Source organism: Pseudophaeobacter sp. A-200-2 (assembly GCF_041008815.1).
Taxonomy (GTDB): Bacteria; Pseudomonadota; Alphaproteobacteria; order Rhodobacterales; family Rhodobacteraceae; genus Phycobacter; species Phycobacter gallaeciensis_A.
In genome coordinates, this window is the sequence record NZ_JAXGFU010000003.1 from 1 (window position 1) to 226,709 (window position 226,709).

Annotated in this window: 214 protein-coding genes (1 of these 214 running past the window's edge); 98 read left to right on the plus strand and 116 right to left on the minus strand. The window is 62.7% G+C overall.

What is annotated here, in order from left to right; translation table 11 throughout:
* Nucleotides 1–472 precede the first annotated feature (472 nt).
* From SM766_RS04925 to SM766_RS04940, 4 genes are all read right to left on the minus strand, one after another.
* Nucleotides 473–2,455 (minus strand): oxidoreductase, encoded by a 1,983-nt coding sequence (locus SM766_RS04925; protein ID WP_368947118.1) that lies wholly within the window; start codon nt 2,453–2,455, stop codon nt 473–475.
* A gap of 3 nt (nt 2,456–2,458) precedes the next feature.
* Complete coding sequence (locus SM766_RS04930) at nt 2,459–3,184, minus strand: NAD(P)-binding domain-containing protein (RefSeq protein ID WP_368947119.1); 726 nt, start codon at nt 3,182–3,184, stop codon at nt 2,459–2,461.
* 1 nt (nt 3,185) lies between these two features.
* Nucleotides 3,186–5,231 (minus strand): oxidoreductase, encoded by a 2,046-nt coding sequence (locus SM766_RS04935; protein ID WP_368947120.1) that lies wholly within the window; start codon nt 5,229–5,231, stop codon nt 3,186–3,188.
* A gap of 90 nt (nt 5,232–5,321) precedes the next feature.
* Nucleotides 5,322–6,884: a trimethylamine methyltransferase family protein gene (locus SM766_RS04940; RefSeq protein ID WP_368947121.1), complete on the minus strand. Its 1,563-nt coding sequence runs from the start codon at nt 6,882–6,884 to the stop codon at nt 5,322–5,324.
* A gap of 115 nt (nt 6,885–6,999) precedes the next feature.
* On the opposite strand from SM766_RS04940, the gene SM766_RS04945 reads away from it, so the two are divergent.
* A complete protein-coding gene (locus tag SM766_RS04945; protein ID WP_368947122.1) occupies nt 7,000–7,626 on the plus strand; it encodes a TetR/AcrR family transcriptional regulator in 627 nt (208 codons plus the stop codon).
* A 15-nt stretch (nt 7,627–7,641) separates the two neighbouring features.
* Here SM766_RS04945 and SM766_RS04950 read toward each other — a convergent pair whose 3' ends face one another.
* Together SM766_RS04950 and SM766_RS04955 are read right to left on the minus strand one after the other, a co-directional pair.
* Complete coding sequence (locus SM766_RS04950) at nt 7,642–8,418, minus strand: cyclase family protein (protein WP_368947123.1); 777 nt, start codon at nt 8,416–8,418, stop codon at nt 7,642–7,644.
* A 38-nt stretch (nt 8,419–8,456) separates the two neighbouring features.
* A complete protein-coding gene (locus SM766_RS04955) occupies nt 8,457–9,335 on the minus strand; it encodes a LysR family transcriptional regulator (protein WP_368947124.1) in 879 nt (292 codons plus the stop codon).
* Nucleotides 9,336–9,457: 122 nt separating this feature from the next.
* Between SM766_RS04955 and SM766_RS04960 the strand changes: the two genes are divergently transcribed.
* Nucleotides 9,458–9,739 carry a DUF1330 domain-containing protein gene (locus SM766_RS04960; RefSeq protein ID WP_065272788.1) on the plus strand — a complete coding sequence of 94 codons (282 nt, stop codon included), beginning with the start codon at nt 9,458–9,460 and terminating at the stop codon, nt 9,737–9,739.
* Between the two features lie 67 nt (nt 9,740–9,806).
* Here the strand turns inward: SM766_RS04960 and fdhF are convergent, their stop codons facing one another.
* The 4 genes from fdhF to SM766_RS04980 all read right to left on the minus strand — a co-directional run bounded on the left by fdhF (nt 9,807) and on the right by SM766_RS04980 (nt 15,413).
* Nucleotides 9,807–12,581, minus strand: coding sequence for a formate dehydrogenase subunit alpha (gene fdhF / locus SM766_RS04965; RefSeq protein ID WP_368947125.1), 2,775 nt, complete (start codon nt 12,579–12,581; stop codon nt 9,807–9,809).
* 3 nt (nt 12,582–12,584) lie between these two features.
* Complete coding sequence (locus SM766_RS04970) at nt 12,585–12,719, minus strand: hypothetical protein (RefSeq protein WP_368947126.1); 135 nt, start codon at nt 12,717–12,719, stop codon at nt 12,585–12,587.
* Between the two features lie 2 nt (nt 12,720–12,721).
* Nucleotides 12,722–14,410: an NAD(P)H-dependent oxidoreductase subunit E gene (locus SM766_RS04975; protein ID WP_368947127.1), complete on the minus strand. Its 1,689-nt coding sequence runs from the start codon at nt 14,408–14,410 to the stop codon at nt 12,722–12,724.
* Between the two features lie 94 nt (nt 14,411–14,504).
* Nucleotides 14,505–15,413 carry a LysR family transcriptional regulator gene (locus tag SM766_RS04980; protein ID WP_368947128.1) on the minus strand — a complete coding sequence of 303 codons (909 nt, stop codon included), beginning with the start codon at nt 15,411–15,413 and terminating at the stop codon, nt 14,505–14,507.
* Nucleotides 15,414–15,914: 501 nt separating this feature from the next.
* Between SM766_RS04980 and SM766_RS04985 the strand changes: the two genes are divergently transcribed.
* A complete protein-coding gene (locus tag SM766_RS04985) occupies nt 15,915–16,484 on the plus strand; it encodes a hypothetical protein (protein ID WP_065272785.1) in 570 nt (189 codons plus the stop codon).
* Nucleotides 16,485–16,527: 43 nt separating this feature from the next.
* Nucleotides 16,528–18,357, plus strand: coding sequence for a methyl-accepting chemotaxis protein (locus SM766_RS04990; protein ID WP_065272784.1), 1,830 nt, complete (start codon nt 16,528–16,530; stop codon nt 18,355–18,357).
* A gap of 100 nt (nt 18,358–18,457) precedes the next feature.
* Here the strand turns inward: SM766_RS04990 and dacB are convergent, their stop codons facing one another.
* The gene (gene dacB, locus SM766_RS04995) at nt 18,458–19,942 is read right to left on the minus strand and encodes a D-alanyl-D-alanine carboxypeptidase/D-alanyl-D-alanine endopeptidase (protein WP_368947129.1); all 1,485 of its coding nucleotides are present in this window, start codon (nt 19,940–19,942) and stop codon (nt 18,458–18,460) included.
* Between the two features lie 113 nt (nt 19,943–20,055).
* Here dacB and SM766_RS05000 point away from each other — a divergent pair, with 113 nt between their 5' ends.
* Nucleotides 20,056–20,862, plus strand: a complete 807-nt coding sequence (locus tag SM766_RS05000; RefSeq protein WP_368947130.1) for a DMT family transporter — start codon at nt 20,056–20,058, stop codon at nt 20,860–20,862.
* Here the strand turns inward: SM766_RS05000 and SM766_RS05005 are convergent.
* Nucleotides 20,851–21,474 (minus strand): nicotinate-nucleotide adenylyltransferase, encoded by a 624-nt coding sequence (locus tag SM766_RS05005; RefSeq protein ID WP_368947131.1) that lies wholly within the window; start codon nt 21,472–21,474, stop codon nt 20,851–20,853. The genes SM766_RS05000 and SM766_RS05005 overlap by 12 nt on opposite strands.
* Nucleotides 21,475–21,695: 221 nt before the next feature.
* On the opposite strand from SM766_RS05005, the gene ettA reads away from it, so the two are divergent.
* Together ettA and SM766_RS05015 are read left to right on the plus strand one after the other, a co-directional pair.
* Nucleotides 21,696–23,351: an energy-dependent translational throttle protein EttA gene (gene ettA, locus SM766_RS05010; RefSeq protein WP_065272781.1), complete on the plus strand. Its 1,656-nt coding sequence runs from the start codon at nt 21,696–21,698 to the stop codon at nt 23,349–23,351.
* Between the two features lie 276 nt (nt 23,352–23,627).
* The gene (locus tag SM766_RS05015; RefSeq protein WP_368947132.1) at nt 23,628–23,837 is read left to right on the plus strand and encodes a hypothetical protein; all 210 of its coding nucleotides are present in this window, start codon (nt 23,628–23,630) and stop codon (nt 23,835–23,837) included.
* Nucleotides 23,838–23,878: 41 nt separating this feature from the next.
* Here SM766_RS05015 and trxC read toward each other — a convergent pair whose 3' ends face one another.
* Complete coding sequence (trxC, locus tag SM766_RS05020) at nt 23,879–24,310, minus strand: thioredoxin TrxC (RefSeq protein ID WP_274831238.1); 432 nt, start codon at nt 24,308–24,310, stop codon at nt 23,879–23,881.
* 236 nt (nt 24,311–24,546) lie between these two features.
* Between trxC and SM766_RS05025 the strand changes: the two genes are divergently transcribed.
* Both SM766_RS05025 and SM766_RS05030 read left to right on the plus strand, forming a co-directional pair.
* Complete coding sequence (locus SM766_RS05025) at nt 24,547–25,098, plus strand: L,D-transpeptidase (protein WP_368947133.1); 552 nt, start codon at nt 24,547–24,549, stop codon at nt 25,096–25,098.
* A 230-nt stretch (nt 25,099–25,328) separates the two neighbouring features.
* On the plus strand, nt 25,329–25,535 hold the full coding sequence (locus tag SM766_RS05030) for a cold-shock protein (RefSeq protein WP_065272777.1): 207 nt from the start codon (nt 25,329–25,331) through the stop codon (nt 25,533–25,535).
* A gap of 97 nt (nt 25,536–25,632) precedes the next feature.
* On the opposite strand, the gene SM766_RS05035 is transcribed toward SM766_RS05030, so the two are convergent.
* On the minus strand, nt 25,633–26,274 hold the full coding sequence (locus tag SM766_RS05035; RefSeq protein WP_274827810.1) for an arylesterase: 642 nt from the start codon (nt 26,272–26,274) through the stop codon (nt 25,633–25,635).
* 49 nt (nt 26,275–26,323) lie between these two features.
* Here SM766_RS05035 and SM766_RS05040 point away from each other — a divergent pair, with 49 nt between their 5' ends.
* Nucleotides 26,324–27,031, plus strand: coding sequence for an ABC transporter ATP-binding protein (locus SM766_RS05040; protein WP_065272776.1), 708 nt, complete (start codon nt 26,324–26,326; stop codon nt 27,029–27,031).
* Nucleotides 27,028–29,553, plus strand: a complete 2,526-nt coding sequence (locus SM766_RS05045) for an ABC transporter permease (RefSeq protein ID WP_368947134.1) — start codon at nt 27,028–27,030, stop codon at nt 29,551–29,553. Before SM766_RS05040 ends, SM766_RS05045 begins: the two co-directional genes overlap by 4 nt.
* A 33-nt stretch (nt 29,554–29,586) precedes the next feature.
* Here SM766_RS05045 and SM766_RS05050 read toward each other — a convergent pair whose 3' ends face one another.
* A complete protein-coding gene (locus SM766_RS05050) occupies nt 29,587–30,033 on the minus strand; it encodes an RrF2 family transcriptional regulator (RefSeq protein ID WP_065272774.1) in 447 nt (148 codons plus the stop codon).
* 89 nt (nt 30,034–30,122) lie between these two features.
* On the opposite strand from SM766_RS05050, the gene SM766_RS05055 reads away from it, so the two are divergent.
* Together SM766_RS05055 and SM766_RS05060 are read left to right on the plus strand one after the other, a co-directional pair.
* Nucleotides 30,123–30,701, plus strand: a complete 579-nt coding sequence (locus tag SM766_RS05055) for a gamma-glutamylcyclotransferase family protein (protein ID WP_065272773.1) — start codon at nt 30,123–30,125, stop codon at nt 30,699–30,701.
* Nucleotides 30,698–31,873 carry a DUF2254 domain-containing protein gene (locus SM766_RS05060; protein WP_368947135.1) on the plus strand — a complete coding sequence of 392 codons (1,176 nt, stop codon included), beginning with the start codon at nt 30,698–30,700 and terminating at the stop codon, nt 31,871–31,873. Before SM766_RS05055 ends, SM766_RS05060 begins: the two co-directional genes overlap by 4 nt.
* Nucleotides 31,874–31,971: 98 nt before the next feature.
* Here the strand turns inward: SM766_RS05060 and gltX are convergent, their stop codons facing one another.
* Nucleotides 31,972–33,297 carry a glutamate--tRNA ligase gene (gene gltX / locus SM766_RS05065; RefSeq protein ID WP_274831243.1) on the minus strand — a complete coding sequence of 442 codons (1,326 nt, stop codon included), beginning with the start codon at nt 33,295–33,297 and terminating at the stop codon, nt 31,972–31,974.
* Nucleotides 33,298–33,547: 250 nt separating this feature from the next.
* Here gltX and SM766_RS05070 point away from each other — a divergent pair, with 250 nt between their 5' ends.
* Nucleotides 33,548–34,480 (plus strand): MBL fold metallo-hydrolase, encoded by a 933-nt coding sequence (locus tag SM766_RS05070; RefSeq protein WP_274867098.1) that lies wholly within the window; start codon nt 33,548–33,550, stop codon nt 34,478–34,480.
* A gap of 17 nt (nt 34,481–34,497) precedes the next feature.
* Here the strand turns inward: SM766_RS05070 and SM766_RS05075 are convergent, their stop codons facing one another.
* Together SM766_RS05075 and SM766_RS05080 are read right to left on the minus strand one after the other, a co-directional pair.
* Nucleotides 34,498–35,847: an NAD(P)/FAD-dependent oxidoreductase gene (locus SM766_RS05075; RefSeq protein WP_368947136.1), complete on the minus strand. Its 1,350-nt coding sequence runs from the start codon at nt 35,845–35,847 to the stop codon at nt 34,498–34,500.
* Between the two features lie 157 nt (nt 35,848–36,004).
* Complete coding sequence (locus SM766_RS05080) at nt 36,005–37,663, minus strand: NAD+ synthase (RefSeq protein WP_274836371.1); 1,659 nt, start codon at nt 37,661–37,663, stop codon at nt 36,005–36,007.
* Between the two features lie 211 nt (nt 37,664–37,874).
* Here SM766_RS05080 and SM766_RS05085 point away from each other — a divergent pair, with 211 nt between their 5' ends.
* Entirely contained in the window at nt 37,875–39,320 is a 1,446-nt protein-coding gene (locus tag SM766_RS05085; protein ID WP_368947137.1) for a 2-isopropylmalate synthase, read from the plus strand.
* 24 nt (nt 39,321–39,344) lie between these two features.
* Here SM766_RS05085 and SM766_RS05090 read toward each other — a convergent pair whose 3' ends face one another.
* Nucleotides 39,345–40,871, minus strand: coding sequence for a cryptochrome/photolyase family protein (locus tag SM766_RS05090; protein WP_368947138.1), 1,527 nt, complete (start codon nt 40,869–40,871; stop codon nt 39,345–39,347).
* Between the two features lie 357 nt (nt 40,872–41,228).
* Between SM766_RS05090 and SM766_RS05095 the strand changes: the two genes are divergently transcribed.
* Nucleotides 41,229–42,803, plus strand: coding sequence for a 2-isopropylmalate synthase (locus SM766_RS05095; RefSeq protein ID WP_368947139.1), 1,575 nt, complete (start codon nt 41,229–41,231; stop codon nt 42,801–42,803).
* Between the two features lie 118 nt (nt 42,804–42,921).
* Here the strand turns inward: SM766_RS05095 and SM766_RS05100 are convergent, their stop codons facing one another.
* The gene (locus SM766_RS05100; RefSeq protein ID WP_368947140.1) at nt 42,922–43,716 is read right to left on the minus strand and encodes a 23S rRNA (adenine(2030)-N(6))-methyltransferase RlmJ; all 795 of its coding nucleotides are present in this window, start codon (nt 43,714–43,716) and stop codon (nt 42,922–42,924) included.
* Nucleotides 43,717–43,990: 274 nt separating this feature from the next.
* On the opposite strand from SM766_RS05100, the gene SM766_RS05105 reads away from it, so the two are divergent.
* The 7 genes from SM766_RS05105 to SM766_RS05135 are packed head-to-tail and all read left to right on the plus strand — an operon-like array spanning nt 43,991 to nt 51,010.
* A complete protein-coding gene (locus SM766_RS05105) occupies nt 43,991–45,037 on the plus strand; it encodes a rod shape-determining protein (protein ID WP_065272763.1) in 1,047 nt (348 codons plus the stop codon).
* A 50-nt stretch (nt 45,038–45,087) separates the two neighbouring features.
* Nucleotides 45,088–46,029 carry a rod shape-determining protein MreC gene (mreC, locus tag SM766_RS05110; protein WP_274827800.1) on the plus strand — a complete coding sequence of 314 codons (942 nt, stop codon included), beginning with the start codon at nt 45,088–45,090 and terminating at the stop codon, nt 46,027–46,029.
* Nucleotides 46,022–46,558, plus strand: coding sequence for a rod shape-determining protein MreD (locus tag SM766_RS05115; protein WP_368947141.1), 537 nt, complete (start codon nt 46,022–46,024; stop codon nt 46,556–46,558). The genes mreC and SM766_RS05115 overlap by 8 nt, the downstream gene beginning before the upstream one ends.
* Nucleotides 46,558–48,504 (plus strand): penicillin-binding protein 2, encoded by a 1,947-nt coding sequence (gene mrdA / locus SM766_RS05120; protein WP_274827798.1) that lies wholly within the window; start codon nt 46,558–46,560, stop codon nt 48,502–48,504. The genes SM766_RS05115 and mrdA overlap by 1 nt, the downstream gene beginning before the upstream one ends.
* Nucleotides 48,501–49,640 (plus strand): rod shape-determining protein RodA, encoded by a 1,140-nt coding sequence (rodA, locus tag SM766_RS05125; RefSeq protein WP_065272759.1) that lies wholly within the window; start codon nt 48,501–48,503, stop codon nt 49,638–49,640. The genes mrdA and rodA overlap by 4 nt, the downstream gene beginning before the upstream one ends.
* A 36-nt stretch (nt 49,641–49,676) precedes the next feature.
* Nucleotides 49,677–50,087 (plus strand): VOC family protein, encoded by a 411-nt coding sequence (locus SM766_RS05130; RefSeq protein WP_065272758.1) that lies wholly within the window; start codon nt 49,677–49,679, stop codon nt 50,085–50,087.
* Entirely contained in the window at nt 50,084–51,010 is a 927-nt protein-coding gene (locus SM766_RS05135; RefSeq protein ID WP_368947142.1) for a 2-hydroxyacid dehydrogenase, read from the plus strand. The genes SM766_RS05130 and SM766_RS05135 overlap by 4 nt, the downstream gene beginning before the upstream one ends.
* Before the next feature lie 77 nt (nt 51,011–51,087).
* Here SM766_RS05135 and SM766_RS05140 read toward each other — a convergent pair whose 3' ends face one another.
* The 7 genes from SM766_RS05140 to SM766_RS05170 form a co-directional block, all read right to left on the minus strand.
* On the minus strand, nt 51,088–53,103 hold the full coding sequence (locus SM766_RS05140) for a M3 family metallopeptidase (protein WP_368947143.1): 2,016 nt from the start codon (nt 53,101–53,103) through the stop codon (nt 51,088–51,090).
* Between the two features lie 78 nt (nt 53,104–53,181).
* Complete coding sequence (locus tag SM766_RS05145; protein WP_065272756.1) at nt 53,182–53,532, minus strand: hypothetical protein; 351 nt, start codon at nt 53,530–53,532, stop codon at nt 53,182–53,184.
* A gap of 32 nt (nt 53,533–53,564) precedes the next feature.
* Nucleotides 53,565–54,695, minus strand: a complete 1,131-nt coding sequence (locus SM766_RS05150) for a HesA/MoeB/ThiF family protein (RefSeq protein ID WP_368947144.1) — start codon at nt 54,693–54,695, stop codon at nt 53,565–53,567.
* Entirely contained in the window at nt 54,695–55,150 is a 456-nt protein-coding gene (gene dut / locus SM766_RS05155; protein ID WP_368947145.1) for a dUTP diphosphatase, read from the minus strand. The genes SM766_RS05150 and dut overlap by 1 nt, the downstream gene beginning before the upstream one ends.
* A gap of 50 nt (nt 55,151–55,200) precedes the next feature.
* A complete protein-coding gene (gene coaBC / locus SM766_RS05160) occupies nt 55,201–56,397 on the minus strand; it encodes a bifunctional phosphopantothenoylcysteine decarboxylase/phosphopantothenate--cysteine ligase CoaBC (RefSeq protein WP_368947146.1) in 1,197 nt (398 codons plus the stop codon).
* Nucleotides 56,398–56,481: 84 nt separating this feature from the next.
* Nucleotides 56,482–57,276 (minus strand): ChaN family lipoprotein, encoded by a 795-nt coding sequence (locus tag SM766_RS05165; RefSeq protein ID WP_368947147.1) that lies wholly within the window; start codon nt 57,274–57,276, stop codon nt 56,482–56,484.
* A 59-nt stretch (nt 57,277–57,335) separates the two neighbouring features.
* The gene (locus SM766_RS05170) at nt 57,336–58,214 is read right to left on the minus strand and encodes an RNA polymerase factor sigma-32 (RefSeq protein ID WP_065272752.1); all 879 of its coding nucleotides are present in this window, start codon (nt 58,212–58,214) and stop codon (nt 57,336–57,338) included.
* Between the two features lie 228 nt (nt 58,215–58,442).
* Between SM766_RS05170 and cobU the strand changes: the two genes are divergently transcribed.
* The 4 genes from cobU (at nt 58,443) to SM766_RS05190 (ending at nt 61,999) form a co-directional block, all read left to right on the plus strand.
* Nucleotides 58,443–59,045, plus strand: coding sequence for a bifunctional adenosylcobinamide kinase/adenosylcobinamide-phosphate guanylyltransferase (cobU, locus tag SM766_RS05175; RefSeq protein WP_368947148.1), 603 nt, complete (start codon nt 58,443–58,445; stop codon nt 59,043–59,045).
* Nucleotides 59,042–59,632, plus strand: a complete 591-nt coding sequence (locus tag SM766_RS05180; RefSeq protein WP_368947149.1) for a histidine phosphatase family protein — start codon at nt 59,042–59,044, stop codon at nt 59,630–59,632. Before cobU ends, SM766_RS05180 begins: the two co-directional genes overlap by 4 nt.
* A 59-nt stretch (nt 59,633–59,691) precedes the next feature.
* On the plus strand, nt 59,692–60,375 hold the full coding sequence (locus SM766_RS05185; protein ID WP_368947150.1) for a glutathione S-transferase: 684 nt from the start codon (nt 59,692–59,694) through the stop codon (nt 60,373–60,375).
* A gap of 121 nt (nt 60,376–60,496) precedes the next feature.
* Nucleotides 60,497–61,999, plus strand: a complete 1,503-nt coding sequence (locus SM766_RS05190) for a YifB family Mg chelatase-like AAA ATPase (protein ID WP_368947151.1) — start codon at nt 60,497–60,499, stop codon at nt 61,997–61,999.
* A 22-nt stretch (nt 62,000–62,021) separates the two neighbouring features.
* Here the strand turns inward: SM766_RS05190 and gshB are convergent, their stop codons facing one another.
* The 3 genes from gshB to rsmI all read right to left on the minus strand — a co-directional run bounded on the left by gshB (nt 62,022) and on the right by rsmI (nt 64,262).
* Complete coding sequence (gene gshB, locus SM766_RS05195) at nt 62,022–62,954, minus strand: glutathione synthase (protein WP_274827788.1); 933 nt, start codon at nt 62,952–62,954, stop codon at nt 62,022–62,024.
* Nucleotides 62,955–63,025: 71 nt separating this feature from the next.
* Complete coding sequence (locus tag SM766_RS05200) at nt 63,026–63,397, minus strand: YraN family protein (RefSeq protein WP_368947152.1); 372 nt, start codon at nt 63,395–63,397, stop codon at nt 63,026–63,028.
* Between the two features lie 4 nt (nt 63,398–63,401).
* Nucleotides 63,402–64,262 carry a 16S rRNA (cytidine(1402)-2'-O)-methyltransferase gene (rsmI, locus tag SM766_RS05205; protein WP_368947153.1) on the minus strand — a complete coding sequence of 287 codons (861 nt, stop codon included), beginning with the start codon at nt 64,260–64,262 and terminating at the stop codon, nt 63,402–63,404.
* Nucleotides 64,263–64,358: 96 nt separating this feature from the next.
* Here rsmI and SM766_RS05210 point away from each other — a divergent pair, with 96 nt between their 5' ends.
* From SM766_RS05210 to murJ, 3 genes are read left to right on the plus strand one after another with little or no spacing between them, the layout of a single operon-like run.
* A complete protein-coding gene (locus tag SM766_RS05210) occupies nt 64,359–65,531 on the plus strand; it encodes a penicillin-binding protein activator (protein ID WP_065272746.1) in 1,173 nt (390 codons plus the stop codon).
* Nucleotides 65,491–68,319 carry a [protein-PII] uridylyltransferase gene (locus tag SM766_RS05215; RefSeq protein WP_368947154.1) on the plus strand — a complete coding sequence of 943 codons (2,829 nt, stop codon included), beginning with the start codon at nt 65,491–65,493 and terminating at the stop codon, nt 68,317–68,319. Before SM766_RS05210 ends, SM766_RS05215 begins: the two co-directional genes overlap by 41 nt.
* Entirely contained in the window at nt 68,316–69,866 is a 1,551-nt protein-coding gene (murJ, locus tag SM766_RS05220; protein ID WP_368947155.1) for a murein biosynthesis integral membrane protein MurJ, read from the plus strand. Before SM766_RS05215 ends, murJ begins: the two co-directional genes overlap by 4 nt.
* Nucleotides 69,867–69,953: 87 nt before the next feature.
* Here murJ and SM766_RS05225 read toward each other — a convergent pair whose 3' ends face one another.
* Entirely contained in the window at nt 69,954–70,640 is a 687-nt protein-coding gene (locus SM766_RS05225; RefSeq protein WP_274867073.1) for a rhomboid family intramembrane serine protease, read from the minus strand.
* Nucleotides 70,641–70,774: 134 nt separating this feature from the next.
* Between SM766_RS05225 and trpS the strand changes: the two genes are divergently transcribed.
* On the plus strand, nt 70,775–71,803 hold the full coding sequence (gene trpS / locus SM766_RS05230) for a tryptophan--tRNA ligase (RefSeq protein ID WP_065272742.1): 1,029 nt from the start codon (nt 70,775–70,777) through the stop codon (nt 71,801–71,803).
* A gap of 55 nt (nt 71,804–71,858) precedes the next feature.
* The gene (locus SM766_RS05235) at nt 71,859–72,065 is read left to right on the plus strand and encodes a cold-shock protein (RefSeq protein ID WP_065272741.1); all 207 of its coding nucleotides are present in this window, start codon (nt 71,859–71,861) and stop codon (nt 72,063–72,065) included.
* Between the two features lie 139 nt (nt 72,066–72,204).
* On the opposite strand, the gene SM766_RS05240 is transcribed toward SM766_RS05235, so the two are convergent.
* From SM766_RS05240 to paaG, 4 genes are read right to left on the minus strand one after another with little or no spacing between them, the layout of a single operon-like run.
* Nucleotides 72,205–72,801: a TetR/AcrR family transcriptional regulator gene (locus SM766_RS05240; protein ID WP_065272740.1), complete on the minus strand. Its 597-nt coding sequence runs from the start codon at nt 72,799–72,801 to the stop codon at nt 72,205–72,207.
* Nucleotides 72,802–72,809: 8 nt separating this feature from the next.
* Entirely contained in the window at nt 72,810–74,120 is a 1,311-nt protein-coding gene (paaK, locus tag SM766_RS05245; RefSeq protein ID WP_274834473.1) for a phenylacetate--CoA ligase PaaK, read from the minus strand.
* 14 nt (nt 74,121–74,134) lie between these two features.
* Nucleotides 74,135–74,560, minus strand: a complete 426-nt coding sequence (paaI, locus tag SM766_RS05250; RefSeq protein WP_065273739.1) for a hydroxyphenylacetyl-CoA thioesterase PaaI — start codon at nt 74,558–74,560, stop codon at nt 74,135–74,137.
* A gap of 2 nt (nt 74,561–74,562) precedes the next feature.
* Complete coding sequence (gene paaG, locus SM766_RS05255; protein WP_065272738.1) at nt 74,563–75,348, minus strand: 2-(1,2-epoxy-1,2-dihydrophenyl)acetyl-CoA isomerase PaaG; 786 nt, start codon at nt 75,346–75,348, stop codon at nt 74,563–74,565.
* Between the two features lie 208 nt (nt 75,349–75,556).
* Between paaG and paaZ the strand changes: the two genes are divergently transcribed.
* The 3 genes from paaZ to SM766_RS05270 all read left to right on the plus strand — a co-directional run bounded on the left by paaZ (nt 75,557) and on the right by SM766_RS05270 (nt 79,443).
* Nucleotides 75,557–77,587 (plus strand): phenylacetic acid degradation bifunctional protein PaaZ, encoded by a 2,031-nt coding sequence (paaZ, locus tag SM766_RS05260; protein WP_368947156.1) that lies wholly within the window; start codon nt 75,557–75,559, stop codon nt 77,585–77,587.
* Nucleotides 77,588–77,658: 71 nt separating this feature from the next.
* Nucleotides 77,659–78,462 (plus strand): PaaX family transcriptional regulator C-terminal domain-containing protein, encoded by an 804-nt coding sequence (locus tag SM766_RS05265; RefSeq protein ID WP_274837663.1) that lies wholly within the window; start codon nt 77,659–77,661, stop codon nt 78,460–78,462.
* 18 nt (nt 78,463–78,480) lie between these two features.
* Nucleotides 78,481–79,443, plus strand: a complete 963-nt coding sequence (locus tag SM766_RS05270; protein WP_368947157.1) for an alpha/beta fold hydrolase — start codon at nt 78,481–78,483, stop codon at nt 79,441–79,443.
* 28 nt (nt 79,444–79,471) lie between these two features.
* Here the strand turns inward: SM766_RS05270 and SM766_RS05275 are convergent, their stop codons facing one another.
* The 3 genes from SM766_RS05275 to SM766_RS05285 all read right to left on the minus strand — a co-directional run bounded on the left by SM766_RS05275 (nt 79,472) and on the right by SM766_RS05285 (nt 81,701).
* Nucleotides 79,472–80,596 carry an aminotransferase class V-fold PLP-dependent enzyme gene (locus tag SM766_RS05275; protein ID WP_368947158.1) on the minus strand — a complete coding sequence of 375 codons (1,125 nt, stop codon included), beginning with the start codon at nt 80,594–80,596 and terminating at the stop codon, nt 79,472–79,474.
* 188 nt (nt 80,597–80,784) lie between these two features.
* Nucleotides 80,785–81,249: an Lrp/AsnC family transcriptional regulator gene (locus SM766_RS05280; RefSeq protein WP_274827781.1), complete on the minus strand. Its 465-nt coding sequence runs from the start codon at nt 81,247–81,249 to the stop codon at nt 80,785–80,787.
* On the minus strand, nt 81,246–81,701 hold the full coding sequence (locus tag SM766_RS05285; protein ID WP_065272732.1) for an Lrp/AsnC family transcriptional regulator: 456 nt from the start codon (nt 81,699–81,701) through the stop codon (nt 81,246–81,248). Before SM766_RS05285 ends, SM766_RS05280 begins: the two co-directional genes overlap by 4 nt.
* A 130-nt stretch (nt 81,702–81,831) precedes the next feature.
* Here SM766_RS05285 and ilvC point away from each other — a divergent pair, with 130 nt between their 5' ends.
* The 3 genes from ilvC (at nt 81,832) to SM766_RS05300 (ending at nt 84,946) form a co-directional block, all read left to right on the plus strand.
* Nucleotides 81,832–82,854 (plus strand): ketol-acid reductoisomerase, encoded by a 1,023-nt coding sequence (gene ilvC, locus SM766_RS05290; RefSeq protein WP_065273738.1) that lies wholly within the window; start codon nt 81,832–81,834, stop codon nt 82,852–82,854.
* Nucleotides 82,855–82,951: 97 nt separating this feature from the next.
* Complete coding sequence (locus SM766_RS05295) at nt 82,952–83,869, plus strand: DMT family transporter (protein ID WP_368947159.1); 918 nt, start codon at nt 82,952–82,954, stop codon at nt 83,867–83,869.
* Nucleotides 83,870–84,043: 174 nt separating this feature from the next.
* Nucleotides 84,044–84,946, plus strand: coding sequence for a DMT family transporter (locus SM766_RS05300; protein ID WP_274839468.1), 903 nt, complete (start codon nt 84,044–84,046; stop codon nt 84,944–84,946).
* Nucleotides 84,947–84,953: 7 nt separating this feature from the next.
* On the opposite strand, the gene folP is transcribed toward SM766_RS05300, so the two are convergent.
* The 7 genes from folP to SM766_RS05335 all read right to left on the minus strand — a co-directional run bounded on the left by folP (nt 84,954) and on the right by SM766_RS05335 (nt 94,442).
* A complete protein-coding gene (gene folP / locus SM766_RS05305) occupies nt 84,954–85,952 on the minus strand; it encodes a dihydropteroate synthase (protein ID WP_368947160.1) in 999 nt (332 codons plus the stop codon).
* Complete coding sequence (locus SM766_RS05310; RefSeq protein ID WP_065272728.1) at nt 85,949–86,869, minus strand: dihydroneopterin aldolase; 921 nt, start codon at nt 86,867–86,869, stop codon at nt 85,949–85,951. Before SM766_RS05310 ends, folP begins: the two co-directional genes overlap by 4 nt.
* Nucleotides 86,870–87,017: 148 nt before the next feature.
* Entirely contained in the window at nt 87,018–87,665 is a 648-nt protein-coding gene (locus tag SM766_RS05315; protein ID WP_065272727.1) for a cell wall hydrolase, read from the minus strand.
* Nucleotides 87,666–87,834: 169 nt separating this feature from the next.
* A complete protein-coding gene (locus tag SM766_RS05320; RefSeq protein WP_065272726.1) occupies nt 87,835–90,399 on the minus strand; it encodes a putative PEP-binding protein in 2,565 nt (854 codons plus the stop codon).
* A 236-nt stretch (nt 90,400–90,635) separates the two neighbouring features.
* Nucleotides 90,636–92,861 (minus strand): glycine--tRNA ligase subunit beta, encoded by a 2,226-nt coding sequence (gene glyS / locus SM766_RS05325; RefSeq protein WP_065272725.1) that lies wholly within the window; start codon nt 92,859–92,861, stop codon nt 90,636–90,638.
* Between the two features lie 82 nt (nt 92,862–92,943).
* Nucleotides 92,944–93,468 carry a DUF6446 family protein gene (locus tag SM766_RS05330; RefSeq protein WP_368947161.1) on the minus strand — a complete coding sequence of 175 codons (525 nt, stop codon included), beginning with the start codon at nt 93,466–93,468 and terminating at the stop codon, nt 92,944–92,946.
* A gap of 14 nt (nt 93,469–93,482) precedes the next feature.
* Nucleotides 93,483–94,442, minus strand: coding sequence for a glycine--tRNA ligase subunit alpha (locus SM766_RS05335; RefSeq protein ID WP_065272723.1), 960 nt, complete (start codon nt 94,440–94,442; stop codon nt 93,483–93,485).
* 253 nt (nt 94,443–94,695) lie between these two features.
* Here SM766_RS05335 and SM766_RS05340 point away from each other — a divergent pair, with 253 nt between their 5' ends.
* Nucleotides 94,696–96,462 (plus strand): trypsin-like peptidase domain-containing protein, encoded by a 1,767-nt coding sequence (locus tag SM766_RS05340; RefSeq protein WP_368947162.1) that lies wholly within the window; start codon nt 94,696–94,698, stop codon nt 96,460–96,462.
* An 86-nt stretch (nt 96,463–96,548) separates the two neighbouring features.
* Here SM766_RS05340 and SM766_RS05345 read toward each other — a convergent pair whose 3' ends face one another.
* From SM766_RS05345 to SM766_RS05360, 4 genes are all read right to left on the minus strand, one after another.
* Nucleotides 96,549–97,190 carry an SDR family oxidoreductase gene (locus tag SM766_RS05345; RefSeq protein ID WP_274827773.1) on the minus strand — a complete coding sequence of 214 codons (642 nt, stop codon included), beginning with the start codon at nt 97,188–97,190 and terminating at the stop codon, nt 96,549–96,551.
* A 12-nt stretch (nt 97,191–97,202) separates the two neighbouring features.
* Entirely contained in the window at nt 97,203–97,721 is a 519-nt protein-coding gene (locus tag SM766_RS05350; RefSeq protein WP_368947163.1) for a DUF1178 family protein, read from the minus strand.
* A gap of 50 nt (nt 97,722–97,771) precedes the next feature.
* Nucleotides 97,772–98,251 carry an NUDIX hydrolase gene (locus SM766_RS05355; protein WP_065272719.1) on the minus strand — a complete coding sequence of 160 codons (480 nt, stop codon included), beginning with the start codon at nt 98,249–98,251 and terminating at the stop codon, nt 97,772–97,774.
* Between the two features lie 100 nt (nt 98,252–98,351).
* Nucleotides 98,352–98,849: a GNAT family N-acetyltransferase gene (locus SM766_RS05360; protein WP_368947164.1), complete on the minus strand. Its 498-nt coding sequence runs from the start codon at nt 98,847–98,849 to the stop codon at nt 98,352–98,354.
* 89 nt (nt 98,850–98,938) lie between these two features.
* Here SM766_RS05360 and SM766_RS05365 point away from each other — a divergent pair, with 89 nt between their 5' ends.
* Together SM766_RS05365 and SM766_RS05370 are read left to right on the plus strand one after the other, a co-directional pair.
* Nucleotides 98,939–99,544, plus strand: coding sequence for a flavin reductase family protein (locus SM766_RS05365; RefSeq protein ID WP_368947165.1), 606 nt, complete (start codon nt 98,939–98,941; stop codon nt 99,542–99,544).
* 8 nt (nt 99,545–99,552) lie between these two features.
* A complete protein-coding gene (locus SM766_RS05370; protein ID WP_065272718.1) occupies nt 99,553–100,194 on the plus strand; it encodes a CatB-related O-acetyltransferase in 642 nt (213 codons plus the stop codon).
* Nucleotides 100,195–100,485: 291 nt separating this feature from the next.
* Here SM766_RS05370 and SM766_RS05375 read toward each other — a convergent pair whose 3' ends face one another.
* On the minus strand, nt 100,486–102,129 hold the full coding sequence (locus SM766_RS05375) for a SulP family inorganic anion transporter (RefSeq protein WP_274827768.1): 1,644 nt from the start codon (nt 102,127–102,129) through the stop codon (nt 100,486–100,488).
* A gap of 106 nt (nt 102,130–102,235) precedes the next feature.
* Nucleotides 102,236–102,760: a DUF2938 family protein gene (locus SM766_RS05380; RefSeq protein ID WP_368947166.1), complete on the minus strand. Its 525-nt coding sequence runs from the start codon at nt 102,758–102,760 to the stop codon at nt 102,236–102,238.
* A 55-nt stretch (nt 102,761–102,815) separates the two neighbouring features.
* On the opposite strand from SM766_RS05380, the gene SM766_RS05385 reads away from it, so the two are divergent.
* The 5 genes from SM766_RS05385 (at nt 102,816) to SM766_RS05405 (ending at nt 106,939) form a co-directional block, all read left to right on the plus strand.
* The gene (locus SM766_RS05385; RefSeq protein WP_368947167.1) at nt 102,816–103,226 is read left to right on the plus strand and encodes a helix-turn-helix domain-containing protein; all 411 of its coding nucleotides are present in this window, start codon (nt 102,816–102,818) and stop codon (nt 103,224–103,226) included.
* Nucleotides 103,227–103,363: 137 nt separating this feature from the next.
* On the plus strand, nt 103,364–104,230 hold the full coding sequence (locus SM766_RS05390) for an S-methyl-5'-thioadenosine phosphorylase (protein WP_065273734.1): 867 nt from the start codon (nt 103,364–103,366) through the stop codon (nt 104,228–104,230).
* Nucleotides 104,231–104,412: 182 nt separating this feature from the next.
* Nucleotides 104,413–104,952 (plus strand): adenine phosphoribosyltransferase, encoded by a 540-nt coding sequence (locus SM766_RS05395; RefSeq protein ID WP_065272715.1) that lies wholly within the window; start codon nt 104,413–104,415, stop codon nt 104,950–104,952.
* Between the two features lie 213 nt (nt 104,953–105,165).
* A complete protein-coding gene (locus SM766_RS05400; RefSeq protein ID WP_274827765.1) occupies nt 105,166–105,645 on the plus strand; it encodes a fasciclin domain-containing protein in 480 nt (159 codons plus the stop codon).
* Between the two features lie 67 nt (nt 105,646–105,712).
* Nucleotides 105,713–106,939, plus strand: a complete 1,227-nt coding sequence (locus SM766_RS05405; RefSeq protein ID WP_274831285.1) for an MFS transporter — start codon at nt 105,713–105,715, stop codon at nt 106,937–106,939.
* Nucleotides 106,940–107,061: 122 nt separating this feature from the next.
* On the opposite strand, the gene SM766_RS05410 is transcribed toward SM766_RS05405, so the two are convergent.
* From SM766_RS05410 to coxB, 11 genes are all read right to left on the minus strand, one after another.
* Complete coding sequence (locus tag SM766_RS05410; RefSeq protein WP_368947168.1) at nt 107,062–108,489, minus strand: FAD-binding oxidoreductase; 1,428 nt, start codon at nt 108,487–108,489, stop codon at nt 107,062–107,064.
* Between the two features lie 41 nt (nt 108,490–108,530).
* On the minus strand, nt 108,531–109,370 hold the full coding sequence (locus tag SM766_RS05415) for an MBL fold metallo-hydrolase (protein ID WP_347508466.1): 840 nt from the start codon (nt 109,368–109,370) through the stop codon (nt 108,531–108,533).
* Between the two features lie 308 nt (nt 109,371–109,678).
* A complete protein-coding gene (locus tag SM766_RS05420) occupies nt 109,679–110,269 on the minus strand; it encodes a GNAT family N-acetyltransferase (RefSeq protein WP_368947169.1) in 591 nt (196 codons plus the stop codon).
* The gene (locus SM766_RS05425; protein WP_368947170.1) at nt 110,269–111,534 is read right to left on the minus strand and encodes a M16 family metallopeptidase; all 1,266 of its coding nucleotides are present in this window, start codon (nt 111,532–111,534) and stop codon (nt 110,269–110,271) included. The genes SM766_RS05420 and SM766_RS05425 overlap by 1 nt, the downstream gene beginning before the upstream one ends.
* Entirely contained in the window at nt 111,531–112,919 is a 1,389-nt protein-coding gene (gene thrC, locus SM766_RS05430; RefSeq protein WP_347508394.1) for a threonine synthase, read from the minus strand. The genes SM766_RS05425 and thrC overlap by 4 nt, the downstream gene beginning before the upstream one ends.
* Before the next feature lie 4 nt (nt 112,920–112,923).
* A complete protein-coding gene (locus SM766_RS05435) occupies nt 112,924–113,610 on the minus strand; it encodes an SURF1 family protein (RefSeq protein WP_368947171.1) in 687 nt (228 codons plus the stop codon).
* A 128-nt stretch (nt 113,611–113,738) separates the two neighbouring features.
* Nucleotides 113,739–114,554 carry a cytochrome c oxidase subunit 3 gene (locus SM766_RS05440; RefSeq protein ID WP_065272707.1) on the minus strand — a complete coding sequence of 272 codons (816 nt, stop codon included), beginning with the start codon at nt 114,552–114,554 and terminating at the stop codon, nt 113,739–113,741.
* 23 nt (nt 114,555–114,577) lie between these two features.
* Nucleotides 114,578–115,165 (minus strand): cytochrome c oxidase assembly protein, encoded by a 588-nt coding sequence (locus tag SM766_RS05445; RefSeq protein WP_065272706.1) that lies wholly within the window; start codon nt 115,163–115,165, stop codon nt 114,578–114,580.
* Nucleotides 115,165–115,335, minus strand: coding sequence for a cytochrome c oxidase system small membrane protein (locus SM766_RS05450; RefSeq protein ID WP_065272705.1), 171 nt, complete (start codon nt 115,333–115,335; stop codon nt 115,165–115,167). Before SM766_RS05450 ends, SM766_RS05445 begins: the two co-directional genes overlap by 1 nt.
* A 1-nt stretch (nt 115,336) precedes the next feature.
* Nucleotides 115,337–116,278, minus strand: coding sequence for a heme o synthase (gene cyoE, locus SM766_RS05455; RefSeq protein ID WP_274831291.1), 942 nt, complete (start codon nt 116,276–116,278; stop codon nt 115,337–115,339).
* A 128-nt stretch (nt 116,279–116,406) separates the two neighbouring features.
* On the minus strand, nt 116,407–117,246 hold the full coding sequence (gene coxB, locus SM766_RS05460) for a cytochrome c oxidase subunit II (protein ID WP_065272704.1): 840 nt from the start codon (nt 117,244–117,246) through the stop codon (nt 116,407–116,409).
* A 207-nt stretch (nt 117,247–117,453) separates the two neighbouring features.
* Here coxB and tldD point away from each other — a divergent pair, with 207 nt between their 5' ends.
* The 3 genes from tldD (at nt 117,454) to topA (ending at nt 123,213) form a co-directional block, all read left to right on the plus strand.
* Nucleotides 117,454–118,875 carry a metalloprotease TldD gene (gene tldD / locus SM766_RS05465; RefSeq protein WP_274827757.1) on the plus strand — a complete coding sequence of 474 codons (1,422 nt, stop codon included), beginning with the start codon at nt 117,454–117,456 and terminating at the stop codon, nt 118,873–118,875.
* 257 nt (nt 118,876–119,132) lie between these two features.
* Entirely contained in the window at nt 119,133–120,329 is a 1,197-nt protein-coding gene (gene dprA, locus SM766_RS05470; protein ID WP_368947172.1) for a DNA-processing protein DprA, read from the plus strand.
* 187 nt (nt 120,330–120,516) lie between these two features.
* A complete protein-coding gene (topA, locus tag SM766_RS05475) occupies nt 120,517–123,213 on the plus strand; it encodes a type I DNA topoisomerase (RefSeq protein WP_368947173.1) in 2,697 nt (898 codons plus the stop codon).
* 189 nt (nt 123,214–123,402) lie between these two features.
* Here topA and SM766_RS05480 read toward each other — a convergent pair whose 3' ends face one another.
* A complete protein-coding gene (locus SM766_RS05480) occupies nt 123,403–124,533 on the minus strand; it encodes a Hint domain-containing protein (RefSeq protein WP_368947174.1) in 1,131 nt (376 codons plus the stop codon).
* A gap of 258 nt (nt 124,534–124,791) precedes the next feature.
* Here SM766_RS05480 and SM766_RS05485 point away from each other — a divergent pair, with 258 nt between their 5' ends.
* Nucleotides 124,792–125,514 (plus strand): CoA transferase subunit A, encoded by a 723-nt coding sequence (locus tag SM766_RS05485; RefSeq protein WP_065272699.1) that lies wholly within the window; start codon nt 124,792–124,794, stop codon nt 125,512–125,514.
* Complete coding sequence (locus SM766_RS05490; RefSeq protein ID WP_065272698.1) at nt 125,514–126,143, plus strand: 3-oxoacid CoA-transferase subunit B; 630 nt, start codon at nt 125,514–125,516, stop codon at nt 126,141–126,143. Before SM766_RS05485 ends, SM766_RS05490 begins: the two co-directional genes overlap by 1 nt.
* Before the next feature lie 252 nt (nt 126,144–126,395).
* Here the strand turns inward: SM766_RS05490 and SM766_RS05495 are convergent, their stop codons facing one another.
* The 4 genes from SM766_RS05495 to SM766_RS05510 form a co-directional block, all read right to left on the minus strand.
* Nucleotides 126,396–127,355, minus strand: a complete 960-nt coding sequence (locus SM766_RS05495) for an alpha/beta fold hydrolase (RefSeq protein WP_274867046.1) — start codon at nt 127,353–127,355, stop codon at nt 126,396–126,398.
* Between the two features lie 56 nt (nt 127,356–127,411).
* Complete coding sequence (locus tag SM766_RS05500) at nt 127,412–128,026, minus strand: pyridoxamine 5'-phosphate oxidase family protein (RefSeq protein WP_065272697.1); 615 nt, start codon at nt 128,024–128,026, stop codon at nt 127,412–127,414.
* Nucleotides 128,027–128,061: 35 nt separating this feature from the next.
* Nucleotides 128,062–128,526 (minus strand): nuclear transport factor 2 family protein, encoded by a 465-nt coding sequence (locus SM766_RS05505; RefSeq protein ID WP_065272696.1) that lies wholly within the window; start codon nt 128,524–128,526, stop codon nt 128,062–128,064.
* 100 nt (nt 128,527–128,626) lie between these two features.
* Nucleotides 128,627–128,887, minus strand: a complete 261-nt coding sequence (locus tag SM766_RS05510) for a hypothetical protein (protein ID WP_133245351.1) — start codon at nt 128,885–128,887, stop codon at nt 128,627–128,629.
* A 220-nt stretch (nt 128,888–129,107) separates the two neighbouring features.
* Here SM766_RS05510 and SM766_RS05515 point away from each other — a divergent pair, with 220 nt between their 5' ends.
* A complete protein-coding gene (locus SM766_RS05515; protein ID WP_065272695.1) occupies nt 129,108–129,689 on the plus strand; it encodes a TetR/AcrR family transcriptional regulator in 582 nt (193 codons plus the stop codon).
* A 23-nt stretch (nt 129,690–129,712) separates the two neighbouring features.
* Here SM766_RS05515 and SM766_RS05520 read toward each other — a convergent pair whose 3' ends face one another.
* Nucleotides 129,713–130,537, minus strand: a complete 825-nt coding sequence (locus SM766_RS05520) for a lytic transglycosylase domain-containing protein (protein ID WP_368947175.1) — start codon at nt 130,535–130,537, stop codon at nt 129,713–129,715.
* A 368-nt stretch (nt 130,538–130,905) separates the two neighbouring features.
* On the opposite strand from SM766_RS05520, the gene SM766_RS05525 reads away from it, so the two are divergent.
* The 13 genes from SM766_RS05525 (at nt 130,906) to SM766_RS05585 (ending at nt 143,009) form a co-directional block, all read left to right on the plus strand.
* A complete protein-coding gene (locus SM766_RS05525; protein WP_368947176.1) occupies nt 130,906–131,103 on the plus strand; it encodes a hypothetical protein in 198 nt (65 codons plus the stop codon).
* Nucleotides 131,104–131,198: 95 nt separating this feature from the next.
* Nucleotides 131,199–131,375, plus strand: coding sequence for a hypothetical protein (locus SM766_RS05530; protein WP_274837647.1), 177 nt, complete (start codon nt 131,199–131,201; stop codon nt 131,373–131,375).
* A 110-nt stretch (nt 131,376–131,485) separates the two neighbouring features.
* Nucleotides 131,486–132,346 carry a Flp pilus assembly protein CpaB gene (gene cpaB, locus SM766_RS05535; protein ID WP_065272692.1) on the plus strand — a complete coding sequence of 287 codons (861 nt, stop codon included), beginning with the start codon at nt 131,486–131,488 and terminating at the stop codon, nt 132,344–132,346.
* A gap of 238 nt (nt 132,347–132,584) precedes the next feature.
* On the plus strand, nt 132,585–133,991 hold the full coding sequence (locus SM766_RS05540; RefSeq protein ID WP_274831298.1) for a type II and III secretion system protein family protein: 1,407 nt from the start codon (nt 132,585–132,587) through the stop codon (nt 133,989–133,991).
* Between the two features lie 20 nt (nt 133,992–134,011).
* Complete coding sequence (locus SM766_RS05545) at nt 134,012–134,641, plus strand: OmpA family protein (protein ID WP_274834500.1); 630 nt, start codon at nt 134,012–134,014, stop codon at nt 134,639–134,641.
* A gap of 147 nt (nt 134,642–134,788) precedes the next feature.
* On the plus strand, nt 134,789–136,027 hold the full coding sequence (locus tag SM766_RS05550; RefSeq protein WP_065272690.1) for a CpaE/TadZ family protein: 1,239 nt from the start codon (nt 134,789–134,791) through the stop codon (nt 136,025–136,027).
* 26 nt (nt 136,028–136,053) lie between these two features.
* Nucleotides 136,054–137,514, plus strand: coding sequence for a TadA family conjugal transfer-associated ATPase (locus SM766_RS05555; protein ID WP_368947177.1), 1,461 nt, complete (start codon nt 136,054–136,056; stop codon nt 137,512–137,514).
* Nucleotides 137,514–138,482, plus strand: coding sequence for a type II secretion system F family protein (locus tag SM766_RS05560; protein WP_368947178.1), 969 nt, complete (start codon nt 137,514–137,516; stop codon nt 138,480–138,482). Before SM766_RS05555 ends, SM766_RS05560 begins: the two co-directional genes overlap by 1 nt.
* A gap of 10 nt (nt 138,483–138,492) precedes the next feature.
* Nucleotides 138,493–139,473, plus strand: coding sequence for a type II secretion system F family protein (locus SM766_RS05565; protein WP_065272687.1), 981 nt, complete (start codon nt 138,493–138,495; stop codon nt 139,471–139,473).
* A gap of 2 nt (nt 139,474–139,475) precedes the next feature.
* The gene (locus SM766_RS05570) at nt 139,476–140,090 is read left to right on the plus strand and encodes a tetratricopeptide repeat protein (protein ID WP_368947179.1); all 615 of its coding nucleotides are present in this window, start codon (nt 139,476–139,478) and stop codon (nt 140,088–140,090) included.
* Between the two features lie 41 nt (nt 140,091–140,131).
* Nucleotides 140,132–140,983 (plus strand): tetratricopeptide repeat protein, encoded by an 852-nt coding sequence (locus tag SM766_RS05575; protein ID WP_065272686.1) that lies wholly within the window; start codon nt 140,132–140,134, stop codon nt 140,981–140,983.
* A gap of 3 nt (nt 140,984–140,986) precedes the next feature.
* Nucleotides 140,987–141,508, plus strand: coding sequence for a prepilin peptidase (locus SM766_RS05580; RefSeq protein ID WP_368947180.1), 522 nt, complete (start codon nt 140,987–140,989; stop codon nt 141,506–141,508).
* Between the two features lie 193 nt (nt 141,509–141,701).
* The gene (locus tag SM766_RS05585; protein ID WP_368947181.1) at nt 141,702–143,009 is read left to right on the plus strand and encodes a DUF8689 domain-containing protein; all 1,308 of its coding nucleotides are present in this window, start codon (nt 141,702–141,704) and stop codon (nt 143,007–143,009) included.
* A gap of 58 nt (nt 143,010–143,067) precedes the next feature.
* On the opposite strand, the gene SM766_RS05590 is transcribed toward SM766_RS05585, so the two are convergent.
* Nucleotides 143,068–144,588 carry an MFS transporter gene (locus SM766_RS05590; protein WP_065273727.1) on the minus strand — a complete coding sequence of 507 codons (1,521 nt, stop codon included), beginning with the start codon at nt 144,586–144,588 and terminating at the stop codon, nt 143,068–143,070.
* 131 nt (nt 144,589–144,719) lie between these two features.
* Between SM766_RS05590 and SM766_RS05595 the strand changes: the two genes are divergently transcribed.
* The 4 genes from SM766_RS05595 (at nt 144,720) to SM766_RS05610 (ending at nt 149,005) form a co-directional block, all read left to right on the plus strand.
* The gene (locus SM766_RS05595) at nt 144,720–145,376 is read left to right on the plus strand and encodes a MarR family winged helix-turn-helix transcriptional regulator (RefSeq protein ID WP_274834506.1); all 657 of its coding nucleotides are present in this window, start codon (nt 144,720–144,722) and stop codon (nt 145,374–145,376) included.
* 33 nt (nt 145,377–145,409) lie between these two features.
* The gene (locus SM766_RS05600) at nt 145,410–147,836 is read left to right on the plus strand and encodes a ligase-associated DNA damage response DEXH box helicase (protein ID WP_368947182.1); all 2,427 of its coding nucleotides are present in this window, start codon (nt 145,410–145,412) and stop codon (nt 147,834–147,836) included.
* Nucleotides 147,833–148,519: a ligase-associated DNA damage response endonuclease PdeM gene (pdeM, locus tag SM766_RS05605; protein WP_368947183.1), complete on the plus strand. Its 687-nt coding sequence runs from the start codon at nt 147,833–147,835 to the stop codon at nt 148,517–148,519. The genes SM766_RS05600 and pdeM overlap by 4 nt, the downstream gene beginning before the upstream one ends.
* A 75-nt stretch (nt 148,520–148,594) precedes the next feature.
* On the plus strand, nt 148,595–149,005 hold the full coding sequence (locus tag SM766_RS05610) for a PaaI family thioesterase (RefSeq protein ID WP_274831308.1): 411 nt from the start codon (nt 148,595–148,597) through the stop codon (nt 149,003–149,005).
* 90 nt (nt 149,006–149,095) lie between these two features.
* Here SM766_RS05610 and folD read toward each other — a convergent pair whose 3' ends face one another.
* The 18 genes from folD to ruvC form a co-directional block, all read right to left on the minus strand.
* A complete protein-coding gene (folD, locus tag SM766_RS05615) occupies nt 149,096–149,998 on the minus strand; it encodes a bifunctional methylenetetrahydrofolate dehydrogenase/methenyltetrahydrofolate cyclohydrolase FolD (protein ID WP_368947184.1) in 903 nt (300 codons plus the stop codon).
* 46 nt (nt 149,999–150,044) lie between these two features.
* Nucleotides 150,045–150,350: a chorismate mutase gene (locus SM766_RS05620; RefSeq protein WP_065272680.1), complete on the minus strand. Its 306-nt coding sequence runs from the start codon at nt 150,348–150,350 to the stop codon at nt 150,045–150,047.
* 63 nt (nt 150,351–150,413) lie between these two features.
* Complete coding sequence (locus tag SM766_RS05625; protein WP_065273725.1) at nt 150,414–152,090, minus strand: formate--tetrahydrofolate ligase; 1,677 nt, start codon at nt 152,088–152,090, stop codon at nt 150,414–150,416.
* A 187-nt stretch (nt 152,091–152,277) separates the two neighbouring features.
* A complete protein-coding gene (locus tag SM766_RS05630; protein ID WP_368947185.1) occupies nt 152,278–152,853 on the minus strand; it encodes an MOSC domain-containing protein in 576 nt (191 codons plus the stop codon).
* 298 nt (nt 152,854–153,151) lie between these two features.
* The gene (ftsH, locus tag SM766_RS05635) at nt 153,152–155,065 is read right to left on the minus strand and encodes an ATP-dependent zinc metalloprotease FtsH (protein ID WP_065272678.1); all 1,914 of its coding nucleotides are present in this window, start codon (nt 155,063–155,065) and stop codon (nt 153,152–153,154) included.
* Between the two features lie 75 nt (nt 155,066–155,140).
* Nucleotides 155,141–156,394, minus strand: coding sequence for a tRNA lysidine(34) synthetase TilS (gene tilS, locus SM766_RS05640; protein ID WP_368947186.1), 1,254 nt, complete (start codon nt 156,392–156,394; stop codon nt 155,141–155,143).
* Nucleotides 156,391–157,236 carry a tol-pal system protein YbgF gene (ybgF, locus tag SM766_RS05645; protein ID WP_368947187.1) on the minus strand — a complete coding sequence of 282 codons (846 nt, stop codon included), beginning with the start codon at nt 157,234–157,236 and terminating at the stop codon, nt 156,391–156,393. Before ybgF ends, tilS begins: the two co-directional genes overlap by 4 nt.
* A 4-nt stretch (nt 157,237–157,240) precedes the next feature.
* A complete protein-coding gene (gene pal, locus SM766_RS05650) occupies nt 157,241–157,747 on the minus strand; it encodes a peptidoglycan-associated lipoprotein Pal (RefSeq protein WP_065272677.1) in 507 nt (168 codons plus the stop codon).
* A 108-nt stretch (nt 157,748–157,855) separates the two neighbouring features.
* Entirely contained in the window at nt 157,856–159,196 is a 1,341-nt protein-coding gene (gene tolB, locus SM766_RS05655) for a Tol-Pal system beta propeller repeat protein TolB (protein ID WP_368947188.1), read from the minus strand.
* Nucleotides 159,193–160,338, minus strand: a complete 1,146-nt coding sequence (locus SM766_RS05660) for an energy transducer TonB (RefSeq protein ID WP_368947189.1) — start codon at nt 160,336–160,338, stop codon at nt 159,193–159,195. Before SM766_RS05660 ends, tolB begins: the two co-directional genes overlap by 4 nt.
* 15 nt (nt 160,339–160,353) lie before the next feature.
* Nucleotides 160,354–160,872, minus strand: coding sequence for a protein TolR (gene tolR / locus SM766_RS05665; RefSeq protein WP_368947190.1), 519 nt, complete (start codon nt 160,870–160,872; stop codon nt 160,354–160,356).
* 3 nt (nt 160,873–160,875) lie between these two features.
* On the minus strand, nt 160,876–161,571 hold the full coding sequence (tolQ, locus tag SM766_RS05670; protein WP_065272673.1) for a protein TolQ: 696 nt from the start codon (nt 161,569–161,571) through the stop codon (nt 160,876–160,878).
* A 107-nt stretch (nt 161,572–161,678) separates the two neighbouring features.
* The gene (ybgC, locus tag SM766_RS05675; protein WP_274867032.1) at nt 161,679–162,065 is read right to left on the minus strand and encodes a tol-pal system-associated acyl-CoA thioesterase; all 387 of its coding nucleotides are present in this window, start codon (nt 162,063–162,065) and stop codon (nt 161,679–161,681) included.
* Nucleotides 162,066–162,132: 67 nt separating this feature from the next.
* A complete protein-coding gene (gene thpR, locus SM766_RS05680) occupies nt 162,133–162,690 on the minus strand; it encodes an RNA 2',3'-cyclic phosphodiesterase (protein WP_368947191.1) in 558 nt (185 codons plus the stop codon).
* An 18-nt stretch (nt 162,691–162,708) separates the two neighbouring features.
* Nucleotides 162,709–163,368, minus strand: coding sequence for a hypothetical protein (locus SM766_RS05685; RefSeq protein ID WP_368947352.1), 660 nt, complete (start codon nt 163,366–163,368; stop codon nt 162,709–162,711).
* A gap of 338 nt (nt 163,369–163,706) precedes the next feature.
* Nucleotides 163,707–164,738, minus strand: a complete 1,032-nt coding sequence (gene ruvB / locus SM766_RS05690; protein WP_274827841.1) for a Holliday junction branch migration DNA helicase RuvB — start codon at nt 164,736–164,738, stop codon at nt 163,707–163,709.
* 137 nt (nt 164,739–164,875) lie between these two features.
* Complete coding sequence (gene ruvA, locus SM766_RS05695; RefSeq protein ID WP_065272668.1) at nt 164,876–165,568, minus strand: Holliday junction branch migration protein RuvA; 693 nt, start codon at nt 165,566–165,568, stop codon at nt 164,876–164,878.
* Entirely contained in the window at nt 165,565–166,062 is a 498-nt protein-coding gene (ruvC, locus tag SM766_RS05700; RefSeq protein WP_274831316.1) for a crossover junction endodeoxyribonuclease RuvC, read from the minus strand. The genes ruvA and ruvC overlap by 4 nt, the downstream gene beginning before the upstream one ends.
* Nucleotides 166,063–166,411: 349 nt before the next feature.
* On the opposite strand from ruvC, the gene SM766_RS05705 reads away from it, so the two are divergent.
* A complete protein-coding gene (locus tag SM766_RS05705; RefSeq protein WP_065272666.1) occupies nt 166,412–166,630 on the plus strand; it encodes a DUF1127 domain-containing protein in 219 nt (72 codons plus the stop codon).
* 162 nt (nt 166,631–166,792) lie between these two features.
* Here the strand turns inward: SM766_RS05705 and SM766_RS05710 are convergent, their stop codons facing one another.
* The 3 genes from SM766_RS05710 to SM766_RS05720 all read right to left on the minus strand — a co-directional run bounded on the left by SM766_RS05710 (nt 166,793) and on the right by SM766_RS05720 (nt 169,457).
* Entirely contained in the window at nt 166,793–167,137 is a 345-nt protein-coding gene (locus SM766_RS05710) for a hypothetical protein (RefSeq protein ID WP_274827725.1), read from the minus strand.
* Between the two features lie 110 nt (nt 167,138–167,247).
* Nucleotides 167,248–168,120: a 50S ribosomal protein L11 methyltransferase gene (locus tag SM766_RS05715; protein ID WP_368947192.1), complete on the minus strand. Its 873-nt coding sequence runs from the start codon at nt 168,118–168,120 to the stop codon at nt 167,248–167,250.
* Between the two features lie 101 nt (nt 168,121–168,221).
* A complete protein-coding gene (locus tag SM766_RS05720) occupies nt 168,222–169,457 on the minus strand; it encodes an MFS transporter (RefSeq protein WP_274834521.1) in 1,236 nt (411 codons plus the stop codon).
* A 129-nt stretch (nt 169,458–169,586) separates the two neighbouring features.
* On the opposite strand from SM766_RS05720, the gene SM766_RS05725 reads away from it, so the two are divergent.
* From SM766_RS05725 to SM766_RS05740, 4 genes are all read left to right on the plus strand, one after another.
* Complete coding sequence (locus SM766_RS05725) at nt 169,587–170,648, plus strand: YeeE/YedE family protein (protein ID WP_274827723.1); 1,062 nt, start codon at nt 169,587–169,589, stop codon at nt 170,646–170,648.
* Between the two features lie 97 nt (nt 170,649–170,745).
* Nucleotides 170,746–171,123, plus strand: coding sequence for a COG4315 family predicted lipoprotein (locus SM766_RS05730; protein WP_065272661.1), 378 nt, complete (start codon nt 170,746–170,748; stop codon nt 171,121–171,123).
* A 32-nt stretch (nt 171,124–171,155) separates the two neighbouring features.
* The gene (locus tag SM766_RS05735) at nt 171,156–171,680 is read left to right on the plus strand and encodes a sigma-70 family RNA polymerase sigma factor (RefSeq protein ID WP_274831320.1); all 525 of its coding nucleotides are present in this window, start codon (nt 171,156–171,158) and stop codon (nt 171,678–171,680) included.
* On the plus strand, nt 171,677–172,456 hold the full coding sequence (locus tag SM766_RS05740) for an anti-sigma factor family protein (protein WP_368947193.1): 780 nt from the start codon (nt 171,677–171,679) through the stop codon (nt 172,454–172,456). Before SM766_RS05735 ends, SM766_RS05740 begins: the two co-directional genes overlap by 4 nt.
* A 64-nt stretch (nt 172,457–172,520) precedes the next feature.
* On the opposite strand, the gene SM766_RS05745 is transcribed toward SM766_RS05740, so the two are convergent.
* A complete protein-coding gene (locus SM766_RS05745) occupies nt 172,521–174,716 on the minus strand; it encodes a primosomal protein N' (protein ID WP_368947194.1) in 2,196 nt (731 codons plus the stop codon).
* Between the two features lie 134 nt (nt 174,717–174,850).
* On the opposite strand from SM766_RS05745, the gene fsa reads away from it, so the two are divergent.
* The 3 genes from fsa to SM766_RS05760 all read left to right on the plus strand — a co-directional run bounded on the left by fsa (nt 174,851) and on the right by SM766_RS05760 (nt 177,544).
* On the plus strand, nt 174,851–175,504 hold the full coding sequence (gene fsa / locus SM766_RS05750) for a fructose-6-phosphate aldolase (protein ID WP_347509075.1): 654 nt from the start codon (nt 174,851–174,853) through the stop codon (nt 175,502–175,504).
* Between the two features lie 409 nt (nt 175,505–175,913).
* The gene (locus SM766_RS05755) at nt 175,914–176,627 is read left to right on the plus strand and encodes a DUF484 family protein (RefSeq protein WP_274831324.1); all 714 of its coding nucleotides are present in this window, start codon (nt 175,914–175,916) and stop codon (nt 176,625–176,627) included.
* A complete protein-coding gene (locus tag SM766_RS05760) occupies nt 176,624–177,544 on the plus strand; it encodes a tyrosine recombinase XerC (protein WP_368947195.1) in 921 nt (306 codons plus the stop codon). The genes SM766_RS05755 and SM766_RS05760 overlap by 4 nt, the downstream gene beginning before the upstream one ends.
* A 19-nt stretch (nt 177,545–177,563) precedes the next feature.
* Here SM766_RS05760 and SM766_RS05765 read toward each other — a convergent pair whose 3' ends face one another.
* Nucleotides 177,564–178,175 (minus strand): class I SAM-dependent methyltransferase, encoded by a 612-nt coding sequence (locus tag SM766_RS05765; RefSeq protein WP_368947196.1) that lies wholly within the window; start codon nt 178,173–178,175, stop codon nt 177,564–177,566.
* A 482-nt stretch (nt 178,176–178,657) separates the two neighbouring features.
* Here SM766_RS05765 and SM766_RS05770 point away from each other — a divergent pair, with 482 nt between their 5' ends.
* Nucleotides 178,658–179,353 carry a CDP-alcohol phosphatidyltransferase family protein gene (locus SM766_RS05770; RefSeq protein WP_065272653.1) on the plus strand — a complete coding sequence of 232 codons (696 nt, stop codon included), beginning with the start codon at nt 178,658–178,660 and terminating at the stop codon, nt 179,351–179,353.
* Nucleotides 179,354–179,545: 192 nt separating this feature from the next.
* Nucleotides 179,546–180,187 (plus strand): hypothetical protein, encoded by a 642-nt coding sequence (locus tag SM766_RS05775; protein ID WP_368947197.1) that lies wholly within the window; start codon nt 179,546–179,548, stop codon nt 180,185–180,187.
* 43 nt (nt 180,188–180,230) lie between these two features.
* Here SM766_RS05775 and SM766_RS05780 read toward each other — a convergent pair whose 3' ends face one another.
* Nucleotides 180,231–180,719: a methylated-DNA--[protein]-cysteine S-methyltransferase gene (locus tag SM766_RS05780; RefSeq protein ID WP_368947198.1), complete on the minus strand. Its 489-nt coding sequence runs from the start codon at nt 180,717–180,719 to the stop codon at nt 180,231–180,233.
* Between the two features lie 325 nt (nt 180,720–181,044).
* On the opposite strand from SM766_RS05780, the gene SM766_RS05785 reads away from it, so the two are divergent.
* Complete coding sequence (locus SM766_RS05785; protein WP_274834527.1) at nt 181,045–181,611, plus strand: hypothetical protein; 567 nt, start codon at nt 181,045–181,047, stop codon at nt 181,609–181,611.
* Nucleotides 181,612–181,735: 124 nt separating this feature from the next.
* On the opposite strand, the gene ileS is transcribed toward SM766_RS05785, so the two are convergent.
* Nucleotides 181,736–184,657 (minus strand): isoleucine--tRNA ligase, encoded by a 2,922-nt coding sequence (gene ileS / locus SM766_RS05790; RefSeq protein WP_368947199.1) that lies wholly within the window; start codon nt 184,655–184,657, stop codon nt 181,736–181,738.
* A gap of 327 nt (nt 184,658–184,984) precedes the next feature.
* Here ileS and SM766_RS05795 point away from each other — a divergent pair, with 327 nt between their 5' ends.
* The gene (locus SM766_RS05795) at nt 184,985–185,527 is read left to right on the plus strand and encodes a hypothetical protein (RefSeq protein ID WP_368947200.1); all 543 of its coding nucleotides are present in this window, start codon (nt 184,985–184,987) and stop codon (nt 185,525–185,527) included.
* A 151-nt stretch (nt 185,528–185,678) separates the two neighbouring features.
* Here the strand turns inward: SM766_RS05795 and SM766_RS05800 are convergent, their stop codons facing one another.
* Nucleotides 185,679–186,389, minus strand: coding sequence for a VIT1/CCC1 transporter family protein (locus SM766_RS05800; protein WP_368947201.1), 711 nt, complete (start codon nt 186,387–186,389; stop codon nt 185,679–185,681).
* A gap of 111 nt (nt 186,390–186,500) precedes the next feature.
* Complete coding sequence (locus SM766_RS05805; protein ID WP_368947202.1) at nt 186,501–187,796, minus strand: calcium-binding protein; 1,296 nt, start codon at nt 187,794–187,796, stop codon at nt 186,501–186,503.
* Between the two features lie 176 nt (nt 187,797–187,972).
* Between SM766_RS05805 and SM766_RS05810 the strand changes: the two genes are divergently transcribed.
* Nucleotides 187,973–188,413 (plus strand): group III truncated hemoglobin, encoded by a 441-nt coding sequence (locus SM766_RS05810; RefSeq protein WP_368947203.1) that lies wholly within the window; start codon nt 187,973–187,975, stop codon nt 188,411–188,413.
* Between the two features lie 9 nt (nt 188,414–188,422).
* Here SM766_RS05810 and SM766_RS05815 read toward each other — a convergent pair whose 3' ends face one another.
* Genes SM766_RS05815 through SM766_RS05825 form a run of 3 tightly spaced genes read right to left on the minus strand, consistent with a single transcriptional unit; the run spans nt 188,423 to nt 191,318 of the window.
* Nucleotides 188,423–189,448 carry a YcjF family protein gene (locus SM766_RS05815; protein ID WP_368947204.1) on the minus strand — a complete coding sequence of 342 codons (1,026 nt, stop codon included), beginning with the start codon at nt 189,446–189,448 and terminating at the stop codon, nt 188,423–188,425.
* On the minus strand, nt 189,448–189,903 hold the full coding sequence (locus SM766_RS05820) for a GNAT family N-acetyltransferase (RefSeq protein ID WP_368947205.1): 456 nt from the start codon (nt 189,901–189,903) through the stop codon (nt 189,448–189,450). The genes SM766_RS05815 and SM766_RS05820 overlap by 1 nt, the downstream gene beginning before the upstream one ends.
* The gene (locus SM766_RS05825; RefSeq protein ID WP_368947206.1) at nt 189,900–191,318 is read right to left on the minus strand and encodes a YcjX family GTP-binding protein; all 1,419 of its coding nucleotides are present in this window, start codon (nt 191,316–191,318) and stop codon (nt 189,900–189,902) included. The genes SM766_RS05820 and SM766_RS05825 overlap by 4 nt, the downstream gene beginning before the upstream one ends.
* Before the next feature lie 176 nt (nt 191,319–191,494).
* Between SM766_RS05825 and truA the strand changes: the two genes are divergently transcribed.
* Complete coding sequence (gene truA / locus SM766_RS05830) at nt 191,495–192,268, plus strand: tRNA pseudouridine(38-40) synthase TruA (protein ID WP_368947353.1); 774 nt, start codon at nt 191,495–191,497, stop codon at nt 192,266–192,268.
* A gap of 332 nt (nt 192,269–192,600) precedes the next feature.
* On the opposite strand, the gene SM766_RS05835 is transcribed toward truA, so the two are convergent.
* Both SM766_RS05835 and SM766_RS05840 read right to left on the minus strand, forming a co-directional pair.
* The gene (locus SM766_RS05835) at nt 192,601–193,416 is read right to left on the minus strand and encodes a thioesterase family protein (RefSeq protein WP_368947207.1); all 816 of its coding nucleotides are present in this window, start codon (nt 193,414–193,416) and stop codon (nt 192,601–192,603) included.
* Between the two features lie 5 nt (nt 193,417–193,421).
* Complete coding sequence (locus SM766_RS05840) at nt 193,422–194,657, minus strand: acyl-CoA dehydrogenase family protein (RefSeq protein ID WP_368947208.1); 1,236 nt, start codon at nt 194,655–194,657, stop codon at nt 193,422–193,424.
* 123 nt (nt 194,658–194,780) lie between these two features.
* On the opposite strand from SM766_RS05840, the gene SM766_RS05845 reads away from it, so the two are divergent.
* Nucleotides 194,781–195,716, plus strand: a complete 936-nt coding sequence (locus SM766_RS05845; protein WP_368947209.1) for a 2-hydroxyacid dehydrogenase — start codon at nt 194,781–194,783, stop codon at nt 195,714–195,716.
* A gap of 19 nt (nt 195,717–195,735) precedes the next feature.
* Here the strand turns inward: SM766_RS05845 and SM766_RS05850 are convergent, their stop codons facing one another.
* The 3 genes from SM766_RS05850 to SM766_RS05860 are packed head-to-tail and all read right to left on the minus strand — an operon-like array spanning nt 195,736 to nt 198,296.
* Nucleotides 195,736–196,236: a flavin reductase family protein gene (locus tag SM766_RS05850; protein ID WP_274827701.1), complete on the minus strand. Its 501-nt coding sequence runs from the start codon at nt 196,234–196,236 to the stop codon at nt 195,736–195,738.
* Nucleotides 196,237–196,245: 9 nt separating this feature from the next.
* Nucleotides 196,246–197,481 (minus strand): styrene monooxygenase/indole monooxygenase family protein, encoded by a 1,236-nt coding sequence (locus tag SM766_RS05855; RefSeq protein ID WP_274831339.1) that lies wholly within the window; start codon nt 197,479–197,481, stop codon nt 196,246–196,248.
* A gap of 38 nt (nt 197,482–197,519) precedes the next feature.
* Complete coding sequence (locus SM766_RS05860; protein WP_274827699.1) at nt 197,520–198,296, minus strand: SDR family oxidoreductase; 777 nt, start codon at nt 198,294–198,296, stop codon at nt 197,520–197,522.
* Between the two features lie 182 nt (nt 198,297–198,478).
* Between SM766_RS05860 and SM766_RS05865 the strand changes: the two genes are divergently transcribed.
* From SM766_RS05865 to SM766_RS05895, 7 genes are all read left to right on the plus strand, one after another.
* Nucleotides 198,479–199,546 carry an AraC family transcriptional regulator gene (locus tag SM766_RS05865; protein WP_368947210.1) on the plus strand — a complete coding sequence of 356 codons (1,068 nt, stop codon included), beginning with the start codon at nt 198,479–198,481 and terminating at the stop codon, nt 199,544–199,546.
* 220 nt (nt 199,547–199,766) lie between these two features.
* Nucleotides 199,767–200,828 carry a C4-dicarboxylate TRAP transporter substrate-binding protein gene (locus SM766_RS05870; protein WP_368947211.1) on the plus strand — a complete coding sequence of 354 codons (1,062 nt, stop codon included), beginning with the start codon at nt 199,767–199,769 and terminating at the stop codon, nt 200,826–200,828.
* A gap of 121 nt (nt 200,829–200,949) precedes the next feature.
* The gene (locus tag SM766_RS05875; RefSeq protein WP_274837619.1) at nt 200,950–201,462 is read left to right on the plus strand and encodes a TRAP transporter small permease; all 513 of its coding nucleotides are present in this window, start codon (nt 200,950–200,952) and stop codon (nt 201,460–201,462) included.
* A complete protein-coding gene (locus tag SM766_RS05880) occupies nt 201,462–202,802 on the plus strand; it encodes a TRAP transporter large permease (protein WP_065272635.1) in 1,341 nt (446 codons plus the stop codon). The genes SM766_RS05875 and SM766_RS05880 overlap by 1 nt, the downstream gene beginning before the upstream one ends.
* A gap of 18 nt (nt 202,803–202,820) precedes the next feature.
* Complete coding sequence (locus tag SM766_RS05885; RefSeq protein WP_237028378.1) at nt 202,821–203,645, plus strand: IclR family transcriptional regulator; 825 nt, start codon at nt 202,821–202,823, stop codon at nt 203,643–203,645.
* 146 nt (nt 203,646–203,791) lie between these two features.
* Nucleotides 203,792–204,238, plus strand: a complete 447-nt coding sequence (locus SM766_RS05890) for a PaaI family thioesterase (protein ID WP_274827696.1) — start codon at nt 203,792–203,794, stop codon at nt 204,236–204,238.
* A gap of 48 nt (nt 204,239–204,286) precedes the next feature.
* Complete coding sequence (locus SM766_RS05895; RefSeq protein WP_368947212.1) at nt 204,287–205,783, plus strand: class I adenylate-forming enzyme family protein; 1,497 nt, start codon at nt 204,287–204,289, stop codon at nt 205,781–205,783.
* Nucleotides 205,784–205,811: 28 nt separating this feature from the next.
* On the opposite strand, the gene SM766_RS05900 is transcribed toward SM766_RS05895, so the two are convergent.
* Genes SM766_RS05900 through SM766_RS05910 form a run of 3 tightly spaced genes read right to left on the minus strand, consistent with a single transcriptional unit; the run spans nt 205,812 to nt 210,103 of the window.
* Nucleotides 205,812–207,020: an efflux RND transporter periplasmic adaptor subunit gene (locus tag SM766_RS05900; protein ID WP_368947213.1), complete on the minus strand. Its 1,209-nt coding sequence runs from the start codon at nt 207,018–207,020 to the stop codon at nt 205,812–205,814.
* A 7-nt stretch (nt 207,021–207,027) separates the two neighbouring features.
* Nucleotides 207,028–209,391, minus strand: a complete 2,364-nt coding sequence (locus tag SM766_RS05905; protein WP_368947214.1) for an ABC transporter permease — start codon at nt 209,389–209,391, stop codon at nt 207,028–207,030.
* Nucleotides 209,392–209,395: 4 nt separating this feature from the next.
* Nucleotides 209,396–210,103, minus strand: coding sequence for an ABC transporter ATP-binding protein (locus tag SM766_RS05910; protein WP_368947215.1), 708 nt, complete (start codon nt 210,101–210,103; stop codon nt 209,396–209,398).
* A gap of 223 nt (nt 210,104–210,326) precedes the next feature.
* Between SM766_RS05910 and SM766_RS05915 the strand changes: the two genes are divergently transcribed.
* The 6 genes from SM766_RS05915 (at nt 210,327) to SM766_RS05940 (ending at nt 218,016) form a co-directional block, all read left to right on the plus strand.
* Nucleotides 210,327–211,934, plus strand: coding sequence for an acyl-CoA synthetase (locus tag SM766_RS05915; RefSeq protein WP_368947216.1), 1,608 nt, complete (start codon nt 210,327–210,329; stop codon nt 211,932–211,934).
* A gap of 233 nt (nt 211,935–212,167) precedes the next feature.
* Nucleotides 212,168–213,193 (plus strand): BMP family protein, encoded by a 1,026-nt coding sequence (locus tag SM766_RS05920; RefSeq protein WP_274831350.1) that lies wholly within the window; start codon nt 212,168–212,170, stop codon nt 213,191–213,193.
* 16 nt (nt 213,194–213,209) lie between these two features.
* The gene (locus SM766_RS05925) at nt 213,210–214,754 is read left to right on the plus strand and encodes an ABC transporter ATP-binding protein (RefSeq protein ID WP_368947217.1); all 1,545 of its coding nucleotides are present in this window, start codon (nt 213,210–213,212) and stop codon (nt 214,752–214,754) included.
* Complete coding sequence (locus tag SM766_RS05930) at nt 214,744–215,793, plus strand: ABC transporter permease (protein WP_368947218.1); 1,050 nt, start codon at nt 214,744–214,746, stop codon at nt 215,791–215,793. Before SM766_RS05925 ends, SM766_RS05930 begins: the two co-directional genes overlap by 11 nt.
* Nucleotide 215,794: 1 nt before the next feature.
* The gene (locus SM766_RS05935; protein WP_065272625.1) at nt 215,795–216,739 is read left to right on the plus strand and encodes an ABC transporter permease; all 945 of its coding nucleotides are present in this window, start codon (nt 215,795–215,797) and stop codon (nt 216,737–216,739) included.
* Nucleotides 216,739–218,016 carry an amidohydrolase family protein gene (locus SM766_RS05940; protein ID WP_368947354.1) on the plus strand — a complete coding sequence of 426 codons (1,278 nt, stop codon included), beginning with the start codon at nt 216,739–216,741 and terminating at the stop codon, nt 218,014–218,016. Before SM766_RS05935 ends, SM766_RS05940 begins: the two co-directional genes overlap by 1 nt.
* Nucleotides 218,017–218,227: 211 nt before the next feature.
* Here the strand turns inward: SM766_RS05940 and SM766_RS05945 are convergent, their stop codons facing one another.
* The 9 genes from SM766_RS05945 to SM766_RS05985 form a co-directional block, all read right to left on the minus strand.
* Nucleotides 218,228–218,917: an ABC transporter ATP-binding protein gene (locus SM766_RS05945; RefSeq protein ID WP_274866996.1), complete on the minus strand. Its 690-nt coding sequence runs from the start codon at nt 218,915–218,917 to the stop codon at nt 218,228–218,230.
* The gene (locus SM766_RS05950) at nt 218,914–219,681 is read right to left on the minus strand and encodes an ABC transporter ATP-binding protein (RefSeq protein WP_368947219.1); all 768 of its coding nucleotides are present in this window, start codon (nt 219,679–219,681) and stop codon (nt 218,914–218,916) included. Before SM766_RS05950 ends, SM766_RS05945 begins: the two co-directional genes overlap by 4 nt.
* Complete coding sequence (locus SM766_RS05955) at nt 219,674–220,657, minus strand: branched-chain amino acid ABC transporter permease (protein ID WP_368947355.1); 984 nt, start codon at nt 220,655–220,657, stop codon at nt 219,674–219,676. Before SM766_RS05955 ends, SM766_RS05950 begins: the two co-directional genes overlap by 8 nt.
* Before the next feature lie 2 nt (nt 220,658–220,659).
* Nucleotides 220,660–221,580 carry a branched-chain amino acid ABC transporter permease gene (locus SM766_RS05960; protein ID WP_065272621.1) on the minus strand — a complete coding sequence of 307 codons (921 nt, stop codon included), beginning with the start codon at nt 221,578–221,580 and terminating at the stop codon, nt 220,660–220,662.
* 57 nt (nt 221,581–221,637) lie between these two features.
* Complete coding sequence (locus tag SM766_RS05965; RefSeq protein WP_065272620.1) at nt 221,638–222,774, minus strand: ABC transporter substrate-binding protein; 1,137 nt, start codon at nt 222,772–222,774, stop codon at nt 221,638–221,640.
* Between the two features lie 391 nt (nt 222,775–223,165).
* Nucleotides 223,166–223,291, minus strand: a complete 126-nt coding sequence (locus SM766_RS05970) for a hypothetical protein (protein ID WP_368947220.1) — start codon at nt 223,289–223,291, stop codon at nt 223,166–223,168.
* A 200-nt stretch (nt 223,292–223,491) separates the two neighbouring features.
* Complete coding sequence (locus SM766_RS05975) at nt 223,492–224,232, minus strand: maleate cis-trans isomerase family protein (RefSeq protein WP_368947221.1); 741 nt, start codon at nt 224,230–224,232, stop codon at nt 223,492–223,494.
* Between the two features lie 3 nt (nt 224,233–224,235).
* The gene (locus tag SM766_RS05980) at nt 224,236–225,399 is read right to left on the minus strand and encodes a M24 family metallopeptidase (protein ID WP_368947222.1); all 1,164 of its coding nucleotides are present in this window, start codon (nt 225,397–225,399) and stop codon (nt 224,236–224,238) included.
* Nucleotides 225,392–226,483: a pyridoxal-phosphate dependent enzyme gene (locus SM766_RS05985; RefSeq protein ID WP_368947223.1), complete on the minus strand. Its 1,092-nt coding sequence runs from the start codon at nt 226,481–226,483 to the stop codon at nt 225,392–225,394. The genes SM766_RS05980 and SM766_RS05985 overlap by 8 nt, the downstream gene beginning before the upstream one ends.
* A 203-nt stretch (nt 226,484–226,686) precedes the next feature.
* Between SM766_RS05985 and SM766_RS05990 the strand changes: the two genes are divergently transcribed.
* Nucleotides 226,687–226,709: the 5' end (the start) of an Lrp/AsnC family transcriptional regulator gene (locus SM766_RS05990; protein WP_368947224.1), read on the plus strand. The gene runs 463 nt beyond the window's last position; only the first 23 of its 486 coding nucleotides appear in the window; it begins with the start codon at nt 226,687–226,689; its stop codon lies off the right edge, out of view.

Sequence of the window (226,709 nt, forward strand, 5' to 3'; positions counted from 1 at the left end):
TATCTCTTCAGTTATCTATCAATGTCAAAGAGCAACACCCAGCGGCCAAAACAAACAGATGCGCCAATCTCTCAGCGCGCCCGCCTGCCTCACCCTCAAAGATGGCTCAGTCTCTCCTGAGCGTCTCAACCGTCTTTCCGATCCGTCAGCAGCGTCTCCGCCGCGCCCCGTAGCGCCTCAGCGCCGCCGGTGAAGGGGGTTCTAGTCCTAACTCCAAATACCCGCAACCCCAAAATCAACAAAAACCGAAAAAACGGGAAATTTCTCGCAATACTCAACAAAATCAAATTCTTAGCCCAAACTTAAATCTGGCCCCGATGTGCGATTAAGCGGTACATTCTCCTATTTGCTGGTCCTCCCCCCCACACTCGGCGAGGGACGCTTAGTCCTCCACAGGGTTATCCACAGAGCACCGTTGAATCACACCTGAATCGGGTTGGAAACGGATGGGAATCGCCCGGACGAGAGCCGGTCAGAGGGCCAAACCGACTCGACGACCATCGAAAATTGCCTGCGCTGCCATCCGGGGCGCATCGGCATCACCGACGAGTTGCGGCGTAACACCCAGCCCGATCAACTCGTCCCGCAGAGACATATCCGCATGGTTCGGGACCGCCATTACCAAATCGTCGGCCGGAATGGCCCTTTGCGAGCCGGTCAGCAGGCAGGTCACCGTCGCGCCCTGCCCGTCCCAGCCTGCGATGGCGGCCTCGGTCACGAAGGTGACACCCAACTCCGCCAGTGCGCGGCGGAGGTGGAGATCCGTGGCCGAACGCTGCAGCTCCTTGCCCACCATCGGGTCCGGCGTCACCAGCGTCACCCGGTGCCCGTCTTCGGCCAGCCGCCAGGCGGTGCCGCAGCCGCGCCAGTTGCCGCCTTCATCCAGGACGATCACCTCCTGGCCCAGACGGGCACGGCGGGCCATCACATCCTCGGCGGACCAGACGTGGCCGTGTTCGATCCCCGGCAGGTGGGCCAGATGCGGTAGGGCCTTTTGGAACCCGGTCTCCGTCGGCTGGCTGCCGGTAGCCAGGACCACCCTATCGGCGCCCTCGCCCTTTATGTCCTCCGCATCCATATAGGTGTTGAGCCGGACATCAACGCCCAGACGAGTGAGCTGGCGATCGTACCAGCTGATCAGATCGGTAATCTGCCCCCGGCGTGGCTGCAGACCAGCCAGATGGAATTGCCCCCCTAGATGCGCAGCCGCCTCGGCCAGGGTCACGTGGTGGCCACGCTCGGCCGCAACCCGGGCAGCCTCCAGCCCGGCGGGGCCACCGCCGACCACCAGCACCTTTTTCGGATCGGTCGTCGGGTTGAAGCGATCACCGCCCCAGTCATGCTCTCGCCCGGCGGATGGATTGACCAGGCAGGAAATCCAGTAATCCCGGCTGCGCCTCCCCCAACACTGCTGGTTACAGGACAGGCAGCCCCGGATATCCTCTGCCCTGCCCGTCTCTGCCTTGGCGACAAGATGCGGATCGGCGATCTGGCCGCGCACCAGGGACACCAGATCTGCCTCTCCCGCGCCCAAAAGGGTATTGGCGTTCTCCGGCGTGCGGATATGACTTTCGGATGTCACAAGGGCCTGCTGCACAGCACCCTTCAGCGTTCCGGCTAGATCCGAGGTCAGCTTCTCCCCGTGCTGAAAGCTGGGCAGCAACCGGGCGAAATCGAAATAGGAACCGGAGCCGACGGTCACATAGTCCATGGCACCTTCGCTGTCGTGCAGGGCGACGATCTCGGCCATGCTTTCACGGCTGAGAGCAATATCGACCCCCGGTTCGTCATTGACCGACAGGCCGATGATAAAGTCCTCGCCGCAGGCGCGGCGGATGCGGTGCAGGATCGTGCGCGAGAGGCGCGTTCGGTTTTCCAGACTGCCACCCCAGCGATCATCGCGCTGGTTGGAAAAGGGCGTCCAGAACTGATCGAGCAGACAATGATAGGCAGCCCAGACCTCGACCCCGTCGAACCCTGCCTTTTGGCAGCGGATCGCGGCCTGAACGAACCCTTCGATGGTTTCCTCGATTTCGGCCTCGCTCATCATGTGGCTGGCGTCGCTGTCGTGGTAACTTGGCCCACCCGAGGGCGACCAGGCGGCGTGCCAGGAATTGTCCTGATCTCCGTGCGCCCCGACGTGATAAAGCTGCTGGATCATCACCGCGCCTTCGGCCTTGCTGGCCTCGGTCAGGCGACGGAAGTGGGGGATCACTTCATCGCTGGAATGGAGGAAATTCCCGCGCGTCAGCACCGCAGAGGCATGCACCGGCATCGGCTCGACCACGATCATCGCCGCGCCGCCCAGCGCCCGTTCGCGGTAATAGGCCGTATGCGCCTCCCCCGGCAGGCCGCCATGGGCCATGTTGGTGGTATGGGCGCCAAAGACGATACGGTTGCGCAGGGTCCTGTGGCGCAGGGTCACCGGGCGAAAGATGTGCGGAAAGGTGCTCAATGCTCAGCCCTCCAGGTCGTTCAGTCCTGACATCAGATCGCCGGTGATCCCGGCGGCCTCCATATGCTGGCGCAGGCGCTGGTTATAGCCGCCGGGAGTGTTCAGCGCTTCGATCAGATCGGCGCAGCCTGTCTCGGCAAGGCTGGTGGCCACCAGCATCCGCAGGAAGGCCTCTCCCTGCGCCGGATCTGCAACGCGCTCCCCCAGCCAATCCGCTGCATCGCCAACCATGCGGGCCACCGGCGACAGCACCGCCTGGGCACAAAGGTAGGCGTCCAGTTCCGCGCTGTCCTTCAAGGCAAAGACCCTGTTGCGGGTGCCAAAGATTTCATTGACCAGATCGGTATCGCCCAGCGCCATGATGCCGGATCCCCCCTGCGCGATGCCGGGAAAGGGCATCATCACCGCCGAGGCCCGCGCGGGGGCGATCATCCCCCTCACCTGCCCAAGATCCGCGCCCGCCATGAAGGAGATCACCCGCTGATCCGCGCGAAAGGTGAGCGGCGCGAGGATATCCGGTGCGGCCCCGGCCATGAGCCCCAGAAAGATGACATCGCTTTGGTCCAGAACCTGCTGGTTCGGCGCGATGGTCACGTTTTCAAACGCATCGGCCAGCGCGGCAGAGACAGCCGTGCTGCGCTCGGAGACCGTGATCTGGTGACCGTCGCCCGCAATGCCGCGCACCACCGCGCCCGCGATGGTGCCGGTGCCGATGACACCGATCCGCATATCAGATGTCCTTCATCAGGCGCAGCGCGTCATAGATCGCCGCATGGGTGTTGCGGGCAGACACCGCATCGCCGATCCGGAACAGCTGGAAGGTGCCATCTACATTGCGCGCCACCTGTTGCGGCTTCCCTGCGATCAGCGCCTCGTGATCCAGCTCACCGCCATTGCGGCTGAGCGGTTTCAGATCGAAGTAGAGATCATCCAGCGGCAGGGTGCCATAGTTCACCACCACCTGATCGTAGTCGGCGGTATAACTGTGGTCGCTGTAATCGGTGCCGATGGTGGCGGTCAGGACATTGCCGTTCTTCGCCACATCGAGCAGACGACGCGTCACGGTAAAGCGCACATCCTTGTCCTGAAGGCTACGCATGTAAGGCACCAGGTTCATCGCCATGATATCCGGTGCGAACACACGATCCGGGGTCATCACCTCGACCGTGCTGCCTGCGGCAACCGCAGCCTCGGCCGCCATCAGGCCGGGGTGATCGCCGCTTTCGTCATAGATCAGCACGTTCTGCGCAGGCTTCACATCGCCTGAAATCAGATCCCAGGCCGAAATCACGTTGGCAGCTTCCTCCTTGACCTCGAACAGGTGGCCGTTGAGCAGACCGCCAGTGGCGACGATCACCACATCGGGGTTGTGGGCGGTGACATCCGCTGCCTCGGCCCAGGTATTGAAGTGGAAGGTGACATCACGCGCCGCACATTGGGCCATGCGCCAATCGATAATACCGATCATCTCGCGCCGACGCGGGCTTTGCGCCGTCAGCAGGACCTGCCCACCGGGATCGGCGGCAGCCTCGAACACAGTTACGTCATGACCACGCTCGGCGGCAACACGCGCTGCCTCTAATCCGGCAGGGCCTGCGCCGACGATGACGACCTTCTTCTTTAGCGTCGCCGCAGGGATTTCATGCGGCATGGTCAGCTCGCGCCCGGTGGCAGCGTTGTGGATACAAAGGGCATCGCCCGCCTGATAGATCCGGTCGAGGCAGTAGGTGGCACCGACGCAGGGCCGGATGTCCTCCTCGCGCCCTTCCATGATCTTTTTCACCACATGGGGGTCGGCCATATGGGCGCGGGTCATCCCCACCATATCCAAGAGCCCCGAGGCCACCGCATGGCGCGCCGTCGCCACATCGGGAATGCGCGCGGCATGGAAAGTGGGCATGCCGGTGGCCTGTTTCACCGATCCGGCAAAATCAAGATGCGGCGCGGCGGCCATGCCCTGCACCGGGATCACGTCAGTCATCGCCGGATCGGTATGGATGCGCCCCCGGATCACATTGAGGAAATCCACCATGCCGGTGGCAGACAGGCGTTTGGAGATCTCGAGCCCCTCTTCAGGGGTGATGCCACCTGCCTGATCCTCATCCGCCGTGTAGCGCAGGCCGACGATGAAATCGTCCCCGACCCGGTCGCGCACCGCCTGAAGCACATCCAGCGGCAGTTTCATGCGGCTTTCCAGACTCTGCCCGCCATAGGGACCGTCCAGATCATTGGTCAGTGGCGACCAGAACTGATCCAGAAGGTGCCCGTAGACCTGCAATTCGATGCCATCCATGCCGCCTGCCTTCATCCGTTCGGCGGCATCGGCGAAATCGGTGATGATGCGCTCGATATCCCAATCTTCCGCCAATTTCGGAAAGGCCCGGTGCGCCGGTTCGCGGTGGCGGGTGGAGCTGACCGAAGGCAGCCAATCGCCCTTGTTCCAGTTGGTGCGGCGCCCCAGATGGGTCAGCTGGATCATCACCGCCGCGCCGTGTTCGTGCACCCGGTCGGTCAGCGCCTGGATCCACGGCACCACCTCGTCCTTGTAGGCCAGCACGTTGTTGAACACCGGCGGGCTGTCCTTGGAGACCGCCGCCGATCCTGCCGTCATGGTCAGCGCCACACCCGCCTTGGCGCGTTCGGCGTGATAGGCGGCATAGCGTTCCTTTGGCATGCCGTCCTCGGGGTAGGCCGGTTCATGGCTGGTGGTCATGATCCGGTTGCGCAGGGTGAGGTGTTTCAGTTTGTAGGGCTGCAAAAGCGGATCATTGGACATCTTGGCGCTCTCCTTGCGGGCATCTGTTGCGGGGTGGTCGGGTCAATGGTGAAACGGAAACGGGTTCAGGAAAAGGCCTCAGTACAGGACTTAATACCAAGCATCGGGCACCTCGGCTTTCTTCTGGGTGATAAAGGCCTGAAGCGCCTCATCCGTACCTTTGTCCATGGCCGGCGCCTCATAGGCGGCCAGCTGTGCCTTCCAGCGGGCGTTGGCGCGGGAGGCCGCATCGACGCTGCCCTTTTCATCCCAGGTTTCCCAAGGCTGGTGATCGTCCACCGCGCTATCCCAATAGGCGGTCTGGTAATGGCGCAGGGTGTGCTGGGTGGAAAACAGGTGCTGCCCTGGGCCGCCTTCGGCCAGCGCGTCGAACCCGAGCGTGTCTTCGTTGACCTCGAACCCTTTCAGATAGGCATGCAGCGCACCGCAAAGGTCCGTATCGAGAATGAATTTTTCGTAGGACATCGACAAAAGCCCGTCGAGGAAACCTGCCGAATGCAGGATGTAATTGGCCCCGCATTGCACCGCAGACATCATCGACATCATCGCCTGCTGCATCGCCTGCGCATCCGGCAGTTTCGAGGTTGAGAAATTCCCGGCGCAGCGCAGCGGCAGCTTCAGGCGACGCGCCAGCTGCCCCATGGCCAGCGAGGCCAGCGCCGGTTCCGGTGTGCCAAAGGTGGGCGAGCCCGACCGCAGCGACATGGAACTGATGAAGGAACCCAGAATGGTCGGGGCACCGGGACGCACCAGCTGGGTGATGGCGCAGGACACCATGGTTTCGGCCAGGCATTGCGCCAGCGCCCCGGCCATAGTCAGCGGCGCCACTGCCCCGCCCAGCAGGAAGGGCAGATGGATCGACCCCTGCCCCGCCGCCGCATAGGCACGGATCCCCTGCGAGGTGACGCCATCGATCACTAGCGGTGAGGTGGTGTTGAAATTGCCCATGATGACGCAGTTCTGATCGACGAACTCCGCACCAAACAGGATGCGGCACATCTCGATGCTGTCCTCGGCACGCTCGGGCGCGGTGATCGAACCCAGGAAGGCCCGGTCGCTATAGCGCATATGGGCATAGACCATATCCAGATGCCGCTTGTTGACGGCAATATCTGTCGGCTCGCAGATGGTACCGCCGGAATGGTGCAGGAAGGGACTCATCTGCGCCAGTTTCACGAAATTGCGGAAATCGGCGATGGTGCCGTAGCGGCGGCCATTGTCCAGATCCATCACGAAGGGAGAGCCGTAAGAGGGCGCCAGCACCATGGCATCGCCGCCGATCTCAACCGAGTTGGCAGGATTGCGGGCGTGCTGGGTAAATCGCGCGGGCGCGGTTTTCAGAATCTCCCGGATCATGCCGGGGGCAAATTTCAGATTCCAGCTGCTGGCGGTCAGATCGGTCACCGCGGCGCCCGCTGCGCGGAACAGGGCAACGGTTTCGGGATCGTCGCGGAACTCCAGTCCGATTTCGGACATGATACGCTCGGCGGTGGCCTCGATCTGCGCAAGACTCTCCTCGGACAGGATGTCATAGGTGGGGATCCTGCGGCTGATATAGGGCACGCGCAGGTGTTCGTTCTGCCCCGGCTCTGCCGTGCGCCCAGCGCTGCGGCGCGCCCGCCGACCCCGCGATTTGACTGCCACCTCTGCCATCTGTGCGACCTCCTCTTATCGAATTGACATCATCAGTTGACATAAGTGTCAATTCAATAATCACATACGTCAACTTCGATTGCGTCACGAGGATGTCGCTGTTATGCAAAATACCATGAACGCTTCTCAAACCCTTGCAGATCTCTCCCAGCAGACCAGCAGCGCGGATGCCTGGCTGATGGCCGCCTATGAAGAGCTGACCGCCCATGGCGTCGGCGCGGTGAAGATCATGCCGCTGGCGAAAAAACTGGGGGTCTCGCGCACCAGTTTCTACTGGTATTTCAAGGATCGCGAGGCGCTGCTGGAGGCGATGATCCGCCACTGGGAGGACAAGAACACCGGCAATCTGGTCGCCCGCACCGAAGCCTATGCAGAGAACCTGTTCGAGGCGGTGTTCAACCTCTTTGATTGCTGGCTAGACCCGGATCTGTTCGATTCCCGGCTGGATCTGGCGATCCGCAACTGGGCGCGCAGCGACCCGTCGCTACAGGCCCGACTGGATCTGGCCGATGCTCGCCGCAAGAGGGCGATGACCGATATGCTGATCCGGTACGGGTATGATCCCGAGGACGCCGAGATCCGCGCACTCACCATGATCTACACTCAGATCGGCTATATCTCGATGCAGGTGCACGAGGACGCGGCCCAGCGTCTGGCGCGGATGCCGGGCTATATGGAGGTCTTCACCGGCCAGAAGCCCGCGCAAAAGGACATCGACCGCTTCATGGCGCGCCATCGCTGAACAGCGCGCTGTTCCTTAGTCGTTGAAGATCGCCACAGCCCGAATGAATCCGGCAGAGGCACCCTTGATCTTGAACGGAAAGCAGGAAATTTCGAATCCCGTGGGCGGCAGCTGGTCAAGGTTGGTCAGCTTCTCCATATGGCAATAGCCCACCTCCATCGAGGCGCGGTGCCCTTCCCAGATGATCGCCGGGTCGCCCGATTTTGCGTATTCCTGCGCCGTCAGCGGAAAGGGCGCATCCCAGCTCCAGGCATCCGTGCCGGTGACACGCACACCCCGCTCGGTCAGGTACAGCGTCGCCTCCCGCCCGATGCCGCAGCCCCGCACCAGGTAATCGGGATGCCCATAGCGCTCCCCGGCCGAGGTATTGACCACCACGATATCAAGCGGCTGCAATTCGTGGCCGATCCGGTCCAGCTCGGCCTCCACATCCGCGGCTGTAACCACATAGCCATCGTCGAAATGGCGGAAATCCAGTTTTACCCCCGGCGCCATGCACCATTCCAGCGGCACCTCGTCGATGGTGATCGCCCGCTCCCCGCCATTCATGGTGGAATGATGGTGATAGGGCGCATCCAGATGGGTGCCGTTGTGGGTGGCGATCTGCAGCCGTTCGATCGCCCAGCCCTCACCGCCGGGAAGATCCTCCCGTTTCAGCCCCGGGAAAAAGCTCATCACCTGTTCAGCGGTCTGATCGTGAGAAAGGTATTCGATCTGCGGCAGCATGATCTCTGGGTCGGACTGGATACCTGTTTCTAGAGCAACGGAAAGATCGACAAATCGGCGCGGCATGGGAAATCCTTTTTGAAATCTGCCGCGATGCTAGCGCCTCAGGGCAGGCATGAGAACAGGGTTCTGTTGTCTCGAAACCAAGGTTCCAGAATGCCCTTGAGCGCCGTGACCTTGGCCGATCCCTGCAGGTCCCGGTGGCTTAGCAACCAGATCGGCGCGTAGGGCTGTACCGGCAGATGCGGCAGCGGCACCAACTGCTGATAGGCGCGCCCAAGGAAGACGGGCATGCGCAGGGCACCCATTCCGGCCAGCGCCGCGGCAATCATGCTGGGCATATCATCAAGCCGTGCCCGCACCCGTATATCGGGATGGATCTTGCTGGCGGCGGCGGGCGGCGCATCGTGCCCCGCATAAAGCACCCAATCCAGCGGCGCCTGCGGATCACGCGCTGCCGCTTCGGCGATCTCGGGCAGCGCGAGAAACCCGCTCTGCTGTTCGGCAAGCTTGCGCCCCACCAGCGTCTCCTGCGGGTGGCGACTGATCCTGAGCGCCAGATCAGCCTCACGCCGGGCGAGATCCAGAACGCCATTGGCCGCCCTGACGGTCAACTCCAACTGTGGGTGCGCGGCCGTGAACTCTGCCAACAGCGGCGCCAGAAAGGTCTGGATCAGCAAGGGCGGCGCGGTGAGGCTCAAAGGGCCGCTCAGATCCTGCGCCCGGCCCGACAGGCGCCGCATCGCCGCCTGCTCCTCGGCCTCCATTCGGGCGGCGGCCGCAGCGATCTCATGCGCCTCTTCGGTCGGGTGATAGCCCTCGGGGCGGCGTTCGAACAACGGACGACCCAGCGCCTCCTCGGCGCGGCGGATGCGGCGCGCCACGGTGGTATAGGTCAGCCCCAGCTGCGCGCCCGCAGTGGCCAGATTGCCGCCGCGCACCAGCGCAAGAACGGTCTGCATATCATCCCATGTGATCTTCATGCGTGCGTTTTTGCATGTCTGATGTCGAAATTCACGCGTTTTTCTACACCACACTGCCGGGCATTCAGCACGGGTTGAAACACGGGTCGCAAACCCGACCACTCCACAGAAGGAAACGCATCATGGTTTATGCCTATGTCAATCTGCCCATCACCAACCCGGACAGCTTTGCCGCCTATCGCGAAAAAGCAGGCGCCGCGCTTGCAAAACACGGGGTGCGGGTCGTGACCTCCTCCCCGCAGCAGCGGGTGATTGAAGGCTCCCGTGACGAAACCGGGGTCGGCGTGATTCTGGAATTCGACAGCACCGAGGCTGCGCTCGGCTGGATCAACGATGAAGAGTTGAAAGAAGTGCACGGCCTGCGTCAGGCCGCGGGCAACGGGGCCATCACCCTCTTGGGCTGACCCATACAAATAAAACCGGGCGCAATGTGGATGACATTGCGCCCGGGAACAGCTTCATCTGGCTGGATTACTCGGCCGCGATCTGTTCTTCCGCCTTTTCGACCCGAACCGCCGAGAATTTGAACTCGGGGATCATGCCGTAGGGGTCCAGCGCCGAGTTGGTCAGCACATTGGCTGCCGCCTCGACATAGGCGAAGGGCACAAAGACCATATCTTCGGACACGGCCCGGTCGGCGCGCGCCATGATCTTGATCGAACCGCGCCGGGTGGAGAGACGCACCATGCCGCCGGGTTCAACACCCAGTTTGCGCAGCGTCTTCGGATGCAGCGAGCAGTTCGCTTCCGGCTCTACCGCGTCCAGCACCAGCGACCGGCGGGTCATCGCCCCGGTGTGCCAGTGCTCCAGCTGACGGCCGGTGGTCATGATCATCGGATATTCCGCATCCGGCGCCTCATCCGGCGCGATCACGGCAGCGGGTGTGAACAATGCCTTGCCACCGGCACGCGGGAAGCCATCGCCGAACACCACCGACTGGCCCGGATCCTCGGGCGACAGCGACGGGTAGGCCACGGTCTCGTTCTCCAGCCGCTCCCAGGTGATGTTGTTGAGCGACTTCATGTTCAGCTTCATCTCGGCAAAGACCTCGGACACATCGGTATAGGTCCAGGGCAGACCGATCCGCTGCGCCAGATCGACGGTGATCGACCAATCCTCGCGCGCGTCACCCGGAGGGGTGACAGCCGGGCGGACCCGCTGCACCTGCCGGTTGGTGTTCGAAACGGTGCCGTTCTTCTCGTAGAGGGCCGAGGCAGGCAGAATGATATCGGCAAAGTTCGCCGTCTCGGTCAGGAAGATATCCTGCACGATCATCAGCTCCAGCTTGGCAAAGGCCTCCCGCGCGTGATCCGCGTCGGGGTCGGACATCGCCGGGTTCTCACCCTGGATGTACATGCCCTTGATATTGCCCGCATAGACCTGATCGACGATCTCGGTCACCGTCAGACCCTTCTCGTTCGAGAAGTCGCCGCCGCCCCAGACATCGGTAAAGGAGCTGCGCACCGCGTCGCTCGTCACCGTCTGGTAATCCGGCAGGAACATCGGGATCAGACCGGCATCGGAGGCACCTTGCACGTTGTTCTGACCGCGCAGCGGGTGCAGGCCGGTGCCGGGACGCCCGACGTTGCCGGTCATCAGCGCCAGGCTGATCAGGCAGCGCGAGTTGTCGGTGCCGTGGATGTGCTGGCTGACGCCCATGCCCCAGAAGATCAGCGCGGATTGCGCGCCAGCGAACATCCGGGCCACCCGGCGCAGCTGCTCCGGCGGGATGCCGCAGATCTCGCTCATCTTTTCAGGGGTGAATTGGCGCAGATGCTCTTTCTCGGCGGCCCAGTTGTCGGTCCAGCGGTGGATGTACTGGCTGTCGTAAAGCTCTTCCTCGACGATCACGTTCATGATCGCGTTCAGCATCGACACATCCGCGCCGGGACGGAACTGCAGCATCTCGGTCGCGAAGCGGCGCATGCCGACGCCGCGCGGGTCCATCACGATCAGCTTGCCACCGCGTTTGGTGAACTGCTTGAAATAGGTCGCCGCCACCGGGTGGTTCTCGATCGGGTTGGCACCGATGATGATCGCCACATCAGCGTTTTCGATCTCGTTGAAGCTGGCGGTCACCGCACCGGAGCCGACGTTCTCGATCAGCGCCGCGACCGAGGAGGCGTGGCACAGACGGGTGCAGTGGTCGACGTTATTGTGCTTGAAGCCCTGGCGAATGAACTTCTGGAAGAGATAGGCCTCTTCGTTGGTGCATTTCGCCGAGCCAAAGCCCGCGACATTACGCGGATCCTCGTCGCGTAGCTTCATCAGCCCCTTAGCCGCGAGATCCAGCGCCTCTTCCCAACTCGCTTCGCGGAAATGGGTGGAGAGGTTGCCCGGATCGACGTTCAGCCCCTTGGCGGGCGCGTCGTCGCGGCGGATCAGCGGCTTGGTCAGACGGTGCGGGTGGTGGATGTAATCGTACCCGAAGCGGCCCTTCACGCAGAGGCGGCCTTCGTTCGCCGGGCCGTTGATGCCCTCGACGTATTTGACCTTGCCGTCCTTCACCTTGAGGCTGACCTTGCAGCCGACGCCGCAGAAGGGGCAGACGCTCTCGGTCTCGGAATCGTAATCCTTGCTGTCGCCCACCTGCGCATCGTCCACCACAGAGGCGGGCATCAGCGCGCCGGTCGGGCAGGCCTGCACGCATTCGCCGCAGGCCACGCAAGAGGACGCGCCCATCGGGTCGGCGATATCAAAGGTCGGATAGGCATCATGACCACGCCCGGCCATACCGATGACATCGTTCACCTGCACTTCGCGGCACGCACGTACGCAGAGGCCGCAGGAGATGCAGGCATCGAGGTTCACGCTCATCGCGACATGGCTGTCGTCGAGCAGCGGAATGCGGCCCTCTTCCAGCTTGGGGAAACGCGACTCCGAAACCCCGTTCAGCTCGGCCATGTCCCACAGGTGCGAGGACTTGTCGTGCGCCACTTCCTGCTTGGGCTGGTCGGCCACCAGCAGTTCCATCACCATCTTACGGGCGTTTGTGGCGCGCGCGTTATTGGTGGTGACCACCATGCCTTCGCTGGGTTCGCGGATACAGGAAGCTGCGAGCGTGCGCTCGCCTTCGATCTCCACCATACAGGCGCGGCAGTTGCCGTCGGGGCGGTAGCCCGGCTGCGGCTTGTGGCACAGATGCGGGATCTTCAGGCCACGACCGTTCGCGACTTCCCAGATGGTCATGCCCGCCTCTGCGGTGACCTGTTCGCCGTCGAGGGTAAAGGTAATTTGCTTCGACATGGCTCAGATCTCCTTGGCTTGCGAAGAAGAGAATAGGGGAGTGCCCGACCCGGGGTGGGCGTGAAGCGCCCGCCCATGGGGGCTGGTCGGGCGCTGCCCGGCGGTATCCGCCGGGCGGAACATCAACTGAAGGATCATGCTCAGATCTCCTCCGGGAAATGTTTCATGGTCAGGCGGATCGGGTTCGGCGCGGCCTGGCCCAGACCGCAGATAGAGGCATCGACCATCGTCTGGCTCAGCTCTTCGAGCAGGCCCTGATCCCACTTGTCGGCCTGCATCAGCTTGACCGCTTTTTCGCAGCCAGCTCGGCAGGGGGTGCACTGGCCGCAGCTCTCATCCTCGAAGAAGCGCAGCATGTTCAGCGCCGCATCGCGGGCGGAATCCTGATCCGACAGCACCACCACGGCAGCGGAGCCGATAAAGGTGCCATGCGGCTGCAGCGTGTCGAAATCGAGCGGGATATCGTCCATATGCGCTGGCAACAGACCGGAGGACGGACCGCCCGGCTGATAGGCCTTGAAGGCGTGGCCATCGAGCATACCGCCCGCGGCCTCGATGATATCAGCGATGGTGGAACCTGCGGGCAGCAGATGAACACCGGGGTTCTTGACCCGGCCCGAGACGGAGTAGTTGCGCAGCCCCTTGCGACCGTTCTTTTCAACCGAATTCAGCACTTCGGGGCCAAACCGGCAGATGCGCGCCACCCAGTAGAGGGTTTCGACATTGTGCACGAGCGTCGGCTGACCAAAGATCCCCACCTGCGCCACAAACGGCGGGCGGTGGCGCGGTTCACCGCGCTTGCCTTCGATGCTTTCGATCATCGCGCTTTCTTCGCCGCAGATATAGGCCCCTGCCCCGCGGCGCAGATCGATATAGCCTTCCTCGACAATACCGGCATCTTCCAGCGCCTTGATCTCGCGGCGCAGGATTTCCAGCACCGCCGGATATTCGTCGCGCATATAGATAAAGGCTTTCTCGGCCTCGACGGCCCAGGCGCCGATCAGCATGCCCTCAAGGAACATATGCGGGTCGCGCTCAAGATGGTGACGGTCCTTGAACGTGCCGGGCTCTCCCTCATCGCCATTCACGGCCAGATAGCGGGGACCGGGATTGGCGCGTACAAAGCCCCATTTCTTACCCGAGGGGAAACCGGCGCCGCCAAGACCGCGCAGACCGGCCTCAAGCACCTTGTCCTGCACCGCTTCCCAGTCGCCGCCCGCGCGCAGCTCGGCAAGGATGCGATAGCCGCCATCGGCGACATATTCGGCATAGGTTTGGTAATCAGGGATCTGCGGGTGCGTGTCACCGGCGTGAACGGCGGCAATCGCCTTTTCCGCAGTGGCGTGATCGATGTGATTGTGACCGATCTCCAGCACCGGCGCCGTGTCGCAACGGCCCATGCAAGGCGCGCGCAGCACACGCACCTCGGACGGGTCCAGCCCATCCTCCAGCGCTTTTTGCAGCTGCTGGGCACCGGCCAGTTCGCAGGACAGGCTGTCGCAAACCCGGATGGTCAGCGCAGGCGGCGGGGTCTCGCCTTCCTTCACCACATCGAAATGTGCGTAGAAACTGGCGACCTCATAGATCTCGGCCTGACCAGTGCGCATTTCCTCGGCCAGCGCCCGGATATGCGCCGCGCTGAGACAGCCATACGCATCCTGGATGAGATGCAGGAATTCGATCAGAAGATCGCGATTGCGGGGGCGGTCCCCCAGAAGTGCCAAGACTTCCTCGTGGGCCTGATCGTCAAGCTGACGACCCTTGGGGGTTTTGCGTCCCTTGCCCTTGCCGGATTTCCATACGCCCTTGCTATTGTCCAACGGTGCCACGTTGATCTCCACTTCGCTGGTGCCATGCGCTTTGGCATTTCATCAGCTGTGAATATCGTCAAATCGCATATTCATAAGGCACGATAACGAAGACTTATTGTTCAAAGGCGGCAACCACGTCCCTCAGCGCCCGGACCGTGGTCAGCTCGGGCTGGCGGTCCAGCGTGGCCATGCAGATCGGCCGCGCCTGTTCCGGCGCCTCCAGCCGCAGCACCCGGGTTCCTTCGATCGGGCCCAGCGCATCGGCCAGCGCTTGCGGCAGGATGGTAGCCACAAGCCCCTCACGCGCCATAATAATAGCGGACATAAAGCCGCTGGATTCCGACAGGACCTCAGGCCTCAGCCCCTGCTCGGCAAAGATCCAATCCAGAATACGCCGGTTCTGCATCGATTGATCCAAGAGGCTCAGCGGCAGTTCAGCAGCCTGTGCCCAGCTGATTTCACCGGCGCCCTCGCCCGCCTGCAGAGCGATCTGCGCCACCAAGCCGACCGGCGCCAGAACCACATAACGTTCGTCGTAAAGCGGCTGCCTGATCACAAGATTTTGTTCGATGGAGTCCATATACGTGAGCCCCGCATCCAGCGTTCCCTCGAACAGACGCTGCTGGATGGCCGCCGAAGACATCACGTTGATTCGAGCTAGAATGCGCGGGTGGGCTTGTTGCAGCCGGTTGACCAACCGCGCCGCGAAACTGGTGGCCGTCGGCACCACACCCAGATCCAGCGTGCCAGTAACCTGCCCGCGGGCCGCCGCGATCTCCTGCTCCAGCGCCCGGGCGTCATCCAGCAGCGACCGGCCCCGCGCCACGATCAGCTCGCCTTCGCCTGTCAAACCCTGAAACCGATTGCCGCGCCGCACGATGGACACGCCCAACTTGTCCTCCAGGTTGCGGATCCGCATCGAGAAGGCAGGCTGCGACATGCCGCATTCTTGTGCAGCTTTGGCGAAATGCTGGTGTCGGGCCAGCGCCGTCAGCAGTTGTAGGTCTTTGAGCTCAATCATGCGGTGACATTAGGGGCTTGCAGAGTGCAACTTCAATGCCGCGCGGTTCGGTCCAGATCACAATGACTTTTCCAACAATCGAAAGCTCGCGATGCCTGACATAGGCAGAATGCGATGCCATGACTGGAATCGGCGGGTAGCCGCCCCTGTGCCGTCAATATTCAACCATCAAAAACGCCATGAAAACCGCGAGATAACACTTACAATTTTAAGCTTGTTATCTCCAATGCCCGCCTGCGCACGCCTCCCTTCCCCCTGTTTCAAGGCTGTGTCTTCCTTACTGCGCCCTGTCACACAATCGTGATTTTGAATGTAATTCAGAGGCTTGCTGCATTTCGCAGGCACGCCCCTGATCAGTCGCTGCAACGCAGAATTTCCCTTCAAAACCTGGCCCAAAGGCCGCCCGGGACCCTCACTGCACCGTTAATTCATCCGTAAACCCTTGGACCTAGCGTCGATCATGGTCTGCATCCCGACCTAAATCACAGCAAAGAGTATCCAATGCGTATAGTTACCTGTTCCGCCCTGTTTTCCCTTGTTCTGTCGCCCGTCTGGGCCAACGACTTTGAGCCAAGCATGAAAGCGTATCTGGAAAATAGCATCCGTGACTGGGCAACCGCCCCGGTTCTGATTGATGCCATCAACGGGCAAAACGCCCGGACTTCCGGCTATTCGCAGGCTCAGATCGATGCCATGGACACAGCTTGGCGCGCCGAAGTGGGGACCGCCTCCACACCGACGATCACGCCTGTGCTAGAGAATGCCGCCGCCGACTTCCTGCGCGAGCAGGTGGTGAAATCGGGTGGCCAGATCACCGAAGTTTTCGTCATGGATGCCCATGGGCTGAACGTGGCTGCCTCGGCGGCGACCTCTGACATGTGGCAAGGCGACGAGGCCAAGTTCCAGCAGACCTACCCCGTCGGCCCGGATGCCGCGCACTTCGGGGATGTCGAGCTTGATGCATCTACCCAAAGCTATCAGGCGCAAATCTCGCTTACCATTGTGGATCCCGCAACCGGCGCTCCGATCGGAGCAATGACGGTGGCTGTTGACGCTGAATCGCTGATGTAATCCAGCGCGTTCCACGCACTGCAAAAGATCGAAAGGTGCACAAATGAAAGTCCGTCTTCCCTCGATATCCCTGTTCAAAGGCATGTCGGTATTCATGAAATGCTGCCTGTTGATCGCGGCAACCACTCTGGTGGTAGCCGGATCGCTGACCTACAAGAACGAGAAGACCTTCAAGGCCGCCGTTGAAAAGGGCGTTCGCACGCTGGGCAGCGGGGTCACAATCACCGTGGCAGCCCGCAGTGGCGGCGCCATCCGGTTTGGGGACTCGGACCGGCTGTCGGCTGATATCGAGAAACTGATCGAACTGTCCGATGGCCGCGCCCTGGCAGGGGTTGCCGTAAACAAGGATGGCAAGGTCGTTGCAACCGGAGGAGAAATCAGCGAAGCCGACCTGGCAAAGCTGAGCGAGCTCGGCCATGCCTCGGCCCAGTCTGGTCAGACGGAAATGTCGGCGGACGGTTACTATGTTGCTGCTCCCGCGACGGCCGGGGCCGATGGATCCGTCATTGTAGGCTCTGTCGCAATGCTCTGGTCGCCCGAGGTGGCCTTTGCCGAAGCCGCCTTTGACGAAATGATGTCCATGGTCTTCGCGATCGCCGCGTTTGTGATCATGTGTACACTATCGGTCTTTGCACTGCGCTCTATCCTGTCGCGCCCGCTCAGCAGTGTCACCAAGTCGATCGACGTGATTGCCGACGGCGATTACGACACCGAAGTCAGCCACCTGGACCGCCGCGACGAAATCGGCCGGATTGCCCAGACGCTGGATCATTTGAAGTCCCAACTGGCCGCCGCCCGTGAGGTGGAAGAGCAGCGCAAGGTGGCCCAGGCTGAGCAGAAAAAGGTCGTCGAGACGCTGAACGTGGCGCTGCAGGACATGTCCGAAGGCGATCTGAGCAAGACCATCGACACGCCCTTTGCCACCGAATACGAAAGCCTGCGCCAGAACTACAATGCCACCGTGGAAAAAATGGTCGGCATCATCGACGCGGTGATCGACAATTCGACCCGCATCCGGGAAAACTCCGAGGAAATCAGCCAGTCGTCCAGCGATCTGTCGCAGCGCACCGAAAGCCAGGCGGCCACGCTGGAGGAGACTGCAGCGGCCATGGAAGAGCTGACCGTCAGCGTCCGCTCCGCTGCCGATGGCGCCAAGGAAGTTGAAACCATCGTGACCGAGGCGAAATCCACCGCCGAGCAAAGCGGCAAGGTGGTGACCGATGCGGTCAACGCGATGTCCCAGATCGAAACCTCTTCCGAAAAGATCTCGCAGATCATCTCGGTCATTGACGATATCTCCTTCCAGACCAACCTTCTGGCGCTGAACGCCGGGGTGGAAGCCGCCCGTGCAGGCGAAGCAGGCCGTGGCTTTGCCGTCGTTGCCTCGGAAGTGCGTGCCCTGGCGCAGCGTTCCTCGGATGCTGCTCAGGAGATCAAGGGCCTCATCGCCGAAAGTTCCCAGCATGTGAACAAGGGCGTTGATCTTGTCGGCAAGGCCGGTGACGAGCTGAAGAAGATCATCGACCGCGTCGGCACCATCTCCGGCCATATCTCCGAGATCGCCGGCGGCGCACGGGAACAGTCGACAACACTGGCCGAGATCAACACCGGCGTCACCCAGCTGGATCAGGTCACCCAGCACAACGCCGCCATGGTCGAAGAGGCAACCGCCGCAGCCCAGATCCTGCGCAACGATGCCAACGAACTGGCCCGGCATGTCTCGGTCTTCAACACCGGGGGCGGTCGTCGCCCCGTGGCCAGCATAGCAACGATGCCCGCGCCTTCGGCCCACCCGGCACCCGGCAGCGAGAACGACGATTTCTTTGCGGACGAGCCGCCTGCGAAAGTGGCGGTAGGCTGGGAAGACTTCTGATCCCCGCCCACTCCTCAAGGATAATAAAAACGCGGCCCAATAGGGGCCGCGTTTTTCATTGTAAGCGGGACACCATCGGCCTTTTGGGAAGGCCCCAGTGTCAACTTCCGTAAACGCTGCCCCAGCGCTCGATCAGCATCTGTTGCAGCGCTTTCGCCTTGCGGTTCCATCCACGCGCGCCTGGCGGGCGCTCCCGGTCGGCGCGTTTGATCCGTGACCGGGCCGTGGTGTTAGCAGCAAAGATCGCAAAGGCCAGCTCGGTGCCGTCGGCAGCGGTCATGAAGCCGCCCAGCCCTGAGACGAAATTCAGGGTCCCGGTCTTGGCCAGCACTTTGATGGGATGAGATTTCAAGACCCGCCCTTTGCGGTCCCTCATCGGAAACGGTTTCAGCAGGGGCTTCAGCTGCCCTGCCCCATGGGCCGCGATCAGCACCGTGACCAGATCATCCGGCGTCATCCGCGAGGCATCGCCAAGGCCCGAATGATCCACCAACCGGCTGTCTTTCATACCGTATTTACGCGCTGCCCAATCGCTCATCTGGGCAGCGGACTGCCGCAGCGATCCGGGACGCTTGCCCGCTGCTGCTGTCGCCGACATGCCGATCATTTCAGCCATCAGATTGTTGGAATACTTCAGCATCGCCTTCAGCATCACACTCAGCGGCGGGCTCTGATGCTGGGCAAGAACCTGCGTCTGCGGCAGGCTCTGCGTGACCTTGGACTTGCGCAGGGCAATACCGTGCGACCGCGCCAGGGTCCGGAACACATCGCCCGCATATTCCGCCGGGCGCCGCACCGGCAACCAGCGCGAACCACCATTGCCCAGCGCCTGACTGGCCACGGTCCAGGTATCGGCGCCGCCCCGGTCCACATAGGTATAGACCGGCAGGGCGCGGTTCTTCACCGCCATGCGCGCCATGGCAACTTCGGGGCGGTATTTCTCGGTGCGGGCATCCATGCTGACGGACCAGCCCTTGGCCCCGCGTTTCCATTCGAAATGAACACGGTTGAAATTGAGCGCGATGCCAGACACCGCCGGGCTGTAACCCACGTGATCCGGCTGCTCCGGATCGATCGACTGCACCTGTGGCAAGGCGCCATCCCAGACTTTGAAATCGCCACGCACCTCACGCAGGCCCGCGGCCTTCATGCTACGCGCCAGCTGCGCCAGATGGTCGGTGTTCAGCATCGGATCGCCGCCACCAGCAAGGATCAGATCACCATGCAGCACGCCACTGCGGATCTGGCCTGCGGCCAGAACCTGGGTGGTAAACCGGTGTTCAGCCCCCAGCACATCCAGCGAATAAAGCGCCGTCAGGGTTTTTGCGACGCTGGCCGGCGGCAGCCCGGCCGCGCCCGCTTGCGATTCAAGCCGCGCCCCGGTTTTGACATCCGCCACCGCGCAGGCAACCTTGCCCTGCAGGCCAGAGCCCGCCAGGATCGCCTCCAGATCCGCAGCCGCTGCTCCGGCAAGTACCTTTTTCCGAGCTACAGGACGCAGGGACATCGTCGGCGCATTGGCCCAGCTTGCCGATCCTGCTAGCGCCGCCATCCCGGCGCCAAGGAATTTTCGTCGCGATATCATATCTGTCAGTGTCTTATAAAAACTGCCAAACGACAAACCCGGGCGGCTTTTTCTGTTTCGCCTCCGTGCCCTGCCTGCTACCGCTGGCCCCCATGTTCCAAGCAGTCACTATCATGTTCATCGCCATGTCAATGATCCCCGCCGGGGATCTTTGCGGGAAGTTATTGACCAGCAGCGGTCTGGCAACACCCGGGTTCGTGGCCTGGTCCCGTTTTGCCATCGGTGCGCTGCTGGTGCTGCCCTTTGCCCCCCGGGGCTGCCTGCGCCTGCTGAAGGACTGGCGGATCTGGCTGCGTGCGAGCCTCATTACCGGCGGTATCCTGTCGATCCAGACGGCCCTGCAGACCGAGGCGATCGCCGATGTCTTTGCCGCCTTCTTCATCGGGCCGGTGATCAGCTATGTACTGTCCGTGACCCTTTTGCGGGAAAGTACCACGCCGCTGCGCGCAATCTTGATGGGCGCGGGCTTCTGCGGTGTGCTTCTGGTGGTCCGCCCCGGCTTCGGTGGCTCGGCCAATCTGATGTATGCGGTTCTGGCGGGTTGTTTCTACGGCTGTTTCCTGACGGCGTCGCGCTGGCTGGCCCATGTCGGCAAACCGGTCGAGTTGAGCTTCACCCAGCTCCTGCTCAGCGCGCTGTTCCTGTTGCCCCTGGGCCTTTCCAACCTGCCCGAGGTGACCCTGTCCACCGCCGCGCTGACCGTCGGAAGCGCGACCTTTTCCATGCTGGGGAACCTACTCTTGCTCTATGCCTATAGCCGGAGCGAGGCCTCGCGTCTGGCCCCCACGGTGTATTTCCAGCTGATCGCGGCGGTGCTGCTGGGCTGGGCTGTCTTCGGCCAGTTGCCGGAACTTCTAACATGGGCCGGGCTTCTGGTGGTGATCAGCGCCGGGATTGCCTCGGCCAGCCTACGTCGCTGACCAGTCCCCTCGTGCGCGGATTTCCGTCGAACTGGTATCGACCATGGGCACATTGAGGAAACACCAGGCAGGAGTCTCGGCCCCGGCCAGCAGGTGGCTCTGGCTGCTTTTCAGCCGGTATTGCCCATAGATCTTCGCAGCCGGAGACAGCCGCGCCGAGATCCGGTCGCCGGGGCGCGCCAGCACCCCGACCGGCACCGTCTCAAGGATCTCTCGCCAGTCCTTCCAGCGGTGAAAATGGGTGAGGTTGTCCGCCCCCATCAGCCAAACAAATCGCACGCCGGGATAACGCGCCCGCAGATGCCGCAGGGTCTCCGCCGTGTAACGCGTGCCAAGGCGCGCCTCGATATCGCTGATCTCGATCCGCGGATGCTGCATCATCTCCCGCGCCGCCGCGACCCGCCGCTCCAGCGTGGCCGGGGCACGGGATTTGAGAGGATTGCCCGGAGAGACCAGCCAGAGCATCCGGTCCAGATTAAAACGTCTCAGCGCCGCAAGACTGATCTGTACATGCCCCCGATGCGGCGGATCAAAGGAGCCGCCAAGCAGCCCCACGCGCATGCCGGGGCGAAGATATGGAAATCCACAGGTCATCGATCGCTTGATGCGCATAGTTCTGCGGGGAAATCAATTGGCTGCGCCCCTCGGTTCGGACGCGGGTCCTTCCCAGGTGAGGCAAACCGCGCATTAGAGCGTTGCACTGATGGTTTATGCACACCTCCAAGATGCTGTGCGCGTCAGGGCCACAGCCCCGCGCGCCTACCCGATTGCTCCTTCCCTGCCCATCCGCTATCACACCGGGCAGCGAATTTCCCCGATTATGGAGCAGTCACATGGCCGCCTATCAATACGTCTACCACATGCAGGGGGTCTCCAAGACCTACCCCGGTGGCAAGAAATGCTTTGAAAACATCCACCTGTCCTTTCTGCCCGGCGTGAAGATCGGTGTCGTCGGCGTCAACGGCGCCGGTAAATCGACTCTGCTGCGCATCATGGCCGGGATCGACAAGGATTTCACCGGTGAGGCCTGGGCCGCAGAAGGCGCCAAAGTGGGCTACCTGCCGCAGGAACCGCAGCTGGACGAAAGCCTCACCGTGCGTGAAAACGTCATGCTGGGTGTTGCGGAAAAGAAAGCCATTCTGGACCGTTACAACGAACTGGCGATGAACTACTCGGACGAGACAGCCGAGGAAATGGCCAAGCTGCAGGACGAGATCGACGCCCAGAACCTTTGGGATCTGGACAGCCAGATTGACGTGTCGATGGAGGCGCTGCGCTGCCCGCCGGATGACGCAGATGTGAAAACCCTCTCGGGCGGTGAAAAACGCCGGGTCGCCCTGTGCAAACTGCTGCTCGAAGCGCCCGACATGCTGCTGCTCGACGAACCGACCAACCACCTCGATGCCGAAACAATCGCCTGGCTGCAACAGCACCTCATTGATTACAAAGGCACAATCCTCTGCGTCACCCACGACCGTTATTTCCTCGATGACATCACCAGCTGGATTCTGGAGCTGGACCGCGGCGCCGGTGTGCCTTGGGAAGGCAACTATTCCAGCTGGCTGGAGCAAAAGGCCAAACGGCTGGAGCAGGAAGCCCGCGAAGACAAATCCAAGCAGAAAACGCTGGAGCGCGAACTGGAATGGATGCGTCAGGGTCAGAAGGCACGTCAGGCCAAATCCAAGGCCCGTATCGCCGCCTATAACGAGCTGGCAAACCAGTCCGAACGCGAAAAGGTCGGCCGCGCCCAGATCGTCATCCCCAATGGTCCGCGCCTTGGCTCCAAGGTGATCGAGGTCCACGGTCTGTCCAAACACTATGGTGACAAGCAGCTGATCGAAGGGCTGGACTTCTCGCTGCCGCCCGGCGGCATCGTCGGCGTGATCGGCCCCAACGGCGCCGGTAAATCGACTCTGTTCCGCATGCTGACCGGGCAGGAACAGCCCGACGATGGCACCGTCGAATTCGGCGATACCGTAAAGCTCTCCTACGTCGATCAGTCGCGCGATGATCTCAATGACAATGAAACCGTCTGGGAAGCAATTTCCGGTGGCGCCGAGATCATTGAACTGGGCGATGCACAGGTGAACTCGCGCGCCTATTGCTCCTCCTTCAACTTCAAGGGCGGCGATCAGCAGAAAAAGCTGAACCTGCTATCCGGTGGTGAGCGCAACCGCGTGCACATGGCCCGGCTCCTGAAAGAAGGCGGCAACGTGCTGCTGCTTGACGAACCGACCAACGATCTGGACGTGGAAACCCTGCGCGCCCTCGAAGACGCACTGGTGGATTTCGCGGGCTGCGCGGTTGTCATCTCGCACGACCGTTTCTTCCTTGACCGGATCTGTACCCACATCCTCGCCTTTGAAGGCGATGCCCATGTGGAGTGGTTCGAGGGCAACTTCGAAGATTACGAAGAAGACAAGAAACGCCGCCTTGGCGCCGACGCGCTGGAACCCAAGCGCCTGAAACACAAGAAGTTTGTGCGTTAAACCTCAGCCGGGCCTGTCAATATGGCAGGCCCGGGTCTGACCTAGGGAGGTGCGAAAGCGCCTTGCCGCGGGGAAAGTCTGGCGCGGTCAGAGCTATAAAAGCCAGCAAAACGCAGGGCCAGATGCCCAACCGCCCCACTCCCTGCCGTGGATTTTCCACAGCTTCGCCGCAGACCCATCCAGATTTAAACAAAATCTTAAGGACTATTGTCTGTAGTGAGAGACACGGGCTGAGGTATCTTCCTTACGTCGATCTGTCCGGAAACAGGAGAAGACATGGCACTTGCAGGCATCATGATGGGAACGCTGACCGGTTTCTTCTCGGCGCTGTTCAGCCTTGTTGTACTGGGCCATTCCGTCTGGACCAGCCTTCTGGTCTACTCCGGCGTCGGCATTGCAACAGCGCTGGTGCTGATCATGGCGGTGCTGTTGCGCAATCTTGCTGATGCACCGCACCTGACTGACGAGGCGACGGCCGAGGCCTGAACGCTGCGTCCAGCCCCGAACGCAGCCCGCTTGGGCGACCGTTACGCCGGGCTTTGCACCCATCCCACAATCTGACCTTCGCTCAGCGCGCCTGACTGGCGCTTGCTCTCGCGGCCGCGCTCAAAGGCGACCATGGTCGGAATACCGCGAATCCGATAACGCGCCCCGGTGGACTGGTGGTCCTGGGTGTTGAGCTTCACCAGCCGCGCCTTGCCCGCCAGCTTCTTCGACGCCTTGGAGAACTCCGGCGCCATCATCCGGCAGGGGCCGCACCAGGGCGCCCAGAAATCCACCACCAGCGGCAGGTCATCATTCTTGGCTGCCTTTTGCAGAATGGCCGGATCGATATCCAGCGGCGCATCCGGGATCAGAGCCGCGCCACAGGTGCCGCACTTGGCGCCTGCGGTCAGTTTCTCCTCGGGCACCCGATTCAGCTGGGCGCAGGACAGGCAGGTCAGGGTTTTGGCTCCCATGACAGGATCCTCCTCAAAAGGGGTCTGGCGCAGAGGGCGCTGCGCCTCTGCTAAAATATTCAAAATTCCATATAGGAATGAAACCGTCCCCAGCAAGAGGCGCACATGCACTGTCAATCACCGCCTCAGGTCATTGTGATCACACCTCTGACTGCATGCTTCCCGCCCCCATTGACGCAAATTCAGCACCAGATCAAAATATTGATCTGTAACGTTCCATAGTAAATGAGGCCGATATGATTTCACGCCGCCTGTTTCTCGCCAGTTCCGTCCTCGCCGCGACCCTTCCTGGTTTTGCCGCTGCTGAGGGTGCTTTCGATCCGACTCCTCAGGTCGTGAGAATCAAGAAAGAATTCGCCCCCGGGCAAATTCTGGTCCTGCCCCGGTCCTATTACCTCTATTTCGTGACAGAGCCCCGCAAGGCGATCCGTTATGGGGTCGGGGTTGGCCGGGCGGGCCTGGAATTCACCGGCAGCGCGGTGATCGAGGCCAAGAAGGAATGGCCCACCTGGCGGCCGACGCAGGAAATGATCGAGCGCAGCCCGCGCACCTACAGCCGGTTTGCAGGCAACAAGTACATTCAGCCGGGCGGCCCCGATAACCCATTGGGCGCGCGGGCTCTTTACCTGTTTCAGAACGGCATCGACACCTATTTCCGCATCCATGGCACCAACCAGCCGGACACCATCGGGCATTCGGTGTCCAACGGTTGCATCCGCATGCTGAACGAACATGTGGTGGACCTTTATGAACGGGTTCCGCTGGGCACCGTCGTGACCGTTCTTTAGGCGCTGCGGGCATCGCAACAGGCGCATTTTAGCCACACAGCAAAAATCCCCACCAAGATAAGGCGCGCGTTTTTCTTGCGTGATGGGGGCAGGATGGCCAATGCTGTTACTGCGACGTTACGCGAATGACATTACTGTACGCCTTACAGGCACGGTCGTGACCATCTGCTGATGCGGCCGCCTGACCGCACCGGCGGTTAGACTGAGACTAGACTTTAGGAGTACAGACGATGGCCACAGGCACCGTCAAATGGTTCAACACAACCAAAGGCTATGGATTTATTGCCCCCGATGCGGGCGGCAAAGACGTATTTGTTCACATTTCAGCGGTTGAACGCTCGGGCCTGACCGGCCTCGCAGACAACCAAAAAGTATCCTACGAGCTGCAACCGGGCCGTGATGGCCGCGAGTCGGCCGTGGATCTGCAACTGCTCTGACTTCCGGGTAATTCCTCCGGACCAGCGCTACGATGCTGCAGCTCCCTGCTTGGGAGCTGCTTTCTCGGTCGTTCTTGCTGCAGTGTTAAGGGGCGGCTCAGCCCGAAACCCGTGCCACGAGTTGCAGCGCGACCGGACCTAGCGCCTCGATATTTTCCCGAACGCCTTCGGCATTTGGGTGGATATCGTCGTCCTGCATGAATTCTTGCGCCTTGGCGGGATCCCCTCCGACACGTTCAAAAATCCCGGCGAAGGCATCCGGGTGCAGCAGGGCGCCGAACTCCTTGGCCAGATCCGGGTACACAGCGTTGAACGCGGCCCGATAATCGGGTCCATAGTTATTGGGCGCCCGCATGCCGACCAGCAGGACCTCGGTGTCGGCCTGTTCTGCGGCGCTCAGGATCTTGCTCAAATTGGCGCGCATTTCCTCGGCCGACAGGCCGCGCAGCAGATCGTTGCCGCCCAGAAGGACGATCAGAGCGTCGGGGTCATCCGCCAGCGTCCAGTCGATCCGCGCTGCCCCACCCGCGCTCGTGTCGCCCGAGACGCCCGCGTTGGTGATCTCGACCTCGGCGCCGTGCGCCTGCAGCCAGTGTTCCAGCTGGGGCACGAATCCATCCCCCTGTGGCAGGCCATATCCCTGCACCAGACTGTCGCCAAACGCCGTGATCCGCACCGGTTCGGCCCAGGCCGCAGAGACACTGATCAGAAATCCGATTATCACCCATACCTTGCGCATTGTCACAATCGCTCCATATCCGAAAGAACACATTCAACAGGCCGCCTTTATGACAGATCAAAACCGCCCCGTTCTTCACCTCAAAGATGCGTCTTTGACCCTGAATGGCAATACCGGTCCCGTCCGTATTTTGCAGGACATCACCCTGGATGTGCACAAGGGCGAGACACTGGGCATGATCGGCGCCTCGGGATCGGGGAAATCCTCGCTCTTGATGCTGATGGGCGGGCTTGAACAAGCCACCGGTGGTACAATTACGGCACTGGGGCAGGATCTGACCGCGATGAACGAAGACGCACTGGCCCATTTCCGCCGCGATCACATGGGGGTGGTCTTTCAGAACTTTCATCTGATCCCAGCGATGACAGCGCTGGAAAACGTGGCGACCCCGCTTGAGCTGGCCGGGGTTACGGATGCCTTTGAACGCGCGCAGGCGGAGCTCGACGCTGTCGGTCTTGGCCACCGTTCAGGCCACTACCCGGCACAGCTGTCCGGCGGTGAACAACAGCGGGTGGCGCTGGCCCGCGCGCTGGCGCCGCGCCCGGCGATCCTGCTGGCGGATGAACCCACCGGCAATCTGGACGAGGCCAACGGCGCCGCCGTGATGGATCTGCTATTTGGCCTGCGCGACCGTTATGGCGCCACGCTGATCATGGTCACCCATGCGCCGGAACTCGCCGCCCGCTGCGACCGGGTCGTGCGACTGCGCGATGGGCATCTGCTGGATGATCGGGCCGCGCACGAGGCCGCGGAATGAAGTTTCCAGATCTTCGCCTCGCCTGGCGTTTTGCCCTGCGTGAGTTGCGCAGCGGGCTGAAGGGATTTCGCATTTTCCTGGCCTGCCTTGCGCTGGGCGTCGGGGTGATCGCCGCCATCGGTTCGATACGCGCCTCGATCGAGGCCGGGCTAACCCGCGAGGGTGCCACCATGCTGGGCGGCGATGCGGAGATGTCCTTTACCTACCGCTTTGCCAACGAGGAAGAGCGCGCCTGGATGGCCTCTATCGCCGAGCGCAGTTCGGAAATTGCCGACTTCCGCTCCATGGCAGTAGTGGGCGAGGAACGCGCGCTGACACAGGTGAAGGCGGTCGATGGGCTTTACCCGCTGACGGGGACCCTGCGCCTGTCGCCCGACATTCCGCTGGAAGACGCGCTGGCGGGATCGAACGGGGTGCCCGGCGGTCTGATGGAGCGGGTCCTGGCGGACCGTCTGGGCCTTGCGCCCGGGGATGTCTTCCGTCTTGGCACCCAGCATCTGCGCCTCGCGGCCATTATCGAAAACGAACCGGATGCGGCGGCATCCGGCTTCACCCTTGGTCCCCGCACCATTGTTGCCACTGACGCGCTGGCGCAGTCGGGCTTGCTAGAGCCGGGAACGCTTTACTCCTCGAAATACCGGCTTGATCTGCCCCCCGGTGCAAACCTTGAACAGCTGCAAGCTGCCGCCGAGGAGCGGTTTGCCAATTCCGGCATGCGCTGGCGCGATGCCCGCAATGGTGCCCCGGGCATCACCTCCTTTGTAGAGCGGCTGGGCGGGTTCCTGGTGCTGGTCGGCCTCTCCGGTCTCGCGGTGGGCGGTGTCGGCGTTTCGGCCGCCGTACGTGCCTTTCTGGCAGGCAAGACCGAAACCATTGCCACCCTGCGCACCCTTGGCGCCGGGCGGCAGGTGATCTTTCTCACCTATTTCCTGCAAATCGGGGTGCTGGCGCTCTTGGGCATTGCCATGGGCATGGCGATCGGCGGGCTTGGACCGGTTCTGGTGGGGCCGCTGATCGCCGCGCAGCTGCCATTTCCCGCGATCTTCTCAGTCTACCCCGGCGCGCTGGCCGAGGCGGCGCTTTATGGTCTGCTGACCGCCTTCATCTTTGCGCTCTGGCCGCTGGCCCGGGCCGAGCGGATCCGCGCAGCGGCGCTGTTCCGCGATGCCTTTGCCGGTGGCAGCAGCCTGCCCGCGCCCCGTTATGTGCTCGCAACCGCGCTGGCACTGGCGCTGCTGGTGGCGGCGGCGGCCCTGTTCAGCGGATCAGTGCGGCTGACGCTCTGGACTGCTGGCGGCCTGGGCGGGGCGCTGGCCGTTCTGATGGTGGCTGCGCTGATCCTTGGCGGTCTGGCCCGGCGCGCCGCGCGCATTGCCCGTGGACGCCCGGCCCTGCGATGGGCGCTAGCGGCGATTGGCACTTCCCGCGATGGCGCGGTTCCAGCCGTTCTGGCGCTGGGGCTGGGGCTGACCGTTCTGGCCGCCATCGGGCAGATCGACGGCAATATGCGCCGCGCCATCACCGGCACCCTGCCAGATGTCGCGCCCTCCTATTTCTTCGTCGACATCCAGCGCGATCAGATGCCCGCCTTTCTGGATCGGGTCGAAGGTGACCCCGCCGTCAGCCGTATCGAAAGCGCGCCGATGCTGCGCGGGGTCGTGACTGGCATCAACGGTCAGCCCGCCAGCGAAGTCGCCGGAGATCACTGGGTGGTGCGCGGCGACCGTGGCCTCACCTACGCAGGCGCCAAACCCGAAAATACCCAAGTCACTGCGGGGGAATGGTGGGGCGAAGACTACAGCGGCCCGCCACAGATCAGCCTGGCCGAAGAAGAGGCTGGAGAGCTGGGCATTGCCATCGGTGACACCATGACGGTGAATGTACTGGGCCGCGACATCACCGCCACGGTCACCAGTTTCCGTTCGGTCGATTTTTCCACCGCAGGGATGGGTTTCGTGATTGCCATGAACGAATCCGCGCTGGCCGCTGCGCCGCACAGCTATATCGCCACCGTCTATGCCGAGGAGCAGGCCGAGGCGCAGATCCTGCGGGATCTGGCCCAGGAAATGCCGAATATCACCGCGATCCGGGTGCGCGATGCGGTGGACCGGGTGTCCGACATCCTGCGCCAGCTGGCAGCGGCGACTTCATACGGGGCGGCGGCAACTCTGCTGACCGGGTTCCTGGTGCTGCTTGGCACCGCAGCCGCCGGAGAACCCGCCCGCCGCTACGAGGCTGCTTTGCTGAAAACACTCGGGGCACCACGCGCGCAGATCCTGAAAAGCTTTGCGTTGCGCTCCATCATTCTGGGCGCAGGCGCGGGCATGGTGGCGCTGGCGGCAGGTATCGCCGGAGCCTGGGCAGTGAATTCCTATGTGTTTGAAACCAGCTACAGCATCATCTGGCCGAATGCGCTGGCCGTGGTCGGCGGCGGGATCCTGACAACACTGCTGGCCGGTCTTGCCTTCGCCTTGCGTCCGCTGGCAGCCCGTCCGGCCCGCATTCTGCGCGCCCGCGATTGATCAGCTGCCCCGACAACGGGGCGGCAACTGCGATCACCGGGTGCAGGTAGCTGGTTGCAGCAAGCGCATCAGATCCGGATTGTCGCAGATCAGAGAATCCAATGAGACGTTGTCGAGGGATTCGTAAAAAGCCTGCGCCGCATCCGAAAGGGCCAGCCGCAGCCGACAGGCATCGACCAAGGGACAGGTGTTATCGGCGTCAGCAAAACATTCCACCATCGGCAGATCGCCTTCGATATGACGAAACACGTCACCGATCCGGATCTCAGTGGCGGTTCGCCCCAGGCTCATACCGCCATTGCGGCCCCGCTGGGTGTGCAGGTAGCCAAGCTGGCTCAGCTGATTGATCACCTGCGCCAAATGATTTTCTGATATATTGCAGGACTCTGCGATCTCTGATTTGGTCACCAACCGGTCAGCATTGGCCGCACAGTACATCAGCAACCGGACGGCAATATTCGTCCTCTTTGTAATTCGCATCGTTCTGCACCCCTCAAAACATGCAGATTACAGTATATATTTTTTCAGCGCCCGATTTGACATAGATCAAATGGCAAGGAGGACCCGAGATGACCCAGACCGCTCCGTATTTCTTTGGATATGGCAGCCTCGTGAACACGGCGACCCACGATTACAGCGATCCGCGCCCTGCCCGGCTGAGTGGCTGGCGCCGCACCTGGGCACATACCGATCTGCGCGACGTGGCCTTTCTGACCGCCAAACCGGCGCCGGGCGATACCATCGACGGGCTGATCGCTGCTGTTCCCGGTGCGGATTGGGCGGCGCTTGATGAACGCGAGTACGCCTATGACCGGGTTCTCGCTTCGCAAGCGGTGGGCCACGACCTGCCCGGCGCGCCGGAAATTTCGGTCTACGCGGTTCCGGCTGAGCGCCAAGCACCGGGGTCGAACCGCCATCCGATCCTGCTGAGCTATCTTGACGTGGTGCTTCAGGGATACATGCAGGTCTTTGGCCGCGAAGGCGTAATCGACTTTGTCGCGACCACCGATGGCTGGGACGCGCCTATTCTGGATGACCGCGACGCGCCCCGTTATCCGCGCCACCAACCCACCACCGCGCAAGAACGCAGCCTGTTTGACGATCTGATCGCATCAACCGGCGCCCGCAGACTGCGCCCCGCGTCATGATCTCGAAAACACTGCTCTATTTCCAGCGCCTGACGCGCCAGCTGTGGCTGAGGGTGGTTCTGATCTCGCTCTGCTCCGTGCTCGCTCTGGCATTGGCGCCGCTTCTGACCCCCATGCTGCCTGAGGGGCTGAGCAACCGGTTCGGGCGTGACGCAGTCCTGCCGATCCTGACCATTCTTGCCTCTGGCATGCTGGCGGTAACGACCTTTTCGCTCAACGTCATGGTCAGCGCCTACCGGACCGCCTCTTCGATGTCTACGCCGCGGGTCTACCGACTGCTGCTCGAAGACACGGTAACGCAAAGCGTTCTTGCCACTTTTGTCGGCGGGTTCGTCTATTCGCTGTGCGCGATCATCCTGTTCCGGGCCAAGGTCTACGCGCCTGAATCCGCCATTGTCGTCTTTGCCATGACCATCTTTGTCGTTGCGCTGATTGTCATCGCCATCCTGCGGTGGATCGACCACCTGTCGGGACTTGGCAGCATGGACCACACCCTGCGTCTCATTGAAACCCGTAGCCGTACCAGCCTGAAACAGCAGGCAAAACGCCCCTGCCTGGGGGGCAAACCCGCTGACAGCGATGAACAGCCAGAGGGCGCCCTGCCCATTCCGGCCAGGCGCAGTGGTTTCGTGCGTTTTGCCGATATGGCGCGTCTGAACGAGATCGCCGCCGAGGCAGGCGCGCATATCACCATGCACCGCGCCCCGGGTGATTTTGTCCTGCGCGGCCGCCCTGTCGCTTGGGCAGAAAGCGGCGATGAGAGCCTCTGCAAGGAAGCCGCAAAGGCCATTGAAATCGGCGATGTACGCAGTTTCGATCAGGATCCGGTTTTTGGCCTGACGCTGCTGGCCGAGACCGCGCAAAAGGCCCTGTCACCCGGGGTCAACGACCCTGGCACCGCGATTGAGGTGATGGGACGGCTGGAACGCCTGCTGTGGGAAACCCTCCCCGAAGATCCGACCGAGGATGACTGCATATTTGAACATGTCAGTATGGTGCCAGTATCGCCCAAGCTTTTGCTGGACAGCAGCTTTGCCCCGATTGCCCATTGCGGCAAGGAGGACCCTTTCGTGATGAAATGGATGCAGCAAGCGCTGACTGCCCTCTCCTCGCATCCGAACAGGGAACTGGCGAATTCCGCTACCGACATGGGCAAAGAGCTGAAAGCATAGCCCTAGATCCGCCCGTGCAGATGGCCATCAAAGAAAAGACGGCCCGGAAACCGGACCGTCTTTTCTGGTCAATCAGGCGCGGATCGCGCCCCAACCGCTCAGCCCTTGGCGCGGACCTTCTCCATCAGCGCCAGAAGAGCGCTCATATCGGGGCCGCGTTCCATGCCCGTGACTGCGTGGCGCAGCGGCATGAAGAGGGATTTGCCCTTGCGGCCAGTCGCCTCTTTCACCGCAGCGGTCCAACTGCCCCAGGTGGTTGAGTCGTAGGGGCCATCAGGAAGCAGCGCCATCGCCTCGGCAATGAAGTCCTTGTCTTCATCCGCGATCAGCGGCTCAGCCCCGTCGCGGCACAGCGTCCACCAGCCTTCAAGGTCTTTCAGCGTGGTGATGTTTTCCTTGGCCATATCCCAGAAGGCGGCCTGTTTTTCCGCCGGAACACCCAGCGCCTCGACCTGCTCCTGGACGGCTTCCAGCGGCAGGCTCTGCAGATAGCGCCCGGTGAGCGGGAACAAATCCTCAACGTCGAATTTCGTCGGCGCGGCGCCAAAACGGTTGATGTCGAAGCCCTCGATCAGCTCGGCCATCTCGCTGCGCAACTCGACCGGGTCAGAGGAGCCAAGCCGCGCCATCAGGCTCAGCAGCGCCATCGGCTGCACGCCCTGTTCGCGCAGATCGCGCAGCGCCAGCGTGCCAAGACGTTTCGACAGCGCCTCGCCCTGCGGGCCGGTCAGCAGCGAGTGATGGGCAAATTCCGGCACCTTGCCACCCAGCGCCTCGATGATCTGGATCTGGGTCGCGGTATTGGTCACGTGATCCGATCCACGCACCACGTGAGTGACGCCAAATTCCGTGTCATCCACGACCGAGGCCAGCGTATACAGGAACTGCCCGTCGCCACGGATCAGAACCGGATCCGAAACCGAGGCCGCGTCGATCGAAATATCGCCAAGAATACCATCGTTCCATTCGATGCGCTGGTGGTCCAGCTTGAACCGCCACACACCATCGCCGCGCTCGGCGCGCAGGGCGGCTTTTTCATCTTCAGACAGCTCCAGCGCAGCGCGGTCATAGACCGGCGGCTTGCCCATGTTCAGCTGCTTCTTGCGCTTCAGGTCCAATTCGGTCGGCGTCTCGAAGGCCTCGTAGAACCGGCCCATCTCGCGCAGCTTGTCAGCCGCTTCATGGTAGCGGTCCAACCGCTCGGACTGGCGTTCGATCCGGTCCCAGCCAAGACCCAGCCACTCCAGATCCTGCTTGATCGCATCGACATATTCTTCCTTCGACCGCTCGGGGTCGGTGTCGTCGATGCGCAGGATGAACGTGCCGCCAGCCTTGCGGGCGATCAGGTAATTCATCAGCGCGGTGCGCAGGTTGCCCACATGGATATAGCCGGTGGGCGACGGAGCAAAACGGGTGGTGGTCATGAATGGTCTCCTGTTGCTGTGCCCCATCTCACATGGAACGGGTTTTGTCCAGTTTTGGCACCCATAGCGCCCCCTCCTTTCGGATTGGTGTCTTTGCTGGGGCCCAGAGGAGATTTACCCGCTGCCCCCCTCGTAAAGCGACACGATCCCGTGACCTCGCGCTGCGCGTACCTTGTCCCCCGCCAAAAAGCCCTATCTCGATCCCAAAGACCGCATAACAAGTGCCAACCAACACAGAGGAGACCAGAATATGACCGTAAAGATGTCCCGCCGCAGCGTGCTGACCGGCGCAACCGCCCTCCCCCTGGCCGCGACCGTCACGCCCGCCTTGGCAGAGGGCCACGCGGCCATGGCACCGGCCACCCACGCTCGTAGTTTCAAGCTGGGCGATTTCACCGTGACGACCCTGCTGGACGGCAGCCTGCCCCGCGACGGCGCCAAGGCAATTTTCGGCGGCGGTGCAACGGACGAGGAATTCGCCGAAGTCTCGGCCCAGAACTTCATCCCCGCCGAGATGGCGCAGTTCTTTTTCACCCCCACGCTTGTCGATACCGGCAAAGAGAAGATCCTCTTCGATACCGGGCTTGGTCAGGGCGGCATCCAGAAAGCCCTGGCCGAGGCAGGCGTCACCCCGGATCAGATCGATGTGGTCGTCATCACCCATATGCACCCCGACCACATCGGCGGCATGACCACCAGCGGCGCCGCGACCTTTGCCAATGCGCGCTATGTGACGGGGCGCACCGAGTATGATTTCTGGGCCAAGATGGACGCCGAAAACCGCGTTGCCGATCTGGTTTCAAAGAAGGTGACCCCGATGGCCGAAAAGATGACCTTTGTCGAGGACGGCGGCGAAGTAGCCTCTGGTATCACGGCGATGGCCGCCTTTGGCCATACCCCCGGTCACATGACCTATATGCTGGACAGCGGCGATCAGCAGCTGCTGCTGACAGCGGATCTGGCCAACCACTATGTCTGGTCCTTCGCCCACCCGGAATGGGAGGTCCGCTTTGACATGGACAAGGCTGCTGCCACGGCATCGCGCCGCCGTATTCTGGATATGCTGTCCGCCACGCGCACGCCGATGATCGGCTATCACATGCCCTTCCCGGCAGCCGGTTTTGTCGAAACCCGTGGCGAGGGATTCCGTTTTGTGCCGGTCAGCTATCAGATGATGGGCTGAGAATTGCGCCGCGCGCCTTAGCGGGCGGTGCCAATGACCTCGGGCGCGGGCACGGCTGTCCGCGCCTTTTTCGTGAACCGGCTCAGCGCAAAGGCGCGCGGGTCCACGATGGGCGCATCACCGGTCACCAGATCTGCGGTCAACCGTCCAGCAGCAGGGCCAATGCCAAACCCATGGCCGGAATAACCGGTCGAGACGAACAGCCCCGGCAGATCGTCCACCTGCGAAATTACCGGAATGGCATCCGGGGTCACGTCAATCATGCCGCCCCAGCTTTGCACCACATCGGCGGACTGCAGGATAGGAAAGGCCTTTTGCGCCGCGGCCCAGCTGTTGCGGATCGCCTTTTGCGAGGGCGCGGGATCCAGCACCCGGCAGGTTTCGAACGGCGTGCGCTGATCCGGTGCCCAGCGCCGGTCCTGCCCCGCCTCGATCCGCCAACGGTCGGACAGGCGGAACCGAAGGGATCGCCACTCCTCCAAGAAGGCCGGGAAAAACTTCAGCGCCAGCCGCAAGCTGTCCGGCACGATATCGACAACATTCTCGGTGCCATCAGCGATGGAATAGCCACCATCGGCGCGCTTGCGCATGGCAAATCCGGCGGCCCACATGGCCGCCTCGGGACCGCCCTGCACCGCCGAGGTTCTAAGCACAGAATTCAGCACCTTGAGCTGTGGCAGCGCCACACCCGCATTGCCGAGGAACAGCCGCGACCAGGCGCCGCCCGCAACCACCACGGCCGAACAGCCGACACGGCCGCGTTCGGTCATCACGCCGCTGACACGTCCAGCCTCGGTTTCGACGCTGCGCACAGCGCATTCGGTCATCACCTTGGCCCCGGCTGCCCGCGCGGCGCTGGCGATGGCATGGGTGGCCAGTTGCGGCTCGGCCCGGCCGTCTTCGGGCGTATGCAGCGCCGCGATGGTGCCGGTTTGGTGTCCCGGCATCAGCTCCGCCAGTTGCTCTCCACGCACCATCTGTGCCGGAATGTCATAGGGGGTCAGATGCTCTGCCCAGGTGGCCAGTTCGGCCGCGGCCCGCGCCCGTTCGGCGGTGAACAGAATACCGGAGCGGGTATAGCCGGTGGGATGTCCTGTGCGAGCCTCCAGACCGGGCCAGATCTCCATCGCCTTGGCCATCAGGGGCAATTCGCGTGGATCGCGCTGCGAGATGCGCACCCAGCCCCAGTTGCGCGAGCTTTGCTCGGCGCCAATCTGGCCCTTTTCACAAAGAAGAACGGAATATCCCCGCTCGGCCAATTCGAGAGCGGTCGTAGAGCCGATGATTCCCCCGCCGATGACAACTGCATCGACACGTTTGGGCAGGGCAAGATCAGCTTGGAAATGTGGCAGCTTAGGTCCAGGCATAAGAGGTCTATGCCGTGCCCCGCGCCCCTGGTCCATGGGGCAAGAGCGCTCTTTCATCCACCCCGTGCAAGCTGTGGCTTTTTCGCGTCAGCCCAGGCACGCGGGGGTATGGTTTTCCTGCCCCTGGACGCGCACTCTTGCTGGCAAATACGCCGGTTCAGCCCGGATCGCGCCAGCGGTTTGCAATCGGGTAACGCCGGTCCAGCCAGAAGGCGCGCGGCGTCAGGCGGGTGCCCGGAGCGGACTGGAAGCGCTTGTATTCACTTATATAAATCAAGTGCTCCACCCGTTTCGCCACATCGCGGTCAAACCCGGCAGCAACGCAATCTGCGATCGAGCCTTCCTCGTCCACCAAGATGGTGAGCAGCGCATCCAGCTCGGGATAATCGGGCAGGCTGTCGCTGTCTTTCTGATCCTCGCGTAGCTCGGCTGACGGAGGCTTGTCGATGACATTGGGGCGGATCACCTCGCCCGCCGGGCCCATCATCCAGGGCCGGTGATTGGCGTTGCGCCAGCGGCAGGTTTCAAAGACGCGGGTTTTGTAGAGATCCTTGATCGGGTTGTAGCCGCCGTTCATATCGCCATAGATCGTGGCATACCCCACCGCGACCTCGGACTTGTTGCCGGTGGTCAGCAGCATCTCACCAAACTTGTTCGACATGGCCATCAGCAGAAGACCGCGTAGGCGGGACTGGATGTTTTCCTCGGTGATGTCGGCATCGCGCCCTTCGAACAGCGGCGCCAGCGTGTTGGTGATGGCTGCCCGCCCTTCGCTGATCGGCACATAGTCGTAATGCACGCCCAGCGCCTTGGCGACGGCTTCGGCATCTTCCAGGGATTCCGCGCTGGTATATTCCGAGGGCAGCATCACGCAGCGCACATTTTCGGCCCCGATGGCATCGACGGCAATGGCAGCGACAATGGCCGAATCCACCCCACCGGACAGACCCAAAAGCGCCTTTTTGAACCCGGTTTTGGCCATGTAATCGCGCAGGGATTCGACCATGGCGCGGTAGTCCTGCTCCCATTCATCGGGGAAATGCGCTTTCTCGCCCTCGACCGCGCGCCAGCCTTCGTCGGTGCGTTCAAGATCCAGCTGGGTCACCGCCTCGTCATAAAGCGGCATCTGCAGCGCCAGCGCGCCGCCAGGGTTCAGCACGAAACTGCCACCGTCAAAGATCTGATCGTCCTGCCCGCCAACCATATTGAGGTAGATGACCGGCAGATGGGTTTCGATGCAGCGCGCCACCATCATGTTATAGCGCACCTCCATCTTGCCGCGGAAATAGGGCGAACCGTTCGGGATCAGCAGGAACTCGGCGCCGGTCTCTGCAAGCGTCTCGGCCACGTCTTCGTGCCAGCCATCCTCGCAGATCGGGCTGCCGATGCGGGTATCGTCAATCGCATAAGGCCCACCCAGCGGCCCGGCATCAAAGACACGAACCTCGTCAAAGACGGTTTCATTGGGCAGGTGGTGTTTCAGGATGCGCGATGCGATCCGCCCGTCCTTGAGGATCAGATAGGCATTATAGAGCTTGCCACCCTCGGCCCAGGGCGCGCCGATGGCCAGCGCGGGCCCGTCGGCACAATCCTGCGCAAGCTGTTCGGCAGCCGCCATGGCGGCGCGGTGGAACACCGGCTTCATCACCAGATCCTGGGTGTTATAGCCGGTCAGGAACATTTCGGGCAGCGCCACAAGCTGCGCACCGGCCTTGCGACCTTCCTCCCAGGCCGCGTGGGCCTTGGCCGCATTGCCCGCAATATCGCCGACCGTCGGGTTCAGCTGCGCCAGAGAGATACGGAAACGGTCTGCCATGGTGGTCGTGCCCTTCGCAAAACTTCTTCTCAGCCGTTTACCAGATCCCCGGCCAAGGGAAAGAGTGCAGGCCGCAAAAGACATTGCGACAGGCCGCCCTGTCGCATAGTTTCGCAGCTGAGATGCAACATCAGGCGGTGTTCCATCCGCAGACTGGCACCGCGCCCGGCCCATTGGTCCGGCGCAGAACTAAAGGGCAGGCAGAAGTTTCATGACCCGTTTCGGCTCCGTATTCGTGATTTCAGCAGCTATGGCGCTGGCCTCTCCCCTGCAGGCGCAGGACGGTCAGGTCCTCACCACGCAGGATGAAATCGGCGGCGAATACGAAGGCACCTTTCGCGGCGGCCTGCAGCATGGCACCGGCACCTACCGGCTGCCCAATGGTTATGAGTATTCCGGCAACTGGGTCGATGGCGAAATCCGTGGTCAGGGCGTGGCGCGCTATCCAAATGGCGCCGTCTACGAAGGCGAGTTCGCCAAGGGCAAACCCGAGGGGCTCGGCAAGATCACCTTTGCCGATGGCGGCACCTATGAAGGCGAATGGACCGATGGTCTGATCAGTGGTCAGGGCATCGCGGTCTACGCCAATGGCGCGCGCTACGAAGGCAGCTTTGTCAACGGCCAGCACCATGGCAAGGGCGTGATGCGCAATCCCGGCGGTTATGAATACGCTGGCGACTGGGTGGAGGGCCGCAAGGAAGGCGAAGGCAAGATCGTATACCCCGATGGCGCAACCTACGAAGGTGGGATCGCCGATGGTCTGCTGCATGGCACCGGCACGCTGACCATGCCTGACGGGCTGATCTACGAAGGCGACTGGGCCAGCAACCAGATGCACGGCACCGGCAAGCTGACCCAGCCCAACGGCGACGTCTACGAAGGACCGCTGGAAAACGGCCGCAGGCAGGGTATCGGCAAACAGACCCATGCCAATGGTGACGTCTATGTCGGCGAATTCCAGGATGACCTGCGCCATGGCACCGGTACCTTCACCAAGACCGATGGCTACGTCTACGAGGGCGAATGGCTGGCGGGTCAGATCGAGGGCACCGGCAAGGTCACCTATCCCGACGGCTCGGTTTACGTGGGGGAATTCCGCGATGATCTGGCTGATGGCACAGGTAAGATCACCTATCCCGATGGCTCGACCTATGAAGGCGACTGGATCGCCGGAGTGATCGAAGGCACCGGCACCGCCACCTATCCTAACGGCGTGACCTATACCGGCGGTTTCAAGAACGCCCGCAACCACGGTCAGGGCGTGATGACCTATGCCAGCGGATACCGCTATGAAGGTGAATGGCAGGACGGGCAGCGCCACGGTCAGGCCAAGGTCACATATGCGGATGGATCGGTCTACACCGGGCAATTTGCCAACAGCCAGCGCCACGGCAAGGGCCGGATCGAGATGCCCGGCGGCTTTGTCTACGAAGGCGACTGGCAGGAAGGTAAGATCACCGGCGAAGGTGTTGCCACCTATGCCAATGGCGACGTCTACGAAGGCAGCTTCGTCAACGGCAAGCGGCAGGGCCCCGGCAAGATGCGTTATGCCACTGGTCAGGAAACCGACGGTGACTGGCAGAATGGCGCCTTGGTGACCGAATCTACTGAAACGGACGCCGCTGCGGACGACAACGCCGCCAGCACCGACAACTGATCCAGCGGCGGTCCGCGCTTCGGGTCAGACCGTACCGCCCGCCTCAAGCCCGGCCAAAAAGGCGTCAGCCTCTTCCAGAATCTGCGCGCGCTTCTCCGCATCCATCCGGTCCCAGCTGCGGTACATGTTGCCCATGCGCGGATTTGCCGAGAACCGCTCCCGGTGGCGGTCGAGGAAATGCCAGTAGAGCAGGTTGAACGGACAGGCGCCCTCCCCCACCTTGCGACTGACGGAATAGGCGCAGGATTTGCAGTAGTCCGACATGCGGTTGATATAGGCGCCGCTGGAGACATAGGGTTTGGAACCCACGATACCGCCATCGGCAAACTGGCTCATCCCGACGGTATTAGGCGCCTCGACCCACTCAAAAGCATCGGCATAGACTGCCAGATACCATTCGTGCACCGCCTGCGGATCAATCCCGGCCAGAAGCGCGAAATTGCCGGTCACCATCAGCCGCTGGATATGATGAGCATAGGCCTCTTCCCGGGTCTGCGAAACCGCCTGTGACAGGCAGTGCATGCCCGTCTCAGCGCCCCAGTAAAGCGGCGGCAGCGCGCGATCATGGCCCAGCGCGTTGCGCTGCGGATAGTCCTCTCCTTCGAGGAAATAGATCCCACGCACGAATTCGCGCCAGCCGAGGATCTGCCGAATGAACCCTTCAGCTGCGTTAAGCGGCACATCACCTGCTTTCCACGCCTCTTCGGCCGCGACGCACAGTTCCATCGGATGCAACAGGCCGATATTGAGATAAGGCGACAGAACCGAATGGTAGAGCCATTTCTGCCCTGTCATCATCGCATCCTGATAGTCCCCGAACAGCGGCAGGCCATGCCGGATGAAATGCGCCATTGCCCTCAGGGCATCGGCACGGGTGACCGCGAAATGGAACGGACGCAGATCGCCGAAGTGGTCCCCAAACCGCCGCTCGACAAGGTCCAGAACCTCTTCCGTCTCGTCATCCGGGGTGAACTGCATGGGCCCAGGGGTCTTTATGTCCTTGGGCGGTGCCTTGCGGTTCTCCTGATCGTAGTTCCATTTGCCCCCAGCGGGGTTGTCACCCTCCATCAGCACTCCGGTCTTGCGCCGCATCTTGCGATAGAAATACTCCATGCGCAGTTGCTTGCGCCCCTCGGCCCAGTCGTTGAAATCGGCCCGCGTGGCAATGAACCGCGTATCCGGCCTGAGGCTGACCTTCAAAGGCAGAGACTGCAGATGCCGGATCAGCCGCCATTCCCCCGGCGTTGTGGCGATCACCTCATCAGCGCCGCTCTGGGCCGCCCGGCGCAGGATTTCCTCCGCGATGGAGCCGGTGTTTTCCGCATCATCAAGCCGGGTATAGGCGACAGTCCAGCCCTCTGCCCGCAACTGCTCCGCACACTTCCGCATCGCCGCGAGAATCAGCGCGATCTTCTTGGGGTGGTGACGCACATAGGTACCTTCCTCGGCAACCTCGGCCATGACGATGATGTCGGTGTCCTTGTCCGCGACCTGCAGCGCCGACAGCGACAGGCTCAGTTGATCGCCAAGAATTAGGATGAGTTTTGCCATGTGTCCTGCCTCTGCCGCACCTTTTGCCTATGGCTCATCGCCAAGGCTCTGGCGCAGCTAGGAGGAATTTCCCACAAATCAAATCTGCCCGCACCAAAGCGCTCTGCCGAGCGCCAAATGGTCAGGATCACTGAGCTATTTTCGCTCTTTCCATTCGCGGCGCGCTCTGTATAACTTTGCCGCATGACAGCTCGCGCACATATCTTCGGCCCGGCCACCGCCATTTGCGGTGCGGCTCTGCGCGACCTACTGATCCTAACCCGCCTCTGAGCGTGCCATTCGGCGCGCCCGCTCAGAGGAGGAGGCTTGCGCGCCACGAGAATGGATCCAGGACAGAGTTTTAAGAAAGCTACCGACATGACGACTGCACTTGAAAAAGATCGCGTATTGATCTTCGACACCACTTTGCGCGACGGCGAGCAGAGCCCCGGCGCCACCATGACCCACGATGAAAAGCTGGAAATCGCGGGCCTTCTGGACGAGATGGGCGTCGACATCATCGAGGCCGGTTTCCCCATCGCCTCCGAAGGCGATTTCAAAGCGGTGAGCGAGATCGCCGAACGCTCCAACAACGCGGTGATCTGCGGTCTGGCGCGCGCCAATTTCAAGGATATTGACCGCTGCGCCGAGGCCGTGCGCAAGGCTGCGAAACCCCGCATTCACACCTTTATCGGGACATCGCCCCTGCACCGCGCCATTCCGAATCTCACCATGGATGAGATGGCCGAGCGGATTCACGACACGGTGACTCATGCGCGCAATCTCGTCGATGACGTGCAATGGTCGCCCATGGATGCGACACGCACCGAATGGGATTATCTCTGCCGGGTGATCGAGATCGCCATCAAGGCCGGCGCCACCACCATAAACATCCCCGACACCGTCGGCTATACCGCGCCGCTGGAATCGGCTGATCTGATCCGCCGCCTGATCGAAACCGTACCGGGCGCGGACGAGGTGATCTTTGCCACCCACTGCCACAACGACCTGGGTCTTGCCACGGCCAACGCTCTGGCCGCCGTCGAGGGCGGCGCGCGTCAGATCGAATGCACCATCAACGGTCTGGGCGAGCGAGCCGGCAACACCGCGCTCGAAGAGGTGGTGATGGCGCTGAAGGTGCGCAATGACATCATGCCTTGGCACACGCAGATCGACACCACCAAGATCATGCATATCTCCCGCCGGGTCTCCACCGTCTCTGGCTTCCCGGTGCAGTTCAACAAGGCCATTGTCGGCAAGAACGCCTTTGCCCACGAAAGCGGCATCCACCAGGACGGGATGCTGAAGAACAAAGAAACCTTCGAGATCATGCGGCCCGAGGACGTAGGTCTTTCAGGAACCTCGCTGCCGCTTGGTAAGCACTCGGGCCGCGCGGCGCTGCGCGACAAGCTGAATAACCTCGGTTATGAGGTCGGCGACAACCAGCTCAAGGATATCTTTGTCCGCTTCAAGGAGCTGGCCGACCGCAAGAAGGAAGTCTTTGACGACGATATCATCGCGCTCATGCGTTCTGGCGAGGATGCCGAGAACGATCATCTGCAACTGGTGTCGATGAAAGTGATCTGCGGCACCGGCGGCCCGGCCGAAGCGACGCTGGAAATGGAGATCGACGGCAAGGATCTGAGCGCCACGGCACAGGGCGATGGCCCGGTGGATGCCGCCTTCAAGGCGGTGCGTGAGCTTTATCCGAACTCGGCGCATCTGCAGCTTTATCAGGTTCACGCCGTGACCGAAGGCACCGATGCACAGGCAACGGTTTCCGTCCGGCTGGAGGAAGACGGCAATATCGCCACCGGCCAGTCGGCCAACACAGATACTGTGGTTGCCTCGGCCAAGGCCTATATCAACGCGCTGAACCGGCTGATCGTGCGCCGCGGCAAGGTCGGCGAAGGCGCCGATACCCGCGAAATCTCCTACAAGGACGCGACCTGAGCGTCTGAAAGATTCGGCGCCGTGCCGCAGGCGCGGCGCCAGGCCCAACGCCTTGTCGCCCATCTCTGATGGGCGGCCAAGGGGGCGGGAGATCCCCCCTCCTCTACAGGTCTTCGCCTCAGTCCTGATTGAGCCTCTCGAACAGGGCCGAAATACGCGCGGCTTCCTCTTCGGCGCCAAAGGGCGCATTCACTACGAACATACCCGATCCAACCATCCGGTGCCCGGCACGCACCGGCGGAAAGCGCACCTCGTGGCGCAGGACGCCCGGCAGCGCCTGCGTCTCCAGCGCGCTCAGCATCTTTTGATGCGCCCCATCTGTCAGGATCGGATACCACAGCGCGATGACGCCGACGTTCCATTTCCGGTGCAGCTTGCCGATGATGCCGGGGATACGGGCGTAATCGGATTTCACCTCATAAGACGGATCGATCAGCATGAGCCCTCGGCGCGGCGTCGGCGGTGCCAGCGACAGGGCCAGCTCGAACCCATCCTGCTGATGCACCTTGGCATGCCAGGGCCGCAGTGCCTGGCGCAGGGCGGTATATTCCTGCGGGTGCAATTCGGCAAAATGCAGGCTGTCCATCTCGCGCAGCAGGGCCGCCGCCACCAGCGGCGAGCCGGGATAGCTGGTCTCGCCGAACCGTTCGCGGCAGGTGGCAATCGCACGGCTTAAGGGATGATCCGCCGCCAGTCCGTGGCTTTCCAGCACCCGGGAAATCCCCGCAGCCGCCTCCCCCGTCTTCAGTGCTTCGGGCGCCTGCAGCTCGTAGACGCCCCGCCCGGCATGCGTTTCGATATAGCTGAGCGGTTTGTCCTTGCGGGTCAGATAGGCGAGCATCCAAGCCAGAAGCGCGTGTTTCTGGACATCCGCCAGATTTCCGGCGTGGTAGATATGTTGATAGGACAGCATGACACAGCCCCTACCCCGGTTGGCGCGCCATAGAAAGATCCTTTCGCCGATGCTGCGCCGCAAATGCCCCGCTCGCCGTCGCCGAAGGACGGCCCGGACCACGGCCATCACATTGCCCGCTATGTGGCCAACCCCCATGTTTCACAGGCGGAAAGGCGCTAGTTGGAGGTAATCGGCCCTTTCGCGGCAGCGCTGCGCTGCTTATAAGATCTACAATGCGCGTTGGCAGCAGAGTCGCGGGCACGAACGGCAGAACTTACAGGATCCCTCATTTATGGCGCTCTTTGGAAATCTAGGCGGTCTGTTCACTTCGGACATGGCCATCGATCTCGGCACTGCGAACACTCTGGTCTACGTCAAAGGCCGCGGCGTGATCCTGTCCGAACCTTCGGTGGTCGCCTACCACGTCAAGGACGGCGTCAAAAAGGTACTGGCCGTGGGCGAGGACGCCAAGCTGATGCTGGGCCGTACTCCCGGCTCGATCGAGGCGATCCGCCCGATGCGCGAAGGCGTGATTGCAGACTTCGATACCGCCGAGGAAATGATCAAGCATTTCATCCGCAAGGTGCACAAACGTTCGACCTTCTCCAAGCCCAAGATCATCGTCTGCGTGCCCCATGGCGCGACCCCGGTTGAAAAACGCGCGATCCGTCAGTCGGTTCTCTCCGCAGGCGCCCGCCGCGCCGGGCTGATCGCAGAGCCCATCGCGGCGGCCATCGGCGCGGGCATGCCGATCACCGACCCGACCGGTAACATGGTCGTGGACATCGGCGGCGGTACCACCGAGGTGGCGGTTCTGTCGCTTGGCGACATCGTTTACGCGCGCTCGGTCCGCGTCGGCGGCGACCGCATGGACGAGGCAATCATCTCCTACCTGCGCCGCCAGCAGAACCTGCTGATCGGTGAAGCCACCGCCGAACGTATCAAGACCTCCATCGGCACCGCCCGTATGCCCGACGATGGCCGCGGCCAATCAATGCAGATCCGCGGCCGTGACCTGTTGAACGGCGTGCCCAAGGAAATCGAGATCAGCCAGGCGCAGGTCGCCGAGGCGCTGGCCGAACCGGTGCAGCAGATCTGCGATTCCGTGATGACCGCGCTGGAAACCACCCCGCCGGATCTGGCCGCCGATATCGTCGACCGTGGCGTCATGTTGACCGGCGGCGGCGCGCTGCTGGGCGATCTTGATCTGGCCCTGCGCGAGCAGACCGGCCTTGCGGTTTCCATCGCCGACGAAAGCCTGAACTGCGTGGCCCTTGGCACCGGCAAGGCACTGGAATTCGAAAAACAGCTGCGCCACGCCATCGACTACGACAGCTGAGGCGCCCTGCCCCGCGCATGCCGGGGTGATCCACACCCGAAAGGAGTCCCTTGGCCAAAGACCGGTCACAGCGCGAAGATTATTCCGCCCCGCTGCGCCGTTTGCTGATCGGGCTGGTGTGCCTGTGCCTTGCCGCCATTTTTCTGGTCTGGCGGATCGATAGCCCAAGGGTCGAACGCTTTCGCGCGCAGTTGGTGGATACCGTTGTGCCGAATATGGACTGGGCTATGGTGCCGGTTACCGCGACGGTCAACCTGTTCCGGGACTTCCAGAGTTATCAGCGCCTTTCCGAACAGAACCAAGAGTTGCGCTCCGAGCTGCGCCAAATGCGCGCCTGGAAAGAAGCTGCGCTGCAGCTGGAACAGGAAAACGCCCGCCTGCTGGATCTCAACAACGTGCGGCTCGATCCCAAGCTGACCTATATCACCGGTGTGGTGATGGCCGACAGCGGATCGCCCTTTCGCCAGTCTGTGATCCTCAACATCGGCGCCCGGGACGGGATACAGGATGGCTGGGCCGCCATGGACGGGATCGGTCTGGTGGGACGTATTTCCGGCACCGGACAGGATACCGCGCGGGTCATTCTGCTGACTGATGCCGCCAGCGCGGTGCCCGCCACCATCCAGCCTTCGGGGCAGACCGTTCTGGTGACCGGTGACAACAGCGCTGCGCCAGTGCTGGATTTCCTTGAAAACCCCGATCTGATCCGCCCCGGCGACCGGGTCATCACCTCTGGCGATGGCTCCGTCTTTCCGCCCGGGCTGCTGATCGGTCAGGTGACCGAGGACCGCACCGGCCGTAAGCGGGTGCGCCTGTCTGCCGACTACGAACGGCTGGAATTCCTGCGGGTGCTGCGCCATCAGGGCTCTGAGGTGATCAAGGAGCCCGGCGGACTGGTTGTCCCGGCGCCGGATGCCACTGTGCCTCTCCCGCGGCCGCAAAACCTGGCGCCCGAGGCTCTGTCCGCGTCCGAAGGGGAGAGCAATGGCTAGCACCTCGCCCGCGCGGATCTGGATGATGCGGATGGCCTTTTCGGCTCTGGCACTGGTGCTGATCTTCTTTCACCTGCTGCCTCTGGACACTCTGCCGCGCCGTTGGGCACCGCCAGACCTGCTGCTGACGCTTGCCATGGCCTGGTCACTGCGGCGGCCGGATTTCGTGCCTGTTCTGCTGCTGGGGGCAACCATGCTGGTCGCCGACATGATGTTCCAGCGCCCGCCCGGCCTTTTTGCGCTGCTGGTGGTACTGGGCTGCGAATTCCTGAAGTCGCGAATCCCGCCGCACCGGGAAACCGCCTTTGCCGCGGAATGGCTCGCCGTCGCCTTTGTGATCGCAGGTATCGTGGTGCTCAACCGAGCCATTCTTGCTATTCTGGCCGTGGCGCAGGCCCCCTTGGGCCTCACGCTGATTCAAGCCCTGCTGACGATTGCCGCCTATCCGCTGGTCGTGATCTTCAGTCAAAGCCTATTGGGTGTGCGCAAACTGTCACCTGCCGAAGCCGAAGCCCTGGGAAGCCGCTGATGAAACGCAATCCGAAAGAGCTGGAATTCAGCCACCGCAAGCTGACCCGTCGGGCGCTGCTTCTGGGCGGTTTGCAACTGGGGTTTGCGGGCGGGTTGGCGGCCCGCATGCGCTATCTTCAGGTAGATCAGGCCGATCAGTTCCGGCTGCTGGCCGAGGAAAACCGGATCAATATCCGCCTGCTACCGCCAGCACGCGGTGAGATCTTCGACCGCAACGGCATCACCCTGGCGCAGAACTCGCCCTCCTATCGCATCACCATCGTCCCCGAGGACGCCGGCGATGTGGGCGAGGTGATCGCCAAACTGTCACGGCTGATCGAAATCGACCCTGAAGATATCGAGCGTGCCATGGCCGAAATGCGCCGCTCTCCGCCCTTCCTGCCGGTAACGCTGGCCGATCAGATCGGCTGGGAGGACATCTCGAAAGTAGCGGTCAACGCCCCTGCCCTGCCCGGCATTACCCCCGAGGTCGGCCTGACGCGGATCTATCCGCAACGCGGCGCCTTTGCCCATGTGGTCGGCTATGTCGGGCCGGTCTCGGATTATGACCTCAGCAAGATGGAATCGCCGGAACCGATCCTGCGCATTCCTCGTTTCCAGATCGGCAAGGTTGGGTTTGAGGCCAAGCGTGAGGACGCCCTGCGCGGCAAGGCCGGCGCCAAGCGCGTCGAGGTGAATGCTACCGGCCGCGTCATGCGCGAGCTGGACCGGCGCGAAGGTGAGGCCGGCGCCGACATGCAACTGACCGTCGATGCCGAGTTACAAAGCTATGTGCAGGCGCGCCTTGGCAACGAAAGTGCCGCTGCGGTGATCATCGATTGCGAACATGGGGACACCCGCGCCATCGCCTCCTCGCCCAGCTTTGATCCCAACCTCTTTGTGCGTGGCATCTCGGTCGCAGACTATAGCCTGCTGACCGGCGACCCCTACCGTCCGCTGGCGAACAAGGCGGTGCAGGGCACCTATCCGCCAGGTTCGACCTTCAAGATGGTAACGGCGCTGGCTGCACTGGAGGAAGGGTTGATCGGCCCCGAGGAAACCGTCTGGTGCCCCGGGTATCTGGAGGTCTCCGGCCGCAGGTTCCACTGCTGGAAACGCGCGGGCCATGGGCATGTGGATCTCAACACCTCGCTGAAACAATCCTGCGACGTCTATTACTACGATCTGGCGCTGAAGGTGGGAATCGACAAGATTTCTGCCATGGCCAACCAGCTGGGGCTGGGTGTGCGTCACGATCTGCCGATGTCGGCCGTGGCCAGCGGCCTGGCCCCGAACCGCGAGTGGAAGCAGCGGGTGCACGGGCAGGACTGGCTGATCGGCGACACTGCAAACGCCTCTATCGGGCAGGGCTATATGCTGGCCTCGCCAATGCAACTGGCAGTGATGACCGCGCGGATCGCCTCGGGGCGCAGTATCACCCCGCGTCTGCTGAAATCCATCGACGGGATCGAACAGCCCAGCGGCGGCGGCGAGCCTTTGGGGCTCAATGAAAACAACCTGCGGACCGTGCGCAGGGGCATGTTCTCGGTCAGTAACGACCGGCGCGGCACCGGCTACCGCTCACGCATCATCGCCGAAGACATCCGCATGGCCGGCAAAAGCGGCACCAGCCAGGTGCGCAATATCACCGCGGCCGAACGCGCCGCCGGGGTGATCCGCAACGAGGATCTGCCCTGGGAGCGGCGCGACCACGCGCTTTATGTCTGCTTTGCGCCTTATGACAAACCCCGCTTTGCGGTTGCTGTCGTGGTCGAACACGGGGGTGGCGGGTCACGCGCCGCCGCACCCATTGCCCGCGATGTCATGTTGCAGGCGCTGTTTGATGGAACGCCGCCCCTGTCCGCCTACCCCAAGGGCGATCGCAGCCGCATCAAGGCGCAGCAGGAGCGGCTGGAACGCGAACGTCTGAAACGGGAAGAAACCGGAGGCAGCGACCGGGCATGAGTTATCTTGAAAGCCGCGCCAAATCCGTCCCCTCGGGCCTGCGCAAGATTCTGTATCTGAACTGGCCGCTGACCTTGCTGCTGGCCTCGGTCGCCGGGGTGGGGTTCCTGATGCTCTATTCCGTGGCAGGTGGGTCGTTCTCGCCCTGGGCCGAGCCGCAGGCAAAACGCTTTGCCCTTGGCATGGCGGTGATGATCATGGTGGCCATGGTGCCGATCTGGTTCTGGCGCAACATTTCCGTCCTCGCCTATCTGATGTCCATCGTGCTGCTGCTGGCGGTGGAGTTCTTCGGCACCGTCGGCATGGGTGCGCAACGCTGGATCGACATTGGTTTCATGCGGCTGCAACCCTCTGAACTGATGAAGATCACCCTCGTTATGCTTTTGGCTGCCTATTATGACTGGCTGCCAACGGAAAAGACCTCGCGCCTGTTCTGGGTGCTTGTGCCCGTGATCATGATCCTGTTCCCCACATTTCTGGTACTGCGGCAGCCGGATCTGGGAACCTCGATCCTGCTGATGGCCGCCGGGGGCGGGGTCATGTTTCTCGCAGGAGTGCACTGGGCCTATTTCGCGACGGTGATTGCTGGCGCCGTTGGTCTGGTCACGGCGGTGTTCTACAGCCGCGGCACCGACTGGCAGCTGATCAAGGACTACCAGTTCCGCCGCATCGATACCTTTCTTGATCCCTCTCAGGATCCGCTCGGCGCGGGCTATCACATCACACAGTCCAAGATCGCCCTTGGTTCGGGCGGCTGGTCCGGGCGCGGATTCATGCAGGGCACCCAGTCCCGACTGAACTTCCTGCCGGAAAAACACACCGATTTCATCTTTACCACCCTGGCAGAGGAATTCGGCTTTATCGGCGGCTTTACCCTGCTCAGCATCTACGTGCTGATCATCGTCTTCTGCGTCGCCACCGCGCTTGCGGCGCGAGACCGGTTCTCGTCACTGGTGACGCTTGGCATCGCCATCACCTTCTTCCTGTTCTTTGCCGTGAACATGTCGATGGTGATGGGGCTGGCACCGGTTGTCGGCGTGCCTCTGCCGCTGGTTTCCTACGGGGGCTCGGCCATGCTGGTGCTGCTCGCCGCCTTTGGCCTGGTGCAAAGCGCAAACGTCCACCGCCCGCGCTAGAACGGGCGGCCCAACCAACAACAGGAAGTGCGGACAATGAGCATATTTCACCTTGCCTATCATGTTGACGATCTGGAAGCAGCCCGCGCCTTTTATGGCGGTGTTCTGGGCTGCAACGAGGGGCGTAGCACCGACACCTGGGTCGATTTCAATTTCTTCGGCCATCAGATTTCGCTGCATCTCGGGCCAGTCTTTGCCACCGCCAATACGGGCAAGGTGGGTGAGCACATGGTGCCGATGCCGCATCTGGGTGTGATCCTGCCACAAGAAGAATGGCGCGCTCTTGCCGACCGACTGGAGGCCGAGGGAATCGACTTCACCATCCCCCCCACCACCCGTTTTGCCGGAGAACCGGGTGAGCAAAGCACGATGTTTTTTCACGATCCCGCAGGCAACCCGATCGAGATCAAAGGCTTCCGGGACATGGCAGGAGTATTTGCCACATGATCAACGTTCAATTCGCCGCCCTGCCCGCCCGCTGGGACACCTACCGCGAGCCGCTGAAACGCGCCTTTGACGAGGCCGGGCTGACGGTCGATATGCGGCAGGATCATCCCGCCGATCAGGTGGATTACGTGGTCTATGCGCCGAATTCCGACCTGCAGGATTTCACCCCCTATACCCGCTGCAAGGCGGTGCTGAACCTCTGGGCCGGGGTGGAAAAGATCGTCGGCAACCAGACCCTGACCATGCCGCTGTGCCGGATGGTGGATCCGGGGCTGACAGCCGGCATGGTGGAATGGGTCAGCGGCCACGTGCTGCGCTATCATCTGGACATTGACCGCTCCATCGCCATGCAGGACCGGTGGGAGCCGGTGGTACCACCGCTAGCCTTTGAACGCCCAGTGACTGTGCTCGGCCTTGGCGCATTGGGCAGCGCCTGCGCCCAGAGCTTGGCCCGTATCGGATTTCCGGTCACCGGCTGGTCGCGCTCGGCCAAGGAGATCGACGGGATCAAATGCCTGCATGGAGACCACGGGCTGAAACAGGCGTTGTCAGAGGCGGAAATCGTGATCCTGTTGCTGCCGGATACACCCGCGACCAACAACATCCTGAACGCCGATACTCTGGCGATGCTGCCGAAGGGCGCGCGGATCATCAATCCGGGCCGCGGTCCGCTGATCGACGACGCCGCCCTGCTGGAAGCGCTGGATAGCGGTCAGGTGGGCCATGCCACGCTGGATGTGTTCCGGGTGGAACCCCTGCCTGCGGATGATCCTTATTGGGCGCATCCCAATGTCACCGTCACGCCCCATATCGCAGCGGAAACCCGGGCTAGCACGGCGTCGCAGGTGATCGCTGAAAACATCCGCCGCGGCGAGGCGGGTGAGCCGTTCCTGCATCTGGTAGACCGGTCTCTGGGTTACTGACTGGACCATTTTCTAACCCCGAAACGAATGGCGCCGGGAAGATTGCTCTTCCCGGCGCCAGTTTTTTATTCAGCAGCTTATTCTGCGGCCAGCCCCCGCCCCTTGAGCAGCGCATCCACCCCGGGCAGACGCCCGCGGAAGGCGGTATACAGCTCTGCCGGATCCTTGGAACCGCCAGTGGACAGGATATTCTCCTCCAGCGCCTTGGCGCGTTCGGGATCAAAGGCCCCGCCTGCCTCTTCAAAGGCGGCAAAGGCATCGGCATCCATCACCTCGGACCACATGTAGCTGTAGTAACCGGAGCTATAGCCATCGCCGGAGAAGACATGCGCGAAATGCGGCGTCGCGTGGCGCATGGTGATGGCGTGGGGCATGCCGATTTCGGCCAGAACCTCGGCCTGGCGCGCCATCGGATCTGCCGGGGCGGCGCCATCGTGGAAGGCCAGATCGACAAGCGCCGAGGCAACGTATTCCACCGTCTGAAAGCCCATGTCATAGGTCGCAGCGCCCAGAACCTTGTCCAGCATTTCCTTGGGCATCGGCTCGCCAGTCTCGGCATGGGTAGCAAACTCGCTCAGCACCTCGGGCACTTCCAGCCAGTGTTCATAGAGCTGCGAAGGAAGCTCCACGAAATCGCGCGCCACCGAGGTGCCCGAGATGCTTTCATAGGTCACATCCGACAGCATCTGGTGCAGTGCATGGCCGAACTCGTGGAACAGTGTGCGCGCATCATCATAGGACAACAGCGCCGGATCGCCCTTGGCAAAGTTGCAGACGTTGATCACGACAGGCGCCTGTTTTTCCGGAAACTTCGCCTGACCGCGCATGGCCGAACACCAGGCACCCGAGCGTTTCGATCCACGGGCAAAATAGTCGCCTATGAAGACCGCCATATGCTCACCGTTGCGCGTGACCTCCCAGGCGCGGCAATCGGGGTGGTAAAGCGGGATATCAAGCGGCTCGAACTCCAGCCCGAACAGGCGGTTCGCACAGGAGAAAGCCGCCTCGATCATCTTGTCGAGCTGCAGATAGGGCTTCAGCTCGGCCTCATCGAGGTCATGTTCGACCTTGCGGCGCTTTTCCGAGTAATAGCGCCAGTCCCAAGGCTCCAGATCACCGTTGATACCATCGGCCTGCATCATATTGGTCAGGATGGCCGCATCCGCATCCGCGCGCGCCTTGGCCGGGCCCCAGACATCCATCAGCAGGCCCCGCACGGCTTCGGGCGTCTTGGCCATTTCAGTTTCCAGCTTGTAAGCCGCGAAATTCTCATATCCCAAGAGCTTGGCTCGTTCCTCGCGCAGGGCAAGGATCTCTGCCGCAATCTCCCGGTTGTCCGTCTTTCCGCCATTGGCTCCGCGCGCCGCCCAGGCCTGGAACGCCTTTTCCCTCAGATCCCGGCGCGGAGAAAATTGCAGGAACGGCGTGATGATGGAACGCGAGGTCGTTACGACAGGCCCGTCCACGCCCTTTTCCTTGCCCGCAGCCCGGGCAGCCGCGATGGCGAAGTCCGGCAGGCCTTCCAGATCCTCTTCAGAGAGCTCCATGAACCAGTTGCTCTCATCCGCCAGCAGGTTCTGAGTAAATTCGGTGCCAATGGTGGCAAGCCGTCCGTTGATCTCCTGCATCCGGGCATCCTCCGCCCCTTCCAGTGCTGCACCACCGCGCACGAAACTGCGGTGGGTCAGCATCAACACACGCTGCTGTTCCTCGGTCAGGTCCAGCTCATCGCGCTGATCCCAGACTGCCTTGATCCGCGAATAAAGCGCCTTGTTCGCGGTAATGGCCGAGGAATGCGCTGCCAGTTTCGGTGAGAATGCACGCTGCAACTCCTGCCGCTTGGGATTACTGTCGGCGCCTGCCACCGTGTAGAACACCGACAGGACCTGCTCCAGCGCCTGGCAAGGTGTTTCCAGCGCACCAATCACATTGTCAAAGGTCGGCGCATCGCGATTTGACGCGATAGCGTCGATCTGGGCGTTATGGGCCGCAAGGGCCTGATCCAGCGCGGGGGCGAAATCTTCGTCGGAAATCTGGTCGAAGGGCGCGATTTCAAACGGGGTATCCCAGTGGGACAACAGGGGGTTGGTCATAGGCAAGGCCTCCTTTGCCCAGAAGCTATGCCCGCGCCCCGGCAGCGTCCAGAGACGCACGCGGATTTTCCGCAAATACTAGCCGCCCGGCCTCAGATCCTCGACCAGATCGGCGGCAATGATGCGGATCGGAACGCCTGCAATATTCGCGGCTCGGGCAATGCGCCACTCGAACCGGCCCATGACCCCATCGGTGTCGATCAGCACCACGACGGCCTCCTTGCCGGTGATTTCGGCCGCGAACAACGCCTGTTGCAGACTGTCAAGGCTGCTGCGCTTGTCGAGGCCAAACTCCACCACCCGATTGCTGTTCTCGCAATCGACCCGGATCGAGGCCCGGCCTTCGGGATAGTCGAATTGATGCACCTGTTCCGGCTCACCGCCCATCAAGGCACCGCACAACAGGGAAATATATAGCGCTTCGGACACGTGGACTTCGCTCTATGCGTGGCGTTTGACGCTTATTCGTTGCCGGAGGCAGCTTTGCCACCGCTGTCGTCAGACCCGTTCCCACCGCCCCCGGCGCCGCAGATCGGGCAGTCGCCCCGCTGTTTCAGCCCGATGCGGCGGGTTTCGCTGTAAAGGGCATCGTAGATCAGCATGGCGCCGCGCAGCACTTCGCCCGCTCCGGTGATCTGCTTGATCGTCTCCACCGCCATCATCGCGCCGACGACCCCGGGCAAGGGACCGATGACGCCGGCTTCGGAACAGCTCGGTGCCAGCCCCGCTGCCGGGGCCTCAGGGAAGATACACTGGTAGCAGGGGCCGCCTGCCTTGGGATGAAAGACGGACAGCTGCCCCTCCCATTGCGACAGGGCGCCGGAAATCAGCGGCTTGCCCAGCGCCACGGCGGTGCGGTTCGACAGATAGCGGCTTTCGAAATTATCGGTGCCATCCAGAATGATGTCATATTCCGCAAACAGGTCGGCGGCGATCTCATCCGTCAGACGGCGGTGATAGGGGCGCACGGTGACAAAGGGGTTCTGCGCCTCCATCGCCTTTTGCGCCGAGAATACCTTGGGCATGCCGATGTCCTGATCGCGGTGAATAACCTGCCGCTGCAGGTTGGCGTTTTCAACCACATCGTCGTCGATGACACCGATGGTGCCAACGCCCGCCGCCGCCAGATATTGCAGCGCCGGTGCGCCAAGCCCCCCGGCCCCGATCACCAGCACCTTTGCGTTCTTCAGCTTCTTCTGCCCTGGACCGCCCAGCTCCCGCAGCACGATATGCCGCGCATAGCGGTTCAGCTCTGTCTCGGAAAACCGGCCCGGTTTGGCCGCCGTTTTCGCCTCGGCCGTGGGTGCTTCCCCGCCATCTTCGGCTTCTTCATCAGCCTCCGCCCGGGCGCGCAGACGGGACACGCCCCAGCTGTAGACACCGATCAGCAGCACGATCCCGCCAAGGATCAGCCAGGAGGAGGCTGAGCCACCGGTGGCGGCCCGCAAACCATGGCCATTCGGCAGGGTCAGTTGCAGGATCACGACGGCCGCAAACAGCAGCGCCAGCAGGCTCCCCCGCATCGCGCGCGGCAGCCCCATCAGGCGCCCGCCCCACCAGATCAGCCCTGCAAGGCCCAGAACCAGTATCATCAGCCTCTCCCCGTGGAGCCAAAACCACCGCTGCCGCGCTCTGTCTCGCTCAACTCCGTCACCTCGACGAAGGCCGCCTGCAAAACCGGCGCGACCACCATCTGCGCAATCCGCTCCCCGTGGCGGATCTCGAAGGGTTCCTGCCCCGCGTTCAGCACGATGACGCCCAGCGGACCGCGATAATCGCTGTCGATGGTACCCGGCGTGTTCGGCAGGGTGATCCCGTGTTTCAGCGCCAGGCCGGAGCGGGGCCGGATCTGGATCTCGTATCCCGCCGGGATTTCCACCCGCAGCCCGGTTGGCACCAGCGCTCGCTCTCCCGGCGTTAGCAGGATGCTGCCGCGCCCTGTCAGGTCGGCCCGCAGATCCGCGCCTGCGGCGCCCGGCGTTTCATACGAGGGCAGCGGCAGATCGTGATCCGCCTCTGCATCACGGCGTATACGGATTGTCACCATATCGGAACCTGCGGTTTGATGTGCTGTGTCAGTGGCTGGATGGGACGGGCTTAGCTATCGAGGGCAGCAGCGATGCGGTTGGCCAGTTTCCCGGCGACCTCCTGCTTCGCCATGCGCGGCCATTCCTCGGCCCCCGTGTCCGTGATCAGGATCACCGCATTTTCGCTGCCACCCATGATACCGGTGGCAGGCGAGACGTCATTGGCGACGATCCAGTCGCACCCCTTGCGCAGCCGTTTGGCGGTGGCGTTGTCCACCACGTCGTTGGTTTCTGCAGCGAACCCCACCACCAGTCCCGGTCTGTTTGCAGTCATATGCGAGACCGTTTTCAGGATGTCCGGGTTTTCGGCGAACTCCAGCGCCGGCAGGCCATCCTTGGATTTCTTCAGCTTCCGGTCCGAGGCGCTGGCAACCCGCCAATCGGCCACCGCAGCGGCGAATACGGCCGCATCGGCGGGCAAGGCTGCCTCTACCGCCGCCTGCATTTCCAGCGCGCTTTCGACGGGAACGACCTCTACCCCCTCGGGGGGGCGGACCGTTGCCGGGCCCGTGACGAACACCACCTCCGCTCCCAGGTCGCGCAGAGCACGGGCCACCGCTGTGCCCTGCGCCCCGGAGGAGCGATTGGCGATATAGCGCACCGGATCAATGGGCTCATGTGTCGGGCCGGAGGTCACGACGATGCGTTTGCCGCTGAGCGGTCCATCACGGAACTCGGCTGCGACGGCCGCGACGATTTCATCCGGCTCGGCCATCCGACCCGGACCGAATTCGCCGCAGGCCATGCCGCCCGCGTTGGGGCCGACAAAGCGGATGCCGTCTGCTTTCAGTGTGGCGATATTGCGCTGCGTGGCGGCGTGTTCCCACATGCGCACGTTCATGGCGGGCGCCACCAGAACCGGCGTGTCGGTGGCCAAGAGCAGGGTCGAGGCCAGATCATTGGCCAGCCCCTGCGCCATCTTCGCCACCAGATCCGCGGTGGCAGGTGCCACAACAACCAGATCCGCACTGCGCGACAGTTGGATATGGCCCATCTCCGCCTCGGCTGTGAGGTCAAACAGATCCCGGTGCACCGGCGCACCGGCCAGGGCCGAGACCGATAGCGGGGTCACGAATTCTTCCCCGGCCTTGGTCAGGACCGGCGCCACGCTGGCTCCCTGATCCTGCAGGCGGCGGATCAGTTCCAGCGCCTTATAGGCCGCGATGCCGCCACCGATGATCAGTAGAATATGTTTGCCTGCCAGCATATTATCCGCCCCTGCGCCACCTTGGAGTTCTGCGTCAGCGCCGACTTTACTTGGCCCGAGCCAAAGTGTGAAACGGTTTTCCCCTCAACCCTTGCCGAAGGCGAGACAGGGGTCCGGGCGCTCTGCCGCCGCGCTATCCAGCAGCAGTTCGAAATCCCCGGATATCGCGCCGCCCTCGCTTTGGCCAAGGCTCTGGATCCGCACCTCGGGCCGCGCCTTTGACAGGTAGACCGCAAGACCCCGATCCAGCCGCGCATGACCATTGCCGGTGATCACCGCCACCGGCCCGCCGGTCTCTTCCAGCGCCTGATCCACCGCTGCAGCAAGTGCCGCATCACGCAGCCGCTGAAAATCGACCAGCACCGGCAGCATTTCAGCAGGCATCGCATTGCAGTGATTGGCCATCTGATCCGCCTCGCGTTCCGTCTGCTCCGCCTCTGGCAGGGGCTGATCCAGCCCGAAATCTGCTGCCCGGGCGCCAAAATAGGCCGCGATCCCCTGATCCAGCGCCTGACGCGCCTCCGAGCGCGGCACCAGCGCGCCGTACTGCCGCGCGGGCGCGGCGGCTGCAAAGACTGGCGCGTAGAGCGCAAACTCCGGCCAACCCGAGGCCTCCCAATCGAGCGCGTCGGCAGTCGCTTCCGCGTCGCTCATCATTGGCTCGCTCAGCGTCTCTGCCTGCGCCTCCGTTATCATTTCCCAAACCACGGCGCGCGGCGCCAGATGCCGCAGGATTTCGGCCTGCCTCTGGTGGTGGGCCGCGTTGTCATGCACCTCACCCAGAATGGCCACATCGGCTTCCTGCAGGACTTCGGCCGCAGCCTTGGCCGAGGGAAGCACGGCAGGCTCGGCCAAGGCGGCGGAGTTTGCCCCAAACATAAAGAAAGCGGCTGCCGTACATGCGGCACCCGCTTTTCTGATAAAAAGAATCGACTTTGTCATGAGAGGAAGTTGTGCACCTCCCGGGAGCACCCTTCAAGCGTTTTCCGCATCTTCTGAAACGCCGCGGCCTCCAGCTGGCGCACGCGTTCCTTGGACAGGTTCAGCTCGTTACCAAGGCTTTCCAGCGTGCGCGCCTCTTCCCGCAGTTTGCGTTCAGTGATGATGAACCGCTCCCGCTCGTTCAGGGCCTGCAACGCCTCAACCAGCCAGGCCCGCAGCTGGCGCCGGTCGTGCCGCTCTTCCACCAGTTCAGCGGCCTGCGCGCTGTCATCCTCCAGCGCCTCGATCCATTCGCGGCCCTCGTCCTCGGAAGATTGCACGGCGTTGAGCGAGAAGTCAGAGCCGGACAACCGCCCGTCCATCATCTCCACATCGCGCAATGGCACGCCGATTTCCGTGGCGATCTGCTGGTTCAGCTGATGCTTGTCGAGTTTGACGCCTGCCGCGCGCGCCTCGCGCTCAAGCTGGGCCTGCACCCTGCGCATATTGAAGAACAGGGATTTTTGCGAGGAGGTGGAGCCGGTGCGCACCATCGACCAATTGCGCATCACGTAGTCCTGGATCGACGCCTTGATCCACCAGACCGCGTAGGTGGAAAACCGCACCCCCCGGTCGGGGTCGAATTTGTCTGCCGCCTTCATCAGCCCGACACCGGCCTCTTGGATGAGATCATTCATCGGCGCGCCGTAGCGTTTGAATTTCGCGGCCATCGAGATCGCCAGCCGCATATAGGCGTGGATCAGCCGGTGCAGTGCTTCTTCGTCACGGTCGTCGCGCCAGGCATAGGCGAGGCGCAGCTCCGTTTCAGCGTCCAGAAGCTCGGCCTTCATGGCCTGCTTTGGCAGCGGGTTTTCACTGGTCGTGTCAAGTGCCATGATACTCCCCTCCAAACTGATTACTAATGTTACGCAGTGGCGCCGGGATCGGATCACTTTGGCTGTATTTTTTCTCCGATCAGGCCCGGTTTTCAGCGCCTTACCCCGGTGCATCAGGTCGTTTTAGGCCATCGGGGGCGCCGCTTTGCTCCCCACCTTGGAACCTGTCCGCCCTTGGTCGTGGCCCTGCTGCAGATCCCGGTCCACATCTGCGGGGCGTCATCGGACATGGCAGGTTCAGGCTTGTTTCAGGCCGGATCAGCAGATACCCAAACTCCTGCAACCATCACCGAACTCAGGGTAGAAGACGTGTCCGCAGCTGTCACATTCATTCTTGGCGGGGCCGCATCGGGAAAGTCTGCCTTTGCTGAAAGTCTATGCTTTTCCTCAGGCAAGCCAAAAGCTTACTGGGCAACCTCACAGATATTTGATGATGAAATGCGCGAAAAAGTTGCAAAACACCTGGCCCAGCGCGGCGCGGACTGGACTACCCATGAAGAACCATTCGATGCCGCAAAGGCGCTTGGCGACCTGCAGGACGGGCAGATCTGCCTGATCGATTGCGCCACCATGTGGCTGAGCAATCACCTGCTGGCGGACCATGATCTGGAGGCCGAAACCGAGACCCTGTTGCAGGCGATTGATGCCTGCCGCGCAGAAATCGTGATCGTGTCGAACGAAACCGGACTTGGCATCGTGCCCGAGAACGCCCTGGCCCGGAGGTTCCGCGAGGCGCAGGGGCGGCTCAACATCGCAATCGCCGCCCGCGCGCAAACTGTGGTACAGGTCACCGCAGGCCTGCCGCTGGTGCTGAAAGGAAGCCTTCCATGACCCGCCTCTTCCTTGTCCGCCACGGCCCGACCCACGTCAAATCCATGGTCGGCTGGTCGGATCTTCCGGCGGACCTGTCCGACAGCGCCGCAATTCGCCGCCTGTCAGCTGCCCTGCCCGAAGATGCCTTGGTGGTGTCGTCGGATCTGTCCCGCGCAGCAGATACCGCAAGCGCCATCCAAGGCGACCGTGCGCGCCTGGCCCACCTGCCCGACCTCAGAGAAATCCATTTCGGTGAATGGGAGCTGCGCACCTGGAAAGACATCGACGCGGAAGATCCCGAACGCATCCGCGCCTATTGGGAAACCCCCGGCGATGTGCGGCCCCCCGGCGGAGAAAGCTGGAATGAGGTCTGCGCCCGCGTGGACCGGGCCATCGACGATCTGATAGAAGCCCACCGGGGCCGCAATCTGATCGTGGTCGGCCATTTCGGCCAGATCCTGACCCAGATCCAGCGCGCCGAACGGCTGACCGCAGAGGAGGCGTTTTCGCACCGGATCGACAACCTGTCGGTCACCGAAATCCACCACCTTCCTGGGGAAGGGACCGATGGTTGGCGCACCGGAAAGATCAATCACCTTCCGTGATGGCACCGCGCACAAATCAGCGATTTGGCAACCCGTGAAGCTGCGCTAGCCTGCTTTCCATGACATATGATCTTTTTATCGGTGACCGCATGTATTCCAGCTGGTCCCTGCGCGGCTGGCTCATGCTTGAAAAATTCTCGCTCCCCCATGTGGTGCATATGGTGGGGCTTTATTCCGGAACCATGGCGGCGGATCTGGCAGATCTGGCGCCTGCCCGGCTGGTACCCACACTTCGCACGCCCGAAGGCACGGTGATCGGCGAAAGCCTGGCTATGGGGGAAACCCTGGCCGAACGGCACCCGGATGCAGGCCTGTGGCCCAGCGATCCGACTGCGCGGGCGACTGCGCGCTGGCTGGTGGCTGAAATGGCCTGCGGTTTTTCTGCCCTGCGCGGTGATTGCCCCATGCAACTGAGCCATATCTGGCAGGGATTTACCCCCTCCGAAGCGGTGCAACAGGATCTTGCCCGGATCGAGACCCTGTTTGCGCATGCCCGCAAGGTGTCTGGCGCTGCGGAGGGCTGGCTTTTTGGCGACTACTGCCTTGCCGATGTGTACTACACGCCGGTTGCAGCCCGCATCATCGGATATGACCTGCCGGTGTCACCTGAAACCCGCGCCTATTGCCGCGCGCTCTTGTTCGATCCGGCGGTGCAGCGCTGGCAGGAACAGGCGCGTGAGGTGACTTACGACCCCGAGCCTTATGCGATGGATCTGGAGCGCCGCCCCTGGAGCCTTGACTGACGTGCCGCGTCGTCGGCCCGCAAAGCCAACGACAAAAATACACGCATAACGTGCTTTAAGGGCGACTCTGGTTCACCGTTCGCTATGATTTTCTCTGGTATCTTCAGAGGGATAGCGCAGCATGATTTCACGGGCCTACACGGTGGCCTTTCAGGGGGTGGAGGCCCGCCCGGTCGAGGTGCAATGCGCCGTGGCGCCGGGCCTTCCAGCCTTTTCCATCGTCGGCCTGCCGGACAAGGCGGTGAGCGAAGCGCGCGAGAGGGTGCGCTCGGCCTTTGCCGCCATGTCGATTGCGCTGCCGTCAAAACGGATCACGGTGAACCTGTCACCCGCGGATCTGCCCAAGGAAGGCAGCCATTTCGACCTGCCCATCGCTCTAGCGCTTCTCGCCGCAATCGAGGTGATCCCAAGCGAGGCCGCAAGCGAGACCATCGCGCTTGGGGAATTGTCTCTCGACGGGACGTTGATTCCCGTGGTGGGCGCCCTGCCCGCCGCGATGACCGCCGCCAGCGAGGACCGGCTGCTGCTCTGCCCCAAGGCATCGGGGGCAGAGGCCGCCTGGGTCGATGCGGCTCGGGTAATCGGCGCCGCCAGCCTGATCGACGTGGTGCGCCATTTCACCGGCAAGATGCCCCTTCCTCAAGCCACCGCGGGCGAAGTCCACGACGATACCGGCACGCGCGACCTGCGCGACGTGAAGGGGCAGGAACGGGCCAAACGCGCATTGGAAATCGCCGCCGCCGGACGGCATCACATTCTGATGGTCGGCCCGCCCGGGTCCGGCAAATCCATGCTGGCGGCGCGGCTGCCGACGATCCTGCCGCCCCTGACGGCGGCTGAGGCGCTGGAGACCTCGATGATCCAGTCCCTGTGCGGCTTGATCGAGGATGGTGGCATCAACCGGAGCCGCCCCTTTCGCGAACCGCATCACACCGCATCCATGGCCGCCATCGTCGGCGGCGGGCGGCGGGCACAGCCAGGCGAGATCAGCCTCGCGCACAATGGCGTGTTGTTTCTGGACGAGCTGCCCGAATTTGCCCGCCCGGTGCTGGAAACCCTGCGCCAGCCCCTTGAAACCGGCGAGGTCATGGTCGCCCGCGCCAATGCCCATGTGAAATACCCGAGCCGCTTCATGCTGGTGGCTGCGGCCAACCCATGCAAATGCGGCCATCTGGCGGATCCGGCCCGCGCGTGCTCTCGTGCGCCGCTCTGCGCCGAGGATTACATGGGGCGCATTTCCGGTCCGCTGATGGACCGCTTCGATCTGCGCATCGACGTGCCGCCAGTGTCTTATGACGATCTGACCCTACCCGCTGCCGCCGAAGGGTCCGCCGAAATCCTACAAAGGGTGGAAACCGCGCGCGCGCGGCAGGAGCGGCGGTTTTCAGACCATCCCGGTGCGCAGCAGAACGCCGATGCCGAAGGGGCGCTGCTGGAAGACATTGCCGTATTGGATACGGAAAGCCGCGAGATGATGCAGCGCGCCGCCGATCGTTTCGCCCTGACCGCGCGCGGCTATCATCGGGTGCTGCGGGTGGCGCGCACGATTGCCGATCTGGAAGGGGAGCCGGAAATCCTGCGTCCACATGTGGCTGAGGCGCTGGGGTTCCGGCTGGCAGGCTGAAGTGTCGCCAGCCGGAAGTGTCTTACAGTTTGGATTCGATCGCCTGCCAGACTTTCTCGGCGATATTCACGTCATCAAATCGTTCCAGTTCCTGAATGCCGGTGGGTGAGGTCACGTTGATCTCTGTTAGGTAATCACCGATCACGTCGATGCCGACAAAGATCTGCCCCTTTTCCTTCAGAAGCGGGCCAATGGCAGCGCAGATCTCACGGTCGCGCTCGGTCAGGCCGATCTTTTCCGGGCGTCCGCCCACATGCATGTTAGACCGGGTTTCACCGGCGGCGGGCACGCGGTTGATGGCGCCGACGGGTTCGCCGTCCACCAGAATGACGCGTTTGTCGCCATTGCTGACATCGGGCAGGAATTTCTGCACGATCAGCGGCTCGCGGCTGAAACCGGTGAACAATTCGTGCAGCGAGGTCAGGTTGCGATCGTTGGCATCCAGACGGAACACCCCGGCGCCGCCATTGCCATAAAGCGGCTTCAGAATGATGTCGCCATGCTTGGCCTTGAAGGCCTTGATGGTGTCCAGATCACGGGCAATCGCCGTGGGCGGCGTCAGATCAGGGAAATCCAGCACCAGCAGTTTTTCCGGGTAGTTGCGCACCCAGAACGGATCGTTCACCACCAGCGTCTGCCCCTTGAGGCGGTCCAGCAGATGCGTCGAGGTGATGTAATGCATGTCGAACGGCGGGTCCTGCCGCAGCCAGACCACATCGAAATCCGCAAGATCCACCTCGCGCTCTTCGCCCAGCACCGCCGGGGTCCCGGCGACGCGCTGCACGGTCATGTCATAGCCGCGGGCGGTGATGCGCCCTTCCTGATAGGCTAGGTGATCGGGGCTGTAGTAAAACAGCTCGTGCCCGCGCGCCTGCGCCTCTTCAGCAAGGCGGAAGCTGCTGTCGGCATTGATGTCGACGCCCATGACCGGGTCCATCTGGAAGGCGATTTTCATGAAGTGCATCCCTTTTGTTTCGGCAAATAGATGGCCCAGCGGGCACAAAGGTTCAATAGAGCAGAACGCTGTCAGCCCTGACCAAAGGCGTTTTCGAGGATCTCGACCTGCCCTTTGCCGTTCACAAACACGGCATCAAGCCGCGCCTCGGTCAGCTGCCCCCGAGGTTCTCCTTCCAGAAAATGCGCGGCGCTGGCCTGGATCCGCTGCATCTGTGTGGGCGTGATGCGGGCGGCGGCGGATGCGAATGTGGCGCTATGCTTGACCTCGGCAAAGACCAGCATGTCCCCCTTGCGCAGGATCAGGTCGATCTCACCCCCGGGGCCGCGCCAGCGCCGGGCTTCCACGCGGTAGCCCCGTGCCTCATAGGCGCGCGCGGCTGCGTCTTCGGCAGCCTTCCCAGCCAGATGGGCGCGCTGACCTTGATAGTGTCGCCCCTCCATCCGCTCAGCCTGCGTCCTTGGCCAGTTGCAGGGCAAGCTGGTAGACCTTGCGGCGCGGCAATTCGTGGGTTTCCGCCACGATGGATGCGGCATCCTTTACCGAATTGTCCTTCAGCGCCGCGCGCAGGTCTTCCTCAAGGCTGGCTTCGCTCACCTCTTCGCCATGGGCGCGATCCACCAGCATGACAATCTCTCCTTTCACCGGTTTCTCCTCCAGCCCGGCCACCAAATCACTCAGGCTGCCGCGCCGGATCTCTTCGAATTTCTTGGTCAACTCGCGGCAAAGGGCGGCAGGCCGGTCCCCGAGAACTGCCGCCATATCCGCCACCGAGGCAGCGATGCGTTTGGGCGATTCGTAGAAAATCAGCGTTCCGGGCACGTTTCGCAGCTCTTCCAGCCGCTTGCGTCGGGCGCCGCTGGCGTTGGGCAGGAAACCGGCGAAAAAGAACGCATCGGTCGGCAAGCCCGCCAGTGTCAGCGCTGCCAGCGCCGCCGAGGCACCCGGCGCTACGGTAACCTTATGCCCGGCTTCAGCTGCCGCGCGGCTCAGATCATAGCCCGGATCGGCGATCAGCGGCATGCCGGCCTCAGACGCATAGGCAACCGACTGCCCCGCCTCCATCGCCTGCATCAGCCTTGCCCGGGCGCCTGCGCCGCTGTGATCATGGTAGGCGATGATTTGGCGTCCGTTCAGCGGCACACCATGAATTTCCATCAGCTTGCGCAGAGACCGGGTGTCCTCGGCGGCGATCACATCAGCCGACGCCAGCACATCCAGCGCCCTGAGGGTGATGTCGCGTGCGGTGCCGATGGGCGTGGCCACAAAGTGCAGCCCCGGCAACAATTTGACGATCTGATGATTCACGCTGGACCCGCCTTTTTGGTCGTTTATGATCCCCTTAAACCAATACGGCCACCAACACGGCGCCCTGCGCCGGAAAAGGGGAGTTTCAGGTCCATCATGTTCGCCGTTTTCAAACAGGCCCGCAAGGCGGCATTCGCCGCGATTACCGCAATTTCCGCCTTTGCTCTGAGCGCCTGCAACCCGACCAGCATCGGAAGCGGCCCGAGCATCAACACCTCGAAACCGGTTCCCGTGGCGCTATTGGTGCCGCGCGGATCGGCCAAATCCGGCGACAGCGTTCTGGCGCAAAGCCTCGAAAACGCGGCGCGACTGGCGATCGGCGATTTGAAGGGCGTGCAGGTGGACCTCAAGGTCTATGACACAGCAGGCGATCCGGCGACAGCGGCCAATGCGGCCACCCAGGCCATCAACGACGGCGCACGCATCATCCTTGGCCCGGTCTATGCCGAGGCCGCAAATGCTGCAGGCGTCGCTGCGGCCAAGCGCAACGTCAACGTGCTGGCCTTTTCCAACAACACCGCAATCGCCGGCGGCAATGTCTTTATCCTGGGGGCGACCTTTGCCAATACCGCCCAGCGCCTGACCGAATACGCTGTACGCCAGGGGCGCGGCAATATCGTGATCGTCAGCGGCAATGACGCTGCGGGCCGTGCAGGAAGCGCTGCCATTCAGGCCGCAGCCGGGCGCACTGGTGCAACCATTGCCGGGTCGGTCGGATATGAGCTGTCCCAGAAAGGCGTGATCGACGCCGTCGGCCCGATCCGCGACACTGCGCGTGCCAACAATGCCAACGCCGTCTTCATGACCGCGACCACCGCAGGCGCCCTACCACTGCTGACCCAGCTTCTGCCCGAAGCGGGCCTGGATAAGGAAAGCACCCAGTACATCGGTCTGACTCGCTGGGACATCCCCTCGCCAACCCTGTCCCTGCCCGGTGTGCAGGGCGGCTGGTTTGCCCTGCCCGACCCGAGCAAATCGCAGCAGTTCATTACCCGCTACAGCTCTGCCTACGGGGGCGCTCCGCATTCCATCGGCGGGCTTGCCTATGACGGTATCGCCGCGATCGGGGCTCTGGTCAGTGCCGGGAAATCCGACGCCCTAACCGGCGCCGCCCTAACCCAGGGCGCAGGCTTCCAGGGCACCGGTGGTATCTTCCGTCTGCGCGCCGATGGCACCAATGAACGCGGCCTTGCGGTCGCAACAATCCAAGAACAGAAGGTGGTCGTCATTGACCCAGCTCCCAGTAGCTTCTCCGGCACAGGATTCTGATCCGGCCCATCAAGGCACCCCGCCCCTCGCCCCGGTCAAAGGCCCGCTGATCTGCGCCGCAGACAAGATTTTTGACGCTGCGGCGATACACGAGCAGATTGCTGCCGCAGCCAAGGACATGGAGGCGGCAGCGCTGCGCGCAGAGGTGGTCCGTCTGCTGCGTGAGGCCAACAAGGAAGGCCGCGCGGCGATTGCCGAAGCCTTTACTGCGGCGCCCTTTGCCGCCCGTGCGCTGACCCAGTCCTACAGCCACCTGACCGACGGGCTGGTCACGACCGCCTTTCGGGCCGCCACACAATTCCTGCATCCGCTGGCCAACCCGACCCAGGGCGAACGTATCGCCGTAATGGCCGTGGGCGGATACGGCCGGGCCGAAATGGCACCGTTTTCGGACGTAGACCTGCTGTTTCTGACCCCCTACAAGATCACCGCCTGGGCCGAGAGCGTCATTGAATCGATGCTTTATATGCTGTGGGACCTGCGGCTGAAGGTCGGCCACTCCAGCCGCACGATCAAGGATTGCATCCGCCTTGGCGCCGAGGATTACACCATCCGTACCGCCATGCTGGAACACCGTTTCCTGTCCGGTGACGCCGACCTTGCCCAAGAGCTGGACAACCGGCTGCGCAGCGATCTCTTTTCCAAGGATGCCCGCGAATTCGTCGAGGCCAAGCTGGCCGAACGGGACGAACGCCACCTGAAACAGGGTGAGCGTTACATGGTCGAACCCAATGTAAAGGAAGGCAAAGGCGGGTTGCGCGACCTACAATCGCTGTTCTGGATCTCCAAGTATCTTTATCAGGTGCAGGACGTCGCCGAACTGGTGCCGCTGGGCCTGTTCAGCCGGGAAGAGTTCGAATTTTTCGCCGAGGCAGAGAATTTTCTCTGGGCGGTGCGCTCGCACATGCATCTGGCAACCGGGCGCGCGACCGAACAGCTGACATTCGATTTGCAGGTCGAGGTCGCCGAGCGCATGGGCTATCAGGACCGCGCCGGGCGGCGCGGCGTCGAAGTCTTCATGCAGGACTATTTCCGCAAGGCCACCCAGGTCGGGGATATCACCCGCATTTTCCTGACCAAGCTTGAGGCAAGCCAGCAAAAGGGCGAACCGCTGCTGGAACGGATTTTCCGCCGCCGCCCAAAAATCAAACCCGGCTACAAGGTCGTGCACAACCGGCTGGATATCGTCGATCCCGAAGAGTTTCTGGCGGACAAGCTGAACCTGCTCAGGATCTTCGAAGAAGGTCTGCGCACAGGCATGCTGATCCACCCTGATGCGATGCGTCTGGTCACGGCCAATCTGGACCTGATCGATGATGAAATGCGCGCCAACAAGGAAGCCTGCCGCATCTTTCTGGATCTGCTGCTGAAGCACGGAAACCCCGAACGCGCGCTGCGCCGCATGAACGAGCTTGGCGTCCTCTCTGCCTTCCTGCCGGAATTCGAACCGATCGTGGCGATGATGCAGTTCAACATGTATCATTCCTACACGGTGGACGAGCATACCATTCAGGTGATCTCGAACTTTGCATCCATTGAACGTGGCGAGCTCGAAGACGAACTGCCAGTTTCCTCCGAAGTGCTGCGCAAAGGGGTCAACCGCAAGGTTCTGATGGTGGCCATGCTGCTGCACGATATCGGCAAGGGGCGCGAACAGGACCATTCGATCCTTGGCGCCCAGATCGCCCGCAAGGTGGCGCCGCGGCTGGGGCTCAACAAATCCGACAGCGAGACCGTCGAATGGCTGGTGCGCTATCACCTTCTGATGTCGGACATGGCGCAAAAACGCGATATTGCCGATCCGCGCACCGTGCGCGGATTTGCCAAGGCGGTGCAATCGGTGAAACGGCTGGATCTGCTTCTGTTGCTGACCGTCTGCGATATCCGTGGCGTCGGACCGCACACCTGGAACAACTGGAAAGCCGCCCTGCTGCGCTCGCTTTACAACCAGACCCGCCGCGCGCTGGAAGACGGCATGGAGGCGCTGAACCGCGAACACCGAGGCACAGCCGCCAAGAAGCGCCTGCGCACGGCGCTGCCAGACTGGACCAAATCCGATCTCAAACGCGAAACCTCGCGCCATTATCCGCCCTATTGGCAAGGCCTGCATGTGACCGCGCATGTGGATTTTGCCGAAATGCTGCGCGAGCTGGAAGAGATCGGTGATCCGGGTGAAGTCATCATCCGCATGCATCCCGATGAAGACCGCGATGCCACCCGCGCCTGTTTTGCCATGGCCGACCATCCCGGCATCTTTGCCCGTATGGTGGGCGCCCTGGCACTGGTCGGGGCCAATGTCGTCGATGCACGCTCTTATACGACCAAGGACGGCTATGTGACCGATGCCTTCTGGATTCAGGACGCCGAAGGCCACCCCTATGAGGCCTCGCGCCTGCCCCGCCTGACCCAGATGATCCTGAAAACCCTGAAGGGCGAGGTCATCGCCCGCGAGGCGCTGGTGTCGCGCGACAAGATCAAGAAGCGTGAAAAGGCCTTCAACGTGCCGACCCACATCACCTTTGATAACGAAGGGTCAGAGATCTACACCATCATCGAGGTGGATACCCGTGACCGGGCTGGCCTGCTGTATGATCTGGCGCGCACCCTTGCAGATGCCAATGTCTATATCGCCAATGCGGTGATCGCGACCTACGGCGAACAGGTGGTCGATTCCTTCTATGTCAAAGACATGTTCGGCCTGAAATACCACTCGGAATCCAAGCAGAAGACCCTTGAGCGCAAGCTGCGCGAGGCCATTTCCGCCGGGGCCAAGCGAGCCGGTTCATGAAGCCGATCAAACTGCTGTCCGGCTTTGTCACGGTTGGTTTCTGGACTCTGGCCAGCCGCATCCTCGGCTTTGTGCGCGAAATCCTGATCGCCGCCTATATCGGCCCCGGTCCGGTGCTTGATGCCTTTGTCGCCGCCTTCCGCCTGCCCAACCTGTTCCGCCGCTTCTTTGCCGAAGGTGCCTTCAACGCAGCCTTTGTGCCCCAGTTCGCCGACCGGCTGGAGGCCGATGAAGACGCAGAAGGCTTCGCCCAACAGGCGTTCAACCTACTCGCCGCTGCGGTACTGGCCCTGACCGGCCTTGGCATGGTCTTCATGCCCGCCCTTGTCTGGGCAACGGCCGAAGGTTTTGTCGGGGATGCGCGTTTTGATCTGGCTGTAGGATATGGCCATATCGTCTTTCCCTACATCCTGTTCATGTCGCTGGCGGCGCTGTTTTCCGGTGTCTTGAACGCTACGGGGCGGTTTGCTGCTGCTGCGGCGGCGCCCGTGCTGCTGAACATCTTTGCCTGCAGCGCGATGATCACTGGGGCCGCGCTTGGCCATGAGGTCATCACCTGGCTGGTCTGGACCATCCCGGTTGCTGGCGTTGCGCAACTGGCGCTGGTCTGGCGCGCGACCGAGCGTGCGGGCATCCGCCTGCGCCCCGGCCTGCCACGCGTCACCCCCGCCATGCGCCGCCTCGTGCGAGTGGCGGTTCCGGCCGCGCTGGCCATGGGCGTCACCCAGGTCAATCTGGTGGTGGGGCAGCTGGTCGCCTCGGATATCGAGAACGCGGTCAGCTGGCTGTTCATTGCCGACCGTCTGTATCAACTGCCGCTTGGCGTGGTCGGGATTGCTGTCGGCATCGTGCTGCTACCGGATCTGACCCGGCGCCTGCGGGCAGATGATGATACAGGTGCGCGCGAGGGGCTTTCGCGCGCCGGGGAGTTCTCATTGCTGCTGACACTGCCCTCAGCTGCCGCTTTCATCGCGGTGCCGGTGCCGCTGGTTTCGGTGCTCTACGAACGCGGCGCAACAGGCCCCGAGGACGTGGCGGCCATTGCCCTGGCTGTGGCGATCTACGGCGCCGGGCTGCCTGCCTTCGTGCTGCAGAAGGTCCTGCAACCGCTCTATTTTGCACGGCAGGACACCCGCACGCCGTTCTACTACGCGCTGGTGGCGATGATCCTCAACGCGGTGCTGGCCATCGGGTTGAAGCCACTTGTGGGCTGGGTCTCTCCCGCCATCGCCGCATCGACGGCAGGCTGGGCGATGGTCGCTCTGCTGTGGATGGGGGCCGGGCGCCGCATGGGGGATGTCGCCCGCTTTGATGCGCGTTTCTTCCGACGCGGCTGGCGCATTCTTGCGGTCTCGCTGCTGATGGGCGCGGTGCTTCATATCGGCACACAGCAGCTTGCCTGGCTCTTCTACCTGCCAAGCTGGCGCTATCTGGCCCTTCTGGGACTGATCCTGACAGGGGCGGTGATCTACTTTGGCGTCGGCCAGGCCGTTGGCGCCTTCCGGCTCGCAGAATTCAAAAAGGCACTCCGCCGCAACCGGGGCTGACCGCGCCGCGCCCTGGCACGGCGCCCGGCCCAACGGGATCAGGCATGGTGTCCTGTCGCAATCCGGGCGGGAGCCCCCTGCCCGCGTTCAGTCGTGACGGATCTTGTTGCGGAACCGCGCCCAGCCGCCGGGCGCCAGGAAAAACGACAGGAAGAACCCGGTGGCAAAGCCAGTCAGATCCGCGATCCAGTCGGGTTGGCCGCCAAACAGCAGCGCAAACAGCAGCTGGATCCCCATCAGAAAGGCAATCAGCGAAAACGCCCGGCTCTGCTGCGCGCCCACCAGCGACAATTGTCGCCACAGGATATAGGTAAAGGCCCCGATCAACCCGTAAACCGCCGGAAATCCGCCGATCAGGGGCACCGGACTGCCGGAGAAGATCGCATAGCCCAGGGCGCCACCGATGGCAGAAAGGACAAAGATCAGGATCATGGCAATATCGCCAAAGACCTCTCCGACCATCTTGCCCATGGCCAGCACGAAGACGCAGACAAACAGCGCATGGGTGAAACTGCCGTGCACAAAGGCAAAGGAGACAAACCGCAGCAGATGCTGCGCGGGCCATTGTCCGGTCTCCCACATCCACCAGAAAATTTCGGCAGAGAATGCGTAAGACTGGAAAGCCTCCAGCCGCCAGCCCACGGCGGACGGGCCTCCGACGATGCCGCGCGCGCCAAGCGAAAACGCCGCCTCGATCCCCATGATAACCAGCACCAGCGCCACCACCACGGGCGGCAGCGGGTTCACGGGTGATGGGTTTTCACTGCTGCTCATTTCTTTCCTGCCCTTTTTGCCTGTCCCGGCCTTTTGACGCGCCCTTGTGGACCCGCCACCTGGACGGGCTGTTGACGACCGTTGCGCCCATGGTTAAGCCACCGCAGGCCCTATTTCCAGACGGGAGTTTCTCGATGACCGAGACCACTTTCACGCCGCGTGTCTTTTCCGGCATCCAGCCCTCGGGCAACCTGCACCTTGGCAACTACCTTGGTGCTCTCAAACGGTTTGTCGACTGGCAGGACAAGGACATGGAGACCATCTATTGCATGGTCGACCTGCACGCGATCACCGTCTGGCAAGATCCCAACGATCTGAAAAAAGCCACCCGCGAACTGTGTGCCGGGTTCATTGCCGCCGGGCTTGATCCGGAGAAATCCATTCTCATCAACCAGAGCCAGGTGCCTGAACATGCGCAACTGGCCTGGGTTTTCAACTGTGTTGCCCGCATGGGCTGGATGCAGCGGATGACCCAGTGGAAAGACAAGGCGGGCAAGAACCAGCAGAACGCCTCGCTGGGTCTACTGGCCTATCCGTCGCTGATGGCGGCGGACATCCTAATCTACCACGCCACGCATGTGCCGGTGGGCGAGGACCAGAAACAGCACCTTGAACTCACGCGCGACATCGCGGCCAAGTTCAACCACGACTATGGCGTTGATTTCTTCCCGCTGACCGAGCCGGTGATCGAGGGTGCCGCCACGCGGGTGATGAGCCTGCGTGACGGCTCCAAGAAGATGTCGAAATCGGATCCTTCAGATGCAAGCCGCATCAACCTGACCGACGATGCCGACACAATCGCCAAGAAGATCCGCAAGGCCAAGACCGACCCGGAGGCCCTGCCGTCGGAAGCCAAGGGCCTGGAAGAGCGCCCCGAAGCGCGCAATCTGGTGAACATCTACGCGGCCCTCGCCGAACAGACCGTGGACCAGGTGCTGGCTGATGTTGGCGGGCGGCAGTTCTCGGAGTTCAAGCCGATGCTGGCAGATCTGGCCGTGTCCAAGATGGCGCCGATCTCGACCGAAATGGCCCGGCTGATGGGCGAACAGGACGAAATCGACCGCATCCTGTCGCGCGGCTCTGAACGTGCCCGCGAAATCACAGCCCCGATCCTGCGCAAGACCTATGACATTATTGGCATGGTCGGACCGGTCAGCCTGTGATAGGCGTTTGAATACCTTCGCACGTTGCGGAGGAAGTCTATACTGGAGATATCGGATGGCCAATGGCACCGTAAAATGGTTCAACGCAACTAAAGGCTACGGCTTTATCGAGCCCGAAGCTGGCGGAAAAGATGTGTTCGTGCACATCTCGGCGGTTGAACGCTCGGGCCTCAACGGTTTGAACGACAACCAAAAAGTTTCCTATGAGCTGGAAACCGGCCGTGACGGCAAGCAGTCCGCAGGTTCGCTGGAACTGCTCTGAGGTTGTTGGCAGAGTAACCCTCTGCGCAAACCACATTAAAAATGATGACGGTGCTTTTGCTTCCCGAATCACCAAAGGCCGCCCTTTCGGGCGGCTTTTTCGCTTTCCGGGATAAACCCTGCTGTCAGCCCCTTTGCTCTCAGAGGCCCTTTACCCCGTTCAGCGTCAGGGTGGTGACAATATCGGCATAGCCCTCGCGGGCGTCGGATCCGGCACCGGAATTCCACATGTAATACCAGTTCAGCATGCCAAAGACCGACATGGTCGCTGCGCGCAGCTTCGCCGCATCCCCGGCAAAAACCTCGGGCGCGACGGCGCTGATCGCGTCGCTCATGAAGGTGACCAGCTCGCGCTGATAGCCACGCAGCAATGTCTGCTGTTCTTCGGGGAGGGCTGACATGGCGCTGATCTGCACCTGATGCTCGTCATCGGCCCCCTGATAGGCGAGCAATATCTCCGCCACGATGCGGCGCAGGCGGGCCTCTGCCTCAAGGCCCGACAGGTCCAGCTCGCAGACCCGATCCCGCAAATCGCTCAGATAGGTTTCAAGGAGGCCGAAGAGAACGGCATCCTTGCTGTCATAGTAGTGATAGATATTGGCCTTGGAGATCCCGCACTCCCGCGCCAGCTGGGTCATCGACGCGCGGTCATAACCGGCGTCAGCGAAGACCTTGGCCGCAGATTTGAGGATCTGCGCCCGCTTCAGGTCATGGTCTTTTGCGATCGTGCGGGCCACTGCTCTGCCTATCCTTTGTCGCGGTTGTCGACGACGCGCTTGGCCTTGCCCTGGCTGCGCTCCACCTCGCCCGGCTCGCCAACAATGATCTCGGTCGAGACCCCGACCATATCCTTGATCCGTTTGGTCAGCATCCGCGCTGCAGCGGTTTTCGACATTTCGTCGGTGGCATCCGGGTTGGCTTCGACAAAGACGCGCATCGCATCCATGCGGCCGGATTTATAAAGCTCGATCTGGTAATGCGGCGCCAGACCACCGGTGGCCATCAGCTGCTCTTCGATCTGGCTGGGGAAGACGTTGACGCCGCGCAGGATGATCATGTCGTCGCTGCGGCCAGTGATCTTTTCCATCCGCCGCATGGTGCGGGCAGTGCCCGGCAGCAGGCGGGTCAGATCGCGGGTGCGGTAACGCACCATCGGCAGGCCTTCCTTGGTGAGCGTGGTAAAGACCAACTCGCCCATTTCGCCGTCGGGCAGCACTTCACCGGTGACGGGGTCAATGATCTCGGGCAGGAAGTGATCCTCCCAGATGACCGGGCCGTCCTTGGTTTCCACGCATTCGCTGGCCACACCCGGCCCCATGATTTCCGACAGGCCGTAAATATCCACCGCGTGCATGTCAAAGGCGTCTTCGACCTCCTTGCGCATGGCATCGGTCCAGGGCTCGGCGCCGAAGACACCCACCTGCAGCGAGCTGTCGCGCGGGTCCAGTCCCACCTTGTGGAACTGCTCAAGGATGTTGAGCATGTAGGAGGGTGTCACCATGATCCCGTCAGGTTTGAAGTCGGTGATCAGGCCCACCTGTTTCTCGGTCTGGCCGCCGGACATCGGCACCACGGTGGCGCCCAGGCGTTCGATCCCGTAATGGGCGCCAAGACCGCCGGTGAAGAGCCCATAGCCATAGGCGTTATGCACCATGTTGCCCTTGCGCAGACCGGCGGCGCGCAAGCTCCGCGCGACCAGATCGGCCCAGTTGTCGATGTCTCCCTTGGTATAGCCCACGACGGTCGGCTTGCCCGTGGTGCCCGAGGACGCGTGCAGGCGGATGATTTCCTCGCGCGGCACGGCAAAGAGACCGAATGGGTAGTTGTCGCGCAAGTCATTCTTGTAGGTGAAGGGGAACTTCGAAAGATCCGAAAGCTGCTGCAGATCGTCGGGATGCACGCCCGCTTCATCGAACCGCTGCTTGTACATCGGCACGTTGTCATAGGCATGGCGCAGCGACCATTTCAGGCGCTCCAGCTGCAGGCTGCGGATTTCGTCGATGGAGGCGATTTCGATCGGGTCGAGCTCGGCCTTGTTGGGGGTCAGGTCTTTCATGGCGTCCTCCTCACCTATTCTTCGAAAAGATGGCCTTTGATCGCACGGGACAGGCCCCGGAACTCTGCGATCACCAGATCATCCTGATTTTTGACGGTCACGTCGTAGATGCCGCTGCGCCCGGTCAAGGAGACCTCTCGCGCATCGGCGGTCAGCCGGTCGCCAAGGCGTCCCGGCGCGGTATAGGTAATGCTGTTGCTTTGCGCCACGGTGGCCTGATTGCGGCTGTTGCAGGCAAAGGCAAAGGCGCTGTCGGCCAGCATAAAGGTCACGCCGCCATGGCAGATACCGTGGCCGTTGCAATGGTGCGCTTCGACCGTCAGCTGCAGTACCGCGCGCCCGGCGTCGACCTCGGCGATCTCCATTCCGGCCCATTTCGACGCATTGTCGCTGGACCACATGGCGGCGCTGGATTTTTCCGCGCGTTCTTTCGGGGTCATGGTCATTTGCCTTTGAACTCCGGGCTGCGCTTTTCCAGGAAAGAGGCAACGCCTTCGGCATAGTCTGCGCTTTCACCGCAGGTTTTCATGGCGTCCGCTTCCATCTCCAGATGGTCGGTCAGCGTGTCGACGGCGGCAGCTTGAATACATTGTTTGGTCAGCCCCAGACCCAGCGTCGGACCATTTCCGAATTTCTCGGCCATGGCGCGGGCTTCGGTCATAAGCTCTTCATCCGGCAACGCCTTCCAGATCAGCCCCCAGTCCTCGGCCTTTTTGGCGGGCAGCGGCTCGGCGGTAAAGGCCAGCCCCTTCGCGCGGGCTTCGCCCAGAAGACGTGGCAGATGCCAGCTGCCGCCAGTATCGGGGATCAGACCCACCTTGGAGAAGGATTGGATGAACTTGGCGCTTTCGGCCGCCAGAACCACATCACAGGCGAGTGCGATATTTGCCCCAGCCCCGGCAGCAACGCCATTGACGGCGCAGATCACCGGGAAGTTCAGCGAGCGGATCAACCGTACCAGCGGCGCATAGAAGGTCCGCACGGTATTCCCAAGATCCGGCGGGCCGTCCATCTTGCGCGGATCGCGATCGCCCAGATCCTGCCCGGCGCAAAAGCCCCGGCCAGCACCGGTCAGCAGAACCGCCCGGGCGCCACCATCGCGGGCAGCCTCCAGCGCGGCGCGCAAGGCATTGTGCATCTCATCGTTGAAGCTGTTCAGCCGGTCCGGGCGATTCAGGGTGATTTCCACCCACTGCCCGTGATCCGCGACCAGAATCGAATCTGTCATTCCCCTCACCCCCAATATCACTTGATCCGCCAGAAGGCTGTTTTCTTTCCGAAATCACCAGCTCGGGCGGCGTCTGGACAATTTTCTTGCATAAACCGACCGGACGGTCAATATATATCGCAAATCAATCCTGCCCGCCATGCGGCATCTGATCCTGCCCCGTGTCCGGGGCGAACAATGCTGGCGCGGGCAACCTAGGGAGACAGCAATGAGCCTTCTTGAGATTTCCAGCTACGCCGCCGGAGACTGGGTGAAACCCGGCGCAGGCGCCCGCAATATCGCCAGTGCGGTGACCGGCGCCACGATCGCCAGCGCCGGCAATGATGACCTTGATGTGCAGGCAATGCTGGATCATGCCCGCAAGGTGGGTGGCCCTGCCTTGCGCAAACTGACCTTCCACGACCGCGCACGCATGCTGAAGGCGCTGGCCACCGAACTCGGCAAGCACAAGGACGCGCTCTACGATCTGTCCTTCCACACTGGCGCCACGCAATCGGATCACATGATCGACATCGACGGCGGCATCGGCACCATGTTCGTCTTTGCCTCCAAGGGGCGCCGCGAAATGCCCGATGGCCATGTCTATCTGGACGGCGATGTCGAACAGCTTTCCCGCACAGGCAGCTTCCTCGGCCAGCATATCTGCACCCCACTGCAAGGGGTTGCGGTGCATATCAACGCCTTCAACTTCCCGGTCTGGGGCATGCTGGAGAAACTGGCGCCCACCCTGCTGGCGGGTGTTCCTGCCATCGTGAAACCAGCGACCGCGACCTGCTATGTCACTGAACTGGCGGTAAAGATCATGCTCGATAGCGGCATCCTGCCCGAGGGCGCGCTGCAGCTTGTCTCGGGCGGTATCGGCGACATGCTGAACCGTCTGGATTGCCAGGACGTAGTCAGCTTCACCGGCTCCGCCAACACCGCGCTGAAACTGCGCAACACCCCGGCGATTGTTGAGAACTCAGTGCGGTTCGTGGCCGAACAGGACAGCCTCAACGCCTCGATCCTGGGGCCTGACGCAGCGCCTGGCACGCCGGAATTTGACCTGTTCATCAAGGAAGTCAGCCGCGAGATGACCGCCAAGGCAGGTCAGAAATGTACCGCCGTGCGCCGCATCATCGCCCCCGAAGCGCAGGTTCAGGCGGTGATCGAGGCCCTGTCGGCGCGCCTCGCGAAAGTGGTGATCGGCGATCCGCGCCTGGAAACCACCCGCATGGGCGCGCTGGTGTCTGGCAGCCAGAAACGCGACGTGTTGGAAAAAGCGGCCCTGATCGGCACCGAAGCCAAACGCGTCTTTGGCGATCCCGAAAATTTTGCCGTCGAAGGCGCCGACGCCGAACAGGGCGCCTTTGTGCCGCCGATGCTGTTCCACTGCGAAGACCCTGACACAGCTGTGCATGTGCATGACACCGAAGCCTTCGGCCCGGTCTCGACCGTGATGGGCTATCGTGATCTGGACCACGCCATCGCGCTGGCCAATCGCGGTCAGGGCTCGCTTGTTGCCTCGGTCATCACCCATGATCCGGCAGTCGCGCGCGCTGTCGCGCTTGGCTCCGGCGCCTTCCACGGGCGCCTCTATTTCAACAACCGCGACTCGATGAAGGAATCCACCGGCCACGGCTCTCCGCTGCCCCATATGGTGCACGGCGGTCCGGGTCGTGCTGGCGGCGGCGAGGAGCTGGGCGGCGTGCGCGGCGTCAAACATTACATGCAGCGCACCGCCATCCAGGGCAGCCCTGATATCCTGTCCGCAATCGGTGACAAATGGGTGCCGGGCGGCACGGAAATCGCGGCTCCGGCACATCCCTTCACCCGGAAGTATGGTGAATTGTCAATTGGAGAGACCCTCCACACAGCTCCACGCACCGTCACGCTTGATGATATCGAACATTTCGCTCATTTCACCGGCGATACCTTCTATGCCCATATGGATGACGCCGCAGCGAAGCGGAATCCCTTCTTCCCGGGCCGCGTCGCGCATGGCTATCTGCTCCTGTCCTTTGCCGCGGGTCTCTTTGTGCAGCCAGACGAAGGCCCGGTGCTGGCCAACACCGGCCTTGATGGTCTGCGCTTCATGAAACCGGTGTCAGCCGGCGACAGCATCAAGGTGCGCCTGACCGTCAAGAAGAAGACGCCCCGCAACGAAGAATACGGCGAGGTACGCTGGCACGTGACCCTGACCAATCAGGACGACGAACTGGTCGCGGAATACGAACTGCTGACCATGAACGCCTTCTGATAGCAGGCGGCAATCAAAGAGAAATTTTGCCCGGGCTAGCGCAAGCGGCCCGGGCATTCTATTCTGTGAGAATGAGCACAGAACAAAACCAGTGGTTTGAAGCCAGCGTCGCGCAGCTGAACGATCCGCAGAACCTGCGGGTCTGGTCGATCATCGTCTCCCTTTTTGGTGATCTTGCGCAGAAGGAGGGCGCCCAGATCAGCGGCAGCGCCCTGACGCGGATTATCACGCCCATGGGCATCAAACCCGAAGCCATCCGCGTGGCGCTGCACCGCCTGCGCAAGGACGGCTGGGTCGAAAGCTCTCGTTCCGGGCGCGCTTCTGTGCATTTCCTGACGAAATTCGGCCGCAGCCAATCCGCTGCGGTGACCCCGCGCATCTACGAGCGCCACCCGCCCGCACCCACCGACTGGCACCTGCTGATCAGTGAGGAAGGCGCAGGACAGGCCACGCTGGATGACGTTCTTCTGCTCCCGCAATATGTGGCGGTTAACCGGCACACCGCCCTTGGCCATGGCAAGATACCGGGGAACCTTGATGACCTGCTGGCCATCGAGTTTTCAAAGATCTCGGTGCCCGTCTGGCTGAAAGACCGCCTCTTTCCCGAAGACCTGCAAGAGGCCTGCGATAGGCTCAACACGGCCCTGCAGGGGATCAAGACCCCGCCGACGGATCTGGATCCGGCCCAGATCGCCACGCTGCGCACCCTGATCGTGCACCGCTGGCGCCGGATCGTGCTGCGCCACCCCGGCCTGCCGCCGATATTCCACCCCGTATCCTGGAGCGGCGAAGCCTGCCGGGACCGGGTGTTTCAATTGCTGGACGCCCTTCCCTCCCCGGATCTTTCAGAGCTGGGCGCGCCGCAGGAACGCTAACCCCACCCGGAGTTTTCAATGTCGGTTTTCAGTACGCTCTCGATTGCAGCCCTCGCGGCGCCCGCAGCCTTGTTCGGCGCGGCGCATCTTAGCACACGCAAGCAGGCCCGCGAGGCAGAGCGACTGGTGCCTCCGGCCGGACAGTTCCACCAGACCGCCCACGGTCGGCTGCATTACGTGGAAATAGGACCGCAGAAAGCGCAGACACTGGTGCTGATCCACGGCCTATCGGGGCAATTGCAACATTTTACTTATGCGCTGGCCGGACGTCTGGCGCAAGATTTTCATATCATTGCATTGGACCGGCCCGGTTGCGGATACTCCACCCGCAACAGCGACACACTTGCCCGCCTGCCCGCGCAAGCCGCGATGATCCAGGAGCTGCTGGATGCCAAAGGGGTGAAAAACCCGGTTCTGGTGGGGCACTCGCTAGGCGGCGCGGTATCGCTGGCAATGGCACTGGCCGCGGCGGACAGGATCCGGGGGCTGGCGCTGCTGGCGCCCCTGACCCATCCTTCGGCGGGCGGGGCAGATGCCTTCAAGGGGCTGATCGTACATTCCCCCATGGTCCGGCGCCTGATGGCCCATACGGTTGCCATCCCCGCTGCCAAACGCACCGCCGAGGCGGTTCTGACGCAGATCTTTGCTCCTGAAACCTGCCCTCCGGACTTCCTCGACCGGGCCGGGGGCATTCTGGGCCTGCGCCCGCAAAGCTTTATCGCGGCTTCTGCCGATGCCACGCTGCTATACCCGACGATTGCAGAGCAAGCCGACCGGTACCTGCGCGAGCTGCGCACGCCCGGCGCGGTGCTGTTCGGAGCGGATGACGCAGTGCTGAATGCCGAAGAACAGGGCCGCGCGATGGAGGCCTTTGGCCTCAAATGCCGGATCGAACCGGGCTTTGGCCATATGCTGCCCATCACCCAGCACGCGCTCTGCGAGGACTTCATCCGGGCGACGGTGGCCAGCCTGCCGACATGATCCCCGGCAGGCTGGTGTTGCTATCTGGTCAGAGCACCTGATCCAGGACCGATGTCAGGCGCTTCAGCGTGCCTTCCACATCATATAGCTTATCAAGACCGAACAGACCCAGACGGAAGGTGCGGAAATCATCGGGCTCGTCGCATTGCAGCGGAACGCCAGCGGCGATCTGCATGCCTAGCGCCAGAAATTTCTTGCCGTTCTGAATCTCGGGGTCACTAGTATAGCTGACCACGACGCCCGGCGCACCGAACCCTTCGGCGGCAACCGAGACCACGCCCTTGTCCTTCAGATAGGCGCGCACACCGTTGCCCAGCTGCCATTGCGCGTCCCGCAGCCGGTCAAAGCCGTACTCGCGGGTTTCCAGCATGGTATCGCGGAAGGCGCGCAGCGCATCGGTCGGCATGGTGGCATGATAGGCATGACCGCCGTCCTCATAGGCCTTCATGATGGCGCGCCACTGCTTCAGGTTGATGGCGAAACTGTCCGATGTGGTTTCCTCCAGACGTTTCAGCGCCGCCTCGGAGAACATCACGAGCCCCGCCGAGGGAGACGCGCTCCAGCCCTTTTGCGGGGCCGAGATCAGCACATCAACGCCAGTGGCCTTCATATCGACCCAGGCACAGCCCGACGCGATGCAATCCAGCACCATCAGCGCGCCGACCTCATGGGAGGCGGCGGCCATGGCTGTCACATAATCATCCGGCAGGATCACCCCGGCCGATGTTTCCACATGCGGCGCAAAGACGATATCGGGCTTTTGTTCGCGGATCGCCTGCACCACCTCTTCGATCGGCGCGGGGGTAAAGGGCGACGGGGTGCTGTTGCCGGTCTGGCGCGCCTTCATCACCGTGCTGGAAGCGGTGAAGCCGCCGCTTTCAAAGATCTGGCTCCAGCGGTAGGAGAACCAGCCGTTGCGCACCACCAGAGCATTGGCGCCGCGGGCAAACTGGCGGGCGACAGCCTCCATCGCGAAGGTACCGCCACCGGGCACCAAGGCCACGGCCTCGGCGCTGTACACCTCTTTCAGCATGTCGCTGATATCCAGCATCACCTGCTGGAAGGCCTTCGACATATGGTTGAGCGAGCGGTCGGTGAAGACCACCGAAAATTCATCCAGCCCCTTCGGGTCCACGGTATCAAGCAATGCCATCGGTGATCCTCCTTCTTTTGCTGTCTATCGCTAGCGCTGTCGCCCTGCTTTGGCAAAGTCTACTTTGGCATACGGGGGCGCGATGCTGGCCTTGGTATGTGCGGGGCAGGTGAAAAAGCATAGATCAAAGCGACGCCCCGCCGCATGGAAAATGGAAATCGGGTTTCCGATCATCGACAAAGCGCAGCCTATCCCAGCGGCCCCGGCCTGCGTTCTTCGGAGAGCAGCACGTTTGCGTCCACGTTGCCGACCCCAGGTAAGGTCATGATCCGGCGCCGCAGCACCCGTTCGAAATCGGCGATATCCCGGGCGGTGACGCGCAGGCGGTAGTCATACATGCCAAGGATATGCTCCACCGTTTCCACTTCGGGGATGGCAGAGACCGCGCGTTCGAAGTCCTCAAGGCTGACACGCCCCTTGGTCGCCAGCTTGATGCCCAGAAACACTGTCACGCCAAAGCCTAGCTTCTTGCGGTCCAGATCCAGACGACGCCCCAGCAGGATCCCCGCCTGCTGCAGGCGGCGGATACGGCGCCATGTGGCGGGCTGGCTGAGGCCAAGTTCCCGCCCCAGCGCCCCGGCAGTGCGGGTGGCATCCTGCGACAGCGCCCGCAGGATGGCAAAATCGATATCGTCGAGATCGCTGCGGCTCATAGTGGCAGGCTTTCGTTCGATTTGATCCGCGCCACATGCATCAGCGCCTCGATATCGGTGATATGCGGCAGGGTCAGGATCTGGGCCCGGTAGATCTCCTGATAATGCGGCATGTCGCGGGCAATCACCGAAAGGCGCACATCGACCTGCCCCAGAAAGGTCTGGATCTCCAGCACCTCGGGGATCAGCCGCGCGGCCTCCAGGAATTCGTCAAAGGCGCGCGGGTTGGTCTTGTCCAGTGTCACCCGCAAGGAGACCTCTACCGCATAGCCCAGAGCGCGCCAGTCGATCACCGCGTGCTGGCCCAGAATGACGCCTGTCTCGCGCAGCTTTTCCAGCCGCCGCGACAGGCGCGATGGCGTGAGGCCCAACCGTTCAGCAAGATCCGGAATCGATTGTTCCGGCTCGCTTTGCATGTGGCGCAGAATGCGCCGATCCAGATCATCAAGCATGATCTAGTCAATATAGATCAAATCAACGAATGACTATTGCAAAATGAGCGCGATTTATGCGCGCAGATCCATCGCAATCGCCCCCTCACTGTCTATGATCACCATCAAACGTCAACCGGAGGATTTTGACATGCGCGTTTACTATGACCGCGATTGCGATGTGAACCTGATCAAGGACAAGAAAGTGGCCATCCTGGGCTACGGTTCGCAAGGCCACGCCCACGCCCTGAACCTGCGCGACAGCGGCGCAAAGAACCTTGTCGTCGCCCTGCGCGAAGGCTCTGCCTCGGCCAAGAAAGCCGAAGCCGAAGGCCTGCAGGTCATGGGCATCGCCGAAGCGGCAGCCTGGTGTGACGTGATCATGTTCACCATGCCCGATGAACTTCAGGCAGAGACCTACAAGAAATACGTCCACGACAACATCAAGCCCGGCGCAGCCATCGCATTCGCCCACGGCCTGAACGTGCATTTCGGCCTGATCGAGCCGAAAGAAGGCGTCGACGTCATCATGATGGCGCCCAAAGGCCCCGGCCACACCGTGCGCGGCGAATACACCAAAGGCGGCGGCGTGCCCTGCCTGGTGGCCGTGGACAATGACGCCACCGGCAAGGCGCTGGAAATCGGCCTGTCCTACTGCTCCGCCATCGGTGGCGGCCGCTCGGGCATCATCGAAACCAACTTCCGCGAAGAATGCGAAACCGACCTCTTTGGTGAGCAGGCCGTTCTCTGCGGTGGTCTCGTTGAACTGATCCGCATGGGCTTTGAAACCCTGGTCGAAGCCGGTTACGCGCCGGAAATGGCCTATTTCGAGTGCCTGCACGAAGTGAAGCTGATCGTCGACCTGATCTACGAAGGCGGCATCGCGAACATGAACTACTCGATCTCGAACACCGCCGAATACGGCGAGTATGTCTCGGGTCCGCGCATCCTGCCCTACGACGAAACCAAAGCCCGGATGAAAGCGGTTCTGACCGACATCCAGACCGGCAAATTCGTGCGTGACTTCATGCAGGAAAACGCCGTTGGCCAGCCGTTCTTCAAAGGCACCCGCCGTCTGAACGACGAACACCAGATCGAGCAGGTCGGTGAGAAACTGCGCGACATGATGCCCTGGATCTCGGCCGGCAAGATGGTCGACAAAGAAAAGAACTAAGGCGCCTTTTCGGCTTGGCGGGCCTGTCCCGCCGCCTTATTCCTCTGCAGGGCGCTTCGGGCAACCGAAGCGCCTCTTTTGTTTTCGGAGTATTCCCATGCACGACGGCCCCGGCACCCTCAACTGGATCAAGCTTCTGTTTCTCGGCATGATCTGGGGCGCCTCCTTCATGGCGGTTTCGGTCGCTTTGGATGGTCTTGGGCCGGTCACGATCGCAGCCGCGCGGATCACGGTTGGCGCCCTGTGCCTGCTGGCCATCATCCGCGCCATGGGGATCTCACTGCCGCCGATAACCAACCGCGCCGGGCGGCTGATCTGGGCCTGCGCCTTTGGCATGGGCTTCTTCAGCAACGCGCTGCCCTTTACCCTGCTCAGCTGGGGGCAGACCCATGTGGCCAGCGGTTTTGCCGGGGTCTGCATGGCAGTTGTGCCGCTCTTCGTACTGCCACTCTCGCATTTTCTGGTGCCGGGCGAGCATATGACCCTGCGGCGCAGTATCGGTTTCCTGACCGGCTTTGCAGGCGTGGTTGTGCTGATCGGGCTTGAGGCCTTCAGCAGCGCGGGCACGGATTTTGAATCGCTTGCGCGCCTTGCCTGCCTTGGCGCTGCGCTCTGTTATGCGGTCGGCTCCATCATCACCCGGCTCTGCCCCTCTGTGAATATGCTGTCGCTCTCGGCGGCGGCGCTCAGCTGTGCTGCCATGATGATTGTGCCCGCCGCGCTCTGGGCCGAGGGCGTCCCGCAGTTGCCGGAGACAACGCCGCTGGCAGCGGTTCTGTACCTTGGGCTGCTGCCCACCGCGCTGGCGCAGGTTTTGCTGGTGCAAATCGCCCGCAGCGCCGGGCCTTCCTTCCTGTCGACGGTGAATTATCAGGTGCCAGTCTGGTCGGTGCTGTTCGGCGCCACCCTGCTGAACGAGACCCTGCCACCACAGCTCTTTGCAGCTTTGGTGCTCATCCTTGGCGGGCTGCTGCTGAGCCGCACGCCCCGCCGCCGCGCCCCTGCCCATTCCTGAGACAACCGACAAGCCCTTCGCAATCCTGAACGCCCTCCTGAACCAAAGACTAATTGGTTGACCTCGGCGCAGCGCTCGGGTCTTGTCGCGCGGCTGACGCAAGAGGGGTGTCAGTCAGGTTGACTGCCCCACCTTGGGGCAATCACTTGCAGGCGAACTAGGGACAGCGAAAAGATGCCAGAGCGGATGGGAAAATACTGGGCCATGATCGCCACCCTCGGGCTGGTCTGGGGCGGCACTTTTCCCCTGATTAAAGTGGCTCTGGAAGGGATTACGCCCTTCTGGCTGGCAGCCGGACGCATTGGCTTTGCCGCCGTTTTACTCTGTGCAATCTGGGGCTTGCGAGGCGGTGGTTTATTCAAGGCGCAGACCAGTTGGACGCCTCTTCTGATTATCGGCTTTGCCAGCACGGCCCTTCCCTTCATGCTGATCAATTGGGGACAGCAGCATGTCTCGGCCGGCTTCACGGGGCTTAGCATGGCAGCAATCCCGCTCTTTGTGCTCCCCTTGGCGCATTTTTTTGTACCCGGCGAGCGCATGATCCTGCGGCGTGTGATCGGCTTTGTGATCGGTTTTGTCGGTGTTGCCCTGCTGATCGGCGGCAAGGCCTTTGAAAGCAGCAATTCAGAGCTGGAACTTCTGGGCCGTATCGCCTGCCTCTCTGCCGCAGGATGCTATGCGGTCAGCTCGATCCTGACCCGCCGCCTGCCGCCCGTCGATCCGGTGGGTCTTGCCGCGATCCTGCTGGTCATCGGCAGCGTCATCATCCTGCCCACAGCCTGGGCCATAGAAGGCCCTCCGGTCATGCCGGATACGCACACTCTTGCGATTATCGCCTTCCTGGGGCTGATCCCAACCGCTGCCGCCAATTTCCTGCGGGTGATTGTGGTACGCGAGGCCGGGCCCACCTTCATGACCCTGACGAATTATCAGGTGCCTGTCTGGGCCGTGGTCATTGGTGCGGTTTTTCTGGGCGAAGCCCTACCCGCCTCGATGCTTTTGGCGATGGCCCTGATCCTGAGCGGCCTCTGCATCAGCCAATGGGGCGCCCTGCGCCGCCTGTTTTCGCGCGCCTAAGCCTGTTTCAGCGCACAGCCTGCCACAGGCGCACGGCCTGCGCGGTCTCTGCCACGTCATGCACGCGCAGGATCTGAACGCCCTGCGCCAGACCAGCCAGCCCGACAGCGATTGATCCCGGCGCGCGGGCATCTGGTGCAGGTGCCTGACCGATCTTGCCGATGAAGCCCTTGCGCGACACGCCCAAAAGGATGGGACAGCCAAGACCATGAAACAGGCTAAGATTACGCAGCAGGGTCAGGTTGTGCTCCTGCGTCTTGCCAAAGCCGATGCCGGGATCGATGACGATCCGGTCCCGCAGAACCCCAGTCGCCTCGAGCCGGTCCACCTGCGCCGCCAGAAAGTCATAGACGTCCAGCAGCACATTTTCATAAACCGGGTTTTCCTGCATGGTGGCGGGATCGCCCTGCGCATGCATCACGCAGACCGGCACCCCGGCCTGCGCCGCCAGCGGCGCCAATGCGGCATCAAAGGTAAATCCCGACACATCGTTGATCAGCCCGGCCCCGGCCTCCAGCGTTTCCGCGGCGACCTCGGCCTTGCGGGTGTCGATGGATATGGCCACCTGCGACGCCTCGCGGATGGCGGCAATCACCGGCGCGGTGCGGGCGATTTCCTCGTCCTCGGGGATAAAATCCGCGCCGGGGCGGGTCGATTCGCCGCCCACATCGATGATCGAAGCGCCTTCCTCGACCATCCGCAGGGCGGCAGCGCAGCCTGCCTCTACCCCGCTGTGGCGGCCGCCGTCTGAAAAACTGTCCGGGGTGACGTTCAGAATCCCCATGACCTGCGGCTGGGTCATATCAAGACCGGCAATCGCAGCGCGGCGGCCACTCAGCCGGTGACAGATGTCTTCCGGGATAAGCCCTGCTGGAATAAGGCGCGGCGGCGCATCGCGGCTCAGCACCTCTGCCTCGGAAAACCACAGTGAAGATCCGCCCGCCAGGGGCACCGCCCCTTCGGGGCGGAGGTCTCCGTGCTGCACCAGCGGGCGGTAATACATCACAGTGTGGTTTGCTCCATATCGACGGCGCGCAAGGGCACCTGCGGATCGGCTGGCAGGTCCGCACCGATCACGATCATCTCTCCTGCTTCGAATGTTGCCGCAAACCACGAGGCAAGCGCAACCGCTTCGGCAGGGGCAGCCGAGGGACCATCGACGGCATCCAGCACGATCTTGGACGGGGCCCAGACGCAGATCTGGCCGTTTTTCATCGCCCAGTCCAACTCGGTCCGGGTCGCCACCACAACGCAGCGGTGGTCCTTGGCTGCCAGACGCCAGGCGTTCTGTTCGATCGCCAGCAGGTCGATCCGGCGCTGGGTCATCTTGTGGCCGGTCTGCGGCACCGCAAGAGGATGCGCGCCGACACAAAGGATCAGCGGCCGTTGGCGGCACTCCATCTGATCGATCCAGCCGGTCAGATTGTCGCTGTCGATGGCCTCATTGGACAGGTACATCAGGCGCGGATGCGGGACTTCGCCTTCGTCCACCGTGTGCGTGACCTGATCCTTGGAGCGGACGATTTCCACCCCCAGCGCCCCCGGTCCACGGTCCAGTTTCTCCACCCGCACGAAACAGCGGATCGCCTGCGGTTCCAGCAGGACCCGTTCGGCCACGCGTTCGGCCAGAGTTTCAAGGAGGTTCAGCCGCTCGGCGGCCAGCTCATAGGCGATTGCCTCAGTCACCTTGTCATAGGACAGGATGCGGTCCACGTCATCATCCAGATCCGCAGGCAGCGGCGCCACTTCGACCACCACATTGAAACAGATTCTCTGGGTGGTGCCGCGCTCGGCCTGAAAGGCGCCGATTTCCACTTCGACCAGGTGATCCCGCAGCGAGATCCGGTCCAGAGGACCACCGCTGGCGGTCGCGATCGACCGTTCCGAAGGGTGTTCAAATGCGAGACGGATTTCTGAGGGCATGGCTGCGGGCCTTTGTCTGGCGGTATCAAAACGTACGGTGTCCACCGTACATCTGTCTCCCCGTCCATAGCAGGCCCGCATGCGCCGTACCAGCGACCGAAACCGCCTTTACGGCGATCCGGTCGGTGCAATCACCCTTGCTGCCCGATCACTCGCTGGAAGCGGTGCGGAACCGGTCGTCACGGTAGAACTGGTGTACGCCAATCCGTGCGGTTTTGGTGAAATGGCTGCTCCAGCGCGGGCGCACTGCGGTGGTGTGGTAATAGGTGGCGCCCTTGGTCAGGCCGGTATCAACACCGTCAAGCACCAAACGGGCCACCTTGGCCACGCGTTCAAAGGCGCGTTTTTCGCGAATGACCTCTTTGTGGCCATCGCAGGTATAGGTGAACTGGCACTGGTAGCGGCGGCCGGTTCCCTGATTGATCACGCCGCAGAAACTGCCGGGGAATTGGCTGCTTTCAACGCGGTTGCGGATCACCTCGGCGACAGCGAACTGGCCTTTGACGGTTTCACCGCGCGCCTCGAAATAGAGCGCCTCTGCGAGGCAAGCAAAGTTTTCGCCGCCAGTCGCCTTGGGTTGTTCGTCGAGCCATGCACGGGTGAACCGCAGGTCCTTTACATCCGGCTTGGATGGGGTACGCTTGAAGCCGAAAAATCCGTTCAGGCGGCGTGTGGGCACGGCGTTCAGGGTGGACTGTTCGCGCTCGAACAGAGACTTCAGGCCAGTCTCGGCATGGGCCATGGGTGACGTGACCGTCAGGGCCGCCAGAGTGGCAGCCAGCGTCAGGAGTTTCATCTACAGATCCTCGTTTGTCAGCTCGCGCACGGCCTCCCCAGGTTGCGCGGTGGCAGGCTCTAAACGAATATCCGCAGATCGTCCACCTATACGAATGGTCAGGTCCCTGTGCGCCCAGTAGGGAACCGCCCAGATGGACCCAGCCAAAGCTTTCTGAAATCGAATTTTATTAAGTCTTTACGTAGGTTGGAGCGGCCTTGCCGATCTTCTCTCCAATCGCCAGCTGCGCCGCAGCCAGACGCACCACCGGAACGCGGAACGGAGAGCAAGACACGTAATCAAAGCCAGCCTCACGGCAAAAGGCAATCGATTCGGGGTTGCCGCCGTGCTCGCCACAGATTGACAGGGTGATATCGGCGCGGCCCGTGCGACCCCGCTGCGCGCCAAGTTTCAGCAGTTCTCCGACCCCGTCCACGTCCAGAACGTGGAACGGATCCTCTGGGAAGACGCCCTGCTGCACGTAGTTCGACATGAAACGGCCCGCATCATCGCGCGACAGACCATAGGCCATCTGCGTCAGGTCGTTGGTTCCGAAGCTAAGAAACGCCGTATGCGGCGCGATCTCTTCAGCGCGCAAGGCAGCGCGCGGCGTTTCGACCATGACGCCCAGACGGTAATCGAACTTCTGACCGCGCTCGGCGCTGACGGCCGAGGCCACCGCATCGATGCGCGCCTTGACCAGTTCCACCTCGCGTTTGGCCGAGACCAGCGGGATCATGATTTCCGGCACCACGGGCGCCCCGTCCTTGGAAGCCTCAAGCGTGGCCTCAAAAATGGCGCGGGCCTGCATATCGTAGATTTCCGGCACTGTGACCCCCAGCCGTACACCGCGCAGACCCAGCATCGGATTGTACTCGTGCAGTTCCTCCACCCGCCGGGTAACATCGCTGACGGGAATGCCCAGCGCCTCGGACAGCTCACGCTGACCGGACAGCGATGTGGGTAGGAATTCGTGCAAGGGCGGATCGAACAGCCGGATACAGACCGGCAGCCCCTCCATAATCCGGAACAGCTCGCGGAAATCGTCCCGCTGCATCGGCAGCAGTCGCGCCAGAACCGCCGCCCGTCCGGACGAAGTTTCGGCAAAGATCATCTCGCGCATCACCGTCAGCCGACCGGGATCAAAGAACATATGCTCGGTCCGGCACAGCCCGATGCCTTCGGCCTTGAAGTTGCGCGCTGTCTGGGCGTCGGCAGGCGTATCCGCATTTGCGCGAATTCCCATGTCGCGCGCCTCGTCCGCCCAGGTCAGAAGGGTCTGGAAGGCATCGTCCTGCGCCGCTTCCAGCATTTCCGGCTCACCGGCCAAAACCTGACCGTTGCTGCCATCGATGGTGACGGTGTCACCGGCCTTGAAGACCCGGCCGTCGGTGGCCACCAGCTGTTTTTGCTTGGTCAGGAACTTCATATTCGAGGCGCCAACGATACACGGCACCCCCAGCCCCCGGCCGATCACCGCTGCGTGGCTGGTCATGCCGCCCCGTTCGGTCAGCACTGCGACGGCCGCATGCATGCCGCGAACATCTTCTGGCGAGGTTTCCCGACGCACCAGAATACATGGCTCACCGCGCGCGGCGCTGGCCTGTGCTTCGGCCGCCGTGAACACGAGTCTGCCTGTCGCAGCGCCTGGGCTGGCCGCGATCCCGGCACCAATCACATCCCGTTCGGCCGTTGGCAGCACCTGCCGGTGCAAAAGCTCGTTCAGGGCATGGGCGTCGACCCGCATCACCGCCTCGTGCGGGGGAATAATACCATCCTGCGCCAGCGCTACCGCGATCCGTACTGCCGCCTGCGCTGAGCGTGCCACCCGCACCCCGTCGAGAATATGCACGTCGTCGTCCTGAATGACGAATTCCACCTGCATTTCTTCGCGCAGCCGACGCCGCATCAATCCGGCATAGGATTTCAGATCGGCAAAGGCCGTGGGCGCCAGTTCCTCAAGCGAGGGACCCCGGGCGTCCTTTTCCAGAAACAGCGCGCGCGCTCCGGCGCCCAGCGCCTCGCGGCCCTGCGACTGGCTCAGGTAACGGCCGGTGAGCTGCGGCTTACCGGTGCGGCTGTCGACCAGCTGCAACACGCCAGAGCCGCATTCCCCCTGCCCCAGCCCCGGAATCATCTCCTGCACCACAAGGCCCAGTCCAGCATCCGCCGGAGCGCCCTTGGCCTGGCGCAACAGGCGTGCCGAGGTGCCTTCCCAGGCGCGCGCCATCGAGCGCAAAACGGCCGCCAGTTGCTCAGCTGGATCCTGCGGGAAGGGCTCATCCGTCTCCGCCTCATAGGCCATCAGCGTTTCGCGCAGCGCATCCGGGCCGCCGTCCTCGACATCGTCAAAGGCGTCCGGATCCAGCCGCGCCACATGCACCGCATAGGATTGCACGAACCGCAAATACAGACCCGCTGCTGCCTCTTCTCCAAGCCGATTGCACAGCCCTTTGCAGCGGTCCTCGTTCATACCGATGTTGAGGATCGCACCCGGCCCACCCCAATCCGGATCTTCGGATGAGGGCCGTACGCAGAGCAGCGCATCGGTTGGAAACTCCGACAGGATGGCGCTGATATCCGGCATATCTCCCGCGGCGATTTCGTGCACCGCATCAAAAGACAGGGCAACGGTGCGCGGCACCGGCAGATCCAGCCGGACCAAGCGCTGCAGACATTTGGCGCGCCCGCCATGGCTGGAGGTCGCAATTGGGGCTGTCTGGGTGATCAGCGTGGCCAGGGGCGCATCGGGCATTGTCTATCCTGAACTTTCTGCACTGCGGCACTCACAGTTTCCTAGCAGCATAAGCCGCCTTTGCGCTCCTGCAAGAGGAGAACAGAAGAGAAGCCCATGCAACGCCATATTTTCCTGACGTTATCCACGCCGAGCCGGGTGCCCTGCGAAGACCCTGCCGCGTCCTACGAAAAACGCCGCGCAATCAGCGCGGCGTTTACTGTAGTTTCATTCGGGCCTGATGCTCAGGATGCCGTTCAGCCTTCCAGACGGGTCAAGTCAGCCACCTGGCCACAGACCGCACGGATCTGGTGCAGCAGGTTCAGCCGGTTACGGCGCACGATTTCCTTGTCCGAATTGACCTGCACCGCCTCGAAGAAGGCGTCGATCGGTGCCCGCAGCGCCGCCATGCCGCCCATGGCGGCCGCGAAATCTTCGGCCTCGATGGCCGAGGAGATCGCCCCCTCGCCCAGTTCAAGCGCATCAAACAAGGCAATCTCGCTGTCGTCCTCGGCGAATTTCTTGTCAGCGCCAAAGGAGTATTCGACCCCGTCCTTCTCTTCGGCCTGGGACAGGATGTTGTTGGCGCGTTTGAAGCCCTGCAGCAGGTTCTCGCCATCCTCGGTCTTGAGGAAGGCCTCCAGCGCCCGGGCGCGTTTCACCAGCAGGGTCAGATCGTCGTTGCCGTCCATGGCAATACAGGCATCGATCACATCGTGGCGGATGCCCTGATCGCGCAGGAAGACCTTCAGCCGGTCGTGGAAGAAGGTCAGAAGATCGCGCGACACATCCGGAAGGCTGTCCTTAAGCTCTTCCATATGCTTGGGTAGGTCGCCGTCAAAGGCATCCAGAACCGTGCGCACTGCGGAGCCGAAGACGCCATGTTCGGCGATTTCCTTGATCATGTCGCGCATCAGCCCGGCCGATACAGCGTCATCGCCGTTCTGTTCCAGCTCGTGGCGCAGCAGATGGGTGTCGATATGCTGGTCCAGCGGCGTGCGGATGTCATTTTCCAGCACCAGCCGGATGACGCCCAGCGCCGCGCGGCGCAAAGCGAAGGGGTCTTTTGACCCGGTGGGTTTTTCATCGATGGCCCAGAAACCGGTCAGCGTGTCCAGCTTGTCCGCCAGCGCGACCGCGACCGAGATCTTCTCACTCGGCACATCATCCGACGGGCCAAGCGGAGAATAGTGCTGTTCGCAGGCATTGGCCACTTCTTGCGGCAGACCCGCGGCCTCAGCGTAATAGCGGCCCATCAGGCCCTGAAGCTCAGGGAATTCATAGACCATTTCCGACGACAGATCCGCCTTGGCCACGCGGGCCGCCTGTTCGGCCAGGTCCGGATCGGCGCCCAGCACCGGTGCCAGCTCGCGGGCAAGCGCGGCAATCCGCTCGATCCGCTCGGCCTGGGTGCCCAGCTTGTTGTGGAAGGTCACGTTCGACAGCGCCTCGGTCCAGGAGGACATACCCTCTTTGGCCACGCGCAGATCGTTCTCCCAGAAGAATTTCGCATCGGCCAGACGCGCCGACAGAACCTTCTGATTGCCCGCCAGAATGGTGGCGCCGTGATCGGCGGTTTCGCGGTTGGCAACGGTAACAAAGCCTTCGATCCGGCCCGTCTTTGGATTGCGGACCGAGAAGAACTTCTGGTGCTCCTTCATCGAGGTCTGCAGCACCTCGGGCGGCAGCTCCAGAAAATCGTCGTCGATCTTGCCCATCAGAACCACTGGCCATTCCACAAGACCCGCGACTTCGGTCAACAGCCCCTTGTCCTCGACCACCTCAAGACCACCAGCGAAGGCTTGGTTGGTAGCATCATGCCAGATCGCTGCCTCGCGTTCTGCCGGGTGCAAGATCACGTAAGCGCGTTTGAGCTTGGCGGAATAGTCCTCAAAACCGGTGACGGTAAAGCTGTCCGGCGCCATGAAGCGGTGGCCCCGGGTGCTGTCGCCCGCCTTCAGGCCTTCGATTTCAAACGGCACCACCTCGGCGCCGCCCTCATCCGACAGGATGCAGAGGATCGATTGCAGCGGACGCACCCAGCGCAAGGAACCAGCGCCCCAGCGCATGGATTTCGGCCAGGGGAAGTTGCGGATCGTCGTCTCCAGCACCTCGGCGATGATCTCTGCCGCCGGGCGACCGGTTTTTTCGATAGTGGCGAAATAGACGGCGCCCTTTGGCGTCTCGCGCTCTTCCAGCTGATCACGGGAAATTCCGGCGCCACGCAGGAAGCCTTCGACGGCCTTGTCCGGCGCGCCGACCTTGGGGCCCTTGCGCTCTTCGCGCAGGGTGGGGCTTTCGGCCAGCAGACCATCGACAGCAAGGGTCAGACGGCGCGGTGTCGACAGGGCATGGGCCGCGGCATAGGTCAGACCGGCCTCGACCAGACCGTCGGTCATCCGTTTTTTCAGATCCGCCGCCGCACGCGCCTGCATACGGGCCGGGATTTCTTCGGAAAACAGTTCAATCAGCAGATCGGGCATTCCAGGTCCTCGGGGGTAGATGCGCCGGTGGCGCGAAAAATCTTCAGTCAGTGCAGCAGCCCCGGATGGGCTGTCAGGTGGTTTACTCGTCCCGCTCCGGGCAGGCGCCCTCCACCACAGAGGTGCCATCATAGGTCTGTTTGCCGCAATCGTTCATATCGTGCCAGACAAAGCCCTGCCCCTGATCGGTGATCGCCACGATGCGATCGACACCATAGGAAATGTTCTTCACTGAAACGAAAGCGGTGGCAGTACCTTCCTCAAGCGCGGCGCCCAGCGCTTCGGCGTCGAAACAGTCGAACCAACCCGGCGCATTGCGCGGCACGGTCTGCTTGGAGGGGGTGAATTCCGCTGCCAGATCCTGCCGCGTCAAATCGGTCGTGAAGCAGGCCCGGTAGCGGATCGGAGAGCTGTCCGCGTCGATGGCCTGGAAATCATCATAGGTGATCGGGCGCGGCTCGCTGCCATCAAGTGGCAACAGCACCACGTCGCGGCCCGGTTGCGGCGCGACCTCTTCATAGAAGCCATAGACCTGAAGATAGTACATGGCGCCGCCCGCGACGAGCGCGGACAATCCAAGAATGATCGCAAGAACCTTGCCTAGCATGGCGTCTGTCCCCTTCAGGCGGCCTGTCCGCCAGCGGCTGTTTGCACAAAGGCATCGGCGCATTGCTTGGCCAGCGCCCGAACCCGGCCGATATAGGCCTGACGTTCGGTGACCGAAATCACCCCGCGCGCATCCAGCAGGTTAAAGATATGGCTCGCCTTGATGCATTGATCATAGGCCGGATGCGCCATGATGATGCGCTTGCCGGTCTTGGGGTCGTCATGCGCCTGCGACAGGATCGTGTTGCACTCCGCCTCGGCCTCTTCGAAATGGCGCAGCAGAACCTCGGTGTTGGCCACGTCGAAGTTCCAGCGGGCGTATTCCTCTTCGGTCTGCTTGAACACATCGCCATAGGTCAGCGGGATCGGCGCATTCGGATCGTTGAAGGGCATGTCCATCACGTGGTCGATACCCAGGACATACATCGCCAGACGCTCCAGACCGTATGTCAGCTCACCCGACACCGGCGCGCAGTCATGGCCGCCGACCTGCTGGAAATAGGTGAACTGGCTGACTTCCATGCCATCGCACCAAACTTCCCAGCCCAGCCCCCAGGCACCCAGGGTCGGGCTTTCCCAGTCGTCCTCGACGAACCGGATGTCATGCAACTCCATGTCGATGCCGATCGCCTCGAGGCTGCCGAGATAAAGCTCCTGCAGGTTCGGCGGGCTGGGTTTGATCAGCACCTGATACTGGTAGTAATGCTGCAGGCGGTTGGGGTTCTCACCATAGCGGCCATCGGTGGGACGGCGCGAAGGCTGCACATAGGCCGCAGCCCAGGGCGCCGAGCCTAGCGAGCGCAGCGTCGTGGCCGGGTGGAAGGTGCCGGCGCCGACCTCCATGTCATAGGGCTGCATGATGGCACAGCCCTTGGATGCCCAGTAGGCCTGCAGTCGCAGGATGATTTCCTGAAACGAGCGCGGCGCGTCGGTGGAGGCAGTGGTCGCGGCGGCGCCGCTGGTGGTCTGGGTCATATCAGATCCCTCTCTGGGACATCTCAATAGGGCAGCAAATGCGGGGTTCTTCCTATGCAAGCCCCCGCCGGGGGTCAACGGCTAGTCGCCTTTGAACGGCAAGGTAAGGGATGCTTTGCGCCTCTGGCTGCGGCAAAGGTGATGGTTTGCTGCATCAAGGCACGAATTCCCCCTTCTGCAGGAGTTTTCTTTACCCCATCAAAATGCTTATCTGCGCAACAACAAATTGCCCCATCGGGATAGAGGTCCTGTAATGAAAAGAATAGTCACCGCCCTGCTGCTGGCGCTCAATATGTTTGCATTTGCTCTGGCTGGCCCAGCACAGGCGCAACAAGCCGGACAGGAGACCGTCTGGATCCAGATCGCGGCCCGCCCGTCTCTGGCCGATGCCCAGCAGGAAGCGCAGAGCTATGCCGCGCGACTGCCCGATGTGGCCGGTTTCACCCTTGGCGCAGGTTGGTACGGCATCGTTCTTGGCCCCTATACCCGCCAGGATGCCGAACGGGTCCTGCAGGTCTACCGCAGCGAAGGGCAGATCCCCCGCGACAGCTTCATCGCCTTCCAGGCCAACCTACGCAATCAGTTCTATCCGGTCGGCGCACAGGATCAGGCCACCGCGACGGCTCCGACCACGGCTCCGGCCGTGCCGCAGGTGTCCGAACCTGTTGTTGAATCGCAGCCGCAAATCACCCTGCCCGATGAAACCCCGGCCGAGGCCCGCCGCAGCGAACGCCTGCTGACCCGAGAAGAGCGCGAGGAGCTTCAGATCGCCCTGAAAGCCGCCGGTTTCTATGCTGCTGCGATCGATGGCGCCTTTGGTCGCGGCACGCGCCGGTCCATGTCGGACTGGCAGTCCTTCAAGGGTTTTGAGCCCACCGGCGTTCTGACCACCGCACAGCGTCAGGTTCTGCTGGATGATTACAACGCGCCGCTGATTTCCGTCGGCATGGCCAATGTCATCGATACCGGCGCCGGGATCTCGATGGATATTCCCGCTGGTGAAGTCGCCTTCTCCCGCTATGAATCGCCCTTTGCCCATTACGACAGCCGCGGCTCTTTGGGCGTGCGCGTGCTGATGATCAGCCAGCGCGGCGACAAGAACACGCTGTTCGGTCTTTATGACATCATGCAGACGCTTGAGATCGTTCCTCTGGACGGCCCCCGGCAGCGCGGCAACGACAGCTTCACCATCGAAGGCAGCAACGGGCAGATCGTCTCTCATACCGAGGTCAGACTGCAGAATGGTGAGATCAAGGGCTTCACCCTGATCTGGCCGACCGGGGATGAGGACCGCCGTGCCCGGGTGCTGGCCGCCATGCAGAACAGTTTCCAGCGGCTTGACGGGGTGCTGGACGCCGCCGCAGGCAGCGATGTGCGCCAGAGCGTCGATCTGGTGTCCGGTCTGGAAGTGCGCAAGCCCCGCCTGTCCCGGACCGGTTTCTTTGTCGACCAGAACGGCGCCGTGGTGACGACCTCGGATGTGGTTGCAGGCTGCAGCCGGATCACGCTGGACCATGGCTATCAGGCAACCGTCGCCGCAAACAATGCCGAGGATGGCCTCGCGATCCTGCAGCCTGTCCAGAACCTGGCCCCGATGGCCGTTGCTGGGTTCACCACCCAGACGCCGCGCCTGCAATCCGAAATCGCCGTGTCGGGTTTCTCCTACGAGGGCATTCTGGGCGCTCCCAGCCTGACCTTCGGCACCCTAGCCGATATCAAAAGCCTTGATGGCAACAACGGCGTGATCCGCTTGGATCTCGCAGCCCAGCCCGGCGATGCGGGTGGTCCGGTGCTGGATGCCTCTGGTGCGGTTCTGGGCATGCTGCTGCCGCGCGAAATCAAGGGCCGCCAACTGCCCGAAGGCGTCAGCTTTGGCATCAATGCCACCGCGCTGCGCAATGCAATCACGGCTGCAGGGATCGCCAGTGCCGATCAATCCGCCGGCGCCGCGCCCCTGTCGAACGAGGCACTGGTACGCCACGCCAGCGGCATGACCGTTCTGGTCAGCTGCTGGGAGTAACGACGTAGAAAAGACCTGCACATAAAGCAAAACGCCAGAGCCTGACCGCTCTGGCGTTTTCATTTGGCGACACGCGTTGGTTCGGCTCAGAAGGCGTGAATACGGCCATCCCAGGTGTGAAAGCAGCCTGTCGTCTGCAGTGTCAGCACGTCGAATTCATGCATCAACCCAGCCGCCGATTCCTGGACCGAGATATCCCCTTCGCTGCCGCCCATATCAGTGCGCACCCAGCCGGGATGATAGATCCCGACCGAAATACCTTCAGGTTTCAAATCCGTCGCCAGATTGCGCCCGATGTTCAGCGCCGCCGCCTTTGAGGCGCGATAGGCATAGCTGCCCCCTGGGGCGCGGGCATGGCTGGCCATCTGGGAAGAAATGATCGCGATTTTCGGGTTATCCGACAGGCGCAGGTTCGGCAGCAGCGCCTGCACAGTCAGGAACACGCCGGTGACATTCACCGCCAGGGACTTGCTCCAGACCTCAGTGGTGTAATCCTCCAGCGCCATGCCTTTGTCGATATAGACACCAGCGTTGCAGACCAGAAGATCAACCGGCTTGTCGCCCAGGTGGGCGGCAAATCGCGCCTGCTGGCCGGAATCGCAGACATCAAGCCGCACCCCCGAGGAATGATCCCGCGAGGTGCCTGTCACCTCGTGCCCGGCCTCTGTGAGCTGCTTTACCAGCTCCCGGCCAATGCCCCGGCTCGCCCCGGTCACAACTGCGTGCATATGCCTGTCCCTTTAATTCGTTTTTCGCGTCGGACCGAAAGGCAGCGGCAAAACCGGCACCCCGTCCTCGATCAATGCCTTTGCCTCGTCCAGCCGCGCCTCGCCGTGAATTGCCCGTTCGGGCGCATCGCCCAAATGCATAGCACGCGCTTCCGAGACGAAATCCTTTCCGACGTAGTCCGAGTTCTCCTCGACCTGGCGCCGCAGCTCGCGGAGGGCCTTTTCCTGCTCGCTGGCAGGAGCACTGAGGGCACCTGGCGCCCCCTCCGGCACCTGGGCAGGAACAGAAGCCTGCGGCGATGCTCCGCCTGCCTGCGCGGACGCGGCGTCGGTATCAGAGTCAGTTGAGGGGGAAACAGACTTGCGACCGGGACGCACATGCGGCGCCATAATGGCCTTCTCCACCTTTTGCGAACCGCAGATGGCGCAGGATACCATCCCGGCGGCGGCCAGTTTGTCAAAGGCAGCAGCCGACTGGAACCAGCTGTCAAAGCTGTGACCCTCGGCGCATTTCAGACTATACTGTATCATCTCGTTTCTCGCAGCGGATACTGCCCATTACGCGTTCCCCTCACCTCACTTCAAGAGTTGAAAAGTTCAGAGCCGATCCCATCAGGATCAAACCGGGTAAGAATTTTCTTCAGCGCCTTTTCCTGCACCAGCCCCGCAGCCTTGCGCGGGGATGTCCACGCCCGCTGGCGCTGATGCCGCTCGGGGAACTCATCCTGCAGGGCCGTCACGATGACGGGATAGACCCGCACGACACAGGGCACAGGTGATAATTCGCTGCGCCATTTGTCATAGGTAAACTCGCCCAGGCAGTTGTCCACCGGAACGCCCCGCACGCCCGCTTCCTCCCAGGCTTCGATGGCTGCGGATTCGGCCAGGCTGCGCCCCGGGATCGGCCAGCCTTTCGGCAAGATCCAGCGCCCGGTTCCCCGCGACGTGATCATCAGAATCCGCGGCTTGCCCGTCTTGGTAATACGAAAGCACAGTGCCGCGACCTGGGTTGCGGTCCCCGTCCCCGACTTTGAAATGGCAGACAGAGCGGATCTGTTCAATGTGGCACCACCTGGGCTTGCAGGGTTTCTGTGGATACAGCCCCTATCCTCCTTTCACGATAGCAGAGAAAAGGCCCCCAGTTGAAGCGGGATCGACCGCTTAATCCTGCGTGCGGGTCCAGCGGGTCACATCTCCGTCAACACCGTCCCAGGCATCCGCGATCAGCGCCAGTCCCAGCACCCGGTCGGGGTTGGTGGGCGGCGGCATCAACACGCCCTCAAGCTTCTCGAAGCCGAACCGGCGGTAATAGGGCGCATCGCCCACCAGCATGACGCGCGCCCAGCCAGAATCGGCGGCCCGCGCAAGGCTGTCCCGGATCAGGGACCCGCCCAGCCCCTCCCCCTGGTGGGTCGGGTGTACCGCCACCGGCCCCAGCAACAGCGCATCCGCCGTACCCACATGCACCGGCCAGAACCGGATCGCACCGGCCAGAATGCCCTGCTCATCCCGCGCCACAAGGCTGAGGCCCGAAACCGGCGGAACCGCGTCGCGCAGGCGATAGGAGGACAGCGCCTCACGCCCCGGCGCAAAGCACAGATCATAAAGCGCCTCCACTTCCCAGCGGTCGTCCGGCTGCTCCGGTTTCAGTTCGATCACGCCACTCACGCCTCCGCGAAATCACCCGTAAAGGGGTGGAATTCGCCCTAGCACGGGCCTAAGCATTGAGCAAACAATTGGAGATGCGCATGTTCTACCGCCCCGAAGACGGCCACGGCCTGCCCCATAACCCGTTCAACGCCGTGATCACGCCGCGCCCGATCGGCTGGATCTCGTCCCGCTCGGCTGACGGTGTCAACAACCTGGCGCCCTATTCCTTTTTCAACGGCGTCGCCTATACCCCGCCGCAGGTGATGTTTGCCTCCACCGGCAGCAAGGATGACCAGGACAACACCAAGGACAGCATGGCCAATATCGAGGAAACCGGCGTCTTCTGCGTCAATATCGTCTCCTACGCCATGCGCGATGCGATGAATGCCAGCTCGCAGACCTTGGGCAAAGAGGTCGATGAATTCGCCCATGCGGGTCTTACCGCCGAGGACTGCCAGACCATCAATTGCGCCCGCATTGCCGGTGCCCCCGCCGCGCTGGAGTGCAAGCTGACCAAGATCGTGACGCTGCCCGGAGTCTCCAACCGCGTCGCCTTTGGCGAAGTGACCGGCGTGCACCTGCGCGATGACTGCATGAAGGACGGCATGTTCGACGTCACCACATTTGAACCGCTGGCCCGCCTTGGTTACCGCGATTATTCCCGCGTGACCGAGGTCTTCTCGCTGGCCCGCCCCGACGACTGAGCCCCATCATGCCCCTTCCCGATCCCGGCCTGCGCCACCCGATCATCCTGCCAGACGGCACGCCCCATGCGGGCACCGTGATGCTGTCGCGCGCGGTGGACCATCCCAATTTCCAGGTGGGCGACTACAGCTATGCCTCGGATTTCGATCCGCCAAAGGACTGGGCGTCGCATCTGGCGCCCTACCTGTTCCCCGGTGCCCGCGAAAGGCTGGTGATCGGACGCTTTTGCCAGATCGCCCATGGCGCGCGTTTCATCACCGCCTCGGCCAACCACGGGCAGGACGGGCTCAGCTGCTACCCCTTTCCGGTCTTCGACCCCGCGCAGATGGCAGGTTTTCAGCCCGACACCCGCGATACCGTGATCGGTAATGACGTCTGGATCGGCTATGGCGCGATAATCCTGCCCGGTGCGCGCATCGGCGATGGCGCCATCATCGGCGCAGGCGCTGTGGTGCGCGGCTCGGTTCCGGCCTATGGCATCGTCACCGGCAATCCCGGACGCGCCGAACGGTTCCGGTTTTCAAAACCCCAGATCGCGCGGCTTCTGGCCCTCAAATGGTGGGACTGGCCTGTCGATCTGATCCTGCGCGCCGAGCCTGCGCTGCTGTCCGGCGATCTCGATATGCTCGAAAGCCTCGCGCCCGACTGACACCTGCCCAAGCTGCTGCTTCGGAGCCGCCCTCGACGCAAGCCTGCGGGCACGAAGCCGGACCAAGTGCAAGCCAAATTGCCGAGGCTCCGCGCCCCAAACAGGGGCGTGGATACGGCCATTTTGCTTGTCGCGCGGGACAGGGTTCGTGCCAGCAAGGCCGCGCGTGGGCGGTTCCGGGGCTGCTGCTTAGGTGAGCCCGAGACCTCTTTATCCCAGACCCTCCACACATCAAAAAGGGGCCTCCGCATCCGGAGGCCCCATTCTATTTTCCAGACTTGACCTAGACGGTCAGTGGCCGCCCAGGACCCCGGTCTTGACCGAGTAATCCACCGCCAGCGCGTATTCCGGGTCATCGTCGCTGTCGACCATCAAGTGGCCGGCCTTGGACAGGAGCTGGTGGCAATCACGGCTGAGGTGACGCAGCACGATGGTCTTGCCCTCCTCCTCGTACTTTCCGGCCAGCGCCTCGATCGCCTGCAGAGCAGACTGGTCCACCACCCGGCTGTTCGCAAAATCGACGATCACACGCTCGGGATCGCCTGCCACGTCGAAGAGCTCGATGAAACCATCGGTGGAGCCAAAGAACAGCGGGCCTTCGATTTCATAAACCTTCGCACCCTTGTCGCTGGCGGATTCGCGGGTGCGGGCGTGAATGCGGCGCGCGTTGTTCCAAGCATAGGCCAGCGCCGAGACGATCACCCCCACGACCACGGCGATGGCAAGGTCGGTCATCACCGTCACCACCGTCACCAGCACGATCACAAAGGCATCCATCAGCGGCACCTTGGTCATGATCTTGAGACTGTTCCAGGCGAAGGTACCGATCACCACCATGAACATCACCCCCACCAGCGCCGCCAGCGGGATCTGTTCGATCAGCGGCGAAGCCACGACGATAAAGGTCAACAGGAACAGCGCCGCCGCGATACCGGCGATCCGGGTGCGGCCACCCGATTTCACGTTGATCATCGACTGGCCGATCATGGCGCAGCCGCCCATGCCGCCGAAGAAACCAGTGACGATATTCGAGGTGCCCTGCGCGATGCACTCCTGGCTGGCACCGCCGCGCTTGCCGGTGATTTCGCCCACCAGGTTCAGCGTCAGCAGGCTTTCGATCAGACCAATGGCGGCCAGGATCACCGCATAGGGCAGGATGATCTCAAGGGTTTCCAGATTGAACGGCGCCAGCGCAGTCCCATAAAGGCCAATGCCATCACCAAAGGGATTGTGAAAGGCCGGAAAGCCGCCTTCGATCGAGGCCAGATCGCCGACCCGCGGTACATCCAAGCCCAGTGCGATCACAAGGATTGCCACGATGCCAATGCCCGCCAGCGGCGCCGGGATCACCGAGGTGATCTTGGGCGTGCCCCAGATAATCGCCATGGTCAGGGCCACCAGCCCCAGCATCATATAAAGCGACAGGCCGGACAACCACTCGGTGCCACCGCTGCCGGGGACCTTGAACTGCGTGAGCTGCGCCAGGAAGATCACGATGGCCAGACCGTTCACAAAGCCCAGCATCACCGGATGCGGCACCAGACGGATGAATTTACCCCAATGCATCACCCCGGCGATCACCTGCAGGATGCCCATCAGCACCACGGTCGCAAAAAGATACTCGACGCCGTGTTCCGCCACCAGCGCCACCATGACCACCGCAAGCGCCCCCGTCGCCCCCGAGATCATGCCGGGCCGTCCGCCGATCAGCGCCGTGATCAACCCCACCATAAAGGCCGCGTAAAGACCCACCAGCGGGTGCACCCCGGCGACAAAGGCAAAAGCCACCGCCTCGGGGACCAGCGCCAACGCCACGGTCAGCCCCGACAACAGCTCGGTGCGCACGCGGCCCACGGACCAGCCCTCGTCCTGCATGATGGATAGGTTCGGCGGGGAAATACGATTGGCCAAAAGGGCCATGGCGGCGCGTTTCATCAAGAATACCTGCGGTTGGAGGAGGTCACGTTGTGGCCCGCCCCTAGCTGAAACTGGCCTTGGGGGCAAGGCTCGTGATCCGATCTGACCTCCTCTCGCCCTTTGGTTAGCGGGCTGAAATCACCTGCAATAGCGCACTGCCCAAAAACAGACCAAACCCAAAAAGACCGTGCGTGATCAGACTGTTCAATCGAGCGCGCCACGGAAAGGCTGTCTTGCGGGCGGCAAATCCCAAACCCATTGCGGGCTGCAACAGGCAAAAGGGCAAGACCACCGTCAATACTCCGTAGCCGAGTGACAGACCAAAGGCCGGTGCCTGAAGCCATCCTGCGCCAACTATGCCCCACAGGCCAAAGGCTAGCGCGCCCCCCACCGCATAGTGAAACATCCAACCCAGCGCGGTTTCAAAACCCCTTGGGGGCATCTTCTTTCCCCCGGCGCCCAACATCAGGCGTCCTTGGAAAAGACCCAACACCCAGCGTGCGACAAGTCCCCAGTTCGGCCCCGGCACGCCCATCCAGCGGCCTCGCGCCCATGCTGCGACATCAATCAGCGCAGTTGCAACGCTCCCAACGAAAGTGACCTGCCAGATCAGGCTCCAATGCATCTCCATAATTTGCTCCTGTTTCATAACTCAAACTGCTAGAGATCTGAGGTGTGCAAATTCAAGCCAGCTTGAGGTCAAGATGAAATCTCTGGACATCGCCGAGGTTGCCCGGTGCAGCGGCGTCAAACCCTCTGCCTTGCGATACTACGAAGAGATCGGCCTGATCCGCGCCGACAGCAGGAAGGGCTTGCGACGTCAGTATGACGACAGCGTTCTGGACCGGCTCGCGCTCATTGCCATGGGACGGACAGCCGGGTTCAACCTGCAAGAGATAGGCGCCATGCTGGGCAATGCAGACGGGTTCGATCTGGACCGCCAAAGACTGCACGCGCGCGCAGATGAGGTCGAGCAGCGCATCCGAGAGCTCCGTGTTCTGTCCCGTGCGCTGCGCCACGTGGCAGAATGCACTGCTCCGGACCACAGTCAGTGCCCCACCTTCCGGCGCATGATGGACAGCGCCTTGACCCGCGCATCGACACCAAAGCGCTGACCTCTCGCACGGGGTTACCTGCGCCCAGCCCATCCGGTTTCGGCATCGTGAGACAGCGGGGCTTGCCAAAAGGGCGCCGTCTTGCGCATACCCAAGAAGCAACATCAGCAGGAGAATAGGACGTGACCAAGGACACCATGATCGCCGTCATCGGCGGCTCCGGCATCTACGATATCGACGGGCTGGACGGGGCCGAGTGGGTCAGCGTTGAAACCCCCTGGGGTACGCCCTCAGACCAGATCCTGACCGGCACGCTGGACGGCGTGAAAATGGCCTTCCTGCCGCGGCATGGGCGTGGCCACGTGCATTCCCCGACCGAAGTGCCCTACCGCGCCAATATCGACGCGCTGAAACGGCTGGGCGTTACAGATGTGTTTTCCGTCTCTGCCTGCGGGTCTTTTCGCGAAAACATGGCGCCGGGCGATTTCGTCATCGTCGATCAGTTCATCGACCGCACCTTTGCACGGGAAAAATCCTTCTTCGGGACCGGCTGCGTCGCCCATGTCAGCGTCGCCCACCCCACTTGCGAGCGGCTCAGCGATGCGGCCGAGGCGGCAGCGCGCGATGCCGGGATCACCGTGCACCGCGGCGGCACCTATCTTTGCATGGAGGGGCCGCAGTTCTCCTCGGTGGCGGAAAGCAAAATGTACCGCGAAAGCTGGGGCTGCGACGTGATCGGCATGACCAACATGCCGGAAGCCAAACTCGCCCGCGAGGCAGAGCTGTGTTACGCCTCCATCGCGATGGTGACCGATTATGACAGCTGGCACCCCGACCACGGCGCCGTGGACATCACCGAGATCCTGGCCACGCTGCAGGGCAACTCCAGCAACGGGCGTGAACTCGTGCGTCGCCTGCCAGGCATTCTGGGCGCCGAGCGCGCGCCCTGTCCGCATGGCTGCGACCGGGCGCTTGAATACGCCATCATGACCGCTCCCGAAAAACGCGACCCTGCGGTTCTGGCCAAACTGGATGCGGTGGCAGGCCGCGTGCTCAGCGCCTGATCGCCCTCTAATCGTCTTGGGCCCGCTCACCGCCTCTCTGCGGCACCGGGCAGCCCAGGATCGCAAGGTTTTCCTTGCATGGGCGGCGCGCTTCGGCCAAACCCCGTGGCGGCTCCGGTGCCCCTTTACCGGTCCGGGCCGCACCCATCCGCGCCATCCGTTCCCGCAAGCAGGAGCCTTCCATGCCCAAGAAAACCGCCGTCAAAGACTACATCCGCACCATCGTCGATTTCCCGCACGAAGGGATCATGTTCCGCGATGTCACCACCCTGTTCGCCGATCCGCGCGGGTTCCGTATGGCCATCGACCAGATGCTGCACCCCTACGCCGGTGAGCGGATCGACAAGGTCGTGGGTCTTGAGGCGCGCGGGTTCATCCTGGGCGGCGCCATCGCTCACCAGCTGAGCGTCGGCTTTGTGCCGATCCGCAAGAAAGGCAAGTTGCCCGGCACCACCATCAGCGAAGAATACCAATTGGAATACGGCGAAGCGATTGTCGAGATCCACGACGATGCCATCCAGCCCGGAGAAAAGGTGCTGGTGGTCGATGATCTGCTGGCCACCGGCGGAACCGCAGGCGCCGGGATCAAGCTGATCGAGCGGCTGGGGGGCGAGATCATCTCCTGTTCCTTCATTGTCGACCTGCCCGATCTGGGCGGCCGCAAGAAGCTTGAGGATCTCGGAATGGACGTCCACGTCCTGTGCGAATTCGAAGGCGACTGAACCGGCCCGCGCCGAAACAGGGTCACGGATCACTCACAGCCTGATCACGTTTTGTTGATTGGAAATCATGACGCCGCCGGGCTTAGCTCCGGCGGTTTTCTTGTCAAACCCCTCCCGGCGAAAACCCGGTTCATCCGGACCGCCTCCTCTGCCGTAGGTCTCACGATGCCTCACGAAAGGTGTCGCACAACCGAAACACATGAGGAGACCAAGATGTTCCGCAAGATGATGACGACCACCGCAGCCACGCTGTTCATGGCCGGAGCGGCCTTCGCAGGCGGTCATTCCAAGGATATCGTCGACACCGCTGTCGGCGCCGGAGACTTCAACACCCTGGTCGCCGCCGTCAAAGCCGCCGGTCTGGTGGACACGCTGAAAGGCGAAGGTCCTTTCACCGTCTTCGCCCCGACCGATGCCGCCTTTGCCGCCCTGCCCGAAGGCACGGTCGAAGACCTGCTGAAGCCCGAGAACAAGGAAAAGCTGGTGTCGATCCTGACCTACCACGTGGTGCCGGGCAAGGTGATGTCCGGTGACCTTACCGACGACATGAGCGCCGCAACCGTGCAGGGCAGCGCGGTGATGATTGATCTCGACAAGGGTGTGATGGTCAATGATGCCAGCGTGGTCACCGCCGATATCGAGGCCGAGAACGGCGTGATCCACGTGATCGACAAGGTCATCCTTCCGAAGTAACCGCAGACGCGAATTCGTGATGGCGAATTCAGTTGCAGCCCGCCGGCACGCGCCCTAGCGTGCCGGCATGAACACTGCCGCGATCCTTGACAGCCGCTATTCCTGGCTTCGACTTCTCATCACCCTGGCCATTGCAACCGTGGCCAATGTGGGCATGTGGGCGATCATCGTCATCATGCCCGCCGTCGAAGCCGAATTCGGCTCCGGGCGCGCGGCCTCTTCCATGCCCTATACGCTCACCATGGTGGGTTTTGCCCTTGGCAACCTGCTGATTGGGCGGCTGGTGGACAGGTTTGGCATTACCCTCGCGCTGATTGGCGCCGTTGCCGCGACGGCTTCGGGCTATGTGCTCTCTACCTTTGCGCCGACGATGGCGGTTCTGTCTCTCACACACCTGCTTCTGGGTCTCGGCACAGCAGCAGGTTTCGGCCCTCTGATCGCAGATATCTCGCACTGGTTCCTGCGCCGGCGCGGTATCGCCGTGGCACTGGTGGCCAGCGGCAACTACCTCTCGGGTGCGATCTGGCCGACGCTGCTGGCCGGTCTGCTGGAGACTGGCGGCTGGCGCATGGTCTATTTTGCCCTGGCCGCGATCACCGTTGCCGTGGTGATCCCGCTTGCGCTGCTGCTGCGGCGCCGAGTCCCGGCAGAGGCCTATGCCGCCTCTGATGCCGCCTCGGCGCTCAATGCGCGCAGCACCGGCATGTCCGCGCGCACCCTGCAATGGCTGCTGGGACTTGCCGGGATCGGCTGCTGCGTCGCCATGTCAATGCCCCAGGTGCATATCGTTGCCTATTGCGTCGGCCTTGGCTACGGGCCTGCGGTGGGGGCGGAGATGCTGTCGCTTATGCTGCTGGGCGGTGTGGTCAGCCGGATCCTTTCAGGCCTTGCTGCGGACCGGCTCGGCGGCGTGGCGATCCTGCTGATCGGCTCGGTCCTGCAATGTATCGCACTGTTCTTCTATCTGCCCTTTGACGGCATGGTGCCGCTTTATCTGGTGAGCGCGCTGTTCGGCCTCGCGCAGGGTGGCATCGTGCCCAGCTATGCGCTGGTGGTGCGCGAATACATGCCCCCGAAAGAGGCCGGTGCGCGGGTCGGCTTTGTGATGATGATGACCATCCTCGGCATGGCACTGGGTGGCTGGATGTCCGGCTGGATCTACGACGTGACCGGCAACTACCAGATGGCCTTTATCAACGGTATTGCCTGGAACGGCCTGAATATCCTGATCATCGGTTACCTGCTGATGCGCAGTCGCCCGCAGAAACCGTCGGCCACCCCCAGCATCGCCTGACCCTTCACCCGCGCTCTGCCGAGCCGTGCTCCCTGCGCACAGCGGGCTCTGCCCGCTGCCGGACCCAAAGCTGTGAGGGTTCTGGCAAAACCAGATCCTTCGGGCGCGGGAGAGCTACGTTGTCAGGTGCCCTGCCGCAACACCGCGCCGGGGTTCATGATGCCATGGGGATCGAGCGCCGCCTTGATGGCGCGCATCGCTGCCAGTTTTACCGGATCGCCATAGCGCTCCAGATCGCCGGTCTTCATACGCCCGATACCGTGCTCAGCGCTCATCGACCCATCGAAGTCCGCCACCAGATCATGCACCGTGCGTTTCACATCCTCGCGCAGGTGTTCGTACTCCTTGCGCGTCTTTCCCGCCGCCGGGAAGACGTTGTAATGCAGGTTGCCATCGCCCAGGTGGCCAAAGCAGTTGATCCGCATATCGCCCGATCCCAGTCGGGCGATGGCCTCTCCGCCGCGCGTGATGAAATCCGGAATTTCCGAGATCGGCACCGAAATGTCGTGGCTGGAAATCGCGCCGATCAGACGGTTGGCCTCGGGGATCGTCTCGCGCACCGTCCACAGGGCCTCGCGCTGCGCCGCCGACTGGGCAATCACCCCGTCCTGCGCCAGATCGGCCTCCAGCGCCGCCTCGAACAGGTCCGCAAGCGCCTCTTCCGGGTCCAGCCCGCGCGCCAGCCCCAGCTCAATCAGCACGCACCATTCCGGTGCCTCGGCAAAGGGTTGGCGTACCTGCGGCATGGTTTCTGCCAGAAACGCCAGCCCCTGCCGGTGCATCAGTTCAAAGGCGCTGATCCCTTCGCCCAACTGGTCACGCGCCAGCGACAGCAGCGCAATTGCCGCCTGCGGCGATGGCACCACAAAGACCGCCGTGCCCTGCGCCGCCGGGATCGGTGACAGTTTCAACGAGGCCGCAGTGATGACACCCAAAGAGCCTTCGGAGCCGACCAGAAGATTGCGCAGATCGTAGCCGGTGTTGTCCTTCCTGAGGCGCGACAGCCCGTGCCAGATCTCTCCATTGGGCAGCACCGCCTCCAGCCCCAGGCACAGATCGCGGGCATTGCCATAGCGCAGCACATTGACCCCGCCTGCATTGGTCGCAAGGTTGCCGCCGATCCGGGCCGAGCCTTCGGCGGCCAGTGACAGTGGGAACAGGCGCCCGGCCTCAGTCGCGGCCGCCTGCACATCGGCAAGGATCGCGCCCGCTTCGGCAATCAGCACATTTTCCGCGGGGTAGACGCCGCGGATCGCGGTCATCTTTTCCAGCGACAGCAGCAGGGGCGCCGGGCCTTCCGGCATCACCTGACCGCCGACCAGACCGGTACCGCCGCCATAGGGGACCACCGGCACCCGCGCCTCATGCGCAGCGCGCACCAGCGTTGCGACCTCTTCGGTGGAGTTCGGCAGGGCCAGCAAGCCCGCCTGCCCCTGATACCTTCCACGCGGCTCTTCCAGATAGCGTGGGTCGGCGGGGCGCAAAACACCCTCTGGCAGTTGATCGGCAAGGCGGGCGACAAAGGCGGAATCGGCAGAATTCAGTGTCATGAAACCTGCATGTCCAATTGCGCCTCCCAAGGCAAGACTGCTTACTCGTCTTTGCGCAGATAAGAGGGGCGCAGCACATGGATCGTCGGCCTGTCCGGCAGGCTGCGCAGCGACACAGTGATATCTGCCGCGCCATCCTGCACCACGTCGAACTCCGGCCCGATCTGCGACAGGAAACGCTCCAGCGAGTAGTCGGTGAACCAATGCATCGGCAGGATTACCGAGGACCGCAGCCGGTTCAACACCTCGACCATTTCAGGCAGCGCCAGGGTCATGCCGCCATCCACGGCGGCCATCACCACATCAAGCCGCCCCAGCGCCGCGAATTGCTCGGGCGTCGGCACGTGATGCAGATGGCCCAAATGCCCGATGCACAGCCCTGCGACCTCAAACACAAAGATCGAATTCCCGGCCACTTCTACCCCATCGCTGTAGGCAGAGCGGATATCGGTGGGCACGTTGCGGATCAGCATTTCACCCAGATCCAGATGGTGGCTGATCCCCTCACCAAAGGCACCCCAGCCTTCCAGCACATGGGGGATTGCCGGATCGGGGTGGGCGGTCCAATGGGTTTCATGAGCATGGTTCATGGTGACCACATCCGGGATGAAATCGGCCGATCCGGTAAAGCCGGTGAAGTCGGTCACCACGTTCAGGCCACCTTCGGTCTGGATCAGGAAACTGGCGTGCGACAGATACCGGATCCGCACCGAATGTTCCGACACCGGGTCCTGCCAGCTGGCCTTATGCAGATAGGCGATCCCCGGGGCCGCCTCAGCGAGAGCAATGCAATGGCTGGCCCGGCGCTCCTGCGCGGCCAGCGGAGCGGCGAAGATTGCCGAGACTACGAGCGAAACCAGATACTGAACAAAAACACGCATGGCAGAAGTGTAGCGCACTCGCCCTTTCTGTCAGCCTGTTTTCCGCAAAATCAGCATAAGTGAGCCTATGCCCCCCAGACACTGCCCCGAGTTTTGCGGCGCTGCGCTCTGATTGTGTCGGCAAACACTCCCGCCCGGCCCGCGGCATTCACAGAATGCCCCTGCCCCGTTGGGCCGGGCGCCGCACAGGGTGCGGCGCTGCACCGTGCAACGCGCGGTGCCATGCCCAAGGCCGCTAGCGCGCATCGGCGCAGCCGGTGCACCTACGGGCGCGGGAGGGTTCGCCCTCATACTTTGAAGAGGTATTTCTAAGCCTGACCAACCAGGGTCTTGCCGCGCCTATCGTGGCGCAGCGAGGCGTAGAGCACATGCGTGCGCCAGCGGCCATTGATCTGCAGATAGGATTGCGCCACGCCTTCGTATTTGAAGCCTGAGCGTTCCAGCAATCCGCGCGAAGCCACGTTTTCCGGCAAGCAGGCTGCCTCGATCCGGCTGAGGTCCAGCTTGCCAAAGGCATGATGCACCACTGCGCCAATCGCCTCGGCCATGTAACCACGCCGCGCAAAGGGCTGCCCGGTCCAGTATCCAAGGGTGCCCGCCTGCGCCGGGCCGCGGCGGATATTGTCCAGCGTGATCGCCCCCACCAGTGCCTGATCCGAGCGCCGGATCAGGAACAGCGGCAGCGCCGAGCCGGAGGACACCGCCCGCTGCGCCCAGTAGACCCGGTTGGTAAAGGCCTTACGGCTTAGGTGATCCGGCGCCCAGACCGGCTCCCAAGGGACAAGATAGTCCTGGCTTTGCAGCCGCAGCGCCGCCCAGCCGTGAAAATCGCCGTGCACCGGCGGTCTGAGCGTCAGACGTTCTGTTTCAAGCCGGAGTTTACGGCGGGACAGCAGCATCAGGCAGCGCGCCTCTCCTGCAGCCGCGCCAGACTGGGCGCATCAGCGACCGGACCATAAAGCGCCAACGCCGCCGGTGCCGCGACCGCAAGGCGTTCGGCCAAAGCCCGCACCCCGGCGACGGTTACCGCGTCAATGCGGGCCACGGTATCCTCCAGCGGCGGCACCCGGTCCCAGATCTGCACCAGACGAGCCAGACGTTCGGCGCGGTTCGACGGGCTTTCCAGCCCCATCAGCATGCCGGCCTTCATCTGGGCGCGCGCGCGCGCAACCTCGTCTTCGCGCATATCTTCGGCGGCGCGCTTCATTTCGTCGATGGTGATATGCGCCAGATCGGCAAGCTGATCGCCCGAAGTCCCTGCATAAATCGTCGTCGACCCGGTATCCGCATAGGCGCCTGCCTGCGCAAAGATGGTATAGCAAAGGCCCCGCTTTTCGCGGATTTCCTGGAACAGACGCGAGGACATGCCGCCGCCAAGGGCGCTGGCATAGATCTGCGCGGTGTAGATCTCATCATCGCGGTAGCCGGGGCTTTCAAGAGCCAGCGCAAAATGAGCCTGCTCCAGCTGCTTATCCCGCCGCGCCTCGCCGCCACCGGTAAAGCGCGCGGCATCCGGTTCCGGTACTGGCCGTGGCGCCATATGACCGAACTGCGCCTCGGCCAGCCGCACCAGCGCGTCGTGATCCACCGCACCGGCCGCAGCCAGAATCATCTGTCCCGGTCCGTAGTGCTGATCGACAAAGCCTTGCAGGTCATTACGGGAAAAGCTGCGAATGCGTTCCGCCGGGCCCAGAATGGTGCGCCCCAGCGGCTGATCGCGATAGCTTTCTTCCTGCAACCAATCAAAGATCACATCGTCCGGCGTATCCAGCGCCTGACCGATCTCCTGCAGGATCACCCCGCGCTCGACCTCAATCTCACGCGGGTCGAACACCGGATTGAGCAGGATATCCCCGATCACATCCATCGCCAGCGGCACGTCATCCTTCAGCACCCGCGCGTAATAGGCTGTAACCTCGCGGCTGGTATAGGCGTTGATATAGCCGCCCACATCCTCGATCGCCTCGGCAATCTGCAGCGCCGACCGGGTCTTAGTCCCCTTGAAGGCCATATGCTCAAGAAAATGGGCGATCCCATTCTGTTCAGGCCGCTCGTGGCGGCCGCCTGCTGTCACCCAGATCCCGATAGAGGCGGATTCCAGCCCCGGCATGTTCTCCGAAACGATGCGGAATCCGTTGGCGAGTGTGTGTTGCTGAACTGTCAATTCGCGATGTTCTTTCTGATATGCGCCTCAAGGGCGGCCAGATCGTTGTCGATGCGGGTGACGCGCTCGTCGCGCTCATAAAGATCCGCCATGCGGGCGGGCAGCGGCGGGTGGATACCACTCGCCTCTTCCACCGCGGCGGGGAATTTCGCCGGGTGGGCGGTCGCCAGCGTCACCATGGGGATATCGGCAACGCGCAACTGGTTTGCAACCTTCACACCAACGGCGCCGTGGGGGCACAGCAGTTCGCCCGAGGCGGCCCATTCGGATTTGATCGTCGCCATGGTTTCTTCTTCCGAGGCCCGGCCCGAAACATAGGTCTCCTGCAGCGCCTGCATGGCGCCCTGGCTGACCTCAAAGCCGCCCGTCTTCAGCTCATCCATCAGTTGACCCACGGCAGCGCCATCCTGCCCGTAGGCGTAGAACAGGGCGCGTTCAAAGTTGGAAGAGACCTGAATGTCCATCGACGGGCTGATCGAGGGGATGGTGTCGCCCTTGAAATAGCCCTGCCCCGAGAGGCAACGGTGCAGGATATCGTTCTGGTTGGTGGCGACCACCAGTTGGTCGATCGGCAGGCCCATCTGTTTGGCGATATAGCCGGCGAAGATGTCACCAAAGTTGCCCGTGGGCACGGTGTAGCTGATCTTGCGATGCGGCGCGCCAAGGCTGACAGCAGAGGAGAAGTAATAGACCACCTGCGCCAGCACGCGGGCAAAGTTGATCGAGTTCACCCCGGCAAGGCGCACGCTGTCACGGAACTCAAAATCGTTGAACATGTCCTTGACCGCCGCCTGACAGTCATCGAAGTCGCCTTCGACCGCCAGTGCGTGCACGTTGCTGTCCGCAGGCGTGGTCATCTGGCGGCGCTGCACCTCGCTGACGCGGCCGTGTGGGTAAAGGATGAAGACATTGACCGCATCCAGCCCCCGGAAAGCTTCAATCGCGGCAGAGCCGGTATCGCCAGAGGTGGCGCCGACGATGGTCACGCTTTCGCCGCGGCGTTTCAGGGCGACTTCGAAGAGCTGACCGATCAGCTGCATCGCGAAATCCTTGAACGCGAGGGTCGGGCCGTGGAACAGCTCCAACAAGAAATGATTGGGCGCCAACTGTTTCAGCGGCGCGCGGGCGGCGTGACCAAACCCGGCATAGGCCTTGGCGATGATCTCGCGGAATTCGTCATCGGTGAAGCAATCGCCGAGGAAGGGACGCATCACCCGGAAGGCCGTTTCCTCGTATGAGAGGCCGGACAGGGCCGCGATCTCATCATGGCTCATCTGCGGGATCTCGGCGGGCACATAAAGGCCGCCGTCGCGGGCCAGCCCGGTCAGCATCGCCTCTTCGAACGTCAGCTCGGGCGCCTGCCCGCGGGTGGAGATGTATTTCATCGCTTCAGCCTTCGGATTTGGCGCGGTTGCGCCACAGGAAATAGGCGGTCATCGCGGCCCAGATAAAGGCCAGCGAAAACCAGGTGAGTGCATATTGCAAGTGGTCATTGGCGATGCCCGATATGGTAACGGGCTGCGGCACGGTCGCGCCGGGATCCACTACGTCCGAGCGCAGCTCGCGCAGGATCACCATTGCCGGTTCTGTGTCCAGCTCTGCCGCCATCGGGGCCACGTCGCGGGCATACCAGATGTTCTTTTCCGTGTCCGGTTCCGGTGTGAACCCGTCCACCTCGACCGGCCAGTGCAGGTTGCCGATCACGGTCGCGAGGCCGGTGGTGCGGGTCTCATCCTTGCGGCTGGCGATGATGAAGCCACGGTCCAGCAGCAGGCGACGACCGCCGTCGGTCACGAAAGGCGCGATAACGCGATAGCCCGCGCCGGTGCCCTGGATCGAGGTCAGAACGTGCAACTCACCCGGCAGGATCTCGCCCTCAAGACGCACAGGCAGGTATTTGTCACGCTCCGGCTCCAGCACCTCGGGCAAAGGGCCGGGGGCATCCGCAATGCGCGCTTCAATGGTGGCCAGGATGTCTTCCTTCCAGGCCAGGCGCTGCATCTGCCAGATCCCAAGCGATAGCAGCGCCAATAGGCCCAGCCCGCCAACCAGGGATAGAAAGATAAACCGCCGCATCGCGTCCTCATCGCCAATGAAAAGCGCGCGGAGGAAGCCCCCGCGCGCTGCGTTTCTTACGGGCTGTCTGCGGATTTTGGAACCACAAACCTGTACCCGCTACAATTTCCGGTGTCGCCCGGGTCGGCCTAGTGCGCCAGACCTGCGGTGCCCCAGACGTAGACCGCTACGAAGAGGAACAGCCAGACAACGTCAACGAAGTGCCAGTACCAGGCAGCGGCCTCGAAACCGACGTGCTGCTCGGGGGTGAAGTCACCTTTCAGCGCACGGATAAGGCAAACCGTCAGGAAGATAGTGCCGATGATCACGTGGAAACCGTGGAAACCGGTGGCCATGAAGAAGTTCGAGTAGAACTCATCAGCGCCGAATTCCCAGCCTTCGTGCAGCAGGTGCGCGTATTCATAGCCCTGAAGGAAGGTGAAGAAGAGGCCCAGAACGATACCGATGGACAGGCCCTGAACCAGCGCCTTGCGGTCGTTGTTGTGCACCAGTGCGTGGTGCGCCCAGGTCACGGCACAGCCGGACAGCAGCAGGACCAGGGTGTTGATCAGCGGCAGGTGGAAGGCATCGACCGGATAGATGTCGGGCTGCACATAGGAGGTGCCGACATAGGTTTCCATCGGGTAGATGGCATGTTTGAAGAACGACCAGAACCAGGCGAAGAAGAACATCACCTCGGACATCACGAAGAGGATGAAGCCATAACGCAGGCCGATGCGGACCACCGGGGTGTGATCGCCCTGACGGCTTTCGGCCACCACTTCGGACCACCAGGCGAACATGACATAGAGCACCATCGCCAGGCCGCCCCAGAACAGCCATGCCGTGATGCCATGCATCCACAGCACTGCGCCGAACAGCATTGCAAACCCGCCTACGGAGCCCAGAAACGGCCAGATCGACGGCGGCAGAATATGAAAGTCGTGATTTTTAGCATGCGCCATTTAAGTGTCCCTCACCTAGCGGCCTAGTTCGTGGTTATGCCTGCCCCGGCTTTATCACCGGTGTCGAGAGCGGCATAGCCCTCGGGCAGATCGATTTCATAGAACGTGTACGAAAGCGTGATCGTATGCACGTATTTTGCGTCCCGGTCGTTGACGATTTCCGGATCCACAAAGAAGGTCACGGGCATCTGCACCCGCTCCCCCGGTTGCAGCACCTGCTCTGTGAAGCAGAAACAGGCGATTTTCTCAAAGTAGCCACCGGCCGAATAAGGCGTCACGTTATACGCTGCCTGCCCCGCGACGGGGTGGTCGGTTGGATTATATGCTTCGTAGAAGGCCAGACCGGTCTCGCCGATCTTCAGCTCCATCTCGCGCTGCACGGGTTTGAACTCCCAGGGCATGTCGCGTTCTTTGGAACCGTCAAAGCGCACCGTGATGGTCTGATCCAGCACAGTATCCGCGCCTTGCTCGGCCACGCCGGTGACACCGCCAAATCCGGTGACCCGGCAGAACCAGTCATAGAAGGGCACCGATGCCCAGGACAGCCCGCCCATCAGCGCGACCACGCCGACCAATTGCAGAACCGTTTTCTGAGGTCCTTTGATCGCCATCAGCCCTGCCCCGCCTGTGATTGGGTCTGCGGGAATTTGAAGCCGTTCGAAGTGACCTTGACCATGGTCAGAGCCAGCACCAGCACCACGAAGGCGCCCAGCAGCAGGCCAACGCCCATGTTGCGCCCGAGGCGCCGTTTGTGCAGTTCGTGTTCCTTGCGCAAAGCCATATTACCAGCCTCCCAGACCATAGGGTTTCAACAGGGCTTCGACGAGAATCGCGCCGAAGTGCAAAAAGAGGTAGAGCAGCGACAGCTTGAAGAAACTGCGCTCAGCCTTGAAATTGTCGGCCTCGCTGTCGTCCTCATCGCGGCGGAAGATCTTCCAGGCGCCGTGCAGGAACAGCGCGTTCAGCACCACGGCCACGGCCAGATAGACCGGACCACCGATGCCCGAGAACCCGGTGCCCACAGCCAGAATCGCCAGCAGGATGGTGTAGACGAGGATATGAACGCGGGTGGCGCGGCGACCGTGGGTCACGGTCAGCATCGGAACGCCCGCATCATCGTAATCCGAGCGCATGAACAGCGCCAGCGCCCAGAAGTGCGGCGGCGTCCACATGAAGGTCAGCGCGAACATCAGCCAAGGTTCAACCGACATGGTGCCGGTGGCGGCGATCCAGCCGATCACCGGCGGGAAGGCCCCGGCGGCACCGCCGATGACGATGTTCTGCGGCGTCGCCCGCTTCAGCCACATGGTGTAGATGACGACGTAAAAGAAGATGGTGAAGGCCAGAAACGCCCCGGCAAACAGGTTCGTTGCCAGTCCCAGCATGATGCAGGACAGGCCCGAAAGCGCCAGGCCAAGGCTCAGCGCCTCGCCCTTGTCGACCTTGCCTGCGGGAATCGGGCGCGACTTGGTACGTTTCATCACCTGATCGATATCCGCATCCCACCACATGTTGAGCGCGCCAGAGGCGCCACCACCGATGGCAATGAACAGAATCGCGGCAAATCCGATGACCGGATGCACACCAACCGGAGCAGCCAGCAGGCCGACGAGGGCCGTAAACACGACCAGTGACATCACGCGCGGCTTCAGCAGGGCGAAATAATCGCCAAAGCTGGGCTCGTCTTCGCGGATGGTGCTGGCATTGATGCTTGCGTCGCTCATGTCAGTCTCTTCGGCCACTGAAGGATGGCCGCGCGCGGCGCATCCTCGTTGCATTTAAGATGGTGCTATGGGCGCTACCATCGCGGCGCGCCCATGTTCGGGGCCGGACGTTCCGGCCCCTGCTTCAATCAGTTGGAGGCGACCTGATAGGACTGCGGCAGACCCGCATATTCCTCGATCGCGCCGTCCAGCCATGCGTCATAGGCTTCTTGGCTGACCACTTTTACAGTGATCGGCATATAGGCGTGGTCCTTGCCGCAGAGTTCAGAGCACTGACCGAAGTAGATGCCTTCTTTGGTGGGCTTGAACCACAGTTCAGCCAGACGGCCGGGAACCGCGTCCTGCTTCACGCCGAAGGCAGGCATCGCCCAGGAGTGGATCACGTCGGCGCCGGTCACCTGCATCACGATGGTTTTGCCAACCGGGACAACAACAGCGGTGTCGGTTGCCAGCAGGTACTCGTCCTCGGCATAGCCGTAATCGGCCAGTTCGTCCTTGGCGAGGAGGAAGCTTTCATAGCCAAACTCGTGGTCGACGTATTCATAGCCCCAGTACCACTGGTAGCCGGTGACTTTGATGGTGACGTCGGCTTCGGGAATTTCCTGCTGGCGGAACAGTTCCGGCAGCGAGAAGGAGCCGATGAAAACCAGGATCAGGATCGGGATCACGGTCCATGCGATTTCGATCGGAGTGTGGTGGGTGAACTGCGCCGCGTTCGGGTTCGCGCGCTTGTTGAAGCGAACGATTGCGAACAGCAGCAAACCAGCCACAAAAACGCAGATGGCGGTGATGATCACCAGGATCAGCCCGTCCAGCATGTGAATGCCTTCCGCCAGTTCAGTTGCGGCCGGCTGGAAACCCAGACCGCCGTTGGTCGGCTTACCAATGGATTCAAGACCTTCTTGCGCTGTGGCTGGAAGGCTTGAGAGGCCAGCGAAAAGGCCCGAAAGCATCAAAGCATTCTTCATATCGTGTCCTGATCGTTTGATCGCGTTATTAGCTGCTACCGGTAACGTCGCTGGAAAGCTTGATTCCATAAAACGCACCGAACCCGTTGTCTTTGACGCTGCTTAAAATCATATTCCAACGTGCAGATAAAGAGGCAGGCGAGCGGCAAAGCGTCGCTTTCTTGATTTAGATCAAAAAAAACCGCCGTCGCGAAGAGGATTTGAGACATGGAAACCACGGCCTACCGCCCGTTTGAGACCAGCCTCCCCGAGGATGAGGCGCTTGGTGTGCTGCGCAGCGCCACTCAAGGGGCCGACGATGGCGAGATTTTTGCCGAGCGGCGCAAATCGGAGGCGCTCGTGTTTGATGACGGGCGGCTGCGCAGCGCCAGTTACGATGCCTCCGAAGGCTTTGGCTTGCGGGCGGTCAATGGCGATGTGGCGGGCTACGCCCATTCCACCGACGTGTCGATCAGCGCTCTGACCCGCGCCGCGGAAACGGCGCGCCTTGCGGTGGGCGATGGCGGCGGCACCTATGCCGAACCGCCCGCATCTACCAACAGACATCTTTACGCCGACACCGATCCGATCAGTGCCCTGCCCTTTCCGGTGAAGGTCGAGACCCTGCGCGAGATCGACGCATTCGCCCGCGATCTGGATCCCCGGGTGGTTCAGGTCTCGGCGACGCTGGCGGCCTCCTTGCAAGAGGTAGAGATCCTGCGCGCCGACGGGGTGCGGGTGCGCGACGTGCGCCCGATGACCCGGCTCAATGTCTCGGTGATCGTGGAACAGGACGGCCGCCGCGAAAGTGGCTCGGCCGGAGGCGGTGGCCGGGTTGGTCTGGACGGGTTGATTGATCCCGTTAGTTGGCAAGCCAAAGCCCGCGAGGCGCTACGAATCGCGCTGGTCAATCTCAAAGCAGTGCCTGCACCCGCCGGGGAGATGGAAGTCGTGCTTGGGCCGGGCTGGCCGGGTATCCTCCTGCACGAGGCCATCGGTCACGGTCTTGAGGGCGATTTCAACCGCAAGGGCAGTTCGGCCTTTGCCGGGCTGATGGGGCAGCGGATCGCCTCCCCGGGAGTCACAGTGCTTGACGATGGCACCATCCCGGATCGGCGCGGCTCGATTACGGTCGACGATGAAGGTACCCCTAGCCAGAAAACCACCCTGATCGAAGACGGCATTCTGGTTGGCTTCATGCAGGACCGCCAGAACGCCCGCTTGATGGGGGTTGAGGCCACCGGCAACGGACGCAGGCAAAGCTATGCCCACGCCCCCATGCCGCGGATGACCAACACATATATGATGGGCGGCGATGCCGATCCGGCGGATCTGGTGGCCGGAATCAAGGACGGGATCTGGGCCGTGGGATTCGGCGGTGGCCAGGTAGACATCACCAACGGCAAGTTCGTGTTTTCCTGCACCGAGGCCTACCGCGTGCAGAACGGCAAGGTCGGCGCACCGGTGAAGGGCGCAACCCTGATCGGCGATGGTGCCACCGCGCTGCAGCAGATTCGCGCCCTCGGCAACGACATGGAACTGGATCCCGGCATGGGCAATTGCGGTAAAGCAGGCCAATGGGTACCCGTCGGAGTCGGCCAACCCTCTGTTCTAATGGGGGGACTCACCGTTGGCGGGGCAGCAATCTAAGTAAAGATTCCCCGACCAAACCCTTCGGGGTTGAGCACAAAACGGACCCAACGGTCCGTTTTTTTGCGTGACTGTATCAGAAACTGAATCAGTCTTGCCGCCGAGAAGAGGGCGCCATTCGCGATCGCGCCAACTTTTTTCATTTAAAAACAAATAGCTATTCAAAGAATTCGAAAATCTTCGGAAAATTAAGGGTCATTCACCACCTGTTAACCCGTCAAGGTTAATTCTAATTGTGCAAACAGGCGGAGCAACGGATGACTGAAGAAGCATATTCTTCCACTCACCCCCCACTCCCACCCACCACGGAAGATCTCCGGCGTTCGTGGCTTCGCCTTTTGCGTTCCAGACGGGTAGGTCCGGCTACATTTTACCGGCTGCTGTCTGAACACGGTTCAGCGCAGAATGCGCTGGAAGCGTTGCCTAAAATGGCACGTTCCGCTGGGCTCAAAGGGTATGAAATATGCCCTTCCGATGCGGTAGACGCCGAAATAAATGTCGCAAAAGCCGCCAAAGCGCGGCTTTTGTGCTTTTCGGATCCTGAATATCCCGCTCCGCTTGCGCACCTGAAAGACGCACCGCCCGCGCTTTGGGCCATTGGCGACCTGTCCTTGCTGCAACGCCCCATGATTGCCATCGTCGGGGCCCGCAATGCCTCCTCCCTCGGGACGCGGATGGCGCGGGCACTGGCGCATGATCTCAGTGCCGCAGGATATGTGGTCGTCTCCGGGCTGGCGCGCGGCGTGGACACCGCCGCGCATCTTGCCGCCCTGCCCTCCGGCACCATTGCCGTCATGGCAGGCGGCGCTGATGTAATTTATCCTTCGGAAAACAACCGTCTGGGCAAGAGCATCGGCGAGCAGGGTCTGATCCTGTCCGAACAACCCATGGGCCTAGCGCCCCAGGCCCGCCATTTCCCGAAACGCAACAGAATCATTGCGGGGCTAGCCCAAGCCGTTGTGGTGGTCGAGGCCGCAGCCAAATCCGGCAGCCTGATTACCGCCCGCGACGCGTTAGATCTGGGCCGCGAGGTGCTGGCGGTTCCTGGCCATCCCTTCGATGCCCGCGCTTCGGGCTGCAACATGCTGATCCGCGACGGGGCGCAATTGGTGCGCAATGCCGCAGACGTGATCGCCGCGCTGCCGCCGGTGGAAAAGCCTGCCCCTCTTCCAAGCTCTGCCGATCAGCCTGACGCGCCACCTGCCAACGCAGGCCTCGCGGATCTGCCGCCGCCGCCTCCCGAACGGCGAAGCCTGCGCGAAACAGCAGCGCTGCATCAACAGGTTCTGGCTCGTCTTGGCCCCTCTCCCACGCCGGAGGATCAATTGCTGCAGGACCTCTCTGTCACGCCAAAGGAGCTGTCCTCGGTCCTGACCGAACTGGAACTGGATGGCGCGGTCGACCGCCATCCCGGCGGCATGCTGTCCCGTCCGCCCGGAAAGGGCGAAGAATGAAACCGGGCCGCGAACCCAGGCAAGCGGCCCGCCCCTCACAGCACTGCCCACATGGCGCAAAACATGGTGCAAAGGCAGCGCAACGCATGCGTCCAAAGCCCACGGATTGACAATCTCCCCTTGCGCGCCACATGTTGCCCCGCCATAGAACGCGCAGTATCCGCCCCTCAAGAGGTCCTGAATTTACATGCCAGTTGTTGTCGTCGAATCCCCGGCCAAGGCCAAAACAATCAATAAATACCTGGGCTCTGACTACACTGTGCTGGCGTCTTACGGACACGTCCGTGACCTGCCGCCAAAGGATGGGTCGGTCGATACCGAGCATGAGTTTGACATGAAATGGGAGGTCGGAAACGACAGCCGCAAACACGTCAAGGCCATCGCCGACGCTCTGAAAGAAGACAACGCCCTGATTCTCGCGACTGACCCTGATCGCGAAGGAGAAGCGATCAGCTGGCACCTGCAGGAAGCGCTGACCAAGCGCCGTTCGATCAAGAAGGACACACCGGTGAGCCGCGTGACCTTCAACGCGATCACCAAGGAAGCTGTCGCCGAAGCGATGAAAAACCCGCGTCAGGTGGATATGCCGCTGGTCGAGGCCTATCTGGCCCGCCGCGCGCTGGATTACCTCGTGGGCTTCAACCTGTCGCCGGTGCTGTGGCGCAAACTGCCCGGCGCACGGTCCGCAGGCCGTGTGCAATCGGTCTGCCTGCGTCTGATCGTTGAACGCGAGATGGAGATCGAAGCCTTCAATCCGCGCGAATACTGGTCGGTGAAGGCGCAGCTTTCGACCCCGCGCGGGCAGGAATTCGAAGCACGCCTGACGGTCCTGGGCGGCGACAGGCTGGATAAATACAGCCTCGCCAACTCCACTGCCGCAGACCTGGCGGTCAAAGCAGTTTCCAGCCGCGACCTGAAGGTGCAATCGGTGGAGGCAAAGCCTGCCTCCCGCAACCCGTCGGCGCCCTTCATGACCTCCACCCTGCAGCAGGAAGCCAGCCGCAAGTTCGGCATGGGCGCGCGCCAGTGTATGAACGCGGCGCAGCGGCTTTATGAGGCAGGCTATATCACCTACATGCGGACCGATGGTATCGACATGGCGCCCGAGGCGGTACAGGCCGCCCGCGCCGAGATCGAAACCCGCTATGGCGCCGACTATGTGCCGTCCTCGCCGCGCATCTACAAGAACAAGGCCAAGAACGCCCAGGAAGCGCACGAATGTATCCGCCCCACGGATATGAGCCGCGATGCAAAAAGCCTGAAGGTCAGCGAAGAAGAGCAGCGCAAGCTTTATGATCTGATCTGGAAGCGCACGATCGCCTGCCAGATGGAAGGCGCCCGGATGGAGCGCACCACCGTCGATATCGGATCAGGCGACGGTCAGGTGGTGCTGCGCGCAACTGGTCAGGTGGTGCTGTTCGACGGTTTCATGCGCGTCTACGAAGAAGGCCGCGACGATGTGGTGGACGAGGACGACAAGCGCCTGCCGCAAATCATGAACGGCGAAAACGTCAACTTTGCCTCCTCGCTGGCAGCGCAGGCGGAAAAAGCGGGCAAGGACGCCGCGATCCTGTCGGAGAACGCCGCCGTTCTGGGCCTGCAGCACCACACCCAGCCGCCACCGCGTTATACCGAGGCGACGCTGGTCAAGAAGATGGAAGAACTGGGCATCGGCCGTCCGTCGACCTATGCCAGCGTGATCACCACGATCCAGGACCGCGAATACGTCCGCAAGGAAAAGAACCGCCTGTTCCCCGAGGACAAGGGCCGGATCGTCACCATCTTCCTACTGAACTTCTTCAAACGCTACGTGGAATACGATTTCACCGCCGCGCTGGAGGAACAGCTGGATGACGTCAGCGCCGGTGAGGCCGATTACAAGGACATCCTGAGCAATTTCTGGCGCGACTTTTCCGCTGCGATTGCCGAGACATCGGATCTGCGGATCTCCGAGGTGCTGGATGTGCTGGACGATGCGCTGGCGCCGCAGCTCTACCCGCCGCGCGAAGATGGCACCGACCCGCGCATCTGCCCCAAATGCGGCGCGGGCCAGCTGCACCTGAAAACTTCGCGCACCGGCGGTTTTGTTGGCTGCGGCAACTACCCGGAATGCAACTACACCCGCCCGATCTCTGGCGAAGGCGCCGAAGGCTATGAGCGGGTGCTGGGCGAGGATGACGGTGACGAGATCCACCTGAAATCCGGCCGCTTTGGCCCCTACGTCCAGCGCGGCGAGGCCACGCCGGAAAACAAGAAGCCGCCACGCTCATCCCTGCCAAAACAGGGCCGCGATTATCTGCCGGGCTGGGGCCCGAACGAGATCACTCTGGAACAGGCGGTGACGCTGCTGACCCTGCCGCGCCAGATCGGGGAACACCCTGATGGCGGCATGATCGCCTCGAACCTTGGCCGGTTCGGTCCTTACATCATGCACCAGCGCCCGGATGAAGAAAAACCGGTCTACGTGAACCTGAAAGAGACGCTGGATGTCTTTGAAATCGGGATGAACCGGGCGGTGGAAATGCTGGCCGAGAAACGCGCCAACCCGGGCCGCGGCCGCCGCGCTGCTGCCAAGCCGCTGAAGGAACTGGGCGAACACCCCGAAAGCGGCGGCGCCATCAGCATCATGGACGGTCGTTATGGGCCTTACGTCAAATGGGAGAAGGTGAACGCCACCCTGCCCAAGGACGTAGAGCCCAAGGATGTTACCGTGGAAATGGCGGTGCAGCTGATCGCCGACAAAGCGGGCAAGACCAAGAAGAAAGCCCCGGCGAAAAAGGCCGCGCCCAAGAAGGCCGCTGCAAAGAAAACCACTGCCAAGAAACCTGCGGCGAAAAAGACAGCCAGCAAGAAGACCGCAGCCAAAGACGCAGGCGACAGCTAGGCTCGACTTTCGCCACACATGACCACCCTTGCCCGGCCAGAAACCGGGCGGCTCCCGCCGGATCGGGTCACAGTGAAGAACTGTGACCGTTCCGTTGGGCCCGGCGCCGCTGACGCGGCGCGGTCCGGGCTGGCCATCTTTGCCCCCCCCAAATTCAAGCTCGTCCAGGCGGCATTCTAGGTTCAGCGCCTAGGCGCGATCCCACAGCATGCCTGGCGAAGCCTCCCAAGCGGCTGGGTTCGCCAGAGGCGGCCGTTTGTTACGCCGGTGACGCCGGACGAGGTTCGCAGCCGCAGCGCCGGAAATGCAGGGTCTGGCGGCACTTGGCGCGAGCTGTCCCTGCATCAGAAACGGCAGGCGTTTTCGCAGGCTGGCGCGGTTTTCCGGCGACAGGCCTGCGAGTGCGATGGGGCCCGGTAGAAAACTCTCGACCGGTGCGCCTTCGGCGAAGAGGATTTCGTGCCGTTTGAGCATCAGGTGCCAGTAGTGATGCCTCGCTTGTACCACCGGCTGGGTGACGCCCGGCAGATCGATCATCTTCGTTGCCGGGACAAAGACCTGATTCGTTCCAAACATCCGGCCCGCAATGGGCGAGTCGAACAAAACCCGGTGCTGCGGCGACAGATAGAGATCGCGTTCCGGAAACCCCGCACCCAGCGCCTTTTCCCGAAGCCGGATCGGGGAGGTCCGCCGCCCCGCTGACACGGTTTCCTGCCCCAGCCAGATCAGGGGCTGAAACCCATGATCCAGCGTTTCCACGAGATCGCCGACCGACAGGCGCTCCACCGGGACCTCCCCGGCAGCTGCGCGTATCCGCGTTCCTTCAAGAAAGCACACAACAAAAGCATCGGCTTCGCGGTCGACATAGGCGTGGGTGCCCGCGTCATTAACGATGCCGGTGAACGTCATCGAGCGAATGCCGCCATCATTCAGCACATCGTTTTTGGCCGACCCCACCAGGAAGGGCGCCAGAAAGGTGCGCCCGGACATATCCTGCAGCAACAGAATCTCGGCCGCGGCTGTGGAGCCGTCATTGAAGACGAGATCGACCTGGTAATCGATGACGCTGTCGAGCCCCGACGCGATGCCATCAAAGATCACATCTTCGGGAGACCAGCCGTAATCATTGCTGGAAACCGCACCGTCACCGCTTGGATCATCGAGGGTGAGATAGTCCAACTGCTGATACAAGGGAGATCCAGCAGAGCCGAAGGTCATGCCGACCAGCGCCGCCGCATTCTCGGCCACCGCATCCTGTTCGTCAGGATCCAGATCGGCCATGGCCCCCAGATTGATAACTTCGATTGTTTTCTGAGCCAATACAGGGCTCCTACACGCAACATATTCAACTATTCCAACATTAGCCCAACAACTCTTAACATTCCCCTTTCCGGAAACCCGTTTCGCTGAGCATCATTGACAGTAGGTCCTGGCACGGCCATGCCACGCGGCACCGGTGGTCACGGCGTCGGTCATGGGAACCTGACTCCGTAGAAATACGCGTTTTTCTCCGTATTATTGACTCTGCCGACGCCGAGGCGCAGAACCCTCTCCAATAGGCAGTTTAGGGAGAACTCCGTGAAAAAAGTCTACTCCAACGCCGCCGAAGCGCTTGACGGGCTGCTTCATGACGGCATGTTCATCGCCGCCGGGGGCTTTGGCCTCTGCGGTATTCCAGAGCTTCTGCTGGACGCGATCAAAGACGCCGGCACCAAGGATCTGACCTTCGCCTCCAACAACGCGGGCGTTGATGATTTTGGCATCGGCATCCTGCTGCAGACCAAGCAGGTGAAAAAGATGATCTCCTCCTACGTGGGTGAGAACGCCGAATTCATGCGCCAGTACCTGTCCGGAGAGCTGGAGCTGGAATTCAACCCTCAGGGCACCCTGGCCGAGCGCATGCGCGCAGGCGGCGCGGGCATCCCCGGCTTCTTCACCAAGACCGGCGTGGGCACCGTCATTGCCGAAGGCAAGTTCGAAAAGCAGTTCCCGACCGGACCGGATGGCGCCATGCAGGACTACATCATGGAAGAGGGCATCTTTGCCGATCTCGCCATCGTGAAAGCCTGGAAAGCAGACGAAACCGGCAACCTGGTGTTCCGCAAGACCGCGCGTAACTTCAACGTGCCCGCCGCCACCTGCGGCAAGGTCTGCGTTGTCGAGGTCGAGGAAATCGTGCCCACTGGCAGCCTTGACCCTGATCACATCCACCTGCCCGGTATTTATGTGCACCGCATCATCCAGGGCGAGCACGAAAAGCGCATCGAACAGCGCACCGTTCGTCAGAAGGAGACCGCATAATGGCTTGGGATCGCAATCAGATGGCCGCACGCGCGGCACAGGAGCTGCAGGACGGCTGGTATGTGAACCTCGGCATCGGTATCCCGACGCTGGTGTCGAACTACATCCCCGAAGGCGTCGAGGTGACGCTGCAATCCGAGAACGGCATGCTGGGCATGGGCCCCTTCCCCTATGAGGGTGACGAGGATCCCGACCTGATCAACGCCGGCAAGCAAACTATCACCGAACTGCCGCAAACCGCGTTCTTCGATTCGGCACAATCCTTTGCGATGATCCGTGGCGGCAAGATCGCCATGGCAATCCTGGGCGCGATGGAAGTGGCCGAAAACGGCGATCTGGCCAACTGGATGATCCCCGGCAAGCTGGTCAAAGGCATGGGCGGCGCGATGGATCTGGTCGCAGGCGTTGGCCGCGTGGTCGTGGTCATGGACCACACCAACAAGCACGGCGACAGCAAGGTTCTGAAGGCCTGCACCCTGCCGCTGACCGGCAAGGGCGTCGTGGACCGCATCATCACCGGTCTGGGCGTTCTGGACGTGGTCGAAGGTGGCCTGAAGATCGTTGAGTTGGCCGAAGGCGTCACCGAAGAAGAACTGCGCGCCGCAACCGAGGCGACCATCGTCAACTGATTGCTTAGCGACATCAAAAACAAAAAAGGCCCGCCTGATACGTTAGGCGGGCCTTCTTTTTGGCCGAAGCGGGTGCAGGACCTCAGATCACCCGCGCCGTGCCAGAGGCGTACATACTTGCGCTGTGCCCACAGGAGATGACGGCCTGCAGCAGCGATGTAGCGCCCATGTCCTCGCCCTCGGTAATGTCGATGGCAAAGGCATTACGGCAGTAAACAGGCGGGGGCGGATATCATCCCGGCCCCCACCCTGTCAGTTGTTGATACGATCGAGAAAGCTCAGCATCTTCCCGGCGATTTCAGGACCCTTTTCCTGCAAGGCGAAATGGCCGGTGTTCAGCAAGTGAAACTCCAGATCCGTGAGATCGCGTTTATAGGGGTGCGCCCCTTCCTCGGGGCAGATCTGATCATTGGCGCCCCAGACCAACAGCGCGGGGGGCTGGTGTTCGCGAAACAGTGCCTGCCACTTGGGGTACTCGCTCAGGTTCGAGCCATAATCGAGGAACATTTCCAGCTGCACCTCCTGGTTGCCCGGGCGGTCCAGCAGATACTGGGCGTGCCAGAAATGGTCCGGGCTGACGCTGGCGGGGTTCTCTGCCCCATGGGTGAACTGCCATTTGGTGGCATCAAGGGTCAGGAAGCCGCGCAGCGCATCGCCGTTCTCCGGGCTGGGATCGGCCCAATAGGCGCGCATCGGCCCCCAGAACTCCCTTAGCCCCTCTTCATAAGCATTGGCGTTCTGGATGATGAAACCCGAGACCCGCGCCGGATCCTCGGCGAACATGCGAAACCCAACCGGCGCGCCATAATCGGTCATATAGACCGCGTAATTCTTCACGCCCTTCTGGTCCAGAAGCTGCGTCACCAGATCCGCCGTATTGGCAAAGCTGTAGTCATAGTCGGCAGCAAGCGGCATGTCCGAGGCTCCAAACCCGGGATAGTCCGGCGCGATCACATGATACTCCTGCGCCAGCACCGGGATCAGGTCACGGAACATATAGGAAGAACTGGGGAACCCATGCAGCAGCAAAACCGTCGGGTTCCTGGGATCACCTGCCTCACGATAGGCAATCGTGAGGCCCTCGATCATTTGCGAGGAAAAGGCGGTCTCGGGCATCGTGGATGCCTGAGCCGACGGCGCCACCGCAGGAGAGAGCGTCAGCGCCGCCGTAACAAGGGCTGAATTCAGCATGTTCATCGGGTCGAATGTCATATCAATTTACCTCGTAACAGAACGTACTGCAGCCAGCAGAAACGGAATGGCTGCCTTCAGACCTTCTGGCCTGCTTTCAGTCTTTCATTCTCCGCTTTGAGCTGGGCCAGCTGGCTGCGCAGGGGGGCCAGGTGGGGCTCCAGCTCCTCCAGCGTCAGACGCTCGGGGATGTGGCTGGGGCAATTCCAGTCAAAGGCTTCCAGATGGATCAGGATGGCCCGCTCAGGCGCAGCGCGCGCGCCGGTCGGGAACAGGCCATCCGTGGCCTCTGCACCTTCGATGATTTCAACCGTGCCCCAGATCTTCAGCCGCCGCCGGTTCGGGTAATCCATCAGGATCATCGCGAGACGGGCGTTGTCGGTCAGGTTGCCAAGCGAGATATACTGCTTGTTGCCGCTGAAATCGGCATAGGCGATGGTCTTTTCGTCCACCACTTTCAGGAAACCGCGCGGCCCCCCCCGGAACTGGACGTAGGGCCAGCCGGTTTCCGAAACGGTTGCCTGATAGAAGCCGTCGCGCTCGGCGATAAAGGCGGCTTCGGCGACGCCGATCCGATCGCCGGAGCGTTCCGGGGTTTCCAGCAGGCGCCCATAGGCACGGGCAGACCCCTGCCGCTTCTGATGCTCACGCACGGATTCGGTAAAGGCAATTTCTGCAAAGGCACGGGGCATGGTTGCTCTCGCTTTCTTAGGACTGAACGGGCAGATCAGAGACCGAGGTCAGACAGACCGGGGTGATCATCGGGGCGACGGCCCAGCGGCCAGTGGAACAGACGCTCGTCTTCGCTGATCGGCTTGTCGTTGATCGAGGCGATGCGGCGCTGCATGCGGCCGTCTTCGGCGAATTCCCAATTTTCGTTGCCATAGGCCCGGTACCACTGGCCGCTATCATCGCGCCATTCATAGGCAAACCGCACGGCAATGCGGTTGTCGGTATAGGCCCAGAGTTCCTTGATCAGGCGGTATTCCAGCTCACGCGACCACTTGCGGGTCAGCAGGGCGCGAATTTCATCGTGGCCAGTGACGAATTCGGCGCGGTTCCGCCAGGGGCAGTTATCGGTATAGGCCGGCGCAACGATCTGAGGATCGCGGGTGTTCCAGCCATCTTCGGCAAGGCGCACCTTCTTTTTGGCGCTGGCTTCGTCGAAAGGCGGCAAGGGGGGACGGGTCATTCGGCGTGTCCTTTGGTCTTCATTTGGTTCGGAGGAGGAGAAGGTAAGGAAACCCCGGCCAGGGGGAGGCTTGGCCGGGGTTTATTGAGGGCGGCACCAATCAGTCGGCGGCCACCTTCAAGGCGAAAGCCGGGGTGTTGGCCTTCGCCACATGGGCAGCCACCGGGGCTGCCACATGAACGGTAAAAAGGGTTGCGAGAGCGGCAGCGCGGCTCGGCGCCATGACGCCATTGGCGGGGTCAGACGGAAGGGAAAGAACGGTAGCTTCCGGCGGTGGGGGCGCCAGCATCGCCACGGCAATACCTGCGGTCAGAACAACGGGAGCCAAAGGGGATCGCATGGGGCTGAATAGTCGTTTCATCTGCGCCTCCACTGCTGCGCTTGCTTAACTGTACTGATCGGTAAATCCTGAACTCAAAGTGTACTGATCGGTACCCTTTTGCAATTCATTTTTTGTGATGTCCATTGAACGAATTCGTGAACACGATCTCAATCCTATGAAATTGTTCACTTTAATGTGTCGCAGTTGCCAACGCTGCACCTGCAAACTATGTACAGATCGGTACACAAAGAGACGAATCATGCGCCCAAACAAGCGAGACGAGCTGGTCCGAAAGGCCCTTGATGTATTTTACCGGAACGGGTTTCACGCCACCGGCATGGACAAGCTGGTGAGCGAAACCGGTGTGTCGAAGACATCGATGTACAAACACTTCCGCACCAAGGAGGATCTGATCCTCGCGGTGCTGCGCCTTCGGGATGAAAACTTCCGCCACTGGCTTTATCGCCGCATCGAAGAGCTGAGCGACACGCCGAAAGGACAGATGCTGGCGTTGTTCGACGCGCTTTCGGAATGGTTCACCAAGCCCGAGTTTCGTGGCTGCATGTTCATCAAGGCCAGCGCCGAGTTCCAGGAGATCAACCACCCGATCCACGCCCAGTCGGCCGCGCACAAGCAGATCCTGCAGGACCATTTTTCCGAAATCGCAGAGGCCGCCGACGCCAATGATCCCCGGCTGCTGGCCCGTCAGCTGCTGCTGCTGAAAGAAGGCGCAATCGTCTCGGCAGTGCTGGCGCGCGGCGGCGGGCTGGCCGGAGACCCCGCTGCGGACGCCAAAGAGGCCGCGCGCGGGCTGATTGATCTGCAGATCCCCTCAACCTGACACCTGCCCGGTTGTTCAACCGGTCATTCAAACCGGCGGAAAACGCAGCCGTCGGTGATCAACTCGGGCGGCGTCATGCACAGGCTGCGGGCCACCTGATAGGCCGCCAGCACCTTTGGCACGTAATCCCGCGTTTCCGGAAAGGGCGGCACGCCCTGATGGCTGCGCACCGCGCCCTCGCCCGCGTTATATCCGGCCAGGGCCAGAACCGCGTCGTTTTCAAATTCCTGCATCAGCCAATCGAGGTATTTGACGCCCCCCGCAATATTCTGCGGCGCCTCGAAGGCATCGGTGACCCCAAACCGGATGGCGGTGTCCGGCATCAACTGCATCAGCCCCTGCGCCCCGGTCGAGCTTTGCGCATCTACCCGCCCCTCGCTTTCCACCGCGATCACCGCCAGAGCCAGCGCCGGAGAGACCCGTGTGCCCACACTGGACAAAAGGATCGGCGTGCCTTGCGCTGCAACGATGTCCTGCAGCAGCTGCAGCCGCGGCGCAGCAACGCCACCTGTGCCCCCGGGTGAGGAAAGCGCGGCGATGGCAAGCTCCAGACGTGCAGCGCCGGTTGTCGACCCCAGTTCCGGCGCAACCTGCTCCCAGAACCACTCATAGCGCCCCGGCTGGAACTCTTCGTCAGCTTCGCCCACTGCCACCGCTTGCGCTGGGGGCGCCTCTGCATTTGGTTCGATTTGCACGGTGATGCGCGGCCCTGCCCCGGGTTGCGGCGGCTTGACCCGCTTTGCCTCGAAGTCGGGAAAAGGTTTAGGCGCCTGTTCCGCGCTTACGGGAAAGGCAAGCCAAAGGGAAAACCACACCGCAACAGCGGCACGAAAACGACGAATGGTCATGGGACTATTCAAAATCCTGTGAAGCGCTCAGCTTTTGGGTCTCAAGACTCGGTGAAATCCCTACCCGAATCCAGTCCACAGGTTCAGAATCTGGCATATTCGCCATATTTACAGGGGCCTGCCGCGCAAAAGCCACGCAGGTTTACACCTCATAAAGACTTAAATTCTTTAATTTCAGAGCTTTGCTAAATTTCTTTAAAAATCATTAAATTTTGACTGCCTTTCCGGTTTTCGGCCCAAATGCTGCCACGCTCACCCGGCTATATGTATTCATCCAAGCCGGACAGGGTCGGTGAGAGAGAGAGACAGACCCACACAACGGACGGCGGGATAGTGCAAATTCAGTGATCCTTTGGAGGGACATAACCATGATCAAGTTCATCAAAAACTTCCGTAAAGACGACTCTGGCGCCGTGACCGTTGACTGGGTTGTTCTGACCGCAGCCGTTGCCGCCCTGGCAGGCGCTGTCTACACGGCAATCGAAACCGGTTCGGGCAACCTGACCACCGCAACCAGCACCTTCCTGACCGATAAAGGCACCACCGTTGGCACCGCAGGCCAGTAATTAGTCTTAGGACAATATTACGGAACAGTTTTGGGCCGCGCCTTTGCCACAAGGGCGCGGCCTTTTTCCCAGACGCTAAGCGGGAGCGGGACATCATGAAAAAGATCTGGTCTTTTCTAGCCCGAGACGAGGGTGCAGTGACTGTCGACTGGGTCGTTCTGACCGCAGCAATCATTGGTCTGACTGTGCTGATTTCCTCTGCAATGGAAGATGGTGCAATGGGACTGGCCAATGCGCTGATGGCCTATATGTCCAACTGGACGTTCGGCTGAACAAGGCACTCCCGATGGCTCTGACCGGCTGCCTCGCGCAGTAGATTTCAGAATCAAGCCCCCGACTCCACCATGTGGACGCCGGAAGATAACAAATGAGAGGTACCACAATGCGTGCGGTTTTCGGACTCGTGCTGATTGTCGGTGTCGCCCTGGCCGGTGGCGCCGTTATGATGGCGAAGAACTACATCTCGGCCTATCAGAACGAACTGGCCCGCGAGCGGGCAAACCGGGCCGAAGTCGTCCCGGTCACAGATGTATACGTTGCAGACAAGGCGCTGAAATATGGCGAACGGCTGAGCGAGGATGCCGTCCGTAAGGTACGCTGGCCGGAAAATGCCGTTCCGGAAGGTGCATTTACCAGCCTTGAGGCGCTGTTTCCTCCCGAACGCGCCGATGAGCCGCGCGTCGTGTTGCGCACCATGGAAAAGGGCGAACCGCTGCTTGCGGTCAAGGTCACCGCACCGGGCGAAGATGCAGGTATTACCTCGCGCCTGGCTCGCGGCATGCGGGCCTTTGCCATCAAGGTTGATGTGGCATCCGGCGTGTCCGGCTTCCTGCGCCCCAGTGACCGCGTCGATGTCTACTGGACCGGCACCGTGCGGGGCACCAATTCCAATGTCCAAGGGGAAGTCACCCGGCTGATCGAAACCAACGTCGAGTTGATCGCCGTCGATCAGAGCGCAGGCGGAGACATCAGCGGCGCGGTGATCGCCCGCACCGTCACCGTGGCCGCCCGCCCCGAGCAGGTCGCCGCCCTCGCCCAAGCCCAAAGCACCGGCAAACTGTCCCTCGCCCTTGTTGGCGCGCAGGACGATACCGTGGCTGCGCTTGTCGAAGTGGACCAGCGCAAACTGCTGGGGCTCAGCGCGGTCGAAGCACCAGTGATCGCCAAGGAAGAGCGGGTTTGCACCATCCGTACCCGCCGCGGCGCCGAGGTGGTCGAGATCCCGATCCCCTGCTCCGACTGAAGCAGAAGTCGGCACAAGATGCAGTAAAACCAAATAGTCCCAAGACCTTGGACCACACGCCAGTCACCCAGAATGGGCGGCTGGCGTGTTCTTTTGTTGCCCCGACCCCACACAGCCGCGCTGCCACAGCCGCCCGTTTTCCTTTGATTCTTGCAATAATTCGGGAACTGCCGCACAGTGACCTGAAATATCGGGCAAAAAGACCCGGAGTTGAGGCGTGATCGGAAAGGCAGGTCACATGGCATTTCGTAGGTTTGTAGCGGCAGCCCTGACCGGGCTATCGTTGGTGTGTATGGCCGTCCCGGACGGGGCTTTGGCCAATGGATTGCGCGTGGTGAAGAAAGGGACTTCGGCATCGCTGAATGTGCCTATGAACCGCGCCGTCGTGGTCGAAAGCGACGAACCCTTTGCCGAACTCAGCATCGCCAATCCCAGCATCGCCGACATCTCTTCTCTTTCCGACCGCACGATCTATGTGCTTGGCAAATCGCCCGGCTTGACCACTCTGACGCTGCTGGATGCCTCGGGGCGGCTGATCACCAATGTGGATGTGCGCGTCGCCGCCGATGTGACCGAGTTCAAGGAACGTCTGCGGCAGATCCTGCCCGGCGAGAAGATCGAAGTGCGGACCGCCAATGACGGCATTGTGCTCTCCGGCACCGCCTCCAGCTCGGCCCGCCTGCAGCGGGCGCTGGATCTGGCAGAACGCTATGCGCCGGACCGCGTCAGCAACCTGATGTCCGTCGGCGGTGTGCAGCAGGTCATGCTCAAGGTCCGTTTTGCTGAAATGCAGCGCTCCGTTTCAAAATCCCTAAGCTCTTCGCTTGGGATCAGCGGCGGCAGCAGCTTTGGCGTCAACGGTGGCACCAACACCTTGAACAACCAGCCCGGCCTGACCAATTCGCTGACCGGCAACATTCCCGCCGCCAATAGCAATACCGGCGCCGTCTTGTTTGGCTTTAACGCCGGATCGGTTCAGGTCGGGCTGCTGTTGGAGGCACTTGAACAGAAGGGTGTCGTGCGCACGCTGGCCGAACCCAACCTTTCCGCCCTCTCTGGGCAAGAGGCAAAATTCCTGGCAGGCGGTGAATACCCCGTCCCGGTCGCGCAGGAAGATGGGCTGATCACCGTCGAATTCAAACCCTTCGGGATCGAGCTGAACTTCATTCCCCGCGTGGTGGATGAGGATATCGTGAATCTGGAACTGAAAGCCGCCGTATCGGCCATCGACCCGACCAATTCGCTGGAACTGAACGGGCTGTCGATCAACGCGTTTTCACGCCGCGAAACCTCGACCACGGTCGAAATGCGTGATGGCGAAAGCTTTGCCATTGCCGGACTGATCAAGGACGAATTCCTTGATAACTCGTCACAATTGCCCTGGCTTGGGGATGTACCGGTGCTGGGCGCCCTGTTCCGCAGCGCCGATTATCAACGCGCCCAGACCGAACTGGTCATCATCGTCAGCGCCCATCTGGTCACCCCGACCCGTGGCGAGGCCCTGACGCTTCCGACCGACCGCATCAAGCCGCCGAGCGAAGCGGACCTGTTCCTATTCGGCCGCACCGCACGCAGCAGCTCCGGCCCCGCCAGTGAAGTGGCGAAACAGGACTTCAACGGCTCTTATGGCTATGTAATGGACTGACCACAGGAAAGATGGGGCCGATGATCAAGAAATCCGCTGTTCTGGCACTGCTTCTTGCCACTTCCGCCTGCGCAACGCGGGAAGCGGGCAAACCGCTGTCAGGTGACCTGTTTGGCCAATCCAATGCCAATAATACTGCCGTGATGAGCGGCGAGCGCGATTTCGCAATCCAGCTCGCGGGCCGGTTCGCCGAGGAAGTTCCGACCACCATCAACTTCGAATTCGACAGCGCCCAACTTGACGGTGCCGCCCGCGCGACGCTGGACCAGCAGGCACACTGGATCAAACAGTTCCCCGAGGTCCGCTTCCGCGTTTACGGCCATACCGATGCCGTCGGCAGCAGCAGCTATAACAAACGCCTTGGTCGGCGCCGCGCACAGGCCGCCGTTAACTACCTGGTTTCACGCGGGATTAGCCGGGCCCGGCTGGAGGCAATGGTATCCTATGGCGAGACCCAGCCGCTCATCGTCACGCAGGACCGTGAACGGCGCAACCGCCGCACCGTGACCGAGGTCAGCGGCTTCCTGAAACGACATCCCACGGTGCTGGATGGCAAGTATGCGCAGATCATCTACCGCGAGTATGTTGCCAGTGCCGTTCCCGCCTCGACGCTGACGGCTGAGCAATCGCTGCAGAGCAATCTGGAATAAAATTCCGACTCAAAACCCCTTAACTTTTCCCTACAATTGGGGCTTTTTCGTCCAATTGTGGTCAAGATCTTAACGGACATTCTCTACAAGAGGTGAGGTGCGCCCCGCTCCGGGGCCCGGCTTCTTTTGACTATGAGGATGTTGGCGATGAGCAGCGGACTGCCGCAAACTGATACACCTGCAATTGTTGCCTGTACGATCAGTCGCGATGTTCAGAATTTCGACCTCTTGATCGAAGACATGGAGGCAGCTCTGGGTGAAGCCTGGGGCGATCTCGGTTTTTCCGAGGCGCTGGCGTTCTTCGCCCAGCCCGAGGCAGAAACCCTGCAATTCGTTGCCATGGCGATGGATGCCCAAGACGAGGATGATCTGACCCTGATGGGGGAAATCATCGCACAGGCCCATGCCAAGGAGATCAAGGTCATCCTCATCGCCGAAGACGTGACCCCGGCAGCGCTGCATTCGCTGCTGCGCCAGGGCGCCGATGAGTTCATCCCCTACCCCTTGCCGGAACAGGAGTTGCAGGCGGCCATCGACCGGCTCAGCGCCGAGGACAAGCCGCCGGAACCCGACACCAATCCGCACCAGCTGAAAAGCGGCAGTCGACGCGAAGGGGCCTTGATCGCCTGCCACGGCCTGGCCGGTGGTACCGGATCGACCACGCTGGCGGTAAACCTCGCCTGGGAGTTGGCCGAGCTGAGCAAGAGCAAGGAACCGCGCGTCTGCCTGCTGGATTTCGACATGCAATACGGTTCGGTTTCCACCTATCTGGACCTGCCCCGCCGCGAAGTCGTGATGGAAATGCTGAGCGAGACCGAAAGCCTGGACGAAGAGGTGTTTGGACAAGCGCTGCTCCCCTTCCAGGATAAGCTTCAGGTGCTGACCGCCCCGTCGGACATGATTCCGCTGGAGATCATCACCCCTGAGGACGTGGAACGGGTGATCGAAATGGCGCGCAGCCATTTTGATTTCGTGGTGGTAGATCTGCCACATACGCTGGTGCAATGGTCCGAAACCATCCTGCACATGGCGCATGTCTATTTCGCGATGATCGAGCTTGATATGCGCTCGGCCCAGAACACCCTGCGGCTGAAACGGGCGCTGCAATCTGAAGGCTTGCCGTTTGACAAGCTGCGCTTTGCGCTGAACCGGGCGCCGAAATTCACCGACCTCAGCGGCAAGAGCCGCGTCAAACGCATGGCAGACAGTCTCGGGATCTCGATTGAACTCTTGCTGCCGGACGGCGGCAAACCTGTACTGCAAAGCTGCGACCACGGTCTGCCGCTGGCGCTGTCCAATCCAAAGAATCCACTGCGTAAGGAAATCGCGAAGCTCGCGCAATCCCTGCACGAGCTGGGCCAGGCGGAAGCCGACGCAGCCGCTTAGGCTGCGGCAAAACCGGGGGATAGAAGTTGTTTTCGAAATACAAAAAACCAGCCGCCAAGAAACGTCCGGCACCGGTTCAGGCGTCTGCTGCGCCTGTCGCAGCTACCCCGGCGGCCGCCGAAGCTGCGCCCAAAGCGGCCGCCTCTCTACGTCGGCCCATGACGCGCGCCAAGGCCGAAGCGCCGCAGGCGGACAGGGACCGCAAGCGCAAAGAACGGCTGGGCGAAATCAAGGTGCAGCTGCACCGTGAACTTCTGGAAAACCTGAACCTCGCAGCCCTTGAAAAAGCCAGCGAAAAGGAATTGCGCACCGAAATCTCGCAGATCGCCGGCGAAATCCTTGAAGAAAAGGGTATCGCCCTCAACCGCGAAGACCGCATGACGCTCAACAAGGAGCTGTATGACGAAGTCACCGGTCTGGGGCCGCTGGAAACCCTGCTTCAGGACGAAACCGTCAGTGATATCCTGGTCAATGGGCCGCAGCAGATCTTTGTCGAGCGCGACGGCAAGCTGCAGCTGTCAGATGTGACCTTCAAAGATGAAAAGCACCTGATGCGGATCATCGACAAGATCGTCTCGGCTGTGGGGCGGCGGGTCGATGAATCCAACCCTTATGTGGACGCCCGCCTTGCCGATGGCTCCCGTTTCAATGCCATGGTCCCGCCAGTTGCGGTTGACGGATCGCTGGTTTCGATCCGGAAATTCAAAAAAGACAAGCTCGGCATCGACGATCTGGTGAACTTCGGCGCCTTCACCGAGGAAATGGCCGCCTATCTTCAAGCTGCCGTGTCGACCCGGCTGAACGTGATCGTCTCGGGCGGTACCGGTTCGGGCAAGACCACCACGCTCAACGCGCTGTCCAGCTTTATCGACGATTCGGAACGCATCCTCACCATTGAGGATACCGCCGAACTCCAGCTGCAGCAGACCCACGTGGGCCGCATGGAGAGCCGCCCGCCAAACGTCGAAGGCAAAGGCGAAGTTTCCCCGCGCGACTGTTTGAAAAACGCCCTTCGGATGCGCCCGGACCGGATTATCGTCGGCGAAACGCGCGGTGAAGAGGTCATCGACATGCTGCAGGCGATGAACACCGGCCACGACGGATCGATGACCACGATCCACGCCAACTCGGCCCGCGATGGGATTTCGCGGCTTGAGAACATGATCGCCATGGCCGGGATTGAAATGCCGATCAAGGCGGTGCGCAGCCAGATCGCCAGCGCGGTGAACGTGATCGTTCAGGCCTCACGCCTGCAGGATGGTTCGCGCCGGATGACCTCGATCACCGAAATCACCGGCATGGAAGGTGATGTGATTTCCATGCAGGAGATCTTCCGCTTCCAACGCGTCGGGCTGACCCCGGAAAACAAGATCATCGGCCATTTCACCGGCACCGGCGTACGCAGCCACTATTCCGAACGCTTCCGTTTGTGGGGCTATGACCTGCCGCCGTCGATCTATGAGCCCACGCGGATGGAGGTGATCTGATGCAAATCCCTATCGAACCGCTGATCTATGGACTGATTTTTGTCGGCGTCATCGTGCTGGTTGAAGGCATCTATCTGGTCGTCTTTGGCAAGTCCATCCGGCTCAACAGCCGGGTCAGCCGTCGTCTGGAAATGATGGAGAAGGGCAATACCCGCGAACAGGTACTGGAACAGCTGCGTAAAGAGCTAAAACAGCACGGCAAATCGCAAACCATCCCACTTTATTCTTTGCTGGCGGAACGGGCTCAGAAGGCAGCGATCGCCTTTACACCCAAGCAGTTGATCATGATCATGGGCGGGGTTGCCATCATCGCCTTTATAGGGCTCAGCGTGGGCACCGCTGCACCGTTCCCCGTGCGCATTTTGGGCTCCATCGTGATCGGCGTCGGCGGCGTCTTCTTCTGGGTCAACAAGAAGGCCACCAAACGTATGACGATGATCGAGGAACAGCTGCCGGACGCGGTCGAACTGATGGTGCGTTCGCTGCGGGTCGGCCATCCTTTCACCTCGGCCATTCAGATCGTCTCGAACGAAATCGAAGACCCGCTTGCCTCAGAGTTCGGCATGATTGCCGATGAAGCCGCCTATGGCCGCGACGTGGGTGAATCGCTGAAAGAAATGGCCGAACGGCTGGACATGCAAGACATGCGTTTCTTGGCAGTCGCCGTCACCATCCAGCAGCAATCGGGCGGCAACCTGGCCGAGGTTTTGGCCGGGCTGGCCAAAGTGATCCGCGCCCGCTTCCGCCTGTTCCGCAAGGTGAAGGCGATCACCGCCGAAGCGCAATGGTCGGGCAAGTTCCTCTCTGCCTTCCCGCTTCTGGCACTGGGGGGCATTCTTCTAAAGGATCCGAACTATTACGACAATGTTCTGGATCACCCGTGGTTCATACCTGCCTGTTTCCTTGTCGGGATCATGCTGACCGTGAACCTGTTCGTGATGAAAATGCTGACCAATATCGAGGTCTGAGGAGCGCGCAATGTCCATTCTGTCCGACATCAACGGCTTTCTGACCGATCAGTTCGGCGCCTTCGGTCCGCTGCTGGCGCTGGGTCTTCTGGGTCTGTTCATGATCCTGCTGGCGATCCCGCTGATCCTCAATCAGCCTGAGGATCCGCTGAAGAAGCTGCAAAAGAACATGGCGCCGGAAACGCAGGCAAAACCGCAAAAAGAACGCCTGCGCCAGGCCAACCGCAACGAACAGCTGCAGAAATTCGCCTCCTTCCTGGAGCCGCAGAACGCCGAGGAACTTTCGGCGATGGAGCTGAAGCTGCGTCAGGCCGGCTATGCCTCAAAGGACTCAGTGCGCCTGTTCCATTTTGCCCAGTTTGCCCTGGGTCTTCTGGGGCTTGGCGCGGGGCTGTTCTATGTCTTCGTGCTGAAGGCCGGCACTGAATTTGACAGCCAGCAGTTGGCACTGCGCATCATCGGCCCCGGCGGCGCGGGCTATATGCTGCCCAAATACTGGGTCACCCGCCGTATCGAAGAGCGCAAGAAACAGATCACCCAAGGCTTTCCCGATGCGCTCGACATGATGCTGGTTTGCGTGGAGGCAGGTCAGTCGCTGGACCAGTCCATCGTGCGCGTCGCCAAGGAACTGCACGCCTCTTACCCGGCGTTGGCCGAGGAATTCGAAGTGGTCGCCTATGAAATGAAGGCGGGCAAGGAACGGGAAAAGGTGCTGCGCGACATGGGCACCCGCTGCGGAGTGCAGGATGTTTCGTCCTTCACCACCGTGATGATCCAATCGCAGGCCTTCGGCACCTCGATCGCCGATGCGCTGCGGGTCTATGCCGACGAAATGCGGGACAAACGCGTGATGCGCGCCGAAGAGGCTGCAAACAAGTTGCCAGTGAAAATGACTCTTGCCACAATGGGCCTCACGGTGCCGCCGCTGCTGATCATTCTGGTTGGACCTTCGGTGCAGGGCATCCTGAATATGGGCAACATGGGTAACTGATCATGACCAATTCGCGGAGGGCAGTGCCCCACCGCCTATACGTTTCTGAAACCGCCATCCGTGCCGCCGCGCTGATGGCGGTGTTTGCTGTTGGGGCCTGCGATACGCAGATTATGCATCAGGATCCCGCCAGCCCCTGGGCACCCGGCGTGGATACCCGCAAACAGGCCGAGGACGGGCTGGTGGTCGGCCACCGGCTGATGGATGCCGGAGAGTACGAGCTGGCCCTTGATGCCTTTACCCGCGCCGGGTTGGAGCACGGGCTGACCGCCGAGGTGCTGTCCAGCATGGGATCGGCCAATCTGGGACTTGGCCGTCTGGGTCAGGCAGAAACCCTGCTGCGACGCGCAACAAAGGCCGCGCCAGACTGGCCCGAGGCCCTGAACAACCTTGGCGTCGTCCTTATGGAGCGCGGAAAAACTCCGGAAGCCACACAAATTCTGCGCCGTGCCTATGCGCTGGATAATGGCGAAAGTGACGCAATCCGGGATAATTTGCGCCGGGCTCTCGAAAATCTTGAAAATTCCGCGCATAGTGATCCGCAAAACGAAAGTCGAAACGACTACACTTTGATGCGGCAAGGCGGCGGCAGCTACCGGATTGGCAAGGTGCCCTGACTCCAAGACCGCAAAGGCAGAGCAGCAAAAGGACGCATAAAATGCGCCAGTCAATTCTTGTGACACCATGCCTGATCGGCGCACTGGCCCTGTCGGCCTGCGTAAAACCCGATGGCAAGGAAACCGTCGAACGGGCGTTTCAGGACGTGAACGTCGTCGATGAACACAACCTCAACGATGTGATGCTGACCGTGGCGGACCCCAATGAGGCGGTGAGCTACTTCCAGAAATCGCTGAAATCCGCTCCGGACCGGATCGATTTCCAGCGCGGGCTGGCCACTTCGATGATCCGCGCCAAACGCAATACCGAGGCCGCAAGCGCCTGGAAAAAAGTCGCGGCCCACCCCGAGGCGACCGTGGAAGACAAGGTCTCGCTGGCAGACGCCCTGATCCGCACCGGCGATTGGAAAGGAGCAAAGGCCGCGCTGGATTCAGTGCCACCAACACATGAAACCTATCGCCGGTATCGGCTTGAGGCGATGGTGGCGGATGCCAACAAGGAATGGAAACGCGCCGACAGTTTCTATGAAATCGCCACTGGCCTCACCACGCAGCCAGCCAAGGTGATGAACAACTGGGGCTATTCAAAACTCTCACGCGGCAGCTATGCCCAGGCCGAGCGCCTGTTCAGCGACGCCATCCGGCAGGATCCCTCGCTGTTCACCGCCAAGAACAACCTGGTTCTGGCCCGCGGTGCCCAGCGCAATTACACCCTGCCGGTGATCCCGCTCGATCAGACAGAGCGCGCCCAACTGCTGCACACGTTGGCGCTGTCGGCGGTGAAGCAGGGCGACGTCAAGACCGGTGAGAACCTGCTGCGCGAAGCCATCGCTACCCACCCCCAGCATTTTGAGGCCGCAGCCCGTTCGCTGGCAGCCCTCGAAAACGGCTGATCCATGGTCCATCTGGCCATCCCGGCCCAGGCCGCGCTGTGGTTCCTGCCCTTCGTGCTGCCGCTGTGCTATGCGGCAGCGCTGACGGATCTGCGCGGCATGCGCATTCCCAACTGGATCAATGACACGCTGGGTGCAGTCTATGTGGTGGTTGGGCTTTTCGTGATGCCGTCCTGGGCCGATTATGGCTGGCAACTGCTGCATCTTCCCGTCGGGATCGGCCTTGGCTTTCTGTTCTATTCGGCCGGCATGATCGGCGCCGGGGATGCCAAATTCGCCGGGGCTGCCGCGCCGCTGGTGGCGCTCGCTGATCTGCCTGCGGTGATGATGATCTTTTCCGCCAATCTCCTTGCGGGCTTTGTCACCCATAGGCTGGTGAAATACACACCGCTGCGCAGGCTCGCGCCCGACTGGCGCAGCTGGAACGTCGGCAGCAAGTTTCCCATGGGCCTGTGCCTTGGCGGCACATTGGCCATCTACCTGATCCTTGGCACCCTGTTTGGCAGCCTGCCTGCAGCCGCCTGATACCAAAGCTGAGACCTCCTGTCGGTCACTAAAATCCAGCTCAAATTGCAACGCCTTTCCCGGAAATGCACCAGCATTGCCGTTGTCTTGCCACAGTGGTGAATAGACTGTGAGGTCAGCAACGCAGCTCTTGTCCCCTGCCCCGCCAGGCAGAGGCGTAGCAGGGGCACAGGATGAACAGACAGGCCGTGACATGAACATGCAGACCAGCGCCGTGGTGGCGCCGCCCGCGCCCAAGGGGCTTGCCCAGATGCAGCTGCCCATCGTGATGATGCGCGATATCCTTCTGAAAACCATGTTCCGCAAGAACGCGGATATGGTCAGCGATATCGCCGCCGCGCTGTGCCTGCCGATCCCGGTAACGCAGGAACTGGTCGACATGGCCCGCGAACAGAAACTGCTGGAGGCGACCGGCACGCTCAACGCCAACAGTGGTAATGAAATGGGCTATCAGCTGACCGATGCGGGGCGCGCGCGCGCGCTCGATGCGCTCAGCCAGTCCGAATACTACGGTGCCATGCCTGTGCCGCTGGATGTCTACCGCGAACAGGTCGAACGCCAGTCGATCCGCAACATCATGGTCACCCGGCAGCAGCTGACCGATGCGATGGGGCACCTGATCCTGCCCGACAGCCTGCTGGACCACCTCGGCCCTGCCGTCAGCGCTGGCCGGTCGATCCTGATGTATGGCCCACCCGGCAACGGGAAATCCTCGATCTCGAACGGGATCCGCGATGCCCTGGGCGATTGTGTCTACGTGCCGCGCGCCATCGAATACGCCGGTCAGGTTATCACTGTCTATGACCCCATCGTGCACACCCCGGCCCCCGAAGAAGCCGAAGACCCCAATGCCCTGCGCCGCCCGCGCCGGTTCGACACGCGCTATGTGAAATGCGAACGGCCCACCGTGGTCACAGGCGGCGAATTGTCCCTGTCGATGCTGGATCTGGTCTACAACCCGACCGCGCGCACCTACCAGGCGCCGCTGCAATTGAAATCCACTGGCGGCATCTTCATCGTCGACGACCTTGGCCGTCAGGCAGAGCCGCCACAGGCCCTGGTCAACCGCTGGATCGTGCCACTGGAAGAGGGGCGCGATATTCTTGCCCTGCAATCGGGCGAGAAATTTGAGGTCCCATTCGACACGCTGGTGATCTTTTCCACCAACTTCCACCCGAACGAGATCTTTGACCAGGCCGCGCTGCGCCGGATCTTTTTCAAGATCAAGATCGACGGTCCGGATCAGGAAAACTTCCTCAAGATCTTTGCGCTGGTGGCCCGCAAGAAAGGGATGCGCCTGGACGAGAACACATTGGTGCATCTCCTGAAGACGAAATACCCCACCATCGACAACGTATACGCCAACTACCAGCCGGTGTTCCTGATCGACCAGATGATGGCGATCTGCGATTTCGAAGGCATCCCCTACGAGATGAGCCCCGATCTGATCGACCGGGCCTGGGCGAACATGTTTGTCGAGGACGAGGAAATCGTGAAGTAAGGCGCGGCAAACAGCACGCCCCGGATCAGGCTCTGTACGGCCTGCCTTTTGGCGGCATCTAATCCGCTTCTGCCGTCCGGCTCATGCTGCGCTCCTCCAGCGGGATTTCCGCCAGGAACAGCGACATCAGGCAGGCAAGGCAAGCCAGCACCGTTGCTGCCCAGAACACCGGGTGCAGCGCCTCGGCGATGCCGGTCACCACCGCCTCGCGCAGGCCCGGCTCCATCGCCATGATGGCATCCTTGCTGAGGCTACGCGGGTTCATACCGCCAAGGGCGCCGCCCAGTTCCCGCGTCAGACCGGCGGCAAACACCGCGCCAAAGACCGCCGTGCCGACCGAGCCGCCGATCATCCGGAACATATTGGCGCTGGCGGTGCCAACACCGACCATGGTCAGCGGCACCGCGTTCTGAATCGAAGTGACGCCAACCGCCATCACCGGCCCGATCCCCAGCCCGGTCAGCACCATCGACACCGCGATCCACCATTCGGGTGTGCTGGTGCCCATCTGCGCAAGGGAGGCCATCGCCCCGGCCAGGATCAGAGTGGATACGGTGGGCATCCACCGATACCGCCCGGTCCGCACCATGATCCGCCCCGAGATGGAGGAACCAAGGATGATCCCGACCATCATCGGAAAGGTGAACATGCCCGACAGCGCCGGCGACATGCCCCGCACCACCTGCATGAAAAAGGGCACAAACACGATGGTGCCGAACATCGCCGAGCCAACGATCAGCCCAACTGCGTTGGACACCAGGAAATTGTTGATCCGGAACAGGCGCAGCGGCAGGATCGGCTCCTTGGCGCGGCTTTCGATCATCACAAAGACGGCCAGCGCCGCCAGTGTCGCGATCAACAGCCCCTGCATCTCTGCGCTGCTCCAGGGCAGGGTAGAGCCGCCAAGGCTCGCTGAGATCACCGCCAGTGAAAGCAGCAGCGACAGGCTCAACCCGCCGGCATAGTCAATCGACGGTCGCCGCCCGGTCGGCACCGTGGCCAGCGAACGGGCCAACACCACAAAAGCCGCCAACCCCAGCGGCAAGTTCAGCAGGAACAGCCACTCCCACGCGAAATGCTGCACGATAAAGCCACCCGCCAGCGGGCCGACCACGGTTGAGGCAGCAAAGACGCTGCCCAACATCCCCTGATAGCGCCCCCGCTCGCGGGCGGGGACAGCATCGGCGACAGTGGCCATAGAGACGACGATCAGCCCGCCGCCGCCAACGCCCTGTACAAACCGCCCCGCCACCAGCACCCAGAGGTTCGGCGCCAGCGCGCAGATAAGTGAGCCAACAAGAAACACCACGATGCCGCCCTGCATCACCGGCTTGCGCCCGAACAGGTCGCCCAGCTTGCCACAGACCGGCGCCCCGACGGTCGCCGCCATCAGATAGGCGGTAATGACCCAGGTGATCTGCGACAATCCGCCCAGCTCGCTCAGAATCGTGGGCAGCGCCGTCGTCACCACCGTCTGACCCAGCGAGGCAATGAACAAGACAGAGGCCACCGCGCCGATCATCAGCTTCAGCTCTCTGTCGTCCAGGGCTCCGGGGGTGCTTGGGATCGGTCCGCTCACGTGATAATCCTTGCTCTGGCTTGATTTGAAAGGGGGCCGCTCCGCAGTTGCATTGCGTTCGGCCCTGAAACAGGTCATCTGATAATAGCACATGTATGACGATGTCATTTACATGTCAACAGCATGTAATTTTGTCAGCCCCCCGGGCCGACGACCTCCTGGAGGATGGAACCATAGCCGGGCGCAACACCGAACTGACGAATTTCCTGGAACAGGCCGGGATTGACAGCCGCACCAGCACGGCAGCGCTGGAGATTGACGACGTGCTGCAACAGTGGCGGCGCCGGGTGAACAAGCGCGAGCTTGGCTCGGCGGCGCTGGCGGCCTTTGGGCTGGCCGAGGAGGTCGATCTGGCCCAGCTTGACGTGATGATGGCGATCTGGGCCCCGGCGAGCACCTTTGGCAGCGACGATGCCGAGGAAGAGGTCATGGTCTCCACCGTTGCCGCGCGCCTGCGCATCGACCCGTCGCGGGCCTCAAGGCTGACCAGCGACCTGATCGCCCGAGGGCTGGCCCGGCGCACCGTCAGCCAGCGCGACGCCCGCCGCACTCTGGTCGAGCTGACGGAACGGGGCACCGCCATCATCGAAGCCGTGCGCCAGTTCAAGTTCCTTGTTCTTGGCGAATTCCTGTCGGGCTGGAGCGAAGAGGAACTCGCCCTATTTGTCCCCCTGTTCGAACGGTTCGTCACCTGGACCGAAGAAGCCGGGGATATCGGCAACAACCGTTTCCCGGACGAGATCAACGCCATCAGCGCACGGCTGGCGCAGGTCCCCGGCGCCTCCTGACGCCCTGCCCACGCCGCCCCAAACGGAACCTTTATGGATAGCACCGCCGCCTTGCCGCCCCGGATCCTGGACTGGTTCAGCGCCCGGGGCTGGTCCATCCATCCGCATCAGCAGGACATGCTGGTGCGCGCCGCCGATCCCGCCACGCTGCTGATCGCCCCCACCGGCGGCGGCAAGACGATGGCCGGTTTCCTACCGACGCTGGCCGAACTGGCGGACGGCAGCCACGAAGGTCTGCACACGCTTTATGTCTCACCACTCAAGGCGCTGGCGGCGGATATCAAACGCAACCTGCGCACGCCGGTCGAGGAAATGGGACTGCCGATCCGGATTGACGACCGCACCGGCGACACCCCGCAATCGCGCCGCAAACGCCAGCGCGCCGACCCGCCGCATATCCTGCTGACCACCCCCGAAAGCCTGGCGCTGATGGTGTCCTACGAGGATGCCGCCCGCACCTTGGGCGGGCTGCGGCGCATCGTCATCGACGAAATCCACGCCCTTGCCGAAAGCAAACGCGGTGATCAGCTGATGCTGGCGCTGGCGCGGCTGCAAAGCCTCTGCCCGGATCTGCGCCGGGTGGGGCTCTCGGCCACGGTGGGTGATCCCGCCGCCATCGCCCGCTATCTGGCGCGCCATCCGGACCCCTGCGATATCGTGCTGGCTGATCCCGGCCCCGCCCCCGATATCGCCATGTTGCACACGAGTGAGGCACCGCCCTGGGCCGGGGGCGGCGCGGCCTATGCGATCCCTGCCGTGCTGGAACAGATCCGCGCCCATCAGACCACGCTGATCTTTCACAACACCCGGGCACAGGCGGAAATCTTCTTTCACAACCTGTGGCTCGCCAATGAGGATGCGCTGCCCATCGCCATTCATCACGGCTCGCTTGACCGGGCGCAGCGCGAGCGGGTCGAGGCCGCAATGGTCGCCGGAGAGCTGCGCGCGGTGGTCTGTACCGGCTCGCTGGATCTGGGCATCGACTGGGGCAACGTGGATCTGGTGATCCAGATCGGCGCCCCAAAGAACGTCAAACGGCTGGTGCAACGCATCGGGCGCGCCAATCACCGCTACAACGCCCCGTCCAAGGCTTTGCTGGTGCCTGCAAACCGGTTTGAGGTGATCGAATGTCACGCCGCGCTGGAGGCGGTGCAGGCGGGCAGGCTCGATGGTGACCCGCGCCCACCGGGGCCGCGCGACGTGCTGTGCCAGCATATCCTGATCACCGCCTGCGCGGGGCCGTTTGATGCCGATGCGCTTTATACCGAGGTCATCAGCACAGGCGCCTATGCCGCCCTCAGCCGCGCGGAATTCGATGCCTGTCTCGATTTCTGCGCCACCGGCGGTTACGCCTTGCGCGCCTATGACCAATGGCAGCGCCTGCTACAGCGCCCGGACGGCCTGTGGCAGCTGCGCGATCCGCGCGCGGCGGCCCGCATCCGCATGAATATCGGCACCATTCAGGACGCCGACCTTCTGAAGGTGCGCATGAAACACAGCCGCGGCGGCAAGCCGCTGGGCGAGATCGAAGAGGCCTTTGCCGCCACACTGACCCCCGGCGACACCTTCCTGATCGGTGGCCAGATCGTGCGTTATGAATCCTTGCGCGAAATGACAGTGGAGGTTAGCCGCGACCGGGGCCGCAAGCCGAAGATCGCCGTGTTCTCGGGCACCAAATTCGCCACCTCTACCCAATTGAGCCAGGGCATTCTGGACCTTCTGGCGCGTGGCGACTGGCCCGATCTGCCCGCCCACACCGCCGACTGGCTGGACCTGCAGCGCCAGGTGTCCGAATTGCCCCGCGCCGGGCAGATGCTGATCGAAAGCTTTCCGCATCAGGGCCGGGAACATACCTGTCTCTATGGCTTTGCCGGGCGCAACGCGCAGCAGACGCTGGGGCTGCTGGTGACCAAACGGATGGAGGAGCTGGGCCTTGATCCGCTGGGCTTTGTCGCCACAGATTGCGCCACGCTGATCTGGGGCCTTGCGGAGCTGACCAACCCCGCGCCCTTGCTGGAGGCCGACGCCCTGCGCGACGGACTGGAGCGCTGGCTGGCCGAAAACGCGGTGATGAAACGCGCCTTTCGCGGCGCGGCCACCATCGCCGGGCTGATCGAACGCAACAGCCCCGGCGCCCGCAAATCCGGGCGGCAGGCGACGTTTTCGTCCGATATCCTCTATGACACGCTGCGCAAATACGATCCCGGTCACCTGCTGCTGGATATCACCCGCGACGAAGCGCTAAGCGGGTTGGTGGATTTTGCCCGTATCGAGGAGATGGCCGACCGCATCCGCGGCCGCGTGACCCTGCGGCGGCTGGAGCGGATCAGTCCGCTGGCCGCGCCCTTACTGTTGGAAATGGGAAAGGTGCCAGTTCAGGGCGCTGGCGCACAGAAACTGCTGGAGCGCGAAGCCGAAGAGCTGATGCGCACCTCGGGCCTCGCGAGGCTGGATCCATGAGGAGTGCAGCAGAACACCAGGGCGGCGTCACAGGCTATGACTTCACGCTGGCAGGCGCGCGGCTCACCGCGCTTGGCAGCGGCGCGCTCTGGTGGGCAGAACGGCGGCTGCTTTGTGTCTCGGACCTGCATATGGGCAAATCCGAGCGCCACCTGCGGCGCGGCGGCGCTCCCCTGCCTCCGTATGAGACCCGCGATACACTGGCGCGGCTGGCGGCGCTGATCCGGCAGCTGCAGCCCGAAACCGTGCTCTGCCTTGGCGACAGTTTCGACGATCTGGCCGCCGCCCAGGCGCTGCCTCCAGAGGACGTGCAGGACCTGCGCAGCCTGATCGCCGCGCAGGACTGGATCTGGGTGGAGGGCAACCACGATCCGGGCCCTGCGGGATTTGGCGGTCGCTCCTGCACCGAAATGCGCCTTGGCCCGCTCACCTTTCGCCACATTGCCGAGGGTGATGCCGAAGCAGGAGAGATCTCAGGCCATTACCACCCCAAGGCGCGGCTACGCCGGGGCAGTGCCCGCCCCGCCTTTCTGCTGGATCGCACCCGACTGATCCTGCCCGCCTTTGGTACCTATACCGGTGGGCTGCGCAGCAGTGATCCTGCCCTTGCGGGACTGATGGCGCCAGAAGCGATTGCGATCCTGACCGGACCAAAACCCCTGCCCTGCCCAATGCCTCGCTAGGTTGGCCCCGCTGGACCGGCCCCGCTAACGCAACGTCTTGTTCCTACCGGTCCCTGCAGGCCGTATGATCGCGGCATGAGCACAGATCGCATATCAGACAGTTTCGCCCGCCAAAGCATGATGCAAACCCTTGGCGCCACGTTGGATTCCGTAGCGCCAGGCAAGGTGGTGGTCTCCGCCCCCATCCTGCCCAGCAGCCTGCAACAGCATGGCGTCGCCCACGCGGCGTTGACCTTTGCCATCGGCGATACCGCAGCAGGATACGCGGCGCTGTCCCTGATGCCCGAGGATCAGGAAGTGATGACCGCAGAGATCAAGATCAACCTGCTGGCGCCCGGCGCTGGGGATCGCCTGCGGGCCACCGGCACCGTGGTGAAACCCGGACGGCGGCTGGTCGTGGCCACCTGCGAAGTCCATGCCATCACCGGTGAGGAAGAAAAGCTGGTGGCGATCCTGCAAGGCACCATGGTGCCGGTCGCCAAGTAAAATCCTGCCCCACCAGAGACCAAACAGCAAAACACCCGCCGAAACAGTCCGGCGGGTGCAGCTGACAAAAGCGTCAGAGTATCAAAGCAATCAGGCGGTCAGACCTTCCGGCTCTGCCAGACCGTTGGCCCGGCAGCAGGCGGTGACCGTGTTGGCCAACAAGCAAGCGATGGTCATCGGACCGACACCACCCGGCACCGGGGTGATGGCACCGGCGCGGGCCGCGGCGCTTTCGAAATGCACGTCACCCACAAGGCGTGTCTTGCCTTCGCCCTTTTCGGGGGCGTCGATGCGGTTGATACCAACGTCGATCACAGTAGCGCCTTCCTTGATCCAGTCGCCGGGCACCATTTCCGGGCGCCCGACGGCGGCCACCACGATATCGGCGCGGCGCACCACATCGGGCAGATCCTTGGTGCGGCTGTGCGCGATGGTCACGGTGCAGCTGTCACCCAGCAGCAGCTGCGCCATCGGTTTGCCCACGATATTGGAGCGGCCGATCACCACCGCGTCCATGCCCGACAGGCTGCCGTGATAATCACGCAGCATCATCAGACAGCCCAGCGGCGTGCAGGGCACCATGGATTTCTGGCCGGTGCCCAGAAGGCCGACGTTGGAGATATGGAAGCCGTCCACGTCCTTGGCCGGGTCGATGGCGTTGATCACCAGATCCTCGTCCAGGTGACCGGGCAGCGGCAGCTGCACCAGAATGCCATGCACGGCAGGATCATTGTTCAGCTGGTCGATCAGCGCCAGCAGGTCGGCTTCGGACGTATCCGCTTCCAGCTTGTGCTCGTAGGAGTTCATGCCGACCTCAACGGTCTGCTTGCCCTTGGAACGGACATAGACCTGGCTCGCCGGATCCTCGCCCACCAGCACAACCGCCAGACCGGGGGTGATGCCGTGCTCTTCCTTCAGGCGCGCCACATGTTCGCCGACCTGACCGCGGACCTTGGCCGCAAGGGCCTTGCCGTCAATGATATTTGCTGCCATCGCTTCGTTCCTTCTCAGGGCTGCAAGACCAGATGCGGCCTCGCGCTCATGTCTCGGGGATCTCTCGCGCCTCGCGCGAAATCGACCAATCCACCATATCGCGCCAGATACCTTCGACCAGAGCAGGATCGAGCCCCTCGGCCTCGGCGGTGCGGCAGGCGTTGACCACAACCTCCTCAACACGGGCCGGGATCCGTGCGGGCCAGCCATTCACCTGCTTCAGCTCTACCGCCCGGTCGATATAATCCGCCCGCGCCCGCAGCATCCTGACCAGTGCCACATCAAGCGCATCAATCGCGGCGCGCAACTCTCCCATATCGGCGCAGTCCTGCGGTGGTTTCGGATTGGTCATCGTCACAAAAACTCCTACGGCCCGGGAATAGGTCCCCGGGCCGCAGATTGCGCAATTTGCGCCTTAGAACAAGCCTTCGATCTGCCCTTCGGCATTCAGATGGATGTTTTCCGCCGCAGGGGTGCGGGGCAGGCCCGGCATGGTCATGATCTCACCGCAGACAACCACGACAAACCCGGCGCCCGCAGAGAGGCGGACCTCACGCACCGGAACCGAGTGGCCGGTGGGCGCGCCGCGCAGGTTGGGATCGGTCGAGAAGCTGTACTGGGTCTTCGCCATGCAGACCGGCAGGTTGCCATAACCCTGATCTTCCCAGAGTTTCAGCTGATCGCGGATCTTCTTGTCGGCCAGCACTTCGTCGGCGCGGTAGATGCCCTTGGCGATGCGCTCGATCTTCTCAAAAAGGGTCAGCTCATCGTTGTAGAGCGGTGCGAACTGGCTGACGCCGCTGTCGGCGATTTCCGCCACGCGGCGGGCCAGATCGGCAGAACCTTCCGAACCCAGCTCCCAGTGACGCGACAGGATCGCTTCGGAGCCCTGGGTTTCCACGTAGTCCTTGACCGCCTGGATTTCCGCATCGGTGTCGGTGACGAAGTGGTTGATCGCGACGACAACCGGCACACCAAAGGATTTCAGGTTGCCGATGTGACGGCCGAGGTTGGCGCAGCCTTCCATCACCGCTTCGACGTTTTCGGCACCAAGATCTGCCTTGGCCACGCCGCCGTTCATCTTCATCGCGCGCACAGTGGCGACCAGCACAACGCAGTCGGGTGCGATACCGGCCTTGCGGCACTTGATGTTCATGAACTTCTCGGCGCCGAGGTCCGCACCAAATCCCGCTTCGGTCACAACGTAATCAGCAACTTTCATCGCGGTCTTTGTCGCGATGACAGAGTTACAGCCGTGCGCGATGTTGGCGAAGGGACCGCCATGAACAAAGGCCGGGTTGTTTTCCAGCGTCTGCACCAGGTTCGGCTGCATTGCGTCCTTCAGCAGCACCGCCATGGCGCCTTCTGCCTTGATATCACGGCAATAAACCGGGCTGCGGTCGCGGCGGTAGGCCACGATCATGTCGCCCAGACGCTTTTCCAGATCCTGCAGGTCGTTGGCCAGGCACAGGATCGCCATCACTTCGGAGGCCACGGTGATGTCGAAACCACCTTCGCGCGGGAACCCGTTGGCAACACCGCCGAGCGACACGTTGATCTGGCGCAGGGCGCGGTCGTTCATGTCGACAACGCGGCGCCACTGGACGCGGCGGATGTCGATTTCCTGCTCGTTGCCCCAGTAGATGTGGTTGTCGATCATCGCGCTCAGCAGCGAGTGTGCCGAGGTGATCGCGTGGAAGTCACCGGTGAAGTGGAGGTTCATGTCCTCCATCGGCACGACCTGCGCGTAGCCACCACCAGCGGCGCCGCCCTTCATACCGAAGTTCGGGCCAAGCGAGGCTTCGCGGATGCAGACCATGGCGTTCTTGCCGATCTTGTTCAGACCATCGCCCAGCCCCACGGTGGTGGTGGTTTTGCCTTCGCCCGCCGGGGTTGGGTTGATCGCGGTCACCAGGATCAGCTTGCCATCGGGTTTATCCTGCACCGAGTTGATGAAGGACTGGCTCACCTTGGCCTTGTCGTGGCCGTAGGGCAGCAGATCGTCATGCGACATGCCCAGCTTGCTGCCGATGTCCTGAATGGGGAGCTTCTTCGCTTCGCGCGCGATTTCGATGTCACTCTTGTAGCTCATGGCCTGGTTCCTGACCTGTTTCTGTCCGTTGACCGGCTCGCGGGCCGGAGTTGACCAAGACTTAGCCAGACTGCGGCAAATGGCGCGCGTGATTTCCGACATTATCGTGTCTTGAAGCGGCGTAGGGCGAATTCGATCGGAACTTCGGGTGTCCGAAAGGAACGCATTGTTCCTTTCGGGCGCGGCTTCAGGGCGCCCAGGCGCGCTGATCCGGTACAAAAACCGTCAGATCATCCCCGATTGAGAGCCGACCCGGACGTTCTACCCAGGCGGTGATTCCCCGTCGGTTTTTCGCCGCAGGTTTGAATTTCGCGCCGTAACCGCCATGATCCTTTTCGATCTCGCGCCCCGGCAGCACGCAGGGGCGGTTCTCCATATCCACGGTCAGGGTGGTGCCATCCGGCCCCTGCAGCCGGGAACTGGGCGGGATGAAGGTGAAATCGGGAATACCGCGCAGCACCAGGCTGGCACCCAGCCAGGCCGGGTCGATCTGCTCCAGCCCCATATCCGCGGCAATCAGTGCCAGTTCTTCCTCAGAGAGAATGGTCAGCTGGCGCACGTTGCGGATTTCGGTGCCGGTGGGATAGAGGTTCTTCACCCGCACACAGGAGGGACGCAAACTGCCCTCGTGACGCTCCCCCGCGATGCCGTCAAAGCCGAGGTCCAGCGTCTGCTGTGGAATCGCTGCAAGCACCTCTCCTGCCGGAACCTGTCCCATCCAGACAATCTCTCCGGTGAATTCGGTTTCGCGCAAGACTGGCATGTGAGGACTCCCCTGTACTTTATCCGCTTTGCACTACCGCTTTCGCAGGGCACAGCGCTTTTGCCGAACCATACACGCTAAGCCCCGAACTGCCAGAGAGAACCATGGGCTTCATCGAGGGAGGCGGTCGGGGTCGGATCGCAACGCGATCCGATCCGGGCGCTGGGGCGCCGGGCAGCACGGCTGTCCGGCGCCCCAGCGCCACCCCCAACCCAACCGGCCCAGTCCAAACAAATGCCCACTGCTGCAAAGAAAAAGACCCGGTCAAAGACCGGGCCTTCTAAATTCAGGAAGCGCCTCAGGAGGACGGTTCCGGCTCCATGCCGCCCTCGGGCGGGGTTTTCTTCGGCTTGGCCTTGGGCACTGCGGTGACCGAGGCACTACCCTGATCGGTGTCGTCGCCTTCGTCCTCTCCAGAATGCGGCGGCTCACCGCCCATGACGCGCTTGATCTCATCGCCGGTCAGGGTTTCGTATTCCAGCAGACCCTGCGCCAAACGTTCCCATTCGTCGTGATGATCGGTCAGGATCTTGAAGGCGCGGTCATAGCCCATCTGGATGAACTCGCGTACCTCTTCCTCGATCAGTTCCTTGGTATGGGCGGAAACAGAGAAGCCGGTGGTGTTGCCACTGTAACCTTCGTGCGCCTCGGCATAATCGATATTGCCGACCTTTTCCGACATACCCCAGCGCATCACCATGGCGCGGGCCAGCTGGCTGGCCTGCTGGATATCGCCGGCCGGGCCGTTCGAAACGTGGCCTTCACCGTATTTGATGATTTCGGCGGCCTTGCCCGCCATGGTCATCGCCAGCTTCTGCTCGCACTCATCCTTGTGCCAGTTGAGCCGGTCCATCTCGGGCAGGCTGACAACCATGCCCAGGGCACCGCCGCGCGGAATGATCGTCGCCTTATAGACCGGATCACACTCGGGCAGCTTCAGGCCAACAACAGCGTGGCCCGCCTCGTGATAGGCGGTCTTTTCCTTCTGATCCGCCGTCAGCACCATCGAGCGACGCTCGGCGCCCATCATCACCTTGTCCTTGGCGTTCTCAAAGTCTTCCATGGTGACAAAGCGGCGGCCGACGCGAGCAGCCATCAGCGCAGCCTCGTTCACGAGGTTCGCCAGATCCGCACCGGAGAAGCCCGGGGTGCCGCGCGCGATGATACGCATATCCACGTCGGGGCCCAGCGAGGTCTTGCGTGCATGCACGCCGAGGATCTTTTCGCGGCCCTTGATGTCGGGGTTACCGACGGTGACGTTGCGGTCAAAGCGGCCCGGACGCAGCAGCGCGGGGTCAAGAACGTCCTTTCGGTTGGTCGCCGCCAGGATGATCACGCCTTCGTTGGCTTCAAAACCGTCCATCTCGACCAGCAGCTGGTTCAGCGTCTGTTCGCGCTCGTCGTTACCGCCGCCATAGCCGGCGCCACGATGGCGGCCCACGGCGTCGATTTCGTCGATGAACACGATGCAAGGCGCGTTCTTTTTCGCCTGTTCGAACATGTCGCGCACACGGGATGCACCGACACCGACGAACATTTCAACAAAGTCCGAGCCCGAGATGGTGAAGAAGGGAACGCCTGCCTCACCCGCAATCGCACGGGCCAGCAGCGTTTTACCAGTACCCGGAGGGCCTACCAGCAGCGCACCCTTGGGGATCTTGCCACCAAGACGCGAGAATTTCTGCGGGTTGCGCAGGAATTCCACAATCTCTTCCAGCTCTTCCTTGGCTTCATCGATACCGGCAACATCGTCAAAGGTGACGCGGCCGTGTTTCTCGGTCAGCATCTTCGCCTTGGACTTGCCAAAGCCCATGGCGCCGCCTTTGCCTCCGCCCTGCATCCGGTTCATGAAATAGACCCAGACACCGATAAGCAGCAGGAAGGGCAGCAATGTGATCAGGAACGACTGGAAACCCGACTGCTGCTGTTTCTCAGCCCGCACCGGGATGTTGTTCTCGATCAGCATCGAGGTGACTTCCGCGTCCCCCGGCTTGATGGTGACATAGCTCTGGCCATCGGATGTGGTGAAACGAACCTGCTCCCCGTCAAGGGTGACGGTGCTGACCTGCCCGCCTTCGACGGCGGCGACAAAGTCGGAATAGGTGCGCTCACGGCTCTGCATGGTGCTGCCCGACCCGCTGAACAAATTGAACAGCGCGAGGATCAGCAGAAACAGAACGACCCAGAAGGCGATATTGCGTGCATTACCCAAGGAAAATCTCCCAATATTCGAGGCGACGCGTAGATCGCCCACGTTGCGCTTAAAATAGGGAACATTCGGTCAGGTTCAATGCGATAAAAAGGATGCAAAGAACTCTTCTTCGCTGCAGGTCAGCTCTGCCGTACATCCCGGCGCCGGTCTCACCAGCGGTGCGGCAACCAGATCGGCCCCGCGCCACAAAGCAGGGGTAACCTCCAGCACTGGTCCGGGCAGACCGGTTTCCCGCCAATCCGGACAGAGCTGCAGCCCCTCTGCCCCAAGGGCACGCACCTGACAATCATCTGATTTTACGCAATTAATTCCCCACCGCCCATCCCAGACCTGCCCAACTTCCGCAATCTGGCCACGTACGGCCTGCGCTTCGCGGCAGATCCAGACACGGCCCCGGCGGCACAGGATGCGCCCACCAGCAAGGGTAGCCGAACCGCCGGTACGGGCGGTTTCCAGCGCTGCCATCATCGGCGCGCGCCGCGGCGGATAGGTGCCGCCAGAAACCCATTGCAGCGCCGCCCGCAGCAACCGGTGGGCAATTTCATCCGGCAGATCCGCAAGAAAGGCCTGTTCCACAGCAACTGCGCCCGCCTGGAACGAAAACCCCTCCTGCGCCGCCGATAGTGCATAGTGATCAAGCGTTTGCCGTGCCTGTTGCATATTTCTTGCAACAAGCGACAGCGCACCGACGCTCAGGCCCAGCTCTTCCAGCATCGGCAGGGCCTGACGCAGCCGTACGCGTTCGAATCGCCTATCCTCATTTGACGGGTCGTCGACCCAAGGCACACCTTCGGCGCGCAGGTAATCACGCAGTTCGTCCCGACGCAAAGACAAGAGCGGACGCAGCAGCGTCAGATCCTCAAGCTGCCGCACGGCGGACATTGCTGACAATCCATCCACGCCAGAGGCCCGCGTCAGCCGCATCAGCACGGTTTCCGCCTGATCGTCTGCCGTATGACCCAGCGCCAGTGCGGCAATGCCTTGGCTGCGCGCCCAATCCCGCAGCAGACCATAGCGCGCCTGCCGGGCCTGATCCTGCAGGTTGCCAGCGCCGGGTCCCTCGACCCAGTGCAGAATATCGTGTGAAAGTCCAAGGCCCGTGGCCAGCGCCGCAACCCCTTCAGCCTCGGCGGCCGAGGCTGCGCGCAATCCGTGGTCCACCGTGACCGCGTAGAGTTGCACCCCTTCGGGAGTCAAAGCGCGGTGTAGGATGTGAAGAAGCGCAACCGAGTCGCTCCCCCCGGAAACAGCAACCCCCAGCCGGTCTGGCAGGGGGTGTGGAATCTGGGCGCGAACGCCTGCAATGATATCCGCCGCGTCTTGCGTCAAGAACAGCCCAGCGTGGCCATCTCCGCCTCGGCACGGGCCACCGTATCATTGCCGGGGAACCGTGCGTTGACTTCGGAGAGGGTGATGCAGGCCTGATCGCGCTGGCCCAACCGGCCAAGAGCGGCACCCAGCTCGAACAACGCCTCGGGGGCCATCGGGCCAACCGCATCGCCGGTAAAGGACGCCAGATAGGCCCGCGCCGCCTCACGCGTGTCGCCCAGACCATCCATCGCCTTGCCGCGATGGAAATCGGCCTTTGCCGCCAACGGGCTACCCGGATAAGCGGCATTGAAGGCCGCGAATTTCTCGGCGGCGTCCTGATAGCTGCCTTCGTCCAGCGCCTGCTTCGCGGCATCGAAATCGGCGCGCTCGCCCACCGCCAACTCGCTGGCATCACCCGGCACAGGAACCGGAACAGAAGTCTCGATGCTTGCCGCCTCGGTATCCCCGCCCAGCGTCGAGGTTTCACCCAAGGCACTGATGTCGCCGCCTTCCAATTCGACCAGACGGAACTCCAGATCGCCGATCCGGTTGGTGCCATCGGCAACGATCCGGTTGATGCGGTATTCCAGCTGTTCGGTCTGGGCGGTCAGGCGCTGCAGCTCGGTTTCGATCGCCTCGACCCGGTCCAGCACCGAACTGCCTGCCAGATTGGTGGCAGGTGCGCCGGTGGTGGACAATTCGCGCGTCAGACGCTGGATTTCCACGTGCAAGACGGTCAGCTCCTGCCGGATATCGGCAAGTGTCTGCTGGTCCTGCGCTGCTGCGGGCAGCGACCCGAACAGCGCTGCAACGGCGGCCGAGGCAATCAGGGAGGCGCGGATCCGGCGGGGTAGCTGCATCGCCTTACCCCGTCAGGCCGCTGGCCAGAACGGTCACGGCGCGGCGGTTCTTGGCATAGCAGCTTTCGGCCGAACAGATCTCAAGCGGGCGTTCCTTGCCATAGCTGACGACCTGGATCCGGTTGCCCGCAACCCCTTGGGAAATCAGGAACTCCCGCGCAGAATTGGCCCGGCGCGCACCAAGCGCAAGGTTGTATTCCCGGGTGCCCTGCTCATCCGCGTGGCCCTGGATCGTGACGTTGTAATCGGTATTGGTCAGCAGCCAACCCGCCTGCCCGCGCAGGACCTCTTCAGCGGCAGGCGACAGGCTGGACTGATCCACCGCGAACAGCACCCGGTCACCGATGGCCTGCTGGAAATAAGCCGGGCTGGTGGGGTCTGAAACCGATCCCGCTGCACCGGCGCCCGCGCCGCTGCCATCGCCGAACCTGGTGTCGTCCCAGGAGGCGTTGCTACAGCCAGCAACCCCAAGGGCCGCGACCACCAGAAGTGCCTTTTTGAAACCGCTCATGCTCATTCCCTACCCCTTTACGTTTCTTGCTGGCAGCCTACCACATGTCGGATCAGGCAGCCATGCCGGTATTTATGCCCCGTTGACCATCGCGTTATGGTCCGGGCCTCAGTTCTGCAGCGGCGACCAGGCCGGATCCGATGCCCCGTCGGGGGTGCGGACCGGCTTCAGGTTGCGCCCAGTGATATCCACCGAATAAAGCAGCGCCCGGCCGCTCGCCCCTTGGGTTTCGCGGGTGAACATGATCACCCGGCCATTCGGGGACCAGGTCGGCCCCTCGTCCAGGAAGGACGCCGTCAGCAGGCGTTCCTCGCTGCCATCGGTGCGCATGACGCCGATATGGAAACGGCCTTTGCTTTGCTTGGTAAAGGCGATCAGATCGCCGCGCGGCGACCACACCGGGGTGCCATAGCGCCCGGTGCCAAAACTGATCCGCCGCGCCGCGCCCCCCGCTGCGGGCATCACGTAGAGCTGCGGCGCGCCAGAGCGGTCGCTTTCAAACACGATCTGGCTGCCATCCGGCGAATAGGAAGGCGCCGTTTCGATCGACGGTGCGTTGGTCAGGCGGGTGCGTTTTCCGCTGGCGATATCCATCGTGTAAATGTCGGTATTGCCGCCTTGGGATTGTGAATAGACCACAGTGCGCCCATCGGGGGCGAAACGGGGTGCAAAGCTCATGATGCCATCGTCCGCCGACAGGATGCGGCGCTGCACCTTACCCACGTCCAGCACGTGGATCTGCGGAAAGCCGGTCTCGTAACTGGTATAAAGCACCCGGTCGCCGGTAGGCGAAAACCGCGGCGCCAACACGATGGCATCGCTGTTGGTCAGATACTGCACGTTGGCGCCGTCATAATCCATGATCGCCAGCCGTTTGCGGCGGTCGTTCTTGGGGCCGGTCTCAGACACAAATACCACCCGGCTGTCGAAGTAGCCGCCTTCGCCGGTGATGCGGCTGTAGACGGCATCGGCCACCTTATGCGCCATGCGCCGCCAGCCATCGGTGGTGCCGGAAAACTGCAACCCGCCGCCAAGCTCGCCTTCGGAAAACACATCATAGGCGCGGAAACGCACGGTCAGACGCTTGCCCTTGACGCTGACTGCGCCGGTGATCAGCGCCTGCGCATTGACGGCCTTCCAATCAGCAAATTTCACAGCGTCGTCAAAGGCGGAAACCTTGGAAATATGCGCCGAGGCCGGAACCTCGCGGAACAGGCCAGTGCCGCTCAGATCCGCAGCCACCACCCGGGCAATCTGCGCCGCGTATTCGCGCGCTGCCGGGTCGTCTGGAATGAAATCGGGCACCGCATAAGGCAAGGGCTCGATCACGCCCTGATCGATCTCGATCCGCAACGGCCCGTTTTGCGCCAAGGCAGACCCGTTCAACGCCAGAACGGCGCCGCAGAATGTCAGGCCAATCAGAGCCAGGCGTGCCAGATAGGTCTTCATTTGATCCGCATCCTTTCGGGATTGAATGTCATCTCAATATCACGCCATTGCGCATATTTTTCAGGGGGAAGTTGAAATCCTCGTGAACCGCAGCGGATAATTGCCCGCCGGGCGGCCTCATATGCCTGTTTTGCCGCCGTTGCCGAGCCGCCGGTGCTGGACAGCATCCGGATCGAGCCGCTGTCGGGTCTGCCATCCTGCGCGAGGGAGACCCCGACGACCACGGTGGTCTTTAGCGCCTCGGTCGATAGCGAGCCGACATTCCAGCATTGCGACACCGCGACCCGCAGGGCGTCTTTTTCGCCCGAGGTCAGCGGCGGGCCAGAGGGTTCCGGCGCCTCAACATCCGCGCCGCCGGACAGCGCAGCGGCAAGCGCATCCTCCACAGCAGAAGGGTCCACCTGCGGCTGGGTGTCTTCGGTCTCAACCGGCGTCGGCGCCGCTTCAGGCTCCGGCTCCGGCGCCGCCGCGCGGCGTATCGGGCGCCCACGGGGCCGCAGGGACTGCTCGGGCGCGGTCACGGTCTGCTCGTCGCTTTCGTTCTCTTCGGTCACGATACGGTCGCTGGCGGCCTCGGGGGCGGTGGCCTCCTGGACTTCCTGCTCTGTCTCGGCACCGACTTCGGGGGCGACTTCGGGCTGTTCGATCTCATCCACTGCCGTGTCCGGCTCGGGCGGGGCCACCGGTACCGGGGCGACCCGGTCCACCGGGCGCTGCTGCTGTACCTCGGGCTGCGGCGCCACCAGCGCCGTTGTCTCCGGCGGCTCAGGCACGCCGGGCGCCGTGTCCGGCACCTCGGGTTCGGCAGGTTCCGGGGGCTGTTCGGGCGTTTCTGCCACCACCGGATCGGGGATTGGCGGGGACAGAGGCTCGGGTGTGGGGGCCTCCGGCTCTGGCCGCTGCTGCGGCGGCAGGGACACCTCGGGCGCGGCGCTCTCTTCCGGCGGCTGCAGCGTGCTGGCCTCGGGCGCCACCTGCGGCGCCTGCCGCGTCTGGCTGAGGCGCTCGAATTCCTCGGCGCTGATCAGAGAGACCTCCTGCACCTCGAACGGCAACGGCTCGGACGGGAACCAGGCGCCAAATGCGACCCAGCTCAGCAGCAGCCCATGCCCCGCAAGAGAGATCTTGGTTCCGGTCTGCACGCGTCGTGCCCCCGCCTATTGATCCGGGCCGCCGCCCGACACGCCATCTGCCGCACCCGCAGGTGCACCATCCAGCGCCGGACCACCCACGTCGGTCACCAGGCCCACGTTGGAAAAGCCGCCCGCATTGAGCGCCCCCATGATCTGCATGACATCGCTATAGGCAATCGCCCCATCGGCGCGCAGATAGACCCGGTCAGAGCTGCGCTCGGCCGCGATGGCGCGCAGTTTCACCACCAATTCGTCCCGCGCAACCGAGGTGGTCTGGATCTGGATATCGCCGCCTGCGGTCATGGTGACGGTCAGCGGCTCTTCCTCATCGCCGGGCAAGGCGCCGGCAGCGGTTTTCGGCAGATCCACCGGCACACCCACCGTCATCAGCGGCGCGGCCACCATGAAGATGATCAAAAGCACCAGCATCACATCGACAAAGGGCGTGACGTTGATTTCGGCCATCGGCTGCACCCGGCCGCGACGGCGGCCCCGGCGGCGCCCGCCCGATCCCGAAGACGACTGTTGAACAGCGGCGCCCATGGCTCAGGAATCCAGCTGACGGCTGAGAATGGTAGCGAATTCATCGGCAAAGGCTTCATAGCCGCCAAGGATCCGGTCACTGTCCGCGCTCAGCTTGTTGTAGAAGATCACCGCCGGGATGGCGGCCAGAAGGCCAAGGCCCGTTGCCATCAGCGCCTCGGCAATACCCGGCGCGACAACGGCAAGGTTGGTGTTCTGCTGTTCGGCGATTTCGATAAAGGCAGTCATGATGCCCCAGACGGTGCCGAAAAGACCGATAAAGGGCGCCGTAGAGCCGACGGTGGCCAGCACTGGCAACCCGCTTTGCAGGGTTTCTGCCTCCTTGGCGATGGCCACATCCATCGACCGGTCAATGCGCGCCTGCGCGCCGGGGATCAGCCCGCCATCGCTGCGATGGCTGCGGCGCCACTCTGCCATACCAGCGGCAAAGATCCGCCCCGATGGCCCGGCCGGATCCGGCCCCAGCTGATCGAACAGCCCGTCCAGAGGCTCACCCGACCAAAAGGCGGCTTCAAAATCCGCCGCTTCGGCCCGTGCCTTGCGATAGTTGATGATCTTCTGGATGATGATGCCCCAGGACCATACCGAGGCGGCGATCAGCATCAGCATCACCAGTTTCACGGTGATCGTGGCCCGCGCGAATAGGCCCCACATAGAGAAATCAATCTCCTGCGCCAGCGCCAGAGTTTCTGCTTCCATTTGCCTGCTCTATCGTTTCCGGCCATCTGCCTGCGGCCTTGATTGAGGCAACGCTAGCGCAGTTCACACGGAAAAGCCAATGAAACAGGCGTGACAGAGGCTCCAGCCTAGAGCAATGCGCGAATCTCTGCCGGCAGGCGTGTGGGACGCCCATCCGCCGCGGTGACGCAGACCGCCGTGACCACCGCCTTGAACAGGGGCGTGTCGCCGCGCCGCACCAGCTGCCGCATCGTAAGTCGCGCCCCGGTCAGTTTTTCCACCTCGGTTTCCACCATCAGCTCATCCTCGAACTTGGCAGGCGCCAGGTAATCGGCTTCGATCCGCTGCACCACCCAGATGAGACCGGCATCGCGCATGGCATTCTGGTCATTGCCAAGCTTGCGCACCCAGTCGCTGCGCGCCCGCTCGATATAGCGCAGGTAGTTGGCGTGATAGACGATCCCGCCCATGTCGGTGTCTTCATAGTAGACCTGTACCGGGAATTCATGCGTCATGATCTGCCCTTCCTCGCGATTGCCCGCACCCTAGGGCGCCCCCCTCAGGCCAGCAAGCCCCCGGCCTTTATGACGGTGCGGGATCTTCCAAGGGGTAGTCCGCCAGCACCTCATAGCGCGCACCATCCGGCGTCAAGGTCGAGCGGAACAGCGCCATCCGGTCGATCTGCATCTCTGGCAGCGAGAAATCCCCCTGCGCCTGCAGGAAGGCGCCAAGGCGCTGCGCCCTGTGCTCCGGCATCTGGCGGGGAAACCGGGCAAGGGTGATATGCGGGCGGAACCTTTCGCGCGGCAGGTCGATCTCCGCCCGCTCTGCTGCCCGCCGCACCTGATCGCGCAACCGGGACAGGTCGGGATCCGGTGCAACCGCAGCAAAAAGAATACGCGGCACACGACCGCCAAACAGATCCAGCCCAGTGATCCGCAACCTCAAGGGCACCACCGCAATTCGCGTCAGCTCTTCATGCAGCAGCTGCAGTGCGAAATCGGGCTGATCGTCCAGAAAGGCCAGCGTTAGATGCAGATTGTCCCCAGGCACCACGCGCCCCACCGGGATCTCCTCTTGCAGGGTCTCCAGCGCCAGAATGGCCTCCTCTGGCAGTGACAGCCCGACGAAGGACCGCATGGCGCTGACCTCCCCTCTCTATTGCACAGGTGTGTCCGGCGGCGGCGCCTGAAGACGCGCAAACAGGCGCAGCGCGTGCGAGGCATCATCCGCAGCCACCGGCATCATCCGGTCATAGGCGGCGGCGATCACCCCGGCGATCTCGGGGCGCAGGATGGTGGCGCCGGTTTCCGGCAGCACCGCCAGCGGGGACCTGTCGGCAAAGGCGCCCTCGCCCCACATCAGCATCACCTGCACCGCCTGCGTCAGCGCCAGGGTTTCCGCAGGCATCCGCGCCAGTTCGCCTTTCATCCGCAGGAAGACGAACCCGGCCTGGATGGCACCCTGATCATCAAACCGAAAGGCGCGGTACTGGCTGGCATCCGCCGCCTTGAGCCGCCCCACCAGAGGATCCAGATCCGGGATCAGACGGCCCAGATCCGGAACTTCCAGAAGCTCATCCCACTCGCGGAAGAAAAAGAACATCAGATTGGCGCCCAGCTCGGGATCGGTCTCGGCCATCTGGTGCCCTGCCAGCGTCACCACGGCTTCGAGCGCGCCCTTGACGGTCTTCAGCGTCTCCTCTTCGACACCAAAGACGATAGGTGCAATCGGTCGGCCCCAGCGGGCAAAGGCATAGCCGCCGCCGGGGCGGGAAAACAGCGCTTCGATCTGCTCCGGTGTCAGGTTCAGTGTCATGATGGCGGCTCCGTCGGTCATCCCAGTCTCGCATCGGGGCCGTCTATGCCTGCAAGAAAGCTGAACGGCAAGGGGCAGCTCCCGCGCCCGCAGGACCCCGGCTGCGCCGATGATCCTGACCGGCCTTGGGCCCGGCGCCGCTGTCGCGGCGCGGTTGCACCATCCGCGCACGCCCCCTTTTTCGGGTCAAGGGACGCGCCAGCGGCCACGCGGTACGCGTGGTTCACCCTTGAGGCGGAAAAGGGGAACACACAATAGAAAAGGTTCCTGAGGGACAGATCTGTCCTTCAGGAACCTCTCAGCAGCTTCTCGCGCCGCGGCAGCGGCGCCCCGCCCCTTCAGGAAAACAGATCGCTTTGCGATTTCGGCGGTGCAATCCCCAGATGCGTCCAGGCCTTCTGCGCCAGCATCCGGCCACGCGGCGTGCGCTGGATCAGCCCCTGCTGCAACAGGAAGGGCTCGATCACCTCTTCCAGCGCATCACGGCTTTCGCTCAACGCCGCCGACAGGGTTTCGATACCCACCGGGCCGCCCGAATAATTCTCGGCAATCAACCGTAGGTAACGGCGGTCGGCACCATCTAGGCCCAGATTATCGACACCAAGCCGGGTCAGCGCGCCATCGGCCAGCTCCCGGGTGATGGTGCCATCGCCCTCGACCACCGCAAAGTCCACCACGCGGCGCAAGAGCCGCCCGGCGATCCTGGGGGTGCCGCGGGCGCGCCGCGCGATCTCCCGCGCGCCGGCCTCATCCGCCGGGGCGCCCAGCTTGCGGGCGTTGCGGGTGACGATCTCGTGCAGCTCTTCCACGGTATAAAACTGCAGCCGCGTGGGAATGCCGAACCGGTCCCTGAGTGGCGTGGTTAGCAGGCCCATCCGGGTGGTGGCCCCAACCAGAGTAAAGGGCTGCAATTCGATCCGCACGGTGCGGGCCGCCGGGCCTTCACCAATGACGAGATCCAGCTCGAAATCCTCCATCGCCGGGTAAAGCACCTCTTCGACCGCCGGGTTCAACCGGTGGATCTCGTCAATGAACAGGACGTCCCGCGCCTCCAGATTGGTCAGGATCGCGGCCAGATCGCCTGCCTTGGCCAGCACCGGGCCAGAGGTCATGCGGAAGTTGACGCCCAGCTCGCGCGCCACGATCTGCGCCAGCGTCGTCTTGCCAAGGCCGGGAGGCCCGTGAAACAGCGTATGGTCCATCGCCTCGCCGCGGCGGCGGGCGCTTTCGATAAAGACGCGCAGGTTGGCACGCGCTTCGGCCTGACCGATGAACTCGCCCAGACCCTGCGGGCGCAGGGCACGGTCGCCATCGCCTGCACCGTCTTCGGGCAATGGATCAGGGCGCAGAGTGGGATCGGCGTCAATCATTTCGGCCTCGCAGGCTATCATTCGCACGCTCCCATCCGGTCGACAGGCCGGACAGTGCCCGGCCGCCCCCCCGGGCGGGCACTTCGTTTCCACCCGTGGCCGGGCACTGCGCTTTGTGCTTCACTGCCATTCTTCGTTCACCCTTTGGGCGCCAGCAGGCGCAGCGCGGCGCGGATCAGCTCCGCCTCTCCGGCTTCCGGCTCTGCTGCTGCGGCCTCGGCCACGGCAGCGGCGGCATCCGACGGCCCATAGCCAAGGTTCCCCAGCGCAGACAGCGCCCCAGCCGAGGCTGCAGCAGCTCCGCTGGGCTGTTTCTGCTGTTTCTTGCGCGCGGGTTTTGCCGCGGGTGCGGGTTCGCCCGTTTCCACCACCGCGTCCAGCTCAGGCCCGTCCATTGCCTCGGTGACGGTCCCGCCCATGGCCATCACACCGGGCGCCTTGTCCTTCAGATCGAGCACGATGCGCTGCGCGGTCTTGGGACCGACCCCCTTGGCCGCCTTGACCGCTGCCCAGTCACCAAGCGCAATGGCGCGGCTGACCCCATCTGGCCCGAGCGCGCTGAGGATGGCCAGCGAGACCTTCGCCCCGACCCCCTGCACCGAGGTCAGCAGCCGATGCCATTCCTTTTCCACCAGCGAGGTAAACCCGAACAGCTGCATCAGGTCCTCGCGCACCAGGAGTTCGGTATAAAGCGCCACCGCCTCTCCGACACCGGGCAGTGCCGCCATGGTCCGATCCGAGCAATAGACAATATAACCAACGCCGCGCACGTCGATCAGCACGTGGTCCTGGGCGCGGTACTCCAACCGTCCGGTGAGTTTTCCGATCATGCCCGCACCTCCTTCAGGACCCGCTGCTGCGTACCCCCGTAATAGGCGTGACAGATGGCAATCGCCAGCGCATCGGCCGCATCCGCGCCCTTGGGCGCGCAGCCGGGCAGTTGCAGTTTGACCATATGCAGGATCTGCCCCTTGTCCGCATGTCCGACGCCAACCACCGTCTTCTTCACCCGGTTGGGTGCGTATTCCCCGACCGGCAGACCGGCCTTGGCCAGGGTCAACAGCGCAACGCCGCGCGCCTGCCCCAGTTTCAGCGTACCGGCGCCGTCCTTGTTCACGAAGGTCTGTTCGATCGCGGCCTGATCGGGGCAATAGGCGGCGATCACCTCGCTCACCTGATTGTGGAGCGACAAAAGCCGCTCTCCCAGATCATCCCCATCTGACTGGCACAGCCCGTTCGCCACATGTGACAGGCGCGTGCCCTGCGATTCGATAACGCCCCAACCGAGGGTCCGCAGCCCCGGGTCGATTCCCAAAATCCGCATGCTGTGACCGGTCCCTGCTCATTGGTTCGAATTGTTTTGAAGATCCACTAGCACAAAAGGCGAACATATCCAAACGCTTTCGCCTTGGGCCGCCCAAGGGCGCGCACACCGGAGACGGCGCAAATCGGTAAATTCGGGTTCGAAAACGCCCTCTCGATGTCGGGCTGCGACATCCGCTGGCGTAAACACTGCAAAACGGAGGAGAGCCCTTATTTACAAGGCCAAAAGCCATGCAAAATTTGCATGGAGCCATGCAAAAATCGACCTTGCTGCCGACGGATTTCGCCTCTACCTGCCGATTAACGTCACACGGCGCATCACAGTAACACATACCCAAGAGGACAAGGATATGGCTGCATTCGACACCACCCGCACCACCTATGGCTCCGTCGGCCTGTTTGGCCGTATCGGCGGCCTTCTGACCACCACTCTGGCCTCTGTCGTGGCCTGGAATGACGCGCGTGTAACCCGCAAGGCGCTGTCCGGTCTCAGCGACCGCGAACTGGCCGACATCGGCATGTGCCGCGGCGACATCGACGACATTGCAGAGGGCAAGCCGGTCTTCTGATCGCCTCCCTTGACCTGACTGACGCTCTTTTTCCCTCAGGGCGCACAGTAAGCCGCCGCGGACCACCCTGGTCTGCGGCGTTTTTCGTTTGAATTCAGGAATGTGTCGGCACCCGCCGCCGCAACCGATACAGGCGGCAGGGAAAACGCGCGATACCGCTATTCAGTGCAGATAGGGGCGGAGTTTTTCTCCGATCAGCATGGACACCGGCTCGGCTTGCATCAGAAAGGCACCGGCCCGCTCGACCGCGACCCCTTTGGACAGGTCCGCCACCCGTGCGTCGTAGCTGGCGAACCCCAGCGCCGCCATCAGGAAACCCTTGAACAGGAAAAAGGCGCAGAGGAAAAACACCACCGCGCGCGGTGTGATCCGCGAGCGTATCTGGCGCGGTGCCACCACGATCAGACCGTCCGAGCGCACCCGGGCGGAATAGCCAGCAGACATGTCGTTGTGCTTGCCTTCAAGGCGCCGCAGACGCGCCTGGAATTCTTGATGTTGCTTGCCCATAACACGAGCCCCCAAAACCTACTGGCCCCCACCAGCGATTGAGGCAGTATGCGCGCGAAATGTGGCAAGTTTTGGGCGGATACTTAAAATAAGAGGTAAACTTAGCTCAATCAGCTCTCTTTCTGCAGCAAGAGCGTCGTCCATTCACCGATTTCATCCCGCCGCCGCAGGGTCAGACCGTTCTCTGCGTAGACCGCGATCACATCGTCCGCCTGCTCGTTGAGGATGCCCGACAGGATGGCAAACCCGTCCTTGCGCAGGTTTGCTGCGATATCCGGGGAAAGCGCCACAAGCGGGCCTTTCAGGATATTGGCAAAGATCAGATCATAGGGCGCCACCGCCTTCAGATCCGGGTGATCAAAGCCTGCGGCCTCAAGACAGGTCACCTGCCCGCCCATGTCATTGGCCTTGAGGTTCGCCTCGGCGACCTCGACAGCGACCTGATCGATATCGCTGGCCATGAACTGCCCGTCCCAGACCCGCGCCGCTGCCATGGCCAGAACCGCGGTGCCGCAGCCGATGTCGGCCACCTTGGCGCCAGTAAATCCGGTGTCGATCAGATGATCCAGCGCCCGAAGACAGCCCAGCGTGGTGCCGTGGTGGCCGGTGCCGAATGCCATTGCCGCCTCGATCAGGAGCGGGATCTTGTCCCCCGGAACCTTGTCCGCATCATGGCTGCCGTAGACGAAGAACCGCCCGGCCTCGACCGGGGCCAGTTCGCGGCGCACATGGGCAACCCAGTCGGTTTCCGGCAGTTCGGAGACGGCAAAGGGTTTCGCCTCATGCATCGCTGCCAGCAGCGCAAGACCGGCCTCATCCGGGGCTTCGGTGAAATAGCCGCCAACCTCCCACAGGCCCGATCCGTCCTCGACCTCGAAGACACCGATACCGGTCGGTTCCGGGGTCAGACGTTCCATCGCATCGCCCAGCGCCTCGGCTTTGGCTTTTCCGGTGAGGGTGGTCAGGGCGGTGAAAGTGGGCATGGCGGGTCTCCAGGATGTGCTGTACAGCGCCTAGGCCCCGCAGACGGTCCCGTCAAGCGTAAGGCGCGCAGGTCGACAGGCACGCCTGCCTCAGCCCGGCCTCACTCAGCCGGGGCGGCAGCGGTAAACTTGCTGAACACCGTCTCGTTACCCGGCTCGGGATGGCGCGGGATCAGGCAGGCCAGCGTCAGCGAGATCAACGCCATCGCCGCCGCCAGACCAAAGACCGCCGCCGGAGAGATCACCCACAAAAGACCAAGCAGGACCGGCAGGAAGACCGCCGCGATATGGTTGATGGTAAAGGCAACCGCTGCGGTGGGGGCGATATCGCCGGGATCGGCGATCTTCTGGAAATAGGTCTTCAGCGCCAGCGCCAGCGCAAACAGCACGTGATCGATGACATAAAGCGTCGCCGCCAGAACGACGCCCCAACCGAACCAGTAGATGCCGCCATACATGGCAAAGACCACGGCCAGCCCGGCGTATTCAAAGATCAGGGTTCGCCGTTCACCGAATTTAGCGACAAACCGGCCCAGCAGCGGCGCCACGGTCATGTTGATCACCAGGTTGATCAGGAACAGGGCGGTGACTTCATGCACCTCGAACCCAAATTTCTCGACCATCATGAAGCCGGCAAAGACGACAAAGATCTGCCGCCGCGCCCCGGCCATGAATTGCAGCGCATAATAGAGCCAGTAGCGGCGGCGCAGGATCAACTTTTTGACCTGCGGGTGCGGTGCCTCGAATTGCGGATAGACCATGAGGCAAACCAGCGCCAGCAGCGTCGTCACCCCGCCTGCGCTCATGAAAACGACGTTGTAGCTGAGGTTCAGCGGCTCCCACAGCAGGACAATCAGCCCGTAGACCACCAGCGTCGCCGCCGATCCAGCGGCAAGAAGCCAGCCCAGAATCTGCGGCGCCCGTGCCTTTGGCAGCCATTGCAACTGCAACGACTGGTTCACCGTCTCGTAGTAGTGAAACCCGATCGAGGACAGCATGGTGATGGTCAGGATCCCGCCCAGCGAGGGGAACCAGGCGGTCACCGCTGTCGCCGCACCGAGGAGCATCAGCGACACCAGCCCCAACACCTGTTCACGCACCAGCAGGATCACTGCGATCACCCCGATGGCCAGAAATCCTGGGATTTCCCGCACCGTGTGAAGCAGGCCGATGTCGGCGCCGTCGAACTGAGCCACCTCTATGACAAAGTTGTTGAGCAGCGCATTCCAGGCATTGAAGGCAATCGGCATACATAGCGCCATGACGAACAACAGCGTGGTCGGGCGACGCCAGCGCGGCATATTGCGCGCGGTCTCTATCGGGACGGGATTGAACATGGGTCAAGCATGTACGCCCCTTTGCCCGCTCTGGCGAGAGCAAAACCGCCCGTGCACATCTGATCTGCATCAATGCAGCGCCTCTGATTTATACATATTACGATGCGTGCATAGATCAGGAGGCGCGCAATGGATCTGGTTTCACTTGTAGAAGGCATCGGAGAGGCCCCGACGGCGGCCCTGTTCGGGTTGCTCACCGGTCTGACCTTTGGCGTTGCGGCGCAGCGCTCCCGCTTTTGCCTGCGCGCGGCCACGGTGGAATTCGCGCGCGGCCGGATGGAGGACAAGGTGGCGGTCTGGCTACTGACCTTCTCTACCGCCGTGGTTTGGGTGCAGGCGGCGCAGCTACTGGGGCTGATGAATGCAGCGGATGCGCGGATGATGGCGGTGCCGGGCAGCTGGTCCGGCGCGGTGATCGGCGGCCTGATCTTTGGCGCGGGCATGGTGCTGGCGCGGGGCTGCTCGGGGCGGCTTTTGGTGCTGGCGGCCACCGGCAACCTGCGCTCGGTCGTGTCCGGGCTGATCTTTGCCGTCGTGGCACAGATGAGCCTTTCGGGCGTGCTGTCACCGCTGCGCGACCGGCTGGCCGGGCTCTGGGTAACCTCCGGCGGGCGCAACATGGATCTTCTTGCCACCTTTGGCCTGCCGGAATGGGGCGGTCTGGCCCTTGGAGCGGCGATTGCTGTGCTGGCGCTCTGGCTGTCGCGCCGCAACCGTATCGGCGCGGCGCGGCTGATCTTTGCCTCGGGCGTGGGGTTTGCCGTCGCCATGGGCTGGGTGCTGACCTATGAGCTCAGCCTCGTCGCCTTTGACCCGGTGCAGATCGAAAGTGCCACCTTCACCGGCCCCTCGGCCCATACCCTAATGTTCTTCCTCGACCGCAACGCCATTCTTGAATTCGACGTGGGCCTGGTGCCGGGCGTCTTTATCGGCGCGATGCTGGCTGCTGCCCTGTCCGGGGAGATGAGGATCCAGGCCTTTGACGGCGCCGTCACCATGCGCAAGGCGATGATCGGCGCGGCCCTGATGGGATTTGGCGGCATGCTGGCGGGTGGCTGCGCCATCGGCGCGGGCGTCACCGGCGGGTCGATCTTTGCCGGAACCGCCTGGCTGGCGCTGTTCTGCATGTGGATCGGAGCGATGCTGACAGATTTCCTGATCGATCAGCCGGGCCGGACGGTGACCGCATAAAAATTTGTAGGTCAGTGGGATTATTTCTCGCGCAGGCGCGTCTTATTATCTGCCGGTCGCAACGGACCGGTACGATCTTAGATGAAAGGACCAAAAGATGCGCTTCACCTTCCCTATTGCCGTTATCGCCGCAGCCATGATTGGCTCAGTCGTACAGGCTGCTACCGCGATCCAGAGCGGCGACAGCGCCAAGGGCGCGATCCTGACCGACGGCAGCGGCATGTCGCTTTATACCTTCGACAAGGACACAGCCGCCGTTTCCAACTGCTATGGCGATTGCGCCACGAAATGGCCGCCGCTGGAGGCCAGCAGCAAGGCCCGACCGCAGGGCGCCTTTGGCATCATCCTGCGCGCCGATGGCGCCCGCCAGTGGACCCACGAGGGCAAGCCGCTCTACACATGGTTCAAGGATGCCAAGTCCGGCGATATCACCGGTGACGGCGTCAAGGGCGTCTGGCACCTGGCCCGTCCGTAGGCGCGCCCCAGCCCCGAAGGTCTCCCCCTCCCATGACTGACCTGGACAAGATCGAAGCCCAGATCCCGGCACTGCGCCGCTACGCCCATGCGCTGATGCGCGACGCCGAGGCGGGCGACGACCTTGTCCAGGATTGCCTCGAACGGGCCGTGGCCAAGCTGCATCAGCGCCGTCCCGATGGCGCGCTGCGAGCCTGGTTGTTCCGCATCCTGATCAACCGCCACCGCGACCTGATGCGCCGGGCCCCACGGCCTGGCCACCTGATCGCCGTCGACGAGCTGCCAAGCGAACCCTCGCGCCCGGCAGGACAGGAGGCACATATGGCGCTGCGTGAAACCGAGGCTGCCATCGCCCGGCTGCCCGAGGACCAGCGCCGCGCTCTGTTGCTTGTGGCGCTTGATGGCGCCACATTCGACGAGGCCGCGACCATGCTCGACATTCCGCGCGGCACCCTGATGTCACGACTGGCCCGGGCCCGCGCCAGCCTGCGCACCATGACCGGCCGCGGCGGCGCAACGTCCGCCGCGCCGAAACCAACGGGAAGACCCAACCGATGACCACCCATCCCGACACCCCGCTGAGCGATGATGAGCTGCTCGCCTATCACCACGGCGAACTGGACGAGGCCGCGCGCGTCGCGCTGACCGAGCGGATCGCAGCCGACCCCACGGCACAGACACGGCTCGCCGACTGGGCGCAGCAGGACGAGGAATTGCGGATACTCTTCCCCGAACCGGAGGAGCCCACGCCCGAGGCCCTGACCGATATTCTGCGCCGCCCCGCCCCTGCAACCGCGCCGCGCTCGCCCTTTCGCGCCCCGGCACGCGTGGCGGCAATGGTGGGTCTTCTGACACTTGGCGGGCTTGGCGGCTGGATCGGGCGCGGCGCGCTGGCTCCCATGACGTCTGGCAATGATCTGGCACAGGCCGCGCTCAAGGCTCATGACACCTATGTGGTCGAGGTGGTGCACCCGGTCGAAGTGCCCGCCAGTCAGCGCGACCATCTGGAAAGCTGGATCTCAAAACGCGTCGGCGCCCCGCTGGTTCCACCCGACCTCGCGGCCTCCGGTTTTGCGCTGATGGGCGGCCGGGTTCTACCGTCCGAGGACGGAACGGCCGGGCTTTTCATGTACGAAAACGACGCAGGCACCCGGATTACCCTTTATATTGCCCCCCAGCATTCCGGCGGCGACAGCGCCTTCCGTTACGCTGGTGAAGGAGCAACACAGGGCCTTTACTGGCAGGATGGCCCGCTGGGCTATGCGGTGGTCGGCCAGATGCCACGTGATCACCTGCGCACACTGGCCGAGAAGGCCTATGATCAGCTGCTCTGACTTGTCCTGACCATATCGGCCAGCGAAAAGCTCTGCACACAAAGAAGCAGGAAGGCCCCGTACCCTAAAAGAAACTCTGCGGGTCGATATCGACGCTGAGGCGCAGATCGCCCTTTGGCCGCACCGGCGCGATCCAACGGGCGATGGCCTCTTGCAAGGGCGCGCCCTTGGCCGCCTTCACCAGAAGTCGCACCCGGTGGCGGCCCCGGACCCGGGCAATGGGCGCAGGGGCCGGGCCGAACAGCTGCGCGCCGATCTGGCGCAGGGCGCCATCGTTGCGCGCCAGCGTTTCGCCAAGATCAAAGACCTGCGCCAGATCCGATCCCGACAGGATGATCCCCGCCATACGGCCAAAGGGCGGCACCCCGGCGGCCTGCCGTTCAGCGGCCTCAGCCTTCCAGAAGGCCTCCTCGTCCCCCGACAGGATCGCCCGGATCACCGGATGTTCGGGCTGAAAGGTCTGCAAGAGCGCCTCGCCTGGCTTTTCCGCCCGCCCGGCACGCCCTGCTACCTGCCGCATCAGCTGGAATGTCCGCTCTGCTGCGCGCAGGTCAGACCCCTGCAGACCCAGGTCCGCATCGATCACGCCCACCAGCGTCAGCAGCGGAAAGTTATGCCCCTTGGCCACCAATTGCGTGCCGAGGATAATATCCGCCTCCCCCGCCGCAATCTCCTCGATCCGCTGCTTCAGCGCGCGGGCCGACCCAAACAGATCCGAGCTGAGAACCGCGATGCGCGCTTCGGGAAACAGCGCCGCTGCCTCCTCTCCCAGCCGTTCGATCCCGGGGCCGACCGGGGCCATCTTGCCCTCGACCTGACACGATGGACAGACCTCGGGTACCGGTTTCGTCTCACCGCATTGGTGGCACATCAGCCGTTTCAGGAACCGGTGCTCGACCATGCGGCTGTCGCACTGATCGCAGGCCACTTGTGCGCCGCATGCCCGGCAGATGGTCACCGGCGCAAATCCCCGCCGGTTGAGGAACAACAGCGACTGCTCCCCCCGCTCCAGCCGCGCCTTCATGGCGTATTTCAGCATCGGAGAGATCCAGGTCGAGGGCAGAAGATCCTCGGCCCGCATATCCACCGCGCGCATCTCCGGCAGCACCGAGGCGCCAAAGCGCGAGGTCAGATCCAGCCGCTTGTACTTGCCTGCGTCGGCGTTGGCCCAGGTTTCAAGGCTGGGCGTAGCCGAGGCCAATACCACCTGCGCCGAACACATGGCCGCGCGCAGCACCGCCATGTCGCGGGCATTGTAAAGGACGCCATCCTCCTGCTTGTAAGAGGTATCGTGTTCCTCATCGACGATGATCAGCCCAAGGTTCCGGTACGGCAGGAACAGCGCCGAGCGCGCGCCGATCACCAGCTGCGCCTTGCCCTGCCCCACCATGCGCCAGACCCGTCGGCGTTCGGTCATGGTGGCGCCGGAATGCCATTCCGCCGGGGTGGCGCCGAACCGCGCTTCGACCCGTTTCAGAAACTCCGCTGTCAGCGCGATCTCGGGCAACAGGACCAGCGCCTGCCGCCCGGCGCGCAAGGCCGCCGCCACCGCTTCCAGATAAACCTCGGTTTTGCCCGATCCGGTGACACCTTTCAGCAGCGTGGTGCCATAGGCGCCGCTTTTGACGCCCTCTTCCAGCGCCGCCGCTGCTGCCGCCTGATCGTCGGTCAGCGCCTTGCCCGGCAGATCGGGGTCCAGATGCGGGTAGGGCAGATCGCGCGGGGTTTCCTCCTCGCGCAGGGCGCCCTGTTTTACGAGCCCCTTGACCACCGACGGAGTCACGCCCGCCATATCGGCCAGTTCCTTGGGGGTGAAAGCCAGCCCACCAAATTCCTCCATCGCGTCCAAAACCCGGGCGCGGGCATCGGTCATCCGGTCCGGCTCTTGATCGCCGCGGCGCAGGATCTTGCGCATCGAGGGCGGATTGGACAGCCCCGGCGCCCGGCTCGCCAACCGCAGCATCGCGGGCATCGGCGTCAGCGTGTAATCGGCCGCCTTGCCCAGAAACGCGCGCATCTCGCCCCGCATCGGCGCCACATCCAGAACCCGGGTCACGCTGCGCAGTTTCGACGAATCAAAATCGCCCGCGCCCGGCCCCCAGACCACGCCCAGCACCTTGCGCGGACCCAGCGGCACCTCGACATAGGCACCGAGGAAACAACCGCCCTCGGGGGCGCGGTAATCCAGAAGCCGGTCAAGCGGCTGCGTGGTCAGCACCGCCACTCGCTCTCCTGCTTCGAAATGCTCCTGATCGCTCACCGCTACCTACCTTGTGCCCTTGCAAATTGTCCGTGCAAAGTGTCCCTGCAAAACCGCCGGGGCTTTTTAATGCCTCCCCCATGAGGTAAAGGCTAGCCCAATCAAGGCCAACCCACGCCAAAGGATTCCCGGATATGAAATTCTTCGTAGATACCGCCGAAATCGATGCCATTGCCGAACTCAATGACCTTGGCATGGTGGATGGCGTCACCACCAACCCCTCGCTGATCAAGAAATCCGGCCGTGACATCATCGAAGTCACCAAGGAAATCTGCGATCTGGTCGACGGTCCCGTTTCCGCCGAAGTGACGGCCACCGATGCCGAAACCATGATCGCCGAAGGCCGCAAGCTGGTCGAAATCGCCGAGAATATCGCCGTCAAGGTGCCGCTGACCTGGGATGGCCTCAAGGCCTGCAAGGTGCTCAGCGACGACGGAAATATGGTCAACGTAACGCTCTGCTTCTCCGCCAATCAGGCGCTTCTGGCGGCCAAGGCCGGTGCCAGCTTCATCTCTCCCTTCATCGGGCGTCTGGATGACATCAACCTCGATGGCATGGAGCTGATCGAAGACATCCGCACCATCTACGACAACTACGGCTTCGAGACCGAGATTCTCGCCGCCTCGATCCGCACCGTGAACCACGTGCTGGATAGCGCCCGAATCGGCGCCGATGTGATCACCGCCCCGCCCGCCGTGATCAAATCCATGGTCAATCACCCGCTGACCGACAAGGGCCTCGATGCCTTCCTCGCAGATATCAAGGCCGCAGGCATCAAGATCCTCTGATCCGGGTCCAATAACCCGACGCCCCAAAGGCGCCCTTTCCAGGGCGCCTTTTTCTTATCCCACGCCCCGCCGGGTCAAGGGCCGCAGAGCGGTCGCGCCCCGCGCGATCCACCCTTGACGCGGTCCCTTCCAATACACAATCGACATGGCGCTTTGAGGGGGCAGAGCGCCCCCTCAAACGCTTCTCAGCAAACCTCAAAAGGTCCGCCAGGACCGCCACGCCGGGCAACAGCCCGGCGCCCGGCCCAACCAGCGAGGAGGCCGCCCATGGCGGCCCCGCAGTGGGCGGGAGCCTCCCGATACCCTTAATGCGGAGCTTCGGCGTTTTCCCACCAGAGACAGATTTTTCACCCGCATCGCCCGAAACCCATGTTATAACCCTGTCAAAAGACCCCAAAGAGGTTCGAACATGAGCAGCAATACCGCCAAACTCGACGACGCCCTGCGCGCCGCGATTCTGGAAAAACCAGACGCGATCCTGGAGGATCAGAATCTGATGAACGCCCTCGTCAGCGCCAATGAACGCGCGATGGGCTCGAATATCGTGGATCTGCGCGGCATCGCCATGGAGCGGCTGGAGGCGCGACTGGATCGGCTGGAGGACACCCACCGTTCGGTCATCGCCGCGGCCTATGAAAACCTGTCCGGCACCAACCAGATCCACCGCGCGGTGCTGCGCCTGCTGGACCCCACCGATTTCACCGGTTTCCTGGCCAGCCTCAATCAGGAGATGGCCGAAATCCTGCGCGTCGACGCGCTGGCGCTGGTGCTGGAAACCCGGCAGGAGGACGGCAGCGCCGCTGCCGAACGTATCGGCGATGTGCTGAAAATCGTCTCGCCCGGCTATGTCGCCGACTATGCCGCCGCAGGCGGGCGCGGCGGGCCGGACCGTCAGGTCACCCTGCGCCAGCTGCAGACCGGCAGCGCCCGGATCTATGGCGGCAAGGCGGAGTGGATCCGCTCCGAAGCTTGCCTGAAGCTGGATCTGGGCAGCGGCCGCCTGCCCGGCATGCTGGTGCTCGGCTCTGAGGATCCGCATCAGTTCTCGCCGCAGCAGGGCACCGACCTTCTCGGCTTCTTCGCGGGTGTCTTTGAACGAACCATGCGCCGCTGGCTGTCATGAGCCTGATCTCCCCGGCCTGCCGCGACGCCCTGCAGCACTGGCTGGAGGGGCTTGCCGCGCTGGGGGGCGCCTCGGCCAATACGATCACCGCCTATCAGGGCGATGTCACCAGCTTCCTCGCCTTCATGACCAGCCATACCGGCGGCCCACAGGGGCTGGGGGCGCTGGCGCAGATCTCTACCGCCGACATGCGCGCCTGGATGGCCTCCGAGCGCAGCGCGGGCACCGGTTCACGCTCGCTGGCACGCAAACTCTCCTCGGTCAAAAGCTTCTATCGCTGGTTGGCGACACGCGAAGGGTTCGAGCCCACCGCGGTTCTTGCGGTGCGGGCACCGAAGTTCCAGAAAAAGCTGCCCCGCCCGCTGGCGCAGGACGCTGCCCGCGCCGTCATCGAGACGGTCGAGCTGCAATCCACCAGCAACTGGGTCGCCGCCCGCGACGTGGCGGTCGTGACCCTGCTTTACGGCTGCGGCTTGCGCATTTCCGAGGCGCTCAGCCTCACCGGCGGCGATGCGCCGCTGCCACAGGTCTTGCGGATCAAGGGCAAGGGCGAGAAGGAACGGGTGGTGCCGGTGATCGCCGCCGCCCGCGATGCGGTGGATCGCTATCTGGACCTCAGCCCGCATCCGCAGATGCAGGACGCACCGCTGTTTCGCGGCCAGCGCGGTGGTGTCCTCAACCCCCGCCAGATCCAGGGGGTCATGGCCAGAACCCGCGCCCAGCTGGGCCTGCCTGCCTCGGCCACGCCCCACGCGCTGCGGCACAGTTTTGCCACCCACCTGCTGGAGGCCGGAGGCGATCTGCGCGCCATTCAGGAGCTTCTGGGCCATGCCTCGCTTTCCACCACGCAGGCCTACACGGCGGTGGATACGGCACATCTGATGGAAGTCTACAACCGCGCCCATCCCAAGGCTTGATCTCAGACCGAAAGGCCCCTCAGCGTCGCTGGAAGACAGCCCAGGTAAAGGGTTGCTCGGCGCCGCCCGGTGTCTGGTGTACTTCTCGCCAGTGGTGCAACAGGGTGAACGCGTCCCCCAGCTCCTGCGCCAGCCCTTCGGCGGAATATCTGCGCACTGGCAGGCCGCTGCATGTCTCCGGCCCGTCCGGCGCAAAGGTTGCAAGGATCATATGCCCGCCGGAACGCACTCCAATCCGCAAAGCAGCCACATAGGCGGCACGGTCGGCCGCGTTGGTCAGAAAGTGGAACACCGCCCGATCGTGCCAGATCCCATAGGCGCGCGGCGGCACCCATTCAGTGATATTGGCAGCGATGCGCACGACCTCCTGCGCCCGGTCTCCCAGCCGCTGTGCCTGTACCGACAAAGCAGCGTCGGAGATATCCAGAACCGTCAGATCCCGCCAGCCACGTTCCAGCAGAACCGCCGCCAGATCCGAAGCGCCCCCCCCAACGTCCAGAAACGGCTGATCCTGCGCGCCGATCAGATCAATAGCCTTCAGCGAAGCCTTGGAATACGCCTGATACCAGCTGACGCTCGTCGGCGCCTTACTCTCATAGACAGCGTTCCAATGTGCGCTCTGGTCTGGCATCACGCTCCTCCTTCAGACGCTCCCCGTGCCGGAGCATATCTGGCCAGCACATTAAACATGCAATTATCAGAATGCAAAACAACCACGCGGCACACCGCCGGGTGAGGCAGGCGTTCCGGCGCGCGAAATCAATAAAATGCAATATATTCCGAAGCCTGCCGACAACCTCTCCTTAACCGCGTTCAGAGTTGATAGGGGCAAACCCGCTCCAGAAAGGATGCCCTATGTATCACGACCCCCATTTCTGTTTTGGCCAGGCTCCCGCTGCACCGGCGGCGCCTGTCTCTCAGATCCGCCTCCCCCGCTCCATTCCTGTTTCGCATTGGCCCTTCCCCGGCTCCATCCCCGGCGTCGTAAGGGAAATGCTGTATATGTCCGATGATGGTGCCGCCTTTGATGCGGCCGTGGAAAACGCGCCCCATATCAGCAAAACGCTGCACTGAACCCTTGCGGGCCGAGGGCAAATTCGCCATCACGGGTGAATGAAACCTCAGATCCGCGCCATTCTCGTTCATCTTCTGACCGCCACCGGCGCCGTCTTTGCCATTCTGGCAATGCTGGCGGCCGCCGATGCCAAGTGGAGCCTGATGTTCCTGTGGCTGGTGGTGGCCTTTGCGGTGGACGGTGTGGATGGCCCGCTGGCGCGGCATTATCACGTCAAACGCTACGCGCCGCAGTTTGACGGGGTCCTGCTGGATCTGATCATCGATTACCTGACCTATGTCTTCATCCCGGCTTTTGCCCTGTTTAAATCCGGGCTGATGGCAGGCTGGACCGGCTGGTTCGCCATTATCGTCATCACCTTTGCCAGTGCGATGTATTTTGCTGACACCCGGATGAAGACAAAGGACAACTCCTTTTCCGGCTTCCCCGGCTGCTGGAACATGCTGGTGCTGGTGATCTTTGCGCTGGAGCCGAGCCACTGGACCAGCCTGGCGCTGGTGACGTTGCTCTCCATCGCGATGTTCCTGCCGCTGAAGTTCATTCATCCGGTCCGCACCCAGCGCTGGCGCCGCATTTCGCTGCCGGTGGCGCTGGTCTGGACCGCGCTGGCAGGCTATGCGGCCTGGATCGATTTCCATCCCGAAAGCTGGGCCCACTGGGGGCTGATCGTGACCTCGGTCTACCTGCTTTTCGTCGGGATCGTGCAGCAGATTTTCCCGCCCAAACGCGCCTGAGCCTGCTGCCGACGCAACCACGTGCGACAAAACCGGCCTGAAACCAGTAGCTTCTGAATACGTCTCAAAGCCGTCTCAAATGCGAGGCACTATGGCTTCCCTGGGGTAAGCCTGCCTTAAATTCTGATCGTCAGGATCGATGGAGCATCCTTTGCACCGGGGGTGCGTTCCAATCGTTCAGGAGATCATACCATGAATTCGATCCATGCCCCCGGCGGCCAGTCATCCGCCCATCACGCCCACTCTGCGCCCCGGCAGTTCACGCCGCCCGGCCAGTCGGACCAGCCGGACCGCGTTGGTCCGCCCGATCATGCCAAGGCCTGGGGCTGGCGCGCCAAGCAGGCCGCTGAAACGCCCGCAGAGCCTCCGGCAGAAACCACACAACCCAAGGGTGTTAATGCGGTGCTGAGCGGCAGCTTTGGCGAAATTTCCATCCGGATTGAAGACCTCGGCGGCGCATTCGACATCGAGGTCACCCGCGAGGACGGCGGGCTGAATGTCGCGACAGACAGCGGCACCGGCGGCGGCGAGATCAGGATTAACTTCGAGAACGGCGAACACGGCGGCCTTGTGGCCCTGTTTGAAACCAATGAAGCAGGCGAGATCACCGTTTCTGTGAGCAATGTCAGCGACAGCGATCCGGCGACCGAGGTCGCGGTCAGCCCGCTTGAGGTCCCCGAAGAGGCAGAGCCCGCGCAGGCGGACACCAGCCTGGCAGAGACCAGCGGCGCAGATATGGAAACCGTCGTTCTGGGTCTGGCCGCAGGCGATCCTGCCCCAACCGGCACCGGCGCCATGTCAGAGTATGACAAGGCGAAAGCATTGTTGTCCTGAACAGCGCTTCAGGCGTCTCGCCTGACGGACAAACCTTAGGATCTCAGATCAGCAACCCTGCCGCGCCCTCATGGCGCAGCAGGGATACTTTTGTTTCGACCCCACCCTGCCCTGAAAACCCGCCAAGCCCGCTGCCACCCAGCACCCGATGACAGGGGATGATGATCGGAATGGGATTGGCGCCGCAAGCATTGCCTACGGCCTGCGCCGAACTGCCAAGAGTCTGCGCCAGCTGACCGTAGGTGCGCGTCTCGCCAAAGGGAATGGCGGCGATTTCCGCGCAAACCGCCTGCTGATAGGCGGACCCTGCCACATCCAGCGGCAGGCTGAAGGCCTCTAACTCTCCCGCGAAATAGGCACGCAGCTGCACCACTGCCCGGCTCAGCACCTCCTCCGTTGCGGCATCTCCGGCAGGCGCCTGCGTAGGTTCTGCGGGAGTTTCCTGCCAGCGCAGCCGGGTGATCGCCCCATCCTGCGCGGTCACGACCACCCGCCCGACCGGGGTTTTCAGATGCGCGCTCGGCTGCTGCATGTGTTCTGTCCTCTTGCGGTTGTTCACTTTGGGCATTCCCACCCTGCGGCGGGCCGAAGCGGGCCGCAAGCCCGGGCGAGCCGCTCAAGGTGCGAAATGCGCACTTTGGTATAGGTGCCTTATCCCTCTGCCGCTCTCCCCTGCCCAAGCGGGCAGGTGCCAAGCAGTTTAATTAATATGTATTAATGAAGGCACGCAGAGCGGGGTGCCTGCGTCGTGCAGCAATATCCGGCCTCTGCCACGGACAGCCTTTCGGTCACCTGGAGGAGCAATGACAGGACAGACCAGCTGCACGTCTCGGTAAAGTAAAGGTGGGAACAAGGACATGATTCGACTGGATGCGGCCAACCTGGCCTGGAAACAAAGCTGGTCAGCCAATCAGCCGGTCATGGTCGGCCCAGTGCAGGCTGAAAAGGAGAACGCCAGCCTGTCCGAAAAGATGGGCCTCTCCGAACAATCGGCCTATCGCCTGAAAGCATTGCCCGAGAAGGAAAAAATTCAAGCCGCGACCGAACAGGTCGATGGCAGCCAGCAGGGTCTGGCCTTCCGCCAGCAGCGCGAAGAGGCCCTGCAAAATTCGTCAAACATGCAGAATAGCAGTGTGAACTCGGTCTTCACTGGTCCGGCCAAGCCGTCCCTGGTGGTACGCGACGCGCAGCAGATGCCGGGGCAACCGGATGCATCACCCTGGGAAAAGGCGCAGGACGACATGCGCCGCGAACGCGTGACGGGCTCTGCCTACGGTGCCCAATCCGAGATTTCCGCCGCTGCCAAGGCACTGTGGCGGCAGTATATTGCCCTGCTGGCCGGCCACCCGGTTGGGCCGCTGCCGATGAACGTCATCAACGCCTGTGCCAATTACAAGGCGGCGCAAAAGGTCGTTGCTGCCTGATCTCCGCGCGCCGCCCCTCTCCAAAGACCCGGATGTCCGACGAAAAAGTGCCGCCGCTGCCCTCAACAGGCAACGGCGGCGCAATCTGTTTTGGACCCACCCCCGCAAAAGGAGGCGGTAAGTCTTAGCTCAGCGCGCTGTCGCAGCGACCGCAGACACCGGCATGGGCATGGGTGCCCACATCCGGCAGGATCTTCCAGCAGCGCTGGCATTTCTCGCCTTCGGCCTTTTCAAACACAACCGAGATGCCGTCGATCTCGGGCATGCGGAAGGCTTCGGCAGGGGCCGGATCACCGGTCAGCACCACATCCGAAGTGATGCAGATATCGGCAAAATTCACCGATTTCAGCGCCTCCAGAACCTCCGGGTCGCGCAGATGCACCACCGGCGCTGCTTCAAGCGAGGCACCGATCACCTTGTCGGTGCGCTGGATTTCCAGCGCCGAGGTCACCACCCGGCGGGCCTGACGGATCGCGGCCCATTTCGCGGCCAGCGGCTCGTTCAGCCAGTCGGCCGGGGTTTCGGGGATGTCCACCAGATGGACCGAGCTGTCCTCGCCCGGGAAGCGTTCCAGCCAGACTTCTTCCATGGTGAAGACCAGGATCGGCGCCAGCCAGGTGGTCAGGCGATGGAACAGGATGTCCAGAACGGTGCGCGCGGCGCGGGCATTCAGCGTATCGCCATCACAATAGAGCGCATCCTTGCGCACGTCGAAATAGAAGGCCGACAGATCCACGGTGGCAAAGGTGAAGACCGCCGAGAACACGCCCTGGAAGTCGAAGGCGGCATAGCCGGAGCGCACCTTGTGATCCAGTTCCGCAAGACGGTGCAGCACCCATTGCTCCAGCTCGGGCATTTCGGCGGGATCAACGCGCTGGTCCTCGGTGAAATCGCCAAGGCTGCCCAGCATGTACCGCATGGTGTTGCGCAAACGGCGGTAGCTGTCAGCGGTGCCTTTCAGGATTTCCGGGCCGATCCGCTGGTCGGCGGTGTAATCGGTCTGGGCCACCCACAGACGCAGGATATCGGCGCCGTATTGCTGTACGACCTTTTCCGGCACGATGGTGTTGCCCAGCGATTTGGACATCTTCATGCCCTTCTCATCCAGCGTGAAGCCGTGGGTCACCACGTTGCGGTAGGGCGCGCGGCCCAGGGTGCCACAGGCCTCCAGCAGGGAGGAGTGGAACCAGCCGCGGTGCTGGTCGGTGCCTTCCATGTAGACATCGGCGATACCGTCCTCGGTGCCATCTTCGCGGTCACGCAGCACAAAGGCGTGGGTGGAACCGGAATCGAACCACACGTCGAGAACGTCAAAGACCTGATCATAGGCGTCGGGATCAACGATACCGTCCAGCACCTGCGCCTTGAAGCCGTCCTCGTACCAGACATCGGCGCCCTTTTCGTCAAAGGCGGCGACGATACGGGCGTTGACCTCATCGTTGCGCAGCAGGAAATCGTCATCGGTGGGCAGGGCGCCCTTCTTGGTAAAGCAGGTCAGCGGCACACCCCAGGCGCGCTGACGCGACAGCACCCAGTCAGGGCGCGCTTCGATCATCGAATAGAGACGATTGCGCCCGGTCTGCGGCGTCCATTTCACCAACTGGTCGATCGAGGTCAGCGCCCGCTCGCGGATGGTCTTGCCATAGGTATCGAGCCCGTCGCCCAACTCCTTGTCCACGGCTGCAAACCACTGCGGCGTGTTGCGATAGATGATCGGCGCCTTGGAACGCCAGGAATGCGGATAGCTGTGCTTGATCTTGCCACGTGCCATCAGCCCGCCGACCTCGGCCAGCTTGTCGATGACGGTCTTGTTGGCGTCGCCCTCGCCGCCTTTGCGGTTCAGGATGTATTTGCCGCCAAAGAACGGCAGATCGGCACGGAAGGAACCGTCGTCCATCACGTTGTAGGTGATGACCTGCTTCAGCATGCCAAGGTCACGGTAGAGTTCGAATTCCTCCATCCCGTGGCTGGGCGCGCAATGCACGAAACCGGTGCCTTCGGTGTCGGTGACGAAATCGGCCGCGCGGAAATCGCGGATCTCGTCCCATTCGCCATTGCCACCTTCGGCGCCCGCCAGCGGGTGGGTCAGACCGATGCCTTCGAGATCGGACACCGGTACATCGGCAACGCGGGTATACTGGTCTTCCTCCAGCCGCGCGCGCTTCATTACGTCGGCGGCCAGGTTATCGGCCAGAACGTATTTGTCGCCCACCTTGACCCAGGATTCTTCTGGCGTGCCGGTCACCTCATAAAGGCCATAGGCAATGTCTTCGCCGTAAACCACGGCCTTGTTCGAGGGCATGGTCCAGGGGGTGGTGGTCCAGATCACCACATAGGCACCCGCCAGTTTGTGATCGGCAGGCTCGGCCACCTTGAACTTCACCCAGATGGTGAAGCTTTCCTTGTCGTGGTATTCCACCTCGGCCTCGGCCAGCGCGGTTTTTTCCACCGGCGACCACATCACGGGTTTGGAGCCCTGATACAGCGTGCCGTTCATCAGGAACTTCTGGAATTCGCCCGCGATCACCGCTTCGGCGTGGTAATCCATGGTCAGGTACGGATTGGCCCAGTTGCCAGTGATGCCAAGGCGTTTGAACTCTTCCCGCTGGATGTCGACCCATTCATCGGCAAAGGCGCGGCACTCCTGGCGGAACTCGATGACCGGCACCGCGTCCTTGTTCTTGCCCTTCTTGCGGTACTGTTCCTCGATCTTCCATTCGATCGGCAGACCATGGCAGTCCCAGCCCGGCACGTAACGCGCATCATAGCCCATCATCTGGTGCGAGCGCACGATCATGTCCTTGATGGTCTTGTTCAGCGCGTGACCGATGTGCAGGTGGCCGTTGGCGTAGGGCGGGCCATCATGCAGCGTGAACGGCTCGCGGCCTTCGTTGTTTTCGCGCAGCCGGTCATAGACACCGATCTTTGCCCAGCGCTCCAGCCATGCGGGTTCCCGCTTGGGCAGGCCCGCGCGCATGGGGAAATCGGTCTTGGGCAGGTTCAGGGTGTTCTTATAGTCGGGGGTCTGAGGCGTGTCGGCGCACATCGGTGGCGTCCTTTGAATAGCTGGTCGTCGTCAGGATTATCTGTGGGATATTCGGTTCGGTGCGATGGCTCAAGCACCTTTGCCCGGCGGCTCTTAGGATTCCGTGTTCGGATCAGAGCGCCGGGTACGTAATTCGAATAATGATGGCCGCACGGTGGGACATGCGGGCCTTATAGGGCGCTGCATCAGGAGGGTAAAGCACACAACGTCGCGACACCTTGCGCTGCTGCGCAACATTCTTGCGCCTCAACAGTTGCCGGACACACTCATGCGCTGTATTTACGGAGGAATAATCAATTAAAAAGACACAACGCAGGACCCTTTTTAGTGAAAACCTACATTCTACCCGCGCTGCTTTCCGCCAGCGTCACGCTTTCGGCTTGCGACACCGCAGAATCCCCCAGCGAAACCTACGCCAGCAGGCTGCAAACCGCAGAACAGCTGCCTGTCTCAAAGAATATCTCGCTGACCGCGGCCGGGAAAAAGCTGCCATTGCAAACGGCGACACAGACCCGGATCAGCTTTGCGCAAAACGAGTTGAACGAAGCCAATCCCCCCATGACCCAAGCGGACTGTACACTGACCAGCTCCGCCTTTTCGGGCGCCCTGCGGGTTCCGGGCAAGGTGAACCTGCCCAGCTTTGGTCGCGCCACACCGCCGATGACGATCGCCTGCACCGATGGCAAAAAGACTGTCACTCAAACCATAGAGGTGACGAACCTCACCAAGCTCAAGGCCCAGGAAAATGCCGCCGCGCAGGTTCTTTGGGGTGGTGGTCTGCTGGGGGCGGCTGTGCTGGCCGGAATGTCCAGTGAACGCGACAAGTCTCTGGACCTCTACGGCTACCCTCCAAAAATCCAGGTCAAGTGATCCGCGCTGCGGATCAGTCAGAAGCACAGGTTCTGCGGCCCCCGTTGCGGGGCCTCAGCGCGCCATAAAAATGGAATGTCAGGATAACCTGACAAGGTCTTAAACCGTTTCGCACGCGAAACATTTCCCCCCGCAGGGCAGACACCGCGCCTCAAGCGTGGAACATCAGCCCCACGCCATAGGCCATGGCCGCCGCCGCACCGCCGATCACCAGCGTTTCCCCGCCCGAGCGCCACCAGGGCGCCAGCGACCAGCGGCTTTTGAGGGCGCCAATGGCAAAGAAACAGCCCATGGTCATCCAGGAGGACACGGTAAAGGCGTTGGGAAGACCGAAGAGAAAGGGCAGCAGCGGCACCATCCCCGCCACAAGAAAGGCCACGAATGTGGCAATGGCGGCCTTCATCGGGTGTGGGTCGACCCCGGCAAGCCCGTATTCGCCCTCGATCATCAGGTCGACCCAGGTTTCGCGGTTCTTGCAGATCTCGTCGGTGGCCTCGTCCAGCACGCGACCGCTTAAACCCTTGAGCCGCAGGATCTCCCGCACCTCTTCGCGTTCACCATCCGGGTAGTGGTCGATATGGTGGTTCTCGACCTGGCGCAGTCGGCGGGCGTCGTCCAGTTCGGCCTTGGTGCCGGAATAGTTGCCTGCCGCCATGGAGAACCCATCGGCCAGCACATTGGCCAGCCCCAGCGCCACGATCACAAAGGGCGACAGCCCCGCGCCCGCCACCCCCGCCACGATGGCAAAGGTGGTGACGGATCCGTCGATGCCGCCATAGACCACATCGCGCAGCACCCCCCGCCCCGGCGGTGCGCCGATCCGGTCCTTGATCTCCTGCGGGCTGTGGCCGTGGTCTGTCATTGTGGGGTCTCCGGGCAGGGCATTTACGCTACCCTATCGCGGCAAAAGAAAGGGCGCAGCCCTCAAATAGAAGACCGCGCCCCGTCGTTGTTTTGCCCTCAACAGCAGGGATCAGAAGATGAAATCGCTTTGGTCCAGCTGATCCGCCATGACGCCTTCGAGCAGGATCGAGGTATTGCCAAATTCCACCCGCGCGCCGCGCCCCGCATCGCTGATGCTGAGATCGGCAAAATCCATGCCCAGCGTATTGAGGCTGATCAGGTCGATCCCGTCCTCGAAATCGGAGATCCGGTCGCGCCCTTCGCGCATATCGGCATAGACGAACTCATCCCAGCCCGCGCCACCGGTCAGCACGTCGCGGCCATTGCCGCCGGTCAGGACATCATCGCCGCTGTGACCCTTCAGCATGTCGCGTCCGGCGCCGCCCTCCAGCATATCATCTCCGCGGTGGCCTTTCAGCATGTCATTGCCAGAGCCGCCGTTCAGATCATCGCCGCCACCGTGGCCCTTCAGGTGGTCATCCCCCTCATCACCGAACAGGCGGTCGCTGCCCTTGTTGCCGAAAAGATGATCGTCGCCACCGTCACCGCGCAGCACATCGTTCTGGCTACGTCCCCAGAGCCAGTCATCATCGGCGCCGCCATCGATCCGATCAGTGCCCTTGCCACCATAAATCCGGTCATTGCCAAGACCGCCATCAAAGACATCGTCCCCCGCGCCCAGACGCACGGTTTCCGAAGCCCGCTGGAACTGGTCCTCAAGGATGTCGAGCGCCTGCGCCCGGTTGGTGCCTTCGATCTCACCCGCGGCCACGGGCAGCAGGCCGACATAGCCATCCTGCGATCCGTTGATCTCGCCGCCGGTCCCGGCGCCGAAGCCCGACCCCACATTTTGCCCATGAATAACGATTTCCCGGTTTTCCATCGGCATCAGATCCGCCGCAGTATAGTCGTTGCCGCTGACCGGGCTGAAGAAGTTGCTGTCGTCACCCAGCTCATAACTCTGGATGAAATTCATCGTGCCGTCCGACCGGGTCATCGGCAGCACCCCGTCGCCATCGGTCAGCGGCAACAGGATGTCGCCATAGGCGGCCAACCCTTCCAGCACTTCGACAAATCCGTCCTGATCCGCATCATCCGCAATCACCGGCATGCGGGCATCCGAGGGGTTCCCTTCGTCATCAAAGGTGCCATGCACATGCTGGGCGTGGCGCACATCCGGGGTCAGCCCCGCCGCCGAGATCGAGATATTCAGATAGCGGGTACCGTCCTCTTCGGTATTGACCGACAGCAGCGCATCGCCGGTGACGCCCGAATTATTCATCGCCCCCAGGTCTACCGACCAGAAGGCGTCCGCGCCGCGCAGGAACGTCTCGTAGGATGCATAGGATGAAGCCAGATGGGCCATAGGTATCTCTCCCTTTGTTTGAACCTCTGCCCACAGCCACGAAGCCCCCGCGAAAAAAGTTTCATGCCCGATGCGATTTTTTTTCAAAACGGCTTTGGCCAGCCTAGGTCAGCCCCCTTTTCCCGCGCCTCTGGCCCGGCTATTGCTGTCCTTCGAAACCAAAGTCAGGAGCTCCCGTGACCTCCCCCGATCTGCCCACACCCCCCGCACAAAACGCCCCGCTGCGCCGCTTTGACATCAGCGGCGCCGAGATCGACGAGGTCGTGCGTGTTTTTTATGGCAAGATACGGCAGCACCCCGTGTTAGGGCCGGTGTTCGGCGCCCATGTGACCGACTGGCCGGAACACGAGGAAAAGATCGCCCGGTTCTGGCGCAACGCAATCCTGCGCGAGAAGTGCTACAACGGCAATCCGATGCGGGTGCATGTCTCTCGCCCCGATATCAAGGCCGAGCATTTCCCACTCTGGCTTGACCTGTTTCACAGCGTTCTGAAGGCTGAGCTGCCCACGCAGACCGCGCAAAGCTGGGGCGCGCTCGCCGACCGGATCGGCGAAGGCTTCAGAACCGGTGTAACCGCCATGCGCCAGCCCAAGGATGCCCCGCCCAAACTGTTCTAAGGCGCGCGCCTAGCGGTCTGCGTCCACCTTTGACTTGGATCTTGAAAACAGACCGGACAGCGCCCGCTGCACGACCCTGCGGGTCGAAGGGCGGTGGCGCGGGGAAAACGGCATCGGACGGCAGACCTCCATCGCGGCGATGCCAACCCGCGCCGACAGCGCCCCATTGACCACACCTTCGCCAAACCGCCGCGACAATTTCGACAGGACCGATCCGCCCAGCACGGATTCCAGCAGATCGTCCCCCGCCGCAACCGCGCCGGTGGCCACCAGATGCGCCAGCACCGCCCGCGTCAGCCGCCAGGAGCCAAGCAGGCCCGAGCGTCCGCCGTAGATCTCGGCCACCCGCCGGATCATCCGCACCGAGGCAACAAGCGCCGTCACAACATCGGCCAGTGCCAGCGGCACCAGCGCCGTCACCGTCGCCACCTGCCGCGCGGCGCCTTCGACCTCCTGCAGGGCGCGCGCATCCAGCGGCGCCAGCAACTCGTCTTCTGCCAGCTGCAACAAGGCATCGGCATCCATCACCTCGGGGCTGCGTTCCGCCAGCCGCGCGCGATGCCAGGCCAGATCCGCGCGATCTCCGTAAAACCGCTCCAGCCGCGCCACATAGGCGCGCGCCGCCGTGGGATCCTCCACCGCCGGGATCGCGGCCTGTCGCAGATCGTCAACCCGCTTCAGCCGCGCCAGCGCCAGCCCTTCGCGCAGCAGCATCAGCGCCGCCAGCACCAGCGCCAGCAGCAAAGCGGCAGAGATCGCCCAGCCCAGAACCGGCACCCGTGCAATCAGCCCGGTGGCAAAATCCCAGGCCGCAACGGACACCATCGCGCCGAGCAGTGCCAGAACCGTGCCCCAGAACCAGCGCGACAGCCGCGAGGGAGGCCGGGCCGCCAGCGCCGCAGCCCGCTGCATGGCAGCCGGAGGCGGCCCGCCCGGCACCTCCGGCCCAAGATCGGGAACCGGCGGCGCATCGCTGACAGCGGGGGCCGATTTCTGGTCTTCCTCCAGATCAAAGACGACGGGTCCCTGGCTCATCACGCGGCCTCCTGTTTCGCGGCCTGCCAGGCATAGGAAATATCCGGCAGCCCTTCGTCATTGCGCGCGCCATCGCTGCGCGCCGTCTCAGTAAACCCTTCGCGCAGGTAGAACCGCTGCGCCCCGGAATTGGCCTCAAAGGTCCAGAGGTGCAGATGCCCGCTGGTCCCCTTGGCCGCGTCCAGAAGGCGTTTGCCTATGCCCTGCCCGCGCGCCTCGGGCGCCAGATAGAGGGCGCAGATTTCCGCGCCATCACGGGCCAAAAATCCCAGCACCCTGGCGCCCTCCTCGGCCACGGTGACCCATCCCCGGTCGATCATCACCCCGCAAAAGGAAATCGCCTCGGCCCCGGAATACAGCTCTGGCATCCAGGGCGTTTCTGCCGCAAACCGGTGCAGGATATCGCCAATCGTGCCCGCATCCGTCGGGCGCGCCGGGCGCAATTCAAGGCTCATAGACGGTCTCCGATCAGGAATTCGGCGGCCCGGTCCAGTCGGATATGCGGCAGGCCATCCCCGGGTCTGAGGCTCAGGGGCGCAGGCGCAAAGGCCATGCTCTGATAGTCTCCCTCCAGCCAGCTCTCAGCACCCTGGCGCGCCGGGGTCAGCAGCTTGCCCGGGTCCTCGGGCAAAGCGCCGGGGTAAAAGGCCGCTTGCCGTCCACCCTCCAGCAATGTGCCGCGCACGCAGGGCAACTCCCGTCCCTGATGGGCGCGCATTTCCTCGGTCGTGGTCCGCAAAGAGGCCAGCGACAGGGCCGCCGTTTCCGCCCCGGCAAAGCGGGCGCGGTCCTGCGCCTCGCGAGTCAACGCCTCGATGATCGCGGTCAGCTGCGGATGCTGGACGTGGTGCAAATGGTCCGCCTTGGTGGCGGCAAACAGGATCTTCTCCACCCTTTTGCCGCCCAGGATCCGGGTCAGGAACCGGTTGCGCCCGGGCCGGAAGGCGCCCAGGATATCCGCCATCGACTGGCGCAGATCCTCGACTGCGGGTGGGCCGGAATGGATCGCCCCCAGCGCATCGACCAGCACCACCTGACGGTCGATGCGGGAAAAGTGATCGCGAAAGAACGGCTTCACCACCCGCGCCTTGTAGGCCTCATAGCGGCGCGCCATTTCACGCCGCAGACTGCCACGCGGCGGGCTGCCCTCCCCGGCGGCAAGCGGCGCAAAGGTCAGCACCGGTGAGCCTGCGAGATCACCCGGCAGCAGGAACCGGCCCGGCGTGCAGTCATAGAACCCGGCATTGCGCGCGGCGTTGAGGTATTCGGTAAAGGAGGCCGCCAGCGCCTGCGCCTGCCCCTCGTCATGGGCGGCATGCGCATCGGTGGCCCCTGCGGCCGCAAGGAACCCCTGCGCCTCTTCCCGCCCGGCGATCCGGGCCAGCACTTCGCCGGACCACTGGTCATAGCTCTTGTCCAGCAGCGCCAGATCCAGCAGCCATTCCCCCGGATAATCCACGATATCCAAATGCAGCACCCGGGGGCCCTGCAACCCGGCAAGCAGCCCGGAGGGCCGCACCTTCAGGCTGAGGCGCAGTTCGGAAACGGCGCGGGTGCTGTCCGGCCAATGCGGATCAGCCCCGGTGAGGGCGGCCAGATGGGATTCATAGTCGAACCGCGGCACGGTGTCGTCGGGCTGGGGTTGCAGATAGGCGGTCTCGATCCGCCCATCCCGCGCCGCCGATAGCTGCACCATGCGGCCCCGGTTCATCAGATTGGCCACCAAAGAGGTGATAAAGACGGTCTTGCCCGCCCGCGCCAGACCGGTGACGCCGAGCCTCAGGCTCGGTTCCAGAAAAGTCTCCGACAGGCTGCTGCCCAGGGCCTCGACCCGGCGGGCTGCGCTGTCGGCTAGGGATGTCAGTACCACGCGCCTGCCTTTGTCCTGTTCTGCTGTACTCTGCTCTGCTTTGTCGCTCCGGCGGCCCGGCCGCTCAGCCCAAGATAGGCAGGCTCCGATCAGGATACCAGTGCCCGATGCAGCTGGCAAAGGCCCGTCGGGGCAAAGGACTTGCCTTGCGTCCAACACCGCGCTACTGCCGCGCCATGCCGCGTTTTGCTCTCAAAGTCGAATATCATGGGGCGCCCTTTGCCGGCTGGCAAAGGCAGAAGGAACACCCCTCTGTGCAGGGGGCGATCGAGGCTGCGCTGGCGCGGCTGGAGCCTGGGGATCACACCATCGCAGCCGCCGGACGTACCGATGCCGGAGTGCACGGGCTGGGCCAGGTGGCGCATTGCGATCTGCAGAAAGACTGGGACCCCTTCCGCCTGTCAGAGGCGCTGAACTTCCACCTGAAGCCCAATCCGGTCGCCATCACCTCCTGCGCAAGGGTCGCCGATGACTGGCACGCGCGGTTCTCGGCGGTAGAGCGGCAATACCTCTTCCGCATCCTGATGCGCCGCGCCCCGGCCACCCATGAGGCAGGCCAGGTCTGGCAGGTGCCGCATGATCTTGATGCCGAGGCGATGCAGCAGGCCGCAGATCACCTGATCGGGCACCACGATTTCACCACCTTCCGCTCCACCATCTGCCAGGCCGCCAGCCCGGTCAAAACCCTGGACGAGCTGACGGTGGAACGGGTCGCGGGCTTCACCGGACCGGAAATCCATTTCCACGTGCGCGCCCGCAGCTTTCTGCACAATCAGGTGCGCAGCTTCGTCGGCACGCTGGAACGGGTCGGCGCAGGCAGCTGGTCCCCCGCCGACGTAAAGGCAGCACTTGAAGCCCGCGATCGTGCCGCCTGTGGCCCGGTCTGCCCGGGACATGGCCTCTATCTGGCCCGCGTCGGTTACCCCGATCCGGTCTTTGCCGCCGAATAGCCCAAACGCCCCACCATGGCACGAGGGGACAGGCTCCCGCGCCTTTTCCCTGAAACACAGATGCCAAGCAGAGCCTTGGGCCGGGCGCCGCTGACGCGGCGCGGTTCCGAGCCTCACGCGCCGGGTCAAGGGCGGCTCTGCCGCCGCGCGGCACGCGCGGTTTACCCTTGAGGCGGCATTTCAAACTCACAATCGAAGGCGCGCGTTCAGGGCAGACCTGCCCCTGAACCGCTTCCCCAGCCCCCCTGCGCCGCGCCAGCGGCGCCACGCCCAACTGTGCGGAGCATTCGCAGAATGCTGCAAACAGGCGGGAGCGCTCACCCGCCGCAACTTCAGGAGGGCGGGTGCAGCACCAGGGTCTGCAAGGCGGTCGCGACCGGCCCTTTGGTGTCCTGCAGGACCGATTGCGACATGCCGATGCCGGTGCCGTGCCAATGCGACACGGAATCGGAGGCCAGCCAGTCGCTTTCCGGGGCGCGGTGCACATGCAGGGTCAGGTCCGTGTTCATGAAGCCCATTTCGGCCGGACGCGCGTTCCAGGAAATGCCATTGCCGCAATCGGCAAGCGCGCAGAGCGACTGGATCGGCGACTGCTCCTCTCCCTCCAGCAGGGTCGTCGTGCGCATCCACATCGCCTTAGGGCCAGGGCCAAAGCCCGCCCCCGGTGGATAGGCAACATCCAGAAACTGCCCGAAATAGGGCCTGTCGTGCAGCCCGGCGCCGATGGTGAAATCGCCGGGCGTGGCCTCCTCCAGCCGCAGGGGCGTGACCGGCGCCGTCGGCACCTGCCCCAGATCCTTCTCGACCAGATGCATCGAAGAGGCCCGCACGCAGAGCGTCCCGTCGTCATCGTGGACCGTCACCGAAGTGGTTGCCAGCGTCCGGGTGTGGCGGGTGGTTTCCGCCGCCACCCAAAGCCCCGCCAGCGGCAGGGGGCGCAGGATGTCAAGAGTAAGCCGGGTCAGCATCTTGCCCGGCCCCACCGCCTGCTCTGCCGCCCGCGCCACCAGCCCGGTGACCGGACCGGCGTGGCAATGATCCGGGGACCAGGGGCCCCGGGCCGGGTCATTGCCGACAAAAGCGCCATCGGCGCGCTGGGAAAAGAACGGCGCCGCCGACAGGGCGTTTGACGACTGCGCCTTTGACATCAGCCTCAGACCTTTTCCTGCGTGTATTTCTTCAGCTCGGTCCGTGCCACCTGACGGCGGTGCACCGCATCCGGCCCATCGGCAAAGCGCAGCGCCCGCTGCCAGGTCCAGCCCATGGCCAGCGGCGTGTCCTGAGAAATGCCCTGACCGCCGTGCATCTGCATCGCCTCGTCCAGCACCTTCAGCGCAACCCGGGGGGCAACCACCTTGATCTGCGAGATATGCGGCGCGGCAGCGCGCGCATCGCCCTGATCCATCATCCAGGCGGCCTTGAGGCACAGAAGCCGCGCCATCTCGATCTCCATACGGCATTCTGCGATGATATCGTAGTTGGCCCCCAGCTGCGCCAGCTTCTTGCCAAAGGCTTCTTTTTCGAGCGAGCGGCGGCACATCAGCTCCAGCGCCGACTCGGCCTGACCGATCGAGCGCATGCAATGGTGGATACGGCCCGGCCCAAGGCGCCCTTGGGCGATTTCGAAGCCGCGTCCTTCGCCAACCAGCAGGTTCTCGGCCGGAACGCGCACGTTGGTAAAGCGCAGATGCATGTGGCCATGGGGCGCATCGTCGTGGCCAAAGACCTCCATCGGGCGCAGGATCTCGATGCCCGGCGCATCGGCAGGCACCACGATCATCGAATGGCGCCCGTGTTTCGGCAGATCGTCACCGCCGGTTTTCACCATCACGATATAGACCTTGCAGCGCGGATCACCTGCCCCCGAGGCCCAGTATTTTTCACCGCTCAAGACATAGTCATCGCCATCGCGCACGCAGGACATGTCGATATTGGTGGCATCGGAAGATGCAACTTCCGGCTCGGTCATCAGATAGGCGGAGCGGATTTCCCCCTCCAGAAGCGGCGCCAGCCATTCCTTCTTCATCTTTTCGGTACCGTAGCGCTCGAAAACTTCCATATTGCCAGTATCGGGGGCTGAACAGTTGAACACTTCGGAGCCCAGCGGCGTCTTACCCATTTCCTCGGCAAAGTGGGCATATTCCACGGTGGTGAGGCCAAAGCCACGGTCGCTGTCGGTCAGCCAGAAGTTCCACAGACCGGCAGCTTTCGCCTTGGCCTTCAGCCCTTCAAGGATCTCTGCCTGACGCTCGGTATAGGCCCAGCGGTCGCCCTTGCCGATCTCAGCCTGGTATTCGGCCTCCAGCGGCATGATCTCATCGCGCACCATCGCCGCGACCCGGTCCAGCAGCTTGCGGTTCTCGTCCCGCATCCCAAAATTCATATCCATGACCTTCCTCCCTGCGCCTTTCGCTTTGGCTGAAATCATGGCTTAGTCGCGCGAACGCTGTCCAGCACTGTGACGGAACGTAACAGGCTGACGGTACGGAAGTAACGGAAGGAAACAGAGCGAATGGCACTACTTATCAGCATCGGACATGGCGGCTGGTTCACCGAAGAAGAGCTGGCAGAAGAGCTGCGCGCGCTCAGCCCCGGCGCGGATATCCGCCCGGCCTCAAACCCTGGCAACCTGGATGAGATCACCATGCTGGCCGTTTCTTCGCTGAAAACCGACATCGCCGCACAGCTGCCCAATCTGCAACTGGTGCAGAAACTGGGCGCCGGGGTCGAAACCATCGTCAACCACCCCACCGTGGCGCCGCATGTGCGCGTGGCACGGCTGAAGCCGGAAGAACCCGCGCGCGAAATCGCGGAATACTGTCTCGCCTATATTTTGCGCGAACAGCGCAATCTCCTGCATCACGCGGCGGCGCAGGCCCGGGCTGAATGGGATTCGGTGGCCCCGAAACGCACCCATATGACAACGGTCGGCGTTCTTGGCCTTGGTCATATCGGCGGGCTGACCGCGCGACTGATGGCGAGCCTTGGCTTTCAGGTTCACGGCTGGAGCCGCTCCCCCAAGGAGATCGAAGGCATCACCTGTCACCACGGCGCAGAGGCACTGCCGCAGATGCTGGGCCAATGCGATTATGTCTGCGCCATCCTGCCCTCGACCGCCGATACGCGCGGATTGATGGATGCGGAGTTGCTGGCGGCGATGAAACCCGGCGCGGTGCTGATCAACGCCGGGCGCGGCGATCTGATCGACGAGGCCGCCCTGATCGCAGCGCTGGATCGCGGCACGCCCGGTCATGCGGTGCTGGATGTCTTGTGCACGGAACCCCTGCCCCAAGATGATCCGCTATGGCGCCACCCGCGTGTGACCATCACCCCGCATGTGTCGGGCTGGCATCTGGGGGATGCACTGGGGGATGTGGTGGAGAACCTGCGCCGCCTTGGCACCGGTGATGCGCTGCTGCACGAGGTGGACCGGGCGCGCGGTTACTGACGCGCCCGAAAACCAGTGTTCAGATCGGGGCCAGACATTGGAACCCCGACCGTTCATACAGCAGCGGCTCGCCATCGCCGTGGGCGATATCGGTGATCTCGCCGATGAATACCGTATGGCTGCCCGCCTCGGTAGCTTCGCGTACCTCGCAGGAAAAACACAATAGCGCAGAGGCAAGGCGTGGCAGGCCGCGGGAGTCCTCCTGCCAATCGCCCTCGGCGAATTTCTCTTCGCCGGTGACCCCACCCTGCCCCGCGAATTGCAGTGCCAGCAGGCCATCGGGTTTGGCCAGCAAGTTGACATTGAACCGCCCGGTGTCCCGGATCGCGGCGCCGGTACCGGTGGCGCGGTTGACGCAGACCAGAAGGCTGGGCGGCTCTGCCGAAACCGAACAGACGGCGGTGGCGGTGATACCCCGGCGCTCCCGGCCCGCATCTGGCCCCGACAGGGCGGTGATCACCGTCACCGCCCCCGGGAACCGCGCCATCGCCGAACGGAAGCTGGCTGGATCGACGCTCATGCCCATGCCTCAGGCCGCCTGCAATTGCGACAGATAGGCCTCTGCCGCCTGCGGATCGGCGAACCACGGGAAGAAGTCGCGCGGATCGTCGAACCCGTTGGTGATCCGGTTGGCCAGACGCGGCTCTGCGCAGGCGGTGCCCATGATGTTGAGCACATGCGGCGGCGGCGGCAGCAGCATCATGTTGGTCCAGTTCACCACCCATTGCGCATAGTCCCAATAGGCGTTGAAGGTGCCCTGCATCCAGGCCTCGTCAAAGGGCAGATCATCCCGCGCCAGGATCCGGTCCATATAGACCTTGGCCGCCTTGGAGGCGTTGTTGGAGCCCTGCCCGGTGATCGGATCGTTGAGGCAGACCGCATCGCCGATGCCCAGAACCTTGGCGCCCGAGGGCAGCGTCGCCACCGGTTTGCGCACCGTCGGCGGGAAGCGGCCCGCGAGGATGCCGTTGTCGTCGGTCAGTTCGATATCAGTGCACCGCTCGGCCTCCCACGGCAGGAAGGTCGACAGGATTTCCTTGGATTTCGCCAGATGCTGCTCGGGGGATTTCACATCGCCCCAGCAATCCATCGGACCACCCGGCACGCCTTCAAACACCATGATCTCGCACGGACCGGTGGTGGTCAGCGCCGGGAAGACGAAATATTCGCCAACGCCCGGGATCAGGTTGAAACAGACCGCCGAATGATCGGGGCGCGGGGTCATGCCGGTGACATAGGTCAGCGCCAGCGCCCGCATCGGTTTGTCATAGGGGGATTTTTCCGCGTCGCGTTCGAACAGCCGGCCCACGTCGCCCTTACCCGAGGCGACCAGCACCAGATCGTCTTCACGCGCATAAAGCTCCAGATCGCTGATGCCGGCTTCCTTGATGACCAGCTGGCCGCCGAGGCGTTCGAATTCCTCCAGCCAGACCGGGATCTTGACCCGCTGGTCCACCGAATAGGCAAAGCGGTCCAGCCGCCCGGTCCAATCGATCGCCTTGGCGCCTGCCTCTTCGGGGTGCGGCACGGCAAAGGAAATGCCTTCGACCGGGGGGCACTGGTCCTCGGTCCAGAAATCGATACCGAGATCGCGCTCGTTCTGTACCGATTCGCCAAACATGCACTGGCTGGACATGACGCGGCCGGTCTTGATGTCTTCGGCGGTGCGGTTCTGCACGATGCGGACCTTGTAGCCCTGTTTCAACAGGCCAAGCCCCAGTTGCAGTCCGGACTGGCCGCCACCGATGATGGTGATCTTTCTCATGGTTGTTACTCCCTGTCGGTTTGTTTTTATGCGCAGGCTCAGGCCATCAGCTGGGCGATGGCTTCTTCGTCGCGTTCCGGACCCATCGCGGTATAGCCGCCGTCGACGCGGATATCGGTGCCGGTGATGAAGCCCGCCTCATCCGAGCAGAGGAACAGCACCGAATTGGCGACTTCCTCGGGGTTGCCGGTGCGCCCCAGCAGGTGGAACGGCTTGGCCACGCTGTCGGTTTTCTCCCGGTCGCCGCCGGTCAGCTCATCCATGATGTTGGACCAGGTCCAGCCGGGGCTGACCGCGTTGACGCGGATGCCATCGGGGGCCAGATCCATCGCCTGATTGCGCGTCAGCTGCAGGATTGCCGCCTTGGACACCGGATAGAGCCAGCGACCCTTTTGCGCGACACGCGCCGAGATCGAGCCGAAATTGACGATGGCGCCGCGGTTCTTGGCCAGTTCTTCGCGCGCGGCTTGCATTAGCATGACCGAGCCGACGATGTTCACATCAAGGCTTTCCAGCCACTCGGCGCGGGTCGATTCCGCGCCGTTGTCGAGGTAGGAACAGGCCACGTTGACCAGAAAGTCGATGCGCCCGAATTCTTTCTTGGTGGCCGCGACCAGCGCCGCGATGTCATCGTCCTCGCGCAGGTTGGTCTTGCAAAAGGCGATGCCATCCGCGACCAGCGCCTGACCTGCCTCTTCATTGATGTCGGCGATCATTACCTTTGTGCCCGCGGCGCGAAACGCCTGTGCGATGGCTGCGCCGATCTTGGTGGCGCCGCCTGGAATGATGGCAACCTTGCCGTCCAGTCCCTTCATCTGTCATATCCCTGTCGTGCTGTTGTGGTTCTTGTGCAGTTGTGAAAGACAGGTTTCCCGCCGCATCGGTCTCCGGCTATCCGATAGGCGCAGCCATTATCCAAAAAACGAAGAAATCTGCGTCGCCCTAGGTGGAATGGCGGAACCCGTGCTATGCAGGGGCAGGTTCAACAGGACGACAGATGCCAGGCCCGCAGGAGACATTCCGGGAACCGGCAGTACCGCTTGCGCGGTTTGCGCGGTTCCGCACCCACGATCTGGACGAGGCCCGGGAGGCCGTCGGCCGCATTTTCTGTCCGCATCAGCTCAATACCATCGGCAAGGCGCCATTCCAGGCGCGGCATCACCATGTGCCAGGGGAGCGCGTGTCGCTGAACTATATCGAATATGGCGCCAAGACGCAGATCGCACCGGGATGTCTGGATCAGTTCTATCTGGTGCAGATCCCGGTCAGCGGCAGCGCCGCCATCGTCAATGGCGCCGATCGCTATACCAGCGATGCGGGGCGGGCAGCGGTGCTGAACCCACACCGGGAAACCACGATGATCTGGGAGGAAGGCTGCAAACAGCTGCTGCTGCAGATCAGCCGCCGGGCGCTGACCGCCCACGCCAATGCCAATCTCGGCCTCGCCACCGATCAACCCATCGCATTCGAAGGGGCGCTGGATCTGACCAGCCCCGCCGGGACCCGGCTGCTGCGCTTGGTGCATCTTCTGGTGGCGGATGCGGAACAGGCGCGGGATCCTGCCCTGCCCCCCAGCGCCCCATTCCCTGCCCCGTCCGCCGTTTCGGCAAATCCCAGCCCGCTGCTGACGCATTACATGGAAAACACGGTGATGACCGGCCTGCTGGAGGCGCATCGGCACAACTATTCCGGCCAGCTGCGGCGGGTGACCTCTTCGGTCATTCCCGGCCATGTGCGCCGGGCGCAGGCCTATATGCTGGCCAACCTCGACCGCCCGCTGGATATCGACGAGATCGCCGCCTATGCCGGGGTCAGCGCGCGCAACCTGCAACTGGGGTTCAAACGCTTCCTGTCGATGGCGCCCATGGCCTATCTGCGTGACATCCGTCTGCAGCGGGCACACGAGGATCTGCTGCAGGGGCGGCGCGAGGCCAGCGTCACCGAAGTGGCCGAACGCTGGGGCATGACCCATCTCGGGCGGTTCTCACAATACTACAAGACACGCTATGGGTGTACCCCACAGGAAACGCTGAAGAACGCTCGCGCCCGCGACTTTCTCGGCTGAATTTCCACCCCTTTCCCGTTTTCCATTGGATTTCTGCAGGTTTGAGGCTGAGGCCTTCCGCCTGCACCCTCAGTGCTGCGATGCAGCAACTGACCTTGCGTCAGCCGCCTGCGCCAATCGACACAAGAATCCTGTTGCCTTTCTCCCCATGATCAGCCAAGAATTTCCCTATATCGGAACTTAATTCTACATAGTGGAATATCTCTGGGAGGAGACCGTCATGAATACCCCGTTTAAATCACGCCTGAAATCCGCCCTGCTGCCCGCTGCGCTGATGGCCTTTGCCGGCGTTGCTTCGGCGCAGACCACCCTGATCCACGGCGAGGCCGGCCCGAATCGCGGCGCCCGTGCCGCCGCGCTGCAATGGTTCGCCGATACCGTCGGCGAGACCTCGGGCGGCGATCTGAAGGTGGACGTGCAATGGGGCGGCGCCCTGTTCAAGGCCAATGCCGCCGTGCAATCCATCGGTGACGGCGTTGCCGACCTCGGCACCGTGATCGCGGTCTACTATCCGCAGGAAATGCAGTCCTATGGCATCGCGGATCTGCCGCTCGACAACCCGGACGCCTGGGTCGGCATGCGCGCCACGGATGAGCTGATGCGCTCTTCCCCGGTGATTGCCGAGGATCTGGCCAAGAAGAACCTCGTTTACATCGGCACCTTCACCACCTCAGCCGTGCACATCGGCTGCACCGGCGATGCGATCCGTTCGGTCGAAGACATCAAGGACCGCAAGATCCGCGGCACCGGCGCCTACGGCAAGGTCTTTGGCGAGCTGGGCGGCAACATGGTCAACATGAGCATCTACAAGGCCTATCAGGGTCTGGACACCGGTCTGCTGGAATGCTCGCAGGGCTATTCCTACGCTGTCACCGCCCTCAAACAGCAGGAAGTCATGGACAACTACACCCTGCTGAACTGGGGTCAGGTCGGCGGTCTTGGTATCCTGATGAACAAGGACGTCTTTGACAGCCTTTCCGAAGACCAGCAGCAGGTCCTGCTGGATGCCGGTCGCGGCATGGCGGATGAATTCGGTCGTCTGATCACCACCGCGAACGATGCTGCCATCGATACCATGAAGGAAAAGGGTATCGAGGTCTTCACCCTGCCCGAGGAAGAGCGTGCCAAGCTGGTCGCCGCCGGTACCAAGCACATCGACGCCTGGGTTGAGCAGATGAACGCATCCGGCATGGACGGTGCGGCCCTCTTGGAGGAATACCGCGGCCTGATCGCCAAATACACCGAAGAGCGTGACAGCAAGGGTTACCCCTGGACCCGCTAAACCGTAGGTCCCGCCTCCTCATGACTGGTGGCAACACCACACCGGGACCAACGACTGCGGGGGCGGGCCTCTTGCCGCCCCCGCTTTTTCTCCTGCAATGCCTGACCCACACGAGGCTCTGATGCTGAAAGCACTGGAAACTTTCCTGCTGAACCTTGCGGTGGCAGCCGTCATCGCCCTGGGGCTGATGATCACCGCCAGCGTATTTTCGCGGGCCATCTTCAACGTGGCCCTGCCCGACACGATCGTCATCGTGCGCGAACTGATGGTCGCCGCCATCGTGCTGCCGCTGGCCGCTGCCACCCTGGCGCGCAGCCACGTAGCGGTCGAATTCCTCGCCAACCGCCTACCGCCCCGGGCACAGGCCTGGCTGGCGGTCTTCGGCTCAATCGTAGGTCTCTTTGCCCTGATGCCGCTGATCTATGCCGGCGGGCGCGAATTTGCCCATAACTTTACCTCGGGCGGGTTTTTCTACGGCGATCTGGAACTGCCGAAATGGCCCGGCCGCCTGATTTTCCTGATCGGGATTTCCCTGTGCTGGCTGCGCCTTCTGGTGCTGGTGGTGCAGGACATCCGCGCCATCCGCGCGGGCGATTACAGCTTTGCCGACACACATGCCGAGGGACTGGACTGATGGACGCCTCTACGATTGGGCTGATTGCCTTTGCCGCCGTTCTGATCCTGCTGGCGCTACGGGTGCCGATCAGCTTCACCCTTGCCGCTGTTGCGGCCGTCGGCACCTTCTGCATCTTCGCCTTCCGCACCGGCACCTTCATGCCGGAACGCGCAATCCGAGCGACCACCTCGATGGTGTTCTCCAACTCCTTCGACCTTATTCACTCCTACGATCTGTCGATGATACCGTTGTTTATCGCTCTGGGGCATATCGCCTATAAGGCCGATATCACCACGCGGATCTACCACGCAGCGCGGGTCTGGCTGTCGGCGGTGCCCGGCGGCGTTGCCATGGCCTCGGTCATGGGCTGCGGCGGCTTTTCCGCGATCACCGGATCGTCGATTGCCTGCGCTTCGACCATGGGCCGGATCTGCACGCCGGAAATGCTGCGCATGGGCTATGACAACCGCCTGGCCACCGCATCGGTCGCAGCGGGCGGCACCCTGGGATCCCTGATCCCGCCCAGCGTTCTGTTCATCATCTACGGCATCTTCACCGAAACCTCGATCAACCGGCTGTTCGTCGCTGGCATCCTGCCCGGTCTTCTGACCCTCGCCGGTTTCGTTCTGGTGATCTTTATCTGGGTCAAACGCGACCCGGCAGCCGCCCCGGTGGACACGGCCGAAATTTCCTACGCCGACAGGTTCCGCGCCGCAGCGCTGGCCTGGCCTGCCTTCGTGCTGTTCATCGTCATCATCGGCGGCATCTACGGCGGCATCTTCACCGCGACCGAAGCAGCGGCTGTCTGTCTCAGCCTTGCAGTACTGATCGGTGTGCTGCAGCGCAAGCTGACCCTGACCTCGATCTGGGAAGCCTTCCGCGAAACCTGCCTGCAGACCGCGTCGATCTTCTTCATCGCCGCTGGGGCCAAGATCTTTGTCGCCTTCGTGGCGCTGACCGGCGTCGCCCCGGCGATTGTCGATGTGGTGACCCAGGCCGAACTGTCGGTGTTCTGGCTGCTGCTGTCGATTGCGCTGATCTACCTTTTGCTGGGCATGTTCCTCGATCCCATCGGGATCATGGTTCTTACCCTGCCGCTGGTGGTGCCGCTGGTGGAAACCTACGGGATGGACCTGATCTGGTTCGGCGTCGTGATCATCAAGCTGTTGGAAATCGGCCTGATCACCCCGCCGGTGGGTCTCAACGTCTTTGTCATCGCCAATGTGGTGGGCAAGGACGCGCCGATCGACCGGATCTTTGCCGGAATCGCACGGTTTCTGTCCGTCGACGTCATTGTCCTGATCCTTCTGATGGCCTTTCCCGCGATTTCGTTGCTTCTACCGAACTCGATGATGTAATCCGGTCTGAAGCAAAACATGACGGGATTGACACATATGGCCAAGGAAGCTCCGACGGATCGCCGGTTTGCAACCACCCTGGCGCGCGGGATGAGTGTTCTGCGCGCCTTCAGGCCCAGCGATGACGGGCTCAGCAATCAGGAACTGTCCGAGCGCACCGGTCTGCCGAAATCCACCGTGTCGCGGCTGACCTTCACCCTGCAGGCGCTTGGCTACCTGTCGCATGGGCACCGGCATGACCGGTATCGCCCCGGCCCTGCCCTGCTGGCCCTTGGCAATGTGGCGGCGGCCTCGGTGTCCTTCGTCGATACCGCCACCGACATCATGCAGCCGCTGGCGGATGAAACCGGCACCCTGGTTCTGATCGGGGTGCGAGACGATCAGAAGATCCTGCTGACCAAGACCTGGCGCCCGCATCAGGCGTCATCGATCTGGCTGGAGGTCGGTCACCGTATCCCGCTGACGCATTCCTCCTCGGGGCAGGCCCAGCTTGCGGCCCAGTCGGACCGGGAATTCGCCAGCTACGTCGACACCTATGGCGAAATGGTCGAGGATTCCGACGTCACCGTAGCCAGCCTGCGCGAGGATGCCTATTCGCAGCTGGTCGCCCGGGGCTTCGTGATCGCCGGGCACGGGCTGCGCTATGCCAGTACGGTCAACGCGGTCTCCGTGCCCTTCCGCAGCCATGAATTCGACGAGCCCGTAGTCTTTACCTGCGGCGCCACCCCCGAGATGCTGACGGTCGAGCGGATGGAGAACGAAGTGGGACCAAAACTGCAGGCCGCCGTGCGTACGCTAGAGCGAATGACAGGCAAAAGTCCGGCGCTTGTCCAACGCGGGTAATTCCGCATATCAGAATTGTATTTTATTTATTGAAATGATCGACGGCCCTGCTAAGGTGCCGCAAAATCGGCTGCGCGCGCCCGTGTTGTGCCCGCATCATGCCCGCGACCGGCGCAGTCCAGCCCCCGCAGACCAAGGAGCCTTCAATGTCCACTGACGACCTGATCATCCATTCCGAAACCGGCCCGCAGCGCCTGATCGGCTATGTTCTGGACGTCAGCAACAGCGCAGGTGATGGCGGCGCGCGCTGCTGGCTGGACCTCAACGAAACACACCTGAACCGCCACGGAGTTCTGCACGGCGGCATCGCCACCACGCTGCTGGACAGCGCCAGCGGCGCCACCGGCTCAATGAGCGTCGATCCCACGGGACGCGCGCCGTTTCTGACCATCTCCCTGACCACCCAGTTCATCGCCCCCGCCTATGCCGGACGGGTTACCGCAACCGGGCAGATCACCGGCGGCGGGCGCAGCACCCTGTTCATTTCCGGGCGGCTGGAGGCCGAGGACGGCACCCTGATCGCCACCTCGAACGGGGTCTTCCGCCGGGTTCCCACCGACCGGCTGAACGGCGGCTCTGCTGCCAAAGACTGACCCGCACGCACCGCTCCTGACACTCACTTTTGACCCCGGACCCAGCCCATGACCAACTATACCCGCATCCACGAAATCGTTGAGCATTGGGCCGTGACCTCTCCCGAGGCGCTGGCTCTCATTGATTTCGACGGGCGCCCGCTGAGCTATGCCGAATTGCAGCAGGCCAGCAAGGACGCCGAGGCGGATCTGCGCACCGAAGGCGTGGCGCCAGGGGACCGGGTTTTGATCGTGTCGGAAAACGCGGCGGCGACTGTGGCTTTCCTGTTTGCCTGCAGCCGGATCGGCGCCTGGGCGGTGCCGGTCAATGCAAGGATGAGCGCGGATGAGATCACCCGCGTCACCTCCCATGCCACACCGCGCGTGATCGTCCTGACCACCGCCTCGTCAAAGGACGCCGCCGCCCATGCGCTCCGGCTGGAGGCACAAAGCCGTTATGGACTTTATGGTCAGGTGGCCATTGCCGTGGCTGGTCCCAGCGCGCCGGAACCGGTTCAGGACGGGCCGGAGCAGATCGCGGTCATGCTCTATACCACCGGCACCACCGGCGATCCCAAGGGCGTGATGCTGAGCCATGCGAACCTGCTGTTTGCGGGACAAGCCTCGGCCAATCTGCGCGGGATCAAGCCCGGCGATCAAGTCTATGGCGGACTGCCTGTCGCCCATGTCTTTGGCCTGGCCTCGATGATCGTTGCCTCGGCCCGCGCCGGGGCTGCAGTGCGGCTGCAGGCCCGGTTCACGCCCGCCGCCCTTTATGAGGCGCTGCAGGATGGCGTCACCGTGCTGCCCGCCGTGCCTCAGATGCACGCGCTGCTGATGCAATACGCCCGCGAGCAGGGCGTCAGCAAACTCGAAGGCAGCAAGCTGCGCTATGTCTCCTCCGGGGCGGCGCCGCTGGACCCGGCCTGGAAACGCAACGCCGAGGCCTTTTACGGTCTGGCGCTGCAGAACGGTTATGGCATGACCGAATGCACCGCCGGCTTGTCGGCCACCACCAATTTGATCGGCGATCCCGACACCAGCGTCGGCACCGCCCTGCCCGGTACCGAGGCCCGCATCAAGGACGGCGCCGAAACCGGCGAGATCGAGGCCCGTGGCCCGCATGTCATGGTCGGCTATTACCGCAACCCCGAGGCCACCCGCGCCACCATCGACGCGGATGGCTGGCTCAGCACAGGTGACATCGGCCGGTTCGATGAACAGGGCCGGTTGCATATCGTCGGGCGCAGCAAGGAAATCATCATCCGCTCAGGCTTTAACGTCTACCCGCAAGAGGTCGAGGCAGCCCTGAACGATCACCCCGCCGTGGTACAAAGCGCCGTGGTGGGCCGCGCGGCGGATGGCAATGAAGAAGTGCTGGCCTTTGTGCAGGTGGCCGATCTTGCTGCCACCGATGAGGCCACGCTGAAGGCGCATGTGGCCGAGCGGCTGTCGGGCTACAAACGCCCCTCGCGGGTGGTTCTGACCCTGCAGCTGCCTGCTGCCCCGACGGGCAAGATCCTGAAGCACAAGTTGATCGAAACCTTCGCAGCGGATCTGAACTGAGCCGCCACTGCGGTCAGCCCAGCATGGTTCAACTCTGATCCGGGCGCGGCGCGATTGCGCTGCCGTCCGAAATCAGGTCCGAAGGGTGCAGGATGACCTGATCACCGGGGGAGAGCCCTTCCAACACCTCGGCGCTGCGGTCGTTGCGGCGGCCCAGCCTCACAGCTTTGCGCCGGGCGATGCCCGCCTCATCGACAAAGACCGCCCAACCTGCGCCCTGACGGAATACCGCGCTCAGCGGCACCGACAGGACATCCATGCCTTCCCATTCGACGATGCGCAGGAAGACGGCATAGCCGTCGCCCATGCCCGCGTAGTCTTCGGGCGCAGAGGTCAGGTCGAGGATCACATCGACCCGCTGTTCCTCGATCCCGAGGGCGGAGACCTTGGTATAGGCCGCCGGTTCGATGCGCCGCACCCGCGCTTCCAGCAGCGCATCGCGGCCCCAGCGTTCCACGATGGCCCGGTCGCCTTCCTTCAGCCGCACCGCATCGGTGGACAGAAGATCGGCAACGATCTCCAGATCCTCGGGGTCCCCGATGGAGATCAGCCGGGTTCCGGCCAGCACGGTCTGTTCGCTCAGCACATCGACGGTCAGCACCTGCCCCGACATCGGCGCGGTCACGGTCAGGCAACAGGTCTGTCCCGCCTCAGCGGCGCCGGGTTCGATCAGCGCGGCGCGGGCGCGGTCCAGCGTGCCCTTGGCCATTTCCAGCGCCGACACTGCCGCCGTCATCGCCGCCCGGTCGATATGCAGCTTCTGTTCGAGCTCCTCCAGCCGGGTGCGGGAAACCACGCCGCGCTGCACTAGCGTATCGGCGCGGCGGAATTCGCTTTCCGACAGGGTCAATGTTTCCGAGGCCTGGCGCATCTTGCTGCGCGCCACCGCCAGTCCTGCCTCGGCCTCGCGCACGGCGGCCTCGGCCTCGGCCTGACTGCGCGCATCGAGCAGATTTGCGGCGGCGGGCGTCAGCACGGCCACCACGGTTTCCCCGGCCACCACGCTATCCCCTACCCGCACCGGCGCGCGCTGCGCGGTGCCAGTGATCGGCGCCGCGACATCGTAGATTTCGCGGATGCGGGTCTTGCCATCGGCATTGACCGTCACCTGCAAAGGCCCGGTGCCGATCTGGTGCAGATCCACCGCCACGGGATCGGTCCGCATGGCGACAAAGGCCAAGGTTCCGGCAACCAGCGCCGCCCCTGCGGCCATGACAACGGTTCGTGTTCTCAGCATCGTCTTTCTACTCCCGCGTTTTCATGACCTGGACCAGATCCAGCCGGTCCAGACGCCGCCGCACCAACAGCACCGACACCAGCGCCGCCCCCAGCACCACAAGGCTGGCCGTGGCAAAGCCCGCCGGTTTCAGTACCAGTGGAATCGAATAGAGGTCACTGGACGATCCATGTGCCAGCAGCGCCGCAATCCCCGCGCCCAGAAGCCATCCGGCCGGCTGGGCCAGCAGCGCCAGCAGCATGGTCTCCCCCACCAGAATGAAAGAAACCTCGGCCCGGGTGAAGCCCAGGATGCGCAGGCTGGCCAATTCGCGGGCGCGTTCGGACATCTGGATGCGGGCGCCGTTATAGGCCACCCCGACCGTGATCAGCACTGCGATCACGCCATAGACCGTGGTCATCACGATAACATTCTCACGGATGGTTTCGCGGAACGATTGGCGGATCTCGCTCATCATGCTGAGCCCGCTGAGCGAGGGCGTTTCCTTCAGCAGGGCGTGCAGCTCTGGCACCGCGTTCTGATCCAGCCGCAGATGCGCCACGGTGATGCGCGGCGCCTGCCGCAGCAGTGCGCTCAACGTGTCGAGGTCCATATAGGCACCGATGCCGAAGTACTGTGTCACAGTGCCCGAGACCCGCACCATGTGCGTTTCGTTGCGCCCGCCCTTGAACTCGACCTCGATCACATCGCCCGCGCGCGCCTCCAGCTGCCCGGCCAAACGTTCGGACAGCAGGATGCCACCTGCAGGCGGCTCCACCACCCGGCCGTCGCCATCCAGAATGCGGGCCAGGTCGGCGCCGGGGCGGCGGGCCTCGATCGAGATATCCTTACTGAGATGACCATGGCGCAGCACCGCCGCCTGATAGAACTGCCCCTCGGCCTGCAGCACGCCGGGCAGGTTTGCCACCTCAGGCAGGGCCGTTTCCGGGATCTCGGGCGTAAAGATCAGCGCCGCATCCTGCCGGTTCGCTTGATAGAAAGAGGTCTCCATGATCTCGTCCAGCGCGTCCTGGAAAAAGCCCGAGGCCACCAGCACCGACACCGCCAGCGACAGCCCCAGAATGCTGAGCCCCGAGCGCACCGGCCAGCGCACCAGACTGCGCAGGATCATCATCACCGCCTGCGAGGGACGCAGCCGGGTCAGCATCCGGTCCAGAAGATTGCGTTTGAACCGGGGCGGCGCGGGCGGCGACATCGCCACCGCGGGCGCCATACGGGCCACATGCAGCGCGCTTTGCGCCGCGCCAAGACCCGCGGTCAGCAGCGCCAGCACCCCGGACAGCGCATAGGCATCAAGCCGCGTGTGAAAGATCAGATAGGGAAATTCGAAGAACTGCGCATAGATCTGCGCCAGCGACCGCGACAGCCAGGTGCCCGCAGCCCAGCCAATGAGCACCCCAAGGCAGGCGATCAGACCAGCCAGCAGCAGATAATGCAGGCAGACCTCATAGTTGGAATAGCCCAGCGCCTTCAGAAGACCGATCTCACTGCGCTCCAGCAGCACGATCCGCCCCACCACCATATTGACCAGAAAGGCGGTGATCCCAAAGAAGATCGGCGGCAGGATCAGCGCGGTATTGCGCAGTTCGCTCAGCTCGGCGTCGATGAACTGATCCGACAGCTGCAGATCGCGGCCATGCGCGCCAAGCCCGCCATAGGGCGCCAGAATATCGTCGATCCGGTCAATCACCTCATCCTGCCGGGCGGCGGGGTTGAGCTTGACCGACAGGCTGTTGAAGGCGCCCTTCATATCAAACGCCGCTTCGGCCACCCGTTCCGGCAGCCAGATAATGCCAAAGGTTTCATTGTCCGGCAGCAGCGCACCGGGCCCCAGAGTATAGATGAATTCCGGCGACAGCACCGTGCCAGTCACCCGCAGGTCGCGCCGCTGGCCGTTCAGGTTGGCGCTGAACCGGTCGCCGGGACGCAGCCCGTTGGCGCGGGCAAAGGGATCATTGATCGCCACCTCGTCCGAGGCATCCGCATCCGGCAGGCGCCCACTCCGCAGGAGTGGCACGTTGAGCAACGGCCCGCCGTTGCCGGGCAGCGACAGCACCAGCCCCGTCACCGTCTCGACCTTCTCCGGCAGATCGAGGATGGCGTAGTGTTCGACCCGCGCCTCGGCAGCGCGCACACCGTCGATGGCCTGCACCCGCCCCATCTCGTGATCCGGCACCCGCGTTGCGCGGGCAAAGACATCGGCAAAGCGGTTTCGCTCGTAATAGGCGGCGCGGGTGTCATCCAGAGCCCGCTCCATGCCAAAGGCCATCAGCAGGATTGAAACCCCGCAGGCCAGCACCAGTGCAATGGCCAGCGCCTGCGCCCAAAGACGGCGGAAACTGCGCAAGAGTTTGAGATCCAGCGCCTGCATCGCCCTACCACTCGATCTCGGCAGGGGCGAGCCGGGTGGCGTTTTCCTCCACCAGACGGATCTTGCCATCCTGGAACCAGATCACCCGATGCGCCATCTGCCGGATCGCGGCATTGTGGGTGATCACCACGGTGGTGGTTCCGGTGCTCTCGTTGATGCGGCGCAGCGCCTCCAGCACCTGCACCCCGGTCTTGCTGTCGAGCGCCCCTGTGGGTTCATCGCACAACAGGATCTCGGGGCGTTTGGCGATGGCGCGGGCAATGGCGACGCGCTGCTGCTCGCCGCCGGACATTTCCGCCGGGAAGTGATCCATGCGGCTGCCCAAACCGACCTCTTTCAGCGCCTCTTCTGGCGACATCGGGTCGCGCGCCACGTCCGTCACCAGCTGCACGTTTTCCCAGGCGGTCAGACTGGGCACCAGATTGTAGAACTGAAAGACAAAACCGACGTGATCGCGCCGGAACCGGGTCAGCCCCCGGTCGCCCATGCCCGTCAGCTCCTGATCGCGGAACCAGACGCGGCCGTCGGTGGCGTGATCCAGCCCGCCAAGAATGTTCAGCAGCGTGGATTTGCCACTGCCCGACGGCCCCAGCAGCACCACCAGCTCACCAGCGTATAGTTCAAGATCGACCCCCGCCAGCGCATGCACCTTTTGCTGGCCGGTATCATAGACCTTGGTCAGGTCCTTGGTTCTGAAGACGACGTCGGGCATGTTCACCTCTTGGCCCCCATCGATAGGGGCGCGGCGCGCCCTGAACTTTGACATGGCTCAACCCCGAATACAAAGCCCCGGCAGATGGGCCCCCTACCGTTGCAGCCACAACGCCCCCCTTGCCCTGCAAAAGGCACGCAACGTGACGGAGGGTTCTGCCCGTCCAAAGGCTTGACGCCCCGGCGACATCGGGCAGGATCTCGCCAGAACCAGGGAGGACAGAATGACAACACAGACCGAAGCGGAGCTTACCGCCACCATCGCCCGTGCCCGCAGCCAGCAGCTGGGCGATCTCTTGCGCCGCAGCGCCGCCCGCACGCCGCAGAAGACCGCGCTGGTGTTCCGCGGGCAGCGCGACAGCTTTGCCGAACTCGATGCAGCGGTGAACCGCGCTGCCAACGGTCTGGCCGCGCGCGGCATCACCAAGGGCGACAGGGTGGCGCTCCTGTCCCACAACAACCGCGCCTTCGTGGTGTTCCGACTGGCTCTGGCACGGCTGGGGGCGGTGACGACGCCCGTCAACTTCATGCTGAACGCCGAAGACGTGGCCTATATCCTGGATCACTCCGGCGCCCGGGCCATCATCGCCGAGGACGCGCTCTGTGCCACTGCCGATGCGGCGCTCGCCCAGCTGGAACAGCCGATGCTGTTCCGCCTGTCGATTGCCCATGCCGCCGACGCGGTTCCCGCAGGCTGGGAAGCCGCCGAGACCGTGCTGGAGCATACCGACGACAGCGCGCCGTATGTGGAGATCGCAGGCGGTGATCCGATCCAGATGATGTATACCAGCGGCACGGAATCCCGGCCCAAGGGCGCGCTGCTTTCCTCGGACGCGCTTTATGCGCAATACGGCAGCTGCATCAGCGATGGAGAGATGGCTGCCGACGACATCGAGCTGCACTGCCTGCCGCTGTTCCACTGCGCGCAGTTGGACTGTTTCCTGACACCCGACATGTATCTGGGTGCCACCAGCATCCTGATGGAGGCCGCCGATCCGGGCAAGATGCTGGAAGCCATCGCCGCCGAGGGCGTCACCAAACTGTTCTGCCCCCCCACCGTCTGGATCGCGCTGCTGCGCCACCCGGATTTCGACAAGACCGACCTCAGTTCCCTGCGCAAGGGCTATTACGGTGCCTCGATCATGCCCACGGCAATCATCGAGGAGCTGACCAGCCGCCTGCCGAACCTGCGCCTGTTCAATTTCTACGGCCAGACGGAAATGGCCCCTGTCGCCACCATCCTGCTGCCGCATGAACAGCTGAGCAAGCTCGGCTCGGCCGGTCGGCCCGCGCTGAACGTCGAAACCCGCGTGGTCGATGACGATGGCAACGACCTGCCCGTTGGCGAAGTCGGCGAAATCGTGCACCGCAGCCCGCATCTGATCCTTGGTTACTACAAGGATCCCGCCAAGACCGCCGAAGCCTTTCAGGGCGGCTGGTTCCATTCCGGCGATCTGGGCCGTTTTGACGAGGAAGGATACCTTTATGTGGTCGACCGCAAGAAGGACATGATCAAGACCGGCGGAGAAAACGTCGCCAGCCGTGAGGTGGAGGAATGCATCTTTCACCACCCCGCCGTGGCCGAGGTCGCGGTCTTTGGTATTCCGCACCCCAAATGGATCGAGGCGGTAACCGCCGTGGTGGTGGCCAAACCCGGCGAAGACACCAGCATAGAGGCGCTTATGGACTATTGCCGTGAAAACCTGGCCCATTTCAAAAGCCCCAAGCATATCGCCCTGGTCGAGGCGCTGCCCAAGAACGCCAGCGGCAAGATCCTGAAGCGCGACCTTCGCATCGCATACGCGGGCGTCTTTGAAGAAGAGAGTGCCTGACCGGTAGAGCCAGGCCCCCAGACCCCGCCCGAACCACGGGCGGGGCGCCCCCCATCCGCATCCTCCATCTGACGTTTTGAGTGGCGAAAATTCTTGCCTTTGCCCACAAATTAGGCGAAGGCTCAGAAGGATACATGTCCAACATATGACCGCTTGCCTGATCGGCGCGGTGTTTCTACCGATTGGACAATTGTCCCGTGTTTCAGGGGCTTATTCAACAGGGGGATTGTTCCATGACAAATGAATTCAAGGGCGCCGTATCGCGCCGCCAGTTCCTGGCCACCAGCGCGGCTGCGGCCCTGACTGCAGGCGCCTTTGCCGCGCCGGGCCGCCTGATGGCCTCTGAGCCGCTGAAGGTCGCGGGCATCTATACCGTGCCGGTCGAACAGCAATGGGTCAGCCGTATCCATGTGGCCGCCCTGACCGCGCAGGACCGCGGCGACATCAGCTATACCTATTCCGAGAACACCTCGAACTCGGACTATTCCCGCGTGATGCGCGAATATGCCGAACAGGGCTACCAGCTGATCATCGGTGAAATCTTCGGTGTCGAAGCCGAAGCGCGCGAAGTTGCCGCCGAATACCCCGATGTGGCCTTCCTGATGGGCTCCTCCTTCAAAGAAGACCCGGCAATCCCGAACCTGTCTGTTTTTGACAACTATATTCAGGATGCCTCCTATCTTTCCGGCATTATCGCGGGCGCAATGTCGAAATCCGGCAATATCGGCATGGTCGGCGGCTTCCCGATTCCGGAAGTGAACCGCCTGATGCACGCCTTCATGGCCGGTGCGCGGGAAATGAACCCCGAGATGAAGTTCCAGGTCTCCTTCATCGGTTCCTGGTTCGATCCGCCGAAGGCCAAGGAAACCGCATTCGCCATGGTCGAGAACGGCGCCGACATCCTTTATGCCGAACGCTTTGGCGTGTCGGACGCGGCCAAGGAAAAGGGCCTTCTGGCCATCGGCAACGTCATCGACACCCAGTCGGATTACCCCGAAACCGTGGTTGCCTCGGCGATCTGGCATTTCGAACCGACGCTGGATGCGGCCATCGCAGCGGTCAAGGGCGGCAGCTTTACCGCCGCTGACTACGGCATGTATTCCTTCATGAAGGAAGGCGGCTGTTCGCTGGCGCCCTATGGCACCTTCGAAGGCAAGATCCCGCAAGAGGCGCTGGATCTGGTTGCCTCCCGCACCGCCGCGATCAAGGACGGTTCCTTCACCGTTGCGATCAACGACGAAGAACCCAAATCCTCCTGATACGGGCCTTTCGGCTATGACAGAAACAGACAAGGCGCAGGTTGTCCTGCGCCTTCAGAACATTACGAAACGGTTCGGTCCCGTCACCGCCAACGAAGACGTCAGCTTTTCCCTGCACCGGGGTGAGGTGATCGCGCTTTTGGGGGAAAACGGCGCGGGCAAGACCACGCTGATGAACATCCTGTTCGGCCAGTACACCGCCGATGAAGGATCGGTGGAGCTGTTCGGCCAGCCCCTGCCCGCGGGCAATCCGCGCGCGGCGCTGGATGCGGGTGTCGGCATGGTGCACCAGCATTTCACCCTCGCGGGGAACCTGACGGTCTGGGAAAACATCGTGCTGGGTGTTGATGCCCTTAGCGCTGCCAGCCTGAGGCCCGCCGCCGCCAAGGCGCGCATCCGCGACCTGTCGGAACGCTTCCACCTGAAGGTCGATCCCGACGCCAAGGTCGGTCGCCTGACCGTGGGCGAGCGCCAGCGGGTCGAGATCCTGAAGGCGCTTTACCGCGATGCAAAGATCCTGATCCTGGACGAGCCCACCGCGGTTCTGACCCCGCAAGAGGCCGACGCGCTGTTCGCCACTCTGCGCGAGGCGATTGCCTCGGGGCTGTCTGTGATCTTCATTTCCCATAAATTGCACGAAGTCATGGCGATTTCCGACCGCGTCCTGGTGCTGCGCCATGGCCGCCTTGTGGCCGAGCGCGCCACCGCAGACACCAATGGCGAGGAACTCGCCGCGCTGATGGTCGGCGCAGAGGTCAGCGCGCCCAGCATTTCCCCCGCCACGCCCGGCGCACCGCTGCTGTCGTTGCGCGATGTCACCACGCCAGGCGCCGGATCGGCGCCGGGACTGGCACGGGTAGCGCTGGACCTGCGTGCGGGCCAGATCACCGGGCTTGCCGGGGTGTCCGGCAATGGGCAGGCGGCGCTGTCCGATCTGATTTCCGGCCTCATCGCCCCGTCCAGCGGTAGCATGGAGCTGCATGGACAAGCCCCTAAAGGCTGGTCGCCGCGCAGCGCCATCGCAAATGGCGTCGCCCGCATTCCCGAGGACCGGCACAAGACCGGCACCATCGCCGATTTCGACCTGACCGAGAACGCGATCCTTGAAACCTATGCCACCCGTTTCAGCACACGCGGCTGGATGAACTGGAAAAAGGCGCGTGCCTTTGCCGAGAGCCTGATCAAGGGCTACGACATCCGCTGCCCGGGGCCGGATATCCGCATTCGCCTGTTGTCGGGCGGCAATATGCAGAAACTGATCCTCGGTCGGGTACTGGAGGGCGCGCCGGATATCATCCTTGCGAACCAGCCGGTGCGGGGATTGGACATTGGCGCGGTGAACTACGTACACGGAGAACTGGCCAAGGCCCGCGACCGCGGCGCCGCCGTGTTGCTGATCTCCGAGGACCTTGATGAAATCATGCGCCTGTCGGATGTGATCCACGTGATCTCCGAAGGGCGGCTCAGCCCGGAATTTGCCCGTGGCACCATGCGCCCCGAGGATCTGGGCCGCTGGATGGCGGGCGAAGGCTTTGACAAGGACATGACCGATGCGGCTTGAACCCATTGCTGCGCCCAGCCTTGGGCGGCGTGTGCTGCCCCCTGCGCTGGCCATCGGTGCGACCTTCGTGGTGGCGGTGCTCTTGGCGATGATCGCGGGCGGCAATCCTTTCGCGGTCTTTGGCCTGATCCTGAAAGGCGCGTTTGGATCGAAATTCGCCATTCTGGAGACACTGAACAGCGCAACGCCGCTGATCTTTACCGGGCTGGCCATCGCGGTAGCCTTCCGGGCCAAGCTTTGGAACATCGGTGCCGAGGCGCAGCTTTATGCGGGTGCGGTGATCACGGTGGTTCTGGGGACAGGTGCGATGTCCCTGCCCGCGCCGCTGATGCTGGCGCTCTGCGCCATAGCCGCGATGCTGGCCGGGGCGCTGATCCTTCTAGGCCCTGCCCTTCTGAAAACCCGGCTGGGGGTCGATGAGGTGGTGACGACGCTCCTGTTCAATTTCATCTTCCTGTTGTTTGTCAGCTACCTGCTTGAAGGGCCGCTGAAGGATCCCATGGGCATGGGCTGGCCCAAATCCGCGCGACTATTGCCCGAGGCCCGCCTGCCCCGCATCGTAGATGGGCTGCGCCTGCACTGGGGTTTTGCGCTGGCCCTGATCGCGGCCCTTGCTGTCTGGGTGATCAACACCCGCACCACCTTAGGCTATGAAATGCGCGCCGTCGGCCAGAATGCCGAGGCCGCCGGTTTCGCCGGTATCCCGGTCACCAAGGTGATCCTCAAAACCGCGCTGCTGTCTGGCGGCCTTGCCGGTCTTGCGGGCTTTTCCGAGGTCTCGGGCCTCAAGGGATCGCTGACGCTCGACCTCAGCCCCGGCTTTGGCTACACCGGCATCGTGGTCGCCATGCTGGCGCTGCTGCACCCGCTGGGCGTGGTTGTCGCGGCGCTGTTCGTGGCCGCCATCTTCGTCGGCGCCGACAGCATGAGCCGCGCCGCAGGCGTGCCCAGTTACCTTGCCGATATCATGCTCGCCTCGGCCCTGTTGTTCATGGTGCTGGCGATCCTTCTCACCAAATTCCGCCTGCGGAGGGACTGACATGGATCTCATCGACATCCTGCTGTCGGCCAGTTTCTGGGCTGCAGCCATCCGCATCGCATCGCCGCTGATCTTTGCCACCATCGGAGAGCTGATCTGCGAACGCGCCGGGGTTCTGAACCTCGGCATCGAGGGCATCATGGTCGCGGGCGCATTTGCAGGCTGGATCGCGGTCTGGGGCGGCCTGCCGCTGTGGGGCGGGGTCGCGGTGGCCATGCTGACCGGCATGATGCTGGGGCTGGTGCATTCGGTGTTTTCCGTACCCTTTGGCCTGTCGCAGCACGTGGTCGGGGTCGGGCTGACGCTGTTGGCGACCTCGTTGACCTTCTATACCTACCGGGTGATCCTGCCCGAGGTGTCTTCGCCGCCGAAAATCACCGCCTTTCAACCCTATGAGATCCCGCTTCTGTCAGATCTGCCCCTCGTAGGCCCTGCGCTGTTCTCGCAAACGCCGCTGACCTATGCCGCCTTTGTGCTGGCCGGACTAACGGCGCTGGTCCTTTACCGGACGCCCTTGGGCCTTGCGGTGCGGGCGGCCGGGGAAAACCCGCAAGCCGTGGCGGCGCAGGGCCTGTCGGTCACCGCGATCCGCATGGGCGCGGTGGTGGTCGGCTCGGGCTTCATGGCCATTGGCGGCGCCTTCCTGACGCTGTCGGCCTTTGACAGTTTCTTCTTTGACATGGTGAACGGGCGCGGCTGGATTTGTATCGCGCTGGTCGTCTTTGGCGCCTGGAAACCGGGCAAGGCGGTGCTGGGCGCGGTGCTGTTTGCCGCCTTTGACGCCCTGCAGATCCGACTGCAACAAACCGGCATCGGCGCTGTGGTGCCCTATCAGGTCTTCCTGATGATGCCCTATATCCTGTCCATTCTGGCGCTGGTGGTGATGTCCCGCCGCGCCGAGATCCCGGCGGCGCTGATGGTGCCCTTCAACAAGGGGGAAAGATGATGTTCGACCTGATCGTCAAGGGCGGCACCCTGCCCGATGGAACAACCGCCGATATCGGCATTACAGGCGGCAAGATCACCGCCATCGAGGCCCGTCTCGATGCCGAAGCGGGTGAGGTCATCGACGCAAGCGGCGATCTGGTGGCGCCGCCTTTCGTCGATCCGCATTTCCATATGGATGCGACGCTGTCCTACGGCAAACCGCGGCTCAACGCCTCTGGCACGCTGCTGGAAGGGATCTCCCTTTGGGGGGAGCTGCGCGACATCGCCACCGTGGATGAGATGGTCGAGCGCGCCCTCACCTATTGCGACTGGGCGGCCTCGATGGGGACGCTGGCGATCCGCTCTCACGTAGATACAACGCCCGATCACCTCAACACCGTCACCGCCATGCTGGAGGTGAAGGAGAAGGTCAAAGATTACATCGACCTGCAACTGGTCGCCTTCCCGCAGGATGGCCTATACCGCACCAAGACGGGCCGCGAGAACGTGATCCGCGCGCTGGATATGGGGGTCGAGGTCGTGGGCGGCATTCCCCACTTCGAACGCACCATGGCAGATGGCGCCGAGTCGATGCGCGACCTCTGCGAGATCGCCGCCGAACGTGGCCTGATGGTCGACATCCACTGCGATGAGACCGACGATCCCATGTCCCGCCATATCGAGGCGCTGGCCTATGAGACCCAGCGGCTCGGCCTAGAGGGCCGCGTTGCGGGCAGTCACCTGACCTCGATGCATTCGATGGACAATTACTACGTCAGCAAACTGCTGCCGCTGATCGCCGAGGCAGGTATTTCAGCGATCCCCAACCCGCTGATCAACATCATGCTGCAGGGGCGGCACGATACCTTCCCCAAACGCCGCGGCCTGACGCGGGTGAAAGAGATGCAGGCGATGGGCATCCCCGTCGGCTGGGGTCAGGACTGCGTGCTGGATCCCTGGTATTCATTGGGCACCGGAGACATGCTGGACGTCGCCTTCATGGGTCTGCACGTGGCGCAGATGAGCCACCCCGATGAGATGGCCCGCTGTTTCACCATGGTGACCGAGGTCAACGCCCAGATCATGGGGCTGCAGGACTATGGCCTGAGGGTGGGCAACGACGCCTCCCTCGTGGTTCTGGATGCCAGCACCCCCACCGAAGCCGTCCGCCTGCGCCCCGCCCGCCTAGCAGTGGTCGCCAAGGGCAAAGTGATTGCCCGCAGCGCCCGTGGGGACGCGCGCCTTATGCTGCCGGGACGGCCCGAGACTGTGCGGCGGCGGCATGAGGTGGGATAATCGAGATACATAACGCTGGCTCGCGCATCCCAAGCACTACAAAGCTCAGTACCAGCAACACGGTTTTCTAACAGCCACAAGTCAATAGAGCATGCGCCGCCCGGCAAGGCCGACCAGCGCCCGTCCGCCCCGTCAAACCGAAGGTTTGCCTACGGTAAAGGGGCGGGCGCTTCTCTTACGCCCGCGGACGTGCTCTGCCCTCAGTGACGCCTCAGACCCCCAGATACTGATCCGTCAGATCCGGGGTCAGGTCTTCCATCCTTCCGGTCCAGACGCTTTGACCCCGGTTCAGGATCACCGCGTGGTCGGCGATCTGGGCGAGTTCCTTCAGCGTCTTGTCCACCACCAGGATCGACAAGCCCGCCTCACGCTTCAGCTGCGCAATCGCCGCCCAGATTTCCTGTCGCACCACGGGGGCCAGCCCCTCGGTTGCCTCATCCAGGATCAAAAGGCGCGGGTTGGTCATCAGGGCGCGGCCAATGGCCAGCATCTGCTGCTCGCCGCCCGACAGGGAACTTGCGGTCTGGTCGCGCCGCTCCTTGAGCCGTGGAAACAGCCCGGCGACGCGCTCAAAATCCCAGGGGCCCGGGCGGGCGGCGGCGGTCAGATTTTCCTCCACCGTCAGCGGGCCGAAGCAGCGGCGCCCCTCGGGCACCAGACCAATCCCCAGCCGCGCGATCTTGTGCGAGGGCAGCTGCCGCAGGTCGTGCCCGTCAAAGCGAACCTCGCCCGCAGAGGGATGCACCATGCCGCAGATCGATTTGATGGTGGTGGTCTTGCCCATACCATTGCGGCCCATCAGGGCGACGACCTCGCCTTCGGCCAGATCCAGCGAAACGCCAAACAGCGCCTGCGATGGGCCGTAGGAGGCCTCAACTTTGTTCAGGGACAACAGGCTCATGCGGCGTCCTCCTCTCCGAGGTAAGCGCGTCGCACCTCGGGATTTGCGCGGATTTCATCGGCGGTGCCGGTGGCGATCACCGCGCCATAGACCAGCACGCTGATCCGGTCAGCAAGGGCAAAGACCGCGTCCATATCGTGTTCCACCAGCAGGATCGGCGCCTCGTGACGCAGCTCATCCAGAAACCCGGTGAGGGTCTTGGAGCCACTGGCACCAAGACCGGCCATGGGTTCATCCATCAGGAACAATTTGGAGTTGAGCGTGAGTGCCACCGCGACCTCCAGCTGACGGCGCTGGCCATGCGACAGATCGGCAGTGCGCCGCTGCGCCTCATCCTGCAGACCGACGCGTTCCAAGGCGCGGCGGGCAGGCTCCAACAAGGTCTTGTCCTTCATCACATTGCGGAAGAAGGAAAACACCCGGCCCTGCGCGCCAAGGGCGCCCAGCACCACGTTCTGCAGCACGGTGAACTCCATCGCGAGCGAGGAGATCTGGAACGTCCGCCCCAGCCCCAGCCGCGCCCGCGCCACGGTATCAAGGTCGGTGACATCGCGGCCCAGAACCTCGATCCGGCCGGTGTCGGGACGCAGGCTGCCCGAGATCTGCTTGATCAGGGTGGATTTGCCCGCGCCATTGGGGCCGATCAGGGCGTGGATTTCACCGGGGCGCAGGTCGATGCTGACATTGTCGCTGGCCTTGAGCGCGCCAAAGCTTTTGCTGATGCCTTCGACCTTCAGCACCGGGTTTGTGCGCGGATCAGTCATGGACCACCTCCCGTCCTGTCAAGGCACCGATCAGGCCGCCGCGGGCAAACAGCACCATGAGGAGCAGCAATAGCCCGAGGAAGATCTGCCAGTATTCACTGATCCCGCCCAGAAGATGTTCCAGCAGGATATAAACGGCAGCGCCCACAACAGGGCCGAACAGCCGCCCCACCCCGCCGATGATGACAAAGACCATGATTTCACCGCTGGTGTGCCAGCTCAGCATGGTTGGGCTGACGAAGCGGTTGAGATCGGCATAAAGCGCGCCGGCAAGACCGGTGATCGCGCCCGAGATGACAAAGGCCACCAGCCGCAGATGAAAGGGCGTCAGCCCCACGGTCATCACCCGCTCTTCGGTCTGGCGGGCAGCCGCCAGCGCTAGGCCAAAGGGCGAGCGACCCAGCCGGGCAGAGAAAACCAGCACCAGGCAGAGGATGACATAGGCGATCATGAAGAACTGGATCGGGTCCAGCGTGTTGAGGCCGGGAAATTCGTTGCGCACCCAGATCGACAACCCGTCCTCACCGCCATAGGCGGACCAGGAGATCGCGAAATAGTAAAGCATCTGACCAAAGGCCAGCGTGATCATGATGAAATAGACGCCCGAGGTGCGCAGCGACAGCGTCCCGATCACCAGCGCCACCAGCGCGCTGGCCACGGTGGCCACCAGCCAGATCACCGGCATCTGATTGGTGCCCTCGATCAGAAACGGCACCTGCATCAGCGGCTCATAGTTCTGGGCATGGGCGGCCAGAATGCCCATGGCATAGCCGCCGATCCCAAAGAACGCCGCATGGCCAAGGCTCACCAGCCCGCCGATGCCCAGCGCGATATTGAGGCCGACACCGGCCAGCGCCAGGATCGCGACCTTGGTAGCGAGGGTAATGATAAAGGGCTCGTCCATGGCATTGGCCCAGAGCGGCACCGCCAGCAGCGCCAGCGCCAGCGCCCAGTTGAACAGGTTTTCACGGGTCATGCTCATGCGCTCCCCCCATAAAGTCCCGAGGGGCGCACCAGCAGAACCGCCGCCATCAGGATGTAGATCAGCATCGACGCCAGCGAGGCCCCGACCGAGGCAGCACTGGCCGGTTCCAGGAACAGACCAAAGAATTGCGGCAGGAAGACCTTGCCCAGCGTATCCGTTAGCCCCACCAGCAGCGCGCCGACCAGCGCGCCCTTGATCGAGCCGATGCCACCGATGACAATCACCACAAAGGCGAGGATCAGAACCGGCTCTCCCATGCCGACCTGAACCGATTGGATGGCTCCGACCAAGGCACCGGCAAGCCCCGCCAGCGCGGCGCCAAGGGCAAAGACCAGCGTATACAGCCGGGAAATATCCACCCCCAGCGCTGCGATCATCTCGCGGTCGGCTTCACCGGCGCGGATCTGGATTCCGATACGGGTGCGGGCGATCAGCCAGAACAGCAGCGCTGCCACCACCAGCCCGATGCCGATAATGGCAAGGCGGTAGGCCGGGTATTCGATGCCGCCCGGCAGGCTGAGCGGCCCGGCCAATGCGGCAGGCACATCCAGAAACAGCGGAAAGGAGCCGAAGATCCAGCGGGTGCCTTCGGAGAAAATCAGGATCAGCGCAAAGGTCGCCAGCACCTGATCAAGGTGATCCCGGTCATAAAGCCGCCGGATCACCGCGATCTCGACCACGGCCCCGGCCGCAGCCGCCGCAGCCAAACTGGCAATCAGCGCCAGCAGGAAGGAACCGGTCAGCCCGGCCACCGCAGCCGCCGCGAAGGCCCCGACCATATAAAGCGCACCATGGGCGAGGTTGATCAGGCCCATGACGCCAAAGACCAGCGTCAGGCCCGCAGCCATGAGAAACAGCATGACCCCGAACTGCAATCCGTTCAGGATCTGCTCAAGAATGAGAACAATGGACATGGGAGATTTCCGTTCTGACGGGGGCGCCAATGCGGCGCCCCCGCAGGGAGGATCAGATTACATCTTGCACTCGGCCGCGTAGGCGTCGGAATGATCTGTCAGACTGGTGCCGATGATCTTATTGGTGAAGATATCACCTTCCTTGATGACCTCCCGGACGTAGATGTCCTGGATCGGGTGCTGGTTCGGACCAAAGCTGAACTTACCCCGCACCGATGCGAAATCGGCTTCTTTCAGGGCAGCGCGGAAGGCGTCTTTGTCCGACACGTCGGCCTTGTCCAGCGCGCTCAGGATCAGGTTGGCGGTGTCATAGCCCTGCGCCGCATAAAGCGACGGCAGGCGGCCGTATTTTTCCTGGAAACCAGAGACGAATTCGGCGTTGGCCGCATTGTCCAGATCCTTGTTCCACTGCGAGGTGTTCTTCACCCCCAGCGCCGCATCGCCCACGGCCTGCAGGATGCCCTGATCAAAAGAGAAGGCCGGGCCCACTACGGGCAGATCGATACCGCTGGCGGCGTATTGCTTGAGGAAGGAGATCCCCATTCCGCCAGGCAGGAAAAAGAAGACCGAGTCGGCGCCGCTGGCACGGACCTGCGCCAGTTCGGCAGCATAATCGGTCTGACCCAGCTTGGTGTAGATCTCACCCGCCAGTTCACCCTTGTAGAAGCGCTTGAACCCGTTGAGGGAATCCTTCCCGGCCGGATAGTTCGGCGCCATGATGAAGGTCTTCTTGAAATCGGCGCTGGTGGCATAGGCACCGGCCGCTTCGTGCAGGTTGTCGTTCTGGTAGGAGACCGAGAAATAGTTCGGGTTGCAGCCCTTGCCCGCCAGCTGCGCCGGCGCCGCATTGGTCGACAGGTAGAACAGCCCCTGTCCGGTCGCCGAGGGCACCACGGCCATGGCCAGGTTCGACCAGACGATACCGGTCAGGATATCCACCTTTTCGGACTGGATCATCTGATCCGCGATCTGCACCGCGGTTGCAGGTTTGCGCTGATCGTCCTCGATCACCACTTCGACATCATCGCGCCCGGCGTTTTCCATCGCAAGCATGAAACCGTCGCGGGTATCCACGCCAAGGCTGGCGCCGCCGCCGGACAGGGTGGTGATCATGCCGATCTTGGTCTCGGCCTGCGCCGCGACGGCCAGAGCGGACACCGCTGTCGCCAGCGCCAGTGTTTTGATTGCTTTCATTTCCTCTAGTCTCCCTATTGCAGTTATTGACCGGATCCGCGTTGGCCGCGGTTATTCCTGTGACCCCACTATTTCCGCTTCGCGCGGGTGGCGCCAGTCCTTGATCGCCTTTTCCCTCTGACGGGGACACCTTCTGCCGTTTGCCGTGCAGTGGTGGATTTCACATCCTGACGTTTCATCCGCCGCCCGGGGCAAGGCTGCCGCATCCGGCAGGCCCACCGCCTGGTGGCTGACCTCAAAACTCTAGGCGGCTTCTCTGTTTTGTTTCAAGATTAAAATATTAAACCCTAAAACATAATTTAGCATGGAGTCGAAAAGAGGTGCACGCCACGGTTGAAGGACCCGTGATTTACGCAGCAGCACAACGCGTTAGATCAGTCACAATAGCAAACTAAGCACCTGATATATAAAAACTACTTAAGCCAACACCAGTCGCGCCCGCCTGTTCCAGAAAGGCTTCTGCCACGATATACGCACCGCTCATTTCACGGTCAGATGACATCTTCACAAGATCCATTCCGCGCCTCGTCTGAGGCATATCTAACGACCTCGGCACAACCTAAGGGACTTGTGCCACCAGCTCGCCGCCAAGACGTTCGGGCAGGATCACACCCTAAGTGACCGATGCTGCCGTCAGACGAATCGGATCCGTTTGGGCAGCTCTTGGTTTCGCCAACACGCCCCCAACGCACTCCCCCATCGCCCCCTGGTCCCTGCTCAGATCCCGAGCAGGCGCCCCGGGCCCTTGCACTGTTTCGGCGCCCCCGCCAACTGCGCCATATGCCAGGCAAGCACCTGATTGCTGCTCAGCACTGGCCTGCCTAGACGCGCCTCAAGATCGTCTATGATATCAAGCGTGCGCAGGTTGGTGCAGGACAGGAACACCGCATCGGCGTCCCCGGCCACGGAAAGGGCCGCCGCGTGGATCGAGGCCGGGTCAATCCGCGCCACCCGCGCCTCCAATTCTTCCCCGAACGACACGGTGCCGCTGACATCATACCCCCGCGCCGCAAAAGCCTGTCGGACCGGGGCGCTGACGCTTTCCACATAAGGCGACACCAGGGCCAGCGACCGGACGTCCAACGCCGCAAGCGCTGCCAGAGCTGCAGTCAGAGGATCGGTGACATGGGTCGAGGCAGCGCCCTGCCGTACCAGATCCGCGACCCGGTCCGCGCCGATCAAGGTCGTCCCGGAGGTACAGCCATAGCCGATCACGTCGAATTCCGCCGCCGGGGGCAACAGCGCGGCAGCCGCAGGCAGCGTCTCTTTCATGGTGGCAATGGTATCCGGAGTCAGCTCATCGCCGCTGGGAATACGGCTGACATGATGGGCGACCTCGCCTCCCGGCAGCAGGCGGCGCATGTCCTGCTCCAGCGTCTCATCCACCTGCAGCACGATATGGCCAAAGGTTGCGCGGCTGCCGATCGGGCCAGTCAGCTCATAGGGAAAAGTCTGCATGATCTACTCCAGAACCGGCAGCTCTGCCGGTGCGCGGGTGGACAAAAGCTCGGGGCCGCTGTCGCGCAGGACGATGTTTTCCTCGTGCACCAGAATGCGGCCCGGGGCGATCTCGGCGCCCGGTTCGAGCGTCAGCACCATCCCGGCGCGCAGCACCGTCTGATCCTTGGGCGTAAACGAGGGCCATTCGGTCAGCGTCACCCCCAGTCCATGGCCAAGCCGCCCACCGCCGGGCGTGGCGCCATGGGCACGCAGCCCCTCGCAGAGAATCCGGTGCGCATCCGCGGCAGTCATGCCGGGGCGCAGCTGCTCCAGCGCCAGATCCGTGGCCGCATAAAGCGCTGCATGCGCCTGAGCGGTCTCAGGCGCGACCAGACCGATGGCGTAGTTGCGGTCGAAATCGCAGAAATAGCCATCGCGCACCGCACCGGTGTCCAGCATCAGCACATCGCCTGCCGCCAGCGGCTGCGGCGTCGCCGGAGAGATCACATCACCGTAGCCCCCCGGCCCGGCACCCCCAGCCGTGTAGCTGACCCAATCGGCGCCCTCTTCCAGCAGCACCCGCTGGAAATCACGGAACACCGCATCAAGCGGCCTGCCGGGGCCTGCGAACTCCGGCACCCGGGCAAAACTGCGATCCGCCACCGCGCAGGCGGCGCGGATCTTGGCCACCTCGGCCTCAGACTTTATCTCGCGCACCCGCTGCACCACATCCGTGGCATCCACCATGCGGCGCGGCGCCAGGCGCGCGGTCAGCGCCATGTAATCGCCAAGCGCCATGCGCAATTGCGTCTCCAGCCCCATCGGCGTGCCGATGGCCCCGGTTTCCGGCACCAGATCGCCAAGGGTCGCCGCCAGCAGGCTGACGCCATCATCCTTCGGATCCGGCGCATCCCAACAGCGGATGTCGGAAATCCAGCTTTGCCGCATCAGATCCACGCCAATGGCGGGAATCACCGCAACCGGGTCACCTTTGGCCGGGACCACCACAAACCAGGGGCGCGCCGGGCTTTCCCAGAACCGCGTCAGGAACCCAGTGACATAGAAGATATCCGCCGCCGCAGTCAGCAGAAGCGCCTCCATGCCCGCTGCCGCCATGCCCGCCTGCAGGGCATCGCGCCGCCGCAGGAACTCACCCCGGTCAAAGCCGCGGGCGGGCTCAGCCATCTTCCGGCCCTTCGCTGAGGATGGCCAGCACCCGCGCATCGGGTCCCAGATCCTTCACACGCCCCGCCAAAAGCGCTGCCAGACCGGCGCCGCCCGATGGCGTCGTTGCATAGCCATATTCGGCAAGGGTCCGGACCCCTGCGGCAGCTTCTTCCTCGGATATGGTGGCGAAGACATCGGCATCGCGCGCCAGCCCGTTCAGCGCCACCATCGACGGGGTCTTGCAATCGAGCCGCCCCATGGAGGACACCGGCCCCTGCGTGTCCTGCAATTCGCCGCTGCGAATACTCTCGATCAGCGCGGGCGCCGCGTCCGGTTCGACCACGATGATCTGTGGCGCATTCCCCCAGACCTGCCGCGCATAGGCGGCCACCGCAGCCGCCAGCCCGCCGACACCCGCCTGTAGGAAGATATGCGTCGGCACCCCGTCGATCTGGGCGACAGCCTCGGCGGCCAATTGCAGATAGCCCTCCATCACCGCGATAGCCGGGGCGCTGTAGCCGGGCCATGAGCTGTCGGAGAGCAGCGTCCAACCGTTCTCTTCGGCATCCGCCGCAGCAGCGGCCATGCTGGCCTCGTAATTATCACCGGCGCGTACCACCCGGGCGCCCTTGTCGCGCAGCCGCTGGGCAAAGGCCTCGGGCACCGCCCGCGACAGGTAGATCACCGCCTCGGCCCCGAAAAGCCGCGCCCCAGCCGCAACGGACAGCCCGTGATTGCCAGCGCTTGCCGTGGCATAGGTTTGTCCGTGCAGGGCCGTTTCCCAGACCTGAGAGGCGCCGATCTTGTCCTTCAATGCATCGGCCGCTGCGCTGGCAATGCAGTAGGCCGCGCCCAGCGCCTTAAAACTGCCAAGGCCCATGCGGGCGCGCTCGTCCTTGATCCAGATCCTGGCCACCCCGGCCTTTTTCGCCAGCTCATCCGCCTCGATCAGCGGTGTGATCGCATGACGCGGACATAGTGTCAGCAGCTTGGCCACCGCATCGGCGGCAACGCTGGGATAAAGCTGAGGCTCAGTTCCCGCAACCGGCAACGCGCCGCCCCGCCACATGTTATCGAGTGTCTTGCTCAACGCCCCATCCATGGATCGACCTCCTCTTCTTTTTGTTGTTCGATTTTTGCCCAACCTAATCTACACCGCCATCGGTTTCTCGGAAATTTCGCCGCCCTGCAGGCCGATTTTCTGATGACTTTTCACATTTGATGCAGAATACCGGACAATGGCAGCACTCCGGCTGTGCAAGTCACGGAAAAACGGACAAACTTGCAGCCCTAAGGAGGCGTGACATGGACAGATTCGACCAGCTCAT

What these genes read in the sequence shown, in the direction of transcription:
- SM766_RS04930 (WP_368947119.1), bottom strand. Translation starts at nt 3,184, where the DNA reads ATGCGGATCGGTGTCATCGGCACCGGCACCATCGCGGGCGCGGTGGTG.
- SM766_RS04935 (WP_368947120.1), bottom strand. Translation starts at nt 5,231, where the DNA reads ATGTCCAATGATCCGCTTTTGCAGCCCTACAAACTGAAACACCTCACC.
- SM766_RS04940 (WP_368947121.1), bottom strand. Translation starts at nt 6,884, where the DNA reads ATGGCAGAGGTGGCAGTCAAATCGCGGGGTCGGCGGGCGCGCCGCAGC.
- SM766_RS04945 (WP_368947122.1), top strand. Translation starts at nt 7,000, where the DNA reads ATGAACGCTTCTCAAACCCTTGCAGATCTCTCCCAGCAGACCAGCAGC.
- SM766_RS04950 (WP_368947123.1), bottom strand. Translation starts at nt 8,418, where the DNA reads ATGCCGCGCCGATTTGTCGATCTTTCCGTTGCTCTAGAAACAGGTATC.
- SM766_RS04955 (WP_368947124.1), bottom strand. Translation starts at nt 9,335, where the DNA reads ATGAAGATCACATGGGATGATATGCAGACCGTTCTTGCGCTGGTGCGC.
- SM766_RS04960 (WP_065272788.1), top strand. Translation starts at nt 9,458, where the DNA reads ATGGTTTATGCCTATGTCAATCTGCCCATCACCAACCCGGACAGCTTT.
- fdhF (WP_368947125.1), bottom strand. Translation starts at nt 12,581, where the DNA reads ATGTCGAAGCAAATTACCTTTACCCTCGACGGCGAACAGGTCACCGCA.
- SM766_RS04970 (WP_368947126.1), bottom strand. Translation starts at nt 12,719, where the DNA reads ATGATCCTTCAGTTGATGTTCCGCCCGGCGGATACCGCCGGGCAGCGC.
- SM766_RS04980 (WP_368947128.1), bottom strand. Translation starts at nt 15,413, where the DNA reads ATGATTGAGCTCAAAGACCTACAACTGCTGACGGCGCTGGCCCGACAC.
- SM766_RS04985 (WP_065272785.1), top strand. Translation starts at nt 15,915, where the DNA reads ATGCGTATAGTTACCTGTTCCGCCCTGTTTTCCCTTGTTCTGTCGCCC.
- SM766_RS04990 (WP_065272784.1), top strand. Translation starts at nt 16,528, where the DNA reads ATGAAAGTCCGTCTTCCCTCGATATCCCTGTTCAAAGGCATGTCGGTA.
- dacB (WP_368947129.1), bottom strand. Translation starts at nt 19,942, where the DNA reads ATGATATCGCGACGAAAATTCCTTGGCGCCGGGATGGCGGCGCTAGCA.
- SM766_RS05000 (WP_368947130.1), top strand. Translation starts at nt 20,056, where the DNA reads ATGTTCATCGCCATGTCAATGATCCCCGCCGGGGATCTTTGCGGGAAG.
- SM766_RS05005 (WP_368947131.1), bottom strand. Translation starts at nt 21,474, where the DNA reads ATGCGCATCAAGCGATCGATGACCTGTGGATTTCCATATCTTCGCCCC.
- ettA (WP_065272781.1), top strand. Translation starts at nt 21,696, where the DNA reads ATGGCCGCCTATCAATACGTCTACCACATGCAGGGGGTCTCCAAGACC.
- SM766_RS05015 (WP_368947132.1), top strand. Translation starts at nt 23,628, where the DNA reads ATGGCACTTGCAGGCATCATGATGGGAACGCTGACCGGTTTCTTCTCG.
- trxC (WP_274831238.1), bottom strand. Translation starts at nt 24,310, where the DNA reads ATGGGAGCCAAAACCCTGACCTGCCTGTCCTGCGCCCAGCTGAATCGG.
- SM766_RS05025 (WP_368947133.1), top strand. Translation starts at nt 24,547, where the DNA reads ATGATTTCACGCCGCCTGTTTCTCGCCAGTTCCGTCCTCGCCGCGACC.
- SM766_RS05030 (WP_065272777.1), top strand. Translation starts at nt 25,329, where the DNA reads ATGGCCACAGGCACCGTCAAATGGTTCAACACAACCAAAGGCTATGGA.
- SM766_RS05035 (WP_274827810.1), bottom strand. Translation starts at nt 26,274, where the DNA reads ATGCGCAAGGTATGGGTGATAATCGGATTTCTGATCAGTGTCTCTGCG.
- SM766_RS05040 (WP_065272776.1), top strand. Translation starts at nt 26,324, where the DNA reads ATGACAGATCAAAACCGCCCCGTTCTTCACCTCAAAGATGCGTCTTTG.
- SM766_RS05045 (WP_368947134.1), top strand. Translation starts at nt 27,028, where the DNA reads ATGAAGTTTCCAGATCTTCGCCTCGCCTGGCGTTTTGCCCTGCGTGAG.
- SM766_RS05050 (WP_065272774.1), bottom strand. Translation starts at nt 30,033, where the DNA reads ATGCGAATTACAAAGAGGACGAATATTGCCGTCCGGTTGCTGATGTAC.
- SM766_RS05055 (WP_065272773.1), top strand. Translation starts at nt 30,123, where the DNA reads ATGACCCAGACCGCTCCGTATTTCTTTGGATATGGCAGCCTCGTGAAC.
- SM766_RS05060 (WP_368947135.1), top strand. Translation starts at nt 30,698, where the DNA reads ATGATCTCGAAAACACTGCTCTATTTCCAGCGCCTGACGCGCCAGCTG.
- gltX (WP_274831243.1), bottom strand. Translation starts at nt 33,297, where the DNA reads ATGACCACCACCCGTTTTGCTCCGTCGCCCACCGGCTATATCCATGTG.
- SM766_RS05070 (WP_274867098.1), top strand. Translation starts at nt 33,548, where the DNA reads ATGACCGTAAAGATGTCCCGCCGCAGCGTGCTGACCGGCGCAACCGCC.
- SM766_RS05075 (WP_368947136.1), bottom strand. Translation starts at nt 35,847, where the DNA reads ATGCCTGGACCTAAGCTGCCACATTTCCAAGCTGATCTTGCCCTGCCC.
- SM766_RS05080 (WP_274836371.1), bottom strand. Translation starts at nt 37,663, where the DNA reads ATGGCAGACCGTTTCCGTATCTCTCTGGCGCAGCTGAACCCGACGGTC.
- SM766_RS05085 (WP_368947137.1), top strand. Translation starts at nt 37,875, where the DNA reads ATGACCCGTTTCGGCTCCGTATTCGTGATTTCAGCAGCTATGGCGCTG.
- SM766_RS05090 (WP_368947138.1), bottom strand. Translation starts at nt 40,871, where the DNA reads ATGGCAAAACTCATCCTAATTCTTGGCGATCAACTGAGCCTGTCGCTG.
- SM766_RS05095 (WP_368947139.1), top strand. Translation starts at nt 41,229, where the DNA reads ATGACGACTGCACTTGAAAAAGATCGCGTATTGATCTTCGACACCACT.
- SM766_RS05100 (WP_368947140.1), bottom strand. Translation starts at nt 43,716, where the DNA reads ATGCTGTCCTATCAACATATCTACCACGCCGGAAATCTGGCGGATGTC.
- SM766_RS05105 (WP_065272763.1), top strand. Translation starts at nt 43,991, where the DNA reads ATGGCGCTCTTTGGAAATCTAGGCGGTCTGTTCACTTCGGACATGGCC.
- SM766_RS05115 (WP_368947141.1), top strand. Translation starts at nt 46,022, where the DNA reads ATGGCTAGCACCTCGCCCGCGCGGATCTGGATGATGCGGATGGCCTTT.
- mrdA (WP_274827798.1), top strand. Translation starts at nt 46,558, where the DNA reads ATGAAACGCAATCCGAAAGAGCTGGAATTCAGCCACCGCAAGCTGACC.
- rodA (WP_065272759.1), top strand. Translation starts at nt 48,501, where the DNA reads ATGAGTTATCTTGAAAGCCGCGCCAAATCCGTCCCCTCGGGCCTGCGC.
- SM766_RS05130 (WP_065272758.1), top strand. Translation starts at nt 49,677, where the DNA reads ATGAGCATATTTCACCTTGCCTATCATGTTGACGATCTGGAAGCAGCC.
- SM766_RS05135 (WP_368947142.1), top strand. Translation starts at nt 50,084, where the DNA reads ATGATCAACGTTCAATTCGCCGCCCTGCCCGCCCGCTGGGACACCTAC.
- SM766_RS05140 (WP_368947143.1), bottom strand. Translation starts at nt 53,103, where the DNA reads ATGACCAACCCCCTGTTGTCCCACTGGGATACCCCGTTTGAAATCGCG.
- SM766_RS05150 (WP_368947144.1), bottom strand. Translation starts at nt 54,695, where the DNA reads ATGATACTGGTTCTGGGCCTTGCAGGGCTGATCTGGTGGGGCGGGCGC.
- dut (WP_368947145.1), bottom strand. Translation starts at nt 55,150, where the DNA reads ATGGTGACAATCCGTATACGCCGTGATGCAGAGGCGGATCACGATCTG.
- coaBC (WP_368947146.1), bottom strand. Translation starts at nt 56,397, where the DNA reads ATGCTGGCAGGCAAACATATTCTACTGATCATCGGTGGCGGCATCGCG.
- SM766_RS05165 (WP_368947147.1), bottom strand. Translation starts at nt 57,276, where the DNA reads ATGTTTGGGGCAAACTCCGCCGCCTTGGCCGAGCCTGCCGTGCTTCCC.
- SM766_RS05170 (WP_065272752.1), bottom strand. Translation starts at nt 58,214, where the DNA reads ATGGCACTTGACACGACCAGTGAAAACCCGCTGCCAAAGCAGGCCATG.
- cobU (WP_368947148.1), top strand. Translation starts at nt 58,443, where the DNA reads ATGGCAGGTTCAGGCTTGTTTCAGGCCGGATCAGCAGATACCCAAACT.
- SM766_RS05180 (WP_368947149.1), top strand. Translation starts at nt 59,042, where the DNA reads ATGACCCGCCTCTTCCTTGTCCGCCACGGCCCGACCCACGTCAAATCC.
- SM766_RS05185 (WP_368947150.1), top strand. Translation starts at nt 59,692, where the DNA reads ATGACATATGATCTTTTTATCGGTGACCGCATGTATTCCAGCTGGTCC.
- SM766_RS05190 (WP_368947151.1), top strand. Translation starts at nt 60,497, where the DNA reads ATGATTTCACGGGCCTACACGGTGGCCTTTCAGGGGGTGGAGGCCCGC.
- gshB (WP_274827788.1), bottom strand. Translation starts at nt 62,954, where the DNA reads ATGAAAATCGCCTTCCAGATGGACCCGGTCATGGGCGTCGACATCAAT.
- SM766_RS05200 (WP_368947152.1), bottom strand. Translation starts at nt 63,397, where the DNA reads ATGGAGGGGCGACACTATCAAGGTCAGCGCGCCCATCTGGCTGGGAAG.
- SM766_RS05210 (WP_065272746.1), top strand. Translation starts at nt 64,359, where the DNA reads ATGTTCGCCGTTTTCAAACAGGCCCGCAAGGCGGCATTCGCCGCGATT.
- murJ (WP_368947155.1), top strand. Translation starts at nt 68,316, where the DNA reads ATGAAGCCGATCAAACTGCTGTCCGGCTTTGTCACGGTTGGTTTCTGG.
- SM766_RS05225 (WP_274867073.1), bottom strand. Translation starts at nt 70,640, where the DNA reads ATGAGCAGCAGTGAAAACCCATCACCCGTGAACCCGCTGCCGCCCGTG.
- trpS (WP_065272742.1), top strand. Translation starts at nt 70,775, where the DNA reads ATGACCGAGACCACTTTCACGCCGCGTGTCTTTTCCGGCATCCAGCCC.
- SM766_RS05235 (WP_065272741.1), top strand. Translation starts at nt 71,859, where the DNA reads ATGGCCAATGGCACCGTAAAATGGTTCAACGCAACTAAAGGCTACGGC.
- paaK (WP_274834473.1), bottom strand. Translation starts at nt 74,120, where the DNA reads ATGAAAGACCTGACCCCCAACAAGGCCGAGCTCGACCCGATCGAAATC.
- paaI (WP_065273739.1), bottom strand. Translation starts at nt 74,560, where the DNA reads ATGACCCCGAAAGAACGCGCGGAAAAATCCAGCGCCGCCATGTGGTCC.
- paaG (WP_065272738.1), bottom strand. Translation starts at nt 75,348, where the DNA reads ATGACAGATTCGATTCTGGTCGCGGATCACGGGCAGTGGGTGGAAATC.
- paaZ (WP_368947156.1), top strand. Translation starts at nt 75,557, where the DNA reads ATGAGCCTTCTTGAGATTTCCAGCTACGCCGCCGGAGACTGGGTGAAA.
- SM766_RS05265 (WP_274837663.1), top strand. Translation starts at nt 77,659, where the DNA reads ATGAGCACAGAACAAAACCAGTGGTTTGAAGCCAGCGTCGCGCAGCTG.
- SM766_RS05270 (WP_368947157.1), top strand. Translation starts at nt 78,481, where the DNA reads ATGTCGGTTTTCAGTACGCTCTCGATTGCAGCCCTCGCGGCGCCCGCA.
- SM766_RS05275 (WP_368947158.1), bottom strand. Translation starts at nt 80,596, where the DNA reads ATGGCATTGCTTGATACCGTGGACCCGAAGGGGCTGGATGAATTTTCG.
- SM766_RS05280 (WP_274827781.1), bottom strand. Translation starts at nt 81,249, where the DNA reads ATGAGCCGCAGCGATCTCGACGATATCGATTTTGCCATCCTGCGGGCG.
- SM766_RS05285 (WP_065272732.1), bottom strand. Translation starts at nt 81,701, where the DNA reads ATGCTTGATGATCTGGATCGGCGCATTCTGCGCCACATGCAAAGCGAG.
- ilvC (WP_065273738.1), top strand. Translation starts at nt 81,832, where the DNA reads ATGCGCGTTTACTATGACCGCGATTGCGATGTGAACCTGATCAAGGAC.
- SM766_RS05295 (WP_368947159.1), top strand. Translation starts at nt 82,952, where the DNA reads ATGCACGACGGCCCCGGCACCCTCAACTGGATCAAGCTTCTGTTTCTC.
- SM766_RS05300 (WP_274839468.1), top strand. Translation starts at nt 84,044, where the DNA reads ATGCCAGAGCGGATGGGAAAATACTGGGCCATGATCGCCACCCTCGGG.
- SM766_RS05310 (WP_065272728.1), bottom strand. Translation starts at nt 86,869, where the DNA reads ATGCCCTCAGAAATCCGTCTCGCATTTGAACACCCTTCGGAACGGTCG.
- SM766_RS05315 (WP_065272727.1), bottom strand. Translation starts at nt 87,665, where the DNA reads ATGAAACTCCTGACGCTGGCTGCCACTCTGGCGGCCCTGACGGTCACG.
- SM766_RS05320 (WP_065272726.1), bottom strand. Translation starts at nt 90,399, where the DNA reads ATGCCCGATGCGCCCCTGGCCACGCTGATCACCCAGACAGCCCCAATT.
- glyS (WP_065272725.1), bottom strand. Translation starts at nt 92,861, where the DNA reads ATGCCCGATCTGCTGATTGAACTGTTTTCCGAAGAAATCCCGGCCCGT.
- SM766_RS05330 (WP_368947161.1), bottom strand. Translation starts at nt 93,468, where the DNA reads ATGCTAGGCAAGGTTCTTGCGATCATTCTTGGATTGTCCGCGCTCGTC.
- SM766_RS05335 (WP_065272723.1), bottom strand. Translation starts at nt 94,442, where the DNA reads ATGACCCAGACCACCAGCGGCGCCGCCGCGACCACTGCCTCCACCGAC.
- SM766_RS05340 (WP_368947162.1), top strand. Translation starts at nt 94,696, where the DNA reads ATGAAAAGAATAGTCACCGCCCTGCTGCTGGCGCTCAATATGTTTGCA.
- SM766_RS05345 (WP_274827773.1), bottom strand. Translation starts at nt 97,190, where the DNA reads ATGCACGCAGTTGTGACCGGGGCGAGCCGGGGCATTGGCCGGGAGCTG.
- SM766_RS05350 (WP_368947163.1), bottom strand. Translation starts at nt 97,721, where the DNA reads ATGATACAGTATAGTCTGAAATGCGCCGAGGGTCACAGCTTTGACAGC.
- SM766_RS05365 (WP_368947165.1), top strand. Translation starts at nt 98,939, where the DNA reads ATGTTCTACCGCCCCGAAGACGGCCACGGCCTGCCCCATAACCCGTTC.
- SM766_RS05370 (WP_065272718.1), top strand. Translation starts at nt 99,553, where the DNA reads ATGCCCCTTCCCGATCCCGGCCTGCGCCACCCGATCATCCTGCCAGAC.
- SM766_RS05375 (WP_274827768.1), bottom strand. Translation starts at nt 102,129, where the DNA reads ATGAAACGCGCCGCCATGGCCCTTTTGGCCAATCGTATTTCCCCGCCG.
- SM766_RS05380 (WP_368947166.1), bottom strand. Translation starts at nt 102,760, where the DNA reads ATGAAACAGGAGCAAATTATGGAGATGCATTGGAGCCTGATCTGGCAG.
- SM766_RS05385 (WP_368947167.1), top strand. Translation starts at nt 102,816, where the DNA reads ATGAAATCTCTGGACATCGCCGAGGTTGCCCGGTGCAGCGGCGTCAAA.
- SM766_RS05390 (WP_065273734.1), top strand. Translation starts at nt 103,364, where the DNA reads ATGATCGCCGTCATCGGCGGCTCCGGCATCTACGATATCGACGGGCTG.
- SM766_RS05395 (WP_065272715.1), top strand. Translation starts at nt 104,413, where the DNA reads ATGCCCAAGAAAACCGCCGTCAAAGACTACATCCGCACCATCGTCGAT.
- SM766_RS05400 (WP_274827765.1), top strand. Translation starts at nt 105,166, where the DNA reads ATGTTCCGCAAGATGATGACGACCACCGCAGCCACGCTGTTCATGGCC.
- SM766_RS05405 (WP_274831285.1), top strand. Translation starts at nt 105,713, where the DNA reads ATGAACACTGCCGCGATCCTTGACAGCCGCTATTCCTGGCTTCGACTT.
- SM766_RS05410 (WP_368947168.1), bottom strand. Translation starts at nt 108,489, where the DNA reads ATGACACTGAATTCTGCCGATTCCGCCTTTGTCGCCCGCCTTGCCGAT.
- SM766_RS05415 (WP_347508466.1), bottom strand. Translation starts at nt 109,370, where the DNA reads ATGCGTGTTTTTGTTCAGTATCTGGTTTCGCTCGTAGTCTCGGCAATC.
- SM766_RS05420 (WP_368947169.1), bottom strand. Translation starts at nt 110,269, where the DNA reads ATGCTGCTGTCCCGCCGTAAACTCCGGCTTGAAACAGAACGTCTGACG.
- thrC (WP_347508394.1), bottom strand. Translation starts at nt 112,919, where the DNA reads ATGAAATACATCTCCACCCGCGGGCAGGCGCCCGAGCTGACGTTCGAA.
- SM766_RS05435 (WP_368947171.1), bottom strand. Translation starts at nt 113,610, where the DNA reads ATGCGGCGGTTTATCTTTCTATCCCTGGTTGGCGGGCTGGGCCTATTG.
- SM766_RS05440 (WP_065272707.1), bottom strand. Translation starts at nt 114,554, where the DNA reads ATGGCGCATGCTAAAAATCACGACTTTCATATTCTGCCGCCGTCGATC.
- SM766_RS05445 (WP_065272706.1), bottom strand. Translation starts at nt 115,165, where the DNA reads ATGGCGATCAAAGGACCTCAGAAAACGGTTCTGCAATTGGTCGGCGTG.
- SM766_RS05450 (WP_065272705.1), bottom strand. Translation starts at nt 115,335, where the DNA reads ATGGCTTTGCGCAAGGAACACGAACTGCACAAACGGCGCCTCGGGCGC.
- cyoE (WP_274831291.1), bottom strand. Translation starts at nt 116,278, where the DNA reads ATGAGCGACGCAAGCATCAATGCCAGCACCATCCGCGAAGACGAGCCC.
- coxB (WP_065272704.1), bottom strand. Translation starts at nt 117,246, where the DNA reads ATGAAGAATGCTTTGATGCTTTCGGGCCTTTTCGCTGGCCTCTCAAGC.
- tldD (WP_274827757.1), top strand. Translation starts at nt 117,454, where the DNA reads ATGGAAACCACGGCCTACCGCCCGTTTGAGACCAGCCTCCCCGAGGAT.
- dprA (WP_368947172.1), top strand. Translation starts at nt 119,133, where the DNA reads ATGACTGAAGAAGCATATTCTTCCACTCACCCCCCACTCCCACCCACC.
- topA (WP_368947173.1), top strand. Translation starts at nt 120,517, where the DNA reads ATGCCAGTTGTTGTCGTCGAATCCCCGGCCAAGGCCAAAACAATCAAT.
- SM766_RS05490 (WP_065272698.1), top strand. Translation starts at nt 125,514, where the DNA reads ATGGCTTGGGATCGCAATCAGATGGCCGCACGCGCGGCACAGGAGCTG.
- SM766_RS05495 (WP_274867046.1), bottom strand. Translation starts at nt 127,355, where the DNA reads ATGACATTCGACCCGATGAACATGCTGAATTCAGCCCTTGTTACGGCG.
- SM766_RS05500 (WP_065272697.1), bottom strand. Translation starts at nt 128,026, where the DNA reads ATGCCCCGTGCCTTTGCAGAAATTGCCTTTACCGAATCCGTGCGTGAG.
- SM766_RS05505 (WP_065272696.1), bottom strand. Translation starts at nt 128,526, where the DNA reads ATGACCCGTCCCCCCTTGCCGCCTTTCGACGAAGCCAGCGCCAAAAAG.
- SM766_RS05510 (WP_133245351.1), bottom strand. Translation starts at nt 128,887, where the DNA reads ATGAAACGACTATTCAGCCCCATGCGATCCCCTTTGGCTCCCGTTGTT.
- SM766_RS05515 (WP_065272695.1), top strand. Translation starts at nt 129,108, where the DNA reads ATGCGCCCAAACAAGCGAGACGAGCTGGTCCGAAAGGCCCTTGATGTA.
- SM766_RS05520 (WP_368947175.1), bottom strand. Translation starts at nt 130,537, where the DNA reads ATGACCATTCGTCGTTTTCGTGCCGCTGTTGCGGTGTGGTTTTCCCTT.
- SM766_RS05525 (WP_368947176.1), top strand. Translation starts at nt 130,906, where the DNA reads ATGATCAAGTTCATCAAAAACTTCCGTAAAGACGACTCTGGCGCCGTG.
- SM766_RS05530 (WP_274837647.1), top strand. Translation starts at nt 131,199, where the DNA reads ATGAAAAAGATCTGGTCTTTTCTAGCCCGAGACGAGGGTGCAGTGACT.
- cpaB (WP_065272692.1), top strand. Translation starts at nt 131,486, where the DNA reads ATGCGTGCGGTTTTCGGACTCGTGCTGATTGTCGGTGTCGCCCTGGCC.
- SM766_RS05540 (WP_274831298.1), top strand. Translation starts at nt 132,585, where the DNA reads ATGGCATTTCGTAGGTTTGTAGCGGCAGCCCTGACCGGGCTATCGTTG.
- SM766_RS05545 (WP_274834500.1), top strand. Translation starts at nt 134,012, where the DNA reads ATGATCAAGAAATCCGCTGTTCTGGCACTGCTTCTTGCCACTTCCGCC.
- SM766_RS05550 (WP_065272690.1), top strand. Translation starts at nt 134,789, where the DNA reads ATGAGCAGCGGACTGCCGCAAACTGATACACCTGCAATTGTTGCCTGT.
- SM766_RS05560 (WP_368947178.1), top strand. Translation starts at nt 137,514, where the DNA reads ATGCAAATCCCTATCGAACCGCTGATCTATGGACTGATTTTTGTCGGC.
- SM766_RS05565 (WP_065272687.1), top strand. Translation starts at nt 138,493, where the DNA reads ATGTCCATTCTGTCCGACATCAACGGCTTTCTGACCGATCAGTTCGGC.
- SM766_RS05570 (WP_368947179.1), top strand. Translation starts at nt 139,476, where the DNA reads ATGACCAATTCGCGGAGGGCAGTGCCCCACCGCCTATACGTTTCTGAA.
- SM766_RS05575 (WP_065272686.1), top strand. Translation starts at nt 140,132, where the DNA reads ATGCGCCAGTCAATTCTTGTGACACCATGCCTGATCGGCGCACTGGCC.
- SM766_RS05580 (WP_368947180.1), top strand. Translation starts at nt 140,987, where the DNA reads ATGGTCCATCTGGCCATCCCGGCCCAGGCCGCGCTGTGGTTCCTGCCC.
- SM766_RS05585 (WP_368947181.1), top strand. Translation starts at nt 141,702, where the DNA reads ATGAACATGCAGACCAGCGCCGTGGTGGCGCCGCCCGCGCCCAAGGGG.
- SM766_RS05600 (WP_368947182.1), top strand. Translation starts at nt 145,410, where the DNA reads ATGGATAGCACCGCCGCCTTGCCGCCCCGGATCCTGGACTGGTTCAGC.
- pdeM (WP_368947183.1), top strand. Translation starts at nt 147,833, where the DNA reads ATGAGGAGTGCAGCAGAACACCAGGGCGGCGTCACAGGCTATGACTTC.
- SM766_RS05610 (WP_274831308.1), top strand. Translation starts at nt 148,595, where the DNA reads ATGAGCACAGATCGCATATCAGACAGTTTCGCCCGCCAAAGCATGATG.
- folD (WP_368947184.1), bottom strand. Translation starts at nt 149,998, where the DNA reads ATGGCAGCAAATATCATTGACGGCAAGGCCCTTGCGGCCAAGGTCCGC.
- SM766_RS05620 (WP_065272680.1), bottom strand. Translation starts at nt 150,350, where the DNA reads ATGACCAATCCGAAACCACCGCAGGACTGCGCCGATATGGGAGAGTTG.
- SM766_RS05625 (WP_065273725.1), bottom strand. Translation starts at nt 152,090, where the DNA reads ATGAGCTACAAGAGTGACATCGAAATCGCGCGCGAAGCGAAGAAGCTC.
- SM766_RS05630 (WP_368947185.1), bottom strand. Translation starts at nt 152,853, where the DNA reads ATGCCAGTCTTGCGCGAAACCGAATTCACCGGAGAGATTGTCTGGATG.
- ybgF (WP_368947187.1), bottom strand. Translation starts at nt 157,236, where the DNA reads ATGCAGCTACCCCGCCGGATCCGCGCCTCCCTGATTGCCTCGGCCGCC.
- pal (WP_065272677.1), bottom strand. Translation starts at nt 157,747, where the DNA reads ATGAGCGGTTTCAAAAAGGCACTTCTGGTGGTCGCGGCCCTTGGGGTT.
- tolB (WP_368947188.1), bottom strand. Translation starts at nt 159,196, where the DNA reads ATGAAGACCTATCTGGCACGCCTGGCTCTGATTGGCCTGACATTCTGC.
- tolR (WP_368947190.1), bottom strand. Translation starts at nt 160,872, where the DNA reads ATGGGCGCCGCTGTTCAACAGTCGTCTTCGGGATCGGGCGGGCGCCGC.
- tolQ (WP_065272673.1), bottom strand. Translation starts at nt 161,571, where the DNA reads ATGGAAGCAGAAACTCTGGCGCTGGCGCAGGAGATTGATTTCTCTATG.
- ybgC (WP_274867032.1), bottom strand. Translation starts at nt 162,065, where the DNA reads ATGACGCATGAATTCCCGGTACAGGTCTACTATGAAGACACCGACATG.
- thpR (WP_368947191.1), bottom strand. Translation starts at nt 162,690, where the DNA reads ATGCGGTCCTTCGTCGGGCTGTCACTGCCAGAGGAGGCCATTCTGGCG.
- SM766_RS05685 (WP_368947352.1), bottom strand. Translation starts at nt 163,368, where the DNA reads ATGACACTGAACCTGACACCGGAGCAGATCGAAGCGCTGTTTTCCCGC.
- ruvB (WP_274827841.1), bottom strand. Translation starts at nt 164,738, where the DNA reads ATGATTGACGCCGATCCCACTCTGCGCCCTGATCCATTGCCCGAAGAC.
- ruvA (WP_065272668.1), bottom strand. Translation starts at nt 165,568, where the DNA reads ATGATCGGAAAACTCACCGGACGGTTGGAGTACCGCGCCCAGGACCAC.
- ruvC (WP_274831316.1), bottom strand. Translation starts at nt 166,062, where the DNA reads ATGCGGATTTTGGGAATCGACCCGGGGCTGCGGACCCTCGGTTGGGGC.
- SM766_RS05705 (WP_065272666.1), top strand. Translation starts at nt 166,412, where the DNA reads ATGGCTGCATTCGACACCACCCGCACCACCTATGGCTCCGTCGGCCTG.
- SM766_RS05710 (WP_274827725.1), bottom strand. Translation starts at nt 167,137, where the DNA reads ATGGGCAAGCAACATCAAGAATTCCAGGCGCGTCTGCGGCGCCTTGAA.
- SM766_RS05715 (WP_368947192.1), bottom strand. Translation starts at nt 168,120, where the DNA reads ATGCCCACTTTCACCGCCCTGACCACCCTCACCGGAAAAGCCAAAGCC.
- SM766_RS05720 (WP_274834521.1), bottom strand. Translation starts at nt 169,457, where the DNA reads ATGTTCAATCCCGTCCCGATAGAGACCGCGCGCAATATGCCGCGCTGG.
- SM766_RS05725 (WP_274827723.1), top strand. Translation starts at nt 169,587, where the DNA reads ATGGATCTGGTTTCACTTGTAGAAGGCATCGGAGAGGCCCCGACGGCG.
- SM766_RS05730 (WP_065272661.1), top strand. Translation starts at nt 170,746, where the DNA reads ATGCGCTTCACCTTCCCTATTGCCGTTATCGCCGCAGCCATGATTGGC.
- SM766_RS05735 (WP_274831320.1), top strand. Translation starts at nt 171,156, where the DNA reads ATGACTGACCTGGACAAGATCGAAGCCCAGATCCCGGCACTGCGCCGC.
- SM766_RS05740 (WP_368947193.1), top strand. Translation starts at nt 171,677, where the DNA reads ATGACCACCCATCCCGACACCCCGCTGAGCGATGATGAGCTGCTCGCC.
- fsa (WP_347509075.1), top strand. Translation starts at nt 174,851, where the DNA reads ATGAAATTCTTCGTAGATACCGCCGAAATCGATGCCATTGCCGAACTC.
- SM766_RS05755 (WP_274831324.1), top strand. Translation starts at nt 175,914, where the DNA reads ATGAGCAGCAATACCGCCAAACTCGACGACGCCCTGCGCGCCGCGATT.
- SM766_RS05760 (WP_368947195.1), top strand. Translation starts at nt 176,624, where the DNA reads ATGAGCCTGATCTCCCCGGCCTGCCGCGACGCCCTGCAGCACTGGCTG.
- SM766_RS05765 (WP_368947196.1), bottom strand. Translation starts at nt 178,175, where the DNA reads ATGCCAGACCAGAGCGCACATTGGAACGCTGTCTATGAGAGTAAGGCG.
- SM766_RS05770 (WP_065272653.1), top strand. Translation starts at nt 178,658, where the DNA reads ATGAAACCTCAGATCCGCGCCATTCTCGTTCATCTTCTGACCGCCACC.
- SM766_RS05775 (WP_368947197.1), top strand. Translation starts at nt 179,546, where the DNA reads ATGAATTCGATCCATGCCCCCGGCGGCCAGTCATCCGCCCATCACGCC.
- SM766_RS05780 (WP_368947198.1), bottom strand. Translation starts at nt 180,719, where the DNA reads ATGCAGCAGCCGAGCGCGCATCTGAAAACCCCGGTCGGGCGGGTGGTC.
- SM766_RS05785 (WP_274834527.1), top strand. Translation starts at nt 181,045, where the DNA reads ATGATTCGACTGGATGCGGCCAACCTGGCCTGGAAACAAAGCTGGTCA.
- ileS (WP_368947199.1), bottom strand. Translation starts at nt 184,657, where the DNA reads ATGTGCGCCGACACGCCTCAGACCCCCGACTATAAGAACACCCTGAAC.
- SM766_RS05800 (WP_368947201.1), bottom strand. Translation starts at nt 186,389, where the DNA reads ATGACAGACCACGGCCACAGCCCGCAGGAGATCAAGGACCGGATCGGC.
- SM766_RS05805 (WP_368947202.1), bottom strand. Translation starts at nt 187,796, where the DNA reads ATGGCCCATCTGGCTTCATCCTATGCATCCTACGAGACGTTCCTGCGC.
- SM766_RS05815 (WP_368947204.1), bottom strand. Translation starts at nt 189,448, where the DNA reads ATGAGCCAGGGACCCGTCGTCTTTGATCTGGAGGAAGACCAGAAATCG.
- SM766_RS05820 (WP_368947205.1), bottom strand. Translation starts at nt 189,903, where the DNA reads ATGAGCCTTGAATTGCGCCCGGCGCGCCCGACGGATGCGGGCACGATT.
- truA (WP_368947353.1), top strand. Translation starts at nt 191,495, where the DNA reads ATGCCGCGTTTTGCTCTCAAAGTCGAATATCATGGGGCGCCCTTTGCC.
- SM766_RS05835 (WP_368947207.1), bottom strand. Translation starts at nt 193,416, where the DNA reads ATGTCAAAGGCGCAGTCGTCAAACGCCCTGTCGGCGGCGCCGTTCTTT.
- SM766_RS05840 (WP_368947208.1), bottom strand. Translation starts at nt 194,657, where the DNA reads ATGGATATGAATTTTGGGATGCGGGACGAGAACCGCAAGCTGCTGGAC.
- SM766_RS05845 (WP_368947209.1), top strand. Translation starts at nt 194,781, where the DNA reads ATGGCACTACTTATCAGCATCGGACATGGCGGCTGGTTCACCGAAGAA.
- SM766_RS05850 (WP_274827701.1), bottom strand. Translation starts at nt 196,236, where the DNA reads ATGAGCGTCGATCCAGCCAGCTTCCGTTCGGCGATGGCGCGGTTCCCG.
- SM766_RS05855 (WP_274831339.1), bottom strand. Translation starts at nt 197,481, where the DNA reads ATGAGAAAGATCACCATCATCGGTGGCGGCCAGTCCGGACTGCAACTG.
- SM766_RS05860 (WP_274827699.1), bottom strand. Translation starts at nt 198,296, where the DNA reads ATGAAGGGACTGGACGGCAAGGTTGCCATCATTCCAGGCGGCGCCACC.
- SM766_RS05865 (WP_368947210.1), top strand. Translation starts at nt 198,479, where the DNA reads ATGCCAGGCCCGCAGGAGACATTCCGGGAACCGGCAGTACCGCTTGCG.
- SM766_RS05870 (WP_368947211.1), top strand. Translation starts at nt 199,767, where the DNA reads ATGAATACCCCGTTTAAATCACGCCTGAAATCCGCCCTGCTGCCCGCT.
- SM766_RS05875 (WP_274837619.1), top strand. Translation starts at nt 200,950, where the DNA reads ATGCTGAAAGCACTGGAAACTTTCCTGCTGAACCTTGCGGTGGCAGCC.
- SM766_RS05880 (WP_065272635.1), top strand. Translation starts at nt 201,462, where the DNA reads ATGGACGCCTCTACGATTGGGCTGATTGCCTTTGCCGCCGTTCTGATC.
- SM766_RS05885 (WP_237028378.1), top strand. Translation starts at nt 202,821, where the DNA reads ATGACGGGATTGACACATATGGCCAAGGAAGCTCCGACGGATCGCCGG.
- SM766_RS05890 (WP_274827696.1), top strand. Translation starts at nt 203,792, where the DNA reads ATGTCCACTGACGACCTGATCATCCATTCCGAAACCGGCCCGCAGCGC.
- SM766_RS05895 (WP_368947212.1), top strand. Translation starts at nt 204,287, where the DNA reads ATGACCAACTATACCCGCATCCACGAAATCGTTGAGCATTGGGCCGTG.
- SM766_RS05900 (WP_368947213.1), bottom strand. Translation starts at nt 207,020, where the DNA reads ATGCTGAGAACACGAACCGTTGTCATGGCCGCAGGGGCGGCGCTGGTT.
- SM766_RS05905 (WP_368947214.1), bottom strand. Translation starts at nt 209,391, where the DNA reads ATGCAGGCGCTGGATCTCAAACTCTTGCGCAGTTTCCGCCGTCTTTGG.
- SM766_RS05910 (WP_368947215.1), bottom strand. Translation starts at nt 210,103, where the DNA reads ATGCCCGACGTCGTCTTCAGAACCAAGGACCTGACCAAGGTCTATGAT.
- SM766_RS05915 (WP_368947216.1), top strand. Translation starts at nt 210,327, where the DNA reads ATGACAACACAGACCGAAGCGGAGCTTACCGCCACCATCGCCCGTGCC.
- SM766_RS05920 (WP_274831350.1), top strand. Translation starts at nt 212,168, where the DNA reads ATGACAAATGAATTCAAGGGCGCCGTATCGCGCCGCCAGTTCCTGGCC.
- SM766_RS05925 (WP_368947217.1), top strand. Translation starts at nt 213,210, where the DNA reads ATGACAGAAACAGACAAGGCGCAGGTTGTCCTGCGCCTTCAGAACATT.
- SM766_RS05930 (WP_368947218.1), top strand. Translation starts at nt 214,744, where the DNA reads ATGCGGCTTGAACCCATTGCTGCGCCCAGCCTTGGGCGGCGTGTGCTG.
- SM766_RS05935 (WP_065272625.1), top strand. Translation starts at nt 215,795, where the DNA reads ATGGATCTCATCGACATCCTGCTGTCGGCCAGTTTCTGGGCTGCAGCC.
- SM766_RS05940 (WP_368947354.1), top strand. Translation starts at nt 216,739, where the DNA reads ATGTTCGACCTGATCGTCAAGGGCGGCACCCTGCCCGATGGAACAACC.
- SM766_RS05945 (WP_274866996.1), bottom strand. Translation starts at nt 218,917, where the DNA reads ATGAGCCTGTTGTCCCTGAACAAAGTTGAGGCCTCCTACGGCCCATCG.
- SM766_RS05950 (WP_368947219.1), bottom strand. Translation starts at nt 219,681, where the DNA reads ATGACTGATCCGCGCACAAACCCGGTGCTGAAGGTCGAAGGCATCAGC.
- SM766_RS05955 (WP_368947355.1), bottom strand. Translation starts at nt 220,657, where the DNA reads ATGACCCGTGAAAACCTGTTCAACTGGGCGCTGGCGCTGGCGCTGCTG.
- SM766_RS05960 (WP_065272621.1), bottom strand. Translation starts at nt 221,580, where the DNA reads ATGTCCATTGTTCTCATTCTTGAGCAGATCCTGAACGGATTGCAGTTC.
- SM766_RS05965 (WP_065272620.1), bottom strand. Translation starts at nt 222,774, where the DNA reads ATGAAAGCAATCAAAACACTGGCGCTGGCGACAGCGGTGTCCGCTCTG.
- SM766_RS05970 (WP_368947220.1), bottom strand. Translation starts at nt 223,291, where the DNA reads ATGGATCTTGTGAAGATGTCATCTGACCGTGAAATGAGCGGTGCGTAT.
- SM766_RS05975 (WP_368947221.1), bottom strand. Translation starts at nt 224,232, where the DNA reads ATGCAGACTTTTCCCTATGAGCTGACTGGCCCGATCGGCAGCCGCGCA.
- SM766_RS05980 (WP_368947222.1), bottom strand. Translation starts at nt 225,399, where the DNA reads ATGGCTGAGCCCGCCCGCGGCTTTGACCGGGGTGAGTTCCTGCGGCGG.
- SM766_RS05985 (WP_368947223.1), bottom strand. Translation starts at nt 226,483, where the DNA reads ATGGATGGGGCGTTGAGCAAGACACTCGATAACATGTGGCGGGGCGGC.